Annotated in this window: 230 protein-coding genes, 1 tRNA gene, 1 pseudogene and 1 riboswitch (2 of these 233 cut by a window edge); of the genes and pseudogenes, 124 read left to right on the top strand and 108 right to left on the bottom strand. The window is 65.1% G+C overall.

Features of this window, described 5'->3' with window-relative positions; all coding sequences use genetic code 11:
- Positions 1-368: the end of a universal stress protein gene (locus CH273_RS17495; protein WP_179275497.1), read on the top strand. The gene continues 472 nt to the left of window position 1, outside the view; only the last 368 of its 840 coding nucleotides appear in the window; its start codon lies off the left edge, out of view; it ends in the stop codon at positions 366-368.
- Between the two features lie 70 nt (positions 369-438).
- Here CH273_RS17495 and CH273_RS17490 read toward each other — a convergent pair whose 3' ends face one another.
- Complete coding sequence (locus tag CH273_RS17490; protein ID WP_032396763.1) at positions 439-1,455, bottom strand: Acg family FMN-binding oxidoreductase; 1,017 nt, start codon at positions 1,453-1,455, stop codon at positions 439-441.
- A gap of 166 nt (positions 1,456-1,621) precedes the next feature.
- Between CH273_RS17490 and CH273_RS17485 the strand changes: the two genes are divergently transcribed.
- From CH273_RS17485 to ilvD, 4 genes are all read left to right on the top strand, one after another.
- Positions 1,622-2,254, top strand: a complete 633-nt coding sequence (locus CH273_RS17485) for a response regulator (RefSeq protein WP_032396764.1) — start codon at positions 1,622-1,624, stop codon at positions 2,252-2,254.
- Between the two features lie 98 nt (positions 2,255-2,352).
- Positions 2,353-4,017, top strand: a complete 1,665-nt coding sequence (locus CH273_RS17480; RefSeq protein WP_052050036.1) for a GAF domain-containing sensor histidine kinase — start codon at positions 2,353-2,355, stop codon at positions 4,015-4,017.
- Between the two features lie 184 nt (positions 4,018-4,201).
- The gene (locus CH273_RS17475) at positions 4,202-5,122 is read left to right on the top strand and encodes a universal stress protein (RefSeq protein ID WP_094638026.1); all 921 of its coding nucleotides are present in this window, start codon (positions 4,202-4,204) and stop codon (positions 5,120-5,122) included.
- 87 nt (positions 5,123-5,209) lie between these two features.
- Positions 5,210-6,958 (top strand): dihydroxy-acid dehydratase, encoded by a 1,749-nt coding sequence (ilvD, locus tag CH273_RS17470; protein WP_032396767.1) that lies wholly within the window; start codon positions 5,210-5,212, stop codon positions 6,956-6,958.
- A gap of 170 nt (positions 6,959-7,128) precedes the next feature.
- Here ilvD and CH273_RS17465 read toward each other — a convergent pair whose 3' ends face one another.
- The gene (locus tag CH273_RS17465; protein WP_032396768.1) at positions 7,129-9,261 is read right to left on the bottom strand and encodes an MFS transporter; all 2,133 of its coding nucleotides are present in this window, start codon (positions 9,259-9,261) and stop codon (positions 7,129-7,131) included.
- A 138-nt stretch (positions 9,262-9,399) separates the two neighbouring features.
- Between CH273_RS17465 and CH273_RS17460 the strand changes: the two genes are divergently transcribed.
- Complete coding sequence (locus CH273_RS17460; RefSeq protein WP_052049897.1) at positions 9,400-10,071, top strand: TetR/AcrR family transcriptional regulator; 672 nt, start codon at positions 9,400-9,402, stop codon at positions 10,069-10,071.
- A gap of 85 nt (positions 10,072-10,156) precedes the next feature.
- Here CH273_RS17460 and CH273_RS17455 read toward each other — a convergent pair whose 3' ends face one another.
- Together CH273_RS17455 and CH273_RS17450 are read right to left on the bottom strand one after the other, a co-directional pair.
- Positions 10,157-10,813 (bottom strand): chymotrypsin family serine protease, encoded by a 657-nt coding sequence (locus CH273_RS17455; protein ID WP_032396769.1) that lies wholly within the window; start codon positions 10,811-10,813, stop codon positions 10,157-10,159.
- Positions 10,814-10,879: 66 nt separating this feature from the next.
- Complete coding sequence (locus CH273_RS17450; protein ID WP_032396770.1) at positions 10,880-11,593, bottom strand: DUF6319 family protein; 714 nt, start codon at positions 11,591-11,593, stop codon at positions 10,880-10,882.
- Positions 11,594-11,993: 400 nt separating this feature from the next.
- On the opposite strand from CH273_RS17450, the gene CH273_RS17445 reads away from it, so the two are divergent.
- Genes CH273_RS17445 through CH273_RS17435 form a run of 3 tightly spaced genes read left to right on the top strand, consistent with a single transcriptional unit; the run spans position 11,994 to position 16,739 of the window.
- Complete coding sequence (locus tag CH273_RS17445) at positions 11,994-14,291, top strand: glycerol-3-phosphate 1-O-acyltransferase (protein ID WP_032396771.1); 2,298 nt, start codon at positions 11,994-11,996, stop codon at positions 14,289-14,291.
- Positions 14,288-15,715: an HAD-IB family hydrolase gene (locus tag CH273_RS17440; RefSeq protein WP_032396772.1), complete on the top strand. Its 1,428-nt coding sequence runs from the start codon at positions 14,288-14,290 to the stop codon at positions 15,713-15,715. Before CH273_RS17445 ends, CH273_RS17440 begins: the two co-directional genes overlap by 4 nt.
- Positions 15,708-16,739 (top strand): adenylate/guanylate cyclase domain-containing protein, encoded by a 1,032-nt coding sequence (locus CH273_RS17435; protein ID WP_032396773.1) that lies wholly within the window; start codon positions 15,708-15,710, stop codon positions 16,737-16,739. Before CH273_RS17440 ends, CH273_RS17435 begins: the two co-directional genes overlap by 8 nt.
- Here the strand turns inward: CH273_RS17435 and CH273_RS17430 are convergent.
- Genes CH273_RS17430 through CH273_RS17395 form a run of 8 tightly spaced genes read right to left on the bottom strand, consistent with a single transcriptional unit; the run spans position 16,721 to position 24,099 of the window.
- The gene (locus CH273_RS17430) at positions 16,721-17,782 is read right to left on the bottom strand and encodes an MSMEG_0565 family glycosyltransferase (protein ID WP_032396774.1); all 1,062 of its coding nucleotides are present in this window, start codon (positions 17,780-17,782) and stop codon (positions 16,721-16,723) included. The two genes, CH273_RS17435 and CH273_RS17430, sit on opposite strands and share 19 nt — an antisense overlap.
- Positions 17,779-18,630, bottom strand: a complete 852-nt coding sequence (locus CH273_RS17425; protein ID WP_032396775.1) for a carbon-nitrogen hydrolase family protein — start codon at positions 18,628-18,630, stop codon at positions 17,779-17,781. The genes CH273_RS17430 and CH273_RS17425 overlap by 4 nt, the downstream gene beginning before the upstream one ends.
- A gap of 6 nt (positions 18,631-18,636) precedes the next feature.
- A complete protein-coding gene (locus tag CH273_RS17420; RefSeq protein ID WP_032397280.1) occupies positions 18,637-19,911 on the bottom strand; it encodes an MSMEG_0569 family flavin-dependent oxidoreductase in 1,275 nt (424 codons plus the stop codon).
- Between the two features lie 8 nt (positions 19,912-19,919).
- Positions 19,920-20,210: an MSMEG_0570 family nitrogen starvation response protein gene (locus CH273_RS17415; RefSeq protein WP_032396776.1), complete on the bottom strand. Its 291-nt coding sequence runs from the start codon at positions 20,208-20,210 to the stop codon at positions 19,920-19,922.
- Positions 20,203-21,096, bottom strand: coding sequence for a carbon-nitrogen hydrolase family protein (locus tag CH273_RS17410; RefSeq protein WP_032396777.1), 894 nt, complete (start codon positions 21,094-21,096; stop codon positions 20,203-20,205). The genes CH273_RS17415 and CH273_RS17410 overlap by 8 nt, the downstream gene beginning before the upstream one ends.
- Positions 21,093-22,508 carry an MSMEG_0567/sll0787 family protein gene (locus CH273_RS17405; protein WP_032397281.1) on the bottom strand — a complete coding sequence of 472 codons (1,416 nt, stop codon included), beginning with the start codon at positions 22,506-22,508 and terminating at the stop codon, positions 21,093-21,095. Before CH273_RS17405 ends, CH273_RS17410 begins: the two co-directional genes overlap by 4 nt.
- 1 nt (position 22,509) lies before the next feature.
- Positions 22,510-23,565 carry an MSMEG_0568 family radical SAM protein gene (locus CH273_RS17400; RefSeq protein WP_032396778.1) on the bottom strand — a complete coding sequence of 352 codons (1,056 nt, stop codon included), beginning with the start codon at positions 23,563-23,565 and terminating at the stop codon, positions 22,510-22,512.
- A gap of 9 nt (positions 23,566-23,574) precedes the next feature.
- A complete protein-coding gene (locus CH273_RS17395) occupies positions 23,575-24,099 on the bottom strand; it encodes an MSMEG_0572/Sll0783 family nitrogen starvation response protein (protein WP_027495238.1) in 525 nt (174 codons plus the stop codon).
- Positions 24,100-24,370: 271 nt separating this feature from the next.
- On the opposite strand from CH273_RS17395, the gene CH273_RS17390 reads away from it, so the two are divergent.
- The 3 genes from CH273_RS17390 to CH273_RS17380 all read left to right on the top strand — a co-directional run bounded on the left by CH273_RS17390 (position 24,371) and on the right by CH273_RS17380 (position 26,711).
- Positions 24,371-24,751, top strand: a complete 381-nt coding sequence (locus CH273_RS17390; protein WP_032396779.1) for a hypothetical protein — start codon at positions 24,371-24,373, stop codon at positions 24,749-24,751.
- The gene (locus CH273_RS17385; RefSeq protein WP_032396780.1) at positions 24,744-25,148 is read left to right on the top strand and encodes a hypothetical protein; all 405 of its coding nucleotides are present in this window, start codon (positions 24,744-24,746) and stop codon (positions 25,146-25,148) included. The genes CH273_RS17390 and CH273_RS17385 overlap by 8 nt, the downstream gene beginning before the upstream one ends.
- A 231-nt stretch (positions 25,149-25,379) precedes the next feature.
- A complete protein-coding gene (locus CH273_RS17380) occupies positions 25,380-26,711 on the top strand; it encodes an HNH endonuclease signature motif containing protein (protein WP_052049899.1) in 1,332 nt (443 codons plus the stop codon).
- Positions 26,712-26,809: 98 nt separating this feature from the next.
- On the opposite strand, the gene CH273_RS17375 is transcribed toward CH273_RS17380, so the two are convergent.
- The gene (locus tag CH273_RS17375; protein WP_032396781.1) at positions 26,810-27,238 is read right to left on the bottom strand and encodes a type II toxin-antitoxin system Rv0910 family toxin; all 429 of its coding nucleotides are present in this window, start codon (positions 27,236-27,238) and stop codon (positions 26,810-26,812) included.
- A 60-nt stretch (positions 27,239-27,298) separates the two neighbouring features.
- On the opposite strand from CH273_RS17375, the gene CH273_RS17370 reads away from it, so the two are divergent.
- The 3 genes from CH273_RS17370 (at position 27,299) to CH273_RS17360 (ending at position 32,095) form a co-directional block, all read left to right on the top strand.
- On the top strand, positions 27,299-29,569 hold the full coding sequence (locus CH273_RS17370; RefSeq protein ID WP_032396782.1) for an ATP-dependent DNA ligase: 2,271 nt from the start codon (positions 27,299-27,301) through the stop codon (positions 29,567-29,569).
- A 228-nt stretch (positions 29,570-29,797) separates the two neighbouring features.
- Positions 29,798-31,012: a lipase family protein gene (locus CH273_RS17365; RefSeq protein ID WP_032396783.1), complete on the top strand. Its 1,215-nt coding sequence runs from the start codon at positions 29,798-29,800 to the stop codon at positions 31,010-31,012.
- A gap of 87 nt (positions 31,013-31,099) precedes the next feature.
- Positions 31,100-32,095 carry an iron-siderophore ABC transporter substrate-binding protein gene (locus CH273_RS17360; protein WP_032396784.1) on the top strand — a complete coding sequence of 332 codons (996 nt, stop codon included), beginning with the start codon at positions 31,100-31,102 and terminating at the stop codon, positions 32,093-32,095.
- Between the two features lie 36 nt (positions 32,096-32,131).
- Here CH273_RS17360 and CH273_RS17355 read toward each other — a convergent pair whose 3' ends face one another.
- The 4 genes from CH273_RS17355 to CH273_RS17340 all read right to left on the bottom strand — a co-directional run bounded on the left by CH273_RS17355 (position 32,132) and on the right by CH273_RS17340 (position 38,081).
- Complete coding sequence (locus CH273_RS17355; protein ID WP_032396785.1) at positions 32,132-33,997, bottom strand: ABC transporter ATP-binding protein; 1,866 nt, start codon at positions 33,995-33,997, stop codon at positions 32,132-32,134.
- A 109-nt stretch (positions 33,998-34,106) separates the two neighbouring features.
- Positions 34,107-36,422: an endopeptidase La gene (gene lon / locus CH273_RS17350; RefSeq protein ID WP_032396786.1), complete on the bottom strand. Its 2,316-nt coding sequence runs from the start codon at positions 36,420-36,422 to the stop codon at positions 34,107-34,109.
- Between the two features lie 109 nt (positions 36,423-36,531).
- The gene (locus tag CH273_RS17345; RefSeq protein ID WP_032396787.1) at positions 36,532-37,233 is read right to left on the bottom strand and encodes a type 1 glutamine amidotransferase domain-containing protein; all 702 of its coding nucleotides are present in this window, start codon (positions 37,231-37,233) and stop codon (positions 36,532-36,534) included.
- A gap of 65 nt (positions 37,234-37,298) precedes the next feature.
- A complete protein-coding gene (locus CH273_RS17340) occupies positions 37,299-38,081 on the bottom strand; it encodes a putative protein N(5)-glutamine methyltransferase (protein ID WP_032396788.1) in 783 nt (260 codons plus the stop codon).
- A 307-nt stretch (positions 38,082-38,388) separates the two neighbouring features.
- Here CH273_RS17340 and CH273_RS28220 point away from each other — a divergent pair, with 307 nt between their 5' ends.
- Together CH273_RS28220 and CH273_RS17330 are read left to right on the top strand one after the other, a co-directional pair.
- Positions 38,389-38,544, top strand: coding sequence for a hypothetical protein (locus CH273_RS28220; protein WP_230596938.1), 156 nt, complete (start codon positions 38,389-38,391; stop codon positions 38,542-38,544).
- A 55-nt stretch (positions 38,545-38,599) separates the two neighbouring features.
- Positions 38,600-39,406 (top strand): pentapeptide repeat-containing protein, encoded by an 807-nt coding sequence (locus CH273_RS17330; RefSeq protein ID WP_032396789.1) that lies wholly within the window; start codon positions 38,600-38,602, stop codon positions 39,404-39,406.
- Positions 39,407-39,409: 3 nt separating this feature from the next.
- Here CH273_RS17330 and CH273_RS17325 read toward each other — a convergent pair whose 3' ends face one another.
- Complete coding sequence (locus CH273_RS17325; RefSeq protein WP_032396790.1) at positions 39,410-39,619, bottom strand: helix-hairpin-helix domain-containing protein; 210 nt, start codon at positions 39,617-39,619, stop codon at positions 39,410-39,412.
- 35 nt (positions 39,620-39,654) lie between these two features.
- Here CH273_RS17325 and CH273_RS17320 point away from each other — a divergent pair, with 35 nt between their 5' ends.
- Positions 39,655-40,542, top strand: a complete 888-nt coding sequence (locus tag CH273_RS17320) for an oxidoreductase (protein ID WP_032396791.1) — start codon at positions 39,655-39,657, stop codon at positions 40,540-40,542.
- 10 nt (positions 40,543-40,552) lie between these two features.
- On the opposite strand, the gene CH273_RS17315 is transcribed toward CH273_RS17320, so the two are convergent.
- Positions 40,553-41,548 carry a glycerophosphodiester phosphodiesterase family protein gene (locus CH273_RS17315; RefSeq protein WP_230596979.1) on the bottom strand — a complete coding sequence of 332 codons (996 nt, stop codon included), beginning with the start codon at positions 41,546-41,548 and terminating at the stop codon, positions 40,553-40,555.
- A gap of 62 nt (positions 41,549-41,610) precedes the next feature.
- Positions 41,611-42,171 carry a TetR/AcrR family transcriptional regulator gene (locus CH273_RS17310; RefSeq protein ID WP_052049901.1) on the bottom strand — a complete coding sequence of 187 codons (561 nt, stop codon included), beginning with the start codon at positions 42,169-42,171 and terminating at the stop codon, positions 41,611-41,613.
- A 60-nt stretch (positions 42,172-42,231) separates the two neighbouring features.
- Between CH273_RS17310 and zapE the strand changes: the two genes are divergently transcribed.
- Positions 42,232-43,158 carry a cell division protein ZapE gene (gene zapE / locus CH273_RS17305; protein ID WP_032396793.1) on the top strand — a complete coding sequence of 309 codons (927 nt, stop codon included), beginning with the start codon at positions 42,232-42,234 and terminating at the stop codon, positions 43,156-43,158.
- On the opposite strand, the gene CH273_RS27765 is transcribed toward zapE, so the two are convergent.
- The gene (locus CH273_RS27765; protein ID WP_179275496.1) at positions 43,103-44,134 is read right to left on the bottom strand and encodes a GGDEF domain-containing protein; all 1,032 of its coding nucleotides are present in this window, start codon (positions 44,132-44,134) and stop codon (positions 43,103-43,105) included. The genes zapE and CH273_RS27765 overlap by 56 nt on opposite strands.
- A gap of 540 nt (positions 44,135-44,674) precedes the next feature.
- On the opposite strand from CH273_RS27765, the gene CH273_RS27420 reads away from it, so the two are divergent.
- Entirely contained in the window at positions 44,675-45,049 is a 375-nt protein-coding gene (locus CH273_RS27420) for a hypothetical protein (RefSeq protein ID WP_143546248.1), read from the top strand.
- A gap of 87 nt (positions 45,050-45,136) precedes the next feature.
- Positions 45,137-46,021 carry a pirin family protein gene (locus CH273_RS17295; RefSeq protein WP_032396795.1) on the top strand — a complete coding sequence of 295 codons (885 nt, stop codon included), beginning with the start codon at positions 45,137-45,139 and terminating at the stop codon, positions 46,019-46,021.
- A 9-nt stretch (positions 46,022-46,030) separates the two neighbouring features.
- On the opposite strand, the gene CH273_RS17290 is transcribed toward CH273_RS17295, so the two are convergent.
- From CH273_RS17290 to CH273_RS17275, 4 genes are all read right to left on the bottom strand, one after another.
- Positions 46,031-47,044, bottom strand: coding sequence for a hemolysin family protein (locus tag CH273_RS17290; protein ID WP_032396796.1), 1,014 nt, complete (start codon positions 47,042-47,044; stop codon positions 46,031-46,033).
- Positions 47,041-48,444 (bottom strand): hemolysin family protein, encoded by a 1,404-nt coding sequence (locus CH273_RS17285; RefSeq protein WP_032397285.1) that lies wholly within the window; start codon positions 48,442-48,444, stop codon positions 47,041-47,043. Before CH273_RS17285 ends, CH273_RS17290 begins: the two co-directional genes overlap by 4 nt.
- Before the next feature lie 192 nt (positions 48,445-48,636).
- On the bottom strand, positions 48,637-49,206 hold the full coding sequence (locus CH273_RS17280; RefSeq protein WP_032396797.1) for a ribonuclease H family protein: 570 nt from the start codon (positions 49,204-49,206) through the stop codon (positions 48,637-48,639).
- A 102-nt stretch (positions 49,207-49,308) separates the two neighbouring features.
- Complete coding sequence (locus tag CH273_RS17275) at positions 49,309-50,502, bottom strand: MFS transporter (RefSeq protein WP_032397286.1); 1,194 nt, start codon at positions 50,500-50,502, stop codon at positions 49,309-49,311.
- Positions 50,503-50,678: 176 nt separating this feature from the next.
- Between CH273_RS17275 and CH273_RS17270 the strand changes: the two genes are divergently transcribed.
- The 5 genes from CH273_RS17270 (at position 50,679) to CH273_RS17250 (ending at position 55,249) form a co-directional block, all read left to right on the top strand.
- Entirely contained in the window at positions 50,679-51,611 is a 933-nt protein-coding gene (locus tag CH273_RS17270) for a DNA-3-methyladenine glycosylase family protein (protein WP_052049905.1), read from the top strand.
- Between the two features lie 51 nt (positions 51,612-51,662).
- The gene (locus CH273_RS17265) at positions 51,663-52,607 is read left to right on the top strand and encodes an aldo/keto reductase (protein ID WP_032396798.1); all 945 of its coding nucleotides are present in this window, start codon (positions 51,663-51,665) and stop codon (positions 52,605-52,607) included.
- 61 nt (positions 52,608-52,668) lie between these two features.
- Entirely contained in the window at positions 52,669-53,928 is a 1,260-nt protein-coding gene (locus CH273_RS17260; protein ID WP_032396799.1) for a multidrug effflux MFS transporter, read from the top strand.
- Between the two features lie 36 nt (positions 53,929-53,964).
- Entirely contained in the window at positions 53,965-54,489 is a 525-nt protein-coding gene (locus tag CH273_RS17255) for a DUF309 domain-containing protein (protein WP_045197506.1), read from the top strand.
- Between the two features lie 55 nt (positions 54,490-54,544).
- Positions 54,545-55,249 (top strand): condensation domain-containing protein, encoded by a 705-nt coding sequence (locus tag CH273_RS17250; protein ID WP_052049907.1) that lies wholly within the window; start codon positions 54,545-54,547, stop codon positions 55,247-55,249.
- Here the strand turns inward: CH273_RS17250 and CH273_RS17245 are convergent.
- The gene (locus CH273_RS17245) at positions 55,227-55,991 is read right to left on the bottom strand and encodes a deoxyribonuclease IV (RefSeq protein ID WP_032397290.1); all 765 of its coding nucleotides are present in this window, start codon (positions 55,989-55,991) and stop codon (positions 55,227-55,229) included. The genes CH273_RS17250 and CH273_RS17245 overlap by 23 nt on opposite strands.
- A gap of 75 nt (positions 55,992-56,066) precedes the next feature.
- On the opposite strand from CH273_RS17245, the gene CH273_RS17240 reads away from it, so the two are divergent.
- The 5 genes from CH273_RS17240 (at position 56,067) to CH273_RS17220 (ending at position 63,768) form a co-directional block, all read left to right on the top strand.
- A complete protein-coding gene (locus CH273_RS17240; protein WP_032396800.1) occupies positions 56,067-56,801 on the top strand; it encodes an ABC transporter ATP-binding protein in 735 nt (244 codons plus the stop codon).
- Positions 56,802-56,854: 53 nt separating this feature from the next.
- Positions 56,855-59,377 (top strand): ABC transporter permease, encoded by a 2,523-nt coding sequence (locus tag CH273_RS17235; RefSeq protein WP_032396801.1) that lies wholly within the window; start codon positions 56,855-56,857, stop codon positions 59,375-59,377.
- A gap of 183 nt (positions 59,378-59,560) precedes the next feature.
- Complete coding sequence (locus tag CH273_RS17230; protein WP_032396802.1) at positions 59,561-62,119, top strand: alpha/beta fold hydrolase; 2,559 nt, start codon at positions 59,561-59,563, stop codon at positions 62,117-62,119.
- Positions 62,120-62,218: 99 nt separating this feature from the next.
- Entirely contained in the window at positions 62,219-63,133 is a 915-nt protein-coding gene (locus CH273_RS17225; protein WP_032396803.1) for an alpha/beta fold hydrolase, read from the top strand.
- On the top strand, positions 63,130-63,768 hold the full coding sequence (locus tag CH273_RS17220; protein WP_032396804.1) for an LON peptidase substrate-binding domain-containing protein: 639 nt from the start codon (positions 63,130-63,132) through the stop codon (positions 63,766-63,768). Before CH273_RS17225 ends, CH273_RS17220 begins: the two co-directional genes overlap by 4 nt.
- An 84-nt stretch (positions 63,769-63,852) precedes the next feature.
- On the opposite strand, the gene CH273_RS17215 is transcribed toward CH273_RS17220, so the two are convergent.
- Positions 63,853-63,926 (bottom strand) — tRNA-Met (locus tag CH273_RS17215).
- Positions 63,927-64,003: 77 nt separating this feature from the next.
- Between CH273_RS17215 and CH273_RS17210 the strand changes: the two genes are divergently transcribed.
- Positions 64,004-64,783, top strand: coding sequence for an enoyl-CoA hydratase/isomerase family protein (locus CH273_RS17210; RefSeq protein ID WP_032396805.1), 780 nt, complete (start codon positions 64,004-64,006; stop codon positions 64,781-64,783).
- On the opposite strand, the gene CH273_RS17205 is transcribed toward CH273_RS17210, so the two are convergent.
- Positions 64,766-65,383 carry a DUF998 domain-containing protein gene (locus tag CH273_RS17205; RefSeq protein WP_052049909.1) on the bottom strand — a complete coding sequence of 206 codons (618 nt, stop codon included), beginning with the start codon at positions 65,381-65,383 and terminating at the stop codon, positions 64,766-64,768. The genes CH273_RS17210 and CH273_RS17205 overlap by 18 nt on opposite strands.
- A 104-nt stretch (positions 65,384-65,487) precedes the next feature.
- Between CH273_RS17205 and CH273_RS17200 the strand changes: the two genes are divergently transcribed.
- Positions 65,488-66,051, top strand: coding sequence for a TetR/AcrR family transcriptional regulator (locus CH273_RS17200; RefSeq protein ID WP_176459200.1), 564 nt, complete (start codon positions 65,488-65,490; stop codon positions 66,049-66,051).
- Positions 66,048-67,403 (top strand): ABC1 kinase family protein, encoded by a 1,356-nt coding sequence (locus CH273_RS17195; RefSeq protein ID WP_032396806.1) that lies wholly within the window; start codon positions 66,048-66,050, stop codon positions 67,401-67,403. Before CH273_RS17200 ends, CH273_RS17195 begins: the two co-directional genes overlap by 4 nt.
- A gap of 20 nt (positions 67,404-67,423) precedes the next feature.
- Here the strand turns inward: CH273_RS17195 and CH273_RS17190 are convergent, their stop codons facing one another.
- Positions 67,424-68,401 (bottom strand): NADPH:quinone oxidoreductase family protein, encoded by a 978-nt coding sequence (locus tag CH273_RS17190; protein ID WP_032396807.1) that lies wholly within the window; start codon positions 68,399-68,401, stop codon positions 67,424-67,426.
- Positions 68,402-68,541: 140 nt separating this feature from the next.
- Here CH273_RS17190 and CH273_RS17185 point away from each other — a divergent pair, with 140 nt between their 5' ends.
- Both CH273_RS17185 and CH273_RS17180 read left to right on the top strand, forming a co-directional pair.
- Positions 68,542-69,228, top strand: a complete 687-nt coding sequence (locus tag CH273_RS17185) for a dienelactone hydrolase family protein (protein ID WP_032397293.1) — start codon at positions 68,542-68,544, stop codon at positions 69,226-69,228.
- On the top strand, positions 69,215-70,123 hold the full coding sequence (locus CH273_RS17180) for an amidohydrolase family protein (RefSeq protein WP_052049911.1): 909 nt from the start codon (positions 69,215-69,217) through the stop codon (positions 70,121-70,123). The genes CH273_RS17185 and CH273_RS17180 overlap by 14 nt, the downstream gene beginning before the upstream one ends.
- 9 nt (positions 70,124-70,132) lie before the next feature.
- Here the strand turns inward: CH273_RS17180 and CH273_RS17175 are convergent, their stop codons facing one another.
- The gene (locus tag CH273_RS17175; RefSeq protein ID WP_032396808.1) at positions 70,133-70,978 is read right to left on the bottom strand and encodes a patatin-like phospholipase family protein; all 846 of its coding nucleotides are present in this window, start codon (positions 70,976-70,978) and stop codon (positions 70,133-70,135) included.
- A 28-nt stretch (positions 70,979-71,006) separates the two neighbouring features.
- Positions 71,007-71,861 (bottom strand): alpha/beta hydrolase, encoded by an 855-nt coding sequence (locus tag CH273_RS17170; protein WP_032396809.1) that lies wholly within the window; start codon positions 71,859-71,861, stop codon positions 71,007-71,009.
- A gap of 169 nt (positions 71,862-72,030) precedes the next feature.
- Here CH273_RS17170 and CH273_RS17165 point away from each other — a divergent pair, with 169 nt between their 5' ends.
- Positions 72,031-73,215, top strand: coding sequence for an alkane 1-monooxygenase (locus CH273_RS17165; protein ID WP_032396810.1), 1,185 nt, complete (start codon positions 72,031-72,033; stop codon positions 73,213-73,215).
- Positions 73,216-73,219: 4 nt separating this feature from the next.
- Here CH273_RS17165 and CH273_RS17160 read toward each other — a convergent pair whose 3' ends face one another.
- Positions 73,220-74,422, bottom strand: coding sequence for an ATP-binding protein (locus tag CH273_RS17160; protein WP_032396811.1), 1,203 nt, complete (start codon positions 74,420-74,422; stop codon positions 73,220-73,222).
- A 228-nt stretch (positions 74,423-74,650) separates the two neighbouring features.
- Here CH273_RS17160 and CH273_RS17155 point away from each other — a divergent pair, with 228 nt between their 5' ends.
- Positions 74,651-75,127 (top strand): 2-isopropylmalate synthase, encoded by a 477-nt coding sequence (locus tag CH273_RS17155; RefSeq protein WP_032396812.1) that lies wholly within the window; start codon positions 74,651-74,653, stop codon positions 75,125-75,127.
- Between the two features lie 48 nt (positions 75,128-75,175).
- On the opposite strand, the gene CH273_RS17150 is transcribed toward CH273_RS17155, so the two are convergent.
- Positions 75,176-75,712 carry a hypothetical protein gene (locus CH273_RS17150; RefSeq protein WP_230596940.1) on the bottom strand — a complete coding sequence of 179 codons (537 nt, stop codon included), beginning with the start codon at positions 75,710-75,712 and terminating at the stop codon, positions 75,176-75,178.
- A gap of 114 nt (positions 75,713-75,826) precedes the next feature.
- Between CH273_RS17150 and CH273_RS17145 the strand changes: the two genes are divergently transcribed.
- The 3 genes from CH273_RS17145 to CH273_RS17135 are packed head-to-tail and all read left to right on the top strand — an operon-like array spanning position 75,827 to position 78,767.
- On the top strand, positions 75,827-76,726 hold the full coding sequence (locus CH273_RS17145; RefSeq protein ID WP_032396813.1) for a metal-dependent hydrolase: 900 nt from the start codon (positions 75,827-75,829) through the stop codon (positions 76,724-76,726).
- Positions 76,723-77,829 carry a PDR/VanB family oxidoreductase gene (locus CH273_RS17140; protein WP_032396814.1) on the top strand — a complete coding sequence of 369 codons (1,107 nt, stop codon included), beginning with the start codon at positions 76,723-76,725 and terminating at the stop codon, positions 77,827-77,829. The genes CH273_RS17145 and CH273_RS17140 overlap by 4 nt, the downstream gene beginning before the upstream one ends.
- Before the next feature lie 14 nt (positions 77,830-77,843).
- A complete protein-coding gene (locus CH273_RS17135) occupies positions 77,844-78,767 on the top strand; it encodes an alpha/beta fold hydrolase (RefSeq protein ID WP_032396815.1) in 924 nt (307 codons plus the stop codon).
- A gap of 42 nt (positions 78,768-78,809) precedes the next feature.
- On the opposite strand, the gene CH273_RS17130 is transcribed toward CH273_RS17135, so the two are convergent.
- Positions 78,810-79,745, bottom strand: coding sequence for a quinone oxidoreductase family protein (locus CH273_RS17130; RefSeq protein WP_032397296.1), 936 nt, complete (start codon positions 79,743-79,745; stop codon positions 78,810-78,812).
- Positions 79,746-79,833: 88 nt separating this feature from the next.
- Here CH273_RS17130 and CH273_RS17125 point away from each other — a divergent pair, with 88 nt between their 5' ends.
- On the top strand, positions 79,834-80,421 hold the full coding sequence (locus tag CH273_RS17125) for a TetR/AcrR family transcriptional regulator (RefSeq protein ID WP_032396816.1): 588 nt from the start codon (positions 79,834-79,836) through the stop codon (positions 80,419-80,421).
- Between the two features lie 6 nt (positions 80,422-80,427).
- On the opposite strand, the gene CH273_RS17120 is transcribed toward CH273_RS17125, so the two are convergent.
- Both CH273_RS17120 and CH273_RS17115 read right to left on the bottom strand, forming a co-directional pair.
- Positions 80,428-81,696, bottom strand: coding sequence for an LLM class flavin-dependent oxidoreductase (locus tag CH273_RS17120; protein ID WP_032396817.1), 1,269 nt, complete (start codon positions 81,694-81,696; stop codon positions 80,428-80,430).
- Position 81,697: 1 nt separating this feature from the next.
- Complete coding sequence (locus CH273_RS17115; protein WP_032396818.1) at positions 81,698-82,459, bottom strand: 3-oxoacyl-ACP reductase; 762 nt, start codon at positions 82,457-82,459, stop codon at positions 81,698-81,700.
- Positions 82,460-82,507: 48 nt separating this feature from the next.
- Positions 82,508-82,600, bottom strand: a riboswitch (TPP riboswitch).
- Positions 82,601-82,705: 105 nt separating this feature from the next.
- On the opposite strand from CH273_RS17115, the gene CH273_RS17110 reads away from it, so the two are divergent.
- Positions 82,706-83,020 (top strand): hypothetical protein, encoded by a 315-nt coding sequence (locus tag CH273_RS17110; protein ID WP_032396819.1) that lies wholly within the window; start codon positions 82,706-82,708, stop codon positions 83,018-83,020.
- On the opposite strand, the gene CH273_RS17105 is transcribed toward CH273_RS17110, so the two are convergent.
- Genes CH273_RS17105 through CH273_RS17095 form a run of 3 tightly spaced genes read right to left on the bottom strand, consistent with a single transcriptional unit; the run spans position 83,010 to position 86,206 of the window.
- A complete protein-coding gene (locus CH273_RS17105; RefSeq protein WP_032396820.1) occupies positions 83,010-84,305 on the bottom strand; it encodes an alpha-amylase family glycosyl hydrolase in 1,296 nt (431 codons plus the stop codon). The genes CH273_RS17110 and CH273_RS17105 overlap by 11 nt on opposite strands.
- Complete coding sequence (locus tag CH273_RS17100; RefSeq protein WP_032396821.1) at positions 84,305-85,483, bottom strand: alpha-hydroxy-acid oxidizing protein; 1,179 nt, start codon at positions 85,481-85,483, stop codon at positions 84,305-84,307. Before CH273_RS17100 ends, CH273_RS17105 begins: the two co-directional genes overlap by 1 nt.
- 9 nt (positions 85,484-85,492) lie before the next feature.
- Positions 85,493-86,206 (bottom strand): type 1 glutamine amidotransferase, encoded by a 714-nt coding sequence (locus CH273_RS17095; RefSeq protein ID WP_032396822.1) that lies wholly within the window; start codon positions 86,204-86,206, stop codon positions 85,493-85,495.
- Positions 86,207-86,254: 48 nt separating this feature from the next.
- Here CH273_RS17095 and CH273_RS17090 point away from each other — a divergent pair, with 48 nt between their 5' ends.
- The 3 genes from CH273_RS17090 to CH273_RS17080 all read left to right on the top strand — a co-directional run bounded on the left by CH273_RS17090 (position 86,255) and on the right by CH273_RS17080 (position 89,628).
- Positions 86,255-88,207 carry a helicase-related protein gene (locus tag CH273_RS17090; protein ID WP_032396823.1) on the top strand — a complete coding sequence of 651 codons (1,953 nt, stop codon included), beginning with the start codon at positions 86,255-86,257 and terminating at the stop codon, positions 88,205-88,207.
- Between the two features lie 93 nt (positions 88,208-88,300).
- A complete protein-coding gene (locus CH273_RS27760; RefSeq protein ID WP_094611554.1) occupies positions 88,301-88,456 on the top strand; it encodes a DUF6131 family protein in 156 nt (51 codons plus the stop codon).
- Positions 88,457-88,869: 413 nt separating this feature from the next.
- Positions 88,870-89,628, top strand: coding sequence for a GTP pyrophosphokinase (locus CH273_RS17080; protein ID WP_052050039.1), 759 nt, complete (start codon positions 88,870-88,872; stop codon positions 89,626-89,628).
- 63 nt (positions 89,629-89,691) lie between these two features.
- On the opposite strand, the gene CH273_RS17075 is transcribed toward CH273_RS17080, so the two are convergent.
- Entirely contained in the window at positions 89,692-91,275 is a 1,584-nt protein-coding gene (locus CH273_RS17075) for an MFS transporter (protein WP_032396824.1), read from the bottom strand.
- A 117-nt stretch (positions 91,276-91,392) separates the two neighbouring features.
- Here CH273_RS17075 and CH273_RS17070 point away from each other — a divergent pair, with 117 nt between their 5' ends.
- Positions 91,393-91,959: a TetR family transcriptional regulator gene (locus tag CH273_RS17070; RefSeq protein WP_032397298.1), complete on the top strand. Its 567-nt coding sequence runs from the start codon at positions 91,393-91,395 to the stop codon at positions 91,957-91,959.
- Between the two features lie 164 nt (positions 91,960-92,123).
- On the opposite strand, the gene CH273_RS17065 is transcribed toward CH273_RS17070, so the two are convergent.
- From CH273_RS17065 to CH273_RS17045, 5 genes are all read right to left on the bottom strand, one after another.
- Positions 92,124-93,095, bottom strand: coding sequence for an NAD-dependent epimerase/dehydratase family protein (locus CH273_RS17065; protein WP_032396825.1), 972 nt, complete (start codon positions 93,093-93,095; stop codon positions 92,124-92,126).
- A gap of 81 nt (positions 93,096-93,176) precedes the next feature.
- Positions 93,177-94,496 (bottom strand): MFS transporter, encoded by a 1,320-nt coding sequence (locus CH273_RS17060; protein WP_032396826.1) that lies wholly within the window; start codon positions 94,494-94,496, stop codon positions 93,177-93,179.
- Positions 94,493-95,041: a 3-isopropylmalate dehydratase small subunit gene (locus tag CH273_RS17055; protein ID WP_032396827.1), complete on the bottom strand. Its 549-nt coding sequence runs from the start codon at positions 95,039-95,041 to the stop codon at positions 94,493-94,495. Before CH273_RS17055 ends, CH273_RS17060 begins: the two co-directional genes overlap by 4 nt.
- Positions 95,038-96,303, bottom strand: a complete 1,266-nt coding sequence (locus tag CH273_RS17050; protein ID WP_371828380.1) for a 3-isopropylmalate dehydratase large subunit — start codon at positions 96,301-96,303, stop codon at positions 95,038-95,040. The genes CH273_RS17055 and CH273_RS17050 overlap by 4 nt, the downstream gene beginning before the upstream one ends.
- 5 nt (positions 96,304-96,308) lie before the next feature.
- Positions 96,309-97,184: an isocitrate lyase/PEP mutase family protein gene (locus CH273_RS17045; RefSeq protein WP_032396828.1), complete on the bottom strand. Its 876-nt coding sequence runs from the start codon at positions 97,182-97,184 to the stop codon at positions 96,309-96,311.
- Between the two features lie 134 nt (positions 97,185-97,318).
- Between CH273_RS17045 and CH273_RS17040 the strand changes: the two genes are divergently transcribed.
- A complete protein-coding gene (locus CH273_RS17040; RefSeq protein WP_032396829.1) occupies positions 97,319-98,125 on the top strand; it encodes an IclR family transcriptional regulator in 807 nt (268 codons plus the stop codon).
- A gap of 41 nt (positions 98,126-98,166) precedes the next feature.
- Here CH273_RS17040 and CH273_RS17035 read toward each other — a convergent pair whose 3' ends face one another.
- Positions 98,167-99,000 carry a DUF72 domain-containing protein gene (locus tag CH273_RS17035; protein WP_032396830.1) on the bottom strand — a complete coding sequence of 278 codons (834 nt, stop codon included), beginning with the start codon at positions 98,998-99,000 and terminating at the stop codon, positions 98,167-98,169.
- Between the two features lie 83 nt (positions 99,001-99,083).
- Here CH273_RS17035 and CH273_RS17030 point away from each other — a divergent pair, with 83 nt between their 5' ends.
- A complete protein-coding gene (locus CH273_RS17030; RefSeq protein ID WP_032396831.1) occupies positions 99,084-100,193 on the top strand; it encodes a S1C family serine protease in 1,110 nt (369 codons plus the stop codon).
- Between the two features lie 37 nt (positions 100,194-100,230).
- Here the strand turns inward: CH273_RS17030 and CH273_RS17025 are convergent, their stop codons facing one another.
- Positions 100,231-100,611 carry a VOC family protein gene (locus tag CH273_RS17025; RefSeq protein ID WP_032396832.1) on the bottom strand — a complete coding sequence of 127 codons (381 nt, stop codon included), beginning with the start codon at positions 100,609-100,611 and terminating at the stop codon, positions 100,231-100,233.
- Positions 100,612-100,670: 59 nt separating this feature from the next.
- Here CH273_RS17025 and CH273_RS17020 point away from each other — a divergent pair, with 59 nt between their 5' ends.
- The 4 genes from CH273_RS17020 (at position 100,671) to CH273_RS17005 (ending at position 103,766) form a co-directional block, all read left to right on the top strand.
- Positions 100,671-101,648, top strand: a complete 978-nt coding sequence (locus CH273_RS17020; protein ID WP_032397300.1) for an LLM class F420-dependent oxidoreductase — start codon at positions 100,671-100,673, stop codon at positions 101,646-101,648.
- Between the two features lie 66 nt (positions 101,649-101,714).
- Positions 101,715-102,323, top strand: coding sequence for an AIM24 family protein (locus CH273_RS17015; protein ID WP_032396833.1), 609 nt, complete (start codon positions 101,715-101,717; stop codon positions 102,321-102,323).
- Position 102,324: 1 nt separating this feature from the next.
- Positions 102,325-103,002: an AIM24 family protein gene (locus CH273_RS17010; RefSeq protein WP_032396834.1), complete on the top strand. Its 678-nt coding sequence runs from the start codon at positions 102,325-102,327 to the stop codon at positions 103,000-103,002.
- A gap of 11 nt (positions 103,003-103,013) precedes the next feature.
- Positions 103,014-103,766 (top strand): AIM24 family protein, encoded by a 753-nt coding sequence (locus CH273_RS17005; RefSeq protein ID WP_032396835.1) that lies wholly within the window; start codon positions 103,014-103,016, stop codon positions 103,764-103,766.
- Here CH273_RS17005 and CH273_RS17000 read toward each other — a convergent pair.
- Positions 103,746-104,495, bottom strand: a complete 750-nt coding sequence (locus CH273_RS17000) for an alpha/beta fold hydrolase (protein WP_082322589.1) — start codon at positions 104,493-104,495, stop codon at positions 103,746-103,748. The genes CH273_RS17005 and CH273_RS17000 overlap by 21 nt on opposite strands.
- 29 nt (positions 104,496-104,524) lie before the next feature.
- Here CH273_RS17000 and CH273_RS16995 point away from each other — a divergent pair, with 29 nt between their 5' ends.
- Positions 104,525-104,851: a hypothetical protein gene (locus tag CH273_RS16995; protein ID WP_032396836.1), complete on the top strand. Its 327-nt coding sequence runs from the start codon at positions 104,525-104,527 to the stop codon at positions 104,849-104,851.
- Positions 104,852-104,871: 20 nt separating this feature from the next.
- Here the strand turns inward: CH273_RS16995 and CH273_RS16990 are convergent, their stop codons facing one another.
- Together CH273_RS16990 and CH273_RS16985 are read right to left on the bottom strand one after the other, a co-directional pair.
- Complete coding sequence (locus CH273_RS16990; RefSeq protein ID WP_032396837.1) at positions 104,872-105,369, bottom strand: SRPBCC family protein; 498 nt, start codon at positions 105,367-105,369, stop codon at positions 104,872-104,874.
- Positions 105,366-106,202, bottom strand: coding sequence for an alpha/beta fold hydrolase (locus CH273_RS16985; protein ID WP_032396838.1), 837 nt, complete (start codon positions 106,200-106,202; stop codon positions 105,366-105,368). The genes CH273_RS16990 and CH273_RS16985 overlap by 4 nt, the downstream gene beginning before the upstream one ends.
- Before the next feature lie 204 nt (positions 106,203-106,406).
- Here CH273_RS16985 and CH273_RS16980 point away from each other — a divergent pair, with 204 nt between their 5' ends.
- Positions 106,407-106,910: a hypothetical protein gene (locus CH273_RS16980; protein ID WP_032396839.1), complete on the top strand. Its 504-nt coding sequence runs from the start codon at positions 106,407-106,409 to the stop codon at positions 106,908-106,910.
- 2 nt (positions 106,911-106,912) lie between these two features.
- Here the strand turns inward: CH273_RS16980 and CH273_RS16975 are convergent, their stop codons facing one another.
- Positions 106,913-108,061: a macrolide family glycosyltransferase gene (locus tag CH273_RS16975; RefSeq protein ID WP_032397302.1), complete on the bottom strand. Its 1,149-nt coding sequence runs from the start codon at positions 108,059-108,061 to the stop codon at positions 106,913-106,915.
- Between the two features lie 34 nt (positions 108,062-108,095).
- Positions 108,096-108,410 carry an ArsR/SmtB family transcription factor gene (locus CH273_RS16970; protein WP_032396840.1) on the bottom strand — a complete coding sequence of 105 codons (315 nt, stop codon included), beginning with the start codon at positions 108,408-108,410 and terminating at the stop codon, positions 108,096-108,098.
- A gap of 93 nt (positions 108,411-108,503) precedes the next feature.
- Here CH273_RS16970 and CH273_RS16965 point away from each other — a divergent pair, with 93 nt between their 5' ends.
- The 4 genes from CH273_RS16965 to CH273_RS16950 all read left to right on the top strand — a co-directional run bounded on the left by CH273_RS16965 (position 108,504) and on the right by CH273_RS16950 (position 114,574).
- A complete protein-coding gene (locus CH273_RS16965) occupies positions 108,504-109,787 on the top strand; it encodes an MFS transporter (protein ID WP_032396841.1) in 1,284 nt (427 codons plus the stop codon).
- On the top strand, positions 109,756-110,343 hold the full coding sequence (locus tag CH273_RS16960; RefSeq protein WP_032397303.1) for a GNAT family N-acetyltransferase: 588 nt from the start codon (positions 109,756-109,758) through the stop codon (positions 110,341-110,343). Before CH273_RS16965 ends, CH273_RS16960 begins: the two co-directional genes overlap by 32 nt.
- Positions 110,344-110,352: 9 nt before the next feature.
- On the top strand, positions 110,353-112,722 hold the full coding sequence (locus CH273_RS16955; protein WP_032396842.1) for a lysylphosphatidylglycerol synthase transmembrane domain-containing protein: 2,370 nt from the start codon (positions 110,353-110,355) through the stop codon (positions 112,720-112,722).
- A 148-nt stretch (positions 112,723-112,870) separates the two neighbouring features.
- Positions 112,871-114,574 (top strand): EAL domain-containing protein, encoded by a 1,704-nt coding sequence (locus CH273_RS16950; RefSeq protein WP_032396843.1) that lies wholly within the window; start codon positions 112,871-112,873, stop codon positions 114,572-114,574.
- 15 nt (positions 114,575-114,589) lie between these two features.
- Here CH273_RS16950 and CH273_RS16945 read toward each other — a convergent pair whose 3' ends face one another.
- Both CH273_RS16945 and CH273_RS16940 read right to left on the bottom strand, forming a co-directional pair.
- Positions 114,590-114,886 carry a putative quinol monooxygenase gene (locus tag CH273_RS16945; RefSeq protein WP_032396844.1) on the bottom strand — a complete coding sequence of 99 codons (297 nt, stop codon included), beginning with the start codon at positions 114,884-114,886 and terminating at the stop codon, positions 114,590-114,592.
- Between the two features lie 49 nt (positions 114,887-114,935).
- On the bottom strand, positions 114,936-116,441 hold the full coding sequence (locus CH273_RS16940; protein ID WP_032396845.1) for a PucR family transcriptional regulator: 1,506 nt from the start codon (positions 116,439-116,441) through the stop codon (positions 114,936-114,938).
- A gap of 147 nt (positions 116,442-116,588) precedes the next feature.
- Between CH273_RS16940 and CH273_RS16935 the strand changes: the two genes are divergently transcribed.
- The 7 genes from CH273_RS16935 (at position 116,589) to CH273_RS16905 (ending at position 126,860) form a co-directional block, all read left to right on the top strand.
- Positions 116,589-117,455 carry an FAD binding domain-containing protein gene (locus tag CH273_RS16935; RefSeq protein WP_032396846.1) on the top strand — a complete coding sequence of 289 codons (867 nt, stop codon included), beginning with the start codon at positions 116,589-116,591 and terminating at the stop codon, positions 117,453-117,455.
- A 2-nt stretch (positions 117,456-117,457) separates the two neighbouring features.
- Positions 117,458-117,931: a (2Fe-2S)-binding protein gene (locus CH273_RS16930; RefSeq protein WP_032396847.1), complete on the top strand. Its 474-nt coding sequence runs from the start codon at positions 117,458-117,460 to the stop codon at positions 117,929-117,931.
- A complete protein-coding gene (locus CH273_RS16925) occupies positions 117,928-119,280 on the top strand; it encodes an 8-oxoguanine deaminase (RefSeq protein ID WP_176459198.1) in 1,353 nt (450 codons plus the stop codon). Before CH273_RS16930 ends, CH273_RS16925 begins: the two co-directional genes overlap by 4 nt.
- The gene (locus CH273_RS16920; protein WP_230596942.1) at positions 119,277-121,601 is read left to right on the top strand and encodes a xanthine dehydrogenase family protein molybdopterin-binding subunit; all 2,325 of its coding nucleotides are present in this window, start codon (positions 119,277-119,279) and stop codon (positions 121,599-121,601) included. Before CH273_RS16925 ends, CH273_RS16920 begins: the two co-directional genes overlap by 4 nt.
- 122 nt (positions 121,602-121,723) lie before the next feature.
- Complete coding sequence (locus tag CH273_RS16915; protein WP_032396848.1) at positions 121,724-123,166, top strand: NCS2 family permease; 1,443 nt, start codon at positions 121,724-121,726, stop codon at positions 123,164-123,166.
- Position 123,167: 1 nt separating this feature from the next.
- Positions 123,168-124,244 (top strand): XdhC family protein, encoded by a 1,077-nt coding sequence (locus tag CH273_RS16910; RefSeq protein WP_032396849.1) that lies wholly within the window; start codon positions 123,168-123,170, stop codon positions 124,242-124,244.
- Positions 124,245-124,532: 288 nt separating this feature from the next.
- A complete protein-coding gene (locus tag CH273_RS16905; RefSeq protein WP_052049916.1) occupies positions 124,533-126,860 on the top strand; it encodes an HNH endonuclease in 2,328 nt (775 codons plus the stop codon).
- On the opposite strand, the gene allB is transcribed toward CH273_RS16905, so the two are convergent.
- The 7 genes from allB to CH273_RS16870 are packed head-to-tail and all read right to left on the bottom strand — an operon-like array spanning position 126,857 to position 134,292.
- Complete coding sequence (allB, locus tag CH273_RS16900) at positions 126,857-128,221, bottom strand: allantoinase AllB (RefSeq protein WP_052049918.1); 1,365 nt, start codon at positions 128,219-128,221, stop codon at positions 126,857-126,859. The genes CH273_RS16905 and allB overlap by 4 nt on opposite strands.
- Positions 128,163-129,206: an allantoicase gene (alc, locus tag CH273_RS16895; protein WP_032396851.1), complete on the bottom strand. Its 1,044-nt coding sequence runs from the start codon at positions 129,204-129,206 to the stop codon at positions 128,163-128,165. The genes allB and alc overlap by 59 nt, the downstream gene beginning before the upstream one ends.
- Complete coding sequence (locus CH273_RS16890; RefSeq protein WP_032396852.1) at positions 129,203-130,354, bottom strand: glycerate kinase; 1,152 nt, start codon at positions 130,352-130,354, stop codon at positions 129,203-129,205. The genes alc and CH273_RS16890 overlap by 4 nt, the downstream gene beginning before the upstream one ends.
- 2 nt (positions 130,355-130,356) lie before the next feature.
- A complete protein-coding gene (gene gcl / locus CH273_RS16885; RefSeq protein ID WP_032396853.1) occupies positions 130,357-132,156 on the bottom strand; it encodes a glyoxylate carboligase in 1,800 nt (599 codons plus the stop codon).
- 1 nt (position 132,157) lies between these two features.
- Positions 132,158-133,039: a 2-hydroxy-3-oxopropionate reductase gene (locus CH273_RS16880; protein ID WP_032396854.1), complete on the bottom strand. Its 882-nt coding sequence runs from the start codon at positions 133,037-133,039 to the stop codon at positions 132,158-132,160.
- An 8-nt stretch (positions 133,040-133,047) separates the two neighbouring features.
- Entirely contained in the window at positions 133,048-133,884 is an 837-nt protein-coding gene (locus tag CH273_RS16875; protein ID WP_045197584.1) for a hydroxypyruvate isomerase family protein, read from the bottom strand.
- A 12-nt stretch (positions 133,885-133,896) separates the two neighbouring features.
- Entirely contained in the window at positions 133,897-134,292 is a 396-nt protein-coding gene (locus CH273_RS16870) for an allophanate hydrolase-related protein (RefSeq protein ID WP_032396855.1), read from the bottom strand.
- A gap of 233 nt (positions 134,293-134,525) precedes the next feature.
- On the opposite strand from CH273_RS16870, the gene uraD reads away from it, so the two are divergent.
- Genes uraD through CH273_RS16845 form a run of 5 tightly spaced genes read left to right on the top strand, consistent with a single transcriptional unit; the run spans position 134,526 to position 138,513 of the window.
- Positions 134,526-135,065 (top strand): 2-oxo-4-hydroxy-4-carboxy-5-ureidoimidazoline decarboxylase, encoded by a 540-nt coding sequence (gene uraD / locus CH273_RS16865; protein WP_218829579.1) that lies wholly within the window; start codon positions 134,526-134,528, stop codon positions 135,063-135,065.
- Entirely contained in the window at positions 135,058-135,396 is a 339-nt protein-coding gene (uraH, locus tag CH273_RS16860) for a hydroxyisourate hydrolase (protein ID WP_032396856.1), read from the top strand. Before uraD ends, uraH begins: the two co-directional genes overlap by 8 nt.
- 5 nt (positions 135,397-135,401) lie before the next feature.
- Positions 135,402-136,292 (top strand): factor-independent urate hydroxylase, encoded by an 891-nt coding sequence (gene pucL / locus CH273_RS16855; RefSeq protein ID WP_032396857.1) that lies wholly within the window; start codon positions 135,402-135,404, stop codon positions 136,290-136,292.
- Positions 136,293-136,304: 12 nt separating this feature from the next.
- On the top strand, positions 136,305-137,705 hold the full coding sequence (locus CH273_RS16850; protein ID WP_082322591.1) for a nucleobase:cation symporter-2 family protein: 1,401 nt from the start codon (positions 136,305-136,307) through the stop codon (positions 137,703-137,705).
- 31 nt (positions 137,706-137,736) lie between these two features.
- Complete coding sequence (locus CH273_RS16845; RefSeq protein ID WP_045197588.1) at positions 137,737-138,513, top strand: IclR family transcriptional regulator; 777 nt, start codon at positions 137,737-137,739, stop codon at positions 138,511-138,513.
- Here the strand turns inward: CH273_RS16845 and CH273_RS16840 are convergent.
- The 4 genes from CH273_RS16840 to CH273_RS16825 are packed head-to-tail and all read right to left on the bottom strand — an operon-like array spanning position 138,510 to position 141,144.
- Positions 138,510-139,334 carry a spermidine synthase gene (locus tag CH273_RS16840; protein WP_032396859.1) on the bottom strand — a complete coding sequence of 275 codons (825 nt, stop codon included), beginning with the start codon at positions 139,332-139,334 and terminating at the stop codon, positions 138,510-138,512. The two genes, CH273_RS16845 and CH273_RS16840, sit on opposite strands and share 4 nt — an antisense overlap.
- On the bottom strand, positions 139,327-139,770 hold the full coding sequence (locus tag CH273_RS16835; RefSeq protein WP_032396860.1) for a cupin domain-containing protein: 444 nt from the start codon (positions 139,768-139,770) through the stop codon (positions 139,327-139,329). Before CH273_RS16835 ends, CH273_RS16840 begins: the two co-directional genes overlap by 8 nt.
- 10 nt (positions 139,771-139,780) lie before the next feature.
- Positions 139,781-140,446 carry an SDR family NAD(P)-dependent oxidoreductase gene (locus CH273_RS16830; protein WP_032396861.1) on the bottom strand — a complete coding sequence of 222 codons (666 nt, stop codon included), beginning with the start codon at positions 140,444-140,446 and terminating at the stop codon, positions 139,781-139,783.
- Positions 140,443-141,144: a TetR/AcrR family transcriptional regulator gene (locus tag CH273_RS16825; RefSeq protein WP_032396862.1), complete on the bottom strand. Its 702-nt coding sequence runs from the start codon at positions 141,142-141,144 to the stop codon at positions 140,443-140,445. The genes CH273_RS16830 and CH273_RS16825 overlap by 4 nt, the downstream gene beginning before the upstream one ends.
- 187 nt (positions 141,145-141,331) lie before the next feature.
- On the opposite strand from CH273_RS16825, the gene CH273_RS16820 reads away from it, so the two are divergent.
- The 5 genes from CH273_RS16820 to atzF are packed head-to-tail and all read left to right on the top strand — an operon-like array spanning position 141,332 to position 148,059.
- Positions 141,332-142,879, top strand: coding sequence for an amino acid permease (locus CH273_RS16820; RefSeq protein WP_032396863.1), 1,548 nt, complete (start codon positions 141,332-141,334; stop codon positions 142,877-142,879).
- A 6-nt stretch (positions 142,880-142,885) separates the two neighbouring features.
- Positions 142,886-143,674, top strand: coding sequence for an urea amidolyase associated protein UAAP1 (locus tag CH273_RS16815; protein WP_032396864.1), 789 nt, complete (start codon positions 142,886-142,888; stop codon positions 143,672-143,674).
- Entirely contained in the window at positions 143,656-144,300 is a 645-nt protein-coding gene (locus CH273_RS16810; protein WP_032396865.1) for an urea amidolyase associated protein UAAP2, read from the top strand. The genes CH273_RS16815 and CH273_RS16810 overlap by 19 nt, the downstream gene beginning before the upstream one ends.
- Complete coding sequence (locus tag CH273_RS16805; RefSeq protein WP_032396866.1) at positions 144,297-146,309, top strand: 5-oxoprolinase/urea amidolyase family protein; 2,013 nt, start codon at positions 144,297-144,299, stop codon at positions 146,307-146,309. The genes CH273_RS16810 and CH273_RS16805 overlap by 4 nt, the downstream gene beginning before the upstream one ends.
- Entirely contained in the window at positions 146,299-148,059 is a 1,761-nt protein-coding gene (atzF, locus tag CH273_RS16800) for an allophanate hydrolase (RefSeq protein ID WP_052049921.1), read from the top strand. Before CH273_RS16805 ends, atzF begins: the two co-directional genes overlap by 11 nt.
- Here the strand turns inward: atzF and CH273_RS16795 are convergent.
- The gene (locus CH273_RS16795; RefSeq protein WP_032396867.1) at positions 147,984-148,625 is read right to left on the bottom strand and encodes a LysE family translocator; all 642 of its coding nucleotides are present in this window, start codon (positions 148,623-148,625) and stop codon (positions 147,984-147,986) included. The two genes, atzF and CH273_RS16795, sit on opposite strands and share 76 nt — an antisense overlap.
- Before the next feature lie 60 nt (positions 148,626-148,685).
- A complete protein-coding gene (locus tag CH273_RS16790) occupies positions 148,686-149,597 on the bottom strand; it encodes an SGNH/GDSL hydrolase family protein (RefSeq protein ID WP_230596944.1) in 912 nt (303 codons plus the stop codon).
- A gap of 253 nt (positions 149,598-149,850) precedes the next feature.
- On the opposite strand from CH273_RS16790, the gene CH273_RS27755 reads away from it, so the two are divergent.
- Entirely contained in the window at positions 149,851-150,018 is a 168-nt protein-coding gene (locus tag CH273_RS27755) for a hypothetical protein (protein ID WP_176459194.1), read from the top strand.
- Here CH273_RS27755 and CH273_RS16785 read toward each other — a convergent pair.
- Positions 150,015-150,257: a hypothetical protein gene (locus CH273_RS16785; RefSeq protein ID WP_052049922.1), complete on the bottom strand. Its 243-nt coding sequence runs from the start codon at positions 150,255-150,257 to the stop codon at positions 150,015-150,017. The two genes, CH273_RS27755 and CH273_RS16785, sit on opposite strands and share 4 nt — an antisense overlap.
- 237 nt (positions 150,258-150,494) lie before the next feature.
- Here CH273_RS16785 and CH273_RS16780 point away from each other — a divergent pair, with 237 nt between their 5' ends.
- Positions 150,495-151,469 carry an NAD(P)/FAD-dependent oxidoreductase gene (locus CH273_RS16780; protein ID WP_032396868.1) on the top strand — a complete coding sequence of 325 codons (975 nt, stop codon included), beginning with the start codon at positions 150,495-150,497 and terminating at the stop codon, positions 151,467-151,469.
- 72 nt (positions 151,470-151,541) lie between these two features.
- On the opposite strand, the pseudogene CH273_RS16775 reads toward CH273_RS16780, so the two are convergent.
- Positions 151,542-151,985, bottom strand: a pseudogene (locus tag CH273_RS16775) (Clp protease N-terminal domain-containing protein); the annotation flags it as partial.
- 126 nt (positions 151,986-152,111) lie between these two features.
- Here CH273_RS16775 and CH273_RS16770 point away from each other — a divergent pair.
- Positions 152,112-154,343 carry a putative bifunctional diguanylate cyclase/phosphodiesterase gene (locus tag CH273_RS16770; RefSeq protein WP_032396869.1) on the top strand — a complete coding sequence of 744 codons (2,232 nt, stop codon included), beginning with the start codon at positions 152,112-152,114 and terminating at the stop codon, positions 154,341-154,343.
- A 21-nt stretch (positions 154,344-154,364) separates the two neighbouring features.
- Positions 154,365-156,296, top strand: a complete 1,932-nt coding sequence (ggt, locus tag CH273_RS16765) for a gamma-glutamyltransferase (RefSeq protein ID WP_032396870.1) — start codon at positions 154,365-154,367, stop codon at positions 156,294-156,296.
- Positions 156,297-156,315: 19 nt separating this feature from the next.
- Here the strand turns inward: ggt and CH273_RS16760 are convergent, their stop codons facing one another.
- From CH273_RS16760 to CH273_RS16725, 8 genes are read right to left on the bottom strand one after another with little or no spacing between them, the layout of a single operon-like run.
- Positions 156,316-156,993: a response regulator gene (locus CH273_RS16760; RefSeq protein WP_032396871.1), complete on the bottom strand. Its 678-nt coding sequence runs from the start codon at positions 156,991-156,993 to the stop codon at positions 156,316-156,318.
- Positions 156,990-159,443: a sensor histidine kinase gene (locus tag CH273_RS16755; protein ID WP_052049927.1), complete on the bottom strand. Its 2,454-nt coding sequence runs from the start codon at positions 159,441-159,443 to the stop codon at positions 156,990-156,992. The genes CH273_RS16760 and CH273_RS16755 overlap by 4 nt, the downstream gene beginning before the upstream one ends.
- Positions 159,427-160,083, bottom strand: a complete 657-nt coding sequence (locus tag CH273_RS16750) for a potassium-transporting ATPase subunit C (RefSeq protein ID WP_032396873.1) — start codon at positions 160,081-160,083, stop codon at positions 159,427-159,429. The genes CH273_RS16755 and CH273_RS16750 overlap by 17 nt, the downstream gene beginning before the upstream one ends.
- 2 nt (positions 160,084-160,085) lie before the next feature.
- Positions 160,086-162,098 carry a potassium-transporting ATPase subunit KdpB gene (gene kdpB, locus CH273_RS16745; protein WP_032396874.1) on the bottom strand — a complete coding sequence of 671 codons (2,013 nt, stop codon included), beginning with the start codon at positions 162,096-162,098 and terminating at the stop codon, positions 160,086-160,088.
- Entirely contained in the window at positions 162,095-163,747 is a 1,653-nt protein-coding gene (gene kdpA / locus CH273_RS16740) for a potassium-transporting ATPase subunit KdpA (protein WP_032396875.1), read from the bottom strand. Before kdpA ends, kdpB begins: the two co-directional genes overlap by 4 nt.
- Before the next feature lies 1 nt (position 163,748).
- Positions 163,749-163,862, bottom strand: a complete 114-nt coding sequence (locus CH273_RS16735; protein WP_230596946.1) for a potassium-transporting ATPase subunit F — start codon at positions 163,860-163,862, stop codon at positions 163,749-163,751.
- A 60-nt stretch (positions 163,863-163,922) separates the two neighbouring features.
- A complete protein-coding gene (locus CH273_RS16730) occupies positions 163,923-164,381 on the bottom strand; it encodes a hypothetical protein (RefSeq protein ID WP_032396876.1) in 459 nt (152 codons plus the stop codon).
- Positions 164,366-164,923 (bottom strand): RNA polymerase sigma factor, encoded by a 558-nt coding sequence (locus CH273_RS16725; RefSeq protein ID WP_032396877.1) that lies wholly within the window; start codon positions 164,921-164,923, stop codon positions 164,366-164,368. The genes CH273_RS16730 and CH273_RS16725 overlap by 16 nt, the downstream gene beginning before the upstream one ends.
- A 171-nt stretch (positions 164,924-165,094) precedes the next feature.
- Here CH273_RS16725 and CH273_RS16720 point away from each other — a divergent pair, with 171 nt between their 5' ends.
- Genes CH273_RS16720 through CH273_RS16690 form a run of 7 tightly spaced genes read left to right on the top strand, consistent with a single transcriptional unit; the run spans position 165,095 to position 167,829 of the window.
- Positions 165,095-165,583: an Asp23/Gls24 family envelope stress response protein gene (locus CH273_RS16720; protein ID WP_032396878.1), complete on the top strand. Its 489-nt coding sequence runs from the start codon at positions 165,095-165,097 to the stop codon at positions 165,581-165,583.
- An 11-nt stretch (positions 165,584-165,594) separates the two neighbouring features.
- Entirely contained in the window at positions 165,595-165,870 is a 276-nt protein-coding gene (locus tag CH273_RS16715; RefSeq protein WP_032397315.1) for an Asp23/Gls24 family envelope stress response protein, read from the top strand.
- A gap of 4 nt (positions 165,871-165,874) precedes the next feature.
- Positions 165,875-166,159 carry a hypothetical protein gene (locus CH273_RS16710; protein WP_032396879.1) on the top strand — a complete coding sequence of 95 codons (285 nt, stop codon included), beginning with the start codon at positions 165,875-165,877 and terminating at the stop codon, positions 166,157-166,159.
- Positions 166,160-166,174: 15 nt separating this feature from the next.
- Complete coding sequence (locus CH273_RS16705; RefSeq protein WP_032397316.1) at positions 166,175-166,354, top strand: hypothetical protein; 180 nt, start codon at positions 166,175-166,177, stop codon at positions 166,352-166,354.
- On the top strand, positions 166,347-166,715 hold the full coding sequence (locus tag CH273_RS16700; RefSeq protein WP_158462582.1) for an Asp23/Gls24 family envelope stress response protein: 369 nt from the start codon (positions 166,347-166,349) through the stop codon (positions 166,713-166,715). Before CH273_RS16705 ends, CH273_RS16700 begins: the two co-directional genes overlap by 8 nt.
- Positions 166,712-167,254, top strand: a complete 543-nt coding sequence (locus tag CH273_RS16695) for a DUF6286 domain-containing protein (RefSeq protein WP_032396881.1) — start codon at positions 166,712-166,714, stop codon at positions 167,252-167,254. Before CH273_RS16700 ends, CH273_RS16695 begins: the two co-directional genes overlap by 4 nt.
- Entirely contained in the window at positions 167,251-167,829 is a 579-nt protein-coding gene (locus CH273_RS16690; protein WP_052049929.1) for a hypothetical protein, read from the top strand. Before CH273_RS16695 ends, CH273_RS16690 begins: the two co-directional genes overlap by 4 nt.
- Here the strand turns inward: CH273_RS16690 and CH273_RS16685 are convergent.
- Genes CH273_RS16685 through CH273_RS16675 form a run of 3 tightly spaced genes read right to left on the bottom strand, consistent with a single transcriptional unit; the run spans position 167,822 to position 171,462 of the window.
- Positions 167,822-168,805, bottom strand: coding sequence for an endonuclease/exonuclease/phosphatase family protein (locus CH273_RS16685; protein WP_052049932.1), 984 nt, complete (start codon positions 168,803-168,805; stop codon positions 167,822-167,824). The two genes, CH273_RS16690 and CH273_RS16685, sit on opposite strands and share 8 nt — an antisense overlap.
- A gap of 14 nt (positions 168,806-168,819) precedes the next feature.
- Complete coding sequence (locus CH273_RS16680; protein WP_032396882.1) at positions 168,820-170,118, bottom strand: lipase family protein; 1,299 nt, start codon at positions 170,116-170,118, stop codon at positions 168,820-168,822.
- A 60-nt stretch (positions 170,119-170,178) separates the two neighbouring features.
- Entirely contained in the window at positions 170,179-171,462 is a 1,284-nt protein-coding gene (locus CH273_RS16675; protein ID WP_179275494.1) for an HNH endonuclease signature motif containing protein, read from the bottom strand.
- 171 nt (positions 171,463-171,633) lie between these two features.
- On the opposite strand from CH273_RS16675, the gene CH273_RS16670 reads away from it, so the two are divergent.
- The gene (locus tag CH273_RS16670; protein WP_032397319.1) at positions 171,634-172,869 is read left to right on the top strand and encodes a molybdopterin-dependent oxidoreductase; all 1,236 of its coding nucleotides are present in this window, start codon (positions 171,634-171,636) and stop codon (positions 172,867-172,869) included.
- 118 nt (positions 172,870-172,987) lie between these two features.
- The gene (lppU, locus tag CH273_RS16665) at positions 172,988-173,587 is read left to right on the top strand and encodes an LppU family putative lipoprotein (protein ID WP_032397320.1); all 600 of its coding nucleotides are present in this window, start codon (positions 172,988-172,990) and stop codon (positions 173,585-173,587) included.
- Here the strand turns inward: lppU and CH273_RS16660 are convergent.
- A complete protein-coding gene (locus CH273_RS16660; RefSeq protein ID WP_052049936.1) occupies positions 173,584-174,345 on the bottom strand; it encodes a class I SAM-dependent methyltransferase in 762 nt (253 codons plus the stop codon). The genes lppU and CH273_RS16660 overlap by 4 nt on opposite strands.
- Positions 174,346-174,441: 96 nt before the next feature.
- Between CH273_RS16660 and CH273_RS16655 the strand changes: the two genes are divergently transcribed.
- Positions 174,442-175,692, top strand: a complete 1,251-nt coding sequence (locus tag CH273_RS16655; RefSeq protein ID WP_032396884.1) for an Nramp family divalent metal transporter — start codon at positions 174,442-174,444, stop codon at positions 175,690-175,692.
- On the opposite strand, the gene CH273_RS16650 is transcribed toward CH273_RS16655, so the two are convergent.
- Complete coding sequence (locus tag CH273_RS16650) at positions 175,689-176,132, bottom strand: SRPBCC family protein (RefSeq protein WP_032396885.1); 444 nt, start codon at positions 176,130-176,132, stop codon at positions 175,689-175,691. The genes CH273_RS16655 and CH273_RS16650 overlap by 4 nt on opposite strands.
- A 53-nt stretch (positions 176,133-176,185) precedes the next feature.
- Positions 176,186-177,139, bottom strand: coding sequence for a D-2-hydroxyacid dehydrogenase (locus CH273_RS16645; protein WP_032396886.1), 954 nt, complete (start codon positions 177,137-177,139; stop codon positions 176,186-176,188).
- Between the two features lie 29 nt (positions 177,140-177,168).
- Between CH273_RS16645 and CH273_RS16640 the strand changes: the two genes are divergently transcribed.
- On the top strand, positions 177,169-177,675 hold the full coding sequence (locus tag CH273_RS16640) for a GNAT family N-acetyltransferase (RefSeq protein WP_032396887.1): 507 nt from the start codon (positions 177,169-177,171) through the stop codon (positions 177,673-177,675).
- Between the two features lie 10 nt (positions 177,676-177,685).
- A complete protein-coding gene (locus CH273_RS16635) occupies positions 177,686-178,246 on the top strand; it encodes a sugar O-acetyltransferase (RefSeq protein WP_032396888.1) in 561 nt (186 codons plus the stop codon).
- On the opposite strand, the gene CH273_RS16630 is transcribed toward CH273_RS16635, so the two are convergent.
- Both CH273_RS16630 and CH273_RS16625 read right to left on the bottom strand, forming a co-directional pair.
- On the bottom strand, positions 178,238-179,821 hold the full coding sequence (locus CH273_RS16630; protein ID WP_032396889.1) for a hypothetical protein: 1,584 nt from the start codon (positions 179,819-179,821) through the stop codon (positions 178,238-178,240). The two genes, CH273_RS16635 and CH273_RS16630, sit on opposite strands and share 9 nt — an antisense overlap.
- Complete coding sequence (locus CH273_RS16625) at positions 179,818-180,540, bottom strand: ABC transporter ATP-binding protein (RefSeq protein WP_052049937.1); 723 nt, start codon at positions 180,538-180,540, stop codon at positions 179,818-179,820. Before CH273_RS16625 ends, CH273_RS16630 begins: the two co-directional genes overlap by 4 nt.
- Before the next feature lie 113 nt (positions 180,541-180,653).
- On the opposite strand from CH273_RS16625, the gene CH273_RS16620 reads away from it, so the two are divergent.
- Together CH273_RS16620 and CH273_RS16615 are read left to right on the top strand one after the other, a co-directional pair.
- Positions 180,654-181,457, top strand: a complete 804-nt coding sequence (locus tag CH273_RS16620) for an SDR family oxidoreductase (RefSeq protein WP_032396891.1) — start codon at positions 180,654-180,656, stop codon at positions 181,455-181,457.
- A 58-nt stretch (positions 181,458-181,515) separates the two neighbouring features.
- Positions 181,516-183,081 carry a Na+/H+ antiporter gene (locus CH273_RS16615; protein WP_032396892.1) on the top strand — a complete coding sequence of 522 codons (1,566 nt, stop codon included), beginning with the start codon at positions 181,516-181,518 and terminating at the stop codon, positions 183,079-183,081.
- Here the strand turns inward: CH273_RS16615 and CH273_RS16610 are convergent.
- Together CH273_RS16610 and CH273_RS16605 are read right to left on the bottom strand one after the other, a co-directional pair.
- The gene (locus CH273_RS16610; RefSeq protein ID WP_032396893.1) at positions 183,078-183,860 is read right to left on the bottom strand and encodes a pirin family protein; all 783 of its coding nucleotides are present in this window, start codon (positions 183,858-183,860) and stop codon (positions 183,078-183,080) included. The genes CH273_RS16615 and CH273_RS16610 overlap by 4 nt on opposite strands.
- Positions 183,861-183,894: 34 nt before the next feature.
- A complete protein-coding gene (locus CH273_RS16605) occupies positions 183,895-184,401 on the bottom strand; it encodes a VOC family protein (protein WP_371828385.1) in 507 nt (168 codons plus the stop codon).
- A gap of 98 nt (positions 184,402-184,499) precedes the next feature.
- Here CH273_RS16605 and CH273_RS16600 point away from each other — a divergent pair, with 98 nt between their 5' ends.
- The 3 genes from CH273_RS16600 to CH273_RS16590 are packed head-to-tail and all read left to right on the top strand — an operon-like array spanning position 184,500 to position 186,491.
- A complete protein-coding gene (locus CH273_RS16600) occupies positions 184,500-184,952 on the top strand; it encodes a MarR family winged helix-turn-helix transcriptional regulator (RefSeq protein ID WP_032396895.1) in 453 nt (150 codons plus the stop codon).
- Positions 184,949-185,668 (top strand): pirin family protein, encoded by a 720-nt coding sequence (locus tag CH273_RS16595; protein ID WP_032396896.1) that lies wholly within the window; start codon positions 184,949-184,951, stop codon positions 185,666-185,668. Before CH273_RS16600 ends, CH273_RS16595 begins: the two co-directional genes overlap by 4 nt.
- 13 nt (positions 185,669-185,681) lie before the next feature.
- Positions 185,682-186,491 carry an alpha/beta fold hydrolase gene (locus CH273_RS16590; RefSeq protein ID WP_032397322.1) on the top strand — a complete coding sequence of 270 codons (810 nt, stop codon included), beginning with the start codon at positions 185,682-185,684 and terminating at the stop codon, positions 186,489-186,491.
- A gap of 2 nt (positions 186,492-186,493) precedes the next feature.
- On the opposite strand, the gene CH273_RS16585 is transcribed toward CH273_RS16590, so the two are convergent.
- Positions 186,494-186,925, bottom strand: coding sequence for a MarR family winged helix-turn-helix transcriptional regulator (locus tag CH273_RS16585; RefSeq protein WP_032396897.1), 432 nt, complete (start codon positions 186,923-186,925; stop codon positions 186,494-186,496).
- Between the two features lie 62 nt (positions 186,926-186,987).
- Between CH273_RS16585 and CH273_RS16580 the strand changes: the two genes are divergently transcribed.
- Genes CH273_RS16580 through CH273_RS16570 form a run of 3 tightly spaced genes read left to right on the top strand, consistent with a single transcriptional unit; the run spans position 186,988 to position 188,216 of the window.
- Positions 186,988-187,359: a VOC family protein gene (locus CH273_RS16580; RefSeq protein WP_032396898.1), complete on the top strand. Its 372-nt coding sequence runs from the start codon at positions 186,988-186,990 to the stop codon at positions 187,357-187,359.
- Positions 187,360-187,407: 48 nt separating this feature from the next.
- Positions 187,408-187,995, top strand: a complete 588-nt coding sequence (locus CH273_RS16575; RefSeq protein ID WP_032396899.1) for a winged helix-turn-helix domain-containing protein — start codon at positions 187,408-187,410, stop codon at positions 187,993-187,995.
- Between the two features lie 8 nt (positions 187,996-188,003).
- The gene (locus CH273_RS16570) at positions 188,004-188,216 is read left to right on the top strand and encodes a hypothetical protein (protein WP_032396900.1); all 213 of its coding nucleotides are present in this window, start codon (positions 188,004-188,006) and stop codon (positions 188,214-188,216) included.
- A 65-nt stretch (positions 188,217-188,281) separates the two neighbouring features.
- Here the strand turns inward: CH273_RS16570 and CH273_RS16565 are convergent, their stop codons facing one another.
- Together CH273_RS16565 and CH273_RS16560 are read right to left on the bottom strand one after the other, a co-directional pair.
- Positions 188,282-189,223, bottom strand: a complete 942-nt coding sequence (locus CH273_RS16565) for a DUF808 domain-containing protein (RefSeq protein ID WP_032396901.1) — start codon at positions 189,221-189,223, stop codon at positions 188,282-188,284.
- A 110-nt stretch (positions 189,224-189,333) separates the two neighbouring features.
- The gene (locus CH273_RS16560) at positions 189,334-190,497 is read right to left on the bottom strand and encodes an NADH:flavin oxidoreductase/NADH oxidase (RefSeq protein WP_032396902.1); all 1,164 of its coding nucleotides are present in this window, start codon (positions 190,495-190,497) and stop codon (positions 189,334-189,336) included.
- Positions 190,498-190,671: 174 nt separating this feature from the next.
- Between CH273_RS16560 and CH273_RS16555 the strand changes: the two genes are divergently transcribed.
- Together CH273_RS16555 and CH273_RS16550 are read left to right on the top strand one after the other, a co-directional pair.
- Positions 190,672-191,079: a hypothetical protein gene (locus CH273_RS16555; RefSeq protein WP_032396903.1), complete on the top strand. Its 408-nt coding sequence runs from the start codon at positions 190,672-190,674 to the stop codon at positions 191,077-191,079.
- Positions 191,076-191,273 carry a helix-turn-helix transcriptional regulator gene (locus tag CH273_RS16550; protein WP_032396904.1) on the top strand — a complete coding sequence of 66 codons (198 nt, stop codon included), beginning with the start codon at positions 191,076-191,078 and terminating at the stop codon, positions 191,271-191,273. Before CH273_RS16555 ends, CH273_RS16550 begins: the two co-directional genes overlap by 4 nt.
- 2 nt (positions 191,274-191,275) lie before the next feature.
- Here CH273_RS16550 and CH273_RS16545 read toward each other — a convergent pair whose 3' ends face one another.
- The 6 genes from CH273_RS16545 to CH273_RS16520 all read right to left on the bottom strand — a co-directional run bounded on the left by CH273_RS16545 (position 191,276) and on the right by CH273_RS16520 (position 197,163).
- Positions 191,276-192,250 (bottom strand): glycine betaine ABC transporter substrate-binding protein, encoded by a 975-nt coding sequence (locus CH273_RS16545; protein WP_032396905.1) that lies wholly within the window; start codon positions 192,248-192,250, stop codon positions 191,276-191,278.
- Entirely contained in the window at positions 192,247-192,984 is a 738-nt protein-coding gene (locus CH273_RS16540) for an ABC transporter permease (RefSeq protein ID WP_179273677.1), read from the bottom strand. Before CH273_RS16540 ends, CH273_RS16545 begins: the two co-directional genes overlap by 4 nt.
- Positions 192,981-194,189, bottom strand: a complete 1,209-nt coding sequence (locus tag CH273_RS16535; protein WP_032396906.1) for an ABC transporter ATP-binding protein — start codon at positions 194,187-194,189, stop codon at positions 192,981-192,983. The genes CH273_RS16540 and CH273_RS16535 overlap by 4 nt, the downstream gene beginning before the upstream one ends.
- Positions 194,186-194,830 (bottom strand): ABC transporter permease, encoded by a 645-nt coding sequence (locus CH273_RS16530; RefSeq protein ID WP_032396907.1) that lies wholly within the window; start codon positions 194,828-194,830, stop codon positions 194,186-194,188. Before CH273_RS16530 ends, CH273_RS16535 begins: the two co-directional genes overlap by 4 nt.
- A gap of 174 nt (positions 194,831-195,004) precedes the next feature.
- Positions 195,005-196,225 carry a pyridoxal phosphate-dependent aminotransferase gene (locus CH273_RS16525; protein ID WP_032396908.1) on the bottom strand — a complete coding sequence of 407 codons (1,221 nt, stop codon included), beginning with the start codon at positions 196,223-196,225 and terminating at the stop codon, positions 195,005-195,007.
- On the bottom strand, positions 196,222-197,163 hold the full coding sequence (locus CH273_RS16520) for a DMT family transporter (protein ID WP_082322593.1): 942 nt from the start codon (positions 197,161-197,163) through the stop codon (positions 196,222-196,224). The genes CH273_RS16525 and CH273_RS16520 overlap by 4 nt, the downstream gene beginning before the upstream one ends.
- On the opposite strand from CH273_RS16520, the gene CH273_RS16515 reads away from it, so the two are divergent.
- The 4 genes from CH273_RS16515 (at position 197,162) to CH273_RS16500 (ending at position 200,493) form a co-directional block, all read left to right on the top strand.
- Positions 197,162-198,556 carry an aminotransferase-like domain-containing protein gene (locus CH273_RS16515; protein ID WP_032396909.1) on the top strand — a complete coding sequence of 465 codons (1,395 nt, stop codon included), beginning with the start codon at positions 197,162-197,164 and terminating at the stop codon, positions 198,554-198,556. The genes CH273_RS16520 and CH273_RS16515 overlap by 2 nt on opposite strands.
- Before the next feature lie 148 nt (positions 198,557-198,704).
- Positions 198,705-199,283 carry a hypothetical protein gene (locus CH273_RS16510; protein ID WP_032396910.1) on the top strand — a complete coding sequence of 193 codons (579 nt, stop codon included), beginning with the start codon at positions 198,705-198,707 and terminating at the stop codon, positions 199,281-199,283.
- Between the two features lie 40 nt (positions 199,284-199,323).
- Positions 199,324-199,947: a luciferase domain-containing protein gene (locus CH273_RS16505; protein WP_052049942.1), complete on the top strand. Its 624-nt coding sequence runs from the start codon at positions 199,324-199,326 to the stop codon at positions 199,945-199,947.
- Positions 199,948-200,031: 84 nt separating this feature from the next.
- Positions 200,032-200,493, top strand: coding sequence for a DUF6194 family protein (locus tag CH273_RS16500; protein ID WP_032396911.1), 462 nt, complete (start codon positions 200,032-200,034; stop codon positions 200,491-200,493).
- On the opposite strand, the gene CH273_RS16495 is transcribed toward CH273_RS16500, so the two are convergent.
- Positions 200,494-201,393: a transketolase family protein gene (locus tag CH273_RS16495; protein WP_032396912.1), complete on the bottom strand. Its 900-nt coding sequence runs from the start codon at positions 201,391-201,393 to the stop codon at positions 200,494-200,496.
- Positions 201,393-202,073: a thiamine pyrophosphate-dependent enzyme gene (locus CH273_RS16490; protein WP_032396913.1), complete on the bottom strand. Its 681-nt coding sequence runs from the start codon at positions 202,071-202,073 to the stop codon at positions 201,393-201,395. Before CH273_RS16490 ends, CH273_RS16495 begins: the two co-directional genes overlap by 1 nt.
- 149 nt (positions 202,074-202,222) lie before the next feature.
- Between CH273_RS16490 and CH273_RS16485 the strand changes: the two genes are divergently transcribed.
- From CH273_RS16485 to CH273_RS16450, 8 genes are all read left to right on the top strand, one after another.
- Entirely contained in the window at positions 202,223-202,612 is a 390-nt protein-coding gene (locus CH273_RS16485) for a VOC family protein (RefSeq protein WP_032396914.1), read from the top strand.
- Positions 202,613-202,616: 4 nt separating this feature from the next.
- Positions 202,617-202,937: a hypothetical protein gene (locus CH273_RS16480; protein WP_143546247.1), complete on the top strand. Its 321-nt coding sequence runs from the start codon at positions 202,617-202,619 to the stop codon at positions 202,935-202,937.
- 1 nt (position 202,938) lies between these two features.
- Positions 202,939-203,448 (top strand): putative immunity protein, encoded by a 510-nt coding sequence (locus CH273_RS16475; RefSeq protein WP_218829578.1) that lies wholly within the window; start codon positions 202,939-202,941, stop codon positions 203,446-203,448.
- Positions 203,449-203,488: 40 nt separating this feature from the next.
- The gene (locus CH273_RS16470; RefSeq protein ID WP_143546246.1) at positions 203,489-203,824 is read left to right on the top strand and encodes a hypothetical protein; all 336 of its coding nucleotides are present in this window, start codon (positions 203,489-203,491) and stop codon (positions 203,822-203,824) included.
- 14 nt (positions 203,825-203,838) lie between these two features.
- The gene (locus CH273_RS16465; RefSeq protein ID WP_032396918.1) at positions 203,839-204,312 is read left to right on the top strand and encodes a GNAT family N-acetyltransferase; all 474 of its coding nucleotides are present in this window, start codon (positions 203,839-203,841) and stop codon (positions 204,310-204,312) included.
- A 23-nt stretch (positions 204,313-204,335) separates the two neighbouring features.
- A complete protein-coding gene (locus tag CH273_RS16460) occupies positions 204,336-205,091 on the top strand; it encodes a class I SAM-dependent methyltransferase (RefSeq protein ID WP_032396919.1) in 756 nt (251 codons plus the stop codon).
- Positions 205,092-205,181: 90 nt separating this feature from the next.
- Positions 205,182-205,466, top strand: coding sequence for a DUF1490 family protein (locus CH273_RS16455; protein WP_032396920.1), 285 nt, complete (start codon positions 205,182-205,184; stop codon positions 205,464-205,466).
- 19 nt (positions 205,467-205,485) lie between these two features.
- Positions 205,486-207,666 (top strand): heavy metal translocating P-type ATPase, encoded by a 2,181-nt coding sequence (locus CH273_RS16450; protein ID WP_052049944.1) that lies wholly within the window; start codon positions 205,486-205,488, stop codon positions 207,664-207,666.
- Here CH273_RS16450 and CH273_RS16445 read toward each other — a convergent pair whose 3' ends face one another.
- Positions 207,667-208,911: a KasA/KasB family beta-ketoacyl-ACP synthase gene (locus CH273_RS16445; protein WP_052050048.1), complete on the bottom strand. Its 1,245-nt coding sequence runs from the start codon at positions 208,909-208,911 to the stop codon at positions 207,667-207,669.
- A gap of 40 nt (positions 208,912-208,951) precedes the next feature.
- Here CH273_RS16445 and CH273_RS16440 point away from each other — a divergent pair, with 40 nt between their 5' ends.
- Positions 208,952-209,515, top strand: coding sequence for a TetR family transcriptional regulator (locus tag CH273_RS16440; RefSeq protein WP_032396921.1), 564 nt, complete (start codon positions 208,952-208,954; stop codon positions 209,513-209,515).
- Positions 209,516-209,604: 89 nt separating this feature from the next.
- On the opposite strand, the gene CH273_RS16435 is transcribed toward CH273_RS16440, so the two are convergent.
- From CH273_RS16435 to rpsF, 7 genes are all read right to left on the bottom strand, one after another.
- Positions 209,605-209,862 carry a DUF3297 family protein gene (locus CH273_RS16435; RefSeq protein ID WP_032396922.1) on the bottom strand — a complete coding sequence of 86 codons (258 nt, stop codon included), beginning with the start codon at positions 209,860-209,862 and terminating at the stop codon, positions 209,605-209,607.
- Positions 209,863-209,938: 76 nt separating this feature from the next.
- Entirely contained in the window at positions 209,939-211,333 is a 1,395-nt protein-coding gene (dnaB, locus tag CH273_RS16430; RefSeq protein ID WP_032396923.1) for a replicative DNA helicase, read from the bottom strand.
- A 522-nt stretch (positions 211,334-211,855) separates the two neighbouring features.
- Positions 211,856-214,135 carry a SulP family inorganic anion transporter gene (locus CH273_RS16425; RefSeq protein ID WP_032396924.1) on the bottom strand — a complete coding sequence of 760 codons (2,280 nt, stop codon included), beginning with the start codon at positions 214,133-214,135 and terminating at the stop codon, positions 211,856-211,858.
- Between the two features lie 233 nt (positions 214,136-214,368).
- Positions 214,369-214,824, bottom strand: coding sequence for a 50S ribosomal protein L9 (gene rplI, locus CH273_RS16420; RefSeq protein ID WP_032396925.1), 456 nt, complete (start codon positions 214,822-214,824; stop codon positions 214,369-214,371).
- A gap of 15 nt (positions 214,825-214,839) precedes the next feature.
- Positions 214,840-215,082: a 30S ribosomal protein S18 gene (gene rpsR / locus CH273_RS16415; RefSeq protein ID WP_032396926.1), complete on the bottom strand. Its 243-nt coding sequence runs from the start codon at positions 215,080-215,082 to the stop codon at positions 214,840-214,842.
- 42 nt (positions 215,083-215,124) lie between these two features.
- The gene (locus CH273_RS16410) at positions 215,125-215,676 is read right to left on the bottom strand and encodes a single-stranded DNA-binding protein (RefSeq protein ID WP_032378699.1); all 552 of its coding nucleotides are present in this window, start codon (positions 215,674-215,676) and stop codon (positions 215,125-215,127) included.
- 57 nt (positions 215,677-215,733) lie between these two features.
- Complete coding sequence (rpsF, locus tag CH273_RS16405; RefSeq protein ID WP_008711385.1) at positions 215,734-216,021, bottom strand: 30S ribosomal protein S6; 288 nt, start codon at positions 216,019-216,021, stop codon at positions 215,734-215,736.
- Between the two features lie 161 nt (positions 216,022-216,182).
- Here rpsF and CH273_RS16400 point away from each other — a divergent pair, with 161 nt between their 5' ends.
- The 4 genes from CH273_RS16400 to CH273_RS16385 all read left to right on the top strand — a co-directional run bounded on the left by CH273_RS16400 (position 216,183) and on the right by CH273_RS16385 (position 219,193).
- Complete coding sequence (locus tag CH273_RS16400) at positions 216,183-217,586, top strand: glycosyltransferase family 87 protein (protein WP_032396927.1); 1,404 nt, start codon at positions 216,183-216,185, stop codon at positions 217,584-217,586.
- Between the two features lie 21 nt (positions 217,587-217,607).
- The gene (locus tag CH273_RS16395) at positions 217,608-218,306 is read left to right on the top strand and encodes a response regulator transcription factor (RefSeq protein ID WP_032396928.1); all 699 of its coding nucleotides are present in this window, start codon (positions 217,608-217,610) and stop codon (positions 218,304-218,306) included.
- Between the two features lie 223 nt (positions 218,307-218,529).
- Positions 218,530-218,700: a hypothetical protein gene (locus tag CH273_RS27750; RefSeq protein WP_155290814.1), complete on the top strand. Its 171-nt coding sequence runs from the start codon at positions 218,530-218,532 to the stop codon at positions 218,698-218,700.
- Between the two features lie 127 nt (positions 218,701-218,827).
- Complete coding sequence (locus CH273_RS16385; RefSeq protein WP_032396930.1) at positions 218,828-219,193, top strand: helix-turn-helix transcriptional regulator; 366 nt, start codon at positions 218,828-218,830, stop codon at positions 219,191-219,193.
- Between the two features lie 23 nt (positions 219,194-219,216).
- On the opposite strand, the gene CH273_RS16380 is transcribed toward CH273_RS16385, so the two are convergent.
- Positions 219,217-220,314: a DUF475 domain-containing protein gene (locus tag CH273_RS16380; RefSeq protein ID WP_032396931.1), complete on the bottom strand. Its 1,098-nt coding sequence runs from the start codon at positions 220,312-220,314 to the stop codon at positions 219,217-219,219.
- A 91-nt stretch (positions 220,315-220,405) separates the two neighbouring features.
- Positions 220,406-220,981, bottom strand: a complete 576-nt coding sequence (locus CH273_RS16375) for a TerD family protein (RefSeq protein ID WP_032396932.1) — start codon at positions 220,979-220,981, stop codon at positions 220,406-220,408.
- A gap of 220 nt (positions 220,982-221,201) precedes the next feature.
- Here CH273_RS16375 and CH273_RS16370 point away from each other — a divergent pair, with 220 nt between their 5' ends.
- The 5 genes in view from CH273_RS16370 to CH273_RS16350 are tightly spaced (at most 40 nt apart) and all read left to right on the top strand, a layout consistent with a single transcriptional unit that may run on beyond the window.
- Positions 221,202-222,287 (top strand): hypothetical protein, encoded by a 1,086-nt coding sequence (locus tag CH273_RS16370; protein WP_032397328.1) that lies wholly within the window; start codon positions 221,202-221,204, stop codon positions 222,285-222,287.
- Positions 222,288-222,310: 23 nt separating this feature from the next.
- On the top strand, positions 222,311-223,459 hold the full coding sequence (locus tag CH273_RS16365) for an HpcH/HpaI aldolase/citrate lyase family protein (RefSeq protein WP_032397329.1): 1,149 nt from the start codon (positions 222,311-222,313) through the stop codon (positions 223,457-223,459).
- Complete coding sequence (locus CH273_RS16360) at positions 223,456-225,789, top strand: phosphoribosyltransferase (protein ID WP_082322594.1); 2,334 nt, start codon at positions 223,456-223,458, stop codon at positions 225,787-225,789. Before CH273_RS16365 ends, CH273_RS16360 begins: the two co-directional genes overlap by 4 nt.
- On the top strand, positions 225,786-226,589 hold the full coding sequence (locus tag CH273_RS16355; RefSeq protein WP_032396933.1) for an HAD family hydrolase: 804 nt from the start codon (positions 225,786-225,788) through the stop codon (positions 226,587-226,589). Before CH273_RS16360 ends, CH273_RS16355 begins: the two co-directional genes overlap by 4 nt.
- 40 nt (positions 226,590-226,629) lie before the next feature.
- Positions 226,630-227,157 carry the beginning of a PPE domain-containing protein gene (locus CH273_RS16350; protein WP_052049947.1) on the top strand. 855 nt of this gene lie beyond the right edge of the window, so 528 of the gene's 1,383 nt are visible here — the first part of the coding sequence; its start codon is at positions 226,630-226,632; its stop codon lies off the right edge, out of view.

The raw sequence follows: 227,157 nt of genomic DNA, 5'->3' as shown, positions 1-227,157 counted from the left end.
TCCGCTGCTCCTCACCGATCGTGGTCGGCGTGGACGAGTCCGAGTCATCCATTCATGCTCTCGCGCTTGCCTTCTGGTTCGCCGAGACGTGGGGCTCGCCGGTGCATGCACTCCACCTGTCCTCGCACAGCTCGCTCGACTGGCTGCGCGCGCGGACCGGTGAGGTTGCCGCCCGCCATCCGCACGTCGATCTGCACCTGCATTGCCTCGGCACATCGACCGCCGAGCAACTCCGTAGAGAGTCCGTCGACGCGCGACTGGTGGTGGTCGGCAGCCACGGCTGCGGCCTGGCCGTGGGAGCAGTGCGTGGCTCGACCGTTCAGCGCTTGGTCCGCTCCGCACGCGGACCACTCCTGGTTGTTCCGTAGGCAGATCCGACGCGCACGACGACGGCAGGCGGAGCGGTTCGGCGCCAGGACGTTCCAGCGGCGGGATGGTTCAGTGCGCTCGATCTCGACGCGCTCGTGTGGAATTGTCGGCGGCGATCGACAGCACCGACGTCACTGCTCGTCGCGGGGTCCGGCGGGGAGAGCCGGTCATGGGAACGCCGATCCGAATCAGAACTTGCGGTACTCCGCCCCGCGGCGCGAGGGATTCGACCACACGACGGCTGCCGGACTGTTCGGTCATGTGCGTCAACGGGCACGTCGCCAATCCGTCTGCTGTCGCCGCGAGGAGGATCGACGACAGAGCTTGTCCGCACTGCAACCAGTCGATGCGTCCGTCCGATGCAGTACTGAGCAGAACCACAGTGGACTCGTCGGTGACGTGCTCGCGTTCGACTGTTCTGTCGGCTTCTCGCGGTTCGGGAAACCGCCGGTTGATCGGCACTCTCGACGCTTGCGCGCGGCTGATCAGCGCTTCGGGCGGTATGCCGCCGGACTTCATCGAGTGGCCCGCCCACCACCTGATCTCCGCCTGATACGTCGCGTCGTACTTTCGCACTGCCGCACTGAGTTCGGATGCCTTCGCCAGCGTCGTCCTGGCCTGACTCGACAGGACGGTGATTGCCGTGTCGTAGCGCGCACACGCCTGAAGCACGTACCGAGTCAGGATTCGATCGTCGCCTACCGGGCCGAACGTCCGGCGATCCGAGTGGCGGCGATTGATCGCAGTCAACAGGTCGAATTCGTGGGACCGAGGATGCGCGTCGTGGACGAAATGCACGTGCGCGAGGTGATCCGACCTGCCCGCCGAGGGCAACAGGTCGATATCGGTGGACCAGCGAAAGGCAGCGGCGGCCCGACGAAGGTGGTCGAGCGCGGCACCACAGCTGATCACCATCTGACGCTCGGTGGGGTCGATGACGTCCAGCAGCCGGCTCGGATCGGTGAACAGATCGAGCCCGCGATCGGAATACACCCACCGCCACGGCTGACTGTTGTGGACCGACGGTGCCCGACAGGCCAGTTCGACCAACATCTCCATCACGGCCGAATCCGGCTGTTCGTTCATCTTCTCTCCTCGAACGTGCACCGCCAGGCGATGACTGCCCCTCACTGTCGGCCTCGCACGCGTTGGCCGACAGAGCCTTTCGTCACTCGTAACAGGGCACTAAGGCGATGAGGTCCAGGTGGCAGGCGGTACTAGGATGGCGAAACCAGCACACCGAGGAGATGCCGTGATCACAGTCTTTCTGGTGGACGACCACGAGATCGTCCGACGTGGACTGATCGACCTGATCGAGTCCGACCCCGACCTGTCCGTGATCGGGGAAGCCGGGACGGTCAGCAACGCACTGGCGCGCATACCCGCCCTGCGCCCGGACGTCGCAGTTCTGGACGTACAACTCCCCGACGGAAACGGGGTGGAACTGTGCCGCGACCTGATGACCGCCTTGCCCGACCTGAAGTGCTTGATGTTGACCTCGTTCACCGAGGACCAAGCGATGCTCGACGCGATCCTCGCCGGTGCCAAGGGATACATCGTCAAAGACATCAAGGGAATGGAGCTGACCGCCGCGATCAAGAGTGTCGGACAGGGCCGTTCGCTGCTGGACAATCGTGCCGCCGCAGTGCTGATGGAGAAACTGCGATCGGCCGATCGGCCCGCCGTCGGACCGGCTGCCACGTTGACCGACCAGGAGCGAGTTCTGCTCGGACTGCTGGGGGAGGGACTGACGAACCGGCAGATCGCCGAACGGATGTTCCTCGCCGAGAAGACCGTGAAGAACTACGTCTCGCGTCTGCTGGCGAAGCTGGGTATGGAGCGACGGACGCAGGCCGCCGTCTTCGCGACCACGCTCGAACGCTGACAGCCCGGCCGCAAGGCGCGCATACTGTTCGCGTGGTCGGTGAGCAGGTCGACACCGGAGGCTCGTACCCCGGCGAGTTGAGTGGACCCCTGTCCCAAATGCGTTTGCGCGAGCTGTTCAGGGAGGTACAGGAGCGGCTGGAGAAGATTCTCGACGCGCGAGAGTACCTCGATGGGCTCCTCCACTCGATGTTGGTGATCACCGAGGGCCTCGACCTGGAGGACACCCTGCAGACGATCGTCACCTCTGCAGCCCAGCTCGTCGACGCGAAGTACGGCGCGCTGGGAGTACGCGGACACAACCGCGAGCTCAGCGCGTTCATCGTCCATGGAATCGACGACACCACCGCTGCGCGGATCGGTCCCCTTCCCACCGGGCACGGTGTACTGGGGTTGCTGATCGACGAACCTCACGCCATCCGGCTCTCGCGACTGTCGGACCACCCGATGTCGGTGGGTTTTCCTCCCGGGCACCCCCCGATGAACACCTTTCTCGGTGTCCCCATTCGCGTGCGCGAGGAGGTGTTCGGAAACCTCTACCTGACCGAGAAGGCGAACGGCCGATCCTTCACCGAAGACGACGAGGCCGTCATTCAGGCGCTCGCGTCGGCTGCCGGCGTCGCGATCGAAAACGCGAGACTGTACAGCGAGTCTCGGACCCGCCAGCTGTGGATCGAGGCCACGCGCGACATCGCGACCGCTCTGCTCCGCGGCACCGACACCGATCAGGTGCTGCACACGGTCGCAGAGAAGGCATTGATCCTCACCTCGGGTGAGTTGTCTTTCATTGCCGTGCCCCGTAATCCGAACGACAACTCCGAGGACGTCACCGAACTCGTCATCGATATCGTCGCCGGTGAAGCGACTTCCGACGTCCTCGGAAATGTCCTGCCGGTCTTCGGATCGACATCGGGCACATCCTTCCGAAGCGGCACTCCCATTCGAGCGTCGAAACTCGAATACAACGCCACCACGGGCTCGGACGAGATCTACGGACCCGCTCTCATCTCTCCCCTCCGTGCATCGGGCCGTGTGACAGGCGTCCTGGTCGTATTGCGCCGACTCGGCCAGGAGCCGTTCGACGACGGTCAGCTGGAGCTGGTGTCCGCGTTCGCCGATCAGGCCGCCGTGACGGTTCGAATGGCCGATGCCGCCCGGAGGCTACGAGAGTTGGATGTGCTCGCCGAGCGAGATCGCATCGCCCGAGACTTGCACGATCGCGTCATACAGCGGATCTTCGCAGCCGGCTTGTCGCTCCAGAGCACGGCCCAACGCTCCGGTGAACCCGCGATCGCGGCACGCCTGTCCACCACGATCGACGACCTCCAGGACACGGTGCAGGACATCAGGACGGCGATCTTCGACCTGCAGACCGCAGGCTCACCTGTCGGTTTCCGACGCCGGGTCGAGGACGTCGTCCGGGAAATGACCGAGAGTTCGGGCCTGCGGACATCCCTGAACGTGACCGGCCCCGTGTCGGTGATCGAGCCTGCCCTGGCCGCTCATGTATTGGCTGTCGTTCGCGAGGCGATCAGCAATTGCGTGCGGCACGCACACGCGACCACCGTCGCGGTGTCCATCTCGGTCGGCGACGACATCGTCGTCACCGTGTCCGACGACGGGGTCGGTATTCCGCCCGACGTCGATGCCAGTGGGCTCGACAATCTGCGGTCACGTGCCCGCGAGTGCGGGGGCGAGATGACGATCGACTCGGGCGGTAGCACGGTCGGAACGACGTTGAGATGGTCGGTTCCGCTGCCCTGACGGTGTCGAGCACTCATGTGTCATCCGATCAGGATTTCGGTGACCAACGGCCCTCGTGCGAGCGGAGTTCGGTGACCTAGCGTCGAACGGACCCACTCCGAACCACCGGGTCGACACGACATTCCGCTTCGACTCCGGTGAACGAGTGTCGTGCACTTGTCGACCATCGGCCCCGGAGACCTCGATGCACACCCTCGTCGACCGCAGTCCCATCGTCGTCGGTACGGACGGCTCGACCACCGCACTCGGAGCCGTCCGGTGGGCGGCAGGCGAGGCAGCGGCGCGACAGGTCGCGTTGAGAATCGTGCACGTGGCACCGCCGCACGATCCGGACCCGATGTTCGGAGCACCGGACCCCGAGCGCGACTTCGGCGGAGACGTTCTCCTGGATGCGTCGGCTGCCGCACTCGAGACCGCACGCGATTGCGTCATCGCGCCGCAGTACAGACGGGGCGATGTCCGCTCCGTACTGCGTCGTGAGGCGTCGGACTCCGGACTGCTGGTACTGGGATCGGTCGGACGGGACAGATTGGGTTCTCTCCTGCTCGGATCGACGGCGACGGAACTCGCCGTCACCGCTCCCTGCTCGGTCGTGTTCGTGACATCGCATCCGGACGTGACTGCACCGACGGCGTCCGTCGTATCGCGCGTGCGTCCGGTGCTGGCCGTTCTCGGCGGCGCGGAGGACACGTGGGGCGAGTGGGACATGATCGTCGCGGCGGCAGTTCGGGAGGCCCGCCTGCGTCGCACCACCGTCCTCCTCGCTTCCTCGGCAGACCCCCACGGCGGACGTACTCGACCCGACCTGTCGGAACGAATCGCCCAGTGGCACGAAGAGGCACCCGATGTCCGAATCGACTCGGTCAGCAGGAGAAGAAACCTGCCCGAATTTGCCTTGTCGCTGTCGCACGCAGCTCGATTGGTGGTCGTCGGCCCACCCGAACACGACCGAGTTCACCCACTCGGCACCATGGGTAGGACCGTCCACACCCTGCTGCACAGCTCCGGTCGGCCGGTGATGATCGTTCGCAACAGTCCGATCGGAGAGCCGAGGTCCGCCGCCGACGCATCGCCTTCCTCACTGTCCGCAGGCCACACCGACTGACGATGCCGAGCGGATACGGGTTTAGGCTTGATCGCGACAGCAGCCCGGGACTCGAGGTTGCGAAACGACCAGCAGTTCAGGAGCGTCATGACGACCCCGCAGAATCCGTCGGAAGAGAAGAATTCGCCGAACGACCCCACTGCCGCCGAGGTCGACGTCAAGCCACGCAGTCGCGACGTCACCGACGGACTGGAGAAGACCGCTGCCCGCGGCATGCTCCGCGCCGTCGGAATGGGCGACGACGACTGGGGCAAGTCCCAGATCGGTGTCGCGTCCTCGTGGAACGAGATCACCCCGTGCAACCTCTCGCTCGAACGTCTGGCGAAGGCAGTCAAGAAGGGCGTCCACGCCGCCGGTGGGTACCCGCTGGAATTCGGCACCATTTCGGTGTCCGACGGAATCTCGATGGGACACGAGGGCATGCACTTCTCGTTGGTCTCACGTGAGGTGATCGCCGACAGCGTCGAAACCGTCATCAGCGCAGAACGTCTCGACGGTTCCGTCCTGCTCGCCGGTTGCGACAAGTCGCTGCCCGGAATGCTCATGGCCGCAGCACGTCTGGACCTGGCGAGCGTATTCCTCTACGCAGGCTCCACATTGCCCGGCTTCGCCACGCTGTCCGACGGCAGCGAGCATCAGGTGACGATCATCGACGCCTTCGAGGCCGTGGGCGCGTGTTCGCGCGGACTGATGTCACGAGCCGACGTCGACACCATCGAACGCGCCATCTGCCCCGGCGAAGGTGCCTGCGGCGGAATGTACACCGCGAACACGATGGCCAGCGCAGCCGAAGCGATGGGAATGTCGTTGCCCGGCAGTGCATCTCCCCCGGCTCCCGATCGTCGACGCGACGGATTCGCACACGCCAGCGGCGAGGCCGTCGTCGATCTTCTGCGACGCGGTATTCGCACCAGCGACATCCTCACCAAGGAAGCCTTCGAGAACGCCATCGCCGTCGTCATGGCATTCGGCGGCTCGACCAACGCGGTGCTGCACCTGCTCGCGATCGCCCACGAGGCGCAGGTGGATCTGACCCTCGCCGATTTCACCCGCGTCGGCGCGAAGGTGCCGCACCTGGCCGACGTCAAGCCCTTCGGCAAGCACGTCATGACCGACGTCGACGCGATCGGCGGAGTTCCCGTGGTCATGAAGGCTCTGCTCGACGCCGGCCTGATGCACGGCGACTGCATGACGGTCACCGGAAAGACCGTGGCGCAGAACCTCGCTCACATCGCACCCCCGGACCCCGACGGCAAAGTACTGCGCGCGCTCGACAAGCCGATCCACCCGACGGGCGGCATCACCATCCTCGAAGGATCGCTCGCCCCCGGCGGGGCCGTGGTCAAGTCCGCAGGCTTCGACTCCGACGTCTTCGTCGGCACCGCACGAGTTTTCGAGCGTGAACGCGCGGCCATGGACGCCCTCGAAGACGGCACCATCGCAGCGGGCGACGTCGTGGTCATCCGCTACGAGGGACCCAAGGGTGGGCCGGGAATGCGCGAGATGCTCGCGATCACCGGAGCCATCAAGGGCGCCGGACTCGGCAAGGACGTCCTGCTGCTCACCGACGGCCGATTCTCCGGCGGCACCACGGGCCTGTGCGTCGGACACGTGGCACCCGAGGCAGTCGACGGCGGTCCCATCGCCTTCGTACGCGACGGTGACCAGATCCGACTCGACGTGGGCAAGGGCACCCTCGACCTGCTCGTCGACACAGCCGAATTGGACACCCGCGCACAGGGCTGGGCACCACTGCCGCCCCGCTACACCCGAGGAGTACTGGCCAAATACTCCAAGCTGGTGGGTTCGGCATCGAACGGTGCGGTGCTGATCTAGCACTCACCCCCTGACCCCCCCGTTCGCGTCAATGGACCACTGCATACGTCTGAGGAGTGCAAGGGTCCATTGACGCAGCGATGCGCCGCGCGTGAATGGACCACTGCATACGTCTGAGGAGTGCAAGGGTCCATTGACGCGAATGGGGCGGGCGGGCGGACAGTGAAGAGCTACAGCGGCATTGCCCACATGGAGCTCGAGCGTTCCTTGAATGCGGTGCAGTTCGCTTGTTGTCTGCTGGCCCGTTGGTAGAAGGTCTGCAGCGGCGAGGTCGGTTCGACCGGCTCCGGTGCGGGTGCAACCGGAAGGTCGCTCAGTTCGAGCGCAGCGTCGAGAGCTTCCTCGGCCTCGACGCGTCGGGTGCGCGCCAGGTTGGACAGGGCGAGCTGGTGGATCGTCACGCGGTCACCGGACTTGCTGTCCACCGTGGCCTGCCGGGCGACGGAGGCGTCGAGTTCGTACACCTTCGAGGCCAGCTGATAGATGCTGGGACGCTCGAGCTCGGCGTCCACCAGAGCCGGCTCGGCCACGATGCGCGTAGCCGGCGGTGCGGTCTCCTCGGCGATTCGCAATGCGTGTCGTGCACCGGATTTCTGGGGCTCGGCCGACGGCCGCTCGAGGAGTTGTTCGAGCTCGGCGACCTCTCGATCTGCTGCCGGATCCTTGGCCGGCGGTGCGACGAAGGGAACGATCGGCTCGAACGCGATCTTCTCCGACGACGCCGTCGCAGTCTTGGCCGGGATGAGCAGCGCCACGATCACGGTGCCGACACCGAACATCACGGCGGCAACGACACTCGTGTGCACCACTGCGTCACCGAACGCCGCAACGGCATTGGCTTCGAGATTGTCGGCGAACCCGCTGAGGAATGCATTCTGGTCGCGGATGACGTCGGAGACGATCACCGCACCGGCCAGCGAATCCTGAGACGCAGCAAGCCCTTCCGCCGCCTGCCCGGTGTACTGTCCGTTCGGTTGCTTGCCGGGGAAGGTCTGCAGAAACCCTTCGATTCCCTGACGGTAGGACGCGGCGAGCACCGATCCGAGCACAGCGATCCCCAGCGATCCGCCGAGTTCGAGGGCGGTGTCGTTGAGGCCGCCGCCGACCCCGAGCTTGCTGTCCGGGAACTCGCCCATGATGGAGTCGGTGCAGGGCGAGACGGACAGGCCGATTGCGAGACCGAGCAGCGTCAGTACGGGAAGGAAGTCGGAGTACGTCGCCGTCGCGTCGATCCCGATGAGCGAGACGACCGACAGCGTTCCCACGACCATGCCTGCGGTGACGGTGATGCGGGGTCCCAGTTTCGGCGTGAGCCACATCGTGATTCCGGATCCGACGAAGACTGCCCCGGCCAACGGCAGGAGGTGAATGCCGGTGGACACCGGACCGAAACCGAGAGCGAACTGGAGGTATTGCGCGACGAAGTAGATGGCACCGAAGGTGACGAGGAAGAAGATCAGCACCGCCAGGGTGGCTCCGCTGAGGACGCGGGACGAGAACATTCGGACGTCGAGCAACGGATTGGGATGGCGCAGTTCCCATCCCACGAAGCCCAGGACCGACAGCAGCCCGACGAGCGCGAAGTACAACGGCCCGACCGTCCAGCCGAAGTGCATCCCCTCGATGATGGCGTACACGATGGTCGACACGGCCAGCACCGACAGCAGACCACCGATCCAGTCGATCGCACCCGGGTCGACGGCCCGTGACGGCGGGACCAGTACGACGGCTCCGACGATGGCGGCCAACGCGATCGGAACATTGATCAGGAACGTCGAATGCCAGGTGTAGCTCTCGAGAAGCCAGCCCGCCAACAGCGGCCCTGCCGCGATCGCGAGTCCCGAGGTGGCCGCCCACACGGTGACCGCGGTGGCGCGCTCCCGTTTCGGGAAGGTCGCCACCAGCAACGACAGTGTGGCGGGCATGACGATGGCAGCGGCCACACCCATGACGATGCGGGCCAGGATCACCCCGAGGGTGGCATCGGTGAGCGCCCCGGCCACCGAACCGGCGACGAAGATGATGAGACCGATGATCAGAGCGCCACGGCGGCTGTAGCGATCTCCGATCACGCCGCACAGCAACATCAACGACGCGTAGGGGACGGTGTAGCCGTCGATCACCCACTGCAGGTCGCTGCTCGTCAGGCTCAGGTCGAGTGTCATCGCCGGTGCGGCGACCAGCAGTGACGTGTTGGCCATGACCACGATCAGCAGGCTCAGGCACAGCACCACCAGCGCCGACCAGCGTCGCGGGTACGGCTTGTGCATGTCTTGGACAGGCGTCATCGCAAGCAGTGTCATCGTGTGTTCCCCCCCGTTGGCAAAGTGCGAGACACACCTTGCACAGTGCTGTGCAGCTTAGGAAGCATCGGCTAGGATCGGCAATCTTTTGTGGCGGCAGCCACACTGGCCGCCCGCGATCGTGCTAGATGTTGTCCTGTGCGCAAGACGACGGAGTCGAGTTCGATTGCACGGGACGCAGCAGCGCCGCCCGTGCAGCGCCGTGACGCCCGGTCCAACCGAGCGCGAATTCTGCACGTTGCGCAAGGGGTCCTGGCGGACAATCCCGATGCGACCATCAACGATGTCGCCGCTGCTGCAGGAGTAGTCCGGCGAACCGTCTACGCCCACTTCGCCTCTCGCGAAGCTCTGATCGACGGTATCGCCCTCGAGGCAGCGGACAGCATCTCGGCCGCACTCGGCCGGGTTCCCGCCGCGGACGAATCGGCCGTCACGGTGTTCGTCCGGCAGACACTCGCTCTGACACGCGTCGGCGATCAGTACCGACTCTTACTCGCTGTTGCGCGAACAGATCTGGGACACAACAGTATTCACGATCTCCTCGGACCGATGCGAGAATCGGCCGCCGCCGTCATCCGGCGCGGCCAACGCGAGGGTGTGTTCTCCTCGTATCTCGCCGCAGAAGTACTGATCCTCAACATCGAGGCGATCGCACTGTCGATCCTCGATGCCACCAACGCCGGTGCGATCGGCGACCCGGCGGGAGCGACGACGACGTCGAGCCTGGTACTGCTGGGAATCGCGCCGGACGACGCCGAACGCATCGTCGCCGACATTCGGTCGTCAGACTCGTCGGCCCGCGCCCGCTGAGAGCCTCACCTACCCCGCGAACGGCGAAGGCCCCGTTCGCGCAACACATCGCGCGAGCGGGGCCTTCGGTCGAAACCAGGTGGAGCTAGGGAGCCGGGACGAACCCTGCGCCGAGTCCGTTGCCCTGATCGACGTTGCGAAGGATCGCGTCGAAGTTGGTGCCGACCTCGGGTCCGAAGCACGCCACGCCGAGGTAGGCGTTGACCATGCCGACGAGGGTGTTGCCGACGACGACCGGGCTGCCCGAGTCACCTTCGACGACGCACAGCTGAGCCCAGGTCTCCTGCGACTGCAGAATGTCGCCGTACGCGAGTCCGCAGGTGTTGCCGGTGGTACGGCCTTCCTTGCAGACGATGTTCGGGAACGCCGTCGGCGGGCCGACCTGAGAGATGGTCACATTGCCGACGCGGTTGATCGGTGCGACCTTGTCCCGCTGGAATTCGATGAGGGCGTAGTCGTATTCCGGGTTCGAGAACGCGATGCGGCCGACCTCGCCGAGGGAGGTGTCGTATTCGGGAACGATGGAGGCACCCGCCTGGCCGCAGTGGCCGGCAGTGAAGCCGACCAGGTTTCCGTTGCGGTCGTTTCCGATCGTCGTCAGCGTGCACTCGGCCTGGCCTCCGACGATGATTCCCGAGCCGCCGCCGAGAGCAGCTGGAGCGGCCGCGGATGCGGTCCCCACGCCGACGCTGGCTACGATTGCAGCCGCCCCCACGACGACGAGCATGAATTTCTTGAACATGTACTCCCTCTCAGCGGTGTCGGCAGAACCCTAGCAACAACAGGTGTACGAACACGAGTGAGTCGTTCATACGTCCTGCTCGAGGGCGGCAAGCGTCGTGCGCGCCTCTTCGAGTTGCCGGCTCAGTTCTGCAACGCGCCGTGCGGCCTCTTCGCGCGCGTGGGAGATGACTGCCTCGACTGCGTCGCGTGCCGTGGGATCGCCCAACTCTCGAACAGCGCGGCTCACCGACTCCGGGCTCACCGGTTGCGCTTTGGTGGGCCGCTTCGCACCCTGGGTCACCGTGACCGACCAATCGTTGTCGGCCCCGGCATGAATGGTGACGCTGATTCCGCCCGGTGCCTTCTTGACTCGACGGGAAGAAGAACTCTGCGGTGACGCAGTCTTCGGTTGTTCCACCGCCTTGGGCTGTACCGGTTCTGCCTTGGGCGCTACCGCCGCGGGCGCGGGTTGCGGCTCGGCTTTTCTCACCGGCGGAGCCGCCGAGGTCTTCTTGGCAGGTACGCGCTTGGCCGGCGCAGGCGGAGTTGCCGCGTTGCGGGTGATGCGCAGTTCCTCGGCTTCGTAGGGCAATTCGTCGTTGACGCCCTTCGGGCTGATCGTGACCGTGTTGCCGTCGATCGACACGACCTTCGCCGAGGTGCCGTCGGGCAGCCCGAGGCTCGGGTTCGGTTCACGGAGATAGACGGTGGCACGACGCCCCTCGGCCAGCGCCGCCGCCAGTGTCGTCAGATTCTCGGGGGTCAACGAATCGTTCACGGCGCGCCCACGGGGTGGCATTCGACTACCGACCTTTCTCGAAAGTGTTTGCGAATACTGTCGCACAGATGCAGGTGAGATGCGGCCGGGCAGCGCAGAGCGCGTCGGATCGACGCATCGAGAGGCAATTTGTCTGTTAATCCAAGTAACTGTAACCACAAGTAACTGTTACTTGGATTAACACTTAGATTGAGGGTGACCGAGAAGGTCGATGACTCCGACCCTATACGACAGCCGTCGCGCGCGCCGCCCGAGCCCACTCCAGGTGTCGTCGACCCTCACCGAGTACCGGCCGGTAGCTGCCCGACTCTCGGGGAGATCGGCGTCCGGGAACCACCCTCGCCGAACCACCCTCGCGCGCGGTTTCTGCCGCGTAGCCTGGCGGCGTGCCTTCTTGCGGAGGTGCGGAACAGGAGTCTCGATGTACCACCTCGACGCGGACGAACAGTCGCTCAGCGACGGTCCGCACGTGTATTTGCTCGACGCCAAATCCACCCTCGAGGTGCAGGCTCTGAATCAGTGGATCGACGCCACCACACCGGACGGCGAGCCCCGTCCGCCCTCGGTTGTGCTCTCGGGTGAGGCGAGAACGTCACTGTCGGACAGTGTTCGCGGGTACGCCGACGATCCGCTGCTCATCCCGCTGCGGGTCACGTTGTCCGATCGCAAGAACGGCATTCTGCACCGCATCTTCGCGCCCCGTGGTCGGTCCAAGCCCACCCAGGTATGGCAGCGATGGGTGGCAGGCGACGACCCCGACCACTCCGCGGTGCTGGTCGGGGAACCCGCGACACTCAGTGATCTACGAGAGCGGTTCGAACGCGGTGGCGGCACGTCCCTGTCGTCGTTCATTCTGCGTCAGGCCAGTCTGGCATTGGACAAGGCCGAGCGCGGCGTCATCGGCTCCGAGTACAAGATCCCGCGCTTCGTCGTCGAGGACATGACGGAGCAGAAGAAGTTCCGCGACGGGATCACCGAGCTCGCGGAAGAGGTCGGCCAGGATCGCGAGGCCGTCGACAAGCGCGTCCAGGACATCCTGGGCGAGATGGTGGCAACCGAGACCCGTCGTGCAGTCGAGATGTGGGGAACCCTCGGGGCGTACTTCTCGCGGGCGTACAAGGTGGACGTGGACCGCGATCAACTGAAGAAGGTGCGCGAGCTCAACAAGAACTATCCGTTGGTGTTCCTTCCCAACCACCGTTCCTATCTCGACCCGCTCGTGCTGCGTCCGGCGCTGCTGGCCGAAGGTCTGCCGCTCAACCACGTCATGGGCGGCATCAACGTCGGCTTCTGGCCGCTGGGTCCGATCGCCAAACGCAGTGGCGTGGTGCTCATCCAGCGGAAGTTCTCGGACGCGATCTACAAGTGGACGCTGCGCCAGTACATGAGCTTCCTGCTGAGCAAGCGGTTCAACCTCGAGTGGTACATCGAAGGCGGCCGCAGCCGCACCGGAAAGCTCCGCCCGCCGCGGTTCGGGTTGTTGACCTATCTGGTCGACGCACTCGAGACCAGCGATGCCGAGGACGTCTACCTGGTTCCGACGTCGATCACCTACGACCGCCTCCACGAGGTCGGTGCGATGGCCGAGGAGTCGCACGGAGCGAAGAAGCAGGCCGAGGGCATTCGCATGGCCATCGGCTACATCCGGGCGCAGGGCACGTTGCGCGGCAACGTGTACCTGAACTTCGGCGAGCCGATGTCGGTGGCGTCGATCGTCGCCGACAATCCCGACAAGCGGGTGGCGGTGCAGAAGATAGCGCTCGGCGTCTCCCACGCGATCAACGACGCGACTCCGGTGACGCCGGCGGCGTTGGTCACCATGGCCCTGCTCGGCATCGAGGATCGCGCTCTCAACGTCAACGAGATGTGGGCGATCATCGCCCCGCTCGCGCGTTACATCAAACGCCGCAACCTGCCCACCGCGGGCGGCGTGGACATCGCCGACGTCGATGTCGTGCGCTCGGCCGTCATCGCACAGGTCAACGCCAACGTCGTCAAGCGTTTCGACGACGGCCCCGAGCCGCTGTTCTACCTGGCCCAGGACAAGCACCTGGTGGCAGCGTTCTTCCGCAACAACGCCATCCACTTCTTCGTCATGCGCGCCATCGGCGAGTTGGTGGTGCTCCCGACCAGCGGCGATTCGACGCCGTTGACCCAGGAATCTCTGTGGCAGTCGGCACTGCAGTTGCGCGATCTGCTCAAGTTCGAGTTCTTTTTCGGCGACAAGAAGGACTTCGGCGAACGGCTCGAATCCGAGGTCGATCTCATCGATCCGGACTGGCGTACCCACATCAGCGACCCCGATTACGCTGCGCGACAACTTCAGTCGCAGGATCTGCATCTGGCGCACCGCGTGTTGCAGCCGATCTTCGAGGCCTACCAGGTGGTTGCCGATCAGCTGATGTTGCTGCCCCAGAGCGGTGAGTTCGACAAGCCGAAGTTCATCACCGAATGCCTCGGCGCTGCTCAGGCCAGACGGCTTCGTCAGCAGCTCGATCACAGCGAGTCGATCTCCGGCGAATTGTTCGACACGGCACTGCAATTGGCGGAGAATCGCGACCTGGTCGATTCGAGCGCAGACGGTATCGCCCGCCGCCGCAGGGCATTTGCACTCGAGATCGACGAGTGGGCACGCAAGGTGCGCACGATCCGCGACATGGCGCACCGCATGCTGCGCGAGGTGGATCCGATCTCGGCCCCCGAGGAGAACAATTCATGACCGAATTCGACGATCGACTCATCGCGATCGCCGCCGCTCCACCCGGCCGAGACACCGTGGCATTCTTCGATCTCGACGGCACTCTGATCAACGGGTTCTCGGCCCGCGCAGTGTTTCTCGAACGACTCAAGACCCTGGACGTGACGGTCAAGGAACTGTGGGAGATATCGAGCGCCGTCGTCGAGATGCGGATGCGTAACTCCCCGGTCGACAACCTGATGGGCAAGGCAGTCCGCGGCCTCGAAGGCCGTCGGGAAGAAGACCTGATGGAGCAGGCGTACACGCTGTTCCGCAACGAGATCGCGCCGATGATCTACCCACAGGCCCGCGCGCTCGTCGAAGCTCATCGCCATGCCGGGCACCGACTGGTGATGGCCACCTCGGCCACGCCGTACCAGGCTCTGCCCGTGCAGCAGGACATGATGTTCGAGACTCTGCTCTGCACCACTCCCGTGGTCACCGACGGGATACTCACCGGCGAACTGGTCGGCGATTCGTTGTGGGGCCCACGCAAGGCACAGGCCGCGATCGACTACGCCGAGCGGGAGGGCATCGCACTGGCCGGCTGCTTCGCCTACTCCAACGGCGGCGAGGACGTGCCGCTGCTCGAGGCCGTCGGGCGACCCGTCGCACTCAATCCGGACCCGGAACTACAGCGGTACGCGGCAAAGAAGAAATGGCCGTCGCTGACGCTGGAGAGCCCCAAACGCGGCACCGACCTCACCTCGGCCGTACGCAGCACCGCCGCTCTCGGTTCGGTGCTGGCCAGCGCATCGATCGGACTGGGACTGGGACTGCTGACGCGCAGTCGCCGCAACGGAGCGAACATCACCAGCACCATCGCGCCGGACATCGCGTTGACCATCGCCGGCGTCAAGCTCGACGTGACCGGTACCGAGAACGCGTGGTCGGCACGCCCCGCGGTCTTCATGTTCAACCACCAGAGCACCGCCGACTCGATCATCGTCACCTCCATTCTCCGACGCGACATCACCGCGGTCGCCAAGCGAGAACTCGAACGCGACCCACGATTCGCATTGCTGGGCAGGATCTTCGACGTCGCCTACGTCGACCGCGGCGATCCCGCTCAGGCCCGCGAGGCGATGCGCCCGGCCATCGAGAAGCTGCACAGTGGCATCTCGGTCGCCATCGCGCCCGAGGGGACGCGGATGCCGACGTCGCGTCTCGGCCGATTCAAGAAGGGCGGATTTCACCTGGCGATGCAGGCCGGAGTGCCCATCGTTCCGATCGTCATCCACAATGCGGGCGACGTGATGTGGAAAAAGGATTTCACCGTCCATTCCGGTACCGTCAAGGTCACCGTCGGCGAGCCCATTCCCACCACGGACTGGGAACCCGAGAAGATCGACTCGTACGTCGACGATGTCCGATCCTATTTCGACAGAACGTTGGGATATGCCTGAGAACCAGATCAACTCGGTGGTGCAAGCGGAGATCGAACGCAATCTCCTGGGGGGCACGCCGAAGTACAACCGTTCCGACATCGTCAGCAAGTCGGGGCTGCCGCTCGAGCGGGTCATCGCACTGTGGATCGGCATGGGCTTTCCCATCCACACCGACACCGAGGCCGTCGTCTACACCGACGCAGACCTCGAGGCACTGAAGCTGATCACCGGACTCACCGAACAGAAGGTCATCAAGCCCGAGATGGAGGTCGCGATTGCGCGCACCCTCGGCCAGTCGATGTCCAGGCTCGCCGAATGGCAAGTGGGCGTGGTGAACTCTCACATCCTCGAGCGCATCACAAGTAACGACGAGGACAAGAACGACATCGACGCCATCCGGCGCAACGCCAGGGACATCGCGGCCGAGACTGTGCCCACCCTCGAAGCGCTCCAGGGTTACACCTGGCGTCGGCATCTGGCCGCAGCAGCGGGACGGTCCATCGCCGCTCCCGACGACGCCACCGACAGCCCCGTCATGGCCGTCGGCTTCGCGGACATGGTCGGCTACACCAGCCTGACGCGTCGACTCGACATCGGCGAACTGACGACACTGCTCGAGGAGTTCGAGTCGCTCGCCACCAATATCATTGCGCGCGGACGTGGTTCGGTGATCAAGAACGTCGGCGACGAAGTGATGTTCAGCGCACAGACGCCCGAGGACGCAGCGCACATCGCCCTCGACCTTCAGGACGCGTTCGCCGAGCAGGAAGACATGCCGGACCTGCGCGTCGGGTTGGCCTGGGGACCGGTTCTCGCCCGCTACGGCGACCTGTACGGCTCGGTGGTCAACATCGCTGCGCGCCTGACCAGTTCGGCCAATCCCGGAACGACTCTCGTCGACACAGTCATGACCGAAGAGCTGCGTCACGATTCCGAGTTCTACCTCAAATCGATTCGCTCACTACGGGTCAAGGGGTTCCACAAGCTCAAGCCCCACGGACTCAGGCGCAACAAGCGCAACGGTCAGCGCAGCGAGGAATAGAACTCGAGGTGTCGACGCGCGGCCTCGTCCCACGTCAGGCTGCGCGCCAGCGTCAGACCGGGTGACGGGTCCTGCGGGGTCGCGAGCGCAAATTCCAGTTCGGCCGCCATGGTCGCTGCCGTGGACGCGTAGGTAACACTGTCCCCGAACACTTCCCGCAGGACCGGCAGATCTCGCGCGACCACGGGAGTCGACGCCGCGAGAGCCTCCATGGCCGCCAGCCCGAAACCCTCCTTGGTGGAGAAGAACGGCAGCACAGCGGCCTGCGCCACGAGGTGCGGCAACTCGTCGTCGTCGACGGTACCGAGTATCACCGGCTCGATACCGAGTTCTGCTGCGCGCCGGTCGAACTCGGAACGGTAGTCGCGGTAGTCGAACAGCGTCTCGCCGCCGGCGAAGACCAGGCGCAGATCGTGCGCAGCAAGCCGGGCGAAGGCGTCGAGCAGATCGAGACTGCCCTTGCGTGGTTCTATACCCCCGACTGCGAGCACGTAGCGGCCGAGCTTCTCGCGCCAGTGCGATCGACCCGATTCCGCAGCCGCAGTGAACCTCTCGGCGTCGACGCCGTTGGGTATGACCGTAGGCTCGAATCCCCATCCGCGGCGAACATCGCTCGCCACTGCCGCCGACACACAGATACGCGCATACGGCGCAGTGATCGCGCGTTCGTGGCATGCGGCCAGCTCGGGCGTGGTGAACTCGTCCAGGTGATGGATGGTCCTGATGCAGCGGCCGACGGCATTGGCGGAAATGCAGTCCTGCGCGTGGACGATGTCGTACTCGTCCGGTGTGAACGCCTGCCGCAGAACATCTATCGACCGCAGAATTCGTTCTCCGACGTTCTCTTCGTCCCGGTGCTCGAACGGGACCATTCTGATGTCGACTGCGGGGTCGACGGCACGGAAGAACGTGCTGTCTCCACCGCGACCGAGAGACCACACCGAGACGTCCTGACCGGCGCGCGCCAGTGCCTCCGCCAACGCCAGCGTGTGCACCACTCCGCCGCGCGGCTTGGACGAGTACGTCAACAGGCTGATCTTCACTGGCCCGGCTTCTCCTGCAACAGATTCGGATAGGCATCCACCCGGCGTTCCGCCAGGTGATGCAGTCCCCGGCGGGCTCGGTCGACCTCGGCGTCGACATCGATCTCGTGCACCGCGAGCCCGCCCTTGGACCAGGTCCGCGCCAGTACGTCACCACCGGGACCGACGATCTTCGCCTGACCCAGAAAGCGGAGGGACCCCATCACCCCGGTCTGATTGGACGAGACCAGCACCACCTGGTTCTCGGCCGCTCGGGCTGCGTCGTACAGATCGAACAGTCGGGACTGTCGATCGTTCGGCAGCGAGGACGCCCGATCTGTGACGCTGGCGGGCCACGCCGACAGCGCCGCAATGATTCTCGCTCCGTCGAGCGCCAACGTCCGCGCCGACTCCGGGAACGTCTTGTCGTAGTCGATCAGCATCCCCATCCGCCCCACCGGGGTATCGAAGGCCTCGAAGTGGTCACCGGCCGCGTAGGCGAGCGACTCCCCGAGCGGCTGATGCACCTTGCGGTGACTACCCAGAATGCCGTCTCCCGTCAGACAGGCGGCAGCGTTGTACCGCAACCCTTTCGACAGCTCGGTGTACCCGATGCAGATCGTCATGTCTCCGGCCGCGGCGATGATGGCGGCCAATTCCGGACCGTCGGGATCGAGGGTGGGCGGCAGTTCCGCGGGATCCGGATTGCTCAGGCTGTTGATGTAGCCCCCGAGGGACGCGTCGGGCAGCACCAGGAGATCGATGCCTTCTCGAGCCGCACTGGAGATGATCGTGGTGATCTTCAGTACGGCCCGGTCGACATCTCTCCCGAAATGTGCTGCCAGCGCGCCGATCTTGATAGGAGCCAACGGGACTCAGACCATCTGGCTCTGCGGCTGCACTGAGCTTCGAGACTGTGCTGCACTGATCTCGAGACCGATCTGGTCGGCGAGGAACTGCGCGTCCCGGGCCACCGAGGCGAAGCGTCCCGAACCCCAGGTGTGCTGCCACGGCAGGCCGAGGAAGTACAGGCCCGGCACCGAAGTGACGCCCCGGTTGTGCGTCGGGTGCCCCTCACCGTCGAAGGTACCGACCTTCAGCCACCGGTAGTCGGTGCGAAAGCCGACCGACCAGACGACGGCCTTGATCTCGGTGGCGGCGAGGTCGAGTTCGGTGGTCTCGGTCTCCGGCCGCCACACCGGCACGTAGCGATCCTCGGTGGGGGCGCTGATTCCCTCGCGCTCGATGTAGGCGTCTATGTTGTCCTTGATGCTTTCGGCCACCCGATCCGCGGCATCGAGAGATGCCTCCAGGGTGGGTGCGAACTGCAGAACACCGTCCTCGACGCCGAGCAATCGGCCGTAGAGCTGCATCCCCTCGGCAGCGAATGCGCGCAGGTCGATGTCTCGACCACCGTCACGACCGGTGACGTAGTGGTTGGTGTTCTCGCGTTTGCCGACGCCACCGGGTTGATCTTCGATGGAGACATCGTAGACCCCCATGTCGTGCAACCAGGCGACACAGTCGCGGCCCCGATAGAAGCGTGCGACGCGGGGAGCGGTTCCGGCCACCAGGTGAACACGTCGGCCGTCGAGGTGCAGGTCCTCGGCGATCTGAGCACCGGACTGTCCGGTGCCGACCACCAGCACGTCGCCGTCCGGGAACTGATGGGATCCTCGGTAATCGGACGAGTGGATCTGGACGATGTCACGCGGTAGCTTCTCGGCGAACCGCGGGATGGTGGGGATGTGATAGCCACCGACGGCAACGACGATCTGGTCGGCATGCATGGGGCCGTCGGACGTCTGCAGGTCGAAGCCGCCATCCAGGCCCTGCAGAGCTCGGTCGACAGAAACATGTTCTCGTACAGGCGCATCGAAGCTCTCGGCGTAACGGCGCACGAAGGCGTACACCTCGTCGCGCTGCATGAACCCGTCGGGATCGTCACCGTCGTAGGAGTATCCAGGGAGTGCGCACTGCCAGTTCGGCGTGACGAGAGTGAAGTTGTCCCAGCGCGAGTCCTTCCACTCGTGCGCGATCGTGTCGCGCTCCAACACGAGGTGTTCGATGCCACGCTGCGTCAGATGCCAGCTGATCGACAGGCCGGCCTGTCCGCCGCCGACGACGATCACTCGGTGATGCTCGACGATGTCTCCGGTCACAGCAGTTCAGCTCCCGACATACTCAGTACGCGAACGGCACCGGCCTCGTACGAGGTACTGACACCGTGGATCTCTTCCATCTGCTGCGCGGCCGAGGTGCACCGCATGCCGAACTTGGCGAGAACTCGATCGCTGGCGATCGTCAACGCCTCCGACGTCCGCTGTACGAACTCCGCCACCGGGTACTCCTGCCCGGGTGTCAGATAGTCGTGCATCACCAGAGACGGTGAATAGCAGGACTGTTCGCGACCATCGGGCCATCGGACGAGGAACGACATCTCAGGCATGGATCGGCTCCTTCGTGATGGTCCGATACACGGACGGGCGGCGATCACGAAGGTTGTACATGCCGCCGCCACGTGCCGCGCCGATGAGTGCGGCGACGTCGACGGTGGCCGTGGCCAAGCCCCGTTCGACGCCCGTTCCGGCGAGGATCTCTCCGCCGGGTCCGACGATCTTCGCGCTGCAGACGAATCGAAGCGATCCGAAGGTGCCTGCCTGATTGGCTGCGACCCAGACGATCTGGTTCTCGAGAGCGCGGGCTCGGTCGTAGATGTCGAACCGCTGTTTCCACCGGTCCTCTTCCATGTTCTCGACGGTCGCGGTGCGGGCCGTCGGCCAGGCGGAGATGGACGCGACGATCTCGGCACCATCGAGCGCGAGTTCCCGTGCTGCCTCGGGGAATCCCTTGTCGTAGCAGATCTGCATGCCCATGCGGCCGATCGGAGTGTCGAAGGCGGAGTAGCTGTCTCCCGCGTCGTAGCAGAGGTTTTCACCCAGCGGCTGATGCACCTTGCGGTACGAACCCAGAATGCCGCTGCCGTCGACCGTCACGGCGGCGTTGTAGCGGGTATCGCCGTCCTTCTCGCAGAAGCCGAACGTGATGACGGTGTCGCCCGCCATGTCGATGACCCGCCTGATCTCGGGTCCGTCGAGTTCGAGGGCCGGGGGAAGTGCTTTCAGTCGACGCTGTCGCGATTCCTCGGTCTCGTCGCCGCCACCGAGGCTCGGCAGGTAGCCGCCGAGGCAGGCCTCGGGTAGGACGAGCAGTTGGCTGCCGCGGTTGCGTGATTCCTCGAGCAGGGCGGCGATGGTGGCGTAACCCTGTTCCATGTCGCGACCGAACTCGGCTGCGGCGACAGAAATGGTGACGGGCTTCGGGTGGGTGGTCATGCTTCTCCCAATCCGGTCACGGTGGACGTGACCGCGCGAGTGGTGATTCCGTCGGGCCATCGCAGCGCGACGCCCGGAATGTCGGTGAGCTCTCCGCAGACTGCGGACAGGGCAGGTCCAGACGGTGCAGTGGGTGCACCGGGACGGTCCGCGGTGATCATCGCGAACCCTGGAAAACACGTGATCCATTCACCCATCGACGCTGCGTCGGGCTTCGGTATCGAGGCGATGTCGAGTACGGCACCGGTTCCGCTCGCCTCGGCGAGCATTCCGGTGGTGCCGGCCAGGCCCGCCATCGAGACGTCCTTGGCGGCCTTGGGTGCGGTGCGGGCAACGAACGACGCCATTTCCGTCAATTCGTCGGAGTTCCGGCGTGAAGACGAATCCCATTGCTGCCCATGGTATCCGCGCCTCCACTCGCCCTCGACGTCTGCGGTGAGCGTCAACCGATCGCCGACGCTTCCGCCGCCGGCACGCACCGGTCGAGAGGTCCGCCCGAGTGCGGTGACCGACAGCGATGACGGCACCCCGGCCTGAGTGTGGCCGCCGAGCACCGGAACCTGCCATGCCGCAGAGGCATTGGCGAGACCCCGGATGATGCGGGTCAGCCGACTCTGGGTGGGGGCTCCGACGGAATCGAGCATTCCGACAGCGCGCGCACCCATCGCCGACAGGTCGTTCAGATTGACCAGCGCCGCGCACCAGCCGGCCCACTCCGGATCACGATCGACCATGGAAGGGATGATGGCATCGCACGCGGCGATCATGTCGCTACCTGGTACCGGAACGCCGTCGTCGCCGCGAAAACCTCTGGCTCCGAGCCCGAGTGGCTGCGCCTTCAGAGGTGCGAGCACCCCGGCCAGCATTGCCTTGGTCGACGAGACGAGTCGTTCGATGCGGTCGATCGGCCAGTACATCGCAACGTGCGGTGTGTTGGCCACCTCGACGTCGCCGCGGCGAATCCACCCGAGGCGGGTGAACAGTTGCTCGTTGCGCTTCTGCACCGTCGCGTCGAAGCGAAGTACGCCTCGACTCTCCGCATGGGCGCAGGCTGCCCGAACCAGGGCGGGCCCGACGCCGGACGTACGCGCCGCGGCGGAGACCACGAGGCGACTCCCGGACCACCACCCCAGATCCGTTGCGGTACAGGGTGCCAGCCGCACTCCGCCGAGCACCGTACCGTCCCGATCGGTGGCGACCAGAACGACTGCGCGGGGATCGTCGTCGACGTCGTCGTGATCGGTGCCGGCGAACAGGCCCTGCTCGGCAACGAAGGTCGCTCTCCTGAGGGCACGATAGGCGTCCAACTGCGCTGCGCTTTCGCACGGTTGGATGATGAACCTCGGCTCGACGACAGTGGTTGCAGTACCGGACAATCCGGCAAGATCGCCCGCTTCTACGACACCGAACATGTCAGCCTCCCGCGTTCTGCAGAACGCTGCACGCACCGCATGCCGCGCAGCCTGCCTTCTGATCGGATCCGAGCATCGCCGCGGCCTGGAGTTCCTTGGCGACGCGTCGGGTGATGTTTTCGAGGACGTCCCGGTCGGGGGCACTCGCTCGGTCCACGTCCACCGCCAACGTTCCGGCGAGCGGACGGAACGGAACGACGAAGGGGTAGACACCCATGTCGATGAGTTCCGCTGCCCCGGCCACCAATTCGTCCGGATCCTCGCCGAGCCCCACCAGAATGTACGTCGAGACCTGGTTGCGTCCGAAGACACGAACCGCTTCTCTCCACGCAGCGCGGTACTCGTCCATCGAGACCGACGCCTTGCCCGGCATCCACCGGCGTCGAACGTCGTCGTCGAGGGATTCGACGTGGATGCCGATGGATTCGGCACCGGCGTCGTACAGATCCTGAATAGTCGCAAGGTCGCCGGGAGGTTCGCACTGCACCTGGATCGGCAGCTGCGGAACCACAGCCTTGAGGGCTCGCACGCATCGAGCCAGGTGACGGGCACCGCGGTCCTTGGCGGCCGAGGTGCCCGTCGTCATGACCATCTGCGTGACGCCATCGAGCCGCACCGCAGCCTCGGCCACCTCAGCGAGCTGCGCCGGGGTCTTGACGGCGATCGTGTCGCCGGCGTCGAGCGAGGCTTCGATGGAACAGAAGCGGCAGCGTTGATCGGCGTCGTAGCGGATGCAGGTCTGCACCACGGTGGTCGCGAGAACGCTGGTGCCGTGCAGCTTCGCGATCTTCTCGTAGGCGATACCGTCGGCGGTTTCCAGGTCGTAGAACTTCGGACGGTCGACAGCCTGCACGTCGAGCCCGATGTCGTTGCCGTCGAACAGCACTCGACCCTCTTCGAGGACGTACGGACTGAGCGGATTGCGCGGGATGGCTGCGCCGAGGCCATCGATCGTGACATGCCCGTCGTCGCTCGGCCCGGCGCCTGCCGTTCTCGAGACCGGCGTGGATCCTCGGATACCGAGCAACGCCAGATCTACACGCGTACTGACCGACACGGTGCGCTCCTAGACCATGTAGGTCGAGTTGATGATGGCACCCTTGCGCGCGTAGTGGATCAGCGCGTCCTGCACGTCCAGGGGGTGGGCCGGGATGACGCCCTCGATGAGGTCCTCTTCGCGACCGCCGTGCAGGGCCAGTCCGAAGCGGCAGCAGAACACGGTGCCACCCTCGGCGATGAATGTCGCGAGCGAATCGTTGATGTTCTGCTCGCCCGGGAACCCGGAGTCACCGGTGGTGGGAAAGCCGCGAGTGGCAAGGCAATTGATGGCACCGGGACCGTAGAAGTACATGGCCGACTCGAAGCCCTTGCGCAGAGCGCGGGTCGCCTGGAGTACCGCGACGAACGACACCGAGGACTCGTGCGCGATGCCGTGCACCAGCGTGAAGTAGCTCTCGCCGTTCTCGGCCTTGTAATCGGGGAAGATCTTGGTGGAGCCGTAGATGTTGCTGCCCTTGGGAAGTGAAGGGTGCGGAATCTCTTCGAGGGACTTCTTGATGTTCTCGGCGATGGACTGGTCGAGATCTGACACTGGTGTCTCCTGAGGTTCGCGGAACTGGCTGAATGCAGTGGGCAACTACTCGAGATGCGGTGGACACCGATGGCCACCTGAGGAAGAGAGGTCATGTCCGGCGAGAGAGCGGATCCTCTGCGGCCGTGGAACAAGTACAAGCCCCATCCATTTCCGATTGGTCACACCCGGAACAACGCCGTGTTTCGAGGGCCTCACAGTGTTGACGTGGCGTTACGCGGATAGTGTGGAGCTGCATCACCCATCCACCACGAACTGGACGAGGAACTCGATGATCGGCGCCGTCACCGGCTTGTTGTATGCGTTGTCCCTGGTCGTCGGTGTCTGGGTGCTCGCGAAGCTCGTCACGAACCGACCGGTTCTGCTGAAGAACAAGTCCGATCGCGCACTGTTCTGGACCATCGCGGCCACCGAGGCCGTCGTCGCGCTGCAGGCCGTCATCGGGTTCGTCATGATGTTCACCTCGGACCGCGAGATACACCGGCTGACATTCGGGTCCTACCTCGTCGGGCTGCTGTTCCTTCTCCCCCTCGGCACGTGGTGGTCTCTGGGCGACCGCTCCCGCGGCGGCACTGCCGTACTCCTCGTTGCCGTCCTCACCCTCGCGGCCATGGTGCTGCGCCTGAGCCAGATTTGGGCCGGATATGCCTGACAACCTCCAGCAAGCGACGCGCACCGGATTCGGGCGCTTCCTCATCGCCGTCTACGCCGTGTTCGCCGTCGCCGCGACATCACGCTCGATCGTGCAACTCACCACGCGATTCGACGACGCACCGGTGGCGTACCTGCTCTCGGCGTTCGCTGCTGTGGTCTACATCGTCGCCACGGTAGGACTGGCCCGAGCAACAGAAGCGTCTCGACGAGTGGTGACGGTCTCCTGCATCATCGAACTCGTCGGAGTCATCGGCATCGGCACGCTCAGCTACATTCAGCCCCAGGACTTCCCGGAGCCGACGGTGTGGTCGCACTTCGGATCCGGATACGTCTTCATCCCGGTGGTGCTCCCCATCGCGGGACTGTGGTGGTTGCGAAAGACCCGACAGCTCTAGGGGTCCGTCACCGGACACACGGAAAGTCTCGACCGTCGTGAATACGTAGGCCGCTCCGGAGAACTTCCAACAGTGAAGCGCTGGGATCCGGGTTGCGGACTCGGAGTCCCTCGATGCTCGGCCTTATCACAGGGTACCGACAAGTCCGGATAAGCGAATAGTTAAGCAGGACAACAGTTTTCGATTCAATCATGGTTGTCAGTCGAACGCACGTTCGATACACTTCATGGCATGACCACAGCGATCTGGCAACTGAGCGAGGCAGAACTCCTCGCCGACGCCGCTGCGGTCTCCCACCAGATTCAGCTGCTCGAAGCCCGGCGGATCGCTCTCGTCGCCGACATCGACACCCGCGTCTCCCGCGAAAAACTCGGCTTCCCCGGACCTGCCGGCTGGCTGACCTCCACCACCCTGCTCTCACCGTCCAAGGCCACCAAGATCGTCGCCCTCGCCCGCGGACTGAAGAACTTCCCCGACATCGCCGACGCCGTGAACACCGGCGTCATGTCCGTCGACCATGCCGCGTTGATCCTCACCTTCGCCGAAACCCCACCGAAGAATCTGCCGCAAGAAGGCCAGGACATCGCGCGGAAAGCGATGATCACCGCTGCGACCGGGCCCGGTGCACGCACCGGCCGGATCCGCGAAGCCATCACCAAACTCCACGACACCTACGGCGGCAAGACACCACCCGCCGACGACACCGATCGCAACGAACTCTTCGCCTCCAGGACCCTCAACGGGCGGTTGGTGTTGAAAGGGGATTTCGATGCGATCACCGGAGAAAAGCTGCTCACCGCACTCTCACCGCTGACCGAACCACGACCCGCCGCCGACGGCACCGAGACACCCAAAACCGGAGACGACCGCAGCCCCGCCAAGCGACGAGCCGACGCCTTCGGGCACATCCTCGACCAGTACCTCGCCTCCAGTGATCGACCCATCGAAGGCGGTGAACGCCCGCACCTGAACCTGCACATCAGCCTGCGCGATCTCACCGACCTCCGCGACAGTGCCGACGCCGACGACATCGCCGACGACGAAACCACCCGCGCAGCAGCCGACTCCGACACAGATCCAGTTACCGCCGACCGCGGCGCGTACCGGGACCTGTTCGGCGACGGCACTTCGGTCGGGTGGCTGCCCTGGATGGGACCGCTCTCGCGCAACACTTCCCGGCAACTCGCCTGCGACTGCCTGCTCACCGCCATCGTCATGGACGAGACGGGTTCCCCGATCAACCTCGCCCGCACCGCACGCACCGTCACCGCCAAACAACGCAAAGCCCTCATCGCGAGAGACCACACCTGCGCCTTCCCCGGCTGCGGAAAACCCGCCGCCTGGACAGAAGCGCATCACATCCGGCACTGGGCCGACGGTGGCCCCACCGACATGAACAACCTCGTCCTCCTGTGCGGATTCCACCACCGACTCCTCCACCACAGTGACTGGGAAGTGTTCATCGGCGTCGACAACCACCCGTGGTTCGTGCCACCGGCCACCGTCGACCCGTACCGACAACCCAGACCATCCCACGCCCGAGCAGGCCCCCACATCGCCTGAGCCTGCCCACACGAACCGCAGAAACAATCCAGCCCCGCACCGAGAACACGGTACGGGGCTGGAAGAGATTGTCGTGCAGCTAGTTCAACGAAGATCCGTCAGCTCAACGCCGCCAGGTTCGCAACGGATTTCTTCACATCGGTATCGAGTGCTCGCGCCACCACCGATCCCACCGGACCGAACAGCACACCCCCGCCGAACTTCGCATCGAGCGTCAGCTCCGATCCACCCTCGGCCTCACGTACATGGACCGTCAGCGAGATTCGCACTCCACCCTTACCTCGGCCGGACATCTCGATCAGCTTGGGTTCGTCGTACTCCGTGAAGGTCCAGTTTATCGTGTTCTTGAAGCCCTTCACCTTCACCAGCGACTCCACTTCGGTGCCCTTGCCGACCTTCTTGGGCGGTGGGCTGCACCATCCACCGTGGATGGTCATCCACTCGTCGAACCGATCGAGTGCGGAAGCTTTGTCCCACGCACCCTGCGGATTCTCGGGCATCTGTACTGAGACACTGATCGTCGCCATAAGAAAAGAGCCTGTCACAACTCCCCCGCATCTTCAGACGGCGGCCGTTAACCTGAGACGATGGCCACCCTCGAGATCGATGGTCGCAAGGTCTCCGTCACCAACCTCGACAAAGTGCTGTTCCCCGAAACGGGGACCACCAAGGGCAACATCATCGAGTACTACGTTGCCATCGCGCCTGCGATGCTTCCTCACCTCGTAGGCCGAGCGGTGACCCGTAAGCGTTGGCCCAACGGCGTGGACCAGTCGTCGTTCTTCGAGAAGAACCTCGCCGCCTCCGCACCCGACTGGCTCGATCGGCGTTCGATGCAGCATTCCGACCGCGTCGTCACCTACCCATTGTTCTCCACTGCAGCCGATCTGGCCTGGCTCGGTCAACAAGCGGCCATCGAAGCGCACGTGCCACAGTGGCGGTTCGACGGCACCGAAGCCGGACCGGCCACCCGCATGGTCTTCGACCTCGATCCCGGCGACGACGTGGATCTCGCGCGATGCGCCGAAGTAGCCTGCGAGATAAGGGATCTGATCGGCGATATCGGGATGACCGCATATCCGGTCACCAGTGGCAGCAAGGGAATTCACCTGTACGTGCCGCTCGAGAAACCGCTGTCGACCTCCGGCGCGTCCACGGTCGCCAAACGTGTTGCCACGCTGCTCGAAGAGCGCTCGCCGGACCGGGTCACGGCCACGATGGCGAAGGCGAAGCGAACCGGGAGGGTGTTCGTGGACTGGAGCCAGAACAACGGCAAGAAGACCACGGTCGCCCCGTACTCTCTCCGTGGACGAGCGCTCCCTACGGTCGCGGCACCACGCACCTGGGACGAGCTGGAAGCATCGGGGCTGCAACAGCTTCGATTCGAAGAGGTCCTCGAGCGATTCCAGGACCTCGGCGATCTTCTCGCAGAGCTGGACCCCACCGTCGACTCGGCACCCGAAAATATTTCTGCCACAGATAAACTCGCCAAGTACCGCAGCATGCGTAGCGCCGACAAGACCCCCGAACCGATACCGACCGCCACCGAACCGCAGGGCAACAACGACACGTTCGTGATCCAGGAACACCATGCCCGACGGCTGCACTACGACTTCCGACTCGAGCACGACGGCGTCCTGGTCTCGTGGGCCGTCCCGAAGAACATCCCGGTGGACCCGAAGCAGAACCGGCTGGCGGTACACACCGAGGACCACCCACTCGAATACGCGTCGTTCTCCGGTCGGATACCCAAGGGCGAGTACGGCGGCGGCGACGTCTCGATCTGGGACAGCGGAACCTACGAACTCGAGAAATGGCGAGAGGACGAGGTCATCGTCGTTCTGCACGGAAAGAAGGCGACCGGGCGCTTCGCCCTGATCCGCACCAAGGGCAATCAGTGGCTCATGCATCTGATGAAGGACGTGCCCGACAAGCCCGAGCCGAAGAACATCTCGCCGATGCTCGCCACCGCGGGCGACATCCTCGATCTTCCGGACGACGAGTGGTCGTTCGAGGGCAAGTGGGACGGGTTCCGCATCATCGCAGAACTGACGCACGGTTCGATGACGCTGCGCACGCGAAGCGGTAACGACTACACCGAAAAGTTCGGCGCACTCCAATCTTTCGCGGATGACCTGGCCGAGCACGACGCCATCGTCGACGGAGAAGTCGTGGTATTCGACGACGACGGGGTCAGCAGCTTCGAGAAACTGCAGAACGCCACCCGTGACCAGATCCGATTCATCGCGTTCGATCTGCTTCACCTCGACGGCACGTCACTGCTGCGCAAGAAATACTCGGATCGACGACGGTTGCTCGAACTACTGACCACCGGACTCGACTCGGTGCTGGTGCCACCGCGGCTGACGGGGACCGCTGCGGACGCCATCGCCGAAAGCAGAGAACGAGGCTGGGAAGGCGTCGTCGCCAAACGAACCGACTCCGTCTATCAACCCGGCAAGCGCGCCCACACCTGGATCAAGCACAAGAACTGGCGGACTCAGGAGATCGTGATCGGCGGGTGGCGTCGGGGGCAGGGTCGTCGTTCCGGTGGGTTCGGCTCACTCCTGATGGGCATTCCCGACGGGGACGGATTGCGATACGTAGGGCGCGTCGGAACCGGGTTCGACGACCGTGCGCTCGATACGCTCGCTGCCCTCCTCGCGCCACTCGAGGCGTCGGACAGTCCCTTCTCCTCGGTGCTGCCCGCGGCCGATCGGAACGGAGCGGTGTGGGTCGAGCCGGTGCTCGTCGGCGAGGTGCGGTACTACGAGGCCACGGAATCCGGCCATCTGCGGCATCCGAGCTGGCGCGGTCTCCGCCCGGACAAGGAACCGAAGGCGGTGCACCGGGAATGACGAGAAATGCCTCGGGTGAAAAACTTGGACCCGGTCGGAAAAACGAGGATAGGTAACGTTCGGTTGCCATAAATTGAGCCGATGCGTACCGTTGCGCCCATCGTTTCCGGGGGGAGCGTAACAACTCGAGCATCATCAGCTATAACGGTTTGCGGGCCGGCTCTACGGGGGCTTGCCAGATCGCCGCAGCGCTCGTCGCTTCGGTTCAGGCACGGAGGGGTTTACCACATGCGGGTTCTCAAGTTGGCAGGCGCTGTCAGCATGACGGCGGTTGCAGTTCTGTGTTCGTCACTCGTCGGCGCAGGTCAAGCTGCTGCTGCGCCGCTGTACCCGACACCGATCGCCGACGGCTTCTACGCACCGCCAGCCGATCTCGATGCGCTCGCTCCGGGCGACGTGATCTCCAGCCGCCCGATGCCACCGCCGCCCGGATTCTTCGGCGTGGACGTGTGGCAGTTGAAATTCCGCTCCACCAATTCGGCCGGCGATCCCATCGCCGCAATCAATACCGTGTTGGTTCCACAAAACAAAGCACCGAACGGCCCTTTACTTTCTTACCAACACATCATCAATGCACTCGGTCTCGAATGTGCACCTTCACAAGCGCTCTGGACCAACGATCCCAATTTGATGATTCGTGAGGCGCCCGCTCTGAACGCAGTGCTGCAGCGCGGGTGGACGGTCGTCATCGCCGATCACCTCGGACCCAACAGCGCCTACGGTGCCGCCAAGCTCGGCGGGCAGATCGTGCTCGACAGCATTCGCGCCACTCAGCGCTTCGATCCCATCCAGGTTCAGCAGAGCCCCGTTGCGTTGGCCGGCTACTCCGGCGGCGGAATGGCCACGGCATGGGCAGCCGCGCTTCAGAACGACTACGCGCCCGAGCTGAACATCGTCGGCAGCGCGAACGGTGGCGCTCCGATGAACCTCGAGCGGATGGCCCGCGATCTCGGTTTCGCCCCGCACCCCATGTTCGGTCTGGCGTTCGCTGCCGCGCTCGGTATCGAACGCGAGTACCCCACCCGCATCCCGATCAGCTCTCAGCTCAACCCGCTCGGCAAGGAGATCGAGAACAAGATCCAGAACGGGTGCACCAACGACATCATCGCCGCGGGCGCGGGTAAGAGCGCCATGGAGGTCGCAGGCACGCTGGACCTGATCAACAGTCCGGAAGCGATCGCCGCCGTCAACGACAACAGTGTCGAGCTGTATCCCGGTGTACCGAAGGCACCGTACTTCGAGTGGCACAGCCCCACCGATGCGTTGATCCCGGTCAGCGCCATCGACAACACGATCGCCCGATACTGCCGCGCCGGAGTGCTCGTGACCGAGGTGAAGGTGCCCAGCAACGATCACCTGACCGCTGCCGTACTCGGCCTGCCACAGGCCCTCGAGTGGATCGACCAGCGATTCGCGGGAGTGCCGGCCACGACCAACTGCTGATCGCGCCGCCCGATCCCCTTGCACATGATCGACGCATCGGTGGGTCGGTTAGGCTAACCTCGCTAAATTCAGTAGCGAGGAGATCACATGAAGAAGACCGTCCAGCTCGTGGCCGCCGGTGCGTCCGTCCTGGCACTGGCAGCCGGCTGTTCGTCCGATGCCGACACCGACGTATCCGGTGGCCCCGGCAGCGCTGCCGGCTTCCCCGTCACCATCGAGCACCGTTTCGGTGAGACCGTCATCGACGCCGAACCCACCCGTGTCGTGACGATCGGCTTCAACGAGCAGGACTTCGCACTCGCGCTGGGCGTCAAGCCCGTCGCGACACGCGGCAACCTGAGCTACGACTACCGACAGCGCCCGTGGGCTCGAGCAGCCCTGGGCGGAACCGAGATTCCCGAAGTCGGCAGTACCGACCTCAACCTGGAGCAGATCGCGGCGCAAGCACCCGACCTGATCCTCGGCCCGTACTCCTTCATAGACCAGGGCCAGTACGACACCCTGTCCGGGATGGCCCCCACGATCGCCGACATCGGCGGCTACGACGACGTACCCGCCGCCACCTGGCAGCAGGAGTTCGCCGTGGTCGGCGAAGCCCTCGGCAAGTCGCAGGAAGCCCAGGATCGAACGGCCGAGCTGGAGCAGAAGTTCGCCGACACCGAAGCCGCGAACCCCCAATTCACCGGCAAGTCACTGTCTCTCGCGTTCGTCATGGACGACGGCAGCTACCTGCTTCTCGGCAAGGACGACATCCGCGCCCTGTTCTTCACCGACCTCGGATTCGAGATTCCCGACGCCTCCGAGACCATCAGTGCGGAGAACCTCGATCGACTCGACACCGACGTCCTCGTCATCGCCGGCCAGAGCCGCGAGCAGCTGCAGGCCAACCCTCTGCTCGCCGCCCTCGACGTCGTCCGGCAGGACCGGACCGCGTACATCGGCTCCTTCAGTACGGACCTACCCTCGGCCCTCGGATACTCGAGCCCACTGTCGCTGGACTACGCGATCGACGGATTCACCCCGATGCTCGCCGCCGCAACCGACGACGACCCAGCAACCGTGGTCCCGGACCCGGTTTCGTAGGGTCACTCCGCAGGCTCCGATCCCGGCTTCGCAGGCTCACTCCGCCTGTGCGAATTGCGTCCGATGCAGCTCCTCGTAGCGGCCACCTGCTGCGAGGAGCTCGTCGTGGGTGCCGCGCTCGGCGACTCTTCCGTCCTCGATCACCAGGATCACGTCCGCAGCTCGGATGGTCGACAGCCGGTGCGCGATGACAACCGACGTCTTGCCTTCCAGCGCCTCGGCCAACGCGGCCTGCACCGCGGCCTCCGACGTCGAGTCCAACGATGCCGTTGCCTCGTCGAGGATGACCACTCGCGGCTGTGCGATCAGCAACCGCGCGATCGTCAAGCGCTGACGCTCGCCACCGGAGAGTCGATACCCGCGCTCGCCGACGACGGTGTCCAGACCGTCGGGCAGGGAGCGCACGAGGTCCGCGAGCCGCGCCCTCGAGAGCGCATCCCACAGTTCGTCGTCGGTGGCGTCGGGACGCGGCAGCAACAGATTCGACCGAATGCTTTCGTGGAACAGGTGCCCGTCCTGGGTCACCATTCCCACTGTGCCGCGGACGGATTCGGCCGTCAGGTCCCGCACATCGACGCCGCCGAGCCGGACCGAGCCGCCGTCGACGTCGTAGAGCCGTGCGATCAACTGCGCGATCGTGGACTTGCCTGCACCGGATGTGCCGACCAGCGCGACCATCTGGCCGGGTTCGGCTCGGAACGACACACCGTGCAGAACCTCCTCTCCCCCGCGCGAATCCAAGGTGGCGACCTCCTCGAGCGAGGCGAGCGATACTTTGTCCGCGGACGGGTACGCGAACCTGACATCATCGAGTTCGACGGCCACCGGCCCGGGCGGTAGCGCTGTCGCGTCGGGCTTGTCGGCGATCAACGGAACGAGGTCGAGGACCTCGAATACTCGCTCGAAGCTCACCAATGCGCTCATGACCTCCACGCGGGCGCTGGCCAGCGCGGTCAGGGGTGAGTACAGCCGGGCCAACAGAAGTGACAGTGCCACAACCGAACCCGGGTCCAGAGTCCCGCGGAGGGCGTAGAAGCCGCCCAATCCGTACACCACGGCGAGCGCCAGTGCCGAGACCAGTGTCAGCGCGGTGACGAACACCGTCTGCACCATGGCACTGCGCACTCCGATATCGCGCACCCTGGCCGCCCGGACCGCGAACTCGACCGATTCCTGTTCGGGATGCCCGAACAACTTCACCAGGGTTGCTCCCGGTGCCGAGAAACGCTCGGTCATCTGCGTACTCATCGCCGAATTGTGCGCTGCCGCTTCTCGTTGCAGCCGCGCGAGGCGTCGACCCATCCGGCGCGCAGGAAGTACGAACACCGGCAGCAGGACCAGTGCGAGAAGGGTGATCTGCCAGGAGATTCCGATCATGACCACCAACGTCAGTACCAGGGTCACGAGATTGCTGACGACACCGGACAGGGTGGTACTGAATGCGCGCTGAGCTCCGATCACGTCGTTGTTGAGTCGACTCACCAACGCACCGGTGCGGGTTCGCGTGAAGAATGCGATCGGCATCCGCTGCACGTGGTCGAACACTGCCGTCCGCAGATCCAGGATCAGGCTCTCGCCGATGTTCGCCGAGAGCCATCGGTTGATCAGACCGACCACAGCGTCCACCAGAGCGATCCCTGCGATCGCCGATGCAAGCAGTACCACCACGCGTAGCTCTCGTCCGTCGACGATCGCATTGACCACCCGCCCCGCCAAGACCGGCGTGGCCACCGCTAGAACGGCAAGAGCCACGCTGAGCACCAGAAACCCGCCGAGTGCGCGGCGATGCGGTGCCGCGAACGTCAGGATCCTGCGGGCCGTCTCCTTCGAGAACGACGACTGGGTGTCGGGCCTGTTCATCGTGCGATACATCTGATTCCAGGCGGTCATCTCCATGCTCATCCCACCAACGTAGAACCTCGACATGACTCGAGGTCAAGCGCGGCACCCGAGACCGACGGGAGGGGCAGGCGGCCGAGCCACCTGCCCTCCCACGACGATCACCGCGGCGCTATGCCGCAGCAGTTGCCGTCGCCGGCTCCAGCGCGAGCGCGAGAATATCCGCGACGTCGGTCATCGGACGAACATCCAACGCCTCCAACACCTCTGCGGGTACGTCGTCCAGATCCGGCTCGTTGCGCGCCGGAATGAACACGGTCTTCAGTCCCGCACGCTGCGCAGCCAGCAACTTCTGCTTCACCCCGCCGATCGGCAGCACCCGACCGTTCAACGTGACCTCACCGGTCATGCCGACATCCGAGCGCACCGAACGCCCGGTGGCCATCGACACCAGGGCGGTCACCATCGTCACACCGGCCGAAGGACCGTCCTTCGGCACCGCGCCCGCCGGAACGTGCACGTGAATTCTCCGATCCAGAGATTCCTGCGTGACGCCGAATTGCGCTGCGTGCGAGCGCACGTAGGACAGAGCGATCTGTGCGGACTCCTTCATCACGTCACCGAGCTGGCCGGTGAGCTCGAGCCGGGAGTCGCCTTCGGTCGCCGCGGCCTCGATGAACAGCACATCTCCGCCGAGTCCGGTGACCGCGAGACCCGTTGCCACTCCTGGTACTTCGGTGCGCTCGTGCGCCTCGGGTGTGAACCGCGGGCGACCGAGGTACGGCACCAGGTCCGGCTCGTCGATCTTCAGGACACCGGCGGTTCCCACCAACTTCGTCGCCACCTTGCGAAGCGCCTTGGCCAGCAATCGCTCGAGTTGCCGCACACCCGGCTCACGGGTGTAGTCGGCCGCGATCTTGCGCAGCGCGGCGTCGGTGACCGTCACCTCCTCGGATGTGATTGCCGCCCTGTCCATCTGACGGGGAAGCAGGTAGTTCCGGGCGATGACGACCTTGTCGTCCTCGGTGTAGCCGTCGATGGTCACCAATTCCATACGGTCGAGCAACGGCCCGGGAATCTGGTCGATCACATTGGCGGTAGCGAGAAAGACCACGTCGGACAGGTCGAGGTCCAGATCGAGATAGTGATCACGGAACGTGTGATTCTGAGCCGGATCCAGCACCTCGAGCAACGCAGCACTGGGGTCGCCGCGATAGTCCGAGCCGACCTTGTCGATCTCGTCCAGCAGGACAACCGGATTCATCGATCCCGCCTCGCCGATGGCCCGCACGATCCGGCCCGGCAGCGCGCCGACGTACGTACGACGGTGCCCACGGATCTCGGCCTCGTCGCGGACGCCGCCGAGAGCGACACGCACGAACTTTCGACCGAGTGCACGTGCGACCGACTCACCGAGTGAGGTCTTGCCGACTCCGGGCGGACCTGCGAGCACCATGACGGCACCGGACCCACGCCCACCGACCGACTGCAGTCCACGCTCGGAGCGTCGGGCCCGCACGGCCAGGTACTCGACGATACGATCCTTCACGTCGTCGAGTCCGTGGTGGTCGGCATCGAGAACCGCACGCGCCGAATCGATGTCGTTGTTGTCGGTCGCGGTGTTGTTCCACGGCAGATCCAGCACGGTATCGAGCCAGGTGCGGATCCAGCCCGACTCGGGGCTCTGATCGCTGGCCCGCTCGAGTTTGCCGACTTCACGCAGCGCCTGTTCGCGCACCTTCTCGGGTAGATCCGCTGCCTCGACGCGGCCACGGTAGTCGTCGGCACCGTCGGGCTCGTCCTCGCCGAGTTCCTTGCGGATGGCCGCCAACTGCTGACGGAGCAGGAACTCCTTCTGAGTCTTCTCCATGCCCTCGCGGACGTCACCGGAGATCTTGTCGTTGACCTCTACTTCGGCGAGATGAGCCTTGGTCCACTCGATGAGTGAGGTCAGACGCGTTGCCACGTCCGGGGTTTCGAGAAGGTCCCGTTTCTGCACGTCGGTGAGGTACGACGCGTAGCCGGCCGTGTCGGCGATCGCGCCCGGGTCGGTGAGTTTGTTGACCGAGTCGATCACCTGCCACGCATCTCGGCGCTGCAGCATCGCAACGACGAGTTGCTTGTACTCGGCCGCCAGGGCTTTGAGGTCGTCACTCGGGGGCACATCTGCAACGGTCTCGGCCTCGACCCACAGGGCGGCACCGGGTCCGCTGACTCCGTGGCCGATGTGCGCGCGGCGCGTGGCCTTGATGACAGCGGCCGGGCGGCCGTCTGCGAGGCGTCCCATCTGCACGATCGTGGCGAGGACTCCGTATGCGGCGTAGCGGTCCTCGAGACGCGGCGCGACGAGCAGCGTGCCGTCGTTGCTCGCCTTTGCGGCGTCGACGGCGGCACGCGCTGCCTCGTCGAGTTCCACGGGCACCACCATGCCGGGCAGGACGATCGGATCGGTCAGGAACAGTACGGGGACACGAACGGTTTCGGTCACTTCTCCTCCAAAGGATTGAGCTATAGGGGCTCAACTTCGAAAGCAGTAGTGATGTTCCCGCCGATGTTCGTTGTTCTCCGTGGGCAGAACGCCGACCGTCCTGCACCGGTTACTTCAGCGCGCTGACCAGCTTCTCCGCGAGGGGACGCGTCGACGCCGGGTTCTGACCGGTGTACAGGTTCCGGTCGACGACGACCTTCGGTGCCCACGCGTCGGTGGAGTCGAACTTCGCGCCGTTCTCGCGCAACCGGGACTCGAGCAACCACGGGGCCTTGTCGGCGAGACCTGCTTGGGTCTCCTCTTCGTCGGTGAATCCGGTGAGCTCGTACCCGTCGAACGCCCAGGTTCCGTCGCTGCGAACGGCGGGGAGCAGGGCGGCAGGCGCGTGGCACACCGCGGAGACCACCTTGTTGGAGTCGAGGAAGTCGATCACCAGTGCCCCGAAGCTCTCGGAGACGGCGAGGTCCTCCATCGGCCCGTGACCACCGGGCACGAAGACGACGTCGAAGTCGGACGCCTTCTGCTCCTCCAGCTTTGCGGGCGAGGACAGGATCGACTCGATGGAGGCGAGGTAGCTCTTCTGATCCGCCACCTTCTCCTCGTCGCCGCCGTTGGCATCGACGGCCAAGCTGCCCTCGTCGACGACCGGAGCCTTACCGCCCGGCGTCGCGACCGTGATGTCCCAGCCTGCGTCGACGAACGTGCGATGGGACTCGACCAGCTCCTCGGCCCAGTACCCGGTGGGGTGCTTGCTTCCGTCGTTCAGGGTCCAGTGGTCGGCAGCGGTGACTGCGAACAGCAATGTTGTCATGGTCGAACAACCTCTCGTCGTCGGTATCTGGTCCTGCATGCCACGCGGGAGCCCGATCGAAACCCTCACCGACTCTGAGTCGAACCGATCACCACGACGGCATCGAGTGCCTCGGATTCGTCGATGCGACCGGTGAATCCGGCGTCGACTACAGCTCGTAGCGTCGAATGTGCCAGTGCTGCACTGGTTTCGATGAGGAGGTAGCCGCCGGGAGCCAGCCACTGCGGCGCACCGACCGCGACCCGACGATGAATCCCGGCACCGTCCGAACCACCGTCGAGCGCGATGTGCGGCTCGTGGATGCGCGCCTCTCGTGGCATCAGCCCGATGTCGGCCGTCGGAACGTAGGGCGCGTTGACGACGATCGCGTCGAATCTGCCGCGCATCTCCGGCGGCAGGGCGTCGTACAGGTCGCCGCGATGTACGTGACCGACCGGTGCCGTGCCCACGCCTGCGGCGACATTGCGAGATGCACACCGAACCGCCACCGCGTCGACATCGGCAGCATGCAACTCGGTGACACCGTCGACCGACAGGCCTATCGCCCCGGATCCACAGCACAGGTCCAGTAACACCGAAGGATGCAGCGCTGCAGCACATTCGACGAGAAATTCGGTTCGCCGGCGAGGTACGAACACGCCCGGTTCGACGGCGATGCGTCGACCACAGAACGCGACCCAGCCGACGACATGCTCGAGCGGTTCGCCGGCGACGCGGCGTGCGAGCATTGCGGTCAGCTCCGCCGGGGTCGACGCGGACTCGACGAGAATGTCGGCTTCCTCGTCGGCGAACACGCATCCGGCTCTGCGCAGCGAGGACACCACCTCGCCGTACTCGAGTTCCGACATCGACCGTGCCTTCCGGAGTGCTTTCCGCCCGCCTGCCCGCCCGCTGAAATACTGTAGTCCGGTATGTCGCACGACAGGACGAACTGGGAAGCCGCTGTCCGACGGATGTGCTTGGCCCTGCCCGAGACCTACGAGGAGCAGGCATGGGTCGGAACACGCTGGCGAGTTCGCGGGCGCACCTTCGCCCACGTTCTCGAGATCCTCGACGGCGCCCCGCCTGCATCCGCCGCAGCCGCCGGCACCGACGGTCCGGCTCACGTGCTGATCTTTCGCTCCAGCGGAATCGAACTCGACGCACTGTCCGCCCGTGCCGGGTTCTTCAAGCCCGGGATGGGGTCCGCAGATCATCGGAATGCTGCTCGACGAGTCCGTGGACCGGACCGAACTCGGCGAACTGATCACCGAGAGTTACTGCGATCGCGCCCCGAAGAAGCTCATCGCACTGCTGAATCGACCGGAGTGACTGCCGCGAACAAACTCGCTTGACGCTGCCTCGCGTCGGGGGACAGAGTGGCCGCATGCGCACGCCCGAGAACTTGCTCGCCGATTGCGGCAGTTGTTTCGGACTCTGTTGCGTCGCTCTGCCCTTCGCGAAGTCGTCGGACTTCGCTGTCGACAAGGCCGCCGGCGAGCCGTGCCGGAACCTCCTCGGGGACTCGCGGTGCGGCATTCATTCGACGTTGCGGGAGAGAGGCTTTCCCGGGTGCGCGGTGTACGACTGCTTCGGTGCGGGCCAGAAGGTATCGCAGTCCACGTTCGCCGGACGCGACTGGCGGCAGCAACCGTCGAACTCGTCGGAGATGTTCGCGGTGTTCCCGATCATGCGTGATCTGCACGAACTGCTGTGGTACCTCGCGGATGTGCGTGACCGGGATTCGACTGCGCCGCTGCACAATCGGATCGGCCACGAGTACGACGAACTGGACGCGCTGACCGAGTCGGCTCCCGAGGTTCTACTGTCGGTCGACGTCTCCGGGCTGCGTTCGCGAATCAACGAGTTGCTGATCGAGGCAAGCGAACTGATTCGAACCGAAGTGAAGGGCAAGAAGAAGAACTACCGCGGCCGCGACCTGATCGGCGCACAGCTTGCCGGCGCGGACCTGCGCGGAGCGAGCCTGCGCGGTACGTATCTCATCGGGGCCGACCTGCGCAGGGCGGACCTGCGTCTGGCCGACATGATCGGCGCGGATCTCCGGGGTGCCGACCTCCGCGGCACGGACATGCTCGGCAGCATCTATGCCACGCAGTTCCAGATCGGCGCGGCACGTGGTGACCGAGCAACACGGCTACCCGAATCCTTGGCCCGTCCCAGTCATTGGGCCTGAACTTCAGCCGAGCGAGCGACCGGTCTGCTCCAACGCCGCTTGGACGACCGTCAACGCCTTGGGACCGACACCGTGCAGTTTCTTCAGCTCGGCCGCGGGCACCCCGGCAAGATCGTCCAGGCACATGTATCCCGCCGCGCGGAATGCCCGAGACGCAGGATTTCCGGTGCCGTTCGGAAATTCCGGACGTTCGTCGGCTTCTGCTGTGCTCACGGGCAAAGTCTAAAACAGACCGGTAACCTGGCGGCGTGCCCGAAAACAAGCAGAGACGCGTTGTCATCACCGGTGCGAACACCGGTATCGGCTACTACACCGCCCTGGAGTTGGCCAAGCGCGGCGACCACGTAACGCTCGCGTGCCGCAACAAGGACAAGGCCGATGCCGCCGCGGCCAAAATTTCGGCGGAGGCACCCCGCGGAACCGTCGACACCGCCACCCTGAACCTCGCGGACCTGGCCTCGGTGCGTGAATACGCCGCGTCGGCACCGGAGTCGATCGATGTGCTGATCAACAATGCGGGCGTCATGATGCCGTCAATGCGGACCGAGACGGCGGACGGGTTCGAGCTCCAGCTCGGCACCAATCACCTGGGCCACTTCGCCTTGACCGGCCTGCTGTTCCCCAAGCTCGCTGCGGACGCCAAGATCACCACGATCGCATCCGTCGCACACCGGCAGGGACCCAAGCTCGATTTCGACAATCTTCAGCTCGAGCGTGGGTACAACCCTCAGCGTGGGTACGCCAATTCCAAGCTTGCGAACATCCTGTTCGCTCTGGAACTCCAGCGCCGGATCGACAAGGCCGGACTGAAGGTCACCAGCAATGCCGCGCACCCCGGAATCTCAGCCACCGAGCTGTACTCGAGCCCCGACGGGCTTGGTAGCAACAAGATCCTGTCCACCCTCGCTCCGATCGGACTGAAGATCTTCTCGCAATCCGCCAGTGCCGGAGCGCGTCCCACGCTCTACGCCGTCGACGTTGCGGGTGGCGGCACGTACAGCGGCCCCAAATCCCTGTTCGAGACGCGCGGCAAGCCGGGCCCGGCGAGCATGACCAAGACCGCACAGGACCCGGCTCTTGCAGCGAAGCTGTGGGACGCCAGCGAGAAATTGACGGGAGTCGGCTACCCGTTCTGACGGGGAACCGTCACCGGGCGGGTTCGGGCAGAGAAAGTCCGCGCTCGCTCATGACAGCACGCAACCGGTCGGGGTAATCGGTGATCAGGCCGTCGACGCCCAGATCCATCAGTGCACGCATGGTGTCGGGATCGTCGACGGTCCACGGGATCACCCGTATTCCGCGCTCGTGGGCCGAGTTCACCATGTCCTGGGTGACGTAGAGCTCGAAGTCGGGGTCGCCGACCTTGCCGTTCTGCGGAGTCCCCTGCACCGGTGAGTACGCCGAGGCCCCGAACGAATCGATCGCGGCAATCGCATCCCCTCCGAAATCGTCGATGTCGATTCCACCCAGCCAGGGCGACGCCCCGTCCTGGCCGACCTGCAAGAAGTCGCCGTTGGTCAGTGCCACCACGGGCACCTCGGGTTCGGCGTCGCGGACCAAGGTGAGGGCACCCCAGTCGAAACTCTGCACGGTGATCCTGTCCAGCATGCCCGCGTCGCGAACGGTTCCCAGAACCGTGTCGACGAACTGCTCGCGCGGGGCCGTCTCGGTCGGGCTGCCCGCCTCGACCTTGGTCTCGACGTTGAGTTTCACCCCCGATGCATCGGCCGACTTCACCAGGTTCAACACCTCGGTGAGGGTCGGCATTCGAGCGCCGGGAACGCGTCGTTGCTCCGGGTAGTCCGTGAGCGGTAGGGCTCCGCAGTCCAGTGTGCGAATCTGCGCGAGTGTCAGCGTGTTCACGAACTTCCCGACGTACGGAAACTCGGGGTCACCCGGTACGAGCGCACCGGTATCGACGCACTTGCTGTCCGAGACCTTGCGGTCGTGGGTGACGATCGCGATGCCGTCCTCGGTGATCTGAGTGTCCAGTTCGAGGGTGCTCACCCCGAGTTGCAGTGCGTTGGTGAACGATTCGATGGTGCTTTCGGTGACCAGGCCGAGGCCTCCGCGATGCGCCTGCAGATCGAACGACTCCTCCGGCAACGCTCGGTCCGTTGCCGAGCCCGTTCCGCACCCCATCGACACCGCGAGGGGAACGCACACCAGGGGCAAGTACCTACCGAATCGCATGCTCGACGAGGCTACGGAAGCTCGATGTCCACCGGGTTCCCCAGCGATGAACTCCCGGCGCCCGCAAGATAGATGGAGATCGGAAGTCGCAGCGCCGCAACATCCTTCGACGAGCGACGCCCGAAGACGACGTCTGCCACCAGACCCTCGCACAGCGAGACCAGGCCGTCTCCGTGTGCTGGTTCGGCGAACAATGCCTGCGCCCGTTCGAGCGAGAAGAACGATCGAGCCAGTACGTCCCGAACATCCTGCGCAACAGCAGGATCCAGCATCAGCGCGTAGCGGGCCCGAAGCTCGGTCGTGCGATGAGTGAGCGCATCGTTCAGGTACCGCGCAATCACCGTGGCAACATCACTCTCGGTGCCGGCGATACCCACGAACGTCGCGCGCGAAAGCTCGACGAGGCGGGCGGCGACCGCCGACGACAGATCGGACTTGGTGCGGAAGTAGTAGGACGTCGACCCCGCCGGGTAGTCGAGCGTTGAATCGATAGCCCGATGCGTCAGGGCGCGCAGGCCGTCGCGGGCGATGACCTCGAGCGCCGCATCTGCGATGGCGGTTCGGCGATCCATGATCGTGACCCTACACACCCACTCTACAAAAGTAGAGGATGGCGGCGTACGGTTCGATCCATGAGGCCGATCGCACCGCGACACACCTTCGACGCCGACTTCGTACTCGACGACGCCCAAGCGTCGGCCGCCGACACGCTCTCGACCCCCGGCACCGAGGGCGTCTACCTGTGGGGTCCGGTCGGCCGCGGCAAGACCTGGCTACTCGACACCTACTTCGCCGGCGCCGCGACCACCGCGAAGAAGCGTGTCCACTTCCATTCCTTCTTCAGGGACCTGCACGCTGCGTACTTTCGTCACCGCTTCTCCATCGACGCGGCCATCGACGACATCCTCTCGATGGACGACACTTCACTGCAGGCCGAACTGCTCTGCTTCGACGAATTCCACGTGCACGACATCGGCGACGCCCGACTCATCACGCGCATGCTCGATGCCCTCTTCGCTCGCAGGGTCGCCCTGGTCGTCACCTCCAACTACGCCCCCGACGATCTGCTGCCCAATCCGTTGTTCCACCCGACCTTCGTACCGACGATCGAGAAGCTGAAGAAGAATCTCGCGGTGATCTGCGTCGACGGTCCCGTCGATCACCGTGCCACCGGCACCAGCGACTCGCGATTCGCGTCGGGAACCTGGACTCTCGAACGCGTGCCGGATGGCCACTCGTTTGCCGACCTGTGCTGCGCCGCTCGGTCGACGGGCGACTATCTCAGAATGTTCGAGGAGGCGACGAGCCTGACCGTCACCGAGGTTCCGGCTCTCGCGAGTGTCGACGAATTCGCAGCTCAGCGGTTCGCGAATCTCGTGGACGTCGCCTACGACCGCGATGTGCGGGTCGATGTCCACGCCCTCGTGCCGTTGAGCGAATTCGCGATCGGATGTGTGGGGCTCGACACCGATCGACTGGTCAGCAGGCTCGGCGAATTGGGCTCTACATCGTCTCGAGCATCGTCCGATTTCCACCGTCCGCTTTCGCTCGGTACATGAGAGAGTCCGCCGCGCGCGTCGCGTCGTTGACCACATCGACCCCTGATGACCATGCCTCCGAATCAGGAGCGATCACGACAGCGCCGGCACTGACCGTGACCGGTATCGGATCCGAGCAGTCCGTCAGCGTGCCGCTGACTTCGAGCACCAGGTCACACAACTGCTCTGCCTCGCCGACGAGGACGGCCACGAACTCCTCGCCCCCGGTTCTCGCCACCACCCCCACCTTCCCGAGGTGGTCGCGAAGTCGGTCGGCAACGAGGACGATGACGGCATCGCCCTGGTCGTGTCCATAGCGGTCGTTGACGCTCTTGAACCGGTCGATATCGACCAGAACGAGAACGAAAGCCAACTGCTCGCGGTGGGCGACCATGCGCAGATCTTCGATGGCACTCTGCAGTCCGCGTCTGTTCTTCATTCGGGTCAGCGGATCGATCTCGGACTGCCGCGCATCCTCGCACACCAACGACCAGGCGATCTGAGCGAAGATCGGGACACCCGACGTCGCCCCTGCCGCCACCAGCACGGCGGCGATCGCATCCCACGGACCCCACAAGCCCTGCAGATATGCGGCCGACCCGATGTAGACGATCACCAGATTGGCGAACACCAGGTGCGCAACGAGCAGTCTCGGTCCGAGGAAGAAGGTGCACATCGACCCGGTCAGCGCGAAGAGGAACGTGCCGATCAGCGCCGACGTGGGGACATCGAGAAGAATCACCGACGCAAGACCGACGTCGCCGAAAACCAGGAAAGCCACCAGCTGCCACTTGCGGTCCGGTAGCGGCCCGACCAGCAACCACAGGATCGCGGCGAACTGCAGAACCAGGATGAAGATCACGTAGGCAACCGGACCCGATCCGGTCGGCCCGTTCGGTGAGGCCAACATCAACATCGACACGGCGGCGTACAGAGCCACACAGCTCGCGAACACGACTCGGATCAGTCGGTGCAGCGGACGAGTCGACTTGTGCACGAAAATCCAGTCGAAATCGTGCGGGGCAGCGAACCAGTGGCGAAGAACCTGAGCCGCACTGGGCTGAGGTCCGAGCGGCGGAGCGGTGATACTCGAGATCGACCTCGGCGGCGAGGGCGTGCTCGACCGTTTGCGGTGGCGACTACGCGCCTGCCCGTGCGCCCGCGTCGAACGTGGTTGTACCGACGCATTCGATCGCTCGCCGTGCCGCGATGCGGGCGATCGAAAGTCTTCGTACATGAGGCTCCCTCGAGAAACGACCTGCCCAGGTCCGAAAGCGTACCGATCACCGTTTCGACTCGCCCGAAATCTTCCGATCCGGTCTCGGGCGGCGGATCGGGGAAAGGAGCCGAGGGCATCCATCACGATGTGGACGTCTTCCCACACACAAAAAGGGAGACACCCACTACTGACGGCGGTCGGGGGCGACAGCAGTAGCGGGTGTCTCATTGAGCATTCGCAGCCCCTCTCGAGGTGGATGGGTGCCGGATGAGAAATATTTTCGAAGTTTTTCCACAACCCGAGGAATAGCCTGTGACCATGCCTTTCACCGCAGCGAATCACTACGACTTCACCGGCGACGACATCACCGGGACCGTCGATGCCCATCGATCCGCAGGAGTCTGGGCGGCGCAGCTCGTTCTGAGCGGACAGACGTTCGAGTCCACCGACGTCACCCGATCGGACCTGGGTTTCGAGATTCGCACCGTCGTCGACAATCTTTCGGACGGAAACCGGACCCACCTGCTTGTCGTATTGCCGCGCGTGACCATCGACTCCGACGACAACCAACCCGTCACCTTCACCTCCTACGCGGTGCTCTACACGGTCCACGGTGGATCGACCGAGGTGCACGGTGCGGCCGAGTCCTACGACGTGCGGCTGCTCAGCGGAACCGCGTCCCTCGTCGGTTAGTCCGGACCGGGAACAGCCCTCGTCGCATTCAGGTTGTTCCACGTAGTCGATTCGAGCGCCAAGACTTTCGTGCCATCAGGAGCAGACGTGATCGAAATTCTCACCCCACGCGAGGTTCCTCTCGGCGGCCCGCGCGCCCTGAAGGTTCGGCGCACGCTCCCGCAACGGCAGCGTTCACTGATCGGCGCGTGGTGCTTCGCGGACCACTACGGCCCCGAGACCTCGTCGATGGACGTGCCACCCCATCCGCACACCGGACTCCAGACCGTCAGCTGGTTGTTCTCCGGCGAGATCGAACACCGCGACAGCGTCGGATCACATGCCATGGTGCGGCCGGGCGAGCTGAATCTGATGACGGCCGGCTACGGCATCAGTCACTCCGAGACCTCCACTCCGGAGACCGAGATTCTGCACGGCATGCAGCTGTGGGTTGCCCTGCCGGCTCGATCGCGCTTCACCGCGCCGACTTTCGAGCACCACGTGCCACCGACCCACACGAGCCAGGGGCTGACCGCACGAGTGTTCCTCGGCTCGCTGCTCGGTGAGACCTCACCGGTGGCGACGTTCACCCCGCTCCTCGGAGCCGAGCTCGTGCTCGACGCCGGAGCCCGCGTCACCCTCGACGTCGACTCGACGTTCGAGCACGGCGTCATCGTCGATCAGGGCACCGTGACGATGGACGAGACCGTCCTTGCAGCAGCCGAATTGGGTTACCGCGAACCGGGCAGTTCGACGCTCGATCTCCACAACCCGACCCGAGAGCCGGTGCGACTGCTGCTGCTCGGTGGACCGCCGTTCGGCGAGCAGATCGTCATGTGGTGGAACTTCGTCGGGCGCAGCCACGAGGACGTCGTCGAGTACCGGGCCGCCTACGAGCGCGAGAGCGAGCAGTTCGGCACCGTCGAGGGGTATCCGGGATCTCGACTGCACGCGCCACCTCTGCCCAACAGCCGGATGCAACCTCGCGGCTGAATCACATTGCTATGCAGCAGGAGCCGTGGGTAGTACCCGCTTGATGACGTCGGTGAGCGTGACGATGCCGAGGAACCGTCCACCGGTCTCCACGACCGCCAGCTGAACGCTGCGGTTGCGCATCTGCCGTAGCAACTCGTACACCGGTGTCGATCCGTCGACCGTGTAGGCCTCCCGTGCGTAGTCGGCCGCCGGCTCCCCGACGTCGGCCAGCAACGTGTCTCTCACGTGGACGACGCCGGGCGTCGCGCCGGAGCTGTCGGTGAGCAGTACCCGAAGGTGACCGGAACGCAGCGCGGCCGCCTGCACATCGGAGACGGTGGCACCGTGCGGCACCGAGGTCGCCTCGGAGTCGGGCACCGTGATCGTCTCGACGGTCAGTGTCTCGAGTTCGATCACCCGGGTGATCTGGGTTTGCAGTTCCGGTTCCAGTACACCGACCTGCGACGAGTACTCGACGAGATTGCGGATGGTCTCGGCGTCGCGTCCGCCGACCGCGGCGCTCTCCACCGGCTCCACTCCCGACCGTTCGACGAGCTTGTTGGCGATCTTGTTGACCCACACCAGGAACAGCCGGAAGGGGCGGATGAACGCCCGAGACGCTAGCCCGATGATGGTGGCAGCGAGTTCGGGATGCGCGATGGCCCAGGACTTGGGGGCCATCTCACCGATCACCAGATGCAGGAACGTGACGAGCAACAGCGACAGCGCGAACGCGGCGGTTCCGGCCAACCAACCCGGCACACCCCACGAGGTGAACACCGGCCCCAGCCAGGAATCGACGGCGGGCTTGGTGACGGCACCGAGAGCGAAGGTGCAGGCAGTGATGCCCAGCTGCGCGCCCGCCAACATGATCGTCAACTCGTTCATTCCGCGCAGCGCCGCCCGCACCGATCGGCTCGTTCCGGCTTTCTCCTCCAGTCGGTGCCTTCGGGCGCCGAGCAGAGCGAACTCGATGACGACGAAGAACGCACTCAGCGCGATGAGCGCGACCGTCACGGCGACGACGACCCATGCGTTCATCGGTCCGTCTCCTCGTCCGACTCCTGCGAATCCTCACTGCCGTCCGGCGAATTCTCGTGGAGTCTGATTCTCAGCTCACTCGGCACGTGCCGATCGACCTCGAGCACCTCCACCTCCAACGACGGACGCGGCGGCACCTCTTCCATGAGGTCGGCCCCGAACACCGCGAGGTCGATCCGCACCGTGTCTCCGACCTCGGGCAGATTTCCGCCCTCTGCGATGAGCAGGCCGGCAAGTGTCTCGTAATCGCCTCGCGGCAACAGCATGTCGCGACCGATGGTGCGTTCGACCTCGTCGACGTGGACGTCGCCGTCCATGAGCCACACTCCGTCTTTCCGAACCTCCACGCCGACGATGTCCTCGTCGTGCTCGTCGGTGATCTCGCCGACCAGCTCCTCGGCGAGATCCTCGATGGTCAGCACACCGGCGAATCCGCCGTATTCATCGATCACGCATGCCAATTCGTTCTTCGTGCTCGACAACAGCTCCAAGGCATCCTCGAGCGGCATCAGCTCCGGCACGATCAGCGGTGCTCGCATGATCTCGGTGACCGAACGGCTGTCGTCGGGGGCAGCGGCCAACACCTCGGCCAGCTGCACCACACCGATCGGCTCGTCACGGTCGCCGATCACCGGGTAGCGCGTGTGCGCACGCACCATCCGCGCCCGCATCTCGCCGATGGCGGTGGCGGGGGTGACTGCGTCCACCCGACTACGCGGGATCATGGCGTGCTCGACGTCGCGTTCCGGAAAGTCCAGGATGCGGTCGAGCAGCAACGACAGATCCTCGGTGAGATCTCCGCTGGCCCGGGAATCGTCGATGATGCTCTCGAGATCCTTGGCGGTGGCACTGCTGTCCACGTCGTGGACCGGTTCGACGCGCAGCAGACGCAGCATCGCGTTGGAGGACTTGTCGAAGAAGGTGATCAGCCAGCCGAACGCGGCCAGGTAGATCAGCGTCGACCGGGCGAGGCGTCGGGACAGCGGATCGGGGTTCGCGATCGCGAGATTCTTCGGATAGAGCTCGCCGAAGATCATCTGCACGACGGTCGCGAGCACGAGAGCGCCCACCGTGCCGATCGAAATTCCCACCGCGATGGGAACTCCGGCGCTGCTCAGCAGCTCGCCCAGCGATTCGCCGATGAACGGCTCGGCCACGTAGCCGACCATCAGACCGGTGACCGTGATGCCCAGCTGCGCGCCCGACAGCATGAACGAGGTGCGCTTGGTGACCTTCAGTGCCCGCTCGGCCGACGCGTCGCCCTTCTCGGCTCCGGTACGGAGCGTCGCCCGGTCGACGGACATGTAGGCGAACTCCTGAGCCACGAAGTATCCGTTGGCCGCGATGATCGCGGCGGTGAGTACGAAGCCGAGGAGCAACGACAACAGCGCGGTGATCACCATGCGATCACTCGAAATCGGACGGCCGAAGCAGTGACCTCTGATGAAGCAGCGGCCACGGGCGGCCTAGGGGGATCTATGGAGTGCACAGTGCTCTCGACGCCTCCGGTATCGGACAATCCCGAAATGAGTGGAATGTCGCGATCCTACCGAGTACCGATGGACGATTCCGACGTCCAGGCGAACGAGCGATCAGAACAGAGTGGGAACCGCGTCGTCGGACGTCGACGTCTCGCGCGCAGCCGGGGCCTGGACCGGAGACGAGGGAACTGCATCCGCCGGGGCCGGTGTCGATTTGTCGGTCGCCTTCTTGGCCGGCGCTGTCGGACCGCCTGCGGCCACGGCGCGTGCCGCCTCCCCTGCCAAGGCGTCGGCTGCTTCGTTGAAGTGATTGCCGACGTGTCCGCGGACCCACCGGAACCGGACCGGACCTTCGCGTTCGGTGATGGCTCGCTCGATGCTCTGCACGAGCTCGAGGTTGCGTACCGGGGAACCGCCCGCAGTTTTCCAGCCCTTGCGCTTCCAGCCTGCGAGCCACTCGGACGCGCACTTGATGGCGTATTGCGAATCGGATTCGATCAACAGCGGCTCGGGGCCGGGGTGCGCCAGCACCGCCTCCAGCAGGGCCCTGAGCTCGGCGACCTGGTTGGTGCCCGAGGGCTCACCGCCGGAGTTGCTCGGCCCCGTGTGGTTGACCCACGCCCACCCGATTGCTCCGCCGGGGTTACGCAGACACGAGCCGTCCGTACTCACGATGATCACGGTCTCAGACCCTACGTCGGGGCACCGACAAAGCCCGGGTGACTCGCGCACGAACGCCGCGGGACTTGCCCGATGGGTCCGAGGCACGACCGACCCCGCGTATCAGGGCACGCGGGCGACCCTCGATTTCCTACCGTCCACGGTGAGCAACACGAACGCCAGTCCTGCCAACACGGCGATCACGGCCGAGAACAGTACCCCCGCCGCCACCAGTCCCCACTCGCTCGCCGCAGCTCCCGCGCCGATGACCGGGACCGAAATGGCGACGTAGAGCACCACGAAGAACGTCGACGTCACTTCTGCTCGACGGTGCGGCGGAAGTTCCGCGTCGACGGCCGACATGCCGTTGCTGAACGTCACACCCTGCCCCACTCCGCACAGCACCGCCGCAACGATCAGCACAGTCAGCGACGCCACCAGCAACGACACTGCCAGGCACACCAATCCGAGCATCAGGACCACGCAACCCCACCGCTGCGCCGACGTCGGGTCGGCCTTGCGCACGGTGATCTGCGCGGTCGCCGATGCGGCGAAGACTGCGAACACCACGGCACCCGTCACCGCGTGGTTGTCGATCTGCAGCACGCCGGCGATGAATCCCGGTGAGACCGCGGTGAACAGTCCGAGTACCGCGAACCCGGCGAATCCACCGATCGAGGCGCGCAGAAACGTGCCGCGGACATCCGCCGGTACGGACAAGCGCTGCATGTGCGGCCGGGCACCGCGTGCGACCCTGACGGTCTCGGGCGCGAGGAACACCGCCACCGCTGCCACGACGAGCAGGACGATATCGACGAAGAACGTCAGGCGCAGCGGTTGGGGAAGGTACTCGGCCAACAGTCCCGCAACCAACGGACCGAGGCCGAGTCCGCCGATGTTGGCCGCGGTGGCGATGGCCGGGGCTCGGTCGCGCCACTTGTCCGGTACCAGTTCGATCAAGGTCACCGTCGCGGTGCCCACGAAGATTCCTGCCGATATTCCGGACAGCAGGCGTCCGATCACCAGGGCCGTCAACGACTCGGCGAACACGAACACCACGGCGCTGACCAGTCCGAAAGCGATGGCGGCCAACAGCATCGGCCGACGCCCGAGCGAATCGGACCAGCGGCCGAAGGCCAGCAGAGCACCGAGTACACCGACCGCGTACGCCGCGAACACCAGGGTGACGACGAAGACGGAGAAGCCGAACTCGATCTCGTACAGCGCATAGAGCGGCGTCGGCATCGTCGTGCCCATCATCGCCACGACGAACGCGTAGGCAACTCCGACGAACGCGGCTGCGCGCGATCGAGTCACGAAGAACCTCCTGATGGTGTCGACGGAACCGGACGCGGCGAGGGAGTCCGTGCGGTGATCCCGCGTTCCGCGGGGCACTATGTATCTTGCCGTCGGTACTGAGATCGTGCCGATCGACGCCCCGCCGAGGACCCATTCGGGCCACACGGCCACGACCCTTCGGAGGTGAAGAACCGATGCCCGACGACGCCGGTTCCGACGGGGTGGTCCGACTCGTCACCTCCGAACAAAAGATCGACGTTCGAATGTCGGTGTCGCCGCTGCGTCGAGGCCGAGGTGATCCCACGTACGAGTCGACGCCGGACGGCGGGATCTGGCGCACGTCGCGAATGAGCTCCGGTCCGGTGACGTACCGCCTGACCCAGACCTCGCCGACGAGTGCCCAGGTTCGAGCGTGGGGCCCCGGTGCACCCGACCTGTTGGACGCGGCACCCGCGCTTCTCGGAGTGGACGACGATGCCTCCACGTTCGCACCCGAGCACCCGATTCTCCAGGAAGCCCACCGGCGGCTGCCGCACCTGCGACTGGGTAGAACGGGGCTGGTGCTCGAGGCCCTGATCCCGGCGATCATCGAGCAACGAGTACACGGACTTTCGGCCTTCGGGTCGTGGCGTTACCTGGTGAGCAAGTTCGGCGAGAAGGCACCGGGTCCGACGCCGAAGCCGATGTTCGTCTTCCCGACACCCGACGTGTGGCGCCGCATCCCGTCGTGGGAGTACCACCGCGCCAACGTCGACCCGGCCCGGTCCAAGACCATCGTCCGCGTTGCCTGCGCGGCCGGTCGTCTGGAGGAGGCGTCGGGAATGACACCCCAGGACGCTGCGCGCAGGCTGCGGGCCATCCCGGGCGTCGGCGTCTGGACGGCGGCCGAGACCGCGCAACGCGCCCTCGGGGATCCCGACGCATTGTCGGTGGGCGACTATCACCTGGCGTCGGTGGTGGGCTGGTCGCTGTTGGGTAGGCCGATCGACGACGCGGAGATGGTCGAGTATCTCCGGCCCCTGGCACCGCACAGGCATCGCGCGATCCGGCTGCTGTATCTGAGCGGCAAGGCCACCAAGCCCAAGTTCGGTCCTCGCACCGCGCTGGTGGATCACACGTGGCACTGAGCCTTCGCTGCTCGTACAGTCGAGTTGTTCGCCAACGTAAGGGGTTTGACTGTGGTTGCCATCGGTAGTTCCGATCTGGAGATCTTTCCGCTCGCACTGGGCGGGAACACGTTCGGCTGGACCAGCGACGAGGCCGAGTCGTTCGAGATCCTCGACGCGTTCACCGCAGGCGGAGGCAACTTCGTCGACACCGCGGATTCGTACTCGGCATTCGCCGACGGCAATTCCGGCGGTGAGTCCGAAACGATCATCGGCAAGTGGACCAGAGCCCGCGGAAACCGGGACGATGTCGTCATTGCCACCAAGGTCAGCCAACATCCCGACTTCCGCGGACTGGCCCCGGAGAACATCCGTGCCGCCGCAGACGCGTCGCTGGCTCGGCTGCAGACCGACCGAATCGACGTCTACTACGCGCACTACGACGACGAGAAGACTTCGCTGGTCGAGTCCCTCGCCGAGTTCGACGCATTGGTCCGGGCAGGCAAGGTGCGGTACGTGGCCATCTCGAACTACACCCCGGCGCGGGTGCGTGAATGGCTCGACCTCGCCCGAGACAACGGTTTCGCGGCACCGATCGCACTGCAGCCGCACTACAACCTGGTCGCCCGCCGTGACTACGAAGGCGAGCTGCAGAATCTGGCCGTCGAGAACGATCTCGGCGTGTTTCCTTACTTCTCCCTCGCCGCCGGATTCCTCACCGGTAAGTACCGCACCCGAGAGGACCTGGCCGGCAAGCAACGCGAACGTCTGACCACGGGGTACTTCTCGGACGCCGGTCTCGACGTGGTGCAAGGCCTACGTGAGATCGCCGAATCACGTTCGGCGGAGATTTCGAGCGTGGCCCTCGCGTGGCTGCTCGCGCGACCGGGCGTCACCGCCCCGATCGCCAGCGCGAGCAGAATCTCCCAGCTACCGGCTCTGCTCGACGCACCCGCATTGGCTCTGACCAGCCAGGAAGTGGAGAAGCTGACCGTACTGTCCGACGCCGTGGCATAGGACACGAAAGTTGTAGTCAGCAACCGGGAACAGAACGAGTACCCCGGTTGCTGAACGTCGGGTGGCCCAAGCACCGAACACGACAGCAGCCGAGACACCCGTAGCACCAGCGACGAACACCTCTCCCGAGCCGACGTCGAAGGAACGCCTGCGGGTGATCCTGGTTCTCGGCGCACTCATCGCGCTCGGTCCGCTGACCATCGACATGTATCTGCCGGCTCTTCCGGCCATCGCCGACGACCTGAACACCCCGTCGTCGGCGGTGCAGCTCACCCTCGCAGGCACGTTGATCGGCCTCGCCCTCGGTCAGCTCGTCATCGGGCCGCTCTCGGACATCGTCGGCCGACGACTACCGCTCATCGTCGGTACCGGAGTGCACATCCTGGCCTCCGTCGCCTGCATCGTGGCTCCCAACATCGCCGTTCTCGGTGGCCTACGCGTCGTGCAGGGTCTCGGTGCCGCCGCCGCTGCAGTGGTCGCGATGGCCATCGTGCGAGACCTGTTCAGCGGCCGCGCGGCCGCAACCGTGTTGTCCCGGCTGATGCTCGTCATGGGCGTCGCACCCGTGCTGGCACCCTCGCTCGGCGGTGCCGTGCTGCTGGTGGGATCGTGGCGTCTCGTGTTCGCCGCGCTGGCGATCATGGGCGTCGCCCTGATGACACTGGCGATCGTGTCGCTACGCGAGACGCTGCCGCCCGAGCGTCGTCGCGCGAGCGGAGTCATGCCGGTATTGCGCACCTACCGCTCTCTGCTGCGCGACGCACAGTTCGTGGTGCTCGTTCTCGTCGCGGCCCTCGCGATGTCCTCGTTGTTCGCGTACATCGCCGGTTCGTCGTTCGTTCTGCAGGAGGAATTCGGCCTCGACGAGCAGCAGTTCGCCATCGTCTTCGCCGCCGGTGCGATCTCGCTCATCGGTGCATCTCAGCTCAACGTCCTCCTGCTCGGACGCTTCGCTCCGGTGCAGATCGTGCTGGCCGCACTGTCGTTCGCCGTGCTCGCGGGCGGCGTCATGGCCGTGCTGGCGATCGCAGAGATCGGTGGGATGGCCGGCTTCGTGATTCCGCTGTGGTTCGTGCTCGGTGCCGTCGGATTCGTCATGCCCAACGCACCTGCGCTCGCGCTGTCCAGGCACGGTGAGGCCGCAGGCGGTGCCGCTGCCCTTCTCGGAGCAGCTCAGTTCGGGCTCGGTGCCATCGTCGCGCCGATCGTCGGTGCCCTCGGAAACGACGCCGTTGCCGTGTCCACCACGATGGTCGCGACCTCTGCCGCCGCACTGGCAGCACTGGGTGTCATCACCGCACGCACGTCGTCGCGACTGTGAGCTCGGAGCGGGCCACCACCCACTAAGGTTTGCGCCATGGCCGAACGTGAACGTGATGCGCACGGTAAGCCCCTGAACGCCAGGCCTCGGGACGGTCTCGGGCGGCCCCTCGCTCGCGGCGGCAACGGAACTCCACGCGTGCCCGACGACCTCCGGCTTCCGCCCGCCGCCGCACTCGTCGAAGCCCAGAGATTCCTCGACGCGAACATGCCGTTCCATGCGCACGAGGTACTGGAAGGCACGTGGAAGAGCTGCTCGCCCGACGAGCGTCCGTTGTGGCAGGGCCTGGCCCAACTCGCCGTCGGGTTGACCCATCTGATGCGTGGCAACCGCGTCGGTGCCGGTTCGCTGCTCCGGCAAGGACACGACCGGCTCATCGGTTTCGAGGCCGACCCTCCGCATCGTGTCGATGTCGCCGGTCTGCTGACCTGGTCCGAGGGCCTACTCGGCGAGCTCGAGACCGGAAGGTTACCGGCCTCTCCCGGCATTCCGGCGCTGCGCACCACCGACCGAACCGATCCCGACGGGGGCGTCCTGGCGTCCGATTCCGGCTCGAGTTAACCTGAGCAAGGTTAGGTAAGGCTAGGACAATCCGATCGGAAGTGGGGTCGCCGGCATGAGCGTGTTCGGACCGCTGAGACTCGTGCACCGCGAGACGATCAGCCCGGCCCAGCTCGGACGCACTCTCTGCACCGAGGTAGCCGAACAGGTCCCGTACTGGGTCGCCGTCCTGACCCCGGCGGAGCGACCGTTGCTCACCGAACAGTTCACGAAGTTCGAGCAGACGTCGATGACGTTCGCACTGCCCGACGGTCCGCATCGCCGCCGCGTTCTGCTGCTGGCCGCCCTGGGCTCGGCCGTATCCACGTGGCAGAGAAACAACCGTCGCGGCTCCTCGGCCGGCGCGTTGGTCGACCTCGATCTCGATCGCACCGGTGCCGTTCACCCGGTCCGACTCCCCGCGGTCCACACCGACGCCCTCACCGTGCCCTCCCACGCCGAACACCTTCTCGACGATGTCGCGAGGCGGCTCGCCTCGGTGCCGAACGCCGGCCGCGACTATGCGCTGACCCGCAACTATCCCGCGCTGGCCTGCCGCGCGGGAGCGCAGATCATCGTCCGTGACTCTGCCCTGGCCGAGCCCAGCCGCGACCACGCCATCGACATCGGAATCACGGTGACCGACACAGGCATTGCCCTGGCACGAATCACCTGGGCGCACGGCCTGCAGGGAGCCGACGAGCTGATCCGACTGTGGTCGGACGCCGTTCGCCAGTTGGCGACGACGACGCCCGCTGCTACAGGCTCTTCAGCAGCCTGACGTCGTCTTCGATCCCCTCGGGCGGAGTCTCGAGTATCACCGGCGCGTCGGCCGCCAGCGCGACGGCCGTCAGGATCTCGGCGTCGATCGTTCCGGTGCCCAGATTCGCGTGCCGGTCTCGCGCCGAGTCGAATTCGTCGCGTGAATTGTTCAGATGCACCAGATCGATTCGTCCGGTGATGGCCTTGATTCGGTCGACCACGTCGACCAGATCCTCGCCCCCGGCCCACGCATGGCAGGTGTCCAGACAGAATCCGGCACCGAATTCACCGATCGCGTCCCACAACCGGGCGATGTCGTCGAAGTGGCGTGCCATCGCGGAGTCTCCGCCCGCGGTGTTCTCGACGAAGATCGGCACGGCGAAGCCACCCTGCTCCGCCTGGCGCTCGAACAGCTTGCGCCAGTTGTCGATTCCCTTCGCGGTGTCCTCGCCCTCACGAACGTGGCCGCCGTGGACGACCAGACCGATGGCCCCGATCTCGGCCGCAGCAGCAGCCTGCTCGACGACGGCCTTGCGCGAGGGAATGCGGATCCGATTGTTCAAACTCGCCACGTTGAGCACGTAGGACGAGTGCACCACCACGTCGACGTCGCCGGTCAACAACGCCTCGCCCTGGGGGTGCGGGGAAAGTTTGTTCCACTTCTGCGGATCGGTGAGGAACATCTGGACGAGGTCGACGCCGAGCGCCTCGGCCGTACCGAGAGGGTCGCTGCTGTCGCGGGCGTGGGCTCCGATGCGCATGACGCCCATCATAGGGGTGGTGTTCAGGGTCTCCCCTGATAGCGACGGGCGCGGAACGCTGGAACACTGGCACGCATGAGCGACATTGCCGCACGTGCGGTCGACGTATCGAAGGTCTACGGATCCGGGGACACCCAGGTTCACGCACTGTCGGGGGTGAGCGTCGACTTCGCGCGTGGCGAATTCACCGCCATCATGGGACCGTCGGGTTCGGGCAAGTCGACGCTGATGCACTGCCTGGCCGGATTGGACAACGCATCCTCGGGCACGGTGACCATCGGCGACACCGAGTTGACGGCACTCTCCGACAAGGAGATGACCGGATTGCGCAGGGACCGAATCGGATTCGTGTTCCAGGCGTTCAATCTGGTGCCGACACTGACCGCGCTGGAGAACATCACGTTGCCGCTCGACATCGCGGGCCGCGCAGCGGACCAGGCCTGGCTCGACACCGTGGTCGACAAATTGGGCCTGCGCGACCGCCTCGATCACCGTCCCAGCGAACTCTCGGGCGGGCAGCAGCAGCGAGTGGCGTGCGCGCGTGCGCTGGCGGGCAGGCCCGACATCGTGTTCGGCGACGAGCCGACCGGTAACCTGGATTCTCGCTCGTCCGGCGAGGTGCTGTCGATTCTGCGCACTGCCGCAGACGAATTCGACCAGACCGTCGTCATCGTCACGCACGATCCACGCGCGGCCAGCTACGCCGACCGCGTCGTGTTCCTCGCCGACGGTGCGGTCATCGATCAGCTGAACTCGCCCACGGCCGACGCCGTACTCGAACGGATGAAGAAGCTGGAGACGGTCCGATAATGGCGCATTCCGTTTCCAACAAACCTCCTCGACAAAAGCCGTCGGGCAATCCCATGCGCAAGGTGTCGTTGAGAAACCTTGCAGCACACAAGGTTCGGTTGGCGTTGACCGTGCTGTCCGTCGTGCTCGGCACGGCGTTCGTCGCGGGTTCGTTCGTCTTCACCGACACCCTCCAGCGCACCTTCTCCTCGCTGTTCGCCGACACCGCACAGGGCGCGGACGTTCGAGTGAGCCCCGAGGACGCGCGCTCTTCCGGCGTGCCGAACGAGGACATCGCAGCGATCTCGGCGTTGCCGAACGTGCGCGCCGTGTCCCCGTACGTCGGCGGACAGTTGGTACTGCTGGGCTCGGACGGTGCCGCCGTCCAGTCCGGCGGCGCACCGACCATCGGTGAGTCGTACCTCCCGGACGACCAACGACTCGGCGATCCGACCACCTTCGTCGACGGTTCGGCTCCCACCGCTCCCGGTCAGATCGCCATCAACGCCGGTGGTGCCGAGCGCGCAGGCCTGAAAGTGGGTGACGCCACCCAGGTCCTCGTGCCGTCCAAGGGCATCACCGACGTCACCGTCAGCGGAATCTATTCCACGGCAACCGAATCCGGCGGCTACATCGGAATCCAGTTCGTGCAGAGCCAGGCCAACGAGCTGTTCACCGACGGCGCTCACGTGCAGTACATCGACGTCGCGGGCAACGATCTCGCCGCACAGGGATTGGGTCAGAGCGATCTTCGCGACGAGATCGCCGCGGCATTCCCCGATCTGAAGGTCCAGACCGCCGCGGACGTACAGGCCGAGACTCAGGCCGAGGTCGAGTCCGCGCTGTCGTTCATCAACTACTTCCTGCTCGCCTTCGGCGGGATCGCCCTGCTGGTCGGCACCTTCATCATCTACAACACGTTCTCGATGATCGTCGCGCAACGCGTCCGCGAACTGGCACTGCTGCGCGCCATCGGAGCCAGCCGCGGACAGGTCAGCCGGTCGGTCGTCCTCGAAGCCCTCGTCGTGGGCGTCATCGGCAGCGTCCTGGGCTTCGTCGGCGGAGTCGGGCTCGCCTACGGCCTACGAGCACTGCTGAACGCCTTCGACCTGGGCCTGCCGTCGGGACCGCTGGCACTGGAGCCGCGCACCGTTGTCGTCGCCTTCGCCGTCGGAATCCTCGTCACCGTGCTGAGCGCGTACGCACCGGCCCGACGAGCGGCCAAGATTCCGCCGGTCGCCGCGATGCGAGAGGAGTTCGCCTCTGCGGGCGACACCCTGCGCACCCGGACGTTCGTGGGCGTCGGCCTGGGAATCGCAGGCGCAGCCGCACTGATCATCGGCGCGCAGTCGACCGGCGGGGCTGCCGCTGCCACGGTCGGCGCGGGAGCCGTCGCGCTGATCGTCGCCACCGCACTGGCCGCACCGTCGCTGTCACGGCCGGTGGTCGGCGCGCTGGGTGCCGTCATCACCCGTCCGTTCGGCGCGATCGGACGCTTGGCCAGGACCAACTCGGTACGCAACCCGCGACGCACCGCGGCCACCGCCTTCGCCCTGATGCTCGGACTCATGCTCGTCACCGTCATCGGCGTGCTCGGATCCACCGCCAAGGCCAGTGTCGACTCACTCGTGGACACCGGCGTCGAGGCGGACTACATCCTGTCCGGTCCGCAGTCGATCGGTGTTCCGACCGGTGCCACGACTGCAGCACAGCAGGTGACCGGCGTGGACCGCACAGCGGTACTGCACCCGGTATTCGTCACCATCGCCGGCCAGGAGGAGTACGGCGCCGCCATCGACGGCTCACCCGAGGGACTGCTCGAGCTGTCGATGGTTCAGGGCACTGCAGACCTCGACAGCGAGGGATTCTCGGTGTCGGAGACCGAAGCGGCGACGCGCGGGTGGACGGTCGGAACCGAGGTCACCTTCGACACCGTGGACGGGGCGTCGGTCCCGGTGACCGTCACCGGCGTGTTCACCGACAATCCGCTCATCGGGAGTTGGATCGTCTCGGGCGACATCTACCAGGAGGTGACGCCGTCCATCACCCGGTCCGACATCCTGGTTCTGGTCAAGGCCACGCCCGGAACAGACCTGGACACGCTGCGGTCCGACCTCGAGGCCGCGACCAAGCCGTTCGTCGTCGTCCAGGTCCAGGACGTGGAGGAGTTCAAGGGTAGCCAGGGTCAACAGATCGACACCCTGCTCGCCGTTCTGTACGGATTGCTGGCACTGGCCGTCGTCATTGCCGTGCTCGGCATCGTCAACACGCTGGCCCTGTCGGTCGTGGAGCGGCGTCGGGAGATCGGCATGCTGCGCGCGATAGGCATGCAGCGGCCTCAGGTACGACGCATCATCTATCTCGAGTCGCTGCTCATCGCACTGTTCGGCGCGATCGTGGGCGTCGTCCTCGGCATCGCGTTCGGGTGGGGATTCGTGCAGACTCTCCGCGACGAGGGCCTGGGCACCATGACCGTGCCGTGGGGCCAGGTGGTGGCGATGCTGCTCGGATCCGCTGTCGTCGGTGTGTTGGCGGCGCTGTGGCCCGCCGTCCGAGCCGCACGCACGAAGCCGCTCGAGGCCATCGCGGACCTGTAGGGGCGTACCCGAAACCGACCGGGCATTCCGCAACGTCACCCGATTGTTGTGGAATGTCCGGTTTTCCGCTTGCGTAAAAAGGCTGTTCACGTCTACCTTTGGAGCGGTAAAACAGTCTCGAAGCCGGTTTAGAGGTATCAAACCGACTTCGCAATCACGGGTCGGGCTCGTGCAAGGAGAATCATGTCTATTCAGGACATCGATGCGCCGACCCGACTGTCGCTGGCCCCGCTGTGTCGGCCGGAACGTCGCGACACCCTGATGGCCCGCTACCGCGAGGTGACCCACGCTCTGCCGCACGCCATCGCACTCGACGTCGACGGCACCTCGCTCACCTTCGACGAGCTCCTGCATCGCGCCTACTCGTCGGCACGGAAGATCGCCACGCTCTTTCCCACCGATTCTCGGCCGCTCGCCGTGGAGACCGACGCGACGACGCATTCGATCGAGCTGATGCTCGCCGTCGTCGCAGCGGGCCATCCCCTGGTTCCACTGGACCCCATGCTTCCCGCCGAGCGTCGCGCCACGATCATCGACCAAGCGGGCGCGACAGCGTTGGACCCCGCCACCGTCGCCGCAGCCATCGACTCCTGTGTTCCACTGCCGACGCTGTCGGGCGACCACACTGCGGTGATCAACTACACCTCGGGATCCACCGGCACCGCCAAGGGTGTGATCCTCAGTCACCGCATGTGTCTGACCAAGGCATACGAGGTCGCCACCGCGTTGGCACTGAGCCCACACGACCGTGTCGGAAACTCCCTTCCGGTCAGCTTCGGTGCCGGCTTGAACACCCTGTTCGCGGGGTTGCTCAGCGGTGCCGCCGTGTACTGCCGCGACCCCAGGTCCGGTGTCCCCAGCAGCACCGTCGAGTGGGCAGCCTCGCATTCCCTGACCACGCTGCATTGCTCGTCGTCGCTGCTGCGCGCAGTCTCAGGAGCCGATCACGGACCCATCGGGCGCGGGGCCGTGTCCACGCTGCGGGTGGTCGTCACGTACGGGGAATCCCTGCACTCCGACGATGCCGACGGCTTTCGGCGGCGATTCGACAGCCGCGCCACGGTGGTCAACTGGTACGCGACCACCGAAGCCGGTGCCGTCGCGTACAGCGAATACCCGCCCGAACGAGCGCTGCCGTCGGGCTTTCTCCCTGCAGGCAGACCCATCACGGGCAAGCTCGTCGAAGTCGTGACCTCCGACGGTTCCACGTGTGCACCGGACGTGATCGGCGAAGTACGGGTGACGGCGAGCTGCCTGGCCGACGGCTACCTCGGCGGCGCCGGTCTGGACTCCCAACGATTCACCGCCCTCGGCGACGGTCTGTTCCGGTATCGCACCGGCGATCTGGGCCGACTCGACGACCACGGGACGCTGCACCTGGCCGGACGCATCGACGACGCGGTCAAGGTGCGCGGATACCTGGTGGAGCCGGCCGAGGTCGAGGCAGCACTGCGCGCCATGCCGGAGATCGGCGACGCAGCGGTGATCGGTCGGACCTCCGGCACGGACACCGACCTGGTCGCCTACGTGTGCTCGGCTCGTTCCGGTCGGCGACCGTCCGTGGGCGAGATTCGAGCTTCGCTGCGCCGGACGCTGCCGGAATGGATGGTCCCCACCCACATCGTCGCGCTCGACGCGATGCCGCGAAACGAGCGCGGCAAGCTCGACCGAAGTGCACTGCCCGAGCCCGCCGATCGACGCGTCGAGCGCACGGCGGTCGGCCCGACCGAGTACATCGTGGCCGAGGCCGCGCGCACCGCGATCGGGCTGGACACCATCGGCCGGGACGAGGATTTCCTGGCGCTGGGCGGCAACTCGCTGACCACAACGGCGATGCTGGCTCACCTTCGTGAGAGCCTGAAGATCGATCTGACGCCGGAGGACGTGTTCACGGCGACCACCGTTCGAGCATTGGCCGTAACAGTCGATGCTCGCCTGGAGGAAGCAGCGACTGCGCGTCGGCGCACAACCGGCGAACACGATGTCCTCGTGCCGCTGCGCACCGAGGGCAGCAAGGCACCGATCTTCCTGATCGGCGGTGCAGGCGTCGGTGCGATGGCCTTTCTCAACCTCGTCAAGCACATCGACGAGGACCACCCGGTGTATGCGCTGCAGGCGCACGGCCGAGGCAAGCGCGGACGCCCGGACCGAACGATTCGGCGAACCGCGAAGCGCTACGTCGACGCTGTTCGTACGGTCCAACCCGAGGGCCCGTTCCATCTGGTCGGTCACTCGCTCGGCGGCTGGATCGCCATCGCGATGGCGGAGGAGATCCGAGACTCCGGCCTCGGCTCCCCGCACCTGCTGCTTCTCGACACGCGGCTGTTCCGGCATCTGCTGGACAGGTTGCCCGGTGGTACCGAGGTTCCGGCTGCGCCGCCTGCTCGTACGCGAGAAGAAGCAGGCTTCCACCTCGGTCGCATCGGCACCGCCGCCCTCTGGGTGCGGATGCAGTTCGCCGGGCTGCTGCGGTATCCGACGACAATGGAATGGTTGGTCTTCGCAAGCATCGGGTACGTGGCGTTGAACAAGCACGTGCCGACACCGTGGTCGGGTTCGATGACCGTGGTTCGCACAGCGGAGAACGTGAAGGATCTCAGGTCGTGGCAGGCGGTCGGCCGTGGTGAGCTGAGCTTCGTCGACATCCCCGGAGATCACGTCGACATGTTGCGCGAACCGATGGCCGAACACTTGGCCGAGATGATCGCGAACACCTTCGACGAGGCGGGGCTCGCGCGCTGACCGAGGGTCTGTCGCAGTGTCGGCTCAGCTTGTACGTTTGTGCCAGCGGCTCGCCGAGCCACGCGACGACCCGGGAATCACACGACGAGGAGGTCGACCATGAGTTCATCGTACGAATTGCAGTCGGTAGAACTACACAAGGACGTCCTGCGATACGTGGACATGGGCGACGGCCCTCCCGTGATTCTGGTGCACGGCCTGCTCGGATCGCATCAGTCCTGGGGCACGCAGCTCGGGCGTCTGTCGCAGAAGTATCGGGTCGTCGCGCCCGACCTGTTCGGCCACGGTGAATCCGACAAGCCCACCGGCGACTACTCGCTGAGTTCGCACTCGGCCACCATTCGCGACCTCATGGATCACCTGAACATCGACTCGGCCCCGATGGTCGGTCACTCGCTCGGCGGCGGCATCGTCATGCAGCTGACGTACCTCTTCCCCGAGCGGGTCGATCGCCTGGCGCTGGTCAGCAGCGGCGGCCTCGGCCCAGAAGTGAGTCTGCTTCTCAAGGCCGCGACGCTGCCCGGCAGTGAGCTGGTACTGCCACTGCTCGCATCGGACTGGTTCCGCAAGAACACCGAGGGCGCGCTTGCGCAGCTGGGCAGATGGGGTCTGCCGGTCAAGCCGGGTCCCAGCATGGCCGAGACCTGGCGGTCGTTCCGGTCCGTGGCCGACCGCTCCACCCGCGGCGCATTTCTGGCATCGACGCGTGCCGTGGTGGGCCCGCGTGGTCAGACCGTCAGCGCCAAGCAACATTTCGAGAAGTTCGAGTCGATTCCGTCGCTGCTCGTCTGGGGCGGCAAGGACCGGATGATTCCAGCCAAGCACGCCGACAACATTCGACGCGAGGTCCCGAACAGTCGCGTCGAGATCTTTCCCGACGCCGGCCACTTTCCCCAGCTCGACGAGCCGGACTTCTTCTTCCGACTGCTCGACGAATTCCTGGACTCCAACCGGACCGAGAAGAGCGCAGCCGAGGCGATCGCCCCGGCGGCTGTTCCGTTGCAGCACCCGTGAGCGTGACCCCGATGTTCCCGCTCGGCAGCGTGCTGCTCCCCGGCGAACGTCTGCCACTGCACATCTTCGAGCCGCGCTACCAGGCTCTGGTGCACGACTGCCTGAAGCAAGAAGATCCGAGCTTCGGTGTGGTGCTCATCGCGCGTGGGCACGAGGCCGGCGGCGGCGACGTACGGCACGACGTGGCGACGACCGCACACATCATCGGGCACGAGTCCATCGGCAACGGCCGATATCTGCTCGAGTGCGTCGGCGGTGAACGGATCAGGATCGACGCCTGGCTGCCGGACGATCCGTACCCACTGGCCGACGTCCGAGCGTGGCCGGACGAGGACACCGACGCGGTGATCGCCGACACCGAATTCGACGCCACCTGGGCGCGGGTCGAAGATCTCTACGAGCTGATCGGTCGACTCGAATCGGCGGAAAGCGTTGTCACACCCGGTGTTCCGGACTTCCTGGGCCTGCCCATCTCGGCCGCCGAGAAGATCTGGTCGCTGGCAGCACTGATTCCGATGGGGCAATCCGATCGACTGGACATCCTGTCTGCGCCGGACGCCCGAGCACGCATGACCGCTCTCGACGACGCCATCGAGAATGTGACCGCTGTCGTGCAGTTCAGACTGCAGCCCTGATCGACGAACCCCGCGGCACCACAGACGAGGGCACCACAGACGAGTCAGGCCCGACATCATTGATGTCGGGCCTGACTCGCGTAGTAGCGGGGACAGGATTTGAACCTGCGACCTCTGGGTTATGAGCCCAGCGAGCTACCGAGCTGCTCCACCCCGCGTCGGGTGTTCACCACGCTACATGCCATCTCGGCAGTCTCCCAATCGCCTGGTCAGCCGCACGCTCTACGGTTCAGGTATGCCCACCGAGCCTTCTCCTGTCCTGACCTTTCCGCACGCGGCGGTCGCCCAGATCACCTTGCGCAACCCGCCGGTGAACGCGCTGACCCGACCGGCGACGCGTCGACTGCGCGCCGTCCTTCGAGAGTTGGCCGACGATGCCGCGGTTCGGGCGGTCGTTCTCACCGGCGACCGGGTGTTCAGCGCCGGTTCGGACATCACCGAGATGCCCGAGATGCAGAACGACGGTGACGTGCTGGCCCGCAAGAGCAATCTCGAGAACGCCACCCTGGAATTGCTCGACGAGCTGCCGCTGCCCACCGTCGCGGCAATCGGCGGATTCGCGTTGGGCGGCGGTCTCGAGCTGGCGCTGTGCTGCGACCTCGTCGTCGCCGACGCGGGAGCTCGACTCGGACTCCCGGAGATCGACCTCGGTGTGATCCCCAGCAGCGGCGGCTCCATGCGTGCGCTGCGTCGGGTGGGTCAGGCCCGCGCCGCCGAGCTGGTGTTGCTCGGCGAGCCCGTATCGGCCGAGACTGCTCTGGAGTGGGGCCTGATCAATCGCGTCGCTCCGCGTGGACAGTCCTTGTCGATGGCCCTGGACTTGGCGCAGGCGCTGGCGCGAAAATCCCGCTCTGCTGTTCGGGCGAACAAGCAGGCCCTCGCGCTCACGTTCGGAGAGTCCCCCGGCCTACCGGCGCGATGGGCGTTGCCGGTGTTCGAGGAGGCGTTCGAGTCGGCGGACGGCAGGGAGGGTGTGCGCGCCTTCCTCGCCAAGGAGTCACCCGACTTCGGATAGGCGGCGCTTGGCCAGAATCGTTGCGCCGGTGACGATCTCCCATCCGATGATGGTGTAGACCGAAATGCGCTCGAATGTTCCGCCGCCGAGGATTCCGGTGTCGGCGAGAAACAGGGCCAGCCCCACCAGGCCTGCAACTCCTGCGGTTGCACTGCTCACGGTGTACCAACGCGGCGCGCCGACGCGGCCGCCGTATCGGCCCGCCGCCAGCAGTACCAGGTTGCCGCCGACGATCGCCATGCCCGCACCCACCGCATGGGGCGTCGAGGCCCCGTCGACGGAGGCGTGAGCGAGCCCGACGACGATGCTGCCGACACCGTGCACAACGGAGGTGCCGGCCACTATCCACCGCGCGCGGCCCTCGAAGAGAACCGACAGTCCCAGCCCCGCCAGGACGAACAACGTGCCGTCGACGACGAAGCCGGTGTTCATCACCGCGTGCAGCGGCGAGATGTCCGGGATACCGAGGTCACTGATGTTGTTGCGGGAGTAGCTGTACGGCCGATCGGTCCACCCCAGCGCGGCGACGGCCTCGGCGGCCAGATAGGTCACCCCGCCGACGAGGAACGCACCAGCGGCCAGGACGGTCGTTCTCTTCACAGCTGTACGACCCATCTCGGCTCGACCCCGATGGGTCATTTCGCAGGCTCCACTCCCGGAGCCCCGATACACCTGGCGTGTACCGATTGGTACAGTACCGGCTCATGAGCGATCGCCACAACGTGGTGCCGATACTCGCAGGGGTGTTCCGCGACCACGGATTCGACGGATCGTCCCTCGCGGTCATCAGCAAACGGACCGGCCTGGGGAAAGGCAGCCTCTACCACTACTTTCCGCGGGGAAAGCAGGAGATGGCCGAGGCCGTCCTCGACGACGTCGAACTGTGGTTCCACCACAACGTGTTCGAGCCGTTGCGACACGGCACCGATGCCGCGTCGACCACCCACGAGATGTTCGAGCAGACCGCCCGATACTTCCGGTCCAATCGACTGGTGTGCCTGTTCGGAGCGTTCACACTCGGTCTCGACCGTGCCGTGTTCTCGGGCCGCGTCGCAACGCATTTCACCCACTGGATCGATGCACTCACTCCGGTACTGAGCCGTCTGGGACACGGCGACTCGGCCGCCGAACTGGCCGAGGAGATCGTGGCCGGGATTCAGGGCGCGTTGGTGCTCTCGCGCGCCTCCGACGACGCCACCCGGTTCGATCGACTGCTGGCGCGCCTGGAAGCCTCGGCGGCGCGGGTTCCTGCAGGGGTGAACGCATGACGCCCGAGCCCCTGACACCGAAGCCGGCACCCGAGCTGAGGAAGTTCGGGGTACGAGAACTGTTGCGGCTCATCGTCATCGGCTCGGTGTTGGCGTACTTCCAATTCGTCGCGATCGGCCGATGGGTGCGCGCGCCGCGGCGCGGATGGCCGCTGCACGCCTCGGAGGCCGTCGTCGACGCCTTCTTCGTTCTCGGTCCCACCTTCGTCAAGGTCGGGCAGTTGATGGGGTCCTCACCGGGGCTGTTTCCCAAGGTCCTCGCCGACACCTGTCTGCGCTGCCTCGACGAGGTGCCACCGTTCCCCGGAGCACAGGCGCGCGCCGTGATCGAGGCCGATCTGGGCCGCGGAATCGACGAGCTGTTCTCCTCGTTCGACGACGTGCCGCTCTCGTCCGCCTCGGTCGCTCAGGTGCATCTGTGTGTGCGCCGCGACAACGGCCGTGAAGTGGTCATGAAGGTGCAACGGCGAGGCATCTACCACCGAATGAAGATCGACCTGCGTATCGCGTACCTCATCGCCCGCGGACTCGAGAAGTTCATTCCGTTCTTCGCCACGGCCAACGCGTCGGCCATCATCGTCGACCTGCACGCTGCCACGTTCGCCGAACTCGACAGCGCCGTGGAAGCCAAGCGTCAGGACAGCTTTCGCGCGGCAATCGGCGCTTTCGGCGACAACGAGCACGTCACCGCTCCCGAGGTTTTCCTCGACTACTGCGGTGGCCGTGTCATCTGCATGGAGCGCATGCACGGTTCCCCACTCGACCGCTACGAGCCGGGGGATCAGTCCGAGCTCATCGTACGTCGCGCAGCAAAGGTCTGGATGGAAGCCCTTGTGCTGCACGGCCTGTTCCACGGCGACGTGCATGCGGGCAACGTCTGGGTTCTCGACGACGGCAGGGTGGCGTTCCTCGACTTCGGAGTCATGGGCGAGGTGGACGAGCAGTGGCGCGCGCTACTGCTCGACCTGTTCCACGCCACCGTGATCGACGGCGACTTCACCCGACTCGCCGGCACCGTCAAACGCCTGGGAATCGTTGCCCCACAGATGGGTTCGGATGCCGAAGTCGGCGCGATCCTACAATCGGTCTTCGCTCCGATGCTCTCGGCAACCCTCGCGCACTTCAGCCTGGCGGACTTCATTCGAGCGCTCGTTGGCATGGGCAAGCAGTACAAGACGTCGAGCCCGGAGGAGTTGATCCTGGTGGCCAAGCAGCTCGGCTACTTCGAGCGGTACGCAATCGAACTCGCGCCGGACTGGGCTCTGGGAACCGATCCGTTCGTGTTCAAGAACGTCTTCCCTGCCGAGATCGCAGCCCTGGCCGAGGCAAGAGGCGTCGAGCTGCCGGAGTGAACCGGCAGCCCGACCGCAACTCAGCGCGTGAAGTCGAGCACCACTTTGCCTGCGGCAGTGCGGTTCTCCAGTGACGCGATAGCGGCGGCAGCGTCGGCGGCCGGGAACACCGACGGCTCGGGTGCGCTGAGCGATCCATCGGCGAGCAGCGGTTCGATCTCGGCCCACTGCGTGGCGAGGTAGCCCGGGCGCGTCATCCACCATGCACCCCAGCCGACGCCGACGACGTCGACGTTGTTGAGCAGCAATCGGTTTACCTTGACCGTGGGGATCTCGCCACCGGTGAAGCCCAGCACCAGGATTCGGCCCGACGGCGCGAGCGAGCGAATGCTGTCGGTGAACCGGTCACCGCCGACCGGGTCGACGACGACGTCGACGCCACGGCCGCCGGTCAGTTCCTTGACCGCGTCCTTCCACCCGTCGACGAGCACCACGTCGGTGGCTCCGGCGGAACGGGCGATGTCGGCCTTGGCCTGCGAGCTCACGACGGCGATGACGCGAGATGCCCCGAGTACCGGAGCCATTCGCAGTGCGGAGGTTCCGATGCCCCCTGCTGCGCCGTGCACCAGGACCGTCTCGCCCGCAGCCAGACGGCCGCGTTCACGAAGCGCGAAGTGCACCGTCAGGTCGTTGAACAACAATCCTGCCCCCGCAGACAGGGACACCGACTCGGGTAGCGCGAAGACCGTGTCGGGTGAGACCACGGCGACCTCCGCCATACCGTCGCTCAGTCCCGTCAGCGCCGCGACGCGATCCCCGGCCGAGAAGCCGGACTCCGGCGGTGCCGACCGAACGATGCCGGCGATCTCGCTGCCGGGGACGAACGGCAACTCGGGCTTGTACTGGTAGAGGCCGCGGGTGAGCAACGCGTCGGGAAAGGCGACGCCGGCGGCATGAACCTCGATGACCACCGATCCGTCGCGCGCGGCAGGCTCGTCGACGTCCACCACGGTCACCGAATCGGGTCCGTCGAGGCTGGAGATCTGTACCGCACGCATGAGTTGTCCTCTCGGTCGGGATCGTTCCCTGCACGCCACCGTACAAAACAGCGAGTCCGACCGACGCTACCGGCATGTACTACGTGCTGGCCGAATGGGTCGTTCCGCAGGCTCCACTCCTGCTGTGCTCCAATCGAGGGATGAACACCACTCCCCTCACCGTCGTTCGGCCCGATGGTGATGCCCGCGGCGGCGTCATCGTCATCCAGGAGGCCTTCGGGGTCACCGACCACATCGTCGACGTCTGCAATCGCGTCGCGGCCGCAGGGTGGGTCGCGGTCGCCCCGCACCTGTTCCACCGGCAGGACGGCGTCACCGTGCTCGACTACTCGGACATGGATTCGGCCATGGCGGCCATCGGAGAACTCGAGGCGGACGAGGTGGACGCCGACGTGGACGCAGCGGCGACCGCACTGGCCGAACTCGGCTTCGAGCCCTCGTCCATCGCGATCGTCGGCTTCTGCATGGGTGGCAGTGTGGCGTTCCAGACCGCTGTTCGACGCCCCCTCGGTGCGGCCGCGACATTCTACGGCGGCGGAATCACGCAGGGCCGCTTCGGCTATCCCGCGATGACCTCGGTGGGCGACGCACTCCAGACGCCGTGGCACGGGTTCTTCGGGGATCTGGACGAGGGCATCCCGTTCCAGGATGTGGAGACGCTGCGTGAGATCACCGCGACGGCACCGGTGGCCACCGAGATCACTCGCTACGCCCACGGCAAGCACGGATTCCACTGCGACGACCGCCCTGCCGTGTTCGACGCCGACGCCGCCGCCGATGCCTGGGGCAAGACTCTCGCGTGGTTCGACGCCCATGTCGCACGCTGAGCCGCCACGCTCCGACGCCGAGCTTCTCGACGAGACCGAACGGATCGTCGCCTTCTGGACCGAGCTGTCCCTGCCCGGTCTGTTCGACGTCCACACGCACTTCATGCCGAAGAACGTGATGGACAAGGTGTGGAGCTATTTCGACAGTGCCGGTCCACTGACCGGCAGCGTCTGGCCCATCTCCTACCGGTTCGCCGAAGAACAACGGCTGGAGGTCATTCGGGGGTTCGGAGTACGGCGGTTCACGTCGATGATCTACCCTCACAAGCCGTCGATGGCGGCCTGGCTCAACTCGTGGGGTGCCGACTTCGCGGCCCGGACCCCCGACTGCCTGCAGACCGCCACCTTCTATCCCGAGGACGGGGCCACCGAGTACGTCGAGCAGGCGTTGACGAACGGTGCTCGAATCTTCAAGTCGCACATCCAGGTCGGCAACTACTCACCGAACGACCCCTTGCTCGACGGCGTCTGGGGTGCCATCTCGGACGCGCAGGTACCCGTGGTGATCCACTGCGGTTCGGGCCCGGCACCGGGCACCCATACCGGACCGGAGCCCATTGCCGGACTGCTGCAGCGGTTCCCGACGCTTCCGCTGATCATCGCGCACATGGGCATGCCGGAGTACAGCGACTTCCTCGATCTGGCCGATCGCTACCGGAACGTGCGGCTGGACACCACGATGGCGTTCACCGACTTCTCCGAGGCGGGCGCACCGTTCCCCGAACACGAGCGGCCACGGCTGCTCGAACTGCAGGATCGCATTCTGTTCGGCAGCGACTTCCCCAACATCCCGTACCCGTATCTGCATGCGCTGCAGGCCGTGAGCCGACTCGATCTCGGTGACGACTGGGTGCGTTCGGTCTGTTGGGGAAACGGCGCTGCACTGTTCGGCTAGAGAGGTCCTCTAGACCCAGAACTCGGCGATGCGTTCTGCGATGGCATTGCCCTGTGCGCGTCCGGCCACGGCTGCAGCCGATCGAACTGCGATGTCGGTGGCATCGGGGCCGATGGCGGCCGACGAATCGGCGTCGGGGGCAACGACCTCCACCTTCGAGCCACCCTTGATCAGCCGCTCTCGTTCGACGTCGAAGGGGTCGTGCTCCAGATCGAGGGCACCGACCCTGAACACCAGCACCTTCTCGAAACCGACTGCCAGATCGGCGTTCTCGCTCGCCCGGATACCGCCGTCGACATAGCGGTGATCGCCTATGGTCACCGGCGGCCACATTCCCGGGATAGCGCAGCTCGCGGCCACGGCGTCGATCAGCTGGACGCCCGAGCCACGATCGAGTACCCGATGCCGACCGGTCACGGCATCGACGGTGACGATCCGTAGATCGCGATTGGGCCACGTGTGCGACGGCAGCCGGCGTTCGATGATCGCCCTGCGCTCACGCTCGGAGATCGTCGAGGCCGCCAGAGCTTCGGTGCCGATACGCCGACGCGTGTCGATGGCACTGCCGTCCGAGTTCTGGGCCGCCCGAGCCAGCATGGCGACCAGCTCGTCGATCGTCGCCTCGGCATGCGGTTCGTGGTCCTGCTTGGCCTCGTCCGCCTGACGCTCGAACAGCTCGGCCAACGTGGCTCCGCTCGAGATCTGGGCTGCGACCGAGGACCCCGCCGAGGTCCCCAGCAGCATCTCGGCGTCGCTGACGTCTGCTCCCGATTCGGCCAATCCCAGTAGGACACCCGTCTGCCACGCAATACCTGCGACTCCGCCGCCGCCCAATACGAGTGCTCGCCTGGTCATGGTCGTACCCCCTTCTTCGAAAGATCCGTCAGGAACTTACAGCGCCGGTGTGTACACGGGGACGTAGCCAAGCGATGAGGTCGTCGAGTACGCGCTCCTTCTCCGGTTCGTTGAACACTTCGTGGAACAGTCCGTCGTACTTCTTCAGGGTGAGGTCGTCGGATCCGGCGCGCTCGGCGATCAGTTCACTGCCCGAGACATCGGCCAATCGGTCTGCAGTTCCGTGCTGCAGCAGCACGGGAATCCTCAGCGCAGGCAGTCGCGTCGGGAAGGTCTCACCGACGCCCAGCATGGCTGCGGCCAGGCCGGCCGAAACCGCGCCGTGGTAGCCCAGCGGATCGGCGACGTAGGCATCGACCACGTCGCGATCGCGCGAGACGAGAGCGGGGTCGAGCTTCAGCACGGGAACTGCCGGTAGTAAACGTCCGAGGACCTTACCCACGGCGACCAGGGCTTTCGGCTGACCGACGCTGGGGGCCACCGCGGGCCCGGACAGCATCAGGCCGTCGAGGTCGTCTTGGTGGTCGAGGGCGTACGACAGTGCGATGGCACCACCCATGCTGTGGCCGAGCAGGAAGGTGCGCTGATTCGGATGCTCGGCGGCGGCGATGCCGAACAGTGTGTGCAGGTCGTCGGTGAAGTCGGACCACTTCTCCAGAGACACCCGTTTGCCGCCGGATCGTCCGTGGCCGCGGTGGTCGGGTGCATAGACGACGAGCCCGAGGGAGCCGAGTCGTTCGATGACGTACCGGTACCGGCCGGCGTGCTCGGCCAGGCCGTGAGCCAGCACCACGATCCCGGTCGACGTGGTCTCCGGTGTCCAGACGTCGTAGACGATTCGGGTTCCGTGAACGCCGACGAACGACGACTCGACATGCTTCATTCGGTCACCGTACAAGGGCGGCGGGGCCTTCGACGGCTCATCGGCGAACCCACAGATTTTTGCTTGGGTAACTATCATCGTGGAACGGGCGATGTAGTTGTGACACGCCACTACCGATCAGTCCTCGCACCCCGGGGGCACGGCACCGACCAGGAGTGAAGAATCAAGAATGCGTGACGAGTCCGCCACGAGCACGTCGCCGCGGTGGCGCGACCCCAAACGCTACCTGTGGCCGCTGGGGTTGATCATTCCCCTGAGCCCGTTCCTGGCCTGGGGGCTGGTATCTCTCCTCGGCCCCGGGGCGTTCTGGACCCTCGGCCTGATGATCATGGGTGTCGCCCTACCGCTGGTGGACAGGTTCGCCGGGGTGGATCGCAGCAATCCCCCGGACGAGGCGATCGCCGCGCTGGAGAACGATCCGTACTACCGCTGGTGCGTCTACCTGTTCCTGCCGCTGCAGTACGCGGGGCTCGTCGCGGCCTGTTATCTGTGGGCGCACGGGCCGTTGGGAGTTCCCGAGCGAATCGGCCTCGCGATCACCGTCGGAATCGTCGGTGGAGTGGGCATCAACGCCGCGCACGAACTGGGTCACAAGCGGGCGCGCCTCGAACGTTGGCTCTCGAAGGTGACGTTGGCGCAGACCCTGTACGGCCACTTCTACGTCGAACACAACCACGGACACCATCTGCGTGTAGCGACCCCGGAGGACCCGGCATCGGCGAAGTTCGGCGAATCGTTCTGGAAGTTTCTGCCGCGCACCATCGTCCACGGCCTGCGCTCGGCCTGGACGCTGGAATCCCGACGCCTCGCCCGGCAGGGCCTGTCACGGTGGTCGTACCGAAACAATCTTTTCAACGCCGGGGCGATGAGCGTCGCCCTGTTCGCCGTACTGATCGCCGTCTTCGGCACCGTGATCGTTCCGTACCTGCTGATTCAGGCCGCGATCGCCATCGTGCTGTACGAGGCAGCGAACTACCTCGAGCACTACGGATTGCTGCGACAGAAACGGCCGAGCGGCCGCTACGGAAAGCCGACCCACCGGGACAGCTGGAACAGTGACCACCTGTGGAGCAACCTGTTCCTTTACCACCTGCAGCGACACAGCGACCATCATGCGAATCCGGTGCGCCGATACCAGTCGTTGCGCACCGTCGACGAATCCCCGCAGCTACCGGCCGGCTACGCGGTGATGATCTTCTGCGCGCTGGTTCCGCCGCTGTGGCGCACGGTGATGGATCAGCGTCTGGTCGACTTCTACGACGGTGACGCAGACCTCGTCAACGTCGATCGGTCCGACGCGAGGGCAGTGCGGAAGCTCGAGCAGCTGTGTGTCGAGCGAGCCGAGGCGCACTGACAGCTCACACCGCTGCAGGTTCGTCGGTCTGCGCGCGCAGGTAGCGGCCGAAGTGCGGCACCGTGAAGGCGATGGTTCCTCGTTCGGCCGAGTAGATCAGGCCCTTCTTGATCAGTCCGTCCCGCGCAGGCGACAGTGACGCCGGCTTGCGCCCCAGCTCGGTCGCCACGGCCGAGGTCGGTACCGAGCCGTCATCCACCGACAGTTCGGCCATCGCACGCATGTATTCGCGCTCGGCCGGCGTTGCCCGTTCGTAGCGAGAACCGAAGAATCCGACGGCCAGTTCCTCCTCCGCCGTCGGGGCGGCGACGCGCACGTCCTCGACGGTGATCGGGGTGTCGGCCGCGAGGTCCCACGTCGCCTTGCCGTACGCCTGGACGAAGTACGGGTAGCCGTCGGCGGCCGCGTACAGCGCATCCAGAGCGTCCGGAGTGAATTCGACGTCCTCCCGGTCGGCCGGGGCGATCAGGGCCAGATCGGCCGCCGCTCGTTCGAGTCGGCCGATCCGGTGGTAACTGAACAGGCGCTCGGAGTAGCTCTTGGACGCCGAGAGCACCGCGGGCAAGTGCGGCAGCCCGGCCCCGACGATGATCAGCGGCGCGGTGTCCTGGCTGAGCTCGTGGCAGGCCGCACACAGCGCGGAGATATCGGCGGGTCCCAGATCCTGCATCTCGTCGATGAAGATGGCGATGCCCACGCCCACGTCGCCGGCCAGCGCGGAGGCGTCGAGCAGCAGTTCCACGAGGTCGATCTCGATGTCGCCGGAGTCGGCGCGGCCGGTCTTGGCCGGGACGTCGATGCCGGGTTGCCAGCGTTCCCGCATGCCCTTGTCCGCGGTGGCGCGCAGTGCGAAGGCCTTGAGCACGCCGAGGAACTCGTCGACGCGTTCGGGATCGCGGTGCGAGGCCGCAATCCCACGAACCGCCATGTGCAGCGCCGACGACAGCGGTCGACGCAATTCCTGGTCGGGGCGAGCCTCGATCTTGCCGGTGCCCCATCCGCGGGCGATCGCGGCGGAGCGGAGTTGATTGAGCAACACCGTCTTCCCGACGCCTCGCAGCCCGGTGAGTACGACGCTGCGTTCGGGTCGGCCGCGGGTGATGCGTTCGAGCACGACGTCGAAGGCGTCGAGCTGCTTCTTTCGGCCTGCGAGCTCGGGTGGGCGCTGGCCGGCGCCGGGAGCGTATGGGTTACGCACGGGGTCCATGGGGCCAAAGTTACAACGAATCGTGCAATATATGCGGACATCTAGCTCGTGTCCTAGAGATCTGTATTCGCTCGATACTTGCGCGCCAGTCCAGGTCGCGGCTAAGTTCGTCGCTGTGAAGCGCATACTCGTAGTACGCCGCCGTAGCGGGGTCTGATTCGGACCGACCCCTCGCTGCGGGTCGTCGTGCTATCTCGGTCCTCCCTTCACATCCGGAAGACCACTCCCATGAATGCACTTGCTTCTTCTTTCGCCACAGATCCTTTCCACGGCCGTTTCGGCTGCGCTCTGCCGCGCACGATGCGGGACCAGATCGCCGAGTCCACCTGGCACTCCATGACGTGGACGGCCTTCACCGACCGCTTCTCGCCCACCACCGGGCCTCTTCGGCTCGGATCGTGGACCGGGACGAAATCCACCGGTTGCAAGATCGAGTTCGACGCCACCTTCGGCATCGGCGACACGATCATCGCCTGTGCTGCAACGACATACGGGCCGATCGAGGCGTTGACATCGATGCTCCACGACGCCGGATTCCGGATCGAGATCCTCTCGTTCCACCAGCAGATCATCGGCGACGAGACGGCAACCTTCATCCTCGCCGAGCACGACGGTCGTCGCGAATGGTCGATGGGCATGGCTGCCGACGCCGACCTGTCGTCGATCAGGGCCGTCCTCGCCGGGGCGAACATCCTGCATCGGTAGCGCTTTCTTCCCCTGTCTAGCGCTCGTGCAAGACAGGGGAAGATCTCGCTAGGGCATCTCGATCGTCTCGGCTCGGTGGACTTCGGCCAGTGCACGGCGCAGATAGGTCTCGGCGCGACCGCGACGCACCGCGAGTAGGTCCGCGACCACCAACAATGCGTGCGCAGGCCTGGGCTTCGTACGTGATTGCTGTTCGACGTCGGCGACGCCCAAGGCTCCGGTGAGCACCTCGACGAATCCCGCGATGTCCAGGTTCGGCAGCCAGTCCGCGCCTCGCACGGTCCGGCCCAGTACCTCCTGGACGTTCTCGCCGGTCAATCCATCGCTATGTACCTCTTCGAGCAACGTGCGTACCATTTCGGCATGCACGTGCCCGGCCTGCGCCGAGTCCGAGCGGCCCAGTAGTTCGACGGCGTCGTCGAACGCGATCGGATCCCGCGCCGCAACGGCGGCGAGGGCATCGTTCGTGGCATCGGCGATTCTTCGGACCTCGACGGGCCATTCGGCAGGCCAGGCGATGGGGACGCGACTCGGGGGAGTCGACGCCGGGGCAGGGGGAATCGACACGGGGGAGGAGTCGGTCATCACAGCAGTCTCTCACTCGACTCCGACACGGTTCCTTTTACCTGTAACTGGTGTTTATACTAAAGCGCGCACTGTGGCATCGGCCACACATGCGGATGTGGAGGAAGTGGCTCGATGAACGAACGGAACACCGTCGCCTCGGATCCCGGCGAAGTGATGCTGCAGGCCAGGAACGTGAAGTTCGACTGGACCGATCTGCCGATGCACTGGGTGCCGGGTGACCCGTACACCACGCACGTCCTCAACGTGCTGCACCTGTTGCTGCCTGCTGGTGAGCACTGGTTCGTCGACACGTTCAAAGAGGCCCTGCCGTACATCGACGACGAGAAGCTGCGCGACGACGTCATCGGCTTCATCGGCCAGGAGGCCGTGCACGCCGAGGCCCACACCGGCGTACTCGTTCACCTCGAGGCCAAGGGGCTCGACCCCAAGCCGTTCACCGATCAGATGGAATGGACCTTCGGCAAGGTACTCGGAGCCGATTCGGTGACGAGCCTGCGGGCGAAGAACAACCTGGTCGAGCGCTTGGCCCTGATCGCAGCCATCGAACACGTGACGGCGTTCCTCGGCGACTGGGTGCTCAACGCGGACGGTCTCGACCGCGCGGGCATCCACCCCACCATGCTCGATCTGCTGCGCTGGCACGGTGCCGAAGAAGTCGAGCACCGCTCGGTCGCCTACGACACGCTCCGATACTTCGACAAGCGCGAGGTCCGTCGCCTCCGAACCTTCGTGCTGGTCGTGCCGTTGATGGCGTACATCTGGATGCGCGGGATCATCTTCCTGATGAAGAACGACCCGGAGCTGCAGTCCGCCCCGAGATCCGTGCGCAAGCCTCGGTCGGCTCTGTGGCGGAAGTCGGTCAGACGCGGCACCCTGCCCGCGTTGACGCACGTCGGTCGCAGTATGTCGCGCTACCTCAGGAAGTCGTACCACCCCAGCCAGGAGGGCTCGACCGCGCAGGCCGTTCGATACCTCGCGTCCTCGCCGGCTGCGCAGGCTGCGGCGAGGTGAAGCTCACCTCGCGTCGCGTCCCGCGGCTGCTTCCCAAGGATGCGCCGCCCGATCTGCGCGGACGGGCACATCCCGATCGGTCGATGCAGCTTCTCGGCACGTTTCTCAACGGATACATGCGTGCGGCTGCCGGTGCGGAGTACGACGAGGCCGTCGCCGGCCACAATCCCGATTCCGCGTTGACGTTGGTCGTCACCGAACGCGAGATCGTCGCCGAGGACAACGATGTCGCGGCCATCACGCTCGCCTCGCCGACGGGGGATCAGCTGCCGATCTGGCATCCAGGCTGCCATCTCGATCTGCACCTGCCCTCCGGCCGCCGCCGCCAGTATTCGTTGTGCGGCAACCCGGCCGATCGCAGCTCCTACCGCATCGCGGTGCGTCGAATCCCCACCGGCGCAGGTGGATCCATCGAGATGCACGGGCTCGAGCCGGGCACCGAGGTGACCGTCCGCGGTCCCCGCAACGGATTCCCGTTCGTCGGTGAGGGCAGCGCCCTGTTCGTCGCAGGTGGCATCGGCATCACTCCCATCATCGCGATGGTCCGCGCCGCACGGATTCTCGGAATGGACTGGCAGTTCGTGTACTGCGGTCGATCTCGCGACACGATGCCGTTCCTCGACGAGATCGAGAGCTGGGAGTCGGACCGCGTGTTCGTTCGCACCGACGACGTCTACGGTTACCCCACCGAGGGCGAACTACTCCAGCGTGCACCCGCAGGAGGTGCCGTCTACTGCTGCGGCCCGACCCCCATGCTCGACGCCGTGCGCCGCGACTTTCGCCAGTGCCCGGCCACGGCACTGCATTTCGAGCGTTTCGGCCCGCCGCCCATTCTCGACGGCACTCCGTTCGAGGTGCAGCTGATCAGCACCGGTGCCGTGCTCGACGTCGCGGCCGACGCGTCGGTGCTGACCGCGGTCAAGGAACAGAAACCGAACATCGCATACTCGTGCCAGCAGGGCTTCTGCGGTACCTGCAAGGTTCGGGTGCTCTCGGGTGAGCCCGAACATCTCGAATCTCGGCTCACTCCCGAAGAACAACGTGATCACATGCTCATCTGCGTCTCCCGGGCACGCAGCGGGCGTCTCGTACTCGATCTATAGAACGGAAAACACTGTTGAGCAGCAACGCAGTTCGGACGACGGTCGTCAACGAGGGGATCCGCCTGGCGGTGTTCGAGAGCGGCAACCCCGAGGGTGATCCCATCGTCCTCGTCCACGGGTGGCCCGATACCCACGAGCTGTGGAGCCACATCGTCCCCCAGCTGGAGGACCGCTTCCGGGTGATCAGCTACGACTCCCGCGGAGCAGGCGAGAGCACGGTTCCCACCGAGCAGTCCGCCTACAAGCTGGCGCGCCTGGCCTCGGATTTCTACGCGGTCGCCGACGCCGTCAGCCCCGACGCCCCGGTACACGTGCTCGCCCACGACTGGGGTGCCGTGGAGGTATGGGAAGCCGCCGCCCAGCCGCGTGCGAAGGACCGAATCCGCTCGTACACATCCATTTCCGGCCCGAACCTCGATCACCTCGGCAAGTGGTCGCAATCGCGATTGCGCACACCCACCCTCACCGGAATCAAGCAGGTGCTCGCCCAGGTACGCGCGTCGTGGTACACCGTCACCTTCCATATCCCCCTCCTCGCCAAGCTGCGGATCAAACGGCAGTTCGCCAAGGGATGGCCCGCGTTTCTCGAAGAGTTCTCGGGCGTCGATCCCTCCCTCGTCACCCAGAACCCAACGCTGTGGTCCGACGCCACCAACGGCACCAATCTGTACCGCGCGAACATCCTTCCCATTCTGGGCAATCCACGCGACCGACACATCGACATCCCCGTCCACCTCATCGTCAACACCGAGGACGTCGCCGTGCGGCCGTACCACTACGACGACACCGGCAAGTGGGTGAAAGACCTGACCCGCAACGACATTCCCGCCGGTCACTGGTCGCCGATCTCCCATGCCGACGACATCGCGAGGTTGACGCGAGAATTCATCGACTCGCTGGACGCGCGGCCGGGAATGGAGCCCACAGGAACGATGTGACCGAAGGCCGGGAGTGCAGCCTGCAGGAACGACCCGATTGGATCAGGGGACCAGTACCAGCTTGTGACGGGTACGTGGGGCCCGCTCCCACGCGCCGGCCACCTCGGCCAGCGGTACGTTCTCGTATTCGACGGAGATCCGATGTGTGACGGCCCAGTCGGTCAGGGTTCGGTAGGCCTGCGCCGTGGCCTCCGGACCGTAGTGCAGCGGCATGAACCCGACGACGGTCGCCCCGAGCGATCGAAGGAGCTGCGCCGGAAGGGTGACCTCCGCACCGGCTCGGTCGCCGACCTGAACCAGACGAACGAGCAGATTTCCTGCGCGCAGTGCGGCCAGAGCGACTGTGCCCCAGGTGTAGTCGACCACGACGTCCGCCCCGGAGGATGCGTGCCGAATGGCGGACGACAGTTCGTCGACGCTCTTGTCGCCGACGGCGACCGTCGCTGTGGCACCGAGCTCGCGGGTGGCGTCGAGCGCGCCCTCGTCGCGTCCGACGACCGTGATCGATCCGGCCCCGAGCAGCGTCGCGGCCTGCACTGCCAATCGTCCGACGACCCCGGTGCCACCGAGGATCACCACGTTCTCCCCGTCCTTCATCCGGCCACCGTGGGTGAGCGGCATCAGGGCTGCCAGTCCGGCGTTGCCGAGCGTTGCGGCGGTCGAGAAGTCGAGCCCGTCGGGTAGTTCCACGAGCGACGCCGCCGGCACCAACGCCTGCTGGGCCATCGAACCGTAGGGCGGGACCGGTGGGCAGAAGTACACACGGCGACCGTCCTGCGTGGTGCCCGCGCCCTCGATACCGCTCACGGTCGGCAGTGACCGCGGGCTGAGGTAGTGGGTGCCCGCGGCGATGATGATGTCGACGGCATTGAGTGTCGCCGCCGCCACGTCGACCACCTCCATACCCTGCGCCGGTTCCGGGTTGGCGTGGTCGGCGTACGTGGGCACACCGAATTCGGTCAGAACTGCGGCTTTCATCCGTCCCCCTTGAAACGAATCGGCATTCACTGAATCGCCATTCAGTGTGTATCGTGACGGCAGAGGTGTCAACAGGGAGGGTGTGACGATGGCGGCCACGAGCCGGGCGCAGCAGGCCGAACAGACGCGCATCGAGCTGGAGAACGCTGCCCGCGTCGTGTTCGCCCGGTCCGGTTACCTCAACACCAAGATCGTCGACATCACCCGGCAAGCCGGCCGCGCAGCGGGGTCGTTCTACAACCATTACTCCGGCAAGGACGAACTACTGCTGGCGTTGGCCGAGCAAATCGGTGTGGATGCCGACATCATCGTCGCCACTCAGGATCCGACGGCCCGCGACCGCCCCACGATGCGACCACACGTGGAAGTCTTCTGGCAGTTGATGACTCGACACCGCGTGGTGATCGATGCCCTCCGCGATGCCGCACTCGTCAATGCGGACTTCGCCGAGCGAGTGCACCGATTCACGCAGGTCCAGTTCGAGCCGTGGGTGAACCGCCTCGCGAATTTCGAGAAGGCGGGCGTCGAGCTACCGGCCTCCCCGGCCACCACCGCGATGCTGATCGGCGGTGCGGCGGAGAACTTCGCCCGGCTGTGGCAGGGCTCGCCCGAGCAAGGACTCGACGCTCTGGTGGCGTTCGTCGATCGGGGAGTCTTCGGTCCGGCCGCTCGGTGAATCCACTCAGTGAGCCAGGTGCCCACGCAGCGTCGACGCGGTGTACTCCGATCGAAAGAGACTGCGCTGCTGCAATATAGGGACCACCTGATCGACGAAGTCGACGAGCGAGTCCGGGTAGCGAGGGCACATCAGGTTGAACCCGTCGGCACCACGGCCGATCCATGACTGCATCTCGTCGGCGATCGACTCCGGTGTACCGATCATCGTGGCGTGTCCACCACCCGCCGCGAGGGTGCCGAGCAACTCTCGGACCGTGGGGGCATCCTTCTCGATGATCCGCAGAATCGTCTCGTAGCGCCCCTGCGGTCCGGTGAACTCCGCTGCCGGTGGCAGAGTCGGAACCGGAGCATCGAGTTCCCAAGCAGCGCAGTCCTGCCCGGTGAATGTCGACAGCATCGCCAACGACTGCTCGGTGGGGAGCAGCAGATCCAGTTCGGCCTTCTTGCGGCGGGCTTCGTCCATGGTCGACCCGATGTACGTCACCAGTCCCGGCATGATCCCCACCGTCGCGCTGTCGCGACCCGCACGGTCGATCCGCGTCTTCACGTCCTCGTAATAGCGTTGCGCTGCCACGAGATCGTAGGCGACGGCGTAGATCGCCTCGGCATACTTGGCCGCCAGTTCGCGGCCCGGCCCCGACGCTCCGGCCTGAAACAGGACCGGACGACCCTGCGGAGACCGCGGTACCGTCAACGGACCGTCGACCCGAAAATGCTTGCCGTCGTGATCGATCGAGTGCACCTTGGCCGGATCGGCGTAGTTGCCGCTCCGATCGAGCGTCAACGCGTCGGCATCCCACGAATCCCACAGCGCCAGAGCCGTATCGACGAATTCCTCGGCGCGCGCGTAGCGCTCCTCACGAGCCGGAATGACGTCCATTCCGTGATTGCGCGCCTCGGCGTCGAACATGGAGGTGACCACGTTCCAACCGGCCCGGCCGCCGCTGATGTGATCGAGCGACGCCAGCATGCGTGCAGCATGGAACGGGGTGTAGAACGTCGACGACACCGTGGTGACGAGCCCGATGCGCGTGGTGGCCCTGGCCATGGCCGACAGCGCGGTGATCGGCTCGAGGAACCAGGTGCCGGCCCCGGCGGGATCGCGAACCGAATGTCCGTCGGCGAAGAACACGGCGTCGAACTTTCCCCGTTCGGCGAGCTGCGCGAGTTCCTCGTAGTACGAGATGTCGCCCAGGTCCTCCACCCGCGAATCGGGGTGCCGCCACGCCGCACTGTGGTGCCCGCAACCGTAGAGAAAAGCGTTGAGGTGCATGTCAGTCCTTGACCAGGCCGCCGTCGACGACGAGGTTCTGACCGGTGACCGACCGCGCCCACGGCGAGGCGAAGAACAGCAGTGCATCGGCGAATTCCTCGGGGGTGGTGACGCGTTGCAGCGGAGTCGACGCAGCAATGAAGTCGAACACCTCGGCCGGAGTGGCCGCGCTGGCGTCGGTGGTGCGCAGCAGTCCACCCGAGACCATGTTGACGGTGATGTTGTCCGCGCCCAGATCGGCGGCAAGAGTGCGGGTCAGGGAGAGCAGAGCCGCCTTGGACGCCGTGTAGTCGTGGTACGGCACCACCGGATTCTGGAACAAGTTGGTGCCCACGTTGACGATTCGGCCGAACCCGGCCTCGCGCATACCCGGCAGTGCAGCCTGGGTGGTGAGCAACGCCGCGCGGACGCTGCCACGCAACTGGGCGTCGAAGCGCTCCCAGGTGATGGTGTCGGCCTTGGGGCGGGCATCGCCGTCGAAGGAGAAATCGGCCAGTGCGTTGTTGACGACGGTGGTGATCGGGGTGCCGAAGTGCTCACGTGCAGTGCCGAACATCGCGGCGACGGCCGACTCGTCGGTGACGTCACCCTGCACTGCGATCGCGTTCTCGCCGAGCCGGTCTGCCAGCGCCTCGGCAGCATCTTTGCTGTTGCGGTAATCGATCACCACACGTGCACCCTCACCGGCGAACGCCGCGGCGATCGCTGCGCCCAGTCCGCGTCCACCGCCGGTGATCAACACTGTCTGCTCGTCGAATTTCATGCGCCTCGCCTCTCGTTCGAGGTCGGGACCGTCACGAGGGGACAGGAATACCGAACGTCACGACATTCCCTTCGCTGGTCCTAACCAGATCAGGTTCGACGGGTGTGTTCTCAGCCCCTGGGGGCACCCCGTGTCGCGCTCGACTGTACCCACCGGTCTCGGCAGGACGCTGCATTGCCGTCGATACGGCTCTCTAGCTCAGTTGATAGATACCCGAATACGACGATGACAAGTTACTGTGCCGCCATGGCCGAACGCGTCTACCTGGAGTATCGCCTCGACGAGAACGTCATCTTCGTTCTCGACCACCGCACCGTCGAGGTGTTCGACGCCGCCGTGAGGATCGCATCGGGCGGGCGCTGTCGGTGGCATGTGGATCAGCTCGGCGTGGACGCGAAGCCGACCCGGGACGGCACCAAGATCGTCCTCGGTCTGCGAACATCCGACGGCAGCATCGGCTACTCGGGCGACCGAATGAAGTTCACTGTCACCGACGAACAGCTGCCGCATCTGCTGGCGTTCTTCGACCGCGCGAAAGCGGCCAGGGCCCTCAACCGATGACCGCCCAGCCGTGCGGCGGAACGTTCACCCGCCCGTCGTTCAGGCCCGCTTCCCCGGCCAGCACCTCCCTGCCCTCGACCGCGTAGTCGATCGCGTCGTCGCCGAGATTCAGTGCCACGGTGATCGACTCGCCGTCCGCAGAAGCTCGGTAAACGAGTGCGGTGTTGGTGAGCTCGAGAGTTTCGGTGCGGGCGGAGTACAACCACGGGTTTCGGCGTCGTAACCCGATCAGCTCCTGGTGAATTCGGAACACAGGCCAGCCGTACGGGGCCAGATCGTCCGGGGATTCGGGGTACTCCGGACGCACGTCGTCGTCGCCGCCTACGCGGTCTTCCTTGATGCCGCGGAACGCTTGCTCGTCGCCGTAGTAGATCATCGGCATACCGCCCACCGTGAACAGAACCACCAACGCGTGCAGCAGATGTCGCTCGTCCTCGATGACGCTGGCGACGCGATTGACGTCGTGGTTTCCGACGAATGTGGCGGGTACGAAGGCGTCGAGCCACCCGTTGTGCCGCTCCAATGCGTGCGAGAGCTCGAAGAAGTTCTTCTCGCTCAGTCCGCTCCAGATGGCCTTCCACAGTTCGTACTGGGTCACCGAATCCAGCGTGGAGGCCGAGACGATTCGGTCGTAGTCGCCGTGGATGACCTCGCCCAGAAAGTATGCATCCGAATACTTTTCGCGCACCTTCGGCAGCACCGCGGCCCAGAACCGGGGCGGCACCGCATAGGCCGCGTCGAGTCGCCAGGCGTCGACGCCGCGTTCGAGCCAGTGCGAGAGCACGTCCACGACGTACTGCTGCACGTGTGGGCTCTCGTGGTTCAGCGCAACCAGTTCGTCGTGCCCCTCGAAGTTGCGATGCGTCGGCTCGTCGCCGGACCAATCCAGATGGAACCACCCTGCGGCCTCGGAGTCCGGTCCCTCGGCCAGGGCCTGACGGAACTTCGGAAAGCTTTGTGCCACATGGTTGAAGACGCCGTCGAACATGATCTTCAGGCCGCGTGAGTGCGCTGCGGCGATCAGTGAGTCGATGTCCTCGTCGGTGCCGAGCCTGCCGTCGACGTGGTGGTAGTCGACCGTGTCGTAGCCGTGCTTCTCGGATTCGAAGATCGGACCGAGGGCGATGCCCGACGCGCCGAGCTCGAGTGCGTAGTCGAGCCACTTCTCGATTCTGTTCAGCCGGTGCAGCTCCGCTTGGGATTCACCGTCCCAGCCGTGGACCGGTGCGCCGGTGAATCCGAGTGGGTACAGATGCCACCAGATGGCGTGCTTCGTCCACTCCATCAGGACTCCATGATCGAGTCGCGGCCGAGCTCGCCCGCACCGGTGTGGCCGGACAGGCTGGTCACCAGGTCGAATTCAGCTAGCAGGCAACGCAATACGTGCGCCACGCCCTCCTGTCCACCGAGTGCGAGTCCGTAGAGGAACGGTCGGCCGAGCAGTACCGCATCGGCCCCGAGCGCGAGGGCCTTGGCCATGTCGGCTCCGGTGCGTACGCCCGAGTCGAACAACACTGTCAGTTGCTCGCCCACGGCGTCGACGATCGAGGGCAATGCGTCCAGTGAGGCTCTTGCCCCGTCGATCTGACGACCACCGTGATTGGAGACGACGATGCCGTCGACGCCGTGCGCTGCGGCTTCTCGCGCGTCGCCGACGGTGCAGATTCCCTTGAGCACGATCGGACCGTCCCAATGCTCCCGCAGGAACGCGAGGTTCTTCCACGACAGCCCGGGGTTGGGGAACATCTGCGCCCAATGCATCGCGGCGGCAACGGGGTTCTCCTCGACGGGCTGGGCCAGTCCGGCCCGGAACGCCGGATCGCTGAGGTAGTTCTCGATGCCGAGGTTGGCCAGGAAGGGAAGATACCCGCGGTCGAGATCGGCGGGCCGCCAACCCAACAGGGTCGTGTCGAGGGTCAGCACCAGGGCGGTGAAGCCGGAATCCTTTGCGCGCTGCAGGAAGCTCAGCAGCACCGATTCGTCCGTCGGCCAGTACAGCTGGTACCAGCGGGGAGCGTCGCCACCCGCCTCGGCGACCTGCTCGAACGAATGCGATGCCTGCGTCGAATGTATGTACGGCACACCGAGTTCCGCAGCCGCGCGAACCGTCGCGAGCTCGCCGTCGGGGTGGGCGAGGGTCTGGATCCCCACCGGTGCGATCAGCAACGGAGCGGGCATGTCGGTGCCGAGCACGGTGCACGCGTGATCACGCGAGGCCGAACTGCGGAGCATCCGCGGCGTGATCGCCCATTTGTCGAATGCCGCGCGGTTCGCCCGCGCCGTCGACCCGCTGCCCGCGCTGGCGACGATGTAGCCGAGAGCCTCGGGCGAGAGCTTCTCGGCAGCCTGATCCTCCAGCCGCGCCAGGTTGGTGGTGATCGACGGTGTCTGCTGCGCGAACATCCCGGCGGCGTAGATGCCGAGTTGGTGATCGCTGAAGTTGCTGGGCCTGGCCTCGGTCATCGTTCGACCCTACCGGGGCACCGCCGAGGCTCGGGCGAGAAACGAGTCCAGCAGAGCCGAGCACCGCAACCGAGCTGCAGGCTCGGCGTCGGCGATGGCTCGGCGAATCTCGTGCACGTCCACCTCGTGTTCGACGCCGTCACGGTCCCATGCGGCCGCCCACGCGTCGTACGTGTCGAGGTCGATTTCGGGGTGGAACTGCAGTCCGAGGTGCGGTCCGTGTACGAACGCCTGTTGTGCGGCCCCGTTGCGGGCGATCACCGTCGCCTCCGGGGGAGCGACGAAGGTGTCTCCGTGAAACTCCATCCACGGGCCGGCGGCGACGAGCTCGGGATCGGACGACTCGACGTCGACGAAACCGTACTCGGGATGCTCGGACTTGCGCACGCTGCCGCCGAGCACCCGAGCGAGCAACTGACCTCCGAAGCAGACACCCAGGATCGGGACCTGCGCGTCGATGGCCTGCCGTACGTATGCGATTTCCGGTGCGAGCCAGGTCAGCGTGTCGTCGTACGCAGCGTCGGGCGAGCCCATGACCACCAGCAACTGCGCCTCGGACAGTGACGGCGGCGCGGTGTCGGGACTGTGATCGAAGGAGTGCACGTCCAACTGGAAACCCCTGCTGCGCAATTCGGCGTCGAGGGTGCCGATGTCGCGTCGCGCGAGAGCCGGGTCGCGGTCGTGGACGAGTACTACGGCGCGCGGGTCGTTCGTGTATGTCACAGGGCTCCTTTACGGTGTTCGTGCACACCGTACGACAGACTGGATCCGATGCCACCTCGTAGACGCACAGCCCGATCCACCACTGCCCGCACCGTCAAGGCCGGGCAGAGCAGCGCTGCGCGAAAGTTCGCGGCCGCGAAGAACGGTGAGCCGGCACCGAAGAAGGCCGCTGCTCCGAAAAAAGCCGTACCACGCAAGCGGGCCGCTCCGCGCAAGACCTCGCCGCGCAAGACTGCTGCCCCCGATCTGCGGGTACCCGATCCCGGTGAGCGCGTCTGGGTGCTGGACGTGCCGTTCGAGGATCGGTCGGCGGCAGGCGCTGCCGGAGCGCGCTGGTATCCGGGCCCTCGGGTGTTCGCGTACTACGGCACCGAGTTGCCGGAGTATCTGCAGCCGTACGAGTCGATGCCGTACAGCCTGCAGCGGTGGCTCGAGGACGACGCGAACGAGAATTGGCGTGACGAAGCTGTGCGGGAGCGGGCGATGCAGCCTCGCGACACCCAACTCGAGTCCGTCGGGCGCCATCTCGCCGCCCTCGAGGCCGGTTTCCCGTACTTCGCGCAGATGGATTCGACGGGTCTGGGCAAGACGCTCGCGGTGTGCGAGACCGTCCGGCAGATGTCGGCGGCCGAGATCGGCACGGTGCTGGTGGTCGCACCCAAGGGCGCGCTGCCGGGGTGGCGTCGCACCATCGCAGACAGCGAGGCAGACATAGAGCCGTCCGAGCGCAAGCGTTGGCTGCTGATCACCTACCAATCGACGAAGAAGCTCCTGTCGGTTCCGCCGGAGACCGATCTGGGCAAACGCAAACGGACACAGAACAAACGGACCATCTCGCTCGGTGAATTGCGGTTCGACATGGACGTGGTGATCGCCGACGAGTCGCATGCGCTGATGAACATCGAATCCCAACAGTCGCAGATTCTCTGGCGGTATCAGGAGGCGGCCCGTTCGGTGGTGTGGATGTCTGCCACGCCCGGCTATCAGCCGCTGCACTTCGCGTACATGGCTCGGGCGGTGGAGCGCAGTCGCGGCGTCGAGATCCTGGGCGACGAGGAGTACCTCGGGTACGCGGTGACGATGAAGTGGGCCGAGTTCCTCATCGAATCCGGGTTCGCCGTGAAGGCGGGCAAGGCGACGACGGGGTTGACGACGTGGCGCTGGGAGCCCGAGGACGCGGCCCGCCGCGCACGTGACATCGCGGCCGTACACGGCTGGCTGTCCGGAGGCACTGTGCCGTGGTCGATTTCGCGTCCCTCGCCACCGACGCCCCGCGAACCGCTCGGACAGGAACTCACTGCCGCCCAGAAGCGGCTGTACAACTCGGCATGGGTGGACTATCGCAAGGAAGTCGGGCTGCCGATCTGGAAGGCCGTCGGCGGAAAGCGCGTGCTGCAGAAGAACCCGAGTACTCGCGCGGCGACGCTGCGGTTTCGCCAGAAGTGCTCGTACTTGCGCATTCCCGCGTCCGCGGACCAGGTACGGACGTGGGTCAAGGCAGGCAATCAGGTTTTCGTCTCGATGTTCTACCGCGAGTCGGTCGCCGCGCTCGCGCAGACTCTGCGGGACGAGGGTCTCGATGTCGCCGTGGTCGACGGCTCCATGAGCAGCCCCGAGCAGGAGGCATCGATCAGACGTTTCCAGACCGGGGCGGCGTCGGTCATCGTGTCGACCACCACCAGTGCAATCAATCTGCACACCAACGAGTTACTGCTGCCCGAGGGGACGGTCTCGACCCTGGCCCCGCGCGTGACGCTGATTCACGACCCGAGGTGGACACCGATCGACATTCGCCAGATCGAGGGGCGTGCGAACCGAATCGACAAGGACCACAACCACACGACCTCGACCTGTTACTACGGTTACGCCGAGGGCACGGTCGAAGAAGAGATGGTTCTCACCGGCATCGAGCGCATAGCAGACCTGGGATCGATCGTGGGGCAGGCGGATCTGATCGACCCGGAGGCCTTCCTCGCGGCGAAAGTCGACGCCGGAAAATAACGGCAATCGTGATCGATCCTCCACCTGACGCGGGTACGTTCGGTCCCATCGGCATTCGTCGGTAGCGGGCTCACAGATGCACCAGGAGTAGTCATGATCGTTCTCGGAATCATCCTCGCACTCATCGGTTATTTCGCCGGCATATCAATTCTGACGACTATCGGCATCATCCTCGTGGTCGTCGGCGCGGTTCTGACGCTGCTCGGTTCGATGGGGCGCGCAGTCGGTGGCCGCAAGACGTGGTTTTGACCCACACGTTAGAACACACGTTCGATTTCTGTTAGTCTGAGCGTGCCCCCGGAGTTGGCGATGCGGCCAGCGGAGCCACTTCGGGCGGTCCAGAGCGGACTGTACGGATTCTCGAAGGCGGTCGCACGCAATGGCAGTCGAACCCGAGCCTGCGGCCGGCTCGCTCTATCGCGTCGGGGATCGATGGGCCGAGAGAGCACCGAAGCGTTGTGGCAACGGTCATCGGCTCGTCGCAGGGTCGGTTCTCGTCGGTTCGCGGGCATGTTCGTGTGAACTCGGACATCACCGGACGCATCAGTGCCAGTCCTGTGGCGTCGTGAGATTCACCCCCGAACTGGGCCCGTCGTGCAGTGATGCAAGCTTCGATTCGCGCGCCGCGCGCGCCCGACCTGCCGTCGTGGACAATCGTGTTCATGAACGAGGTCATGAAGAACAGTGAAACCGCGGTCGACCTGGGTCGACTCAGGCACGATTTCACGCGATTCATGATGAGCTACAAGTTCGGGATCGACGAGCTGATCACCAAGATCAACATCCTCAAGCAGGAATTCACCCACATACACCGCTACAGCCCCATCGAACACGTCTCGTCGAGGTTGAAGACGCCCGAGAGCATCATCGACAAGGCGCAACGGAAGAAGTGCTCGCTCAATCTCGACGCGATCCGCGAGAACATCTTCGACGTTGCGGGTGTGCGCATCACCTGCAGCTTCATCTCCGACACCTACCGCATTGCCGACATGCTCAGTAGCCAGAGCGATGTGCGCGTCGTCGAGACCAAGGACTACATCGCGAATCCGAAACCCAACGGCTACAAGAGTTTGCACCTGATCGTCGAGATTCCGGTGTTCATGTCCGACCGCGTCCAACCGGTGCTCGTCGAGCTGCAGATCCGAACCATCGCGATGGATTTCTGGGCAAGCTTGGAACACAAGATCTTCTACAAGTACCGCGGAGAAATTCCGCCCACTCTGCTGGCCGAACTGACCGAGGCCGCCGAGAGCGCGAACAAGCTCGACGAGAAGATGGAAAGACTGCACGACGAGGTGACGGAGCTCAACGGCGATGCCGAGAACTCCATCACCCTCGGTTCGATGCCACCGTTGGCATTGCCGCCGGAGTTGTTGCACATGCTGCTCACCGCGCAGGCCGACGCGATCGACCCGGAGTAGAGACCCGCACTACGACAAACCCCGCTGCTCGACGGGTGAGCAGCGGGGTTCGTCCTGCGTGACCTATCCGATGTGCACCGGGGTGTCGCCGACGGGCAGGTCGTCCTTCTTCGCGCGGACGAGCACCAACACGACCGGGCACACCAGCGCGACGAGGATCGCGGCGGTCCCGAAGGCCCAGGCGTAACCCGAGACCTCGGCTGCGAAGGCGTGGTCGATGGTGGCCAGCACGAAGTTTCGGATCGGCTCCGGCAACGCGGCCAGTACTTCGTCGCTGGGAATCTCCTGGCTCGCGAGAGCCTCGGCAGGAACTCCGGCAGGCGGAGTCGGTGCCGGGTTCTCGGCCAGGTACGTCGACTTGGACGAGGTGTACACCGTGGTGAACACCGCCGCGCCGAGTGCGCCGCCGACCTGCAGAGTGGCGTTGATCAGCGCGGATGCGGCACCTGCGTCGTGATCGGGCACTCCGATGAGCGCGACGTTCTGCATCGGCACCATCAGCAGACCGAGACCGAGGCCGAGCAGCACGACGCCCGGGAGGACGTGCGTCCAGTACGAGGTGTCGACACCGATCTGCGTGAGCAGCAGCAGGCCGATCGCGGAGACGACGGGACCGACGGTCATCAGCGGCTTGGGCCCGATCTTCGGCACCAGCGCGGAGGCGATCGCAGCGGTGATCAGGATTCCACCGGTCATCGGCAGCGACGCCACGCCGGCGATCACCGGGCTCATCTCGAGCACGATCTGGAAGTAGAACGTGAGGTACAACGTGCCGCCGAGCAGTGCGGCACCGATGACGGCGGATCCGATGTACGCGGCACCGCGGTCTCGATCGAGCAGCACGCTGAGCGGAAGCAACGGGTTGTCCGACTTCGACTCCACCACGACGAAGGCCGCGAGAAGAGCGAGGCCGAGGGCGATGAAGGAGATGGTCGGTACCGTCGCCCAGCCGTCTTCGGCTTCGGTGAAGCCGTAGACCAGCGATGCCAGCCCGAGTGCGACGAGGATCGCGCCCGGCAGGTCGTAGCGAGTGTCTCCGTGCGCCTTGCTTTCCTTGACCAACGGCACCGCGGCAGCGATGGCAACCACGGCGACCGGGATGTTGACGAGCAGGCACCAGCGCCAGTTCGCGTATTCGGTGAGCACTCCGCCGAGCAGCAGGCCGACGGCTGCGCCGCCACCGGCGATCGCGCCGAACACGCCGAATGCCTTGGCTCGTTCCTTGGTGTCGGTGAACGTGACCGTCAGGATGGCCAGTGCTGCCGGTGCGAGCAGTGCGGCGAAGACGCCCTGGCCGGCGCGCGCGATGAACAGCTGCCAGCCCTCCTGGGCGAGTCCGCCGATTGCGGAGGCAACTGCGAAGCCTGCCATGCCGACGATGAACGAGCGCTTGCGTCCCCAGTAGTCGGCGATGCGTCCGCCGAGCAGCAGAAGTGCGCCGAACGACAACGCGTAGGCGGTGATGACCCAGGCGCGGCTGCTGTCGCTGATACCCAGGTCCAGCTGGGCCTGCGGCAGCGCGATGTTGACGATGGTGCCGTCCAGCACGATCGTGAGCTGCGTGATGGCGACGATGCAGAGCACCAGCCATCGGCGCTCGTAGTTCGGGTTGAGATCCGGCGATTCTCGCTCGGAGAGCTGCGACATGTTTCTACCCCACTCGTACTCGTCGATTCTCGGGCACGAAAATGTCCCGATCGAAAAGGTAGGCGATGCCGTCCGAGGTGTCAAACGAACTAGTTGGTAGGCGGTATCGTGGCCGTCATGAAGCCTGACGCCAGCGCAACCCGCGCCCGCATCGTCGCCGCCGCTCGCGCAGAATTCTCCGAGCACGGACTGGCCGGAGCACGAGTGGATCGCATCGCCGTCTCCGCCAAGGCCAGCAAGGAACGCCTGTACGCCTATTTCGGCGACAAGCAAGCACTGTTCCGAGCCGTGATGGAGGACGGATTCACCCGATTTCTCGAATCGGTTCCGTTCACCGCCGACGATCTGGGGCGATACGCCGCCCGCGAGTACCTGCACTTCGCCGCGCACCCCGAGGAACACCGATTGCTGCTGTGGACGCAACTTCAGGGCGGCAAGGGCGCGGCAGGCGTGGAGAAGGTCCGATCGGTGTTCGCCGAGCGACGAACGGCTGTGGCCGCGGTACAGAAGAAGGGGACGATCTCGGACGCGTTCACCGTCGACGATCTGTTCACCATGATCTTCGGCATAACCTCGTCGTGGATGACCGCGCCGGGTAACGACTGCGGAGCCGTCGACGACACCGAACACCAGCGTCGGGCGTCGATCATCGAGGGCGCAGTACGACGACTCTGCGCTCCGTAGCGTTGTCTAACGCTCTCTAGCTTTGGGTCGAGAGTGGCGAATAGTGGGCTAGTGGGGCCGGCTTTCCCGCAAACGCGCGCGCATTCGTCATAGGCGCGCGATTTCGACACCGATCCTGTGGCAATTCCGAACGCGTCCGACGATTTCGCGCGCGTCTGCCGAGTTCACCGCCCCGCCAGAATTGCCGCCTCACGCTCGGCCGAGAGTCCGACGGGCGGCCGATCGTCCCTCATCGGCGTCCGCCCGTTCAGCGACTGCAACCACATCCACGTGTCGGCGATGGTCTCCTGAATCGGACGAGTCCGGAGCCCTGCAGCGAATGCCTTCGATACGTCGGATGCGTGCAGCGAATCATGGTCGGCCCCCGGCGGAATCCAGATCGGGAGCTCCGTCCACGGCTGCACGCCTGCAGCGCTGAGTACGTCCGGCTCCACCCAGCACAGCCGAGCATCGGAGCGGGTGGCTTGGATGCAGGCCTGCAGAACGTCGTCGATCGTGGCATGACCTGGCCGGCTCACCACGTCGTACGCGCCGCCGAGACCCCGGGCGGCTGCATCCAGACTCCAGGCAACGAGATCGCGGGCATCGACATATTGCAGTGCCAGGTCGGCGGGTCCGGGCGCGAGCACATCCCCTGCTCGCTCGATTCGGTTCAGCCACCAGGGAAGTCGGCCGATATTTTCGTAGGGTCCCAGGATCAGCCCGGCGCGGACCAGCAGCGCTCGAGCGCCGAACGCTGCAGCAGCGGCCTGCTCACCGCCGAGTTTGCATCGCGCATAGTCCTCGCCGGGCCCGTGGACCGTCGGCCAGGTCTCGTTCGCTCCTGCCTCGGGCGCGTCGTACACGGATCGGCTCGAGACGTAGATGTAGCTATCGACTCGACCGACGAGCATCGTTGCCGACTGCTCGACGGCGCTCGGCTCCCATGACCAGGTGTCGAACACCATGTCCCAGTTACCTTCTCGAATCGCATTCAGCCCACCGGTCGCGCGTCTGTCTCCACGGAGTTGGTTGACCCGGGGATCCGACGGGGTCGTGCCGCGATTGAGTACCGTGACGTCCCACTGCAGATCGAGAGCATGTTCGACGGCAGTTCGCCCCACGAACTCACTGCCGCCGAGGACCAATAGCTTCATGTACCCAGTGTGCCGGTCATCCGGTCCGCGCTGCCGTCGACCAGCCTGATGGGATCGCTGCTGACAGCAGAGTAGCTCCAGCTACACGGGGAGCGTGCTGTGGCCGGTCTCCTTGATGGTCAGCACCGTCGCAACACCGATGGCGCACACGCCCATCACCCAGTACGCCGGTGACATGGCGTTGCCGGTCGATTCGACCAACTGTGCAGCAACGTACGGCGCAGTTCCGCCTGCGGCGATCGTTCCGATGTTGAAGCCCAACGACACTCCGGTGTAGCGAACCGATCGCGGGAACAGTTCGGTGAACAGCGGGAACGCCGGAACCTGTACGACGCCATTGAGCACCATGTAGACGAAGTAGACGACGCCGACGATCAGAATGCTCGACGTGGCACCGAGAATCATGAAGACCGGTAGCGCGATGATCACGTAGGCCACATAGCCGAACAGCAGTACCGGTTTGCGGCCGAACCTGTCGGTCAGCATCCCACTCAACGGAAAAGTGGCGCAGGCCAACGCAATTGCCACCGCCGACGTCCAGTACACCGAGTCCTTCGAGAACCCGAGGTCGTTGATCAGGTACACGCTGAAGTAGGTCAGTCCGATGTATCCGGATCCGTTCATCGCGATCGCGATGCCGACGACGCGGAGCACCGACCACGGTTGCTTCCTCACCACGTCACTCAACGGGCTCTTGGCTACCTCGTTCTTGGCTGCCATTTCCTCGAACTCCGGGCTGTCCTCCAGCTTCAGCCGGACACGGAGACACACGAACGCCAGGGGCAGAGCAAGCAGGAACGGGATGCGCCATCCCCAGGACGACATTTGTTCGTCGGTCGTGATCAGAGCGACGACCCCGACGACGGCGGCAGCGACGGCGAAGCCGAGTGTCGATCCCACCGGCGTGAACGAACCGAAGAATCCACGACGGTTCGGCGGTGCCGATTCGGCGATGTAGGTTGCGGCACCGCCGATCTCACCGCCCGCCGAGAATCCCTGGGCGAGCCGGACGATGACCAGCAGAACCGGGGCCAGCACGCCGACGCTCGAGTGCGTCGGCAGCAGGCCGAGAATGCCGCAGGCGACGCCCATGCACACCACGGTGATGACGAGGGCGTGCCGACGACCCTTACGGTCTCCGAGTCTTCCGAAGAAGATTCCGCCGAGCGGACGGGCGACGTAGGCGACGCCGAAGACCGCCAAGGTCGCCAGTATCGATACGCCGGGGCTGGTGGATGGAAAGAACAGCGGTGCGATGACGACGGCGAGGAAGCCGTAGACCGCGAAGTCGTAATACTCGATGAGCGTGCCGACACCTCCGGCCAGCGCAGCTCGGCGCGCGGTCGTGGTGTCCGCCTTGGGCGGTGCGACTCCTGCGCGGGAGTGTTCGGTGTTCGTCATCGCGCTGATCCTTCTGTGAGTGGTTGCTTGCTTCGGTGTTCGGAGAGAAGCAGTTCGTACGACCCTCCTGCTTCGATGACGGCGACCGTGCGGGCATTGGGTGGATGACCGGTGATCGTGGTGCCGTCCGGCTTCGACACCTCGGCCCGACGCCAGTCGAGTCCGACTTTGTCACCGACGGCCACCGCGTCCGATATTCCGGGGACGGTGATCAGGGGCATACCGTTGAAGGTTTCGCCGCGCCAGAATCCGGGCGAGAACGATTCCGCCACAACGGCACTGATGCCCAGGTTGCGCAACGCCACCATCGGCGGATAGTGCGGATGTCCGTAGCCGAAGTTCCGCCCACCGACGATGATGTCTCCGGGGCGAACTCGATCGACGAAATCCGGGTCGTACGCCGCCATGCAGACCGATCTGAGGTGATCGGGGTCGTAGGACTTGATGTTCGCGACGCCCACCACCAGATCGATGTCGAAGTCGTCGCCGAATATCCACGCGACTGCGCCGTCGATGACGTCGGGCGGGGGCGGGTATGCGCTCATGACCCCACCTGCGCGATCGTCCCGGCGAGGGCGCTGGCCGCAACTGTGAAGGGTGAACCCATGTAGATGTTGGCGTCGGAGCTACCCATTCGCCCGGAGATGTTCAGCACCCCGGTGGAAATGCAGTTCTCGCCGGCCGCGAGGGGCTTCTGGTATCCGAAGCAGAAGTCGCAGCTCGACACCGCGATATGCGCGCCCGCCGAACGCAGGATGTCCAGCAGCCCTTCGCTTTCGGCTTGATCGTGCACCTTCTGCGAGGTCGGCACCACGTTCAACTCGACCCCGGGTGCGACCGTCCGCCCGTCGAGCACCAGAGCCGCCGCGCGCAAGTCTTCGATGCGGCCGCTGGCACAGGACCCGATGAACGCCTTTGTGATCGGTATTCCGGCCAGATCGGCGGCGGTATGCGTGTTGGCGGCACGGGCCGAGCCGGGCTGCACCACCTGCGGAACGATGGCGGACAGGTCGATGGTGTGGCGGGCCGCGTAGGTGGCGCCATCGTCGGGGAGCACGGGGCTGAACGCGTGCCGGGCGACGTCGTGGGCGTAGGCGAGCGACAGCTCGTCGGGTTCGAAGATCGCCGAGACCGCTCCGGTGAACATCGCCATCCCGCACAGTCCCTGGCGGTGGTCGATCTTCATCGACCGCGCTCCGGGACCACCGAACTCCATGACCTGGTGGGCGCACCCGTCCGCACCGACCAGGTCGATGATCGTGTGGACGAGATCGCGACTGTCGACGCCGGGGCCGAACTCACCCACGAGGTCGAACCGGGTGGTGGCCGGGATGTCGACGTACAGCTGTCCTGTCACCCAGGCCTCGATCAGATCGCGCCGGATGCCCCAACCGAGTGCACCGAAGGCACCGATTCCGCTGATGTGCCCGTCGAAGTGGACGAGGAAATCTCCTGGCGTCGCGAGTCCGAGTTCGGCGGTGAGTTGATGACCGATGCCGCGACCCTCGTGCAGTTCGATGCCGTAGAACTCGCACCAATCTCGCGTGATCTGGTGCACCGCTTGTTCTTTGGCGTTCTTCTTGGTGAGCATGTGGTCGATGAAGACGACGTATCGCGCCGGGTCGTCGAGTTCGGTGATGCCGAAGTCCTCGCGCATCTGCCGGAACATCACGTCGGTGTAGCCCGGGAAGTCGTAGGCGATCATCCGTGCGGGTCGCACGGCATGATTCTCTCCGGCGTGCACCACATCGGCATCACAGGTTCGGCCGAGGATCTTCTCGACCATCGTCAGTGCGTCGGAACTCATACCGATCACACCTTCGAGTCGGCGGGAAGGTACTTGCGTTGCGCTGCTTCGACTTCCGGAAAACCGATGAGATCGACGAACTCGTGGTGCTGCAGCGCGTCGGCGCTCACCTCCGCCGGGGCTTCTCCGCCTGCGAGTCGGCGCAGAGCCTCACGAGCAGCTCCGGTGGCAGCCATCAGCACCTGGGTCGGCAGTAGAGCGAGTCGAACGCCGATCTGCTGCAACACCTCCGGGGTGAACTCGCGCTCGGTCCACGTCGACGCGGTCAATGTCGCCATCAGTGGGACACCGACGGCGTCGTGACAGCGAGCCCACTCGTCGGCGGTCTCGAAGGTCTTCGTGACCGGCATGATCATGTCGGCACCGGCGTCGACGTATGCAGTCGCGCGTCGGATCGCGTCGTCGCCACGCGCATCGGTGCGGGCAATCATCAGGACGTGGTCCGGCAGCGAATCCCGCACTGCCCTGACCTTTCCCGACGCTTCCTCGATGCTGATGAGGTCCACGGGCTCGCCCACGCAGATGGGGCACTTCTTGGGCGAGAGCTGATCTTCCATGAAGACGCCCTGCACACCTGCGACGGCGAATCTACCTGCGGTCCGCGCCGCGTTGACGGCGTTTCCGTAGCCGGTATCGATATCCGCGACCAACGGTAGTGACGACGCCTCGCCGATGGTGCGCACCGCCTGGAGGTTCTCGGTCATCGTGTACAGCTCGGCGTCGGGGAGTCCGAGGGCTGCCGACACAGCGAAGCCGGAGGCGCACAGGGCCGAGAACCCGGCCTGTTCGGCGAGCTTCGCCGTCAGTCCATCCCATACGCCCGGGGCGTACACCAGGCCCTGCTCGGTCAGATCTCTGAGTGTCGCGGTCATGAGCACCATCCATTTCGTAATGCGGAACGTATTCCGAATTTAGAGTGGCTCGGATCACAAGTCAATACCGGTCGGTGGACTCACCGGTGCCGATCGGTTCGTAGGATGGCGTCGACGCTTCACCCGACCGGAAGGAACAACACGTGGAAGTTCCCACCGAGTCCGATACCCACGCCGGCCGCGACATCGTCGGTGCCGTCGTCAAAGCCTGCACACTGCTCGATCACTTCGATACGACGCACCCGGTGTGGACGCTCAACGACCTGACGACGGCAAGTCGAATGAACAAGACGACCGTGCACAGACTGATGACCACGCTGATCCATGCCGGTTGGGTGGATCGAACGGCCGAAGGCTCGTATCGAATCGCCATGCCCGTGTTCGAGATCGGGTCGTCGGCACTGACCCAACTCGACATCCGCGGTGCCGCGCAACCATACCTGTCGGAGATTGCCGAAAAGTTCGGCGACACTGCATATCTCATGGTCCCAGCGGACGAGGGAGCCGTCTGCATCGATCGCCACGAAGGAAGCAATCCCCTGGTGGTTGCGGGCATTTCGATCGGTTCGGTACTGCCGTATCACGCCACTGCAGGCCCGATGGCCATGCTGGCGTTCTCCACCCGGATACGCGACCGGTGGCTCGCCGATGACCTACCTGCGTTCACGGATCGAACACCGACCGCGCCGGAAGAGTTGCTCACCCGTCTCGAACTGATCCGGTCTCAGGGGTACGCACTGAGCAACTCGGATTACCTCACCGGTGTCGCGGCCGTCGGAGCACCGATCCTCGGACGAGACGGTGCGGTCGTTGCATCGATCAGCGTGGGCGGCCGAGCGGAGACCTTCGAGGGCGATGCCCTGCGAGAAAAGGTGGCGACGGTTCTGGCCTCCGCACAGAGCTTGTCCCGTGTGGCAGAAGCGCTACCTGCGCCAGGACGAGAACATTGAGTTATTCGTAAATCTACCCGATCAGCTAGAGAGCCGAATACTCATCTACCGATTCGCTCGATCAGTCTCATGGCATCGAAGGGTGCGTGTCCCTTGATGTCGTTGTCGAAATACACGTGGACGTCTCGGCCCGTGGCCGTCCAGTCCGAGATCTTTGCCGCCCATCGGTCGAGAGCGTCATCGGTGTAGCCGCTGGCGTACAGCTCCTGGTCGCCGTGCAGGCGGGCGTACATGAAATCGGCCGTCGGAGTGTCGACGTACGGATACTTACCGGCAGTATCGGCGACGACGAACGCAATATCGTTCTCTCGCAACAACTCCACGGCTTCATCGGTGGCGAAACTCTGATGCCGAGCTTCCACGCAGTGCCGAAGCGGCCGAGACGACGGCGGAGGCAGCAACACTCGATCCTCGGCGAGTTTGTCGTCGCGAGAATGTGCCAGAGTGACTGCAGCAGAAACTGTTCGGGGCAACACGGCGAAGAAATCCGCCATCTTCTGCGCGTCGAATTCGAGGTTCGGTGGCAACTGCCACAGGAACGGTCCGAGCTTGTCGCCCAGCGTCAACACGCCGGTGGCGAAGAAGTTCGCGAGCGCTGCCTCGACCCCGACGAGCCGTTTGATGTGGGTGACGTAGCGACCGCCTTTGATCGAGAACACGAAGTCGTCCGGGGTCTCGTCGTGCCATTTGGTGAAGCTCGACGGCTTCTGCATCGCATAGAAGGTGCCGTTGATCTCGATCGACGTCAGTTTCTCCGACGCGTACCCGAGCTCCTTGCGATGGGCCAAGCCCGCCGGATAGAAATCACCTCGCCACGGCGCGTACGTCCACCCGGAGATACCGATCAGAACTCGAGGTCGATGCGACGCGGGCATGAGCAGACTGTAGACGGGCAGTTCCCAGACGTTCGGCGCAACCAGCTGGCACCACCATCACCGTCGGACCATAATCGGTTCCTATGCGGTCGGGTGGACGAGCGGTGGTGCTGACGCTGGTCGCTGCCGGCGTGTGGCTCTTCGCGACGCCGCAACTCGATCCAGGAACCGCAGACTTCGTGGCCACGCCGGAGCCCATCGCGCCGGCTGCTCCCGTCGTCGAACCGCCGCCGCTGACGCTCGACGAGCTCTCGGCTCGCGTCGATCCCACCGTTGTCACACTGTCGGCATCGGCCGGCTTCACCGGGGTCGCGGGCACCGGCTTCGTCGTCGCGCCGGATGGAATCGTGGTCACCAACTTCCACGTCGTCGAGAACGCCACCGAGATCAGCGCAGTGCACATGGGCAACGGACTGATCTACGACGCCACCGTGCTGGGTTACGACAAGTCCCGTGACGTGGCGGTCGTGCAGTTGATCACCGCGGCCGACCTGCCGGTGGTCGAGCTTGCCCCGGACCCACTTCCCGAGGTGGGTGATGCGGTGACAGCCGTCGGGAATGCCTCGGGTGCAGGGGTATTGGTGCCTGCGCCGGGAGCGGTGACCGCCCTCGATCAGCAGGTGCGTACGCGCAGTTCGGTGGACGGGTCACGAAATACGTTGGAGCGGATGATTCGCGTCGATGCCGATGTGCGAGCGGGGGATTCGGGTGGGCCTCTGTTCGACGCCTGGGGCCGTGTGGTGGGCGTGAACACCGCCGGGTTGTCCGACGAGGCCCGCAACGGCACCGAATTCTCGCCCCCACAGGCACCCGAGGCGTATGCCGTCCCCATCGCCGAGGCGGTCTCGGTACTCGATCAGGTACTCGCCGGGCAATCGGGCGGCACGGTCCACGTAGGCCCCACACCGTATTTCGGTGTCTCGGTACGCGATGTGTCGGTCTTCGAGAACAGGCCGGCGATCGGAGCGGCCGTCGTCTCGGTGACCTCGGATTCCCCGGCCGAGTCCCTGGGGTTGTCCGCCGCGGACGTGATCGTGACGTTCGACGGCACGCAGATCGAATCCTCGTCGGACCTGTCGCAGGCACTCATCGGACGACGCCCGGGCGATTCCGCCGTCGTCGAATGGGTCGACGATGCGGGTGTGACCAGCTCCGGCACAGTCACTCTCGCCGCCGGATTGCCGACGGCGTGAGGTCGTTCCGCAGGCTCCACTCCCGACAGCCCTGAGTTCAGCCCTGCAGCACCGACAACACATTGCCCGCCGGGTCGGTGAACCATGCGATGAGCGGGCCGCCGTGTCGAAAGATTCCTTTCTCGTCGGTGCCCATGTCCGGATACTGCTCGAACACAATCCCTTTGGCGATCAGTGTGTCGACCGCACTGTCGATGTCGGCAACCGGGAAGTTCAGAATCGTGTACTGAGCGGGCACGTGCCCGGGACGTGGATAGATCAGCACGATCGCCCCGGCGGCGAGGTGCAGCTCGAGCATGCCCATCTCGTTCTCGGTGACCGTCAGTCCGAGGGTCTCGCCGTAGAACGCGCGCGCCGCCTGTAGGTCGTCCACCGAGAACCCGGAGAACGGCTGCCTGGTCAATTCCAAGATCGTCATCGTCGAATTATCGCGCTCTCACGCGTGCCAGGGGCCGATATCCGAGTAGCGTGGATCTCGTGACTATTCGCCTCGGTTACCAGATGCCCAACTTCAGCTACGACGGTTCGGTTGCAGAGCTCTTTCCCCAGGTCATCGCGCAGGCGCGCGAGGCCGAAGCGGCCGGGTTCGACACCGCATTCGTGATGGATCACTTCTACCAACTTCCCGGAATCGGCAAGCCCGACGAGCCGATGCTCGAGGCCTACTCCGCGCTGTCCGCCCTCGCGACGGCCACCGACACCATCCAGCTCTCCGCGCTGGTCACCGGAAACACCTATCGCAATCCCGCGATCCTGGCCAAGACCGTCACCACACTGGATGTCGTCAGTGGCGGTCGCGCGATCCTCGGTATCGGTGCCGGCTGGTACGAGCTCGAGCACCAGAGCTTCGGACTCGAGTTCGGCACCTTCACCGACCGTTTCGAGCGACTCGACGAGGCGCTGCAGATCATCGAGCCGATGCTTCGCGGCCAGCGCCCCACGTTCGACGGCCTCTGGTACCAGGTGGAGGACGCGATCAACGAGCCTCGCATCCGCGACGATCTGCCGATCATGCTCGGTGGCGGCGGCGAGAAGAAGACGTTCGGACTGGCCGCACAATTCGCCGACCATCTCAACATCATCTGCGACGCAAACGAATTGCCCCGCAAGATCGCTGCCGTCCAAGCGCGCTGCGAGGAGGTCGACCGCGACCCGAAGGACCTCGAAACGAGCTTCCTCGCGTTCGTCATCGTCGACGAGGACGGCGACAAGGCCAAGGAGCTGCAGCGCGAGTTCGTGCTGAAGCAGGGCCTCGACCTGACGAACCTGTCGGAGGAGGACGCGGCGAAGGCCACCGATCGCCACTTCTGCGGAACCCCCGACGACGTAGCCGAGCAGGTGCAGAAGCGCGTGCTCGATCACGGCATCGACGGCATCATCATCAACCTGATCACCAATGGACACCAGCCGGGAGCCGTCGAACTGGCAGGTAAGGCCCTGAAGCCGCTCGTCTAGATTTTTCTCCAGCGGTAGCCGCGGGGGCGCGTGCAGTGGCATAGTTCCCCCGTGGCTCAGCTGAGGATGAACGGGCACCGTGTCTTGGTCGCCGACCTGACCGGCGATTCCCTGCGCGCGATGTCGGGTTCCATGGTGGCGTACGAGGGCGACGTCACCTTCAAGAACGCAGGCATGGGCGGCGGCGGCGGATTTCGCGCCGCACTCAAACAGAAGGTGACCGGCGAGTCGCTGTCGCTGATGGACGTGTCGGGCAAGGGCACCGTCTACTTCGCCGTCGACGCTCAGGACATCACTCTCGTCGAGGTCCAGGGCGACAACCTCCACGTCGAATCCTCCCAGTTGCTCGCTCTCACAGGGCAACTGCGCACCGACGTCAAGTTCTCCGGCCTTCGCGGCGCATCGTCGGGGCAAGGTTTGTTCACCACCGTCGTCAGCGGATCGGGCACCGTGGCATTGCTGTCGAAGGGTGGGCCGATCATCGCCCTCGCCGTCGACCCCCAGTATCCCTTGGTCGTCGATCCCGACGCGTTCGTTGCCCACCGCGGCCAACTGAATCAGAGCTTCGTCACCGACGTCACGTGGCGCTCCGCCATCGGCGGCGGCAGCGGCGAGGCGTTCTCCCTCCGTTTCGACGGCCAGGGCGTCGTCTACATCCAACCCGAGGAGCGCTGACGTGCCGCTCGAACTCGTCAACAGCAAAGTCGTGAAATCCGTTCTGGCACCCAATCAGAGCGTGCTCGCGCGTCGTGGATCGATGCTCTACTACACCGGCGACGTACGGTTCGTTCCGCACTCGATGGGCGGTTCGGCCGGAGCCATGCCGGGCATGGGCGGCATGGCGGGGATGGCCGGCCGGATGATGGCAGGCGAGCACGTGGCGATGATGGCCGCCGAGGGTCAGGGTGAGGTCTTCTACGGCCACGCCGGGCTGTACATCGAGGTGATCCATCTCGACGGGTCCTCGATGCTCACCGTCGAAGCCGATCGACTTCTGGTGCACGACGGCTACCTGCAGAGTTCCATCGTGGCCCTGACCTCACAGGGCGGTGTTCGCGGAGCGGTGCGCGGCGCGATGACCGGGCAGGGTTTGTTCACGACCCAACTGACCGGTCAGGGCAGCGTCGCGGTTCTCTCGCACGGCGGCGCGACTCCGCTGCAGGTCGGACCGAATCACCCTCAGGTCGTGGTGGATCCGCAGGCGTACGTCTGCCACATCGGCAACATCAACGTCGACATCTCGGCGAACGTCGGGTGGCGAGACGCCGTCGGCAAGGGCAGCGGTGAGGCGATTCAGCTGAAGATGACCGGTATGGGCACCGTGTGGGTGCAGGCGTCCGAGCAGAAGTTCTGAGGAGCAATCTCATGGGTCTCGACATCCACACCCCGTACACGCTGCCGGTCAACGACAACGTCCCCGGCAACGACTACGCGTTCTGCGTCGAACTGGCGGGCCAGCCGTGGTTCACCGCGAAGGGCGCGATGATCGCCTACTACGGCAACGTTCGCTTCGAGCCGCTCGGGCAGACCTCCATGCCCGCCATCGTCGCCGCACGGTTCTCGTCTCCGCTGTACTCGAACGACTGGGTACTGGCGCAGGGCCAGGGCAAGCTCATCCTCGGCGACCGAGGATTCAACATCAACAGCTACGACCTCGACGACGGCAACCTCACCATCCGGGCGTCGAATCTCCTTGCGTTCGAGCCGACTCTGGATCTCAAGCAGTCCATCGTCCCGGGATTTCTCACTCTGCTCGGAACCGGCAAGTTCCTGGCCTCGTCCAACGGCACCGTCATGTTCGCCGAGCCGCCGCTGCGCATCGACCCGGAAGCGCTTGTGGGATGGGCTGATTGCCCGTCACCCTCGCATCACTTCGACGCCGACTGGATGCAGAACTTCCTCGGCGCGGCGCGTGGATTTCTCGGTGCCAACAGCGGCGAGGAGCGCCAGTTCGACTTCACCGGTGCCGGCACGGTGCTGATCCAATCGAGCGAGAAGGTTCTCGACGATTCGCATCTGTTGCGGTACGTCGAGTCGCAGACGGTCTCGCTCGGCCAGAACTCCCTGAGATCTCTGCACAACTCGATCGGAGCACGACTACAGCAGGGCGGCGCGTAGTACCTCGACCACACCGGCAGGGTTGTCGGCCATCATGACGTGCCCGGAATCGGCGACTCGTACGACCTCGACTCCAGCGCTGATCAGTTCGGCCTCCCGACTCGGCGGGCCCGTGCGATCTCCGTACCCGAATACCCTCGGGACAGTTGCCGACTCGAGCATGGACCGAATCGTCGGCTCCGGTCCCACACACAGCCCGACCGCAGTGCGGTGAAGGGCGACCGGATCGGCAACGCGCAGGGTGGACGCCCACTCCGGATCGGCGTCGGCGATCAGCTCGGCCACACCGGTGTCGACGAACTCGCTCTCCGACTGCCGGGCGATCTCCACGCTCGCGGTGCCGTCCCACGGCAGCAGATTGGGTTCGAGCACGATCAGTCGGCCCACCAGATCCGGCCTCCGGTACGCGAGCACCGTGGCGATCGATCCACCCAGGCTGTGGCCGACGAGGTCGACCGAGGTCAGATTCCGCTGATCGAGCAGGCCGGCAACGGCAGCAGCATGGTCGGCGAGCGAGTAACCGATGTCGTGCGGACGGTCGCTGAATCCGAACCCGAGCAGATCCGGCAGTACCCGTTCCCTGCCCTCGAAGGCAGTGTCCGCGGCGATCGCCCCGAACGCCGGGACGCCCGCCGAGCCGAGCCCGTGCAGGAACACCATGGCCGGATCGGTGCTGCCCGGCAAGGTGAACGTTCGGACGCTCGGCGGCTGTTCGGGAAAAACGCGCATACTGGAGTATCACCTGAGGAGGTACAGCCATGGCCAACCAAGGACCCTTCGGATTCGGATCCGACGACTTCGACAAGTTCGCCCGTGAGGCAACCGAGGGCCTGCGTGAGGTGGTCGGCTCGCTGTTCGCCTCCGGCACCGGGGCACCCAAAGCTCCGCCGGAGCCCGAAACCACAGGTCAGAAGGGTGACGGAGTCTGGGCGATCTACAGCGTCGACGACGCCGGCTCACCGCAGATCGATCAGCTGTACGCCACCGAACTCGATGCCCTCCGTGCACACAAGGACAACACCGACCCGCGTCGACGCGTCCGATTCCTGCCGTACGGCGTGAGCGTCAGCGTTCTCGAGGACTGAATCGGGTGCATCGGGCCGCGCTAGGCGCGGCTGGCTGCACCGGATTCACGCAGGCTCGACTCCAGCGAAGCCAACGACGCTTCGAGGAACTCGGCTGGTACCGCCGGAAGTCCACCGACATGGGCTCGGACGGCCTCCGGGGTGTCGGTCCAGTCGTAGGTGAGAGTCACCGTCGTTCCTTCGGCCGCCGCCGCCAGGTCGTAGCGCCACCACCACCCGCCATGGTCGACGGACCCATCCTCCCGCCGCGCTCCCGGCAACCACGCGATGGTTCGATCCTGCACGTACGCGATCACCAGGTTGTGCACCACGTAGTGGCCACCCGCAATCTCGTGAAACATGTTGACCGCGAAGATTTGTCCCATTGCCGTGATGCGATCGGCATCCACCGCCGACCGCACCCAGTCGCCCGGTTCGGTGTCCTGATGTCGGTTGGGGTCGGTCAGCACGGCGAAGATCTCGGCGGGGCTCGCGGCCATCGTTCGGCTCACGACATGACACTCCCGGACGGCGTTCATGCGAGCACCTCGCGTAACGCCCTCGCGAATTCGGCGGGATTCTCACCCGTGAAGGCGGAGTGGTCGCCAGGAAGCACCGCCGCTTCGGTGCCGAGGAGTGCCGCGACGGCGTGGGCGGCGCGAGCAGCGATCTCCTCGTTCGATTCCGCACCGACCGCGATGACGACGCGGGTGTTCGCGGCCTTCACGGCGTCGACGTCGGGCAGGAAACTCACGACCCCGCCGCGCATGTTCGCCATGAGCGGGTCGGTACGGTGGCCGTCGTCCTGGGTGGGCAACCCGAACTCCGACGGATCGGGCGCAGGGCGCTCGAGGTACTGAGAATCCAGTTCTCCTCGGTGCATCACCAGTGCGATGAACTGAGCCATCGCCGGTCCGATGCCGGAGGCATCGTAGGTGGCGACGATCCTCTCACACACCGCGTGCAGTGCATCGTGGTCCGGAAGTGCTCCTCCCGCAGGCGGTTCGTGCGCTATCAACGTGCGCAGATCTCTCGGGTAGCGCGCGACCAGGGCAAGTGCGTTGACCGCCCCTCCGCTGGAGGCGAACATATCGACCGGCCCCACTCCCAGGTTCTGCAGAAGGACGTGGAGATCGTCGGCGTGCTGCGCCGGTGTCACCGCCGACGTGGGATCGTCCCGCGTGCTTCGACCGGTGTTGCGCGGGTCGTACGTCACCACCGTTCGATCCTGGAACTGCGCGGCGAGAGTGGCGAAGCCCCCGGCATCCATCGGCGACCCGATCAACACCAGTGGAACCGAACCGGCAGACAGGTCTCCATGAACGTCGTAGGTGACGGTTGCTCCGGGAACATCGATTGTGAATGTGTTCATGCGAAGACAGACCACTCCCGGGCCCGAATCTCATCGGTACCGATCGCCGACGCAAACCGCGATCCGGCAATGCGAGTCGCTCTCGAACGGAGGATTCGCACGTTTCCCGATTGCGTCTGCGGCTCTGCGCCCGAAAAGTGCCAAACGGTCTATTTTGAGGCAGACTCTGATACGAACGATGCCACTCGACGACGAGGATCCTTCATGCGAACGACATTGCGCACCTTGACCATTGCTACGGCCTGCGCAACCCTGGCCCTTGCTGCCCCTACGTCGGCCCTTGCCGCCGAACCCGGAGACATCACGTTCTCGTTCGCTGTCGACGGAACCAGCGTGACCAACACGATCACCAACACATCGGGCACGGTGATCGGTTGCGGAACATCCTTGGCTCCCGCCCCGAACGGCATACTGCCTCCGGTCGGCGAGGTGATCGGAAACGGTCAGTCGCTGTACACCAACGGGGACACTCAGCCGGGCACGACGGTTCAGACGATCGCCGATGTTCCGGCGGGCTCGTATGTCGCCCTCGCATCCTGCACGTCCACCGAGGGCGAGACCACCACCGCATGGATCTCCGACTACCCCGGGCTCGACGAATTCTTGACTCCGCTCCCGTGGACCTCGTACAAGGTGCAACAGGAATCCACCGTGGTCACCGTCGAGACCGCCTCGTCGTTCCCCGGCAGCGGCAGCGCGTTCGACTGAGGTCAGCCGAGAAAGGCCTCTATCGCATCCGCAGCCTGGTCCACGCCTCCGTGTGATCGCACCTCCGCACTGATCTCGGCTGCGCGCGAGGTCAATTCGCGCGCGCCCGCGACAGCGCCTGCGAGGCTCGCGGCAGTCACCTTCTCGAATTCGAGGTGCACGCCGACGCCGAGTTCGGCGAGCATCGCCGCGTTGCCGAATTGATCGACCGCCTGCGGGACCGCCACGGTCGGTACGCCGAACCACAGGGCCTCGGTGCACCCACCCATCCCGGCGTGGGTGACGAACACCGTGGCCGAATCGAGCACCGCGAGCTGCGGAAGATGTTCGTGCAGTTCCACATTGGCAGGAATCTCGCCGAGCGCGGCCGGATCGACGCGTCGGCCGATGGAGATCACCACGTGCCAGTCGGTGTCGGCGAAGGTCTCGATACACAGTCGGTAGAAGTCGGGTCGCTCGTTGTAGCCCGTACCGAAGGAGATGTACAGGATCGGTCCTTCGGGCGCGGTCCAGCTGCGGTCGTGCAGGCGTACCGGATCGAGGCACGGTCCGACGAACTGCACCGAGTCGGCCACCCGATCCGCGTTGGGTTGCATCACTCGTGGAATCAGTGACAGGCAGTGCGTCGGATAGGTGATCCAGTCCCAGGGATCGGCGTCGATGTCGTTGTCTCGCAACCACGATGCGTAGGTGTCGCGATACGCAACGCCCGTTGCCGACTCCCGAACAGAGGTCATCGCATCACCGAGATCCGCGACGTATCCGTCCCACGCCACGTAGGTCGGCGAGAGTTGTACGGCCGTTACGCCGTAACGCACGCCGAGTACGGGTGCCGTCATTCCGCCGATGTCGTAGAGGAACAGATCCGGCTGATCGTCGTCGTAGAACGCGGTGAGCACGGGATACGACGCAATGGCCTCGTCGAGGAAGACCTGCATCGCCGCCGCCGGATCGTCCGGCCACGAGCCCTCTCCGTCGGGAAGTATCGAGGAGAACGGCACCACCTCGACGCCCGCGGGTTCGACCACATGCCGCAGAGAGTCACCGACGGCATAGGTGACGCGATGCCCTCGCCGGACCAGCTCGGCAATCACGGCCAGCGATGGGTAGATGTGACTGGGGGCAGTCGTGCCGATCATGGCGATGTGCATGATTGCCACCGTAGAGCCCACTCGGGGCAGCGAGCTAGTGGATTTCGTTGGCGATCAGATCCAGCAGGCCGGGGAATCTATCGTTGAGCTCCTGGCGTCGCAGCGTCACCTTGCGACTGTTGCCGCGGTCGACCTGGAACACCAGACCCGCTTCGCGCAGCACGCGAAAGTGATGCGTCAGAGTCGATTTCGTGACGCCGAGCTCGAACGACATGCAGGTGCGCTCGGCACCGTCGTCGTCGCCGACGAGTTCGGTGACCACCTTGCGGCGCAGTGGATCCGCCAGTGCAGACATCACTGCACCGAGTTGCATCTCGTCGGGTTCGGGGTGCCCGTTCTCGTCCGCCATCGACGCCGCCTTTCGCTAGGTACGACTTGCGTCGTACCTTTAAACCTGCTCTAGTACGAAAGTCATCGTACCTACGTCAGCGCAGGGGGATCCATGAGAGCGGTTCTGCCGGTCGTACTCGCGGCACAGTTCGTCGTACCGATGTCCATCTCGGGCACCGCCATCGCGATCCCGGTGATCGCTGCCGATCTCGGCTCCGACCCGACGCAGCTCCAGTGGGTCGTCAACGGCTTCAACGTCGCGTTCGCGCTGTTCACCGTCGTCTGGGGTGCGGTATCGGATCGCATCGGACACCGCACGTCGTTTCGCATCGGCGTCGTGCTGACCGCCGTCGCCAGCCTGGTCAGCGCTCTGGCGTCCTCGCTGCTTCTGCTCGACGCCGCGAGGGTCCTCGCCGGCACGGGTGCCGCGGCGGTCCTGGTGGGCTCGACGTCGATTCTCTCGCTCCATTTCCAGGGGACCGAACGAGCGACCGCGTTCGCCCTGTTCGGCACCGTGAACGGACTGGGGCTGGCCCTCGGGCCGACCATTTCCGGACTGCTGATCGCCGTGCTCGATTGGCGAGGAGTGTTCGCAGCTCAGGCCCTCGTTCTGCTCGTCGCGGCCGTCGGGACGCTGGCTCTTCCTGCCGTGCGAAGCACATCCACACCATCGAAACTGCCGGATTTCGGCCTGCTGCGAAACCGCCGCTTCCTCGCCCTGTGCCTGGTCCCGGTCGCCGGAGCCATCGGATTCGTCACCCTGCTCACCTATTTGCCCACCGCGCTCGGTGCCGTCGCGTCCCTGACTCCCGGACGAGCCGGACTGTTCATGCTGGCGATGACGATTCCGGTGCTGATCGCCCCGCTGGCGGTCGCCAGGTCCATCGTCGTCTTCGAGGCCGTCACCCCCGACCGTGTGATCCTGACGAGCCTCGGCTTCCTGGTTCTCGGGAATCTCGGCATGCTGGCCCTGCAACCCGGCCTGTCGCTGGCCGCCGTCGTGGTCCCGATGATCGTGTTGGGGCTCGGTTTCGGCCTCCCGATCGGTCTGGTCGACGGCGAAGCGCTCGCGGCAGTTCCGCCGCACAGCAGCGGCACCGCAGCAGGAGTACTCAATCTCTTCCGCATCGGTGGCGAGGCCGTGATGGTCGCCGGCTACGCCTGGCTGCTGGCGATCTTCGTCCGGGACCGGGTGCCCGACGAAGCCGACGCCGAGGCAGCGGCGGCCGGCCGGCAAGGGTTCGCCGACGCCTACGCCCATGCCTTCACCGAAGTGATCGCCCTCGTCGTGGTGGCCGTTGCCGTCACAGCAGCACTGATCATCGCGCTTTCCCGGACGGGCAGATCCGACGTATCGTCGGCGAATGTCCTTTCTGCAGCCGGTGACCCTCACTGACGATCTCGTGACCCTCGAGCCGCTGAGCCACGATCACCTCGAAGGTCTGTGCGACGCCGCGCGCGACGGCGAGCTGTGGAACCTCTGGTACACCAGCGTCCCGAAGCCCGAGGAGATGGCGGCCGAGATCGACCGTCGACTCGGGCTGCTCGACGCGGGCACGATGCTTCCGTTCACACTGCGCCGCAACGACACCGGGCAGATCATCGGAGCGACGACATTCTGCAACGCCGACGCCACCAACCGTCGCGTCGAAATCGGATACACCTGGAATGCCCGCTCCGCGCACGGAACCGGCACCAATCCCGCGAGCAAACTGCTGCTGTTGACGCATGCGTTCGAGGAACTGGGATGCATCGCCGTCGAATTTCGTACCCACTGGATGAACCTGCAATCGCGGACGGCGATCGCGAAACTGGGTGCCAAGCAGGACGGGATTCTGCGCAATCATCAACGCATGTCCGACGGTTCGTTGCGTGACACCGTCGTGTTCTCGATCATCGAATCCGAATGGCCTACCGTCCGCAACGAACTCCGCAGGCGTACCGCACGGTAGGTTGACCCCATGCGTGTGGATGGGCGGGACATTCCCGTAGCGGGAAGCCTGCTTCAGCCGCTGGTGCGAAGAACCAGCGACATCATTCGGGTCGTGTCGGCCTCGGCTCTGCTGGGCGTGGTGATCGCCGGTTCGCTGATCACCAGAAATCAGTGGGATGCGCTCGAGCAATCGGTGTCGAACATCGTCGGTGTGCTCAGCCCCGACCAATCCAATGCGGTCTACATCGTCTACGGAGTCGCCATTCTCGCGCTTCCGTTCGGCGTCCTGATCGGACTGATCGCGGGCCGCAAATGGAAACTGCTCGCCGGGTACGCGGCCGCGGCACTGCTGGCCGCGCTGGCGCTGTCGATCACCGGAACCGGGATCTCCACTCCCACCTGGGACCTCGACGTTCCCGAGCGGCTCGACACGTTCCTCGCGCAGTTCCTCGACGATTCGCGCTGGATCGCGATGTTGGCTGCGGCGCTGACGGTCTCCGGCCCCGGTCTCCCCGCGAAGTGGCGTCGGGCATGGTGGACGCTGTTGCTCGCGTTCGTACCGATCCACCTGGTCGTCTCCACCGTGGTTCCGGCTCGCTCGATGCTCGGACTCGCGGTCGGCTGGCTCGTCGGAGCCGTCATCGTGTTGCTCGTCGGCACACCGGCGCTGGAGGTTCCGCTCGACGCGGCGGTTCGTCTGTTCCACAGCCGCGGTGTCACCGTTCGCAGCTTCACCGTCGTCCGTCCGGCCGGCCCCGGCCCGTTGGTGTTGAACGCGCACACTCCCGACGCCGATGTGGTGGTCGAGTTGTACGGGCAGAATCAGCGCAGCGGCGGTGCCCTGCGCCAGTCCTGGCGGTGGATCACGCTGCGCGGCAGCGAGACTGCGCCCTTGCACGCGTCGATGCGTCGGGCAGTCGAGCATCGCGCCCTGATGGGTCTGGCCATCAAGGGGTTGGGAGCGGCAGGCAGTCACCCGTTGGCGGTGGCAGCGCTCGACAGAGGATGGACCCTGTACGCGCACAGTCTGCCCATCGGTGATCCGGTCGAGGCCGAGCACGACGACGCCACCCTGGGCGCTCTGTGGTCGGCCCTGAACACCCTGCACGAGAATCAGATCTCCCACGGCGACCTGCACCGTGGCGAGCTGAGGATCCACGACGGTAAGGCCCTCTTCTGCGGTTTCGGCCACGCCGAACTGGGTGCGTCGGATTCCCAGATGCAGTCCGACGTCGCGCAGTTGTTGCTCACCACGGCAGACCTGTTCGGCTCTCGGCGCGCCGTCGCCACCGCCGTCGACGTACTCGGCTTCGACACCGTGATCGCGGCCTCGGGTCGATTGACCAAGTCCGCCATCCCGCCTCGTATTCGCCAATCGGTGCTCGACGCCGACAAGACGATGAAGGCGGTTCGGCTCGAGGTCCTCGAACAGACCGGCACCGCCAAGATCGAGGCCGAACAGGTCACCCGATTCAGCCGCAACCAGATCATCTCGCTCGTGTTGTTGATCGGATTGGTCTACGTCGCATATCCGTTCATCAGTGCGGTTCCCGCGTTCGTCACCGAACTCGGTTCGGCCAACTGGTGGTGGGCTCTGCTCGGTCTGTCGGTGTCGGCACTGACGTACGTCGGTGCCGGAGCCGCGTTGTGGGCGTGCGCACTGGGCAAGGTCAGCTTCTGGAATCTGACGGTGATGCAGGTCGCCAACACGTTCGCGGCAACCACGACTCCCGCGGGTGTCGGCGGACTGGCCCTGAGTGTTCGGTTCCTGCAGAAGGGCGGGCTGGGTACGGTCCGCGCGACGGCTGCCGTGGCGTTGCAGCAGTCCGTCCAGGTGATCACGCACGTGAGCCTGCTGATCTTCTTCAGCGTCGTCGCAGGCACGTCGTCCGGGCTCTCGAACATGGTGCCGGGCAACACCGTGCTGTATCTCCTCGCGGGTGCGGCCTTCGGTGTCGTCGGTACGTTCATGTTCGTACCCAAGCTGCGCCGCTGGCTGAAAGTGGCCGTCCGACCGCAGATCAAAGAGGTCCTCGGTGAACTGGGCGAACTCGCCCGCGACCCCAAACGCTTCTCGATCATCATCCTCGGCTGCGCGGCGACGACGTTGGGTGCCGCGCTCGCCTTGTGGGCGAGCATCGAGGCCTTCGGCGGCGGCACCACGTTCGTCACGGTCACGGTCGTCACCATGATCGGCGGGACTCTGGCTTCCGCGGCGCCGACGCCGGGCGGTGTGGGTGCCGTGGAGGCAGCGCTCATCGGCGGTCTCGCGGCCTTCGGCGTTCCCGCCTCCATCGCCGTCCCGTCGGTCCTGCTCTATCGCGTCCTGACCTGCTGGTTGCCGGTGTTTCTCGGGTGGCCGACCTTGCGGTGGCTCACCAAGCGAGACATGGTCTGATTGGTCCGATTCGGGGTGCGTGAACACCGCGAGTGCTAGCGTTCATGCAGGTGGGGGGCCTTATTCGACGGAGGGCGTTGCGATTTCCGATCTGGGAGAGTTCATCCCCACCGCCGAGGAGCGTTGGGTTCGTCTTTTCATCAGCGGAATGACGCTGACGTTCGGACTGGCCGGGGTGCTGATGATCCCGGCGGGGCAGTTCTCCGGTTCGGCCTCGATCGCGGTTCTCCTCGCGTCGGCCACCACGGTGCCCGTGGCCATCGCCTGGTACCTCCGTCCCTGGACATCCCCACGCCTGGCCATGGCCTACATCCTGTACGCCGATGTCGGCATCGTCTCGGTTCTGTTCGCCTTTCGGACCCACTTCGACGCGATGCCGGGTTGCGCGATGTTCGCGATCGTCGCCGCCTTCATCGTCGTCGGAAGTTCCTACCGGATGATGATGCTGCACCTCGCCGTCGCGACCGTCACTCTGCTGACGCTCGGTGTCCTGGCCGTCGTCGATGGTGCCGATCCATGGTCGGCTGCGTCCCGCATCGTCACCATCGGTTCCCTGTACGCCGCCCCCTTCATGATCAAGGCCTACATCGGGCAGCTCCGACTCAAGGCCGCACGGGCGCTGCGCGACCCGTTGACCGGCCTGTGGAATCGCCGCGGTCTGCTGGACACCGTGGACACCCTCGGCGTCTCGCCTTCCGAGGCAGGCGACGCCGTGGGGGTGACGGTCCTCGACATCGACCGTTTCAAGCAGATCAACGACAGATTCGGGCACCCCTCGGGCGACGCCGTCCTGATCGAGGTCGCCCGACGCCTGTCCGAGGCCGTGGGCGATCGGTCGGCGGTCGCACGACTGGGCGGCGACGAGTTCGTGGTTGTCCGAGCCGGAACTCGCGAGGAGATCATCCAGTCGGACAACAGGATTCGAGCCGCCCTGGAGGAGACGTTCGACGGACCTCGGTTCACCACCAGCCTCGGATCCGCGGTCGAAGCACTCGATTCGGAGACCAGCATTCACGTCCTTGTCAGACGATTGATCGCACTGGCCGACATAGAGATGTACCGATTCAAGTCGCGAACCTCCGGGAACGCGGTGTCGTCCGATCGTCTTCCCGAAACGAACTCGCACGAGCAGACGCGGATCCGGATCGACGAACTCATCGCATCCGGCGGCCCCGATATCTTCTTTCAGCCCATCTGCGAGACCGTCACCGGATCCGTAGTCGGCTTCGAGGCGCTCTCGCGCTTTCCCTTCGGTGCCGGATCTCCGCTGTCGTGGTACCGCGACGCCACCGAGGCCGGCATCGGCCCCCGCCTCGAACGAGCCGCACTCGACAGGGCGCTCGACGCGATGCACGAGCTGCCGCCGGGATCGTTCGTCTCGCTCAACGCATCGGCCGACACCATCCGGACGACGAACCTGCTCGATCGACTACGTCCGCACCTGGCGTCGCGGACGTTCTATCTCGAGATCACCGAGCACGAGCGTGTCGACGACTACCTCGCGGTCACCCGAGCCATCGACACCCTCCGCGCTGCGGGAGTGCAGATTTCCATCGACGACGTCGGTGCCGGATTCGCCGGTCTACGTCACGTGATCGAACTGCGCCCGGACATCCTCAAAGTGGACTACGCGCTGGTCCACGGAATCGACCGTGATCCCCTGCGGCGAGCGGCCGCGGCCGCGATCATCGACTTGGCCCGGAAGATCGACGCCGCCGTCATCCTGGAAGGCGTCGAGACCGAAGGGGAACTGCAGGTGGCGAACGAACTCGGGGCCGAGATGGTCCAGGGCTTCCTCACCGGCCGACCGGAACCGGCGTCCGCGCACTCCCACCGACGAGTGGCGACGTGACCGAACTTTCCGGGATCAGATCGACGAATCGACGGTGAACTTGGTCAACGACGGCGCTGCGGCGAGCAGCGGCGGCAATTCGACGATCTTGCCCGGACCCGCGCGGAACTCGCGGTACTTCGCATCGGCCTCGACCGACTCCCACGTCTCGTAGGCAATCACGTGCGCCTCGTTCTCCTCGTCGACCCACACCTCGACTCCGAGGCAGCCCTCGAATGCGCGAGTATCGGCGAGTACCGTCCGCAACAACGAACGGGCCTCGGCGACGGACTCGGGCTTGAACGTCAGATCCAACAATGCAATGAGAGCCATGGTCCCAGTCTATGGGTCGTTCCGCAGGCTCCACTCCCGCCCACACCGGTCATCTGAGCCGAAGTGCCAAGTAGAACTCGATTCTGTCCTCCAGCCGCGACAGATCACGACCGGTGAGTTCCTCGATGCGCTGGATGCGATATCGGACGGAATTGACGTGCATGTGCAGCTGTTCGGCACAACGCGTCCAGGCACCGTTGGTGTCGAGGTACACCGACAGTGTCTCGACGAGATCGCTGTTGTGTAAGTCGTCGTAGTCCACCAGGGGAGTCAGCAGCCGCGAAGTGAACATGCGTCGCACGTCGCCCGGAACGTTGGCGAGAAGTATTGTCAGCGTTGCCAATTCGTCATGCCCGACGACGCTGCAGTCCGAGCCACGGCGCTCGGCGAGCCGGCGGGCGTAGCGCGCTTCCTCTATCGCACTTCGGATGTCGGCGGGCGCGGTCGGTGCGCTGACACCGATCGAGGTGCCGCTACCGATCAGTCCCGGCGCCAGCGTGTGGACGGCTCGCCGAACGGAATCGGTTCGGTCGCTTCGCGCCTCCACCAACGCGATGGCCTCGCCGTCGACGATCCCGACCGTGATCTCCAACGGCGCCAGCACTTCTCGCAGCAACGGACGTAGCTCACCGAGCCGCAACGGATCGCCGGATGTGGCCACAGCCACTGCAGCGTAGCGTGTTTCGGTGTCGAGTCCGATGACGTCCATCTGGGCGAGGACGTCGGCGGGCGTCGCGCCCCCGACGATCGCGCGCACGAACTCCTGGGCCAGAATTCCCGACCCCGAGAGACGGTCGTCGACGCGACCGCGCTCCACGGCCACGATCGACGCCAGCTGCCCGGCCAGAGACAGCCTCGGTGCATCCCATGTCTGCCAATCGCTTTCGAATACCACGAACCAATCCACGACCCGCGGTGCGGACTCTCCATCGACGGCGAACACCGACACTCTCTGCTCTCGGCAGTACCGCGGCAGCCGCACCGATGTCATGAATTCCTGCGCCACGGCCTCGGTGTCCGGCGGGTTGTCGGATCCGGCGAGTACCCGTCCCGACGCAGTGACCACCCAGCAGTTCATGCCCAGATCGGAACTGACCATCTCCAGCAGTGGACCCAGTCCGCCGCCCGGGCCTGCGCTCGCCACGAGGCGTCGATGCCGGTCGAGCACGAGACTCAGGTCCGATGCTCTCGCCGTCGACAGTTGTCGGACGACGCTCTCGGTGACCGTGGCGAAAGCGATGTCGGCCGGAACACGAAAGAGCGGTAGCCCGTGTTCGAGGCATGCGTGCACCAGATCGTCGGGTACCACGCCGTCGTCGGATGCCGCGAGCGCTGCGATGCCGGCCTTGGACACCGCCCGCACGAACGTCATCGAGTCCTCGGGGCCCGTCCGCCACATCAGACCGGTCAGCACCAGCTCGCCGCCGCTGAGATAGCGGCTCGGATCGAGCATGTCGGTGGTCACGACCCATCTGATCGTCGGATCGAAGTGCTCGGGGGTGACGATCGGCTGCAGTTCCAGATCGGGAAGATCAGCCAGATCACGCAGCCGCACGGTGAATCGACCTCCTCTTCGTAGGATCCTCCAAAACCTACACTGTGATCGGCGTCATACTTCGTCGTTCCTGTCTCTCGTTCGTATCGCGCCCGGCAGCTGTACTGGGTGAACTTGATATGCAGACAGCGAGCGGAGAGCAAAGATATGCAATTCCTGCGACCACAGACCTGGAGCGACGCGTTGGCCGCGAAGGCCGACGACGTCGACGTGGTGCCCATCCAGGGCGGCACCGACGTCATGGTCGAGATGAACTTCGATCTCCATCGTCCGGGGGGATTGCTGGACCTGAACCCGATCACCGAGCTCACCGAGTGGGAACAGCTTCCCGACGGCACCCTGCGGGTGGGAGCCGGTGTTCCGTATGTACGGATCATCGCCGAGCTGGGAGACAGGCTTCCCGGCATTGCCCAGGCGTCCCGCACCGTCGGCTCGCCGCAGATCCGCAATCGCGGCACCGTCGGCGGCAACCTGGGAGGCGCGTCCCCCGCAGGTGATCTGCACGCACCCCTGCTTGCGGCGGGCGCAACCGTCGAGGTCGAATCGGCCGAGCGCGGCGTGCGCATGATTCCCGCGACCGAGTTCTACCTCGGCGTCAAACGTAATTCATGCCTGCCCGACGAACTCATTCGCGCCTTCCACGTGGCACCGGCAGCAGGGCCGCAGTACTTCTCGAAGATCGGCACCCGCAACGCCATGGTCATCGCCGTCTGCTCGTTCTCGATCGCACTGTTTCCACAGGAGGGTCGCGTCGGAACCGGTCTCGGCTCCGCTGCGCCGACGCCGCGCCGGGCTTACGATGCCGAGAACTACCTCGCGGCCGAACTCCAGTGGGACGGTGCCCTCGATCCTCGGGTGTCGGAGGAGTTCGGCCGATTGGTCAGTGCGGCAGCAAGTCCCATCGACGACGTACGTGGCACTGCCGATTACCGCAAGCACGCCCTGTCCGTGATGGCCCGGCGAACACTGGGTTGGGCATGGCGGGACCTCACAGCCGCACGGAAGGTGGCCTGAACATGCGAGTGAACTGCACCATCAACGGTAAAGACATGGAAGCCGACGACGTCTGGGAGGGCGAAAGTCTGCTGTACCTGCTCCGCGAACGCATGGGACTGCCCGGATCCAAGAACGCGTGTGAACAAGGCGAATGCGGCTCGTGCACCGTCTATCTCGACGGCATTCCGGCCTGCGCCTGCCTGGTGGCGGCCGGTCAGGTCGAGGGCCGCGAGATCCGTACCGTCGAGGGCCTCGCCGAGGGCGACAAGCTCGACCCGATGCAAGAGGCGTTCGTCGAGTGCGGAGCCGTTCAGTGCGGATTCTGCACCCCGGGACTGGTGGTCCAGGCTCACGACCTGATCGAGCGCGTTCCCAACCCGTCGGACGTCGAAATTCGCGAATCTCTCGCTGGAAACCTCTGCCGCTGTACCGGATACGAGAAGATCCTGGATGCAGTTCGGCTCGCTGCTACACGAAAGGCCGAAGCCGAATGACCACGGTGATCTCGGGTGCGTACATCGCACCCATCGTCGGGGACGAAATCCCCTCCGGATATCTCGTGGTCGAGGGCACCACGATCAGCGCCATCGGCTCGGGCCCCGCACCGGTGATCGCCGGGGCCGAGACGATCGACGCGACGGGTTGCCTCGTCACCCCCGGCCTGGTCAACACCCACCACCACCTGTACCAGTGGGCTTCCCAGGGCCTGGCCAAGGACAACACGCTCTTCGAATGGCTTGTCGCCCTGTACAAGCCGTGGTCGAAGATGGACGCCGAGGTGGTCGGGGGAGCCGCAGCCGCCGGTCTCGGTTGGCTCGCCAAGTCGGGCTGCACCACCAGCACCGATCACCACTACATCTTCCCCAAGGGCCGAGGCGATCTGTTCGCCGCCGAGATCGATGCCGCACGACGCATCGGCGTCCGATTCCAGCCGTGCCGCGGCTCGATGGACCGAGGCGTGTCCGACGGCGGGTTGCCGCCGGACGAGGTGGTCGAATCGCTCGACGACATCCTCGCCGCGACGGCCGAGGCCATCGACACCTACCACGACGCGTCCTTCGGTTCGATGCTCCGCATCGCGGTCGCACCGTGCTCGCCGTTCTCCATCAGCAAAGAACTGCTCGTGGAGTCCGCGGGGCTTGCCCGCGCCAAAGGTGTTCGCCTGCATACGCATCTGGCCGAGACCCTCGACGAGGAAGAGCACTGCCTCGCTCAGATGAACTGCACCCCGGTCGAGTACATGGAGCAGGTCGGCTGGCTGGGTGACGACGTGTGGTTCGCCCACGCGGTACACCTGCACGATTCCGATATCGCGAAGATGGCGGCCACCGGTACCGGTACCGCTCATTGCCCGAGCTCGAACGCACGACTCGGCGCGGGCATCGCTCGTATTTCCGACCTGCTCGCCGCAGGCGCGCCCGTCGGTCTCGGCGTCGATGGTTCGGCCTCGGCCGAAATGGTGCCGTTGGCCGGCGAAGTCCGTCAGGCGATGTACATGCAACGAGCCAAGTACGGACCGACCGCACTGACGGCGCGTCAGGCACTCGAGATCGGAACACTGGGCGGAGCAACGGTGCTGGGACGGCAGAGCGAGATCGGTTCGCTCGAGGTCGGCAAGCTCGCCGACATCGCGATCTGGCGCACGGACGGCTTCTACTCGGCCGTGGACGACCCCGTCGTCGCGTTCGCCTACGGGCAGACACCACCGCTCGCGCGGTTGATGGTGGGCGGTCGAACGATCGTCGAGAACGATGTCCTGACCAGCGCACCGCAGGACGAAATAGGCCGCGCCGGAGCCGATGCGCACCGTCGCCTGATGAAACTCGCGGAGGACGTGCTGTGAGCGCCCCGACCACCACACCCCGGCAAGCTCCCGCCGACATCCCCGCACCGGGACGCGGTCGCGTCGGCGACAGCCCACTGCGACCCGACGGCACCCTGAAGGTCAAGGGCGAGTTCGCATATTCGTCGGACTTGTTCATCGACGGCATGCTCTGGGGCGCAACGCTTCGTAGCCCTCATCCCCGGGCGAAGATCGTCTCGGTCGACATCTCCCAGGCGCTGGCGACTCCCGGCGTCGAGGCCGTGCTCACCCACGAAGACGTGCCGGGACGCAAATGCTTCGGACTCGACCACACGTGGGACCAGCCGGTGCTGGCCTTCGACGAGGTGCGGCACGAAGGCGAACCGATCGCACTCATCGCCGCCGATCATCCCGAAACTGCCCGGCGTGCAATGGAAAAGATCGTCGTGGTCTACGACGTGCTCGAACCCCTGACCGATGCCCGACGCGCAGCCCTCGACCCGAACTACCCGAAGGTGCAGGAACGCGGCGGAGTGGCCCGCCATCAGCCGGTTCGCGTCGGCAACGTCGCAGCCGCTCGGGCGACCGCGGACGTGATCGTCAGCAGCGACTTCGCCGTCGGCATTCAAGATCAGGCGTTCCTGGGACCCGAATCGGGACTGGCTGTTCCGGCCGAGGACGGCGGCGTCGACCTGTACGTGGCGACCCAGTGGATGCACAACGACCTCGCGCAGATCGGGCCCTGCCTCGGACTGCCCGAGGAGAAGATCCGGATGACGCTCGCCGGCGTCGGTGGGGCATTCGGTGGCCGCGAGGACCTGTCGATGCAGATCCACGCGGCGATGCTCGCCATGCACACCGGCAAGCCCGTCAAGATCGTCTACAACCGCTACGAATCGTTCTTCGGACACGTGCACCGCCACCCCGCGCAGATGCACTACGAGTACGGTGCGACTCGCGACGGCAAGCTCGTGTTCGCCGATGTCGAGATCATCCTCGACGGCGGCGCGTACACCTCCGCCACCCTCAACGTGGTCGGCAACGCCGCCTCTCTGGGCGTCGGACCGTACGTCATCCCCAACATCGAGATCGACGCGTACGGGGTGTACACCAACAACCCGCCGTGCGGCGCTATGCGTGGATTCGGCGCAGTACAAGCATGTTTCGCGTACGAGTCGATGATGGACAAGCTCGGCGAGGCCTGCGGCATCGGTCCGGTGGCGATCCGGCAGATCAACGCCGTCAGCCAGGGATCGATCCTGGCGACCGGCCAGGTCATCGAAGCGCCTGCCCCGCTCGCCGAGATGCTCGCCCGAGCCGAGGCGATGGAACTGCCTGCTCCCGTGGATGCGTCGGACATCCGTAATCTGCCGGGTGGGGCATCGCAGACCACCCACGGCGAAGGCGTCGTACGCGGGATCGGTTACGGCGTCGGCATCAAGAACATCTGCTTCTCCGAGAACTACGACGACTACTCCACCGCGCGCGTTCGACTGGAGGTGATCGGAGGCGAGGCAACAGCATTGGTGCACACCGCTGCCGCCGAGGTCGGGCAGGGACTGGTGACGTTGGAGGCGCAGATCGCACGCACCGAGCTCGGCGTCACCAAGGTCGTCATTCACCCCGCCGACACCAAGGTCGGCAATGCCGGATCTTCCTCGGCGTCACGGCAGTCGTACATGACCGGCGGGGCGGTCAAGACCGCCTGCGAGGCCGTGCGCGAGGCGGTATTCGTCCTGGCCGGCCTGTACCTGGGTCGCGCGGTGGCAGACCTGAGCCTCGACGGCGGCAAGATCGTCTCGGCCACCGACGGTGTGCTGGCGACGATCGAGGATGTGCTCGGCGACCGAGTCATCGAGCAGACCCGCGAATTCCACCATCGCCCCACCAGCGGAATGGATCCGGTCACCGGACAGGGCGCGAGCCACACCCAGCTCGCACTGTGTGTCCATCGCGCCGTGGTGGACGTCGACGTCGAACTCGGCCTGGTCAAGGTCGTCGAGATGGCGGCCGTGCAGGACGTCGGCAAGATACTCAACCGGCTCTCGCTCGAGGGCCAGATCCACGGCGGCACAGCGCAGGGCCTCGGTCTGGCGGTGATGGAGGAAATAGTCGTCGTGGACGGTCTGGTGAAGAACCCGTCGTTCACCGACTACCTGATTCCGACCATTCTGGACATGCCGCCCATGAAGCTGGACATCCTCGAGAACCCGGATCCCCTGGCACCGTACGGTCTTCGCGGTGCGGGTGAGCCACCCACCCTCTCGTCGACGCCCGCAGTGGTCGCAGCCATCCGCAATGCCACCGGGCTCGCGTTGACCCGCGTGCCCGTTCGACCCGAACACATCATCAACAGCTGATCCGAGTTCCATCACCATTCGACGAAACCTTATCCGGCACAACCGCACCGACGCCAACTCCCCCGGCTCGTCGGCCCGGCCCCACGCTCGACGAGGTTGATCACGCCCTGGGAGGGCCGATCATGACCGACGTACGCACATCCAGCACTCGCCAGAGTGGACGAGGTCGATCCCAGATCGACAAGTTCTTCGACATCACCGGCCGCGGTTCGACGCTCTCACGCGAAGTTCGCGGTGGCGTCACCACATTCGTGGCCATGGCCTACCTGATCGTCCTCATTCCGCTGATCATCGGTGATGCCCGCGATGTCACCGGTGCCACGCTCGATCCGGCTCACCTGTCGACCATGGTGGCATTGTCGGCCGGTCTGACGACAATCCTGATGGGGGTCGTCGGAAACGCGCCCCTCGCCATGGCGGCCGGCCTCGGGGTGACGCCCATCGTGGTGTTCCAGGCAGCCCCGTACATGACCTGGCCGCAGGCGATGGGACTGGTGGTTCTCGAGGGCGTCGTCATCGTGGTCTTCGCTCTCACCGGCGTGCGGCAACTCATCATGGATGCCATACCTCTGGTCCTCAAACAGGCAATCGGTGTCGGAATCGGCGCGTTCATCGCGCTCATCGGACTGGTCGACGCCGGGTTCGTCGGGCACCACGAGTCAGCAGCCACCGCGGTCACCCTCGGCACGTTCGGCAAGCTCGCCGGCTGGCCCGTGTTCGTCTTCTGTGTCGGCCTGATCCTGATGATCATGCTGTTCGTACGCAAGGTGCCGGGTGCGATGCTCATCGGAATCTTCGTGGCCACCAATCTGGCGATCGTCCTGAACTCGGTGTTCGACATCGCGCCGGAGGCCTGGGGACCGGTTGTTCCGAAGGTGCCCGATTCCATCGTCGCCACACCACAATTCGACCTGCTGTTCAACGTCGACCTGTTCGGCGGGTTCGCTCGGGCCGGAATCGTCACCGCGTCGGTCGTTCTGTTCACTCTCGTTCTCTCGGGCTTCTTCGACGCGATGGGTACCATCCTCGGAGTCGGTGAAGAGGCCGGACTGGTCGACAAGCAGGGCAGGATGCCCGGCCTGAGCCGCATCCTCACCGTCGACGGCATCGGTGCCATCGTCGGTGGTGCGATCAACGGATCTGCGAACACGGCCGTCGTGGAGTCCGCGGCGGGGGTCACCGAGGGTGCGCGAACGGGTCTCGCCAGCGTCGTCACCGGCGGATTGTTGACGAGCCTGATCTTCTTCACTCCGCTGGCCGGCGTGGTTCCGGTCGGTGCCGCGGCCCCGGCCCTGGTTCTGGTCGGTGCGCTGATGATGACGCACGTACGCAAGATCGACTGGGAGAACACCGAAATCGCGATCCCGGCCTTCCTGACCATCGTGCTGATGCCCTTCACGTACTCGATCACCGTCGGAGTCGCGGCGGGTGTCATCGCGTACACCCTCGTCCGCCTCGCCAAAGGCAAAGCGCGTCAGACGCATTGGCTGCTGTATCTGATGTCGGGCATCTTCCTGATCTACTTCGCCCTGCACCCGATCGAAGAAGTGTTGGGAATCTCGTAACGTGAAAGAGATCGTCGATCGTCTGACCGCCTGGGACCACGCGGGTGTTCCCTACGCGGTGGCGACAGTCATCGCGGTGTCCGGAAGTGCTCCACGACTTCCTGGTGCCGCGATGGCGGTCTGCGCCGACGGTGAGGCCGTCGGCAGTGTCTCGGGCGGGTGCGTCGAAGGAGCCGTGTACGAATTGTGCCAGCAGGTTCTCGAGACCGGCGAGTCCAAGCGAGAGTCGTTCGGCTACAGCGATATCGACGCCTTTGCGGTCGGCCTGACATGCGGGGGTGTGATCGAGGTCTTCGTCCGCCTCGGGCCGCCGCGGTCCGTACTCGCGGCCATCGCATCGGATACTGCAGTGGCCACGGTGACGGTGCTCTCCGAGTCCGGGGAGTCGCTCGCGGTGTCCTCTACGGCAACGATCGGCAGCACCGGGTTCTCCGACGTCGACTCGGTGGTCGTCGGTGAGGCGCTGGCGATGTTGGACTCCGGCGGTACCGGTATCCGGTCGGTGCGGTGTCGGCCGGATCTCGACGTGTTCGTGCAGTCCTACGCAACCGCCCCGCGCCTGCTGATCTTCGGAGCCATCGACTACGCCGGCGCACTCGCTCGCGTGGGCAAGTTCCTCGGCTACCACGTCACGGTCTGCGATGCGCGGCCGGTATTTGCCACTGCTGCACGGTTTCCCGATGCCGACGAGGTGGTGACCGAATGGCCGCACAGCTATCTGGCGCGGACGGCAGTCGATGCCCGGACAGTGATCTGCGTGCTCACCCATGACGCCAAATTCGATGTGCCGCTGCTCGAAGTGGCTTTGCGACTGCCCGTCGCATTCGTGGGGGCTATGGGATCGCGCCGGACTCACGACGATCGCGCAGCCCGGTTGCGCGACGTCGGGTTGACCGAGCAGGAGCTCGCACGCTTGAAGTCGCCGATCGGCCTGGACCTGGGAGCCCGAACGCCCGAGGAGACTGCGCTGGCCATCGCGGCGGAATTCGTCGCCGTGCGACGCGGGGGTAGTGCGCTGCCACTGACTCGTACGGCCGGTCCGATTCACCACGACGGGGCGAATGCGAAATACGCGTAAGCCTTCGATGTAGACAACGTCCCGTCGTCAACCTTCGACTTCTGCCCGGCACGCCCGGCCGGATCGCCACATCTGTACCCCTGCGTTTCAACTCCCCGTGCAAGACGTGGGTAGTGGATCCACCTGGACCGCCGATAGGGGTCATCCCCCCCGGCACTATCCCTCCCACCCGAGATTGCCTGCACGAGTCGCCTGAATCGACACTTTCGGTTCTTGTCGGTGGGTCGAGATAGTCTTCTTTCAGTTCGAACGCACGTTCTGAATTGTTGCTCACCGGGGGGTGAAAAAATGGGTGCGATACCGACGGTGTCACTGGAGGCGTTGACTGCTGCCGCGCGTGAAGAGAACCGGCACGCAGCCCGCAAGATCACCGCCTGCTATCGCGTGCACTGCGACTGGATCACCCGCGACACCAAACACAAGCACTACAGCCGATACGGACGCACCGAAATGGCTGTCGCGTTGGGCTGCTCTGCGACCGTCGCCGAATCGTATGTGTCCGTCGGCGTTGCCCTGCACACCCGACTCCCACTGCTACGAGCAGCGTTCGAGACAGGGGAGATCGACCTCCCCCGAGTGCGGACCGCATGCCGGATCCTCGACAACCTCTCCGACGACATCGTCACCCGCGTCGAAGCCGAGGTCGTCGAGGCGGCGCGGAGGTCGTCCCCGGGCCCGCTCGAGCAGGCGATCTGGGACATCCTGCTGCGCGTCGCACCCGAGGAAGCAGCAGCACTGCGAGAGTTCGCGAAGAAGTTCCGCACCGTCACCTACACCCCCGCCGGGGAACTCACCCGCATTCGGGCGGAATTGACCGCACCCGAAGCCGCCGCCGCGTGGCAACTCCTCGAGGAGATGGCCGACACCCTCTGCCCCAAAGACCCACGCGGGAAGAAAGAACGCCTGTGTGATGCGTTCATGGCCCGCATGCACGGCGAACCCCGACTGGCATGCCTGTGCCACCGCCCCGACTGCCCGAAGAACGACACCGCGTTGCCGGATAGGCGGGTGCCGTTGACGATGATCACCGTCGACATCGCCACCCTCATCGGCCTGCTCTCGAACCCTGCATATCTGGCCGGACACGGTTCCATCGACCCCGACCTCGCCCGAGAACTCGCCCGCAACAGTCAGTGGCAGGTCCTGCTGACCGAAGCGATCACCCTCGCCGAATCCCTCGGCCTCGCCGTCCAGAACCCGGAGACAGGGGATTGGGAACGAACACCGACAGAGCAAGAGCAGGAGTCGGCCCCAGGGTCGGCAGCGACATTGGACACGGACACCGACACATCAGCGCCAGCGGGCGCAGTTCCGGGCGCGGCGGCAGGGGCGGTACCGGATTCGGATGCGGATGCCTCTGCGGGCACCGACACGACTGCCGAGACACCCACGGACGCGAACGCAGGTGCAGGTGCACAGAATGCATCGACGGCTGATTCGAGTGCGGAGACAGCTTCGGCGTCGGAACCAACCGGGCCCAGTTCTCCTGCACCCGAACACAGCTCGCCGGCAGGAGATAGGGTCGATCAGGTCGAAAATCCGGTGCCTATCACCGAGCCCACGACCGACCCGGCAGCAGCTACCACCCCAGGCTCAGGCCCAGCCCACAAGCACGCAGCAACAACCGCTTCGGCGGCTATAACCAAGCCGCCACCGGAGCCGTGTAAGGCGACCGGCCCAGAGCCAGTGGCGTCACCAGCACCCGCACCGACTTCGTCGACACCTGTCCAACAGAGGCCGACCGCTGACCCGGCGCCAGATACGAGCGAAAACCAATCTCCCACTGCACCATCCGATACCACCAGGAACCACGAAACCGGCAGTGACGAGGAAACTATCAGTGGATCCGAGCCCACACCGACCGGTAGTCCGGCACCGAGTACTCGCCCAGGTGCGGGTACCGATACCGAGGATCGACCTCCGCGCCGCCTGCAATCGTTGACCTCAGCCGCAGCCCTGTTCTGCACCCACACCCCTGTCGGCAGGGGCACACGGCACAACTCTGCCCTCGACCTGCCCTCTGCGATCCGGCGCAACAACCGAACGATCCCCACTGCAAGCCACACTCCCTCCGGCATCTACCTCGGCACCGCCTCCCTCGCCGCCGCACTCGAAGCCGCCATCGCCGCCGACCCCACCCTCGGAAAGTCGGTACCCCGCGACCCCCTCACAGACCGGGCCCTGATCTACCGACCCGACACTCTCACCACCGCAGCGGTCCGACTCCGCGACAAACACTGCCGCTTCCCCGGCTGCCACCGCCCCGCCGCCCGCTGCCAACTCGACCACATCAACCCGTTCGACCACACCAACCCTCTCGGCGGCGGCTGGACCACCGTCAACAATCTGCAATGCCTCTGCGAATACCACCACACCGTCAAAACCGCCGGCTACTGGACAGCCACCATGCTCCCCGGCGGAGCCATCCTGTGGACCTCGACCTCGAAGACCACCCGAATCACCCTGCCCGCCAACGGCACAGCCGTCCCCATCCTCGGCAACGACCTCAGCCCACACATCCCCACCAAACCGAAACGATCCGGCATCATCGCCTACCCCAACCCACCCGACAACCAACAGCCCGAGACAGACGACACGGCAGCACCGCCGTTCTAGGCGCGCGCCAACAAACGCCCGGTCGATGATTCCGATCCCGCGATCCAGGACCGCCGCACCACACCCGACAGCCCGAGTCGGTCGTACGCCGTCACCGGATTACGGTGGTACAGCTGCGCGACGTCGACGGTGAACCGTTCGTCGGGTGCGAACACCACAAGATCTGCAGCGCAACCGATATCGATGCGTCCGCGATCGGCCATACCGACCTGATCGGCAGTATTCGTGGCCATCCACCGCACGATGTCGGTCAGTGCGAACCCACGGGCACGCGCCTCCGTCCACACCGCAGCGAGCGAGATCTGCAACGACGCGATCCCGCCCCACGCATCACCGAAGTCTCCGGTGTCGAACCTCTTCAGATCCGGCGTACAGGGGGAGTGGTCGGTGACGATGGTATCGATTGTGCCGGCGGACAAACCCTGCCACAACAACTCTCGATTGCCGGCCTCGCGGATCGGCGGGCAACACTTGAACTGGGTGGCGCCCGCCGGCACTGCTTCCGCATCGAAACACAGGTAATGCGGGCAGGTCTCGACGGTCACCCGCACCCCGTCACGCTTCGCCGCCGCAATCATCGGCAACGCATCGGCACTCGACAGATGCAGAATATGCACCCGGCACCCCGTCCTCCGCGACAACTCGATCACCTGCTCGATGGCCCGGTTCTCGGCGGCACGCGGACGCGATTCCAAGAATCCCGAGTACTCACGACCCGTCGCCGACGGTGCCTCGGCGATCACCTCGGCGTTCTCGGCGTGCACGATCATCAACCCGTCGAACGACGCGATCTCGATCAGAGCCTTCTCGAGCTCCGGAATCGTCAGCGGCGGAAATTCGTCCACGCCCGAAGCGAGGAGAAAGCACTTGAAGCCGAACACCCCCGCCTCGTGCAGCGGCCGCAGCTGCTCGACATTTCCCGGAATGGCACCACCCCAGAAGCCGACGTTGACGACCGACTGATCCGCCGCCACCCGCCGCTTGATCTCCAACGCCGCGACGTCCACTGTCGGCGGAATGCTGTTGAGTGGCATATCGACGATGGTCGTGATGCCTCCCGCGGCCGCGGCTCGGGTCGCGCTGGCGAACCCTTCCCATTCGGTGCGCCCCGGCTCGTTGACGTGCACATGGGTGTCCACCAAACCCGGCAGCAGCACCTCATCCGGCCCCAGCTCGACCGCCACCTCCGCGGACACGCGCGCATCCACGGAGTCGATGGCCACGATTCGGCCGTCACGAACGGAGATCGAGGCCGCAACCTCCCGTCCGCCGATCACCGCCCGCGACGCGCGAACAACCAGATCAGACTGCACTGGAGACACTCTGGAGCTCCGAGGACTTCCAGGCGATGTCGGCGGCATCGAGAGCTTCGGCGTCGAGCTCACCGAACAACCGCAATCGGGACAGTCCGCCGTCGGGGTACACGTCCAGTCGCAGGTGCGTGTACGCGTCGGCCTCGTTCAACAGGAAGCGATGGCGGGTGTCCGGCTGGACGGCGGTGCGGGGCAGAATCTCGCTCCATGCCGTCGGGTCCGTGATGTGTCGGCGACGAGAATCGATGGCGCTGAGCCGAATCCACCCCGGTGCGTTCCCGACGTAGTAGCTGGTGTCGACCTCCACGTGGCGTGGGGCGCCGGGCGATGCGAGAGCGAACACTGCGAAATCGTTGCCGCCGTTGCGTCGTCGAGAGTTCTCCCAGCCTTCGCCCATGTTGCGAGCACGCCCGGGCAGGATGATGTTGGCCGGCGAGGAGTAGAAGGCGTCGGAGCAATCGGTGAGCCGAGCGCCGTTCTCCGCGGCCAGCAGGTCGACGGTGCCTGCGAGGAACCGCGGATCCTGCACCACCTGGCCGTGCACACGGAACCGGGCAACGCCGCCGTCGGGGTAGATCGACAGACGCACATGCGTCCACCGGTGCCGATCGGCCACCTCGTACCTGTTCGCGGTGTCTCCGGTTGCGGGAGACCTGTCGACGATGCTGTGCCACTCCGCATTCTGCACATCCTCGATGGACGGATAGCCCTCGATCGACGCAGCCTCGACGGACACGAACGGCGGGTAGTTGCCGGTGAAGTGAGCGGTGTCGACCACGACGCCGTGCACGATGCCCGGAGAGCCCAGTCGCACGATCGCCCAGTCGTGACCGCCCTCGTCACGGCGACGGCGAGTCTCCCACCCGTCGTACACCTTTCCCTTGTGGCCGAAGTCCGCTGGATCGAACAGCGGAGCATCGGGCTTGATCAGGTTCTCGCGCTGGGCGAACAATTCGTCGTTCGCTGCGGAGACGCTGCCGCCGAGCGCCCGAGAAGCCAGATCGGTCAGAGTGGTGAAATCGGTTCCGGTCATGAAGTTCCTTCCAAAATGTGTGTGGTGGCCAAGGTTCGGCCCACCTCGTGCAACAGCCTGGCCGCGTCACGCATCGAGATCCGAGGGTCCGGCTCCAGCTCGGTCAGTGCATAGGAGGCGGTGATTCCGTAGGGACGCAATCGATCCACACCGACGGTGCTCCGTCCGGCGACGGTGATCACCGGGACACCGGCTGCACGTGCGGTGTTCGCGACACCGATCGGTGCCTTGCCGTGCAGGCTCTGCTCGTCCAGCGAGCCCTCACCGGTGACGACCAGATCGGCCGACGCCAGAGCGCTACCGAAGTCGATCAATTCGAGCACCGTCTCGATCCCCGGCTTGGCCGCAGCACCGAGTACGGCCATGGCACCGAAGGCGGTTCCGCCGGCCGCCCCTGCGCCCGCCAGCCCGCTGAGGTCACGGCCGATTGCGTTGCGCACCAGATGTGCCCATTGCCGCATGCCGTGTTCCAGATACAGCAACTCCTGCGGTCCGGCACCCTTCTGCGGGCCGTAGACCGCCGCGGCTCCGATGACACCGAGCAACGGATTGTCGACGTCACACGCCAGCTCGAACACCGCGTTCCGAGCCGACGGCAGCAATCCACTCAGATCGAGGTGGACTGCACCGCGCAGCGGACCACCACCGCGCGCCACCTCGCCTCCGCCGGCATCGAGGATGCGCGCACCGAGCGCGACGAGCATGCCCACGCCGCCGTCGGTGGAGGCACTGCCCCCGAGCCCGACGACGATACGCCGCGCACCCGAACCGGACCCGGCACCTGACTCGAGTGCGTGCGCGATTACGGTACCGAGACCGAATGTGCTCGCTCCCAACGCGTCCGGCTCACCGCCGGGCAGGAGCTCGAGCCCGACCGCCGACGCCAGCTCGACAACAGCGGTGTCACCGCGACGGGCATACGACGTCTCCACCGGCTCACCCGTCGGCCCCGCGCACGTGACGGCCACTCGATCCCACCCCGCGGTGACGGCAGCGTCGACGGTGCCGTCACCCCCATCGGCGACGGGCAGGCACACCGTCTCGAGGGACGAGTCGACCGACAGCATCCCCGACGCCAACGCCCGCGCGACCTCGGCCGCCGACAGCGAGCCCTTGAACTTGTCCGGAGCGAGCAGAATGCGCGTCATCTCTAGTCCAGCAGAAGCAACGCGGTCGGCGCGTCGGACGAGGTGGTTGCCAGCTCCTCGAACTCGCCGACGTTGTCGATCTCGGTGCCCATCGAGATGTTGGTGACCCGCTCGAGGATGATCTCCACGACGACGGGAACCTTGTGCTCGTTGGCCAGAGTCCTGGCCCGCACCAGCGTCTCGCCGATGAGGTCGGGATCGGTGACGCGAAGCGCTTTGCAGCCCAATCCTTCTGCCACCCGAACATGGTCGACGCCGTAGCCCTTGGGGATACCGGGCTGCGTGTCCTGTGATTCCTGAGTATTGATGTTGTCGAATCCCAGCTGCACGCAGAAGTCCATGTCGAACGCGCGCTGCGCCTGCCGGATCAGCCCGAGGTACGAGTTGTTCACCACCACGTGCACGTACGGCAGGTTGAACTGCGCGCCGACAGCGAGTTCTTCGATCATGAACTGGAAGTCGTAATCTCCCGACAGTGCAACGACATTCGCCGTGGGGTCGGCTGCCACCGCACCCAGTGCCGCGGGAATGGTCCAGCCGAGCGGGCCGGCCTGCCCGCAGTTGATCCAGTTGCGCGGGGAGTAGACGTGCAGGAACTGACCGCCCGCGATCTGTGAGAGCCCGATGGTGCTGACGTAGCGGGTGTCTCGGTCGAAGACCTTGTTCATCTCCTCGTACACGCGCTGCGGCTTGATCGGCACGTTGTCGAAGTGGGTGCGGCGATGCATCGTGCGCTTGCGGGTCGCACAGTCCTCGACCCAGCCCGAGAGATCACGCACCGTGCCTGCCGCCCGACGTTCTTCGGCAACGGCCACGAACTGCTCGAGGGCGGCCTTGGCGTCGGAGATGATGCCGTAGTCCGGTGCGAAGACGCGTCCGATCTGGGTCGGCTCGATGTCGACGTGGACGAACTTGCGGCCCTTGCGGTACGTGTCCAGTCCGCCGGTATGCCGATTGGCCCAGCGGTTTCCGATGCCGAGCACGAAGTCCGAGGCCAGCAGGGTCGCGTTGCCGTACCGGTGCGCGGTCTGCAGCCCGACCATGCCTGCGGCGAGACGGTGATCGTCCGGGATCGTGCCCCAGCCCATCAGGGTCGGGATGACCGGGACGTCGAGGATCTCGGCGAGCTGGACGAGCAGGTCCGAGGCATCGGCGTTGATGATGCCGCCGCCGGCCACGATCAACGGGCGCTCGGCCGCGAGGAGCATGTCGATGGCCTTCTCGGCCTGTGCGCGCGAGGCGACGGGCTTGTGCACGGGCAGCGATTGGTAGGTGTCGGGATCGAAGTCGATCTCGGCCAGCTGCACGTCGATGGGCAGGTCGATCAACACCGGTCCCGGACGGCCGGATCGCATCAGGTGAAATGCCTGAGCGAACGCACCGGGAACCTGCGCCGGTTCGAGCACGGTCATCGCCATCTTGGTCACCGGTGCGGCGATCGCCGCGATGTCGACGGCCTGGAAGTCCTCCTTGTGCAGCCGCGCAACCGGGGCCTGGCCGGTGATGGCGAGGATCGGAATCGAGTCGGCCATGGCCGAATACAACCCGGTGATCATGTCGGTACCGGCCGGGCCGGAGGTTCCGATGCAGATGCCGATATTGCCCGGTGCCGCTCTGGTGAACCCCTCCGCCATGTGCGAGGCACCCTCGACGTGACGGGCCAGCAGGTGGCGGATCCCACCGTGATCGCGCATCGCCGCGTAGAAGGGATTGATGGCCGCACCGGGGAGACCGAATGCGGTTGTGGCACCTTCGAGTTCGAGTATCTTCACTGCGGCATCGGCCGCGCGCATCCTGGGCATATCAGTTTCCCTTACCGGAGAGCCGAGCGACGCCGCGGTACAGCGCCGAATGATCCAGTCCACCATCACCATTGGCGCGGGCCGAGGCCATCAGCTGCGCCAGCACCGCGCCCATCGGGATCACGACCCCCGCTTCACGCGCAGCCGAGGTGACGATGCCGAGATCCTTGTGGTGCAGGTCGATGCGGAACCCGGGCTCGAACGAGCGGTCCAGCATCTTCTGTGCCTTCTGGTTCAGCACTGCCGAGCCGGCGAGGCCGCCGCCGAGAACCTCGACCGACGCTGCCAGGTCGACGCCGTACGCCTCGAGGAACGCGATCGCCTCGGCGAGCACCTGAATGTTGCCTGCCACGATCAGCTGGTTGGCCGCCTTGACGGTCTGACCGGACCCACTCGGACCCACGTGCACGACGGTCTTGCCGACGACGTCGAGAATCGGCTTGGCCGTGGCGAAGTCGTCCGCGCTGCCACCGACCATGATCGACAGGGTCGCGTTCTCGGCACCGGCCTGGCCTCCGGAGACCGGGGCATCGAGGATCCGGAAGCCGCGCGAGATCGCGTCGGCGGCCAAGGTGGCGGTGACGTCGGGACGGATACTGGAGAAGTCGATGATCAGAGCGTCGCGTCGAGCATTGTCGAACACACCACCCTCACCGACCAGGACGTCCTGCACATCGGGGGAGTCGGGAACCATGATCGCGATGACATCCGCGTCGTGGACGGCCTTGGCGATGGAGTCGGCGGCCGTGCCGCCCGCTTCGACCAGGGGCCCGGTGCGATCGGGAGTCAGGTTGTAGCCGACCACCTGGTGGCCCGCCTTGGCGAGATGAACGGACATGGGGCTGCCCATGATCCCGAGGCCGATGAATGCGATGGTGCTCATATCAATCCCTACTTGGTAGTGGTGCCGGTGGAAAGAGCCAGCTCCAGCCAGTCGAACGTGTCCTGGCGGGTGGCTTTGTATTCGAGTCCGACGTAGCCGTCGTAACCACGTTCGGCGAGGCCGGCGAGCTGTCCGCCGAGGTCGAGCGATCCGGTGCCCGGTTCTCCGCGGCCGGGGGAGTCGGCGATCTGCACGTGCCCGATCAGGTCGTGGTGGGCCTCGAGCGCTGCGGGCACGTCGTCTCCGTTGACGGCGAGGTGGTACAGGTCGGCAAGCAGGCGCAGATTGTGGACGTCCTGTTCACGGGCAACTCGACGGATGGTGGCGACGGCTCCGGCAGCGGACTTCAGCGGGTAGGCGGGTGCGCCGCTGACGGGTTCGACCAGTACGACCGCACCGATTTTCGCTGCGGCCTTCCCGGCTGCGGCCAGGTTCTCGATCGCGACCTCGTCCTGGTCGAGCGGGTCGACTCCGTCGATGCGGTTTCCGTAGAGGGCGTTGAACGCCTTGGTGCCGAGTTGTTCACCGATTCCGACGGTGGCGTCGATGTTGTCGCGAAAGGCCTGCACCTGCGCTGGATCGGACAGAATCCCGCGGTCGCCTGCCGGCATGTCGCCGGCGGCGAAGTTGAGACCGGTCAGCTGTACCCCGGCATCGCGGATCGAGGACACGAACGCAGAGACATCGGCGTCCGACGGCACCGGGCCCCCGAACGGCCACCAGAATTCGACGGCGTCGAAGCCGGCATCTCGGGCGCGCTGCGGTCGATCGAGCAGAGGCACGTCGGTGAAGAGAATGGAACAGTTGACGGTGTAGTGAAGCCTGGAATCAGCGAAGGTGTTCATGCACAGTGCCTTTCAGTTCTGAGGTTGCGGCAGGCCGCGGTACCTGCGCCAGCTGCCGGTGTAGGTGATGTCGGTCAGCTCGTCCGGTTGTGCATCGAGCACCCCGGGGCGGAGGCCGACGCCGAGGACCGAGCGCCCGTCCTCGAGCGCGACCACGGTGAGTTCGAGCTCCGGCGGTTCGTCCGGCAGGAACGCCGTGCGGATGTCGTCGAGCGGAATGTCGTAGAGCTCGCCCTCGATGGCCGCACCTGCGGTGTGGTCGAGCAGCAGCGCCGGGAATTCGTCTCGTACCGAGAAGAAGCGGTAGTTCGGTGTGGTGCGCACTGTCCCGACGAACGGGTGGGACGAGACGTTGTGGTGCAGGCTGCCGCCCCGCATCGCACCACCGTTGCAGAAAAGCTCCGTCATGAAGTCGTTCCTCTCGGGCTCGATCGGATCGGACTCAAAGTCCGTAATGCGGAATATGGATTCCGTTTTGTGATTCGAGTGTGGCGTGCACCACGTGGATCTGTCAAGACCCGCTCACCCGGACTGCCCGACCGAAGCGCCGAATGCCGCAGTGCGGCAACACCGAAAGACTCGACGCAGACAGTCCGAGATCAACCCTTGACAGTGGATGTGATCGGTGTCACGCTCGTTTGGTGGAATCAACATTTCGTATAGCGGAATCAGAGACCGACGCTGCAGTCGTCGAGCTGAACGCGGCCTCCGACGCCGATGCGGCACGCAGGCTGTCACTGTGCCTGGACGTACCCCGCTGGGTCGAGGGGGTTCTGAGCGCCCGCCCGTTCACCGACACCCAGGCCCTGCGTCACGCCATCCGTCGCGCTGCCCGACCATTGACGGCCGAGGAGGTGACGCGAGCTCTCGCCGTGCATCCGCGTATCGGGGAAAGACCCGACGGCCACGACGCAAGTTCGGAGTACGCGAGCGCCGAGCAATCCGGCGTCGACATCTCCGACGCGAGCATCGAACAACGGCTACGAGCGGGAAACGTGGCCTACGAGAACCGATTCGGACAGGTGTTTCTGATCAGGGCCGCAGGCCGGGATGCCCACGCGGTTCTCGACGCTCTGCACGGCAGGCTCGGCAACGACTCCGAGACCGAGGCCGCCGTCGTCGAACACGAGCTTCGCGAGATAGCCGAGATTCGCGCGACAGGAGGCCTCGGCGATGTCTGAGCCGCGGAGCCATGTGACCGCTCATGTGCTCGATGCGGCGAGAGGCGGTCCGGCGCAGGGTCTCTCGATCGTACTGTCCGATGTCCACGGCACCCCCGTCGCCGACGCGGTCACCGACGAGCAAGGACGGGTCGCCGCGCTCGGTCCCAGCGAACTCGAACCGGGCGTCTACCGCCTGACTTTCGCAACCGGCGCGTACTTCGCCGCCCAGCACACCGAGTGCTTCCACCCCGAGGTTCTCGTCACTTTCGAGATCACCGCATCCGACCAGCACTACCACATCCCACTTCTGTTGAGCCCGTTCGCTTTCACCACCTATCGAGGGAGCTAGAACCCATGACCATCGTGCTCGGAGCAAACCAGTACGGCAAAGCCGAATGCAGACTCGTCCGCATCGACCGCGAGACGCCTCGCCACCGCATCACCGACGTCAGCGTCACCTCGCAGCTACGCGGAGATCTCGAGGCCGTCCACACCGAGGGCGACAACGCCCACGTCGTCGCGACCGACACCCAGAAGAACACCGTGTATGCCTTCGCCCGCGACGGCATCGGGGCGATCGAGAACTTCGCTCTGCGCCTCGGCGCGCACTTCACCGACAGCTTCGACTGGATCACCGGCGGCCGCTGGGAGATCGAGCAGTACTCCTGGTCGCGAATCGCCGACGGTGAAGACGGATACGACCACTCGTTCGTCAAGGCCGGCGACGAGAAGCGGAACACGATCGTGACGGTCGATGGCGACAACATCTCCATCGTCTCCGGAATCAGCGATCTCGTGGTCCTCAACTCGACGGCGTCGGAGTTCTGGGGGTACCCGAAGGACCGCTACACGACGCTGAAGGAAACCACCGACCGCATTCTGGCCACCTCGGTCAGCGCCCGCTGGCGGTATCTCACCACCGAGCTCGATTTCGACAAGACCTTCGACGACGTCCGCTCGATCATGCTCGACGCCTTCGCCTCCACTCACTCTCTTGCGTTGCAGCAGAGCCTGTTCCAGATGGGCAAGCAGGTTCTCGAGGCACACCCGGAGATCGGGGAGATCAAGTTCTCGATGCCCAACATCCATCACTTCCTCGTCGACCTCGAGCCGTTCGGACTCGACAACCCCGGTGAGGTCTTCTACGTCGCGGATCGACCCTACGGTCTGATCGAGGCCACGGTGCAGCGCGACGATGCCCCGGACGCAGGCCGCGCCTGGGATACCGTGCCCGGATTCTGCTAGGAGCGAGCCGACATGAAGCTGACGAAACGCACTGCGGCCAAGACCCATGCACCGCACGACCCCGCCCGTCCCGAGGACGAGCGATTGTCGATCGGTAGGTCGTATCTCTACGGATTGCAGCACATCCTGACGATGTACGGCGGCGTCATAGCACCACCTCTGATCGTCGGCGGCGCAGCGGGGTTGACCGGCACCGAGATCGCACTGTTGGTCTCGGCCGCGTTGTTCGTCAGCGGAGCGGCCACCCTGCTGCAGACCTTGGGAGTGCCGTACTTCGGCGCAAAACTCCCTCTGGTGCAGGGTATTTCGTTCGCCTCGGTGTCGACGATGGTGGCCATCGCAAGTGGGCCGGACGGATTGAACTCGGTGTTCGGAGCCATCATCGCCGCCGGTGCCATCGGCATCCTCATCACCCCGTTCTTCAGCAAGATCGTTCGCTTCTTCCCACCGGTGGTGACCGGCACGATCATCACCGTCATCGGTATCTCGCTACTGCCCGTTGCTGTTCGGTGGGCGATGGGCGGTGATCAGCAGGCCACCGACTGGGGCTCGATGCCCAACATCGGTCTCGCGGCGTTCAGCCTCGTGGTGGTTCTGCTCGTCAGCCGACTGGTGCAGGGCACACTGTCCCGGCTGTCGATCCTCATCGGCATCATCGTCGGCACGGTGTTCGCGGTCCTGGTCGGCAAGGCCGACTTCTCCGGTGTCGGTGACGGTGCCATCTTCAGCCTCCCCGAGCCGTTCGCGTTCGGAGCACCGACCTTCCAGATCGCGGCGATCCTGTCGATGGTGGTCGTCATCCTCGTCATCATGACCGAGACCACCGCGGACATCCTGGCCGTCGGCGAGATCGTCGGCACCGACGTCGATGCCCGACGCGTCGGCGACGGGTTGCGTGCGGACATGGTGGCCACCACCATCGCTCCCGTCTTCGGCACATTCCCCGCCAGTGCGTTCGCCCAGAATGTCGGTCTGGTGGCGGTCACCGGAATCAAGAGTCGCTACGTCGTCGCCGCCGGCGGCTCGGTGCTGCTGTTCCTCGGACTCTTTCCCATCCTCGGTCTGGTCGTCGCATCGGTTCCGTTGCCGGTACTCGGCGGCGCGGGCATCGTGCTGTTCGGCTCGGTGGCCGCCAGCGGCATCAGGACGCTGTCCAAGGTGGAGTTCGACGGCAATCTCAACCTCGTCATCGTGGCCGTCGCCATCGGCTTCGGCGTCATCCCCATCGCGGTGCCGGGCTTCTACGCAGCCTTCCCCGACTGGGTCCACGTGGTACTCGACTCGGGCATCAGTGCCGCGAGCATCGTCGCGGTCCTGCTGAACATCGCCTTCAACGTCGTCACGATCGGCCAGAAGGCCTCACCCTCGGTGGTGACCGCGGCTCCACCGGTGGCGACGCGGCATCACCAGTAGTGTTCTACCGAGATCGGTGGAAGCTACGAGCATGCGAGGTGGGACTGTGGCGGCAGGTGGCGGGGTGCAGTCCGTGGAGCGCGCATTCGAGCTGCTCGACATCATGGCCGCCTCGGGCGGATCCATCGGGATCAGCGAACTCGCCGAGGGAACCGATCTGCCGATGCCGACCGTGCATCGACTGATCGGGACCCTCGTCTCGCTCGGCTACGTCAGGCGGCTGCCGTCCCGTCGATACGCATTGGGCACCAAGCTCATTCGGCTCGGTGACAGCGCCTCCAAACTGATCGGCGGATGGGCCAAGCCGTACCTGGCCGAGCTGGTCCGGATCACGCACGAGACGTCGAACATGGCGTTCCTCGAAGACGATATGGCGGTCTACGTCGCGCAGGTGCCGTCCGAACACGCCATGAGAATGTTCAACGAGGTGGGACAGCGGGTGCTGCCGCACTCCACCGGCGTCGGCAAAGCTCTCCTCGCGCAGTTGGACGACGACGCCGTCCGCGCGATCGTCGGCCGCCTCGGTATGGCACCCCGCACCGTCAACACCATCACCACGTTGGACGCGTTACTCGAAGATCTTGCGGTGATCCGCCAACGCGGCTACGCGATCGACGACGGCGAGCAGGAAGTGGGCGTGCGCTGCTTCGCCGTACCGGTGATCGGTGCACCCACGCTGACGGCGATGTCCATCGCCGGACCCACCGCGCGAGTGACGCTCGAATCGGCCGAACAGTTCGTACCCCTGCTGATCTCGGCCGCCGAGCGACTGGCGAAAGATCTCGCGGGCAACAACCCCGCACCCTAATCTTTCAGAATTCTCGCATCGCGAGCGAAGGACTCGACCTGCTCGGTCAGCCACACATGAGCCGGAACCGCGCCGCCGAGCAGTTCACGAGCCAACGAGGGGGAATCCCCGATCGGCACATCGCTGCCCGCGATGATGATGTTGCCGTAGCGCCTGCCCTTGAGCATCGCCGGATCGGCGACGATCGCCAGATGCGGAAAGACACTGCGAAGAGTCGACGCCTCCTGCTTCGCGAGCGAAAGATCGCGTCGATCACCGCAATTGACGACGTACATGCCGCCGGGCGCCAGGACGCGTCGAACATGGGCGGTGAACTCGGCGGTCAGCAGCGGGGCCGGAGTGACCGCCCCGGCGAACACATCTCGCACGATCAGGTCGCGACTGTCCTCGCTCAACGTCTCGGTGACCGCCCTCGCCTCACCGACGCGGATACGGAGCAGCGGTGCTCGCGGGAGGTCGAACCATTCGCGTACCAGCTCCGAGAGCTTGCCGTCGAGTTCCACGACCACCTGACGCGCACCGGGGAATTCGGCGGTGAAGGAACGCGCCAGTGTGCACGCCCCACCCCCGAGGTGCAGCGCTCGTAGCGGGAAGGTCGAATCCCACTGCGCGCGAACCAGTCCGGAGATCCAGCGCATGTACTCGAATTCGAGCACGGTGGGGTCGTTCATGTCGATGTGCGAGCTGGGGACGTCGTTGACGTTGACGACCCAGCCATCGTCGGAGAAGGCGTCGCGGACCAGTTCACAGGTGCCCGAATCGATCTCGAACACTCCGGGTTGCAGCGAGCCGACCGGTGCCGACGCGCGCTTCCTACCCATTCGCAGGCCCCTCGAGCCGAAAGTCCTCGAAATCGAATCCCGGAGTGACGGTGCAGCTGACCAAGCTCGGCTCGTCGCCCACCGGACGCGCCCGCTGCCACACCGAGGGCGGCACGATCTGCTGCGGCGCGTCCGGTGCGACCAGCAGCGAAGTCACGGTTCCCGGCTCGTCCCCTGCGCCGCCGAGGTCGAGCTGCACCGGACTACCGCGGTGATACAGCCACATCTCGGTCCCGCGGACGGTGTGCCACGCCGACTGCTGGCCGGGCATGAGCAGGAACAGGATCGCCGTGCCTGCCGCGCGCGGGCCGGGATAGCCGTCGGGCAGGAACTCCTGCGGGATGGTGACCTCGCTGCGCCAGGTCTCGCGGAACCAACCACCCTCGGGATGGGGTGCGAGGTCCAGGCCGAGAGCCCAGTGAGGCAGCGACGTCATGGACGCAACCCTAATCCGTAGCGATCTGAACCCGGAACTTGTCGCGCCCGGTGTGCAGGCTCCACAGCTGCTCGGCGAGAGCCTCGGGGCTCTTCCTCGGGTCGCTGCCGTCGATGGCACCACCGATGATCAACTGCGACACCTGGATTCCCTCTTCGGCCAGCTCCTCGTTGAGCAGCTGCGCGTAGGCTGCCTGGCCGGCGAACGCGATGGACGTGCCGGTGACGGTGCGACCCGGCTTGACTGCGGAGCCGCCGTTGACGAACAGGATCGTGCCCTTGTTCTCGCCGAGAAACCGCATGCCCGGGAGCACCTGGTGGACGGCGGCGATCGGTCCGTAGATCGAGAACTCGACCGGGCCGACCATGTCGGCCGGGGTGGTCTCGAGCACCGGCCGCATGAAGTCCTTCTGCGGAAGGGGGCTGTACTGCAGCACCTCGATGGGCCCGAGCGTTTCGGTGACCTGCTCGAGCGCTGCGGCGATCGAGGCCGGGTCACGCACGTCGGCGACGAAGCCCTTCGCGGAGATACCGTCGGCGGCGAGCTGATCGGCCAGAGCGTCGACACGGGCCTGGTTTCGGGAGATGAGGCCGACCGAGAAACCCTGCGCGCCGAACTTGCGCGCCACCGCTGCTCCGAGACCTGCACCTGCTCCGACAATTGCTATGGAAGTCATGACCTGTGCAAGGCGAGTCCATCCTCGACTATTCCGACGACCGACTCGAGCAGGGCCCCTGCGCTCTCGTGCAGCGCCGTGACATCGCCGGTCCAGCCGAGCACACGCAGTGCGGCCGCGGCGATACCGGCGGCATCGGCTGTCGGGTCGCTCCGGCCGTTCTCACGATCGGCCCGCGCGTTCACCACGGTCTCCACCAGTCGAAACGGCAGGTCCTCCGTCCCCGGACGGCGCTCGGCGTCGAGTTGATCGAGCGTGTCCGACGCGATCGCCGCATACAGGCCCATGAGCGTGTAGCGATGGTCGCGGAAAGTCTCGAAGCGTTCGCTGCGCAGCTCGGGCAGCAGATAGAGCGCGCCGAGATTCCAGGTGGACGCACCGAGTTGGCCGGAGTCGAAGTAGGCGAGTGCGTACATCTGGGTCGCGGGCTGGGCCTGTGAGTCTCGGATGCGCTGCGCGACGGCCAGCGGTGCGTCGACCGTTCCGCTGAGCAGTGCGTCGAGGATGTCGTCCTTGGTCGCGAAGTGGTGGTAGAGCGAGGCCTGACGCAATCCGACGGCCTCGGCGATGACGCGAGTCGAGGTGTTGGTGAAGCCGCGAGTGGTGAACAGTTCGGCCGCGGCGTCGAGTATCTCCTCGCGAGCGGTGTCGCCGGGCCGCTTCTTCGTACTCAGCCTTGGCCTGCCTGCTCCGGTCATGACTGCATCTTGTCAGGTCGATATGACGGTGAGATTTCTGTCATCTGATCGAAATAGACGAAACGAGCTTGTTGCACGACGGACACGATCCGGGAACGACCGTGCCGAAAACTATCAACTGACAGAAAACCCGCCTCGGCGATGCAGCGGGGTCACTCATCCACCCACCTCGCCCGTAGGAGATCACATGAGCTCGACCACACTGCCCGCGTCGGGTCAGGGGTCCGAATCACCCGCCACCTCGGATCATTCGGACCTGGCCGCCCTGGGCTACGACCAGCAGCTCCATCGCAGCCTCGGCAAGTACGCGTCCTTCGCGGCCGGCTTCTCGTTCGTCTCGATTCTGACCACCATCTTCCAGCTCTTCGGACTCGGCTTCAGCTTCGGCGGCCCCGCCTTCTTCCTCACCTGGCCGCTGGTGTTCCTCGGCCAGTTCATGGTGGCCCTGAACTTCGCCGAACTCGCTGCCCGCTATCCCATCTCGGGCGCGATCTACCACTGGTCGCGGCGCATGGGTGGTGAGCTGGTCGGGTGGTTCGCGGGTTGGTTCATGATCATCGCGCAGATCGTCACCGCCTCGGCCGCCGCCATCGCCCTGCAGGTGGTACTTCCCAGCATCTGGGGCGGATTCCAGCTGATCGGCGAGGACACCGCACTCACCTCACCGAGCGGTGCCGCCAATGCCGTTGTGCTGGGATCGATTCTGCTGGTGCTCACCACCACCATCAACTGCATCGGCGTGAACTGGATGTCGCGGATCAACAGCATCGGCGTCACCTGTGAGATCGTCGGAGTCATCGCCCTGGTCCTGGTGTTCTTCACCCACGCCGAACGCGGACCACAGGTGGTGTTCGATACCGGAAGTGCCGGAGCCGATCCCGGCTACATCGGCGCCTGGATCGTCTCGGGCCTGATGGCCGCCTATGTCATGGTCGGCTTCGGCTCGGCAGGCGAACTGGCCGAGGAGACCCGCAATCCCCGACGCGTTGCGCCCCGCACCATCCGCCTTGCACTGTCCGCCTCGGCCCTGGGCGGTGGCCTGATGATCGTCGGCGCCCTGATGGCCGCACCGAGCCTGACCGACGGTCAGCTTGCGACACAGGGGCTTCCGTACGTCATCGACTCGATCCTCACCTCACCGTGGGGCAAGGTCCTGCTGATCGACGTCGCCATCGCCGTGTTCATCTGCACCCTCGCCATCCAGACCGCGGCATCACGGCTGATGTTCTCCATGGCCCGAGACGGACGACTGCCCGCATCGGCAGCGCTGGCGAAGGTCAACTCGCGCACCGGAACCCCCATCGCACCGTCGGTTCTGATCGGCGTGGCCTGCGTGGCGATCCTGGCCGTCAACGTCGGCAACTCCGCGATCTTCACCACGCTGTCCAGCGTCTGCATCGTGTTGATCTACCTCGCCTACATGATGGTGACCGTCCCGTTGCTGATCCAGCGGCTCAAGGGATGGCCGCACGGCGGAGTGCAGAAGGACAGCGACGGCGAGAAGCTCTTCACCCTCGGCCGCCTCGGCCTGCCCGTCAACATCGCAGCGGTCCTGTACGGCGGACTGATGGTGATCAACCTGTCGTGGCCCCGCGCCGAGATCTTCGACCCCACCGGCGAATTACCCATCCTGCGATGGGCCGCACCACTGACCGTCCTCGCCGTGATCGTCGTGGGCATCGCCTGCCTGCCCCGCGGCAAGGCCCACCCCAAGCCCGTCACGATCGGAGCCTGAATCACCATGAGCACGGCAACCGCAACCACCCACTCGGCCAAGGAACACGCACGCTCCCAGGCCACCGTCGCGCCTGCACCCACTGCGCCGGAGGGCATCTCGGAAGTCACCTGGGCCGAATCGGTCCCCGGCGGCAGCTACACCACCAAGGTGCTCGCACGCGGAACCCGGCTGCGCCTCGTCGACGTGAACGGTGACGCCTGCGCCAATCTGCTGCTGTACCGCGCCGACGCACCATGGGAACGGCTCAACACCGCCGACACCGTCAAGGTGCCGTGGCAGGCGTATCTGAGCTCGGGTCATCCCCTGCTCTCGGACCAGGGCCGTGTTCTGGCCACCGTCGTCGGCGACACCTCCGGCCGCCACGACGCACTGTGCGGCACCACCTCGACCGCTACCAACGTCGCCAAATATGGAGACAGCGGACCACATTCGTCGGCTCCGGCCGGTCGAGAACTGTTCACCCTCGCCGCGGCCAAGCACGGACTCGAACCGCGGGACGTCGCGCCGTCCCTGTCGTTCTTCCACGGCGTCACCGTCGCCGCCGACGGCGCTCTGGTCAGCACCGGATCCGCAGGAGCGGGCAAGTCGGTGGATCTGCTGATCCACCTGCCGGTGATCGTGTTGCTCGCCAACACCGCTCACCCACTCGACCCGAGGTCCGAATTCCCCACCACCGCCCTCGACGTGTTGGCCTGGCGGGCACCCGAGGAACTGCTCACGCTCGACAACACCGAACCCGAATACCTACGCGCAGTGCAGAACACCGAGGACGCATGGAAGGCAGCACAGTGACCACCAGTGCAGTGATCGTGAAAGACGAGATCGCCCCCGCATTCGGTCCGTGGTCCGCCGTGGTCGAAGCCGGTGACATCCTGACGATCGTCGACCTGTACGGCAATCAAGCCGTCGACACTCTGCTGTACGGCGCGCACGATCGTTCCATCCGATACTCCGCCGCCGCGACGGTCTCCGCGCAACAGAACCTGTTCCTCACCACCGGTTCCGTTCTGCGCAGCGATGACTCGACGCCGCTGATGACGATCGTGGACGACGAGGTCGGCAACCACGACACCGTCGGCGGGGCGTGTTCCAAGGAATCGAACACCCTGCGCTACGGCCACCACACTCAGCACCAGCACGCCTGCGTCGAGAACTTCCTGATCGAGGGATCCAAGTGGGGTCTCGGCAAGCGAGATCTGGCACCCAACATCAACTTCTTCATGAACGTGCCCGTCGACGCCGACGGGACCCTCGGCATCGTCGACGGTCTCTCGGCTCCCGGGAAGAAACTCTCACTGCGTGCCGAGATCGATACCCTCGTGCTCGTCTCCAATTGCCCACAGATCAACAACCCCTGCAACGGATTCGACCCCACTGCGGTCCGAATGATCGTGACGCGAGAGTCGGCGGGGGCATGAACGCGACCAAGATGACAGTCCACCGGCCGGGAATGCTCACCACGGTGCAGGACTGGCCGGGCCGCGTCGGCTACTGGAAGGTGGGCGTACCGCCGTCGGGACCGATGGACGACCTGTCGTTTCGGCTCGGCAACGTCGCCCTGGGCAACCCCGAGGGCACTCCTGGACTCGAATCCACCATGGCAGGGCCGGCATTGACGTTCGATGCCGACACCTACGTCTGCGTCACCGGTGCCGCGGTACCGGTGCGCATCGACGGCAGCGCGGCCCCGCAGTGGAAGCCGGTCCTGGTACCCGCCGGGGCCACCCTCGATGTCGGCACCACCACCGGTGCGGGTCTGCGGGTCTACGTGCTCGTCCAGGGCGGCTTCGATGTCGACGACTACCTGGGCAGTGCAGCGACGTTCACACTCGGCAAGTTCGGCGGACATCGCGGCGGCGTGCTCGGCGAGGGCGACGTCATCGCACTGGCCGGCCGCTCCGACAACTCCGACGTTCTCGGTCCGATTCCCATGGAACACCTGCCGGTGCTGACGTCGAGCTGGGACATCGCCGTCACCGAGGGCCCACACGGCGCACCGGAGTTCTTCACCCGCGAGGACATCGACACCCTCTACGCCACCCGCTACGAGGTGCACTTCAACTCCGATCGCACCGGAGTCCGACTGATCGGACCGAGGCCACAGTGGGCTCGGCCCGACGGCGGCGAGGCCGGACTGCACCCGTCGAACATCCACGACAACGCCTACAGCGTCGGGGCGTTGGACTTCACCGGCGATACCCCGATCCTGCTCGGACCCGACGGTCCGAGCCTGGGCGGCTTCGTCTGCCCCGTCACCGTGGTGGCCGCCGAACGCTGGAAGCTCGGTCAACTGAGGCCGGGCGACACCATCCGATTCGTGCCCGTGAAGGCCGCGTCCACGGCGCCGCTGGGTTCACTCGGTCTCGCTCGCCGCGCGTCTCTGCCCGCGGTGTTCTCCGCAGGCGGCGACGGCGACGACGGAGTGATCGCTCGACGCGACGCCGATACGTGCGTCACCTACCGTCGCTCGGGCGACGACAACGTGCTCGTCGAGTACGGCGACATGAAACTCGATCTGGCCCTGCGCGCCCGGGTGCACGCCCTCCATCAGCGCGTCGAGGCCCTCGCGCCCCGTGGCCTGGTGGACCTGACTCCCGGGATCCGCTCGTTGCAGGTGAAGGTGAATCCCGATGTACTGTCCATCGATTCGTTGATGGGTCTGCTGTCCGAGGTCGAGGACGAACTACCCGCGGCCTCGGAGCTCGTGGTCCCCAGCCGCCAGGTTCGGCTGCCGCTCTCGTGGGACGACCCCTCGACCCGCGAGGCCATCCAGCGCTACATGCACGGTGTGCGCGCCGACGCCCCGTGGTGCCCCTGGAACATCGAGTTCATCCGGCGGATGAACGGACTCGATTCGGTGGCAGAGGTGTTCGACACCGTCTTCGCCGCCGACTACATGGTCCTCGGTCTCGGTGACGTGTACCTGGGCGCACCGGTGGCGACACCGTTGGATCCGCGGCACCGACTGGTGACGACCAAGTACAACCCGGCGCGCACGTGGACGCCGGAGAACGCCGTCGGCATCGGTGGGGCGTACCTGTGCATCTACGGGATGGAGGGTCCCGGTGGATACCAGTTCGTGGGTCGAACCACGCAGGTGTGGAACCACAGCGCCGCCTACAGCGGCGGACCGTTCGAGGAAGGCACCCCGTGGCTGCTCCGGTTCTTCGACCGAATCTCCTGGTACCCGGTCGAACCCGAGGAACTGATGGACCTGCGCGCAGATCTGGCGGCCGGCCGCGGCGGCGGAGTGCAGATCACCGAGGGTGAGTTCTCCCTCGCCGAGCACGAGAACTTCCTGGACACCAACGCGGACTCCATCGCCGAGTTCCGCGCGACGCAGGCCGTCGCCTTCGGTGCCGAACGCGACGCATGGTCGGCAGCAGGCGAATTCGATACGACGAAGGGCAGGACCGATGCAGCCTGAGGTACGAGAACGAGTTCTGCAGGCATACAAGAGAATTGCCGAGGTCGATCGGCCGGAGGTGTGGATCACCTTGCGTGACGAGGACGACGTGCTGGCCGAGGCCGTCGCCCTCGAGGAGGCGGTCGCGGCCGGTGCGGATCTACCGCTCGCCGGAGTACTCGTCGCAGTCAAGGACAACATCGACGTCGCCGGCCTGCCCACCACCGCAGCATGCCCCGAATTCGCCTACACACCCGGCATTTCCGCCGTCGCCGTCGAGCGACTGACGAGCCAGGGCGCACTGGTGCTCGGCAAGACCAACCTGGACCAGTTCGCCACCGGACTGGTCGGCACCCGCAGCCCCTACGGCGCGGTCCGCTGCGACTGGGATCCGACACTGATCTCGGGAGGCTCGAGCTCCGGTTCCGCCGTCGCGGTGGCACTGGGCATCGCGGACATCGGAATCGGCACCGACACAGCCGGATCGGGTCGAGTGCCCGCAGCCTTCCACGGCCTGGTGGGCATCAAGAGCTCACTGGGTATCGTGCCGAACACCGGCGTCGTGCCCGCATGCGCCGACTACGACTGCGTCACAGTTCTCGCGCGCGATCTGGACAGTGCCACTGCGGCGATGAAAGTCATGACCGGGCCCACCGCCACCGATCCACGCAGCCGGGCCTGGCCTTCCGACGTACGGCTCGCCGCGTCCTCGCAGCCCCGCGTCGCCGTCCCACGAGGTGAGGATCTGACGTCGCTGAGTCCGGCGTACCGTCGGGCATTCGAGGCGACGGTGGCCGGCCTGGCCGAGAAGGGTATTGCCCACGCCGAGGTCGACATCTCGACGCTGCTGGACGCGGCAACACTGCTGTACGACGGAGCGATTGTTGCCCAGCGGTATTCGGCCGTCGGAGAGTTCCTCGACACCGCGCCTGCCTGTGCCGATCCCACGGTGTCCGCGATCGTTCGCTCGGCGGCAACGCCGTCCGCACACCGGTACGTCGACGATCTCGCCGCTCTCGCCGGAGCCGAGACCGCGGCCCGCGCACTCCTGAACGGGTTCGACGGCCTGCTGTTGCCCACCACCACCGAGCATCCGAGCATCGCTGCGGTGCAATCGGATCCGGTCGGCATCAACCGACGCCTCGGTACGTTCACCAACTTCTGCAATCTGCTCGACATGGCCGCGGTGGCCGTTCCCGGAGCCTCGACGCACGACGGCAACCCGTTCGGCGTCATGGTCGTGGTGCCGGCATTCGAGGATCAGATCGCGATCGACCTCGCTGCACAGCTGAGCGGCGTCGCGTCACCCTCGCTGATCGACGACGGTATCGAGGTGTTGGCCGTCGGAGCGCACCTGCGCGGCTTTCCCGTGCACCACCAGCTGACCGATCGCGGTGCACGCTTCATCGGCGAGGTGACGACCACGGCGGACTACCGACTCGTGGATCTGCACACCACCCCGCCCAAGCCCGGTCTCGTGCGGCGTGCGGGCCACGGCGCTCCCATCTCGGGAGAGTTGTATCGCATGTCGGCCGCCGCCCTCGGAACGTTCCTCGCGGGATTGCCCGCGCCGATGGGTCTGGGTCCGGTCGAGTTGTCCGACGGTCGCTGGGTCACCGGATTCTGCTGCGCGCACGACGCAGCCGAGAACGGCACCGACATCACCGAATTCGGCGGCTGGCGCGCATACAGGGCTCAAGCCGGGACCGGTCTGCCTCCGTCGGTCGCCACGCGCACGGCGAGCAGTCCGAGCACCGTGCCCATGACGTAGCGCTGCACCCTCAGCCACGTGGGGCGAACGGCCAGGAACTGAGCGATCGATCCGGCCAGCACCACGATCGCCAGATTGACCGCGACTGCCACGGCGATCTGTACGCCACCGAGCGTGAATCCCTGCAGCAGAAGGTGTCCGGCCGCGGGATCGACGAACTGCGGGATGACCGAGATGTACATGATCGCGATCTTCGGGTTCAGCAGGTTGGTCACCAACCCCATCGTGAACAGCCGACGGGTCGAATCCTGTTGCAGCTCGGTCGGTTCGAAGGCCGACACCGAACCGCGCAGCGCCTGCACAGCCAACCAGGCGAGGTAGGCGGCACCGGCGAGCTTGACCGCGGTGTACAACGCAGGCACGGCCGAGAAGACCGCTGCCAAGCCGAGATTGGTGGCGGTGAGATAGACCAGGAAACCGAGCGCGACGCCTGCCAACGACACCAGTCCCGCCCGCTTCCCTTGCGAGATGCTCCGCGAGACGAGGTAGATCATGTTGGGCCCCGGGGTCAGAACCAACGCGAGAGCCACGGCGAACACTCCGACAACAGCAGAAATCGAGACCATGCGGACAACTCTTCACGCCGACGTACCGACCGAGAAGAGCCAGTTACGGTGTCGTGGTCTCTATCCGGCACGCACGAGGGTGGCCACCCCGTCGGCGATCGCTCCCATCCCGGCTGCCGTCGGGTGCAACGGTGCCGCAGGATTCTGCGGGACGACCCCCTCGAAGTACCGCTGATCGGGGGCCACGCATACATCGTGGCCGACACTCAGCGCCTCGGTGTCGACGAACTCGGCACCGTGCTCTTCGGCCTGGGTCCGCAGGGCCTCGTTCATCGCGGTGATGCTGCCCTGGATGTAATCGGCGTCCTCGGGGAGCATCGGTTGGGTGGGGAAGCAGCCGCCGTCCGGCAGGTAGGTGCCGTAGCCGACCACGAGAATCCGCGCATCGGGCGCACGCTCGGCCACCGCGTCGAGCATCGCACCCCAGCTCGGTGCGCTGTCCGCGATCGCCGCGGCCACGATGTCGACGCCGCCTGCGGTGAGGCGGTCCCTGCAGACGTTGGTGGCCGAGGTGTCCGCGAACGTCAGGCACTGCACGGCCGTCGAGACCAGCCCGATGTCGTTACCGCCGATCGTGACGGTCACCAGATCGGTGTCCGGGCTCAGTGCATCGAGTTGCACCGGTACCTCGCCGCTCGAGGTTCCCTGCGGAGTGGAGACGATGTTCTCGGTGACGGCACCCGAGCAGGTGACGTCGACGAAGGAGCCCACGGCCAATTCCTCGGCGAGCACGTGCGGATAGTTGGCGTCGGACTGCTGACAACCCGGTGCGCCGACCTGGTCGGGGATCCGTGGGCCGGACGCGGCCGAATCACCCAACGCGACGTAGTTCACCGGCACCGCCGCATCGGACGACCCAGCGGATGCTTCCGACGATCCAGCGGGCGCTTGCGATACCGGTGAATTGGAGGAGCAGCCCGCCAGTACGCAGGCCGACACAGCAAGACCGACGAGAATTCCCTGGCTCCTCACAGCTTCGACGCTACAGCTGCCGGTAATCTCGACCGGGTTGTCCGGGACATACAGTCCATCGCATCGAACAGAGGAATTACATGATCACCGCGTTCATCAACCAGATCCTCAGCGGCTTCGGCTCCATTTCCGCTGGTAGCAGTGGCTTCGAGCTGGCACCGGGAACGCTGCCCTTCGGGCTGTAGAGACCAGCGGAACGCTCGCCCGCGCGGGGCCGACGATTGTTTCGGTGCCGCGCGGGTACCCACACATCATGACTACCCAGAACGACGACCAGAAGAACGCCGACACTGCCCCCGAGGCAAAACCGGATGTGACGTCCGATCCGGCCGCAGCGGCCGAGGACAACGATTGGTCGAGCGAAGGCGGAGCCGTCGAAACCGGTCCCGCGACCGATGACGAGCGAACCGCAGGCAACTAGCCGATCAGACGGCGGGGAGCGGCCCGCAGCGTGCGAACGTCGCCGTCGGCAACGATGTGTTCCACCGTCTCGCCTCGGGTGCGCATCGACTCGTCGACGGCGAAGTTCACGCGAGCATCGCCGAGCCAATCGACGCCGACGACGATTCCCACGGTTCCCTTCGGAATTCCGCTGCGCCACCGCACGTGGCCCAGATTGCGGACCGTGATCACGGTCTCTCCGATCTCGAAGTGCCCCATACGCCCCCCCGGCTCGATTCTTGCCGACCAGTAGACCTCGAGCGAACCCCCTGTTCAAGCGGTGCATCCGCGCTTATATCGACCTCTCACAGCCTCGACGCCAGTCGGCACGATCACAATCCGGTGATGTACCGAGTTCGGGCGATTTTTCACGCCGTGCGGTATTTTTCGCTTTCACCATTTGCTGCTACGGCAATATTTCTTGCCAACCGACAGCCTCGGTCGGACACTGTCCACATGACTACAGACACCGATCGACACACTCCGGTCGACGCGATCATCATCGGCGGCGGAGTCGCCGGACTCAGCGCCGCCGTGGCTCTCGGCCGTTCCCGACGCTCCGTTGCCATCGTCGACGCGGGCGATCCCCGCAACGCTCCGGCAGCGCATTCCCACAACTACCTCACCCGCGACGGGGAGTCGCCTCTCGAGCTGGTTCGACTCGGCCGAGACGAGGCGCGGCACTACGGCGCACGCATTGTCGAGGGCATCGCGACGTCCGCGAATCGCACCGACACCGGGTTCGAGGTGAGTCTCGCCGACGGTTCCGTCGTCCGCGGCCGCCGCCTCCTGGTCACCACCGGTCTCACCGATGTCCTGCCCGACATACCCGGCCTGGCCGATCGCTGGGGGCGCGACGTGTTGCACTGCCCGTACTGCCATGGCTGGGAGGTACGCGATCGCAGGATCGGCATCATCGGCAGCGCCATGGTCGGGCACCAGGCCCAGATGTGGCGTCAGCTCACCGAGCGCGTCACCGTGTTCGCGCACACGGCAACGGAATTGGCGCAGGCAGATCTCGAGCGACTTGCCGCCCGTGGCATCGAGGTGGTCGACGAGGAGATCGCTCGGGTCGATGTCGACAACGACGCCATCGTCGGAGTGACACTCGCGAGCGGCACGCAGATCCGGCTGGACGCGCTGGTCGTGGGCCCCAACTTCACCTCCCGCGCAGACATCCTGGTGTCGCTCGGGATCGGCACGACCGAGATGGTCATGAACGACCACGTCCTCGGCGCGTATGTCGAGGCCGATCCCGTCGGTGCCACATCGGTGCCCGGGGTGTGGGTTGCAGGCAACGTGGCCGCGCCGATGGACACCGTGGTGGCGGCGTCCGCGGCCGGAGTCAAGGCAGGTGCCGCGATCAACGGTGACCTGATCGAGGAAGAGGTCCGCATGGCCGTCGAACGAGCGAAGGCCATCGCTTCCTAGCTACCGAGGGCCGCCGCCAGGCCCTCCTCGATCGCCGGCTTGCGAACTCCGAGCTCGGCGAGGGTGGCGTCCTGATCCCGCGTCGAACGGGATGAGGGCGGGCAGCGGATCCGCCGGTTCCGGTAGCGTGGCAGCCACTGCCGTGCGGATCCGTTCGGGCGTGAGGCCCTGAGCGCCCAGCAGTTTCACGGCCACTGCCTCGGGTTCACCGAGCAGGCCGAGAATCAGGTGCCCGGTCGTGATTCGGTCGTTCGCGGCTGCCCGCGCCTCGTTCTGCGCGCCGACGACCACGTTGCGAGCCCTCGGGGTGAAGCGCGAGAAACCCTGATTGGCATCGAGATCGGCGGGATCGTCGCCCCCCTTGGCGACGAAGCGCTTCTGCACCGCCTGCTTGCTGACCCCCATGGACGCACCGATGGCAGTCCAGGACGCCCCGGAGCGACGCGCTCGGTCGACGAAATGTCCGATCAGGTGATCGGCGACCTCGCCGAGGGCCGGTGAAAGCACAACATCTGTTGAAGTTCTTCGCCCGCCAGGTCCGACTTCGTACCCGAACACGCTGCGCAAAGACGTATATTCACCGATGAAGGTGCCGCGAACAGCCATGCGAACGCCACGCGCGAGAAGGAAGTAGGTCCTTCGATGAACACGAAGGTCGCTGCGCCCTTCGCCATGCACACCAAACGGATCGCCGGACTGGTGACAGTGGTCGTCGTCGCGAGCACCGTCTTCGTTCTCGGCGACGCCGGAGTGCGGGCCGGTGTCCTCGCGACCGTCGCCGTCGGTTCGGTACTGGCCATCAGCGCCGCGATCCGTCGATACCGTCCCGACGACTCGCGCTGTTGGTGGGCACTGTTCGGCGCCTCGGTGCTGTTCATGTTCGGGGTCTCGCTGCGCAGCGATCCCACCGCACTGAGTCATTCGTTCCCGCTGCTGCCGGATCTGTTCACACTGACCGGGTACGCACTCGTCGGGTACGCACTCTCGCGGTGGATCCGAGATCGTCAGTCGATCGACGACATCACTCCGCTCGTCGACGCCGGCCTGATCTTTCTCGGCACCCTGTTCCTGTCGTGGTTGCTGTTCATCTCCCCGGGCCTCGAATCTCCTCGTTCATCGGCATCGACGGTGGTCAACGGTTTGTATCCGGCGATCGACGCAGCGCTGATCACCTTGACCACCTACCTGCTGTTCTCGTCCAAGCCCCGTACCGTTGCGCTGCAGTGGGCCCTGATCGCACTCGTCGCGACACTGGTCGGCGACGTCTCGTACGCCTTCGCGGCCACCACCGACGACGCTCCGTCCTCGGGATTGCTCGACGGCATCTACCTCTTCGCGTATCTCTCCCTGGCGATGGCCGCCCTCGATCCGTCGATGCGCACCGTCTCGCAGCGGCAGACTCCTGCACCGGCGCACAGCAGCCGCCGCGTCGTGTTCGTGGTGACGCTGCTGGTCGTCTGCGCCACGGTGCCGCTGCTGGGCTCGGCAGTGTCCACCGGGGATCTGATCGTCCGGTCCCTGTTGCTCGCATCGATCCTGGTGGGCGCATTCCTACGCGGCGAGCGTGCGCTGACCCGAGTGCAGGTCGGCGAGGAGCACGCGAAATACCTGGCCGCTCACGACCTGTTGACCGGCCTACCGAACCGCACGATGCTCGACGAGGAGTTCACCCGGCTCGAGCGCACCCAGACTCCGGGACGCACGTGCGTCCTGTTCGTCGACCTCGACAACTTCAAGATGGTCAACGACTCGTACGGCCACCGCGTCGGCGACGAACTCATCGTCGCCGCAGCGGGACGCATCCGCGCCGCAGTCGGTGCCACCGACACCGTGGTCAGGTACGCCGGTGACGAGTTCGTCGTGCTGACCCGCCGCGATCGCGGTGGAGCGGAAGCGTTGGCCCGACGCATCATCGATCGGACGAACGAGCCGTTCCCCCTGAGCGCCGCGACGGCATACGTCACGGCCTCGGTTGGAATCGCAGACGCGGACCGATTGCACGACGCCATCCGCGAGGCCGACACCGCGATGTATCACGCCAAATCGCTCGGTGCGGCGCGGTACGCGTTCTTCGACGAGTCGCTGCGTGCGCGAGCGACGTCCGCGATCGAGACCGCCACAGCATTGCGCGGCGCGATCAGACGCGGCGAGCTCGAGGTGTACTACCAGCCGATCATCGAGACCACCTCGCGCACCACCGTCGTCTACGAGGCACTCGTGCGCTGGAACTGGCAGGGGCGAGTGCGCACCCCCAACGAGTTCATCCCGATCGCCGAATCGACCAATCTCATCAAGGAGATCGGCGAATGGGTGCTGCGCACCTCGATATCCGATCTGGTGACACTGCGTTCCAACGGGCAGAAAGTCACCATGTCGGTGAACGTCTCCCCGCTGCAGCTTCGAGACGATTCGTTGCCGGTCATCGTCGCCCGACTGCTCGACACGTACGGCCTCCACGGAGCAGATCTGGCACTCGAGATCACCGAGAGCGTCCTGATCGACGACATGGGCACGGCGAAGAGCGTTCTCGACCGACTCGCCGCGATGGGTGTGCTCATCGTTCTCGACGACTTCGGTATCGGCTACTCCTCGCTGAGCAGGCTGCGCGCGATGCCGATCGCGCTGCTGAAGATCGACAAGTCCTTCGTTCACGAGATCGGCAGTTCGGAATCGGACACTCAGCTGATTCGCGCCATCGTCGCCATGGCGTCGGCGCTGCCGGTGGCCACGGTGGCCGAGGGCGTCGAGACCGAGGAGCAGGCTGCGATCATCGAGGCTCTCGAATGCCGCTTCGCGCAGGGCTTTCTGTTCGGTAGACCTGCACCCGTCGCACACTGGCTTCTCGAATCCGCCGAGACCCGTCCCGGCAGGTGATCCGGATGTTAGCGTCGGGCGGTGTCTGCAATAGGAGTGCACCGCTCGACTGTCCTTGCCTGTGCCCTGCTGCTGGTGCCGCTCGCCGCGTGCAGTAGCGGCGAGAGCACCGATCCCGACTCCGCGGCCGAGAACAGCTGTGTCCTCGGTGCCAGTGGAGGTACGCCTGTGAACTCGACGCCGAGCGCGAGTTCGGGCGACATCTCCACCAATCCCGAAGTGGCGACCGGGTATCGATCGAACATGAGCCCGGTGGAGACGCCTTCGTACTCCGTCTCGACGGCCAACCCGGTCTCCACCGAGGCCGCGTGTGCGGTTCTGCGCGACGGCGGCACCGCGGCCGACGCCCTGATCGTTGCGCAGACCGTGCTCGGCCTCGTCGAGCCGCAGTCCTCCGGCATCGGCGGCGGAGCCTTCCTGATGTACTACGACGCGGCCACCGGTGAAGTACAGAGCTACGACGGCCGCGAGACCGCTCCGATGAGTGCCACCGGGGACTATCTGCGGTACATCGACGACGTCAATCGCACTCTGCCGCAACCCGATGCCCGTTCCAGCGGGCGGTCGATCGGCGTTCCTGGAGTGCTGCGCATGCTCGAGCAGGCCCACGACGATCACGGGACCAAGCAGTGGGGCGACCTGTTCCAGCCCGCAATCGGTCTCGCCGACAACGGAATCGAGATCAGCCCGCGCATGGCGTCCTCCATTGCCGACTCGGCACCGAAGCTCGCCCTCGATCCCGCGTCCAAGGAGTACTTCCTGCAGCCGGACGGCACCGGCAAGCCGGCCGGGACGGTTCTGAACAACCCGGCGATGTCGAAGACGCTCTCCGCCATCGCAACCGGCGGTGCCGACGCCTTCTACACCGGTGACATCGCGCAGGCCATCGTCGATGCGACCGCCGACACCACCGCAGGCCGTACCCCCGGACAGATCACGCTGGAGGATCTCGCCGCGTACGAGCCCAAGACCCGCACGGCCGTGTGTACCGAGTACCGCGATCACGACATCTGCGGGATGCCCGGCCCGTCTTCGGGCGGTATCGCGGTGGCGTCGACGATGGGCATTCTGTCGAACTTCGATCTGGCGCAGTACGCGCCGACGGGGATGGACGCCAACGGCGGAACCCCGACGGCCGAGGGCGTGCACCTGATCGCCGAGGCCGAGCGCCTCGCCTACGCCGATCGTGACAAGTACGTCGCCGATCCTGACTTCGTTCCCCTGCCCGGTGGGTCGCCCGATGCACTGCTCGATCCCGAATACCTCAGCGAGCGAGCAGGACTGATCGACGAGGGCAGGTCCATGGGCACAGCGCAGCCCGGCGACTTCGGCCCGGTGCAGTTCGCCTCGTCCACCGATCCCGAGTACGGCACCAGCCACATCTCCGTCGTCGACAGCCAGGGCAACGCGGCCTCGATGACGACGACCGTCGAGTCGGCCTTCGGCTCGTTCCACATGGTCGACGGCTTCCTGCTGAACAATCAGCTCACCGACTTCGCGGCATCACCGGTGGCCGAGGACGGCACGCCGGTGGCCAACCGCGTCGAGCCGGGGAAGCGTCCGCGCAGCTCGATGGCTCCGACGCTGGTCTTCGACCGGGGCGACGACGGTGCGCGCGGCGATCTTGTACTCGTCGCCGGCTCTCCCGGTGGTTCGGTGATCATCCAGTTCGTCGTCAAAACATTGGTGGGACTGCTCGATTGGGGCATGGATCCGCAGCAGGCGGTGTCGATGGTCGACTTCGGTGCGGCCAACACACCGTCGACCAATTACGGCGGCGAACACCCGAACGTCTCGGGCGAGAACGATCCCGTGGTCGCGGCGCTCCGCGAGATGGGCCACCAGGTGTCGGTCGCAGACCAGTCCAGTGGACTGAGCGCGCTACAACGAACCGACGGTGGCTGGATCGGTGGAGCCGACCCCCGCCGCGAGGGTGAGGTACTCGGCGGATAGCCGCGACCTCGGGTAGCGCTCAGGGCACGAATCGGTAACCCATACCGGTTTCGGTGATGAGGTGCACCGGGGAGGCCGGGTCACGTTCGAGTTTCTGTCGCAGTTGGCCGAGATAGATTCGTAGATAGTGCGTTTCGCGCTCGTGGCCGGGTCCCCATACGGTGCGCAGAATGTCCTTCTGCGACACCAGCTTGCCCTCGTTGCGTACCAGCAGTTCGAGTACACCCCACTCGGTGCGGGTCAGGTGCACGTTCGCACCATCTCGCACAACGGTTTTCGTAGCGAGATCGACGGTGAAGTCCGCGGTGACGACGACGGGGTCGGCGACGGAGTGCGGTCCGCGGCGCAGTGCTGCGCGCAATCGGGCCAGCAGCTCGTCCATGCCGAAGGGCTTGGTGACGAAGTCGTCGGCGCCGGCGTCGAGCGCTTCGACGGTATCGGCGGAATCGGTGCGCGCCGAGAGCACCAGGATCGGTACGTCGCTCCAGCCGCGCAGCCCGGCGATCACGTCGATTCCGTCGATGTCGGGCAGTCCGAGGTCGAGAATCACGATGTCCGGGTGGAAGTTCGCGGCCACCCGCAGCGCCTCACCGCCGCTCGCCGCGCTGACCACCTCGAACCCACGCACGTTGAGATTGATCCGCAACGCCCGCACGATCTGCGGCTCGTCGTCGACGACGAGCACCCGCACCTTCACCTGCCCGCCGCCTTCAACTCGACCGTCATCGTCAGCCCGCCGCCGATGGTGTTCGATGCCGTGACGGTACCGCCCATCGCACGCACGAATCCCCGCACCACCGACAATCCGAGCCCGACGCCCACCGAGTTGTCCCGATCACCGAGACGTTGGAACGCGTCGAACATCGTGTCCTCGGCACCCTCGGCGATGCCGGGTCCGTGGTCGGCGACGGAGATACTGGCCCACTCACCGTGTGCGGCGGCACTGACGGTGATGTCGCCGACGGGGGCGTAGCGGGCACTGTTGTTCACCAGATTCGCGAGCACCCGTTCGAGCAGGCCCGGGTCGGCCAGTACCTCCACATCGCCCACCTCGACGCGCACTCGGTCGTCCGCTCCGACCAGTGCGCCACCGAGCACGTCGTCGACGAACACCGGACGCAGGCTCGGCTGCACGACGCCTGCCTGCAGCCGCGAGGAATCGAGCAGATTGCTCACCAGAGCGGTCAACTGATCGGCCGATTCGTCGATGGTCGCGAGCAATTCGTCGGTGTCCTCGGGCGAGAACTGAACGTCGGTGCTGCGCAGAGACGAGGATGCCGCCTTGACCGCCGACAGTGGTGTCCGCAGATCGTGGCTGACGGCCGAGAGCAATGCTCGACGCAACGCGTCGGCCTCGGCGAGAGCGTTGGCTCGGCTGGCCTCCTCGGCGAGACGGCCCTGCCGAACCATGCCGGCGGCCTGGTTGGCCACTGCCGCGAGTACCCGCCGATCGTGCGCGTGTGTGCGTTCGCCGACGAGCAACAACGTGAAGTCGCCCGCGTCGACCTCGGTGTCGGCCCCGGCACGATCGACGGGAGCCTGCGCACCTGCGCTACCGACGATGGACCCGGACTGGTTGTCCCACAGAGCCACTCCGCTCTGGCGATACGTTTCGCGGGCGCGTTCGAGCAGGGCGGTCAGGTCGGCTCCGCGCAGCACCGATCCGGCGAACAGCGTCAACAGTTCGGCTTCCTGGGTCGCCCGCCGTGCCTGACGCGTGCGTCGGGCTGCCGCGTCGACGAGCGCAGCGACGGCGACGGCGACGAGGAGCAGCACGACGGTGACAACGAAGTTGTCGGGCTCGGCGATGGTGAGGCTGTATCGGGGGGTGGTGAAGAAGTAGTTGAGCAGAAAGCCCGCGATCAGCGCCGACAATGCCGCCGGCGCAACCCCTCCCAGCAGTGCGACGCACAGCACCACCATGAAGAACAGAGCGCTCTCACCGCTCGAGTCGAAGTCCGGACCGACCGTGCTGAGCACTGCCGCGGCCAGGCAGGGCACCAGAACAGCGGCGACCCACGCCAGAATGCGGCGCCGTCCCGAGTCGACCTGCACCCCCCATCGCCGGGCCTGCTCGGCGTGAGTGACCATGTGCACGTCGATCTTTCCCGAGTTCTGCACCACTGCCGCGCCGATGCCCTCGTCCAGGATTCGGGCGGCACGTGACCGTCTCGAGGTGCCGATCACCAGCTGGGTTGCGTTGACGCCGCGTGCGAAGTCGAGCAGGGTCGACGGCACGTCGTCGCCGACGACGCTGTGGACGCTGGCCCCGAGGCCGGCGGCGAGCTTGCGCACCGAACCCATCTGCGGTGCCGACACACCCATCAGCCCGTCACCGCGGACGATGTGCAGCACCATCAGCTCCGCACTGGACTTCGAGGCGATCCGACTCGCCCGGCGGAGCAGCGTTTCCGATTCCGGTCCTCCGGTCACTGCCACCACCACGCGCTCGCGTGCCTCCCACGTGTCGGTGATGCGATTGTCCTTGCGGTACTTCACCAGTGCCGCGTCGACCTGATCGGCGATCCACAGCAGTGCGAGCTCTCGCAGGGCGGTGAGGTTGCCACCGCGGAAGTAGTTGCTCAGTGCGGCGTCGACCTTCTCGGCAGCGTAGACGTTGCCGTGTCGCAACCTGCTGCGTAGCGCCTCGGGGGTGATGTCGACCAACTCGACCTCGTCGGCGGCTCGAACGACGCTGTCGGGCACCGTCTCCCGTTGCGGCACTCCGGTGATCTGCTGCACCACGTCGTTGAGCGATTCGAGGTGCTGCACGTTGAGGGTGGAGATGACGTCGATGCCCGCGTCGAGCAGTACCTCGACGTCCTGCCACCGCTTGCCGTGCACACTCCCCGGCGTGTTGGTATGCGCCAGTTCGTCGACGAGCACCACCTGCGGCTGTCGGGCCAGGACGGCGTCGAGGTCCAGTTCCTGCGCCGAGGACCCGCGATAGTGGACGGTCGCCATCGGCAGCACTTCGATGCCGTCGAGTGCGTCTATCGTCCGCGCCCGGCCGTGGGTCTCGACCACCGCGGCCACGACGTCGCAACCACGGCTCCGCAGTCGGTGCGCCTCGCCGAGCATGGCGTAGGTCTTGCCGACGCCGGGTGCCGCGCCGAGGTAGATCCGCAGCTCACCCCTGTCCGCCACAGCCTGTCTCCTCACCCGGCCGGTATGTGTCCCGTAGTGCCAGGTTCAACTCCGGAACGTTCACCGCTTCGGCACCGAGTACACCGTACTGCGGTCCGTGGGTGTACTCGGCGACCAGAGCCTCGACATCGGTCACCGACGCTCCGTTGACCTGCGCCACGCGCGCGACCTGGATGGCCGCATACGCGGGACTGATGTCGGGATCGATACCCGAGCCGGAACCGGTGACGGCGTCGGGCGGTACCGCCGACGGGTCGACGTTCTCGCGGTCGGCGATGGCGGCGCGGCGTTGCTCGACGAACGACGCCAGGACCTCGCTGGACGGTCCCTGGTTGGTCGGCAGCGCAGCCGCGGGATCCCCGGGGGCGAACGGGTCGTCGTCCGACACCGACCCGGTGACGCGGGTGTGGAAGTACGGATCCGGCTCTCCCGGAGCGACCTGCGGATCGACGCCGATCAGCGAGCTTCCGACGACGCAGCCCTCGGCGTCGCGCAGCGGCGAACCCTCGGCGGAGTCGGTGCCGATGCGGCTGATGCCCCAGACCACGGCCGGGTAGCCGATGCCGAGAATGACGGTCAATGCCAGCAGCACTGCGAAGCCTGCCACGACCTGGCGGAGAAATCCCTGTACGAAGCGCATGGTCAGCCTATCCCTGGAATGTGTCGAACGAGTAGATCGATGAGCCAGATCCCGACGAAGGGGCTGATGACGCCGCCGACGCCGTACACCAACAGATTTCGGCGCAGCAGTGCTGCCGCCGAGGCCGGGGTGTACCGAACACCTTTGAGCGCCAACGGAATCAGTGCAACGATCACCAGCGCATTGAAGATCACCGCCGACAGGATCGCCGATTCCGGCGTCGCCAGATGCATGATGTTCAGTCCACCCAGCTGCGGATAGACGGTGGAGAACATCGCCGGCAGAATCGCGAAGTACTTCGCCAGATCGTTGGCGAGTGAGAACGTCGTCAGCGCGCCACGGGTGATGAGGAGCTGCTTGCCGATCTCGACGATCTCGATCAGTTTGGTCGGGTCGGAATCGAGGTCGACCATGTTGCCGGCTTCCTTGGCCGCAGAGGTGCCGGTGTTCATCGCGACACCAACGTCGGCCTGCGCCAGAGCCGGGGCGTCGTTGGTACCGTCGCCGGTCATCGCGACCAGCCTGCCGCCCTCCTGCTCCTGCCGGATGAGCGTGAGCTTGTCCTCGGGGGTCGCCTCGGCCAGGTAGTCGTCGACGCCTGCCTCGGCGGCAATGGCCTTGGCGGTGAGTGGATTGTCGCCGGTGACCATCACCGTCCGAATTCCCATGGCGCGCAGTTGAGCGAACCGCTCGGCGATGCCCGGCTTGACCACATCGGAGAGTTCGACGACGCCGAGAGCGCGGGCAGCAGAACCGGTTTCGCGGACGGCAACCACCAGCGGGGTACCGCCGTTCTGGGCGATGTCGTGCACGGTGGCGTCGAGGTCCGCTGTGCCGCCGCCCTCACGAATCCAGCCGTAGACCGAATCTGCTGCACCCTTGCGGATCTCCATGCCCGGTAGATCCAGACCGCTCATCCGGGTCTGCGCGGTGAAGGCCACGAACTCGCCGCGCTCGGATTCGCTTTCTGTCGTTACGGATTCGAAGTCACGCTCGACCAGTTCGACGATGCTGCGCCCCTCGGGGGTACCGTCGGCCAACGACGACAACCGGGCGGCGCGCGCCAGCTCGACGGCATCGATGCCCGTAGCCGGGTGCAGTCCGGTCGCGCGCCGATTACCGAAGGTGATGGTTCCGGTCTTGTCCATCAGCAACGTGTCGATGTCACCTGCCGCTTCCACGGCACGGCCGGACATCGCCAGTACGTTGCGTTGCACCAACCGGTCCATTCCCGCGATGCCGATGGCCGAGAGCAGTGCCCCGATGGTCGTCGGAATCAGGCAGACCAACAGCGCGATCAGCTGGATGGGATCCTGCTGCTGCCCTGCGTAATCGGACATCGGACCGATGGCCACCACCGCGAAGAGGAACACGATCGTCAGCGAGGCGAGCAGGATGTTCAGAGCGATCTCGTTCGGCGTCTTCTGCCGAGCCGCGCCCTCGACGAGCGCGATCATCCGATCCACGAACGTCTCACCCTGGGCTGCAGTGATTTTCACGACGATCTCGTCGGAGAGCACAATGGTGCCGCCGGTGACTGCGGATCGATCGCCGCCGGACTCGCGGACCACGGGTGCCGACTCGCCGGTGATCGCGGATTCGTCGACGGTGGCGATGCCCTCGATGACGTCACCGTCACCGGGGATGACCTCGCCTGCCGAGACGATCACCTCGTCGCCGACATTCAGTTCCGCGCCGGCCACCTCGGTGACGACGAATTCGGCACCGGAGGGAGTGCGTCGTCGAGCAACGGTGTCTTGCTTCACTTTACGTAAGCTTGCTGCCTGAGCCTTGCCGCGCCCTTCGGCGACGGACTCGGCGAGGTTGGCGAAGAGCACGGTGAACCACAACCACCCGGTGACGAACCACGCGAACACCGACGGTTCGGCGATCGAGAGGACGGTGGTGACGATGGAGCCGAGGAACACGACGAACATGACCGGGTTGCGGGCCAAGTGTCGTGGATCGAGTTTGCGGAACGCTCCGGGTACGGCCGTTCTCAGTGACAGGTTCATTGCATGGCCTCTGCTATGGGTCCGAGAGCAAGTGCGGGGAAGAAGGTGAGGGCGGCGACGAGGATCGCGGTACCGATCAGCAAGCTGCCGAACAGCGGACCGTCGGTGGGGAGGGTTCCTGCGTTCGGTGCGCTGCGTTTGGTCGTCGCCAGTGAGCCGGCCAGCGCCAGTACGAAGACGATCGGCAGGAAGCGGCCGAGCAGCATGGCGATGCCGAGGGAGATCTGGAACCAGTCGCTGGTGACCGTCAGTCCACCGAAGGCGCTGCCGTTGTTGTTGGACGCCGACGCATACGCGTAGAGCACCTCGGTGAACCCGTGGATGCCGGGATTGCCCTGATAACTCGTGGTGGATTCGAGAATCACGGTGATGGACGTGCCGACGAGCACGAGGATCGGCATCACCAGTACCGACAACGCTGCCATCGTGATGGCGCGTCGGCCCAGTTTCTTGCCGAGGAATTCCGGGGTCCGACCGACGAGGAGACCACCGACGAAGACGGCGATGACCGCGAGCACGAGCAACCCGTACAGACCGGTGCCGACACCGCCGGGCGCGATCTCGCCGAACAGCATGTTCAGCAGCACGGCACCGCCACCGAGCGCGGACATGCTGTCGTGCGCGGAATTGACTGCGCCGGTGGATGTTCCGGTGGTGGAGACGGCGAACAAGGCCGAGGCCGGAATGCCGAAGCGTACTTCCTTGCCTTCCATCATCGCGCCTGCAGCCGTTGCTGCGACTCCCCGAGTACCGGACTCGGCATAGAGGGTGACCGCCAGCAGGACTCCCCACAGTGTTGCCATCACCGCAAGCAACGTCAGACCCTGCTTGCGGTTGCCGATCATGGTGCCGAAGGTGCGGGTGAGTGCAACCGGGATCAACAGCAGAGAGATGATCTGCACGATGTTGGTCAGCGGGGTCGGGTTCTCGAAGGGATGCGCGGAGTTGGCCGCGAGAATGCCGCCGCCATTGGTGCCGATTTCCTTGATCGCCTCCTGGGAGGCAACGGGCGCAAGCGCATTGGTGACCGTCTGTCCGTCCAGGCCGGTCGAGGTGAAGCCGGTGGAGAAGGACATGATGGTGCCCTGCGTCAGTAGGATGACGGCCACCAGCAGCGAGAGCGGCAGCAGAATGCGCAGCGTTCCGCGGGTGAGATCGACCCAGAAGTTGCCGAGTTCACCGCCTGTGGACACACGCACGAAGCCGCGGATGACGGCGATCGCGACGGCGAGACCGACTGCGGCGGAGACGAAGTTCTGCACCGCAAGGCCCAGCGGCTGCGTCAGGTTCGACAGCGTGGTCTCGGGGACGTACGACTGCCAGTTGGTGTTGGTGACGAACGACGCCGCGGTGTTGAAGGCCATCGCCGGGCTGACCCCCGACAGGCCCCCGTTCAGCGGCAACACGCCTTGGATCCGCTGGAGTACGAACAGGAACACGACGCCGGCGAACGAAAACCCGAGCAGGCTGGTGGAGTAGCCGACCCACGTCTGTTCCGAGGACGAATTCACCCGGGCCACCCGATAGAGCAGGCGCTCGACACGCGTGTCGTGGGACGAGTCGAACACCCGGGCCATGTAGTCGCCGAGCGGCACGTACGCCACGGCCAGGACGACGATCACAGCGCAGATTTGGAAGAACCCAACCACGTCAGAACCTCTCCGGATCGAGGAGAGCGACGAACAGGTACACCGCGACGAACGCGGCCACCGTGAGACAGAGCAATTCGGTCATTGCTCGATCCTGGATCCCGCTACCGGCCACAGCCGGTTTCCTTACGCTTTCTTACGACCGCAACCAGCGGCTATGACGCAATATTTACGCCTACCGCTCCTCGATGTCGTCGACGCGTATCTCCACCACATCGCGATCGAGAGTGACGCCGAGAAGATCCGAGACGACATCGATCGCGATGGTCGCCAGCTCGTCTCCCGCAGCCTGCAGGTCGTCGCCGTACACCCCGATCACCGCGACGAACAGACCGATGCAGGCGTGGTCGTCGAGATGGAGGTCGATCTCGATCGGCTGCGCACCGTGAACGTCCGCCAGAGCACGACGGAGCGTGGTCTTGACGATGTGGTCGCTGACCTGCAGCGAGTCCTTCGGATCGGCGCCGGAGCCGGCAGGAAAGGCGCTGTCGACGGGCCACGTACGCCTGGTCGTATTACGGACCTTCGAGATGATGGATGCGCTGATATCCACCCAATTCGGTTCCTGAGGTGCGTCCCGAAGTTCGGTGGCAGCACGCGCGAGAACCGAATCCGGCTCTACTGGGTTCGCCATGTTGCCAACCTTTCGCTCAATGTTGCTCGTGCTCTGGTCAACTGACCACGTACCGCTCCTGCGGACAACGTCATGATCGCGCCGATCTCCGGGTGAGTCAGGCCCTCGACCTCGCGGAGCAGCCAGCAGGCTCGCTGGCGGTAGGGCAGTTCGGCCAGTGCGACTCCGAGTTCGGCCATGAAGCTGTCGGCCTCGACATCCGCCTCGGGATCACTGCCCGCCCCGGTGCTCTTTCGCTCGAATACCCAATCTTCTGCGGGAGGAACGCTGCGACGTCGTCGATGATCGATCACTTTGTGCGACACCAACGAGAACAACCATGTTCGCAGAGCCGAGTCGCCTCGAAAGTTGTCCAGCCCCTTCCACGCTGCGACGAACGCGTCCTGCACCACCTCCTCGGCCGCACCCTGATCGGACAGCATGTTTCGCGCGTACCGAAACATCTCCGGACCGTAGCGCCGGACGATCTCCTCGAACGCATCCGTCTCGCCGAGCGCGGCTGCGCCGACGAGTACGCGGTCCGATGCATCAACCCACTCCATCGGGCCCCCAGTTCACGTAGCGGTCATCGATCACGCATGTCTTCGATACCGGTTTACCAGCGGACGTAATCTATGACGTAGATCACTTTATTCGGACGTGCGTTTCGACCACCGAGCTACGACCAACTCCTGTCACACACTCTGCACGACATCCAACGAAGAGAGGCATTCATGAGCTCCACGACGGACACCAAGGCAACCGTATCCGCAGCAGGCGAGGGAAAGACCGACATCACCACCAAGTCGGACTCCGTGCTCGTCAGCTCGCAGGGCCGCACCACCATTGCCGACACCGTCGTCTCCAAGATCGCCGGTATCGCCACCCGTGAGGTCCAGGGCGTCCACGCCGTCGGCGGCGGAGCGAGCCGCGCGATCGGTGCCCTGCGCGAGCGCATCCCCGGTGCCCGCGTCAACCAGTCGCAGGGCGTCTCGGTGGAGGTCGGCGAGCGTCAGGCCGCAGTCGACATCGACATCGTCGCCGACTACGGCGTCTCCATCGCAGACCTCGCAGCGGGCATTCGTCGCAACGTCATCAACGCCGTCGAGCGTATGACCGGTCTCGAGGTCACCGAGGTCAACATCGTCGTTCACGACATCTACCTCGACGACGGCTCGGACGACGAGGAGACCACCGAGGCTCCCTCCACCCGAGTGCAGTGACCGATCCGCACATGACGGAGCGTGACAGGTCCGAGGACATCGCCGACGCCGTACTGGCGGTCGACGGTGTCGTCGGGCTGCACGGCGGCATGTTCGGCGAGGCAGCTACCTACCTTCCCGGACGACGCATCGCCGGCATCCGGATCGGCGACGAAGGCACCGAGGTTCACGTCACTCTCGAGTTCGGGGTTGCGGTACGCGAAACCGCCGACGCCGTGCGCAGCACAGTGGCAGCGATGGTCGACGGGCCCGTGCACGTCACCGTCGAGGACATTGTGCGAGTCTGACCAGGTGAACGAGCATGCAGCGCACGACCGAGCCGCCGCCTACAAGGCGGCTCGGCGCGCTGTGGCGCGCGAACACCACCCGGATCTCGGTGGAGATCCGGCTCGCTACATGGCCGAACTCGCCGAGGTCGACAGACGCTTCGCCGTACTTCCCTCGACTCCGACCAATGCGGCGAGCGCGCCGACGGCATTCCGCGCCTCGCCGATTCCGTCCCCGCTACGCACTCTGCCCAAGCGGATCGCTCGGATCCGCAAACGCGTCACCAGGCGCAACTACTTCGAACTCTGAGTGGAGATCAACACCATGACCACTGCAACCATCGGTTTGTTCGTGGGACTTCTGCTGGCCATCGCCGCAGCGGCCGGCGGTTTCACCGGCTTCCTCATCGCCATCGTGCTCGGCGGCCTCGGATTCTTCGTCGGCCGCTACGTCGACGGCGAACTGGACCTGAACTCGATCATGCGTGGTCGCGGTCGTGACTGAAACAGCTGCTGTAGACCCCGGTGAGCGCGGCTCTCTGGAGATCAAGCACAAGGCCGTCGAGCGACTCGCCGTCCTCGCTGCCCGCAGCACCGACGCGGTCGCCGGACCCCAGCCCGGACTGCGGGTCCTGGGTGGGCGTGACCTACCCAAGGCCGACGTGACGATCAGCGGCTCCCGCGTTCGCGCTCAGGTCGCGGTAGCGGTCACCTGGCCCTCGCCGCTGGCGAAGGTAGCCGCTGACGTTCGCGCCGCAGTCGCACGAGACCTGTCCGAACTGGGCATCTACACCGTCGACCGAGTCGATGTCACCGTCCAATGCGTACCCGCCGAGACCACCCGTGAAGAAGGGAGAGTGCAATGAGCGAGAAGGCAAGCAAGAAGCCGGTAGCCAATCCCACCGCAGCCGTACCCGCAATCCTGTTCGCGCTCGTCCTCATCGGTGCCGGCGTGGTCCTCGGCCGCGAGGCGCTGCTGAACCTGGGTGCCATCGACGGCCCCCAGTGGGTCGGCCCCGCCGCCACGAGCCTGGACGGACTCACCGCGCAGCCGTGGATGCTGCCGGGAGGAATCGCGGCAGTCGTGGTCGGGTTCGTTCTCGTCATCGCTGCACTGCGTCCTCGGCGACGCACCCACCGAGCCCTCTCCGAGCAGGACGTCTGGCTCCGCAAGGGCGACGTCGCAACTGTTGCCCGCACCGCCGCACTCGACAGCGTCGGCGTCGATTCCGCAACCGCCAAGGCCGGCAACAAGAAGGTCACCGTCGCGGTGGCCACCGTCGCCGGCACGGACACCGCGGAGCTGAAGTCCTCGGTCGTCACCTCCGTGGACGACGCCCTCCGCCCACTCGCGTCGGCTCCCAAGGTCCGCACCCGAGTGCGAACGACAGGACAAGCATCGTGAAACGCGCAACCGCTTCGGTCGACCGAACCAGCACCGCCGTCGTCGGCCTCGCCCTGATCGCCCTCGGCGGCGGAGCAATTGCCTGGGAGCAAGGAAGGTTTCCCGGTCGCGAACGTCTCGACGCGGCCTTCGTCGACACTGCCGTCGACGCAGGCTGGTGGCCCTGGGCTCTCGCAGCAGCCGCCATCGTCCTCGTGCTGCTCGGTCTGTGGTGGCTCCTCGCGCACCTGCCGCGACGTTCGGTCGGCACCGTCGCCTTCGCGTCGTCAGCGGATGCAGATGTCGACGGCCGACTCAGCGTCGACCTGGGAACCGCTGCCCGGAGCGCCGCGAAATCCTTGGCCGCTCACGAGGGCGTCGTATCGGCGACCGGCCGTTCGGTGTCCGATCGCGGTCAGAGAGTCGTCGAGATCACCGCGACGCTCGACCCCGCGGTGACGTCCCTCGACAAGGTGGCAGGCGCAGCGGCGCAGACGCGCAACGACATCGTGACGTCCCTCGACGGAACACCGGCGGCCGTCCGAATCCTGCTGCAGTGCGGCAAGTCTCGGAAGCATGTCGTTCGCGTCAGCTGACGCCTGCGGAGAGCTCGATCTCCCCGATCAACCCATGGTGGTCCGATCCGGGGAGATCGATTCGTTCCAGAGAACGAGCACGACCGGTGTTGGTGAGAATGTGGTCGATCCCGACGACGGCGGGTGTTCCCTTGTCGGTGGGGTACGTGGGAATCAGCCCCTTCCCCAATTGCGCTGCAGCGTCGGAATATCCGGCATCGAGTAGGTTGCGGAACTTCTTGTGCGAATACGTCGTGTTGAAGTCGCCGCTGACGATCACCGGCCCAGTGACCGACGCCGCCGCCAGATCGTCTCGGAGCGTGTCCAATTCGGCGGTCCAGATGTCGGCCGGGGTGACGTAGGCGGGCCCGGGATGCACCGCCAGCAGCGTGACCGGCTCGGAACCGGGGACCTCGACCTCGGTGGCCAGATTCACCGGACCGTATCCGTCGAGTTCACGGTTGCCCGAGATCGGGTAACGGCTGTAGATTCCGGCTCCGCCGCCGCCTGTCACGTACGGCTGGAGGTAGCTGTAAGGGAAGAGCTCCTCCATGCCGGCGTCGCGGAGGCCGACCACCGACGCATCGGTCAGTTCCTGGATCGTGACGACGTCGACGGAGTGATCGCGGGCCTGACCGACCACGACAGTCGGATCGGCCAGCCCGATCATCAGGTTCGCCTGCATCACACGCAGCCGCACGCCCTCGCTGCCCGTCGCGTCCTCGGGTGCCGCGTCCGCCACGTAGAGCGGTGCATAGGCGAATGCGCCTGCAGCAAGCACCAGCGCAGAAACTCCCGCCAGGACCCAGCGCCGACCGATCAGCGCCACCAGGGCAACGACCACGACAGCGATGAACATCAATGGAACGAACGACGCCAGCGCGATCAGGACGTTGACCCGGGTGTCGGTGTAGTAGACGCCCAGTGCGACGAGCCCGGTCACGATGCCCAGAATGGCGATCGTTCCGGTGAGAATTCGTATCCAGGTTCGTTGCATCGAACCGAGGGTAGCTACGCCCGGATGCCGATGGCCAACGCTGTGATGGTCGTCCAGGTCAGCGACAACAATCCACGCACCGCCGAGAACGAGAACGCCGTGGACCACACCGTACGCGTCGACGGTTCCTCGACCGGAAGTCCGGCGAATCGATCGGCCAGCCAATCCAGCGTCAGTGGCGCACTGAGCGGGTGCAGCGACAGGTGTTCGCTCAGCCGATCCCGTAGATAGGTCACGTGCGCACCGGCCTCGAGGTACCGATCCACCTGCCCGTCCACGTCGTCGACGGCGATGATCTGATCGTGCACCGACTGGACGACCAGCAACGGAGCCGTCGGAGCCGTTCGTCCCGGCTGGATATCCAGGAACACCTGCACGATCTCGGGCAGCGCCAACAGATCGGCCAGCGGAACGTCGATGTAGTGGTCCAGGTCGTGTCGAGCCAGTTTGCTCACCGCACGCACGGTCGTCATCGACTCGACGGAATCGAGAATGCGCATTCCGTCCTCGTTGACGTGCTCGCGAATCACCCGATCGAGCTCGGGGTAGGTGCGCCGTAGGCCCGCCACCACCAGCGTCGGCAACGCTGCGTGCAGCGTCGCATTGAGCCGGGTGAACGCCGACCCCGGATCTCCGACGGGCGAGCCGAGAGCGGCACCGACCACCTCGATCTCAGGCGCGTACTCCGGCGCCATCTCCGCCGCCCAGGACGTCGCGAGTCCGCCGCCCGAGTAGCCCCACAGCGCAACCGGCGTACTCGAATGCAGGTCGAGCGGCTCGAACGACAACGCCGCGCGAACGGCGTCGAGCGTGCAGAACCCGGGTTCCTGCGGCGAACCCCAATGTCCGTCGGGACCCTCGTGATCCGGGATCGAGATGGTCCACCCACGGCGCAAGGCATGAAGTACAAGCAGGAACTCGAACTGCGGAACTGCACCTAACGCCCGGGAACCACGCCGAAGCGCGTACGACGGGAAACACGAGGACGCGACGCCGTCGATCGCACACTGATACGACAGCAGAACCGGTTCGGCGTTGCGCGGACGCAACACCGTCGTGACGCTGGCCTGGGGAAAACCGCCGAGATCAGCGGTGCGATAGAGCAGCTGCCACGCGTCGATTCGCTGGCGTACGCGACCGAACATCGCGACCTCGACCGGCCGCACCTTCAGAATCGTCCCGGGTGGAGCTGCCTCGTATCCCTCGGGCGCTGCATAGAAGGGATCGTCCTCGGGCCTGGTCGCGTCACTGCAGCTCGGTGCTCGTTCCACCGGCCAGGGCTGTTCGTCCCCCAATGATCTGTCGACGCTCATGTCCCACCGCTTCTTGTCCGAGTCTCGTCGTCACACTAACTTGCCCTCGACGACGCCGTTTCATGCAGCCCGCTGCCAATTGGTGATCAGGACATCGGTCGCGTAGCTGAGATCGAGGCCTTCGCCACCCCAGTCCGGAACGATGGCGTCGGATGCGATACCGCCGTACTGTCGCCTGATTTCGTCGGCGTCTCCCGACATCGCGGGAGCGTGGATGATCTCGGTTCCCGAGGGATGGCGAAACGAGAAGCGTTGATCGCCGAGGGCTTCGATGAAGAAATATCCGTCGTGCAACGCTCGGTGGTGTTCGCCGCACAGCAGGACCAGGTTGTCGAGTGACGTCGCACCTCCCCGTGAGCGATAGGTGACGTGGTGAGCATGCAGAAATCGGGTGCGGCCGCACCCGGGTACCGTGCAGCATCGATCCCGAATGATCAACTGACGCAATTGGGTTCGGCTCGGGACTTTCGCCGTCGAACTCCACCGCACAGTTCTACCCAGCCGGCCGTGGCCGACGGTCCGCATGACCGCGGAACACAGCACCTGAGCGAGGGTCTCGTCGTCGAGGCCTGGCCCGTCGTCGAAATGAGCGTGGTCGGACCCTGCTTCGTCGACCCCACCGATGTGCACCAGCACCTCGGCAGCAGGAGAGACGACCGGTGAATCCATCGCAGCGCAGACCATCTCGGCCATGGCAATCATCGCCGGCACCGGGTTGGGCGGTGCCGGGGCCGCCCGGTCACCCTCGGATTCGCCGTCGGTCCTGGTGCGCTCGTAGTCCGCCCTGGTCAATGCAGCGAGAAACCGCTTGCCGTCCTCGGGCCGAAAGCGGGCCGTCAGCACGAGCGAGCCGTCGTCCTCGTCCCAGCGCCACCGCCCGGCGCACGGGTCGAGGTCGACGCCGTTTCCCTTGGTCGGACGCATCGCCTTCTTCAGACCACGGCAGAGGCGTTCGATGTGCGCAGCCGGGGCGTCGAGCGCCTTCTGCAGCAACGACGCCTCGTTCTCGGCCGTCGCAACGCGAGTCATCGCGCGCACCTTCGAGTACGAGATGGTGCCGCTCCGATACGCCGAGGTGATCAGCGGCAGCTCTCGCATGGCCTTGGCCACGCGCACCTGCTCACGAGCGGTGTGCAGATCGACCCCCGCACGCCACGACAACCAGTGCGCACAGGACCGCACTTCCCAACCCGCCCATCCGCGTCGCGCATCGAACTCGCCCACCAGAATCAGATACTGCGCCGACGCCGCCGCGATCCGACCTGCCAGAGCGCAGATTTCGGTCTCGATTTCCTTCGTCTCGATCCGCCCCGCCTCGGATCCCGCGTCGGCCATGTCGATCATGAACGCCCCCATTCATCGAATACATGTTCGAGAAATGTACGACGAGGCACCGACAGAAACCCTCCCACGATGCCCGACGCGTCCCCGCGGGGACGTTGTCACGAGGCGATGCGCCGGGCACGGGAGTCGGCCGCGACACATCCGGCACCCTCTGGGCAGCGAATGCCCTACATGGCCGAAGCACGCAAGTCTCTCGCGCGCTTTCCCAGTCCGCTGCGCGGCACGTGGTTGACGTCGCTGTTCGGCGCAGTTCTGCTCGTCGCGCTGCCCATAGTCATCGTGACGGGATTGCTCTCGTACAGCGCCTACGGTCCACAGTTCGGCCAGGCCAGGCCGGGTGCCGTCGGGTGGCTGCGCTTGCCGTTCTTCGACTGGCCGACGAATCCGGCATGGCTCTACCAGCTCACGCAGGGTCTGCACGTCGGACTCGGCCTGATCATCGTGCCGCTCGTCATCGCCAAACTGTGGTCGGTGATGCCCAAGCTCTTCGAACTACCACCGGTGCGATCGCCGGCACATGCGCTCGAACGACTGTCGCTGCTGGCACTGGTCGGGGGCCTGCTGTTCGAGATCGTGACGGGTGTTCTCAACATTCAGTACGACTACGTGTTCGGTTTCGACTTCTACGCCGCTCACTACTTCGGTGCCTGGGTGTTCATCTCCGGATTCCTCGTACACCTCGCGCTCAAGGTCCCGCTGATGTGGAGGACCCTGAGGTCGGAGTCGTTGATGGACGTACTGCGCGCCAGGAACGAAGCTCCGGACGAGCAGAAGAACGACGACCGACCGGCGACCATGGGTCGACGCGGTGCCATCGGATTGGTCGCTGCCGGAATGGGTTTCGTTGCCGTGTTGACAGTAGGACAGACGGTCGGCGGAGTACTGCGCAAGGCCGCGATCCTGCTGCCCCGCGGACGCTCGTACGGCGACGGCCCCAACGACTTTCAGATCAACCGAACGGCCGAAGCAGCCGGGATCACCGAGGCGCAGACCGGGCCCGACTGGCAACTGACGATCAGCAGCGCGGCCGAGGACGCCGTCCCGATCGTGCTGTCCCGCGGCAGGCTGCTGTCGATGCCGCAGCGCACTGCCGAACTGCCGATCGCGTGCGTCGAAGGATGGTCCACCACGCAGACGTGGACCGGTGTCCCATTGGCCGAACTCGCTGCGCTGGCGGGCGTACCCGCACCGCGATCGGCAGAGGTGAGCTCGCTGGAGCAGAACGGAGCCTTCACTCGTGCGGTGTTGCAGGGAAATCAAGCGGCGCACCCGAATTCGTTGCTGGCCTTGAAAGTCAACGGTGTCGATCTCTCGCTCGATCACGGATTCCCCGCGCGAGTGATCGTTCCTGCCCTTCCGGGTGTCCACAACACCAAGTGGGTTGCTCGCATCGTGTTCCGTTCGTGACTTCCAGCTGTGGCTGTTCAAACCTCCGTCGATGGTAAAGAATCGGTGATCGGCGGCCCGTGGGGCCGCCGACGAGGGTCACTCCCTCGCCTGGATGAGTTCCGAAGGTCATGACATCATGCTTGCTTTGTCCAGAAGCCTCCTCGTCGCAAGTGCAGCTCTCACGCTGCTGTTCGCCGCAGGCTGTTCATCGTCCGAAGCCGGCAACGCCGTCGCTGCCGACACCACAGCCGCCTCGACGTCCGCCGCTACCAGCACCACCGACGGCGTCTCGGGCCAAGAGGGCATCGACGCCGGCGGCTCCACCGACATCGATGTCGAGATCGGTCAGTGCGTCCAACTCGGCGGGACGATGACGGCCGCCACCATCGACAACGCCGAATGCGGCAGCATGGAATCGAACTACAAGGTGATCGCCAAGGCCGAGCAGAACGAGCAGTGCCCCACAGACGTCAATCAGACCTACTACGAGACGCTCGACGGTGTGGAACAGGGCGCACTGTGCCTCGACGTCGACTGGGTGGTCGGCGGCTGCATGAGCGTGCCCACCGTGGGTATGGACGAGCCCTCACGGGTCGACTGCAGCGACCCCGACGCCACCGACGTCGAACAGGTCACCGAAATCAAGACCGGTACCGCCGATCCCAACGAATGCCCCGAGGGCGGATTCGCCTACGACGCCAGGCAATTCGTCGTCTGCACCACGACGATCTCCTAGTCGAGCTGCGCCGTCACCATCTGCGTGACGTAGCGGTAGTCCACGTAGCCGTGGCGGGCGATGGCCGCGTGCACTGCGCCCAGGACCTCGCCGCGGCACCGGTCGTCCAGAGCGAGATGGCTCGAATACGTGGCGGCCATGGCGCAGAACTCGTCTGCGGAGTAGCGCTGGACCCACTCGTACGTCGAGGTCGTCCACGGACCGAAGCCGGCAGCGCGCGGCACGTTGGACTCCGGTTGCGTACCGAGAGAACGCACCAACAGGTGCGCCACTTCGGGCTCGGTTGCGTCGTAGGCCGCCCTGACCGCTTCCCATGCCGGGCCATCGAGGTCGCCCGGCATGTTCCACCACAACCGAAGGGAACCGCCGGGGACCAATGCGCGGGCCGCCACTGCAGCTCCTTGCTCGTGGTTCACCCAATGCCAGGATTGGGCGGCAACGACCACATCGAACGCCGCCGCCGGGGCTGCACAATCCTCGAACCGCGACACCTGCACTTCGACGTCGAGGTTCTCGGTACGCCGCCGAACCAGCTCTGCCATAGCCGAATCCGGTTCCACCGCAACAACGGACGCGCCGAGTTCAGCCAACGCAACAGTGGCTTTACCGGTACCTGCCCCCGCCTCGAGCACTCGCATCCCGTCGCCCGCCGCGATGTCCGCGTACAGCTCGGCCGGGTAGCCGGGACGGGCCCGGTCGTAGTTCTCGGCAACCTTGCCGAAGCTCAATGCACGCGATGACTGCTGTCCGTCGGTCACCGCATCGACGGTACCGAGGGTCGACTTGCCAGGAACCGTGCGTTTCGTAAAGAGTGAGACAGGTCACTGAGCAGACCCCGCACGCGAGGAGAGTCGATGACCGAGACCACTGCACCTCCGAAGTGGAAGGTGGTCGGCCCCGGACTGGTGGTCGCCGCAACCGGCATCGGGGCTGCCGACCTCGTCGCGACTCTGGTGGCGGGCTCGCGCTACGGCTACGCCCTGCTCTGGGTCATCATCGTCGGTGTCGTCATGAAAGTCGTTCTGGTGGAAGGTGCCGGCCGCTACACGTTGGCGTCGGGCAACACGATCTTCCAGGGCTGGCGTTCGCTGGGAAAGTGGACGACGGCGTATTTCGCTCCCTACATCGTGATCTGGGGATTCGTCTACGGAGCGGCAGCGATGTCGTCGAGCGCGTTGCCGATCGTCGCACTGTTCCCCGCTTTGGATCTCAAGGTCGTCGCCATCGCGTCCGGACTCCTCGGTTTCGCGCTCATCTGGCTGGGTAGCTACGGATTCTTCGAGAAGATCATCACCGTCTTCGTCGGCATCATGTTCGTGACCGTGATCGGTGCTGCGGTAGTGGCGGTTCCGAACGTCCCCGCGATCGTCAAGGGCATCGTCCCCACCATTCCCGACGGCTCCATCGTGTACGTCCTCGGCCTTGCCGGTGGCGTCGGTGGCACCATCACGCTCGCCGCGTACGGCTACTGGCTGCGCGAGAAAGGCTGGATCACACCGAAATTCATGCGCGTCATGCGTATCGACAATTCGATGGCCTACGTCATCTCCGGCATCTTCGTCCTCGCGATGCTCATCGTCGGTGCCGAACTGCTGTACTCGTCGCAGATCGCGATCTCCACCGGCGATCAGGGCTTGATCCAACTCTCCGACGTGCTCGCGGACCGCTACGGGACGGTGTTCGGCTACGTGTTCCTCATCGGATTCTGGTCGGCGTCGTTCTCGTCGCTGATCGGGGTGTGGAACGGCGTGAGCCTGATGTTCGCGGACTTCGTCGGCAATCTGAAGGGGCTCGAACAGGGTCACCCGGAAACACGAGTGGGAGGCAAGTACTTCCGGTGGTATGTCGCGTGGCTGACGTTCCCGCCCATGGCGTTGCTGTGGCTCGACCAACCGATCGGGCTCGTGCTCGCCTACGGCGTACTCGGCGCTGTGTTCATGCCGTTCTTGGCGGTGACACTGTTGGTACTGCTCAACAGTGATCGCGTGCCGAAGCAGTGGCGCAACGGCTGGTTCACCAACCTGACGCTGGGTGTGTGCGCATTCCTGTTCGCGTGGCTCGCCGTCGACCAGGTCTTGGATGCTCTCGACAAGTACGTGTACTAGTCGGCCGCTTCCAGGCGTGAGCGCAGTGTCGACTCCGTGTGCTTGATCGCCTGACCCACAACGGGTTCCACAACAGCGCCGAGCACCTTGCCCGCGATTCCGCCGGGCAGGCTGTAGCGGAACACAACGTCCAGACGGGTTCCGCCGTCTGCCGTATCCGAGAACGACCACGTGGACGAGTTGGACAGGCCTTCGACCGACTCGAGCGTGAGCCTCTCGTTGTGGACCCATTCGGTGACGTGCACAACGGAGGTGAGGGCCTTAGGACCGATCTGCATCGTCGCGTCGTACGTGGCACCGAGCCCTGAAGTGACCTCGCTCGTCGGCTCGAAACGGGTGATGCCGAACATCCATTGCGGGACGTTCCTGAAGTCGTCCATGTAGGCGAACGCCGCCTCGCGACTGGTCGACGCAACGGCCGAACGATTGATTTCACGCACTCGTGCACCTTAGTACACGCTACGGCGTGTTACGCATACTTTGGTCGTACGTTTCAGCGGCGTACGTACCCCACCTGCTTGTCCACCACGTTCACCAGAGCCGAACCACGGACATATCGGTGGAGGTTGTCCTCGAATAACGCCCACAGGCGCTTGGCGAAGTCGTCGGCATCGCCCGCCAGATGCGCGGTCAGGATGACGTTGTCCATGTGCCACAGCGGACTCGTGTCCGGTAGCGGCTCGACCTCGAACACGTCGAGCACCGCCCACCCGATGCCTCCGTCAGCGAGGGCATCGCACAGGGCTCGTTCGTCGACGACCGGTCCGCGGGCGATATTGACCAGGCCTGCATCGGAACGCATGGCCGAGAGAACCTCCGTGTCGACCAGTGCGCGGGTGGCGTCGGTCAGCGGTGTCGCCAGCACGATCACGTCGTACTCACCCGCATACGACGGCAATCGTCGAACATCGCGGATTCGTCCGAACTCCGAGTCACCGGACCGCTCCGACGTTGCCGACGCATCGACGCGCATACCGAGTGCGCCGAGGACCCGGCCGATCTCGCGGCCGATCGAACCGGGACCGACGACGAGAGCGGCGCGACCGTGAATACCACTGGTAACTCTGTGTTCCCAGACCCGCTCGCGCTGACGAGCAAGCGCCACAGGCAGCTTCTTGACCGACGCCAGAATGCCGGCTGCGACGTACTCCGCAATCGCCCTGTCGAGGATTCCGCCGGAGTTCGTCAGAACCCATCGGCCCTCGCGCAGAACCGGATCGAGCAGTCGATCGACGCCGGCACTCGATGCGTGGATCCAGCGAAGATTCTCGGCATTCGGCCACACGGTTCGCAGATCGGCGGTCTCGAACGTTCGGAACAGCAACACCTCTGCCCACGACACCACACCGGCGAGCTCGTCCATCGTGCAGCTTCGGAAGTCGACTTCGTCGATCGCGGGCAAGGACCTTCTGTCCGAACCACTCTCGACCACAAGCACGTTGATCACGACAACTACTCTTTCCGTACCATGGCACCGTGCTCACCGTAGAAGCCGCAACTGCCGCCGACGCAGCAACGATACTCGGCCTGCGGCACGCAGCCGAGGACTGGCTATCGGACCGAAAAATCGATCAGTGGACACCGCGCGAGGTACCCCTGTCCACTGTCGCTGCGCAGATCGAGGCAGGAGAGTTCTACGTCGCCCGGCGCGAGCCTAGTGGCCCGATAGTCGGTGCGCTGAGACTGATCTGGGCCGATCCCACCATCTGGCCCGAAGAGGATGGGCTCGCCGGGTACGTGCACGGATTGGTGATCGACAGAAGCGAAGCGGGCACCGGGCTCGGCGCGTTGCTGCTGGAGTGGGCGGCGGAGCAAAGCCACCGGGAAGGACGCGCGTTGCTGCGTCTGGACTGCGCCGAGACCAACGGTGCGTTGTGCAATTACTACCTGAATCAGGGTTTCCGCCATGTCGGCCGCCGCGAGTTCGCCGACGGCAGTTCGTGGTTCAGCGTGGCCCTGTTCGAGAAGTCGACCGATCGGTAGTGTCTCGTCTATGGGCGAGAACCGGGATCGGATGCTGCGCGGAGAGCTGTACCGAGACAGTGATCCCGACCTGGTGGCGTCTCGGGTGGCGTGTGGGAAGCTGCTCGACCGATTCAACGCAACCGAGGCAGATCAGAACGAAGAACGACGCGAGATTCTCGGCGAGCTGCTCGGATCCATCGGAGCGGATTCGTGGATCATGCCGAGGTTCCAATGTGATTACGGCACATACATTTCCATCGGATCCAACAGTTTCCTCAACTACGACGCCATCCTGTTGGACTGCGCACCCATCACCATCGGTGACGACGTGTCGATCGGTCCTCGCGCGCAGCTACTGACGGCTCTCCATCCCATGGAGGATCACGAGGCGCGCCGAACACGTTGGGAGAGTGCTCTTCCCATCAACATAGGGAACAACGTCTGGCTGGGCGGCGGGGTCATTGTGTGCCCGGGAGTCACGATCGGCGACAACTCGGTGATCGGTGCCGGCAGCGTCGTCACCCGGGATGTGCCGTCGCACACCTTCGCTGCCGGCAACCCCTGTAAGGCAATCCGCGCCCTACCGTGAGATGACCTCGTGCAGGATCTTGTCGGAACCACCGACGAGCGTGTTCACGGCCACCCGCGCACCCCACCACATCCCCAGCCATCCGACCGCCGCGGCAACGGGAACGGACAGATACGCGAAGGCACCGGGGAGAAGCAATGCCAGCAGCAGAGCGGGCACTACCGACAGCCCGAGTACAACTATTGCCAGCATGAGTAGGGCGAACGACCCTCCGTTGAACGACCCTCGGGTGTTCAACGAAAAGGCCTTGGTCGGTTCAGGAACCGGATAGGCGGCACGGACCGAGACCACGACGATGAGTCCTGCACTGACGCCGAGCATCGACAACGTCACCGAGATGGGGACTGCCAACCGGTCGAGTCCGAGGTCACCGAATACGCGGACGACCGCAGTGGACACGATCGCAAAGGGTGCGGCCACGATCAGCCAGGCAATCTGCCGACCACGGACGTCGTCGCGCAGAGCCTGCGGGATCATCACCAGGTGCCACATCGAACCGCCGTCGAGACCGTACAGATTCGATCCCGCGCCCATTGCCATGAAGATCACGATCCACGCACCCCAGGCTGCGCTGAACGGAATCGAATCGGTCACCAACGGACCGATACCTCCGAGCACCGCGAAGATGAGGACCGACAACAGCTGGCTCCGGCGACGCATATCGCCGCGCCACAGGCCCAGCTCACGCGTCACCACCGCGCCGACACGGGTGGCGCGCCAACCGCGATCGCCGTTGTGGCCGTTCGCTGCCATCTGCTTGCGCGACGCGCCGTACGAGGCGGAGACCCGTCCCTCGAAGAGCCGCAGCACAAGTCGCTGCCACGACCACATCAAGACGACATCGAGCAGCAGCAGTCCCGCCACTGCGGCGATCGCCATTATCCAGTTGCCGTCGAGCGCAGCGTCCACTCCGGTGATTCCCCAACTGAACGGTATCGAATGTGCCAGTGTCAGAGGCCATGTCACGTCACCCGACAGCACCCTGGGGAGGTTCTGGGTGATGGGAAACTGCAGGAAGTACAGACTGCCGAACACCGCACCGAACGCCAGCAGAGCGAACTCTCGACTGCGCCGACTCTTCAATAGCTGAGACATCGCCACGGTGACCACTCTGGACAGCGTCACGAGGAGCACGACGGTCGCAGGCCAGGCCACCATGGCAAGCGGAAGACTTGCGAGAGAACGCGATACGGCGTAGATCGGGATCGCCGCGGTCGCGATGACCGTCAACGGCACCACCATGCCGACACCCGACGTGGTCAACAACGCCCGCGCCAGGCGTGCGGGCTCCACCGAGAGCATCTGGAAGTGGCGGGGCTGGATGTTGTCGTCGGAGATCCCCGAGAGCACCGGGAACAGTACCCAGCTCAGACCCATCAGCGTCAGCCCGAGGCTTGCGGTGCCGCCGACCAAGACCTGCGAGGCTCCATTGCGCGCGGACAACACACATGCCACAACGGCGACGACCAGCCCCAGCACCCCGAACACGGTTTTCACCACTGCTTGACCGCCCTTGAACTGCCTGCGGTAGAGCGTGATTCGCATCTGCAGAACGGTGCGACCGAGGGCCGTCACGAGCGCATCCAGGACAGGCCGTCGGGGTTCTGCTCGCGAGTGCCGACCAGGCGAACGAAGGCGTCGTCCAGGCTTCCGCCGGCGCGGACCTCGTCGACCGTTCCCGCGGCCACGACGCGGCCGCCGGTGATGACGCCGACATGAGTGCAGAGTTGCTCGACGAGCGCCATCACGTGACTCGACAGGATCACCGAGCCTCCGGAGCGGACGAACTGGACCAGAATGGTGCGAATCGTGGTCGAGGAGATGGGGTCGACCGCCTCGAAGGGCTCGTCCAACACGAGCAGCCGGGGTCCGTGCAGCAGCGCCGAGGCCAGTCCGATCTTCTTGGTCATGCCCGCGGAGTAGTCGGCGATGACGGTTCCCCCGGCGTCGGCCAGATCCAACGCGTCCAACAGCTCGTCTCGACGCTGCGCGATCACGTCCTCGGGCATCGCGCGAAGTCGCCCGAAATACGTCAGGAGTTCGTGGCCGGTGAACTGGGACGGCAGAGCGAGGCCGTCGGGCAGCACTCCGAGTAGCTCTTTGGCGGCGATGGGATCGGCCCAGACATCGCGTCCGAACACCAGACTTCGGCCGTACTGCGGTCTGAGCAGACCGACCGCCATGGACAGACAGGTCGTCTTCCCTGCGCCGTTCGGGCCGACGAGCCCGAACATCGAACCGGGTGGAACCATCAGAGACAAGTCGTCGACGGCAACCTTGGGTCCGAACGCCATACACAGGTGCTCGATCAGCAGGGAAGCAGAATTCGTTTGCACAGATAAAAGACTAACCGGTATGGATCGGATCGTCACGTGGTACGGATTGACCGCGTCGGTACCATCTGGGCATGAATCGCACGGCAGTGGTGACCGGAGCATCGTCGGGTATCGGACGCGCGGTTGCGCAGGCGCTCGTCGCCCGGGGATATCGAGTGATCGGCACCTCCCGCAATCCGGCCTCGATGACCGACGCGCAGCGAGCCACCGGTGTCGAGTATCGCGCTCTCGATCTCACCGATGCCGACTCGATCCGCACCTTCGTCGCCGATCTCGGGGACGTCGACGTCCTGGTCAACAACGCCGGTGAGAGTCAGTCCGGGCCCTTCGAGGAGCTACCGACCGATGCCATCGAGCGACTCTTCCAGTTGAACGTCTTCGGCGCAGTGACGCTGTCGCAAGGTGTCATTCCCGGGATGCGCGATCGTGGTTACGGCCGCATCGTGATGGTCGGATCGATGCTGGCCAGCTTCCCGCTTGCCTATCGCTCGTCCTACGCCTCCACGAAAGCCGCCATCAAGGGCTTCTCCGATGCGGCGCGTCTGGAACTCTCGCCCTTCGGTGTGTGGATGACCACCGTCGAGCCGGGCTCGATCAACACCGGAATCAGTGAGCGCCGAACCAAGTACATCGCACCGGGTTCGGTCCATCGAGACGACTTCCACACCGCCATCTCGTCGCTGGACCGCAAGGAAGGAACCGGCATCTCCGCCGAGGACGTCGCCGAGGTAGTAGTGAAGGCCATCGAGGCCGACAAGCCGAAACCGTTGTACGCCAGAGGAAGCAATGCACCGGTCGTGTTTCTCGCGCGGCGGCTGCTGCCTGCGACCTTCATGGAGAAGACGATCGCGAAGATGTTCGGACTGAAGAGGTAGTTTGAACCGCTGACCTGCGGGAATACAGCTGGGTGAACTATTTCCCTCTCGACCTACCGTGGTAGAGACACTCGGTCTCGTCCTGGCAGCCACAGGCCTGATCGTCGCCGCACAGGTGATCTCGAAGAAGACGACACTCCCCGCGGCAGCGTTGTTGACGCTCGCCGGCCTGGCCGTCTCGGCGTCTGCGTTGCCCGACATCGTTCTCGACCCCGAGCTCGTTCTGACCCTGGTGATTCCGCCGCTGCTCTACAGCGCCGCTCTGAACTCCTCCCTGATCGCCATCCGCCGCAACGTGTGGACCATCTTGAGTTTGTCGGTCGCCCTCGTCGTGGCGACGGCTGCCCTCGTCGGCGTCGGTCTGTGGTTGCTCGTTCCGGGGATCACGCTGGCCGCTGGTATGGCGCTCGGTGCCGCCGTGGCACCACCGGACCCGGTCGCGGCGCTGGCGGTGGGTCGACGCGCAGGCATCCCACCGAAACTGGTGACCCTGATAGAGGGCGAGGGACTGCTGAACGACGCGACCGCACTGACGATGCTGACCGTGGCGATCGCCGCGATCTCGAGTCAGGACATGACAGCCGCTCATGCCGGGGGATTGTTCGTGCTCGCCGCAGCAGGCGGCATCGTCGTCGGACTGATCGTCGCACTGGCGATTCGGCTGGTACAGCGGTTCGTTCACGATTCGCTGCTGCTCAACATCGTTTCGCTGGCTACACCGTTCCTCGCGTACCTCGCGGCCGAGGAAGTGCATGCGTCCGGGGTGTTGGCCGTCGTCGTCGCAGCATTGGTGATCGGTCACCACACCCGTCACTCCATCTCCGGAGCCAGTCGCCTGCAGACCAGTGCCGTGTGGAGGCTGATCGATCTGCTTCTCGAGGGCTTCGTGTTCTTGTTGATCGGCGAGCAATTGCCCACCGTTGTCGGCGGCCTGTCGGCCTACTCGGGGACGACGATCGCCCTCGCAGTCACGGTGACGCTCGCCGGCGTCCTGTTGCTGCGGCCGCTGTGGCTCCTGACCACCGGGCTGTCCGCCCGCGAGGCGGTGGTGATGAGTTGGGCAGGCACTCGCGGAGTCATCACCGTCGCTGCCGTCTTCACGTTGCCGCTGACCATCGACTCGGGCGAGCCGTTCGAGAGCCGAGATCTGCTGCTGTTCTGTGCATTTCTCGTCGTGCTGGTGACGGTGATCGGTCAGGGATTGACTTTCGCTCCGCTGGTGCGCAGGTTGAACGTCGTGGCCGATCCCGCCGCAGAGGCACGTCTACGCAACGAAGCACGGGAGGGTTCGACGAAAGCTGCTCTGTCACAGTTGGACCGGATTGCGGACGAGGAGAACCTGGACGACGAGGGTCGCGAGATACTGCGCCGCGAGTTGGAGCACCGTATCGACCGCTACCATCGCCGTCTGGATCACCTCGACGAGTCCGAGATCGGCGATGCGGTCATCTCACCCGAGCAAATTGCCGCGATGACCACACGTCGCCGCATACTCGACGTCGAGCGGGAGGAGCTGCTGTGCTGGCGAGACGCCGGCCGGCTGCCGGACAACAGCATGCGGAGTCTCGAGCACGAACTCGATCACGAAGAGCATTCCTTCCGCCCGCATCGAGAGACCGACTAGCCGGCGATCGCCGCGTGCATCTCCCACACGATCACTTCGGCTCCGGTCGCGGTGCTCAGCTTCTGACCGCCGCCTCCGCTGACGCGCACGGCATCACCCTCGGCCAATGGTCCGACGCCCTCGAGCATCGCTTCGCCCCGGGCGACGAAGATGTGCACGAACGGGGCGTCGGGTATCTCGACGGGAGCCTGCCCGGACTGCAAGCGCGCCACGTGCATGGCGGCGTACTTGTTCTTGATGCGAATGGCTGCGTGGTCGGCGTGGTGTGCCATTCCTGATGCCACGGGAACCAAACCGCCACTGAGCAATTCGCCGTCGATCTCGAGCTGCTCGTAGCCGGGGGTGATGCCCTGTTCGTCGGGCACCACCCACATCTGCACGAAGCGAACGGGATCGCCGTGCTTGCCGGAGTACGAGCCGGCGGTCTCCCCGAGTCGCCACGAATCGTTCTTCTCCGAGTGCAGAATTCCCGTGCCTGCGCTCATTCGTTGGGCGAGACCGGGGTAGATGACGCCGGAGTGACCCATCGAGTCCTGGTGCACCAGCGAACCCTGCAGCACCCAGGTGACGATCTCCATGTCGCGGTGCGGGTGGGTGTCGAAACCCTGGCCGGGAACGACGATGTCGTCGTTGTTCACCATCAACACGCCGTGGTGGGTGTTGCCGCGATCGAAGTGGTTGCCGAAGGAGAAGGAGTGCTTGGAATCGAGCCAACCGATCTTGGTCTTGAATCGGTCGTCGGCTCGCCGGACGTCGAGTGTGGTTGCTGCAGAGGTCATGTCATTGCCTCGAATCTGGAAAGTAGGTGTGTTCTCAGAGAACGTGCGAGCCGTACATCTCGCCGAGTGGATCGGCGATCAGTTCCAGGCGGGCACCGTCGGGGTCGCGGAAGTACAGCGAGACCTCGCTGTGCTCGATCAGTTCCACTCCGGCGTCGATGAGCTTGGTACGCAGGTGCTCCCACCTGGTGGGTTCGACACTGATCGCCACGTGATGAAGGCCGCCGAGCACCTCGGCGTACGGTCCGACGTCGAGTCCGGGAAAGTCGAAGAATGCCAACAGGTTGCTGTTCCCGATATCGAAGAAGAAGTGCGAAGAGCCCGGGTAGTCACGGTTCTCGATGAGCTCGGTGAGCGGGAACTCGAGCAGATCCTGATAGAAGCGGACCGTTGCTTCGACGTCACTGCTGACCAACGCGGTGTGGTGGAGGCCGCGAGCCGACGACGCCGGCCGTTCGCCTGCGGGCTTGAGGTGCTGAGTACGGATACGGTCCCGCTGCTCTTCGTGTTCCTGCGCGCGTCGTGTCTCTTCGGCAGTCATGTCGTCGGTCATCGCTGCACCCTCCGGGTCAAGTAGTTGCTTCGTCAACTACCAAGAACAGTACACCCAGTAGTTGCGTTGTCAACTACTATGGACTCATGGATTCCCCACGGTGGCTCAGCCAGGACGAACAGCTGGCCTGGCGCGCATACCTCGACGCCACTCGGCTGCTGCTTCGCAATCTCGACAATCAGCTCACGCGCGACTCCGGGATCTCGTTCACCGACTTCGAGCTGCTCGTGGTCCTTTCCGAAGCACCCGATCGCCGACGCCGCATGAGCGAACTCGCCGACGCCGTCACCACCACTCGCAGCGGCGTAACCAGGGCAATCAGCCGACTCGTCGACTGCGGTTGGGTCCGGCGCGTCAAGTGCGACGACGACAAGCGGGGCATGTCCGCCGAACTCACCGAAGCCGGACTGAACACCCTCGCCGCAGCCAGTCCAGGGCACGTCGAGGCGGTGCGGAAGAACATGTTCGACCTCGTGGAGCCGAACGATCTCGCGGCCCTGACCCGGACTTTCTCGGCCATGCGGAACCACGCGTCGTGATCAGCCACATTCCCGGGGAGCAGCGCCATCACTGGTGGAACGAGTGGCTCGATTCCAAACAGTCCTTCCCCGCGACCGGCAACTACGACCTGGCGGCCAACGCGCACGGGTTGCTGATGGTGCACAACGAGGACACCGTCTTTCCCGGCGAGGGATTCGACTCGCACGAGCACCGGGACATGGAGATCCTCACCTGGGTGCTCGAGGGCACCCTCGAACACACGGACTCCGAGGGCAACAGCGGGCTGATCCGCCCCGGACTGATTCAACGCATGAGCGCAGGCACCGGCATCCGCCACACCGAACGCAACGCATCGAGTCTGACCAGCCGCGACAAGCTACGCGTCGTGCAGATGTGGATTCCACCGGATACCGACGGACGGGTGCCGTCGTACGACGAACTGGACGTGCGGGACGAGTTGGCATCCGGCGAGCTCGTCTGCGTCGCATCGGGAATGCCGGGCAGGACAGGAGTACGCATCGGCAATCGCTTTGTGTCGCTTCATGTTGCGCGGCTCGCGCCGGGACAGTCGATCACCGTTCCCGACGCACCGTTCGGTCACGTCTTCGTCGCCGACGGTTCAGTGGTGTTCGAGGACATCGGCGATCTCGACCAGGGTGACGCGGTGCGGCTCACCGGTACCGGCGGACACCGTGTGACAGCATCGACGTCGAGCGAGATCATGATCTGGGAAATGCACGCCGAGTTCGCCTGAGGGAGTGTCGTTCATGCCGACCGTCATCACCGACGATGCCGTCACCCTGAACTATCTCGAGGAGGGCAGGGGCCAGGCCGTGGTGCTCATCGCCGGCTTCTGCGCGCCCGCGACCACCTGGATGCTGCAGCAGAAGACATTGGTGGCGAACGGATACCGCGTTCTGGCGCTCGATCGACGAGGGCACGGTGCCTCGGAGGCACCGACACACGGCGCGACCATGGAGCGGCACGGACGCGATGTGGCGAACTTCCTGTCGGCGGTGGGTCTCGACGAAGCCGTTCTGATCGGCGGCTCGATGGGTGCGAGCACCATCTGGTCGTACGTGTCGCAGTTCGGCACCGAACGCGTTCGCGCCATCGTGTCGGTGGATCAGACACCGAGAATGGTCAACAGCGCGGGCTGGGCCAACGGGTTCTACGGACTCACCGAGGACAATCGAACGACGTTCTTCGACAACGGAATACCCGATACCGGTCACGGGCGGCCCCAGTGGAAATCCGTACCGTCGCTGCTGAGGCTTGTGCTCGCATTACGTGCGATGCCGAAATTGGCGTCCCCCGACACCCCACCGATGAGGGCTCTGCTCGCAGATCATGCTGCGCAGGATTGGCGCGCAACCATTGCCGGTATCGACAAGCCGTACCTGATGGTCGCCGCGCGTGACAGTCAGTTCTGGCCTGCTGCACATGCTTTCGAGTCGGTGGACCTGAACCCGCTCGGTCGATCTGTCGTCTTGGAGAGCTGCGGCCACGCCGCGAACATGGACCGGCCCAGTGAGTTCAACGCGGCGATGCTGGAGTTCCTCGACTCGATCGCGTGACGTCAAGACCGGTGCCCGCCCAACGCCTCAGCACACGCAACGAGATTGCGATGCAGCACTTTTCGCTCGCCCATCGACAGTGACGCAATCATGGCCTGCTCCACGGCGGCGACCGCGGCCGACGCTTGCCGCAAGCGCTCTCGGCCCGTAGCGGTCACGTACAGGCGTTGGTCACGACCGGTGCCCTCGATCTCCACCAAGCCGTCGCGCGTCAGCCCGGCCAACAGCTGATGGGTTGCCTGCCTGCTGACGAACACCGCGCGAGCGAGTTCGGCGTTGGACAGGCCCGGTGTGTGCGCGAGGTGTTCGAGGCTCGAGTACTGCGAGACCGTGATGTCGAGTTCGCTCAGAGCATCGTCCATCGCCGAACGCAGGGCGGACGTGGCTCGCTTGAGGGCCAGACCGATTGAAGAATCGACGTCCACTTGACTCATGTCAATATCTTGACATACATTTCCCTCGTCAAGAACTTGACGACCACCCGAAAGGACCCATCATGACCGTCGCAGCCGTTTCCGGACCGAGCTTCCTCTCACTCCAAGTACGCGACCTCGCCGTCAGCGCGGATTTCTACGAATCGCGTCTGGGTCTCGTCCGCGCACCCCAGGCCCCACCCGGCGCGGTCGTCTTCACCACGTCACCGATTCCGTTCGCAGTCCGAAACCCAGCTTCCGGAACAGATCTCGACAGTGGTCAGCCGGGACTCGGAGTTGCGCTGTGGCTCGTGTGCAACGACGCCGAGGCGCTGCACGAGTCACTGGTCGCGGCCGACGTGCCCATCCTGACCGCACCCTTCGACGGACCCTTCGGTAAGACCTTCGTCCTGCAAGACCCGGACGGGTATGCCGTCACCGTGCACAGCAGCTGATTCCGAAAGAACTATTGCGAAATATTTCTTTCGGGTTATGGTTGTCACATGACCCCACCGCCGCCCGACAGGACGCCCCGGAAGCTGACGGACATGTCCGAGCTGAAGGCGCTGACGCATCCCATTCGGCTCCGCCTGCTCTACGCACTCCGCGCCAACAAGTCGATGACGGCGACCCAGCTCGGCGATCTGGTGGACGAGTCACCCGCCTCGGTGAGCTATCACCTGCGCAAACTCGCCGAGCACGGGTTCGTCAAGGAGGTCGAGAACGGATCCGACAAACGTCAGCGCTGGTGGTCGGAGGCCAACGAGGGAGGGTTCAGCTGGTCCGAGAACGACTTCTCGGACTCACCCGAATCGCTGTCGGTCGCCAAGGCATCCATGAATTCCTGGCTGGCTCACCAGTGGTCGCGTCTACACGACTTCGGGCGAACTTCGGAGTCCTGGGGGCCGGAATGGGTGGCGGCGGCGTTCAGCTCCGACGACGTCCTGCGACTCACCGCCGACGAGACGAAGACCATGGGGACGGAAATGCGCGCCGTCATCGACAAGTGGCGTCGACACGGCGAGCAATCACCATCGGCGGAGCGCGAACACGTCATGGTGCTGATGCACGGATTCCCCACCACACCATAGGAGTTGGCATGTATCCGTTCGATCCGCACACATACCTCTTCATCGCCGATCAGGATCGCGATCGGAATCTGCTTCTGGCCGAGCGCCGCAGACTCGCTGCTGCGCAGAAGCGCCTCCGCCGAGACGAACTCCGCGTTCAGAGGGCATGGGACGAGTTGACGGCATCCCTCGCCGATGTATCCGCGTCCGAGCGACGGGTACTCGAACTGGCTCGACGCTGATCAGAGCAAGATTGTGTGCAGCCACACCTGGGCACAGGGGTCTGCCTCGAACGCCGGTACAGCCACTACTTCGCAGCAGCTCGCTTGGCGAGCGCCTTCGAGATTCCCAGCTGCACAACCACGATGATGCAACCGACGATGGCACCGATGATCGCCGATGCGAGTGTGTTGACGATCCACGCCAGCACTCCGCCGATGCCGGCGACTCCTCGCACCGCTTCTTCACCGTGGTGGACGAGTTCGTAGATGGGATGGAAGCCGAGCTCGTCGATACCCACGAGCAGGATGTGCCCGCCGACCCACAGCATCGCTGCGGTGCCGACGACCGAGAGCACCGACATGACCTTGGGCATGCCCTTGACCAGGCCTCGGCCGAACTTCTCTACGAACCCTGTGGAGCCGTCGGCCAATTTCAGTCCGATGTCGTCCATCTTCACGATCAGTGCGACGACGCCGTAGACGACGATCGTGATGACCACGGCGACGACGGCAAGGATGATCAGCCGACTCCAGAAGCCTTCTGCAGCAATGGTGTCCAGCGCGATGACCATGATCTCGGCCGACAGAATGAGATCGGTACGCACCGCTCCGGAGACGACGGCGTCCTCGTCACGCGGCTCGTCCTCGGCGGCCGCGTGATCATCGCCGTGGCCGAAGAGTGCGCCCCATATCTTGTGCGCCGCCTCGTAGCTGAGGTAGCAGCCGCCGAGCATCAGTATGGGCGTGAGCAACCACGGCACGAACTGGCTGAGCAGCAAGGCGATCGGCAGAATGATCAGCAACTTGTTGCGCAGCGAGCCCACGGCAATGCGCTTGATGATGGGCAGTTCACGTTCGGCCGCGAGACCGCGAACGTACTGAGGCGTCACGGCGGCGTCGTCGATCACGACCCCGGCCGCCTTGGCCGTCGCTTTGCCGGTAGCTGCTCCGACGTCGTCGATGGACGCTGCAGCCAGGCGAGCCAGCGCTGCCACGTCGTCGAGCAGGGCTACGAGTCCGCCGGCCATCACAAACCTCCGCGTCGATACGAGAACACCACATGGCTCCTCATGATGCGAGCCCTTGGAACCCTACCGCCCGCGGATGGTCCGTGATCGCCGTCCGGCCTTTCCCTCTGCTACGCGATCTTCCTCTCCTGCTCGTCGTCGAGAACTTTCGCGGGCGGCAGTCCGATGCTCGGGTCGTGTCCCCGGAAGTTCTTCAGCCACCAGCTCCAGTCCTCGGGGACCAGCGAGAACGGATCCCCGTGGCCGAGCTCTCGCGCGGCCCAGACCGGCCAGTGCGGATTGGCCAGTGCCGGACGCCCGAGCAGCACGACATCGATCTTGCCTTCGCGGATGACGGCGTCGGCGTTCTCCGGTACGCCCAGATTCCAGCTGCAGGTCACCGGGATATCCAGCTCACGCTTGACGCGGGCGGCGCGCTCGACCATGAAGCCCATGTCCCCGAACGGAGGGTCGACCATGTCGTCGGTGTTGAAACCGAGGCTGACATCGGCCATGTCCAGGCCATGCTCCTTCATCCATCCGATGGCGATCATGGATTCGTCGAACTGCACACCGTCCGGGTGGTGATCGTCCGAGCCCAATCGCATGGTGAGGGGGTACTTCTCGGGCCACACCTCACGCACCGCGTCGAGCGCCTCCAGGTGGAACCGCGCCCGGTTCTCCAGGCTGCCGCCGTACTGATCGGTGCGCTGGTTGGCCAACGGGGAGAAGAAGCTCGCACCGAGATAACCGTGGGCATAGTGCATTTCGAGCCATTCGTACCCGGCTTCGGCGGCCCGAACAGCTGCATCGGCGTAGCTCTGGTGGATGGCCTTGATCTCGGGCACGGTGAGTTCGTGGACGGGGAACGAGTGGTCACCGCCGTAGGGAATCGCCGATGGCGCCACACATTCCCAGCCGTCGGGATGGTCGGCCGGAAGCTGATGTCCGCCCTGCCACGGTGGGACTTCGCTGCCCTTGCGTCCGGTGTGCCCCAGCTGAATGGCCGGGACCGATCCCATCTCCTTGATCATCGACGTCACGCGTGCGTGTCCCTCGATCTGGTCGTCGTCGTAGATCCCCGCACAGCCAGGAGTCGTACGACCGTCCGGCGTGATCGCAACCTGTTCCGGGAACACCATCCCGAAACCTCCTGCCGCACGCGCACCGAGATACATCAGGTGAAAGTCGTTCATCTTGCCGTCGACGGCGCGGTACATCGTCATCGGCGACATGGCGATTCGATTTCGAAGCGTCACACTCTTGAGGGTGAACGGGCTGAAGAGATCCGGCATGACAGTGGTCCTTTCCTGAGTGATACCACCTCACCACCTGGCACGTTTCGATCGACTACACCGATGCTGCACGTCGGTGACAGTCTTCTCACCGTCCCGATCATCCGAGTGTGAGGGCCCGATGTATGGTTTCCTATACGTATAGCGAGCTATACCTACGATCGGAGCACTCACATGACACTCAGATGGCTGTCGGTCGGCGCAGTCGGCCTGGCCGCCGCCTCGGCAACGGCGTTGCTGGCCTGGCTGGTCTCACCGGTCGCACCGGGGATCGCAGCGGTGGTGTTCGGGTTCACCGCTCTTCCGTTCGGTGCCATGCTGGGCTGGGTGCTCTTCGTTGCCCCGACGACAACCGAGCCGGCGTATGCATCGGGCGAAAGCATCGAATCTCATTGGACGTCGGCCGCATCGAGTGGGATGGCCACCGACCTGGTGTGCACTCTGGGCCTGACGCTGACCGTTGTCTCGATCGCACGAGCCGAACCACCGGCCACCCTCTTGCTGATCGGTCTGCTTCTCGCCGCGTTCGCATCGTTTACCGCGCGGTACACCTACGCGCGACATCGCGCACTGTCCGAGTGAAGAACAGTGTTCGACGGCGTCGCACCGAGCAGGGTTGGTCTCAGCACGAACTGGCCGAGCGCATCGACGTCACCCGACTGACGATCATCTCGATCGAGAAGGAGCGATTCGACCCGAGCCTGCCTGTCGCCTTTCGCCTCGCCGCGGCGTTCGATTGCTCGATCGAGGAACTGTTCGAGCCGGATCAGAGCTGAGGTCAGTTCACGAGCCCCTCGCTCTGCAGCCACTCGTAGGCGACATCCGAGGGATCCTCACCCTCGATGTCCACGCGTCCGTTCAGTTCCTGCATCAGGTCGTCCGTCAACCGCTCGGACACCACCGCCAGCAGATCGGCGATCTCGGGGTGCTGCTCGAGCACCGCGTTGCGAACTACCGCGGTACCGCTGTAGGGCAGGAAGAATGCACGATCATCCTGCAGCACCGTCAGATTCAGATTCTTGATCCGGCCGTCGGTGGTGTAAACCATGCCGAAATTGCAGGGCGAACTGTTTGCGGTCGACGTGTAGACAACACCGGCGTCCATGCGGGTGACGTTGCTGGACGGTACTCCGCCCGGCGCGTTCAGTCCGATCCCGTACGTGTCGAGCATCGGACCGAAACCGTCGGAACGAGAGAAGAATTCATCGTCCACGCAGAACGTTCGGTCGGCTTCCGGGAGCTTCGCGACTTCGGACAGAGTGGTGACGCCGAGCCGCTGAGCGGTGGCGGCAGATGCCGCGAAGGCGTACGTGTCGTTGAAGTTGGCCGGCGGTAGCCAATCGAGGTCGTACTCACTCTTCTCGATGTCGCGAACGCGCTCCCACAGCTCCTGCGGATCGCTGATCGTCTCGGTCTGGCTGTGATAATTGACCCAGCCGGTGCCGGTGTACTCCCAGAGAATATCGGCGTCACCGTTGAGCTGTGCCTGCCTCGACGACGCCGACCCCGGTGCGCCGGTCAGGTCGGTGACCTTCGCACCGGCAGCGGCAAGGTATGTGGCGGTGATCTTTCCCAGAAGTACACCCTCGGTGAAGCTCTTGCTCGTCACCACAAGAGATGCACCGTCGAGCGGCCTCGCGCCGTCGGGAAGGGTGGTGGCCTCGAACGTTCCCGACGAGCTGACCAGGCCGCAGCTCGCCACCGACCCGGCAAGCACCACAGCTGCAGCGGCGACGAGCAGACGGCGAATCATGCCACTCCCTTTGGGGTCGCGAACAATTCGACCACACGGCCGAGCCAGTCGATGATCAATGCGAGCAGTGCGACGAGAACAGCACCGGAGATGAGCAGCTTCGGCAGGAAGAGCGTCGTGCCCGTCGTGATGAGCGTCCCGAGGCTCGACGCCCCGATGAATGTACTCAGCGTGGCGGTTCCAACGAGGATGACCAGCGCCGTGCGCACACCGTTGAGGATCACCGGCACGGCCAAGGGAAGTTCCACCTGCACCAGGGTGCGGACCCCGGAGAACCCGATGCCGCGGGCCGCTTCGATCGTCCGCTGATCGACCTGTTGAATTCCGACGATCGTGTTCTGCAGAATCGGCAGAATCGCGTAGACGACCAAACCCACCACCGCGGTGCGGAACCCGGTTCCGAGCCACATCGTCAGCAGCACGATCAGACCCACGGCCGGCGCGGCCTGACCGATGTTGGCGAAGTTGACGGCCACGGGCCGCAAGTTCTTCGCTCGGTCGCGAGTGAGCAGGATTCCCAACGGTATTGCGATGACGACGACGATCACCGTGGCCGTCAAGGTCAGAACGATGTGATCGACGATCGTCGTCTTCAGGTTGTCCCAGCCGAGCGATGCCTGTTCGGTGGTGGTCAGTGTCGTCGATCGATACCACAGGATGTAGCCGAGTCCGAGGACCGCGATGACGATCGGCTCGAACCACACGTCCAACGGCGCACTGCGCAGTCGATTCATGTTGCTGCGCCTTCGGTATGTGCCGAGTACGACACGTGTCCGTCGCCGGATCGAGCCTCCGAGAGCTGACCGCGGATCACGGCCATGACGGTGGCAATCGTCAACGCGCCGGTCACAGCACCTCGGCCGTCGGTGACGAGGACTCCACCCTGACTGGCCGCCAACATCGAATCCAGTGCGTCGTTGAGAGTCGACGACGGTGCGACGCTGGGCAACCGCGCGTCGACATAGTCGGTGATTCGATCCTTGGTGGCCACCTCGTCCAGAGACGGCCAGGCACGGGGCCGGCCGTGCTCGTCGATGACGACGATCCAGGTGGCCCCCTGCGCTCGGGCGCGCGCGATGACCTCCTGCGAGCTGTCGCCGACCTTGGCCGTGACCACCGAATCGTGTTCGACGTCTTTGACCCTGGACAGCGTCAGATGCGCCAGCGTTGCCCCGGAGCCGATGAACTCCTCGACGAACGGGCTGGCCGGCTTCGCCAGAATCTCTTCCGGAGTCGCGTACTGCTCGATGTGACCACCCTCGGACAGAATCAGCACCTTGTCACCCAACTTCGTCGCCTCCTCGAAGTCGTGAGTGACGATGACGATGGTCTTCGCGAGTTCGTGCTGAATGGCGATCAGACTGTCCTGCAGTCGTACTCGCGTGATGGGATCCACGGCACCGAAGGGCTCGTCCATCAACAAAACGGGCGGGTCTGCGGCGAGCGCGCGAGCTACGCCCACTCGTTGTTGCTGGCCGCCCGACATGTCCTTGGGCAAACGGTCACGGAAATCGGCGACGTCGAGCCCGACAAGATCGAGCAGATAGTCCGTTCTCTGTTCGATCTTCTTCGCGTCCCAACCCAGTACACGGGGAATGGCTCCGACGTTCTTGGCGACAGTCCAATGCGGGAAGAGTCCGCCGGACTGAATGACGTACCCGATGGACTGCCGAAGCTTGTCCGGATCCTCGCCCGTCACGTCACGGTCCCCGATGAAGATTCGGCCCTCGGTCGGTTCGATCAGGCGATTGATCATCTTGAGCGTCGTCGTCTTGCCGCAACCGGACGGGCCGACGAACGCCACGATGTGGCCGGCCTCGATCTCGAGGTCGATCTTCTGCACCGCCGGCTTGTTCTGACCTTTGTACTGCTTGACCACGCCGTCGAGGCGAATGGAGGCACCGGTGACCGTCGGTCCGCCGGTCGTGTTGTCCGTCATGACAATCCCTTCGAGATGGTGAGGCGCCCGAGAAGGACGAGCAGGGCATCGAACACCAATGCGATGGCGACGATGAGAACTGTTCCGGTCACTGCCATCTCGACGGAGTTGGTTCCACCCAATCTCGACAGCCCGTTAAGGATCAGCGAGCCCAGCCCGGGACCGAGCACGTACGCAACGATTGCGGCGACACCGACAACCATCTGCGTCGACACGCGTATGCCGGTGAGGATGACCGGCCACGCCATCGGTAGCGAGACCGACACCAGAATCCTGCTGCGGGACAGTCCGATTCCCTTGGCCGATTCGATCACGGTGTCGGGGACCCCACGCAGTCCGACGATGGCGTTTCCGATGACGGGCATCGCTGCGAAGAACGCGAGCATGATGAACGACGGAACCACACCCAATCCGAAAGGCACGATGAGCAGCGCCAGTAGGGCCAGAGAAGGGATCGTCAGAGCCACTCGGCTGGTCGTGAGCGTCAAGGCCGAGAAGAGCGGTAGCCGATGCACCGCAATGGCCACTGCCACCGCGACGACGGTGCCCACCAAGACCGTCTGAAATGCCAGTGATGCATGTTGGTACGTCAGGAAGGCAAGGGTTTCACCTCGCCCCTGCAGATAACCCCATAGATCCACGAATTCCCTCTCGCCCGGCAGATCGGACGCCGAGCGTAACCCGCATTTCCCCGGCCTTCCGGGGAAAAACGTCAGCGCCGCAGGCGGTGCAGGAGAGCAATATGTGGATCTATATGCACGAATACTTCGTCGTCGAATGTCCGGCCGAACTTAAAATCATCTCGAGCAGAAGGCTCACTGCGAGTAGGAGCTCATGAAATTGCCCAGGCGGTCGAGTGCCGTCGCGAGATCGTCGACGTTGGGCAACGTGACGAGTCGGAAGTGATCGGGCACATCCCAATTGAAGGCACGGCCGTGACTGACCAGAATTTTCTCGGACTCGAGCAGGTCGAGCACGAACTTCTCGTCGTCGACGATCCCGAACCGTTCGGTGTCGAGTTTGGGGAACATGTACAGCGCCCCCGCTGCCTGGACGCAGCTGATTCCGTCGATCGAGTTGAGCATGCGATGCGCCAGGTCACGCTGCGCGGTCAACCTGCCCGCCGGGAGCAGCAGATCCTCGATCGACTGCCTGCCGCCGAGCGCGGTCTGTATCGCATGTTGCGCCGGCACATTCGCGCACATGCGCATGTTGGACAGCAGTGTGATGCCCTCGATGAAGCTCGCCGCGCGTCGGCGCGGGCCGGTGATCGCCAGCCATCCCGCCCTGAATCCGCACACCCGGTACGCCTTCGACAGACCCGAATAGGTAAGGCACAGAACATCTTTCCCGGTCAGGGTGGCGAGGTTGGTCATCACCGCCCCGTCGTACACGATCTTCTCGTAGATCTCGTCGGCGAGCAGAACCAGATCGTGCTCCCGCGCCAGGTCGACGAATCGCTGCAGTACCTCTCGTGAGTACACCGCTCCGGTGGGATTGTTCGGGTTGATCACCACGATCGCGCGGGTGCGGGGCGTGATCTTGGCTTCGAGGTCATCGAAGTCAGGGGCCCAATCCTGGTTTTCGTCGGACAGATAATGGACGGGTACGCCACCGGCCAGGGCCACCGAGCCGGTCCACAGCGGGTAGTCGGGCGACGGGATCAGGATTTCGTCTTCCGGGTTGCACAGCGCCTGCATCGTCATGGTGATCAGTTCCGAGACCCCGTTTCCGAGGTAGATGTCGCCGACGTCGAGATCGGTCAGGCCTTTGGTCTGGTAGTACTGGACCACTGCCGTGCGGGCGGAGAACAGGCCCCGGGAATCCGAATAGCCCTGTGCGGTGGGAAGGTTGCGGATCATCGCCATCATGATCTCGTCCGGTGCCTCGAAACCGAACGGGGCCGGATTGCCGACGTTGAGTCGCAGGATGGCGTGCCCTTGCTCCTCGAGTTCCTCGGTCTTGTCCAGAATGCGTCCACGGATGTCGTAGCGCACGTTCTCGAGCTTGCGCGCCTGGTCGATCGATCTCGTCATTTCGAAAACTCCTCCTGCCGAACGGTCGGCGACATCCGGGTCCGGACCGCCACTGTTGCACACACGATGACCGCCGCTCCACCCACGAGCACCGGCCACGTCAAGCCCTCGCGCAGGATGACCGCGGCCCAGCAGATGGTCAGCACAGGTTGGATCAACTGGACCTGGCTGACGCTGGACATCGGGCCGATCGCCAGTCCCCGATACCAGGCGAAGAACCCGAGGTACATGCTCACCACCGCCAGGTAGCCGAAGGCGGCCCACTCGGTTGCCCCCGCTGTCGACGGTTGCTGCCACCACGCGAGCGCAGCCAACGCTCCGGTGACCGGCACGGACACCACCAGCGCCCACGACACCGTCTGCCACGCACCGAGTTCTCGCGACAGCAGCCCGCCTTCGGCATATCCCACCGCTGCGGCGACGACCGCTCCGAGCAGCAACAGATCCGACCACTGCAATCCGGTCAGCTGTCCGCCTTGCACGGCAGCGAAGCCGACCGCGACGGCGGCCCCCACGCCTGCGACCACCCAGAACATCGGCCGCACCGGTTGCCGTTCGCGGACAACTGCAATAGCGGCGGTGGCCGCAGGCAGCAACGCGATGACCACGGCACTGTGTCCCGCCGATGCGGTGGTGAGGGCGTACGACGTCAGTACCGGGAAGCCGACGACGACACCGCCCGCGATCACTGCGAGCCGAATCCATTGCCGTCCCTGCGGGAGCCGTTGTCCTGTAGCGGCGAGCGCTATCGCGGCCAGCGCGGCTGCGACCACAGCACGTCCGCAGCCCACGAAGAGCGGGGACAGGCCTCCGGTGACCGCGACGCGGGTCAGCGGGACCGTGAACGAGAACGCCGTAACGCCCGCCAGGCCCCAGAGCAGTCCGGCGCGCGATAGCAGGCCCGTCCCAGAACGAGTAGCGCTACTATGCTGTGTCATGTCCGACGATAGCAGTTCCCGGATCGTCTCCGCACTGAGAACCTGGATTGCGACTGCGCCTCCCGAAGCCAGGCTGCCGTCCACCCGCGCCCTGGTCGCCGAGCATTCAGCCAGCCCGGTCACGGTGCAGAAGGCCCTGCGCACGCTCATCGCGCAAGGCGTCATCGAGAGCCGGCCTGGCGTCGGCACATTCGTCAGGACGGTGCGCACGGCCCGCCCCAACGACTACGGGTGGCAGACGGCGGCGCTGGGAGCGCCGGACAATCGACTACAACTTCCGGCGGCTCTGCAGTCGACGTCGAGCGATGTGATCGCGTTGCATTCGGGCTACCCGGCCCGGGAGTTGTTGCCGGAAAGGCTTGTTCACGCCGCCTTCACACGTGCGTCACGGACCGACTCGGTGATCGCCCGACCCCCCACCGCGGGTCTGCCGGAACTGCGGGCGTGGTTCGCGGCCGAGTTGGGGGCGTCGACACCGTTGGGCGTCACGCCACCGTCGGCCAGTGACGTCGTCATCATTCCCGGCAGCCAGACCGGACTCAGCACAGCGTTTCGAGCACTCGTCGGTGCCGGGCGTCCGCTGCTCATGGAGTCCCCGACGTACTGGGGTGCGATCCTTGCTGCCACGCAGGCCGGCGTCCGTGTGGTACCGATACCCAGCGGCGTCGACGGGCCCGACCCCGACGCGCTCGCACGAGCGTTCGCGCACACCGGCGCTCGGGCGTTCTACGCGCAACCCACCTTCGCCAGTCCCACCGGGGCCCAGTGGTCGCCCACGTTGTCCGAGCGGGTCCTCGACACTGTTCGACGCCACGGCGCATTCCTGATCGAGGACGACTCGGCCCACGATTTCGGTATCACCTCCGAGCCGAATCCGCTGGCCGCACGGGACGACGGCGGGCATGTCGTCTACCTTCGCTCACTCACCAAGACGGTCTCGCCCTCGGTTCGCCTGGCCGGCCTGATCGCCCGTGGGCCCGCCCACGAGCGCATCCTCGCCGACACCGGCGCCGAATCGATGTACGTCAGCGGGATTCTGCAAGCCGTCGCCTTGGACGTCGTCACGCAACCCGCCTGGCGAACTCACCTGCGGAGGTTGCGCACTCAGTTGGCATCGCGTCGAGACTTGTTGGCGAACAGCCTCATCGAGTTCGCACCGCGTGGGCACCTCGACGCGGTGCCCCGAGGTGGGCTCAATCTCTGGATGCGCCTGCGCGACGACTCCGACCTGGAACGCATTGTGCAGGAATGCAAGGCAGCGGGTGTCATCGTCGGCGCGGGCGACGACTACTTTCCCGCCGAACCCACCGGCAAGTACCTACGGCTCAACTATGCAGGCCCCAACCCCGGTGAGTTCGCCGACGCGGCGCGCACGATCGGATCGATCATCTGAGACCGTTCAGTCGATCGAATGACAGCAACCTTTGGGGCACAGCATCTTCGGCCCTGCACGATCATCCGAACAAGGGATACTCGACGCGCGATCACTGTGTCACCATCGCTGAGACGGACAGCCCGTCAATACTTTCGGTGGAGGAAATGTGTCGCGCAAGAGTGGAATTCGCAGGAACCTGGTTCGTCGTTCGGTGGCAGTCGCCCTGGCAACCGGGGCATGTGCCCTGGCCGTCCCAGCGGCAGCGGTCGCCCAACCCGAACTCGGACCCATAGTCGACAGTGGCAGCGCGATCGTCGACAGCGGGAGCGCAATCCTCGACGGTGGCAACATCATCGACAACGGTGCCCGCATCCTCGGCAGCGGAAGTGCCATCGCCGGAGGCATTCTCGGCATCGACACCGGTTCGGCCAACGGAGGCATCGCTACGCAGCAGTGCAATGCCTCCACGATGTCGGGTGAGGAGGGCGTGACGGAGACCCTGCACGAGCTGGGCCGAACCGGACCGACCTCGTTCGTGCTCAGCTACGACACCGTCGATGTTCCCGATCAGATCGAGGTCTTCTACCAGGGCGCACTGATCCACAACACCGGCTATGTCGGCGGCAGCACCGGAGTCGGCTCGGTGGTGGTGTCGGTTCCGCCCGGCACCGCGTCCGCTGTGCTGGTCCGCGTCACCGGACCGGTCGGCACAGTCTGGACCTACACCGTGAGCTGCCCGGCCTGACGGGCTGTTCCCGCCCGGCCCCACCAGCTATGTTGATCCCGTGCAGAAGGTCAGGAACGACTACGCCGCGTGGATCGACCTGGGGCCGGGTGGCCTTCCCGCCAACGTCGGTGGCTGGCTGATCACCACTGCCCTCAAACCACTCGCCCGACGCGACACGACGACCGTCGACGGTGCCGGGAGCCCAGGACTGCACTGGCACCTCGATCACCGACCCGGACCTCGTCCGACGATCGCGCCCTACCCGATACCGCACCGGCAACTCACCCACCGTGGCAGCACTGAGCTCATCGAGCGGCTCACGGCAACAGTGGCCGCCGAAGCCCGATCCGGCGGGCCGTTTCACCTCGAGCGCAGTCGATTCGAGCGCAGAGGCGACGCGCTGTACGTCACGGACATCGGTGCCGCTGCGCCCTGGATCTCACGAACGAAGGGTGAAGTTCTGCACGTGCACGACAGTGAGGGCTCGCTGCACGTGGTGATGCAGCCGGACGATGCGCAGACCGTGATCTCCGCGGGTTGGGGTGAACTGCACCCCTTGGCCGGACGCCCGGTTCTCGGACTACCCGAGACCTACGTCTTCGTCTACGCACCCAGAGACGCCGACGACGCAGACCGAATCGAGCAGATCATCTCGCGCGCGACGGCGACTGCAACGACCTGAGCCGAGGACGATGCGGATCTGTTGCTCGACCGGCCGCGTACGAAATCGGGTGAACGATGCTGCCGACCGTGTGACGATCGGGACATGACACTCGACGACATCGTGAATCTGGTCCGCAACTTCGAAGGCACCGTGACGCAGCGGCCTCGAGAGGGAGACGGAACTCCCGAACTCGCCTGGGGCGATGCGTTCTTCTACTACTCGCCCGACGGGTCCATCCCCACGAACACTCAGCCGTTCGCCACGATCGTGACCAAGAACTACCCGGGCGACGAGCTGTCCCGACTGGACCGACCCGACGCGTTCCGCGTCAACATCGTTGCAGGAAAACAAGAATTCCACAGGATGCTGGGAGTGCCGCCCCGCGAAGCGGCCCACGCACCCCGGGCCGACACAGACGATGTCCTCGCTGCCCACCCTCAGTACGGCACCGCAGGCTGGCTGTCGGTGGTCAACCCGTCTTCGCAGACCGAAACGCGTGTCCGGGAACTACTCGACGCCGCGTATCACGGTGCCAAGAGCAGATACGAACGCCGCCAAGCCTGATCAGCCGAAGAAATCGTCCATCGATCGGGACAGCCCCTCGATATCCAGGCTGTTGGCCCGATCATGTTGGGCCACCGTGCCGTATTTGCGTCGTTCTCCTCCTTCGACCCCGACTCCCGACACCCGATGACGCGCATCGGCGAGGGCTCTGTTCACCTGCAGCACTGACGTTCCCGCGAGATATGGCTCGACGATCATGACGTCCGGCGCGGTCAACGTCGCCCGCAGCGTTCGGCTGTCGAACGGCCTGATCGTCGACGCATGCAGCACCGTCAGGTCGCGACCCGAGGCTGCGGCGAGAACCCGGTCCGTCATCGGCCCGACGGAGATCACTGTTCCCGAATTACCCTGTTGCACAATGGTGAACATTCCATCGGGCCGGCCGTATGGACGTTCGTTGCACACCCCGTCGAGCCTGATGTAGACGCGATCATCGGTTGCCGCCGCGCTCTGCAGCATCCACTCGACCTCGTCGACATGCCCGGGAACATGGACCGTCCACCCGTCCAGGGTGTCGAGGAGTGCGACATCTCGCTGACCGAAGTGTGTCTCGCCGCCCTGCGGCCACCCATAGGATCCACCCGAGCTCACCAGGATTGCGCCGACGCTCTGATGGCCCAGATCGAGTTTCACCTGCTCGAAGGGCCGCTCGATCAGGAACGGCGGGAAGGTGTGCACGATCGGACGCATTCCGGCCAGGGCCAGACCACCGGCGACACCGATCATGGCCTGCTCTCGAATGCCGACGTTGATCACCCGCGATCGAATACCGGCGGTGAGGTGCGGTTCGAGATATCCAACTCCGATCTCTGCCAGCACCAACGCTGTTCGCTCGTTCTGCGCCAACAGATCGGGCAGCAGGCCGTAGAAGTACTCGCGTTGGTCCAGCGTTGCTTTCATCAGCTCTCCTTCTTTTCGACGTGAGCGACCACCACGTGCGGCCCCTGTGGATGATGGAGGCGAAACGCGCGCCTGAGAGCGGTGTGATCTCGGCCGTCGACGTCGGAAGTGGACCACCCCTCGACCGCGAACCGCGACGCGATACCGCCGGGCCATCCCAGGCCGGCAGAGTCGTTGTCGATCACCACCGCGGTCAGATTGCCCAGATTCGATCGCGCAGCGAATTGAACGGCTTCCATATTGCTGCCCTCGTCGAGCTCGGCGTCGCCGATCAGTACGAAAACTCGGGCGATACTGTTCTGAATCCGCAGCGCAACAGCAGTTCCGGCGGCCAGTGCCAAGCCATGACCGAGCGATCCCGATCCGATATCGACCCCGCGTGCCAGCGTGCGATCCGGGTGATTTCCCAGCGGAGAGTCGTAGCTGCCGAACGACGCGAGCTCGTGCGGCGTCAAGAATCCCCGTGCCGCAAGCACGGCGTAGTACGCCATCGGCCCGTGACCCTTGGACAGGTAGAACCGATCACGGTCCGGATCGTCAGGATCGGCTGGGTCCAGGCTCAGAATGTCGGAGTACAACACCCACAACACATCGAGTGTCGAAGTGGCGCTGGTGCTGTGCTTTTCGTCGCCCGTCATCAGAGTCATGAGCCGAGGCAACTCGTCGAATGTCATCTGCATGACCCCACCCTGCAACCTCGAGCGCACTCGAGGTCAAGCCCTGCGGGGGAGGTGATGTGAGTGTCCGACATTCCCGGGCGGGACGGCGATTTCCGCTTCTCGAGCCAAATTGTGGACACTGACGGCACCACCGACCGTAGTCTCCAGATATGCCGCGAAACCCCCTCGCTATAGCGGGGACGTCCATCGACTGCGCCGATCCGGCGGAACTAGCGCGCTTCTATCTCGCGCTTCTCGGCGGCGAGTTGTTGTGGGAGAACTCCGAGAGCGTTGGGATCCGCACACAATCCGGCCTGAACATCGTTGCGCAGAAAGTCACGAACTACATTCCGCCCCAATGGCCGTCGACATCCATCGTGCACTTCGATCTGGACGCTGGAGCCGACCTGACCGATTCCGTGGCCTACGCAGTCGAATGCGGGGCCAAGGAGGCAGCAGAGCAGCCGGACCCCCGATGGCGAGTTCTGCTCGACCCCGCCGGGCACCCCTTCTGCATCACCACGGAGGTGTACGACGGGCGACCGGAGGCAATAGCCTGAGATGGTGCGCAATCTCGTCATCGTTCTGCTCCTGTTCGGATTCATCGTCGGATCGGTGCCGTTGGGCTGGTACCTGATGGGCGAAATGACCACCAACGCGAATGGCGTCGTGTATTCCGGTGGCTATCAAGCCCTGAACGGTGTCACGATGGACGACGAATTCGTCGATGACATGAACGATTCGTTCGACCGAAGAACTCGAGGCCTGTCCATGCTGTGGCTGTACGTAGTGCCTGTGTTTACCGCAGCTCTCGGTGCACTGTCCGGATTCGTTCTCGGCAAGTTCGGATTCGTGCTCACGCGCAGGCGAACTCGAGAGGCATGAGGTGGCTGGGCCTGCCGAAGTGGAGCTGAGCACCGACGACATTCGACACGTGACGGCCTTCGCGGCTACCTGCGCCCGACGGGCATTACCGATCTACGACATGGCCCACCCCGACGATGCGCGTCCACACTCGGCGATCGAGGGTGCCGAGGCATTCGCCGAGACCGGCCACCGGACGGCGGAGTTACGCAGGCTCGCCTGGGACGCGCACAAAGCGGCCCGCGAGGTGACGGAATCTTCGGCGACCGACGCCGCACTAGCTGCCATGCACGCCGCCGGTGCTGCCTTTCTCCATCCGCTGTACAGCCCCCATCAGGTCAAACACATTCTCGGTTCTGCCGTGCATCTAGTGCTCGCCGACCCCGAAGCTGCTGCGGAGCACATCGAATGGATCGACGCGCAGTCCGATGCGACTGTGCGAGCGGTTTTGCGTCGGTTTCCGCCACCGATCGCCGGGCGCACGAGGTTCGGCGTGCTCATGGCCCGACTCGATACCGAATTGCGCCGTTGAGCCGTTGCCTCGATTGGAGTGCGGTGACAGCATGGGAAAGATGAAGGCACATGAACGCCCATGGAAGCGTTATGCAATTGCCGCGTTGCTGGCCTTCCTCGTATTCTCGACAATCAGCGACATCGTGTCCGATCCTTCTGCCTGGAACTGGTCGAAGCTGGCTGTGCTGGCTGTGGCCGCTCTGTTCATCTGGTACGGAGAGAGCCGAACCTGGACGTCTCCGGACAAGATCGGACCCGAAGCCGTACCCGCCGGGGATGTCGAGGCGGTGGTCGCAGAATCCGGCAGAACTGTCCACGCCATCAAAGCGTTACGAGAGATGCATCCCGGTCTCGGTCTGCGTGACGCCAAGAATCTCGTTCGACCGGATCACTGACCGAGGAGAAGGCGATGTCGTCAGTCAGCGGTACACGTGCTGTCCAGGATCCCGCCGGACTGACCGAGGCCGCAATTCTGTTGATCGACTTCAATCGCGAGTACGACTACCCGGTGCCCGAGTCGGATTGGCTTGCAGCTCATCTCGATACCCTGGTGAAATCCGGCGATACCAGCGTGCTGACATTCGGGTCTCCCGCCATCGGTGTGGCGATTCTGCGATTTCGGGCCGGCACTCTGAGCGCAGATATCGAGGCCTATCTCGCCGAGTTCTACGTCCGGCCTGGCCTACGCGGGAAGGGCTACGGGACAACCTTTCTCGACGACGTCATCGAGCACGCACGCGGGAGGGGTGCCACCTACATGGACCTCAACACTTCCGAGGACGACGAGGCGGCGCGACACGTGTACGAGAAACGTGGCTTCGACTGCCACGAAGGCCGTGGCGAGGGACCCAAAGCTCTGTACTACGAACTCGAGCTGAACTGACGCAGGAGATGTAGCCTGGCCATATGGTTAGCCGAGATAACAGCTCTACGTCGTTCGGGACCGTCGCCGACGTGTACGAATCTGCTCGCCCCGACTATCCGTCGGCCGCGGTCGAATGGCTGCTGAAACCCGTACTCGAGTCGAGCGGGCGGCCTCTCGTCGCCGACGTCGGTGCCGGGACCGGCAAGCTCACCCGCATCATCGCCGCCGCCGGGTGCGATGCCGTCGCGGTCGATCCTGATCCCGCCATGCTCGACGCCCTGCGCGACGCAGTGCCAGGAGTTCCGGCCCACGTCGGCACCGCCGAGTCCCTGCCGCTGGAGAACGAGAGTGTCGATGCCGTCCTGCTCGGACAGGCCTGGCACTGGGTCGAACCGGTGGCCGCGTCACGCGAGATCGGCCGGGTTCTGCGCCCAGGTGGCACCCTGGGACTCATCTGGAACATTCGCGACGAGTCGCACTCGTGGGTTCGGCGACTGAACTCGGTGGTCTCGCGCGGTGGAGCGCTGACCATGTTCGACGACGGTCCACCGCCGATCGCAGAACCGTTCCGCCGGCTCGACGAGGAGCGGTGGGCGTGGTCGCGCACGGTGAGCCGGTCCCAGTTGACCGATCTGGTTCGGTCGCGCAGCTTCTACATCACCGCGACCCCCGACGAGCGCAACCGCATCGATCGGGATCTCACTGCACTGTTCGACGAATTGGGTCTCGAGGGATCGAGGACGATCGAACTGCCCTATGTCACAAGGGCTTTCCGCACTACGAAGCCGAGCCGGTGAGACGCCCCAACCCCGGGAGTCGCCACATCCGAGCAAAACGAATATGATTCCCAATAAGTGGGTGCAGGTTCGACTTCGAGGAGCTACAACATGGCGTTTCCGATCATCGTCGCGAAAGCAGTATCGACGGTCGTAACAGGCGCAGTCGGCGTCGCCGCGTACAACGGTGCCAAGAAGCTGTACGACAAGGCTCCCGTCCGCAAGGTCGCGGTATCGGCAACCGAGCTCGGTCTCCGCGCCGCGCGAAAGGCCGAAATCCACGCCGAGTCAGCACGTCTGGCCGTGTCCGATGTTGTTGCAGAAGCGCGCGACCGGCTCGGGGAAGAAGTGCCGCCACCCTCGGCCACCGAAGTCGGCCACGGTCACTCGCACTGATCACGGCAGTCGGCCGAACATGACGATGCTCGTCGAAGATTCCCTCGATGCAGCTCCCGACCTCGCGGATGGCATCGAGATCCTGTCCGATGCCGCCGGCCGCATGCGGCTTCGCGTCGACTGGCTGCGATCGAGTCCGGGTCGCGCGGTCGCCGTCGAAGATCACGTCGACAAGATTCGCGGCGTTCGAGCTGTCCACGCGTACCCCCGCACCGCATCGGTCGTCATCTGGTACTCCCGCTCGCGCATCGACCGGGCCGAGCTGTTCGATGCGGTGAACGCAGGTCGCACCACCGACTGGGGACTTGTGCCCGTCCGAAGCCCACGCTCTGCGGACGTCACCAGCGGTGATGTCCTGCGCATGACCATCGGCGGCGCGGCCCTGGTCCTGCTCGGCTTCCGTCGCTACGCCTTCCGACGGCCGCCCCTCCTCGGACCCACCAGCCGCGTCGTGGCGACCGGAGCCACCATCTTCACCGGCTATCCATTCCTGAAGGGAGCGCTGCGCTCGCTGACCGGAAACCGGTCCGCCGGGACCGACGCACTCGTCAGCGCCGCCACCGTGGCCAGTCTGGTGCTCCGTGAGAACGTTGTTGCCCTGACCGTGCTGTGGCTGCTCAACATCGGTGAATATCTGCAGGAGCTGACGCTCAAGCGCACTCGTCGCGCGATCTCCGATCTCCTGACCGGCACGCAGGACACCGCGTGGATTCGCCTTCCGGACGGTTCCGAGATCTCCGTCGACGTCGACCGGCTGGAGATCGGCGACGAAGTCGTCGTGCACGATCACGTCGGCGTGCCCGTTGACGGGACCGTCGTAGACGGCGACGCGGTGGTCGACCAATCCGCCATCACCGGTGAGACATTGCCGGTGTCGATAGCTGCAGGCGACAGGATCCATGCCGGGTCCGTCGTTGTCCGTGGCCGCATCGTCGTCCGCGCGTCTGCGGTAGGCCGCGATACGACGATCGGCCGCATCATCTCGCGCGTCGAGGAGGCACAGGAAGACCGCGCCCCGATTCAGACTGTGGGAGAGAACTTCTCACGCCGCTTCGTACCCGCGTCGTTCATCCTGTCGGGCCTCACGCTCCTGGTCACCCGCGATGTCCGACGGGCGATGACCATGCTGCTCGTCGCGTGCCCGTGTGCGGTGGGTCTGTCGACTCCGACGGCCATCAGCGCCGCCATCGGAAACGGTGCTCGCCGGGGGATTCTCATCAAGGGCGGATCGCATCTGGAACAAGCAGGCAGGGTCGATGCCTTCGTGTTCGACAAGACCGGGACCCTCACCGTCGGACGCCCGGTCGTCACCAATGTCGTGTCATTCCAGGACGACTGGGAGCCGGAGCAGGTGCTGGCGTATGCCGCCAGTTCCGAGATCCACTCTCGGCATCCGTTGGCGGAGGCTGTGATTCGCAGCACCGAGGAACGCCATATCGTGATTCCTCCGCACGAGGAATGCGAAGTACTCGTCGGCCTCGGCATGCGTACCGTCGCAGACGGTCGGACTCTGCTGCTGGGCAGCCCGTCCTTGCTGCGCAGCGAGAACGTCACCGTCTCCGACCATGCGGCCGAATGGGTTTCGCGCTTGCAGCGTGAGGCCGAGACTCCGCTACTGCTGGCGGTGGACGGCATACTGGTCGGGTTGATCAGCCTGCGTGACGAGGTCCGATCCAATGCTCTGGACGTACTGAACGCGCTCCGCGCCGACGGTGTGGAACGGATCGTCATGCTCACCGGAGATCACCCGGAGACCGCCGCGGCCGTCGCCGCCGAACTGGGCATCGCCGAGTGGCGAGCCGAGGTGATGCCCGACGACAAACTCGACGCCGTCCGCAAGCTCCAAGAAGAGGGATACGTCGTCGCGATGGTCGGAGACGGCACCAACGACGCTCCCGCGCTCGCCGTCGCGGATATCGGAATCGCAATGGGATTGGCGGGCACCGATGTTGCCGTCGAAACGGCCGACGTAGCTCTGGCCAGCGACGACCTGACACGGTTGCTCGACGTTCGCGATCTCGGTCGGCACTCGGTATCGGTGATCCGGCAGAACTACGGAATGTCGATCGCCGTGAACGCTCTGGGCCTCCTGGTCAGCGCCGGTGGAGCACTCTCTCCGGTGCTCGCCGCGATTCTGCACAACGCGTCCTCGGTCGCGGTGGTCGGCAACAGCTCCCGACTGATCCGATACCGAATCTGATCAGTAACGCCCCAGTGCGAGGGCGACGTTGTGTCCGCCGAACCCGATCGACGTACTCAATGCATAGTCGATCTTCTGGCTCCGCCTCGAACGAACGACATCGAGATCGATTACAGGGTCCTGATTGTCGAGGTTCAGAGTGGGCGGCACCACCGAATCTCGGATCGAGAGCATTGTCAGGATCGCCTCCAGTGCGCCGACAGCACCGATGGAATGACCGAGTGCGGACTTCGGTGCGTAGACGCACGCGTGACCCACAGTGGCGGCAATAGCCTTGGCCTCCGACAGATCACCTACTGGAGTCGCAGTTGCATGTGCATTGACGTGACCGATGTCCTGAGCACTCAAACCCGCTGTGTCGATGGCCTTTTCCATTGCCTTGCGAATTCCCCGACCCTCCGGATCCGGTGCCACGATATGAAACCCGTCCGAGGTGATGCCGGCACCGAGAAGGCGGCCGTGAATATGCGCACCGCGAGCTACTGCATGCCGCTCCGACTCCACGATCAGCAACGCCCCGGCTTCACCGAACACGAAACCGTCACGGTCACGATCGAAAGGCCTCGAAGCGCGCGTCGGCTCGTCGTTGCGGGTGCTCATCGCGCGCATCATCGAGAAGCCGGCTATCGGCACCGCATCGATATGTCCTTCGACGCCTCCAGTGATCACGACGTCTGCCTCACCCGTCGCGATCAGTCTCCATGCGTGAGCCAACGCCTCCGAACCCGACGAGCATGCCGACACCGGAGTGAACACCCCCGCCCGCGCGCCGACCTCGAGTCCGATGTGCGCGGCAGGTCCGTTGGGCATCACCATCGGTACCGACATCGGCGACACCTTTCGGTAGCCACCTGCCCTCATGGCGTCGACTGCACCGATCAGAGCGTCGCCGCCGCCCAATCCGGTGCCCACTGCCACGGCAAGTCGATCCGGGTCCATATCAGCGAGCCCGGAATCACTCCACAGACGCCGTCCGAGCACTACCGCCAACTGCCCGACGAAGGACAGTCTCCGCTGCTCCACGCGGGTCAGATGATCGGAGAGCGCCATCTGCAAAACGCCTCCGATGCGAACCGGCAGATCGTATTCCGACACGAAGTCGTTCTCGAGGCGGCCGATGCCGCTCTGGCCGTCGAGCAGACGCTTCCAGGTTTCATCGGCGTCGTCGGCCAGTGCCGTCGAGGCTACGTACCCGGTCACGACCGCATTGCGTGGATGCGTTTGTGTAGCGATCGGTTCACTCATACCCACCATCAGTACATGTAGCGACCGGTACAGTCAACTCATGGCCCGTCCCCTCGATCACGACAAGCGTGCCGAACTGCTCGGCCGCGTCGTCGACTACATCGGCACTCACGGTCTCGACGATCTGACCCTTCGCCCCCTGGCCGCCGAACTCGGCACCAGCTCGCGAATGTTGATCTACTACTTCGATTCTCGTGAGAACTTGATCGTGCAGGCACTGACCAGCCAGCGGCCGGCATTCGCGGAAATGTTCGGCGACGTCGACACTGCCGACCAACTCGAGAGGCGACTGCTCGAATTGTGGAAGTCGATGTCCGAGGGTGACGACGCGGTCAGCTCACGAATCCTTATGCAGGTCATCGGCATTGCGTCCATCAAGTCCGGCGTTCTCGCGGACTTCGCACGCGAGAGCGTTCGGGCACTGACCGACGCTTTGGCCAGCGCGATGGCACGCTGCGGGATGGACTCGACCGCGGCCTCGGTTCAGGCGACAATCGTCGGGGCCGGATTCCGAGGGCTGCTGCTCGACCGCTTCACCACGGAGGATTCCGCGCGCACCGACGCGGCCGCCGCGATGCTCTTTCGCGCTGCAGCGCGTGTTTGAAGGACCGCCTAGTTACATTGGTGCCGGACTATGACGAGATCTGTATGGCCGCGACTGGTCGCAGCCCCGGACCTGAACGTCGAAGTCCGCTATTTCGCGTCGCGGAAGTACGGTTCGACCGTGCCCTTGAGCTTGACGAGCATGGGATTTCCGTAGCGATCCTTCGCGGTGGGGACTTCGACTCGCACCCAACCCTCGGTCACGTTGTATTCGCGAACACTGGTCTTCTCGACGCCGTTGAAGCGAATACCGACGTCCCGGCGAAGAACCTCTTCGTTGTAGAAGGGGCTCCGCGGATCGATCGCAAGGTGATTCGGTGGAACGTCTGTGTGCTGGTCCTCTGACATGAATTACTTTCGTCGAATGCTGAGATAAGGGCTTGGTTGATTCCTGAAGAGAATACGCGACCCAGCGCTGTCGGCCCTAGCCCCGCGCCATGTCCACGAATCTGGACAAGTGAAGTTGGTGTGCCACAGTGATTGTCGCGGTCGGGCCGTTACGGTGCTTACCGAGAATCAGGTCGGCCTCACCGCCACGAGGGTCGTCGCGCTCGATTGCGTCGGGGCGGTGCAGCAGAATCACCATGTCGGCGTCCTGCTCCAGTGAGCCGGACTCACGGAGGTCCGAGACCATCGGCTTCTTGTCGGTTCGCTGCTCCGGGCCACGGTTGAGCTGGCAGACCGCGACCACCGGGCATTCGAGTTCCTTGGCCAACAGCTTGAGCTGACGGGAGAAGTCCGAGACCTCCTGCTGACGGGATTCGACCTTCTTGCCGGACGACATCAGCTGAAGGTAGTCCACCACAATGAGTTTCAGTCCGTTGCGCTGCTTGAGGCGACGTGCCTTGGCACGGATCTCCATCATCGTCAGGTTCGGGGAGTCGTCGACGAAGAGCGGTGCTTCGCTGATCTCGCTCATGCGCCGGGCCAGCTTGGTCCAGTCGTCGTCGGTCATCTTTCCCGAACGCATGTCGCCGAGCTTGATCTTCGCCTCGGCGGACAACAGTCGCATGACGATCTCGGTACGACTCATTTCCAGGGAGAAAATGACACTGGGCATGCCGTGCTTGATCGAGCACGAACGCATGAAATCCATACTTAGGGTCGACTTACCCACGCCGGGCCTCGCCGCCACGATGATCATCTGACCCGGGTGCAGGCCGTTGGTGATTTCGTCGAGTTCGGCGAATCCTGTTGGTACACCGAGGGATATGCCGCCGCGGCTGGCGATGGAGTCGATTTCGTCCATCGTGGGCTGCAGCAGCTCCTCGAGGGGGAGGAAGTCCTCGGAGGTGCGGCGTTCGGTGACCTCGTACACCTCGGCCTGCGCGCGGTCGACCACCTCGGCCACGTCCTGGCCGTCGGCTCCGGCGTAGCCGAACTGCACGATGCGGGTACCGGCCTGCACGAGCCGGCGCAGAATCGACTTCTCCGCGACGATCTCGGCGTAGTACCCGGCATTGGCTGCCGTCGGCGTCGTCTGCGTCAGGGTGATCAGGTACGGGGGGCCGCCGATGCGTTTGAGCTCACCGCGACGGTCCAGCTCGGCCGATACGGTGACCGGGTCGGCAGGCTCACCGCGGCTGTAGAGGTCGAGGATCGCGTCGTACACGTTCTGGTGGGCCGGGCGATAGAAGTCGCCGGGACGAAGCACTTCGAGCACGTCGGCAATGGCGTCCTTGCTCAGCAGCATGCCGCCGAGTACGGACTGTTCGGCCGCCATGTCCTGTGGGGGCTGGCGACCGAAATCTTCGCCGGGTCCCTCGCTGGAGGAGGGGCCGGAGTAGTCGGACTGTCCTCGATCGTCCACAACTGCCACGCGAACCGGCCGTCCTCTCCCCATTGTCGTCGGCACCGTCGAGTATCACCCGGCGGTGCTGTGTAGCAAGTTCTACCCCCGGGCACCGACAGGTCCTGCTCGGCACCGGATACGCACTCTCCGGAGGCCGCTGCACGGCATCGAGAGAGACGCTGCACGGACGTTAAGCGCTATCGGCAGGAGTCACAACATGGCCTGTGGATGGAACTGTGGATGAAATGTGGATGGTGTTGAACAACGGTGTTGACCATCTGTGGACAACCTGGGTATAACTTTCCGGTTTTCAGGTTCTTCGCCAGGTCAAGGGGTGTACATAAAGTTTTCTTCCTGTGCATCGATTCGGGAGCGGCGTGTCGGCCGAATTGACAACTCGGGCGTGTTGAGTAAATACCGGGTGAACCCAGGGGTGAATTGGCTCACACCGACTGGGATCACTCACAGAAACAGACCACTCTCCCGTTTAGACGCGAGAGGCCCGATCCCATTCTTGGAATCGGGCCCCTCGACACTCACGCCGAGACGTCAGGAGTCACTCTTCTGCGGGCAGTCCGCCGGGTCGAGGACCGTGATCTCCTGGGTACCTATCTGCAGAACTCGTGCCGACGGAATGTCGAAGAAGAGGCCGGTGATTCGTAGGCGCCCCTCGGCGTTGGCACGACCGACGACTCGATGCCGCGTGAGCGTCTGCAGCTGCACTGCGACGTTCACCATCGCCAGTTGGTCCGCCTCTCCGAAACCGAGCTCCGCCGCCTGACGACCGACCACGTGCCCGCTGCGATACGCGTCGAGGCTTGCCATCCCGTAACCCAACCACTCGGCGACGGAGGCGTCCGCGGCGTTCTCAGGGCCGCTGAGTACCGCTTTCATGGCACCGCAGCCCGAGTGCCCACAGACCACGACCGACGAGGTCCCGAGTTGATCGACACCGAACGCCAGCGCCGCCTCCACCGAGCAGTCCTGCCCCTGAGCGGGAACGAGGTTGCCCATGTTGCGGACGGTGAACAGGTCACCCGGGCCGCTGCTGGTGATCGTGTTCGGCATGACTCGCGAATCCACACAGCACAGAAACAGTGTGTCCGGATCCTGGCTGTCGGTCAGTCCCTCGAGGTGCGGACGGATGTTGGGAGCATGCGTGCGGTGGTACTCCGCAACGCCGCTCAACACCGGCCGCAGCGCCGCGGGCGAGTCCTCCTGCGCGACATCGCTCTTGAGCTGCCAGGCACGCCACGGTGCCAACGAACTGCGTACCGTCGCCGATCCACGCTTGGGTGGCCCTTCGGCAGCCGCCGCCATGGACGCCGTACCCACTTCCTCGACTTTCACTGTGCCGCCGCCGAGTTCGTGCTGACGCATCCACTCGTTCAAGGCGTCGTGCACGGCATGGTCGAGGAAGTCGACGCCGAGGTGGACCGTGACGGCCGTGCCTGCCGGGACAGTGGACAGCACATGCGTCAACCGGGGGAGCGCGAGGAAGCTCAACGACCCCTCGGTGGTGACACGCCAGGTGCCGTCGACGGTTTCCTCGGCCCTGACCTTCGCCCACACCACCCGACGCAGCACGAGGATGATCGACAGTGCCAAACCGATCAACACACCCTCGAGCAGGTTGAGCGCCACCACTCCGACGACAGTGACCGCATAGACCGCGATGTCTCCGGTCTTGTTCGCAATCTTGATGTCCGCCAGCTTGATCAGCTGCACACCGATCATCACCAGCAACCCGGCCAGAGCTGCGAAGGGAACCAGTTCGACGATCGAGATGAACAGTACGGAGAAGATCAGAATCCACACGCCGTGCAGAATCGCCGATGCCCGAGACTTGGCACCGACCTTGACGTTGGTGGCACTGCGCACGATCACCCCGGTGATCGGCAGACCGCCGATGGCGCCTGAGGCCATGTTGCCGGCACCCTGAGCCATCAATTCACGGTCGAAGTTGGTGCGCTCACCGCTGTGCATCTTGTCGACGGCCACCGCGGAGAGCAGACTCTCGACACTGGCGATCAACGCGATGGTGATGACGCCGGTGACGAACGCACTCCACTGCCCGTCGGGCATGACCGGCAGGCTCAAGGACTCGATCAGGTTGCCGGGCAATTCGATTCGTTCGACATCGAGTGAGAAGAAGATCGAGACCGCGGTGGCGGTGACCACTGCGACCAGGGCGGCCGGCACCTTGGTGACCTTGGCCAGCACGCCGGACAACTCGCTCAACCGTGGCCAGGCGAACATCAGCACGACCACAATTCCGCCGACGACGATCGACGGCCACTGGCCGTTCGCGACGGATGTAGGGATGGCGAGGACGTTCTGGACCGCAGAACTTTCGGATTCCCCGCCGAGAAGCACGTGAATCTGTTGCAGCGCAATGGTTATACCGATTCCGGCGAGCATCGCATGCACCACGACGGGCGAGATGGCCAACGCACTGCGCGCAATCCGGCTCATTCCCAGCAGGATCTGCACAGCACCGGCCAGGACGGTGATGGCGCACGTTACGCCCCACCCGAATTGGTTGACCAACTCGGCAACCACGACGGTCAGGCCTGCCGCGGGGCCACTGACCTGCAGCGGTGATCCGCCGAGTATGCCGGCAAGAATGCCGCCGACCACAGCGGCAATGAGACCGGCCATGATCGGCGCGCCCGATGCGACGGCGATACCGATCGAAAGTGGCACTGCAACAAGGAAAACGACCAACGAGGCCGGTACGTCGTATTTCAGGATCGACCCGACGCGAGACTGCGGCTCGAGTCGGGTCTCGGGACTGGGGTCGGAATCGGGTTCCACGGTCGTGGTCACGGCAGCGTTCCTCCGGGCGTCTAGGCGTCAGGTCGGGTGAATCCAGTTGGTGATGATGTTCGATGTCGCCCCGCCTAAAGAGTACGCAAAGCTTTGCTCACGAACGTCCGAAGAGAGATGCTTCACAAATCGGAACCCATTGCGACAGTTGATCTTTGTGAGAAGACACGAAAAAGCCCCACGAACCGAGGTTCGTGGGGCTTTGTTCGACCGAAACGGGCCGAAAGCTGAAATCAGCTTCCGACGACATCCAGCTTGAACTTGGCGGTCACGTCGGGGTGCAGGTTCACGACGATGTCGTGCTTGCCCGTGCTCTTGACGTGAGCCTTCGGCAGATCGATGCTGCGCTTGTCGACAACCGGGCCACCGGCAGCCTTCAGAGCAGAAGCGACGTCCGACGCGGTGACCGAACCGAACAGCTTGCCCGAGTCGCCCGCGGTCTTCACGGAGAGCGTGACGGCCTCGAGGCCTTCGATGGCCTGCTTGAGCTCGTTGGCGTGCTCGAGGCCGCGGACGGCACGAGCTTCCTGAGCGCGGCGGATGCCGTCGACCTGCTTCTGAGCTCCACGGGTGGCCTGGATGGCCAATCCGCGGGGCAGCAGGAAGTTACGGCCGTAGCCGTCCTTGACCTCTACGGTGTCGCCAGGCGCACCGAGGTTGTCCACATCAGCGGTGAGGATCAGTTTCATACCAATCGCCCCTTTCTATCGAGCCGTCGCGGCGTAAGGCAGCAGTGCTACCTCACGCGAGTTCTTCACGGCAACGGCCACGTCACGCTGATGCTGGACGCAGTTGCCGGTGACACGGCGAGCACGGATCTTTCCGCGATCGCTGACGTACTTACGCAGCAACGTCGTGTCCTTGTAATCGATCGACGTGTTCTTTTCCTTGCAGAAGGAACACGCTTTCTTCTTGAGCACCTTGTCGCGCAATGGCGGTTTGGGCATGGGTCTTTCTCCGTTACATCTGGTTGTTCTCGATCGAAGGATCTAGAACGGTGGCTCTTCGTCTCCGCCACGTCCGCCGAAGGAGCCCGACGCCGCCGGGGCACTGCCCCAGGGATCGTCTCCGCCGGAACCGGAGTTGGACGAGGAGTTCGAGCGGCCGCCGCTCGATCCGCCGGAGGAACCGGAGCCGGAGCCGGAGTTGAAGCCGCCTCCGCCGCCACCTCCACCGCGGTTGGCCTTGTTGACCTTTGCGGTGGCGTAGCGGAGTGAAGGTCCGATCTCGTCTACCTCTAGCTCGACGACTGTCCGCTTCTCACCCTCACGCGTCTCGTACGAGCGCTGCCGCAGCCGTCCGCTCACGATCACTCGTGAGCCTCGGGTCAAGCTCTCGGCAACGTTCTCCGCTGCCTCGCGCCAGATGTTGCAGCGCATGAAGAGCGCGTCGCCGTCTTTCCACTCGTTCGTCTGACGATCGAATGTGCGCGGGGTGGATGCAACCGTGAAGTTGGCAACCGCCGCGCCGGCGGGGGTGAATCGAAGTTCTGGATCAGCCGTCAAGTTTCCGATGACGGTGATGACGGTCTCGCCTGCCATGGTTCCTCTTTCAGTAGTAAGCGTTGTAGATGCCAGCCTAGAGGCGGGCAACGACAATTACTTGCCCTGTCGCAGGACCTTCGTGCGCAGAACGGACTCGTTGAGTCCGAGCTGACGATCGAGCTCGCTGACGGTGGCAGGCTCGGCGTTGAGGTTCACAACGGCGTAGATGCCCTCGGCATGCTTGAGGATTTCGTAGGCCAGACGACGCTTGCCCCACACATCGACCTTGTCGACGGTGCCGCCATCCTTGCGAACGACGTTGAGGAACGTGTCGAGCGACGGAGCGACAGTGCGCTCGTCCAGATTGGGGTCGAGAATGACCATCAATTCGTAATGACGCATAAGACCTCATCACCTCCTGTGGACTAGTGAAAACGGCCACGGACTGTCCGTGGCAGGAGGGTCGTTGCGTCAGCAACCCCTCGAAGATACACGACAGGGCCCTGACCTGCTAATTCGCGTCGGGCGCACGGTCCGGCCCTCACGCGTCATACTCTTGCACCATGCGATCCGGGGTCCGCGCCAATCCGATGACGGTCGTCGTGGTCGTCGCGATGGCTGCGCTGGGATTGATTCTGGGATATCTGAACAAGGCCCGATGCGCGGTCGCGCCGTTCGACGCCTCCGGACGCAGCACGGTGTTCGACGCCATCAAGGATTCCTCGGTCTGCTACTCCGACATCCAATTCCTGTGGCTCGGCCGAGACATCGACAATCACATCTTTCCCTACATTCACGGAGCCATCACCAGCGACGGGATCCTCACCGGCGGGACGGTGGAGTATCCCGTCCTCAGTGGGTTGCTGATGTGGCTCGGAGCAATCCCGGCCCACACCGATGCACAGTTCCTGCTGACCTCGGCGTTGATTCTGGCACCGTTCGGTCTGCTCACCGCCTGGATGCTCGGGCGGATGGCCGGCTGGTCCGCGTTGCTGTGTTCGATCGGCCCACCTGTGGTGATGTACGCCTTCCACAACTGGGAACTTCCGGTCGTGGCCGCTGCCGTCGGCGCGATCTTCGTCATGACCCTGCCGATGCCGCTGCGGCGCAGAGCGATTCTCGCGTCGGTGCTGTTGGCCGTCGGCTTCTGCCTCAAGCTCTACCCGGGAGCTTTCGTATTGCCCCTGATCGCGTATGTGGTCACCGGCGGCATCGACGGGCGCGAGTCCGCCGACACCATCCGGGGTCGCTGGGACGTCCGTGGCGGTCTGATGGTCGCCGGTGCCGCGATCGGCACGGTCGTCGCAATCAACCTGCCGTTCGCAGTGCTCGGTTACGAGGGGTGGCGTGCATCCTTCACCTTCCAGTCGCTGCGGCAGGCAGACCTGACGACCAACTCCATCTGGTACTGGGGACTGCGCCACTTCTACATCAGCGACCAGATGACTCCCGATGCCTACGCGGAGGCCGACGCGTCCTTCCAGGATGTGGTCGATGTCGCGTCGCCGCTGCTGGTGTTCGCCGCGTTCGCACTTGCGCTGTGGCTCGGCTGGCGTCGGGCAAAGATTGTCGGGACGTACCCGTGGGTCGCGGTGAGCGGGTCGATGCTGTGCGGATTCATGCTGCTGCACAAGGTGCACTCGCCGCAGTACACGCTGTGGCTGCTGCCGTTCCTGGTGTTGCTTCGGGTCCCGTGGGCGCTCGTCGCCGCGTATCTGGTCGTGGACCTGTCGATGGGAATCGGCGTGTTCAAGTACTTCGCCGCGCTGGCCTCCGGGGTGGACGCCGAGGACGAGGAGTTCTTCGTTCTGGTGGGGGTATGGGGACGGGCGCTGCTGCTGGTGGTGCTGTTCGTGCTGTTCATCCGTACGCGCATGCGGATTCCAGTGCGCGGCGAAACAGACCAGGAGTCGGTATCATCGCGCCGACCAGCAGCGACATCGCTGACGGGATCACCGGGGCAGTAGGGCGCAGAGCGGGGCGGGGACATGACACAGGTGTCGCGATCACAGGAGAGCACCGAAAATCGGACTACCGAAGTACGACGCGTCGGCCTCGTCGAGGACCACGAATCGGTAGCGCTCGGACTCAAGGCCATGCTCGCCGACGAACCCGACCTGGAACTGGTATCCACCGCCGCCACCGTCGCAGAGTTGCTCGCCCAGCAGCCGACACTCGATCTGGTGGTACTCGATCTTCGGCTCGGTGACGGGTCCTCACCCCGCTCCAACGTGGAGCAACTGCACGCCGCCGGTGCGCGCGTCCTCGTCTACACCGGCGCCGAGAACACCTTTCTGGTTCGCTCGGCAGCTCGTGCGGGCGTACTGGGCGTAGTTCGCAAGTCGGCACCGGCCGCAGCGATCGTCTCCGCGATCCGGCGCGCCGCGAGCGGGGGACAGGTCGTCACGACGGACTGGGCTGCCGCAATCGACGGTGATCCGCAGCTTCCCGACGTGGGACTCAGTCCACGCCAACGCGAAGTACTCGCCCTCTACGCGTCGGGCGAGAAGGCCGGACGCGTCGCCCGCCTGGCCGGACTGTCCGAGCAGACCGTCAACGACTACCTGGTGCGGATCCGTAACAAATACGCCGAGGCGGGGCGTCCGGCACCGACGAAGACCGATCTGTACAAGCGTGCGGTCGAGGACGGCTGGCTCCCCATGCCCGAGCTACCTCCACAGGATTGATGCAGGCCCCACTCGAGAAGATCGCGAGCGGGTCCGGTCTCGATACCGCCGAGCGGCAGGCCTGCGAACTTCTCGCGGCAACTCGCGGGATCGACTGCGGGCACCGGGACTGACGACGGACGAGGTCGCCGCGCAAGCGCGGGCTGCCAGGGCACGGAGTGTGCAGGTGATTCCGCTCGACGACGGCGGGCTCACTATGGCTCATCCCACAATTTCGGACCGAGTGAGCACCGCGGTTTTCGACGCGCTCAGCGGTGCGACAGGCGGGGTGGTGACCGCTCGGATACTGCCGCCTGGACGCGCGAAGGTCGTATCCATCCTGGTCAGCGACTCGAGCGCCGATGTGCGGATCGAACTCGATGCAGTCGGAGAGAAGTCTGTCGTAGCCCCGTGACACTCTGACATGACGGTTGACGGTTCAATGCCCCAAATAATAAGGGCAGAAAACCTGCGAATTACCTGTGAGAATCGACCGCATTGGTTTAGTCGGTCTCAACTCACTTCGGCGTCCGGGAGATTACATGTCTGCACTGCTCGAACCCTTGCCCTCCGCGAACGACTCCGGAGTCCCGACGACGCGCCGTTCACGCGGTCCGATCAGCCTCGTTCCACCCCCGATGCAGATACATCCCGTTCCCGCCGCCACGAGCCCCTTCCCGCCGCGACCGGATCTGACCGGCCGCGAGATCGAGGTGCTGCTCTGCTGGATTCGACACGACTCGAAGACCGAAGTGGCGAAGGCACTGTTTCTCTCGCTCGGCACCGTCAACACCCACCTCACCCGGATTCGGGCCAAGTACACCTCCGTCGGGCGACCGGCACCGACCAAGGCGGCCCTCGTCGCGCGCGCCCTGCAGGACGGGCTCGTCGATATCTCGGAGCTGTGAACCAGGGTCGGTGATGCCGTCGGTCAGACGCTGACGGCAGTCTCCACGCCCTCGTTCTCGAGGCGTTTGTTGCGTCGAATACTGCTCAGCAGGGCGGCCCCGATGAACAGGATTCCCACGAAGCCGGTGATCAGCTCGTTGATGTGTACACCGATCGAGACCAGCAGGATGATGGACAACGCACCGATCGCCCAGTGCGCACCGTGCTCGAGGTACACGTAATCGGACAACGTTCCCTTGCGAACCAGGAACACCGTGATCGAGCGGACGAACATCGCACCGATGAAGCCCAGGCCGAGCGCGATGATGATCGGGTCTGCGGTGATGGCAAACGCACCGATGACACCGTCGAACGAGAACGATGCGTCGAGCACCTCGAGGTACAGGAACAGGAAGAACCCGGCCTTACCCGTCGCCTTCGCCAGTTCGCTCGGCCCGCCCGAGGACTCTTCGCCCTCTTCTTCGACGTGGAAGAGTTCACCGAGTCCGTTCACTGCGATGTAGGTGATCATGCCCAGCACGCCGGAGACCATGACGGTGGAGATCTTGTCGTCCTCGGCGAGGAATTCGGCGCTCAGGACCAGCAGCAGGCCTGCGACGACCACGGAGAGCTGATCGAGGCGACCGATGCGGGCGAGCGGCTTTTCGAGCCAGCTCAACCAGGTGATCTCGCGATCCTCGAAGATGAATCCGAGGAAGAGCATCAGCAGGAACATGCCACCGAATGCAGCGATCTGCGGATGCGCGTCGGTGAGGAGCGTCTCGTAGCTGGGTGAACCGTCCGGGAAAGTTGCGGCACCGTCGGCGGGCGGGTTGAGGGCCAGGTCGATCGCGGCGACCGGACCGAGGCCCGACGCAGCCCAGACGATGACCAGCGGGAACAGCAGCCGCATGCCGAACACGGCGATGATGATGCCGATGGTGAGGAAGATCTTCTGCCAGAACTCGCTCATGCGTCGCAACACGGTGGCGTTGATGACGGCATTGTCGAAGGACAGCGACACCTCGAGTACACCGAGGATGAGGACGAGGATCATCGCCTCGATCCCGCCGTACAGAAAAGCCACGATGACGGACACGATGGTGACCGCGATCGACCATCCGAAGATCTTGACAACCACAGTCGTGGCCCTTCTCGAGACAAAGACGGAAAAACCCCCGCCCATCATGGATGACGAGGCGGGGGTACTCCCAATCTTGAGGAGGCCTTTACTACACGTTTACTCCGAAATCGCGAGCGATTCCTGCGAGTCCCGAGGCGTAGCCCTGACCGACCGCGCGGAACTTCCACTCCGCGCCGTTGCGGTACAGCTCACCGAAGACCATGGCGGTCTCGGTGGAGGCGTCCTCGCTGAGGTCGTAGCGTGCGAGCTCGGAGTTGTCGGCCTGGTTGATGACGCGGATGAACGCGTTGCGCACCTGACCGAACGACTGCGAGCGTGCGTCCGCATCGTAGATGGACACGGGGAAGACGATGGTCTCGATCTCCGGCGGTACTGCGGCGAGATCGACCTTGATCTGCTCGTCGTCTCCGTCGCCCTCACCCGTGGTGTTGTCCCCGGTGTGCTCGATGGAGCCGTCGGGAGACTTCAGGTTGTTGAAGAACACGAAGTGCCCGTCGCTCAAGGCCTTCTTCGTCGAGTTCAGAGCGATGGCGCTGGCGTCGAGATCGAAGTCGGTGCCGGTCGTCGTGCGGATGTCCCATCCGAGACCGACCACGACCGCGGTCAGGTTCGGAGCTGCCTTGGTGAGCGAGACATTGCCACCCTTGCTGAGGCTGACGCCCATTGAGAGGTCCTTTCGCAATTGGTTTCCCGTTACGGGGTCAACCGTAGTGGGAATGTCCGGTTCTTGGACGTACTCAGCCAACGACTGCGACATCGCCAGGGTTCCCGTCAGTACTATCGAGCAGGTGACAAGTCGCTGGCCTGGGGTGTTCCGCCGGGGTGCCGAATCGGACGCCGCCGCGCGTCGATCCCAGGACAACGCTGTCGCCGCGTTCCTCGACATGGACAAGCGTCAGTCCATCGCGTCGGCCGGCGTCGAGGCCTCCACCGCACTGCGCCCTCAGGATCGACTCGCAGGCCGATGGTCCGACACCGAGAAGCAATGTTTCGACGCCGGAGCCGCCTACCTCGCCGCCGTCGAGCAGTTCGACGGAATCACCACCCCTGCCGCCAGATCGGCGTTCGACCGAGCGACCGCGCTTCTGCACGATGCCAGCACTGCCGTCGATCGGTTCTACGACGCCCATCGAGGCACGCTCGAGCAGGCATCTGCTCAGTTCGCCGCGACCCCGCGCCTGGTCCAGGACGCGTTGGCCGAGGCAGACGCAGCCCGCTCCACCGTCGACGAGCAGTTCGCCGCCTACCCCTCACTTCGCCAGGCGTGGCGCGAACTCGATTCTGCGACAACACAATTGCAGGCCGATCAGCGCGACCCTCTGCGTGCCCGAGAGCACGCCGCCCAAGTCCGCGACCGTGCGGCCGCGCTACGTGCTGCCGTGGACTCGGCCCCGGGACGCCTTCAGGAGGCCCGAACCGCGCTGGCCTCCGTGCGCACCCGAATCGAGGCGGTGCGAACCAGATCCGAGGGTATTGCGCCTGCCTTCTCGAGCTTGCTTCGTGAATTCAACGCCAAGAGCTCGGCAGATCTGTCCCGAAACGAACGATCCAGTGCGCGCCACATCGAGCAGGCCGACGAGGACCTGCGCGCGGCGCGTTCGGCGCTCGATTCGGGCAATCCCGAGCAGTCACTGGATCTGGTCACCCAGGCGCGCCAACACCTGAGCGATGCCGAACAACTGGTCGACGCGGTCACCGACCGAGTTCGACTGCTGCGCGCGGTCAGGGCCGATCCGAAAGAGACCGAGAACAAGGTGCGGTTCAAACTTCGTGACGCTCAACAACTCGCGATCAATCGTGGCCTGGTTGCCGAATGGGGCTCGGTGTTGGATGCTCAGCTCGCCCGGATCGACAGGGCGAGCACAGCGCTGACGGGTACCCACCCGGACTACTGGTCATATCTGCAGGATCTGGATACCATTTCGGACTTCATCGCAGGCGTGATCGACCGCATGCGAACCTCGCACTGACTACATTCACACGAAGGACAGTGGTGCAACACTTTCGCCATCTCGACGCAGACACTCGCCGACGAGTGTTCTTCATGCAACCGGAAGACATCGAGACGAGCGACGGAAACGACCTCGTGGCAACGGCTCTCGGCGCAACGCTGTACATCCCGGCGACGCGTCCGGACCTGACGGCAACGGTGAACAAACGCACCGACGAGGGTGTGCGGTCCATCGTCATCGATCTCGAAGACGCTGTCGCAGATCATGATCTGGAAGAAGCGTTGGCCAACACCGTGCGAACTCTGAACGAACTCTCGGGTTCGGGATCGCTGGTGTTCGTTCGGGCTCGTACCGCCGCCCACATCCGCAGCATCTGCGACGGCCTCGACCACGGTGCCGCAGGGCTGGCCGGATTCGTCGTACCGAAGTTCACAGCAGCACGCGGAGCCGAGTTCCTCGACGAGATCGTCGCTGCGTCGAAGACACACGGCACCCGTCTGTTCGCCATGCCGGTCCTCGAATCACCGGAGGTGGTGCACCGGGAGACCCGCGACGCGGAACTGGTTGCCATTCGCGAACTGCTCGGTGAGTACCGCGACGTCGTATTGGCGGTGCGAATCGGTGCCACCGACATGTGCGGCACGTTCGGCATCCGCCGCGACCGGGATCTGACGATCTACGACGTCCGCGTCGTCGCCGACGTCATCAGCGCGATCGTCAATCACCTGGGCCGCTACGACGGTTCGGGATTCGTCATCACCGGACCGGTGTGGGAGTACTTCGCAGACCACGAACGCATGTTCCGTCCCCTGCTGCGTCAGACGCCGTTCGTCGATCAACAGGCCGTACGCTTCCGCCAGCAACTGGTCAGCAGCGACCTCGACGCCCTGCTGCGCGAGGTGGCACTCGACCGCGCGAACGGCATTCAGGGCAAGACCGTCATCCACCCCTCGCACGTACCTGCCGTGCACGCACTGTCCGCGGTGACGCACGAGGAATACCACGATGCACTCGACATTCTCTCCTCCGACCAGGGCGGCGTCCAGGCGTCCGGCTACCGCAACAAGATGAACGAACTCGGCCCGCACCGCAACTGGGCGAAGCAGACGGTGGTGCGGGCCAGGGCGTTCGGCGTCACCAACGAGGGAATCACGTTCGTGGATCTACTGACCGCACTGGCACAGCGATGAACACGAACCCGGCCGACGGAATCGCGCTCACCGACACCGGTTCGTCGTCGTCCTGGTCGGCCACGCAGTTGGTGCGGCCAGGTCTGCGTCGCAATCCCCGCCGCGCCCATCTGTTGGTCTCGACCGTGCTCGGCAAACACATCCCTGTGGATCCGGACGTCGTGATCGCCGCAGGCACCGAACTGGCCGCCCTGGTGCACACCGCGGTGGACGGTTCCGATGTCGACGTTCTCGGATTCGCCGAGACCGCAACGGGATTGGGCCACACTGTCGCAACGGCTCTGGGCGCGCACTGCTACCTGCACTCGACGCGCCGCGGTGTTCCCGGCATGACGGTGCACGGCGAGTTCGAGGAGGGTCACTCGCACGCCACCGACCACCTGCTGATGCCCACTTCGGCCGACCTTCTCGCCGGCGACCTGCCGTTGATACTCGTCGACGACGAGATCTCGACCGGAGCCACCGCATTGGATGCGTTGCGACAGATTCACTCCACGGCCGGGCGCGCGCACTACGTCATCGCATCCCTGGTGGACATGCGCACCGCCGAGCATCTCGCTGCAGCTGCCGCGGTGGCAACAGAACTCGGCGTTCGGATCGACAACGTGAGCCTGGCACAGGGATCCGTCGAGCTGGAGCCGGGACTGACGCAGACAGTGCTGGACCTGCCGGATCCGGTATTCAATCCCACTGCTGCACAGCCTGGTTCGGTTCATCGAGTCGACGCCCACTGGCCGGCCACCCTGCCCGACGGCGGACGCCACGGATTCCTCCGATCCGATTCGGCAGGTTTCGACTCCGCGATCGACGCCCTCGCAGCCACCGTGGATGCGTCGCTCTCCGAATCGACACCGGTGGTCGTCATCGGCCACGAGGAGCTCATGTATCTGCCCCTCCGGCTCGCGGCGGCCCTGCAGAAACTGGGGCACCGTGCGCTGTTCCAGACCACGACCCGGTCACCGGCGTACGTGCTGGACGTGCCCGACTACCCCCTGCGCCGTGGCTTCGAATTCGCTGCACCCGAGGACGAATCGGGACTGCGCTACCTCTACAACGCGTCCGCCCCGCACGAGACCACACTGGTGCTCGTGGCCGACGCCCCCGCCGACACCGACGCCCTTGCCGCCGCGGCGGAGACACTGGCAGCCTCGGGCACCGACGTACTCCTGGTGGTCGTGACGGGAGCCGACCCGGTGGCGCTCGAGGTTTCCCGGCGCGCACGCCCGCTCCGCGGACCCGAATTCGGCTCCTACGCGGCGGACGAAGTCACGTGGCTGCTCAAAGACCTCTCGTCGGTCTCCCTCGAAGCAGGAATCGAGGAGCGGGAGCAGCGCATTCAAGCCGGCGAGGCCCATTACGCCGAATCGCTTCCGGTCGAGTACCAGCCGGATCTGGCCTACCGCGAACTGTTCGAGAAAGTGCTACAGGAAAGCGCGTCACGGCTGGCGGTCGCGGTCGGAACCGTCACCGAGGTCGTGCTGGCCGAGCGCGGACACGACATCGCACTCGCGTCATTGGCTCGGGCGGGTACACCCGTCGGAATTCTGATGCGCCGCTGGGCATTCGCGGCCCACGGCATCGAGCTTCCCCACTACGCCGTCTCGATCGTGCGTGATCGAGGCATCGACGCCGTGGCACTGCGCTACCTCGCCGAACACCACGACTCACGCTCGGTGGTGTTCGTCGACGGCTGGACCGGCAAGGGTGCGATCGCCCGCGAACTCACCGCCGCCCTCCGCGACTTTCCCGGTGCCGAGTTCGACGACGACCTCGCCGTGCTCGCCGATCCTGGCAACTGCGCGCGCACGTACGGCACCCGCGACGACTTCCTCATCGCGTCCGCCTGTCTCAATTCGACGGTCTCGGGCCTGGTTTCACGAACCGTGCTCAACGACAGCCTGATTCGTCCCGGGGACTTCCACGGCGCGAAGTACTACGCCGATCTCGCCCCCGACGACGTCTCGCGTCACCTGCTCGACACCGTCGCTGCGCGGTTCGACGATGTCCGCGGTGAGGTCGATGCCTCGGTGGCTGCGGTGTTGGGCTCCGACCGAACCCCCACCTGGACCGGATGGGCATCGGTGGAGAAGGTGCGTGAAGAATACGGAATCTCGCACGTCAACTTCGTCAAACCGGGCGTCGGCGAGACCACCCGGGTGTTGCTGCGTCGTGTCCCGTGGCGGGTACTGGTGCGGGACGCCGATGCGCCCGAGCACGAACACATTCGGATGCTCGCCGCAGCCAGGGGCGTGCCGGTGGACGTGATACCCGACCTCGCCTATTCGTGCATGGGGCTGATCAAGAACGTCTCGAACGGGGACCCGTCGTGAGCGCTGTCGTCGCGGTGGATCTCGACCGTACGATGATCTTCTCCGAGGGAGCACTCGGGGTTCCCCTGGACGATTCGTTCGAGTGCGTCGAGATGTACGAGGGAAAACCACTGTCCTACATGAGCTCTCGCGCGGTGTCGTTGCTTCGGGAGTTGAGCGAGACCACGGTCGTGGTGCCGACCACCACGCGAACCATCGAGCAGTTTCGGCGGATCGCGTTGCCCGGGGCACCGTGGCGATATGCCATCACCAGCAACGGGGGCAACATCCTCGTCGACGGTGTGCCGGATGTGCAGTGGCGCAGCAGGTTCGAGCTGGATCTGGTGGGCATCGGCGCAGAGTTGAGATCACGGGTCTCCGAGGACTGGGTCCTCAAGTACCGCGAGGCGGACGGGCTGTTCTGCTACCTGGTGGTGAACACGTCCGCCGTGCCCGAGGGCTTCGTCGCGCAGTGGTCGCAGTGGTGCGCCGCTCGGGACTGGAACGTCTCGCAGCAGGGTCGAAAGATCTACACGATGCCCAACGCGGTGTGCAAGAGCTCTGCGGTGGCCGAAGTACGGTCTCGGCTGATCCAGGACGGCACGCTGGAGGCCGACGCTCGACTGTTCGCCGCCGGTGACGGCGCACTCGATGCGGAGATGCTCATGGCCGCCGACTCGGCCGTTCGACCACGGCACGGCGAACTCGAGCTGCTCGGATTCACCCGGCCGGGCTTGACCGTCACCGACTCCTCCGGCGTCCGGGCCAGCGAGGAAATTCTCGAGTGGCTGCGGAACCGAAGTGCCGTGCGCCGCGTCTAACTGTTCGTCGGGGAGACAGGCAGTGGGGCAAGGGGTGGGCATGACGGATCCGTACGAGGAACTCGCAGCGACGATCGACAACATCGTCACCAGTGCGTTCGTGACGCCGGTCGGCCCCGAATTTCTCGGCTCCGTTCTGCAAGCGGCATTCGAGAAGGCGAACGTGGCCCTCGACTACCGCGGCGAGTTCGAGCCGACCGAGGTGGTCATCACCGAGGCGTTCGAGGTGATGCCGCACGAGGAGATCGTGGCCATGGTCGGATCGCTGGGAACCGACACCATCGGGAACTCGTCCAAGAACTGGAACGACTTGTCCGCTGCCGCTACCACCGGATCCGACGCCTTCCGGTCCGGCATCGAGGCGGCCATGACGTCGGGCTGGTCGGGACCGACAGCCGACGCCGTCCGTGGCGGCGTGGCCGACTACGTGTCGTCTGCGACCGCGCTGTCCACCTCGATGAGCCTGATCAGCAACAAATTACTCGAGGCGCACTCCGGATTCACGCAGACGCAATCGAGGATGCCGCCGGTGGTTGCGGCGCCCGTGAGCAGCATGATCGATTCCCTT

Origin of the sequence: Rhodococcus sp. 05-339-2 (assembly GCF_002258965.1) — a bacterium.
GTDB lineage: Bacteria > Actinomycetota > Actinomycetes > Mycobacteriales > Mycobacteriaceae > Rhodococcoides.
Note: the sequence above shows the minus strand (reverse complement) of the source record. Positions and strands in the feature narration are given on the sequence as shown.

Coding starts and splice junctions, on each gene's coding strand:
- CH273_RS17490 (WP_032396763.1), bottom strand. CDS start 1,455: ATGAACGAACAGCCGGATTCGGCCGTGATGGAGATGTTGGTCGAACTG.
- CH273_RS17480 (WP_052050036.1), top strand. CDS start 2,353: ATGCGTTTGCGCGAGCTGTTCAGGGAGGTACAGGAGCGGCTGGAGAAG.
- CH273_RS17475 (WP_094638026.1), top strand. CDS start 4,202: ATGCACACCCTCGTCGACCGCAGTCCCATCGTCGTCGGTACGGACGGC.
- ilvD (WP_032396767.1), top strand. CDS start 5,210: ATGACGACCCCGCAGAATCCGTCGGAAGAGAAGAATTCGCCGAACGAC.
- CH273_RS17465 (WP_032396768.1), bottom strand. CDS start 9,261: ATGACACTGCTTGCGATGACGCCTGTCCAAGACATGCACAAGCCGTAC.
- CH273_RS17455 (WP_032396769.1), bottom strand. CDS start 10,813: ATGTTCAAGAAATTCATGCTCGTCGTCGTGGGGGCGGCTGCAATCGTA.
- CH273_RS17450 (WP_032396770.1), bottom strand. CDS start 11,593: ATGCCACCCCGTGGGCGCGCCGTGAACGATTCGTTGACCCCCGAGAAT.
- CH273_RS17445 (WP_032396771.1), top strand. CDS start 11,994: ATGTACCACCTCGACGCGGACGAACAGTCGCTCAGCGACGGTCCGCAC.
- CH273_RS17440 (WP_032396772.1), top strand. CDS start 14,288: ATGACCGAATTCGACGATCGACTCATCGCGATCGCCGCCGCTCCACCC.
- CH273_RS17435 (WP_032396773.1), top strand. CDS start 15,708: ATGCCTGAGAACCAGATCAACTCGGTGGTGCAAGCGGAGATCGAACGC.
- CH273_RS17415 (WP_032396776.1), bottom strand. CDS start 20,210: ATGCCTGAGATGTCGTTCCTCGTCCGATGGCCCGATGGTCGCGAACAG.
- CH273_RS17410 (WP_032396777.1), bottom strand. CDS start 21,096: ATGACCACCCACCCGAAGCCCGTCACCATTTCTGTCGCCGCAGCCGAG.
- CH273_RS17405 (WP_032397281.1), bottom strand. CDS start 22,508: ATGTTCGGTGTCGTAGAAGCGGGCGATCTTGCCGGATTGTCCGGTACT.
- CH273_RS17390 (WP_032396779.1), top strand. CDS start 24,371: ATGATCGGCGCCGTCACCGGCTTGTTGTATGCGTTGTCCCTGGTCGTC.
- CH273_RS17385 (WP_032396780.1), top strand. CDS start 24,744: ATGCCTGACAACCTCCAGCAAGCGACGCGCACCGGATTCGGGCGCTTC.
- CH273_RS17380 (WP_052049899.1), top strand. CDS start 25,380: ATGACCACAGCGATCTGGCAACTGAGCGAGGCAGAACTCCTCGCCGAC.
- CH273_RS17375 (WP_032396781.1), bottom strand. CDS start 27,238: ATGGCGACGATCAGTGTCTCAGTACAGATGCCCGAGAATCCGCAGGGT.
- CH273_RS17370 (WP_032396782.1), top strand. CDS start 27,299: ATGGCCACCCTCGAGATCGATGGTCGCAAGGTCTCCGTCACCAACCTC.
- CH273_RS17365 (WP_032396783.1), top strand. CDS start 29,798: ATGCGGGTTCTCAAGTTGGCAGGCGCTGTCAGCATGACGGCGGTTGCA.
- CH273_RS17360 (WP_032396784.1), top strand. CDS start 31,100: ATGAAGAAGACCGTCCAGCTCGTGGCCGCCGGTGCGTCCGTCCTGGCA.
- CH273_RS17355 (WP_032396785.1), bottom strand. CDS start 33,997: ATGAGCATGGAGATGACCGCCTGGAATCAGATGTATCGCACGATGAAC.
- CH273_RS17345 (WP_032396787.1), bottom strand. CDS start 37,233: ATGACAACATTGCTGTTCGCAGTCACCGCTGCCGACCACTGGACCCTG.
- CH273_RS17340 (WP_032396788.1), bottom strand. CDS start 38,081: ATGTCGGAACTCGAGTACGGCGAGGTGGTGTCCTCGCTGCGCAGAGCC.
- CH273_RS17330 (WP_032396789.1), top strand. CDS start 38,600: ATGCGCACGCCCGAGAACTTGCTCGCCGATTGCGGCAGTTGTTTCGGA.
- CH273_RS17315 (WP_230596979.1), bottom strand. CDS start 41,548: ATGGGGTGCGGAACGGGCTCGGCAACGGACCGAGCGTTGCCGGAGGAG.
- CH273_RS17310 (WP_052049901.1), bottom strand. CDS start 42,171: ATGGATCGCCGAACCGCCATCGCAGATGCGGCGCTCGAGGTCATCGCC.
- zapE (WP_032396793.1), top strand. CDS start 42,232: ATGAGGCCGATCGCACCGCGACACACCTTCGACGCCGACTTCGTACTC.
- CH273_RS27420 (WP_143546248.1), top strand. CDS start 44,675: ATGCCTTTCACCGCAGCGAATCACTACGACTTCACCGGCGACGACATC.
- CH273_RS17290 (WP_032396796.1), bottom strand. CDS start 47,044: ATGAACGCATGGGTCGTCGTCGCCGTGACGGTCGCGCTCATCGCGCTG.
- CH273_RS17270 (WP_052049905.1), top strand. CDS start 50,679: ATGCCCGACGACGCCGGTTCCGACGGGGTGGTCCGACTCGTCACCTCC.
- CH273_RS17255 (WP_045197506.1), top strand. CDS start 53,965: ATGGCCGAACGTGAACGTGATGCGCACGGTAAGCCCCTGAACGCCAGG.
- CH273_RS17250 (WP_052049907.1), top strand. CDS start 54,545: ATGAGCGTGTTCGGACCGCTGAGACTCGTGCACCGCGAGACGATCAGC.
- CH273_RS17245 (WP_032397290.1), bottom strand. CDS start 55,991: ATGCGCATCGGAGCCCACGCCCGCGACAGCAGCGACCCTCTCGGTACG.
- CH273_RS17240 (WP_032396800.1), top strand. CDS start 56,067: ATGAGCGACATTGCCGCACGTGCGGTCGACGTATCGAAGGTCTACGGA.
- CH273_RS17235 (WP_032396801.1), top strand. CDS start 56,855: ATGCGCAAGGTGTCGTTGAGAAACCTTGCAGCACACAAGGTTCGGTTG.
- CH273_RS17230 (WP_032396802.1), top strand. CDS start 59,561: ATGTCTATTCAGGACATCGATGCGCCGACCCGACTGTCGCTGGCCCCG.
- CH273_RS17225 (WP_032396803.1), top strand. CDS start 62,219: ATGAGTTCATCGTACGAATTGCAGTCGGTAGAACTACACAAGGACGTC.
- CH273_RS17210 (WP_032396805.1), top strand. CDS start 64,004: ATGCCCACCGAGCCTTCTCCTGTCCTGACCTTTCCGCACGCGGCGGTC.
- CH273_RS17200 (WP_176459200.1), top strand. CDS start 65,488: ATGAGCGATCGCCACAACGTGGTGCCGATACTCGCAGGGGTGTTCCGC.
- CH273_RS17195 (WP_032396806.1), top strand. CDS start 66,048: ATGACGCCCGAGCCCCTGACACCGAAGCCGGCACCCGAGCTGAGGAAG.
- CH273_RS17190 (WP_032396807.1), bottom strand. CDS start 68,401: ATGCGTGCGGTACAGATCTCCAGCCTCGACGGACCCGATTCGGTGACC.
- CH273_RS17185 (WP_032397293.1), top strand. CDS start 68,542: ATGAACACCACTCCCCTCACCGTCGTTCGGCCCGATGGTGATGCCCGC.
- CH273_RS17180 (WP_052049911.1), top strand. CDS start 69,215: ATGTCGCACGCTGAGCCGCCACGCTCCGACGCCGAGCTTCTCGACGAG.
- CH273_RS17175 (WP_032396808.1), bottom strand. CDS start 70,978: ATGACCAGGCGAGCACTCGTATTGGGCGGCGGCGGAGTCGCAGGTATT.
- CH273_RS17170 (WP_032396809.1), bottom strand. CDS start 71,861: ATGAAGCATGTCGAGTCGTCGTTCGTCGGCGTTCACGGAACCCGAATC.
- CH273_RS17165 (WP_032396810.1), top strand. CDS start 72,031: ATGCGTGACGAGTCCGCCACGAGCACGTCGCCGCGGTGGCGCGACCCC.
- CH273_RS17160 (WP_032396811.1), bottom strand. CDS start 74,422: ATGGACCCCGTGCGTAACCCATACGCTCCCGGCGCCGGCCAGCGCCCA.
- CH273_RS17155 (WP_032396812.1), top strand. CDS start 74,651: ATGAATGCACTTGCTTCTTCTTTCGCCACAGATCCTTTCCACGGCCGT.
- CH273_RS17150 (WP_230596940.1), bottom strand. CDS start 75,712: ATGACCGACTCCTCCCCCGTGTCGATTCCCCCTGCCCCGGCGTCGACT.
- CH273_RS17145 (WP_032396813.1), top strand. CDS start 75,827: ATGAACGAACGGAACACCGTCGCCTCGGATCCCGGCGAAGTGATGCTG.
- CH273_RS17130 (WP_032397296.1), bottom strand. CDS start 79,745: ATGAAAGCCGCAGTTCTGACCGAATTCGGTGTGCCCACGTACGCCGAC.
- CH273_RS17125 (WP_032396816.1), top strand. CDS start 79,834: ATGGCGGCCACGAGCCGGGCGCAGCAGGCCGAACAGACGCGCATCGAG.
- CH273_RS17120 (WP_032396817.1), bottom strand. CDS start 81,696: ATGCACCTCAACGCTTTTCTCTACGGTTGCGGGCACCACAGTGCGGCG.
- CH273_RS17115 (WP_032396818.1), bottom strand. CDS start 82,459: ATGAAATTCGACGAGCAGACAGTGTTGATCACCGGCGGTGGACGCGGA.
- CH273_RS17110 (WP_032396819.1), top strand. CDS start 82,706: ATGGCCGAACGCGTCTACCTGGAGTATCGCCTCGACGAGAACGTCATC.
- CH273_RS17105 (WP_032396820.1), bottom strand. CDS start 84,305: ATGGAGTGGACGAAGCACGCCATCTGGTGGCATCTGTACCCACTCGGA.
- CH273_RS17100 (WP_032396821.1), bottom strand. CDS start 85,483: ATGACCGAGGCCAGGCCCAGCAACTTCAGCGATCACCAACTCGGCATC.
- CH273_RS17090 (WP_032396823.1), top strand. CDS start 86,255: ATGCCACCTCGTAGACGCACAGCCCGATCCACCACTGCCCGCACCGTC.
- CH273_RS27760 (WP_094611554.1), top strand. CDS start 88,301: ATGATCGTTCTCGGAATCATCCTCGCACTCATCGGTTATTTCGCCGGC.
- CH273_RS17080 (WP_052050039.1), top strand. CDS start 88,870: ATGAACGAGGTCATGAAGAACAGTGAAACCGCGGTCGACCTGGGTCGA.
- CH273_RS17075 (WP_032396824.1), bottom strand. CDS start 91,275: ATGTCGCAGCTCTCCGAGCGAGAATCGCCGGATCTCAACCCGAACTAC.
- CH273_RS17070 (WP_032397298.1), top strand. CDS start 91,393: ATGAAGCCTGACGCCAGCGCAACCCGCGCCCGCATCGTCGCCGCCGCT.
- CH273_RS17065 (WP_032396825.1), bottom strand. CDS start 93,095: ATGAAGCTATTGGTCCTCGGCGGCAGTGAGTTCGTGGGGCGAACTGCC.
- CH273_RS17060 (WP_032396826.1), bottom strand. CDS start 94,496: ATGACGAACACCGAACACTCCCGCGCAGGAGTCGCACCGCCCAAGGCG.
- CH273_RS17055 (WP_032396827.1), bottom strand. CDS start 95,041: ATGAGCGCATACCCGCCCCCGCCCGACGTCATCGACGGCGCAGTCGCG.
- CH273_RS17050 (WP_371828380.1), bottom strand. CDS start 96,303: ATGAGTTCCGACGCACTGACGATGGTCGAGAAGATCCTCGGCCGAACC.
- CH273_RS17045 (WP_032396828.1), bottom strand. CDS start 97,184: ATGGTGCTCATGACCGCGACACTCAGAGATCTGACCGAGCAGGGCCTG.
- CH273_RS17035 (WP_032396830.1), bottom strand. CDS start 99,000: ATGCCCGCGTCGCATCGACCTCGAGTTCTGATCGGTATCTCCGGGTGG.
- CH273_RS17030 (WP_032396831.1), top strand. CDS start 99,084: ATGCGGTCGGGTGGACGAGCGGTGGTGCTGACGCTGGTCGCTGCCGGC.
- CH273_RS17025 (WP_032396832.1), bottom strand. CDS start 100,611: ATGACGATCTTGGAATTGACCAGGCAGCCGTTCTCCGGGTTCTCGGTG.
- CH273_RS17015 (WP_032396833.1), top strand. CDS start 101,715: ATGAACGGGCACCGTGTCTTGGTCGCCGACCTGACCGGCGATTCCCTG.
- CH273_RS17005 (WP_032396835.1), top strand. CDS start 103,014: ATGGGTCTCGACATCCACACCCCGTACACGCTGCCGGTCAACGACAAC.
- CH273_RS17000 (WP_082322589.1), bottom strand. CDS start 104,495: ATGCGCGTTTTTCCCGAACAGCCGCCGAGCGTCCGAACGTTCACCTTG.
- CH273_RS16995 (WP_032396836.1), top strand. CDS start 104,525: ATGGCCAACCAAGGACCCTTCGGATTCGGATCCGACGACTTCGACAAG.
- CH273_RS16990 (WP_032396837.1), bottom strand. CDS start 105,369: ATGAACGCCGTCCGGGAGTGTCATGTCGTGAGCCGAACGATGGCCGCG.
- CH273_RS16985 (WP_032396838.1), bottom strand. CDS start 106,202: ATGAACACATTCACAATCGATGTTCCCGGAGCAACCGTCACCTACGAC.
- CH273_RS16980 (WP_032396839.1), top strand. CDS start 106,407: ATGCGAACGACATTGCGCACCTTGACCATTGCTACGGCCTGCGCAACC.
- CH273_RS16975 (WP_032397302.1), bottom strand. CDS start 108,061: ATGCACATCGCCATGATCGGCACGACTGCCCCCAGTCACATCTACCCA.
- CH273_RS16970 (WP_032396840.1), bottom strand. CDS start 108,410: ATGGCGGACGAGAACGGGCACCCCGAACCCGACGAGATGCAACTCGGT.
- CH273_RS16965 (WP_032396841.1), top strand. CDS start 108,504: ATGAGAGCGGTTCTGCCGGTCGTACTCGCGGCACAGTTCGTCGTACCG.
- CH273_RS16960 (WP_032397303.1), top strand. CDS start 109,756: ATGTCCTTTCTGCAGCCGGTGACCCTCACTGACGATCTCGTGACCCTC.
- CH273_RS16955 (WP_032396842.1), top strand. CDS start 110,353: ATGCGTGTGGATGGGCGGGACATTCCCGTAGCGGGAAGCCTGCTTCAG.
- CH273_RS16950 (WP_032396843.1), top strand. CDS start 112,871: ATGACGCTGACGTTCGGACTGGCCGGGGTGCTGATGATCCCGGCGGGG.
- CH273_RS16945 (WP_032396844.1), bottom strand. CDS start 114,886: ATGGCTCTCATTGCATTGTTGGATCTGACGTTCAAGCCCGAGTCCGTC.
- CH273_RS16935 (WP_032396846.1), top strand. CDS start 116,589: ATGCAATTCCTGCGACCACAGACCTGGAGCGACGCGTTGGCCGCGAAG.
- CH273_RS16930 (WP_032396847.1), top strand. CDS start 117,458: ATGCGAGTGAACTGCACCATCAACGGTAAAGACATGGAAGCCGACGAC.
- CH273_RS16925 (WP_176459198.1), top strand. CDS start 117,928: ATGACCACGGTGATCTCGGGTGCGTACATCGCACCCATCGTCGGGGAC.
- CH273_RS16915 (WP_032396848.1), top strand. CDS start 121,724: ATGACCGACGTACGCACATCCAGCACTCGCCAGAGTGGACGAGGTCGA.
- CH273_RS16905 (WP_052049916.1), top strand. CDS start 124,533: ATGGGTGCGATACCGACGGTGTCACTGGAGGCGTTGACTGCTGCCGCG.
- allB (WP_052049918.1), bottom strand. CDS start 128,221: ATGCCGCCGACATCGCCTGGAAGTCCTCGGAGCTCCAGAGTGTCTCCA.
- alc (WP_032396851.1), bottom strand. CDS start 129,206: ATGACCGGAACCGATTTCACCACTCTGACCGATCTGGCTTCTCGGGCG.
- CH273_RS16890 (WP_032396852.1), bottom strand. CDS start 130,354: ATGACGCGCATTCTGCTCGCTCCGGACAAGTTCAAGGGCTCGCTGTCG.
- gcl (WP_032396853.1), bottom strand. CDS start 132,156: ATGCCCAGGATGCGCGCGGCCGATGCCGCAGTGAAGATACTCGAACTC.
- CH273_RS16880 (WP_032396854.1), bottom strand. CDS start 133,039: ATGAGCACCATCGCATTCATCGGCCTCGGGATCATGGGCAGCCCCATG.
- CH273_RS16875 (WP_045197584.1), bottom strand. CDS start 133,884: ATGAACACCTTCGCTGATTCCAGGCTTCACTACACCGTCAACTGTTCC.
- CH273_RS16870 (WP_032396855.1), bottom strand. CDS start 134,292: ATGACGGAGCTTTTCTGCAACGGTGGTGCGATGCGGGGCGGCAGCCTG.
- uraH (WP_032396856.1), top strand. CDS start 135,058: ATGTCTGAGCCGCGGAGCCATGTGACCGCTCATGTGCTCGATGCGGCG.
- pucL (WP_032396857.1), top strand. CDS start 135,402: ATGACCATCGTGCTCGGAGCAAACCAGTACGGCAAAGCCGAATGCAGA.
- CH273_RS16850 (WP_082322591.1), top strand. CDS start 136,305: ATGAAGCTGACGAAACGCACTGCGGCCAAGACCCATGCACCGCACGAC.
- CH273_RS16845 (WP_045197588.1), top strand. CDS start 137,737: ATGCGAGGTGGGACTGTGGCGGCAGGTGGCGGGGTGCAGTCCGTGGAG.
- CH273_RS16840 (WP_032396859.1), bottom strand. CDS start 139,334: ATGGGTAGGAAGCGCGCGTCGGCACCGGTCGGCTCGCTGCAACCCGGA.
- CH273_RS16835 (WP_032396860.1), bottom strand. CDS start 139,770: ATGACGTCGCTGCCTCACTGGGCTCTCGGCCTGGACCTCGCACCCCAT.
- CH273_RS16830 (WP_032396861.1), bottom strand. CDS start 140,446: ATGACTTCCATAGCAATTGTCGGAGCAGGTGCAGGTCTCGGAGCAGCG.
- CH273_RS16825 (WP_032396862.1), bottom strand. CDS start 141,144: ATGACCGGAGCAGGCAGGCCAAGGCTGAGTACGAAGAAGCGGCCCGGC.
- CH273_RS16820 (WP_032396863.1), top strand. CDS start 141,332: ATGAGCTCGACCACACTGCCCGCGTCGGGTCAGGGGTCCGAATCACCC.
- CH273_RS16815 (WP_032396864.1), top strand. CDS start 142,886: ATGAGCACGGCAACCGCAACCACCCACTCGGCCAAGGAACACGCACGC.
- CH273_RS16810 (WP_032396865.1), top strand. CDS start 143,656: ATGGAAGGCAGCACAGTGACCACCAGTGCAGTGATCGTGAAAGACGAG.
- CH273_RS16805 (WP_032396866.1), top strand. CDS start 144,297: ATGAACGCGACCAAGATGACAGTCCACCGGCCGGGAATGCTCACCACG.
- atzF (WP_052049921.1), top strand. CDS start 146,299: ATGCAGCCTGAGGTACGAGAACGAGTTCTGCAGGCATACAAGAGAATT.
- CH273_RS16795 (WP_032396867.1), bottom strand. CDS start 148,625: ATGGTCTCGATTTCTGCTGTTGTCGGAGTGTTCGCCGTGGCTCTCGCG.
- CH273_RS27755 (WP_176459194.1), top strand. CDS start 149,851: ATGACTACCCAGAACGACGACCAGAAGAACGCCGACACTGCCCCCGAG.
- CH273_RS16785 (WP_052049922.1), bottom strand. CDS start 150,257: ATGGGGCACTTCGAGATCGGAGAGACCGTGATCACGGTCCGCAATCTG.
- CH273_RS16780 (WP_032396868.1), top strand. CDS start 150,495: ATGACTACAGACACCGATCGACACACTCCGGTCGACGCGATCATCATC.
- CH273_RS16770 (WP_032396869.1), top strand. CDS start 152,112: ATGAACACGAAGGTCGCTGCGCCCTTCGCCATGCACACCAAACGGATC.
- CH273_RS16750 (WP_032396873.1), bottom strand. CDS start 160,083: ATGCGCTTCGTACAGGGATTTCTCCGCCAGGTCGTGGCAGGCTTCGCA.
- kdpB (WP_032396874.1), bottom strand. CDS start 162,098: ATGAACCTGTCACTGAGAACGGCCGTACCCGGAGCGTTCCGCAAACTC.
- CH273_RS16730 (WP_032396876.1), bottom strand. CDS start 164,381: ATGGCGAACCCAGTAGAGCCGGATTCGGTTCTCGCGCGTGCTGCCACC.
- CH273_RS16725 (WP_032396877.1), bottom strand. CDS start 164,923: ATGGAGTGGGTTGATGCATCGGACCGCGTACTCGTCGGCGCAGCCGCG.
- CH273_RS16720 (WP_032396878.1), top strand. CDS start 165,095: ATGAGCTCCACGACGGACACCAAGGCAACCGTATCCGCAGCAGGCGAG.
- CH273_RS16715 (WP_032397315.1), top strand. CDS start 165,595: ATGACGGAGCGTGACAGGTCCGAGGACATCGCCGACGCCGTACTGGCG.
- CH273_RS16705 (WP_032397316.1), top strand. CDS start 166,175: ATGACCACTGCAACCATCGGTTTGTTCGTGGGACTTCTGCTGGCCATC.
- CH273_RS16695 (WP_032396881.1), top strand. CDS start 166,712: ATGAGCGAGAAGGCAAGCAAGAAGCCGGTAGCCAATCCCACCGCAGCC.
- CH273_RS16685 (WP_052049932.1), bottom strand. CDS start 168,805: ATGCAACGAACCTGGATACGAATTCTCACCGGAACGATCGCCATTCTG.
- CH273_RS16680 (WP_032396882.1), bottom strand. CDS start 170,118: ATGAGCGTCGACAGATCATTGGGGGACGAACAGCCCTGGCCGGTGGAA.
- CH273_RS16675 (WP_179275494.1), bottom strand. CDS start 171,462: ATGATCGACATGGCCGACGCGGGATCCGAGGCGGGGCGGATCGAGACG.
- CH273_RS16670 (WP_032397319.1), top strand. CDS start 171,634: ATGGCCGAAGCACGCAAGTCTCTCGCGCGCTTTCCCAGTCCGCTGCGC.
- lppU (WP_032397320.1), top strand. CDS start 172,988: ATGCTTGCTTTGTCCAGAAGCCTCCTCGTCGCAAGTGCAGCTCTCACG.
- CH273_RS16655 (WP_032396884.1), top strand. CDS start 174,442: ATGACCGAGACCACTGCACCTCCGAAGTGGAAGGTGGTCGGCCCCGGA.
- CH273_RS16635 (WP_032396888.1), top strand. CDS start 177,686: ATGGGCGAGAACCGGGATCGGATGCTGCGCGGAGAGCTGTACCGAGAC.
- CH273_RS16625 (WP_052049937.1), bottom strand. CDS start 180,540: ATGGCGTTCGGACCCAAGGTTGCCGTCGACGACTTGTCTCTGATGGTT.
- CH273_RS16620 (WP_032396891.1), top strand. CDS start 180,654: ATGAATCGCACGGCAGTGGTGACCGGAGCATCGTCGGGTATCGGACGC.
- CH273_RS16610 (WP_032396893.1), bottom strand. CDS start 183,860: ATGACCTCTGCAGCAACCACACTCGACGTCCGGCGAGCCGACGACCGA.
- CH273_RS16605 (WP_371828385.1), bottom strand. CDS start 184,401: ATGACTGCCGAAGAGACACGACGCGCGCAGGAACACGAAGAGCAGCGG.
- CH273_RS16600 (WP_032396895.1), top strand. CDS start 184,500: ATGGATTCCCCACGGTGGCTCAGCCAGGACGAACAGCTGGCCTGGCGC.
- CH273_RS16590 (WP_032397322.1), top strand. CDS start 185,682: ATGCCGACCGTCATCACCGACGATGCCGTCACCCTGAACTATCTCGAG.
- CH273_RS16585 (WP_032396897.1), bottom strand. CDS start 186,925: ATGAGTCAAGTGGACGTCGATTCTTCAATCGGTCTGGCCCTCAAGCGA.
- CH273_RS16580 (WP_032396898.1), top strand. CDS start 186,988: ATGACCGTCGCAGCCGTTTCCGGACCGAGCTTCCTCTCACTCCAAGTA.
- CH273_RS16575 (WP_032396899.1), top strand. CDS start 187,408: ATGACCCCACCGCCGCCCGACAGGACGCCCCGGAAGCTGACGGACATG.
- CH273_RS16570 (WP_032396900.1), top strand. CDS start 188,004: ATGTATCCGTTCGATCCGCACACATACCTCTTCATCGCCGATCAGGAT.
- CH273_RS16565 (WP_032396901.1), bottom strand. CDS start 189,223: ATGGCCGGCGGACTCGTAGCCCTGCTCGACGACGTGGCAGCGCTGGCT.
- CH273_RS16560 (WP_032396902.1), bottom strand. CDS start 190,497: ATGCCGGATCTCTTCAGCCCGTTCACCCTCAAGAGTGTGACGCTTCGA.
- CH273_RS16555 (WP_032396903.1), top strand. CDS start 190,672: ATGACACTCAGATGGCTGTCGGTCGGCGCAGTCGGCCTGGCCGCCGCC.
- CH273_RS16545 (WP_032396905.1), bottom strand. CDS start 192,250: ATGATTCGCCGTCTGCTCGTCGCCGCTGCAGCTGTGGTGCTTGCCGGG.
- CH273_RS16540 (WP_179273677.1), bottom strand. CDS start 192,984: ATGAATCGACTGCGCAGTGCGCCGTTGGACGTGTGGTTCGAGCCGATC.
- CH273_RS16535 (WP_032396906.1), bottom strand. CDS start 194,189: ATGACGGACAACACGACCGGCGGACCGACGGTCACCGGTGCCTCCATT.
- CH273_RS16525 (WP_032396908.1), bottom strand. CDS start 196,225: ATGACGAGATCGATCGACCAGGCGCGCAAGCTCGAGAACGTGCGCTAC.
- CH273_RS16515 (WP_032396909.1), top strand. CDS start 197,162: ATGTCCGACGATAGCAGTTCCCGGATCGTCTCCGCACTGAGAACCTGG.
- CH273_RS16520 (WP_082322593.1), bottom strand. CDS start 197,163: ATGACACAGCATAGTAGCGCTACTCGTTCTGGGACGGGCCTGCTATCG.
- CH273_RS16500 (WP_032396911.1), top strand. CDS start 200,032: ATGACACTCGACGACATCGTGAATCTGGTCCGCAACTTCGAAGGCACC.
- CH273_RS16495 (WP_032396912.1), bottom strand. CDS start 201,393: ATGAAAGCAACGCTGGACCAACGCGAGTACTTCTACGGCCTGCTGCCC.
- CH273_RS16490 (WP_032396913.1), bottom strand. CDS start 202,073: ATGCAGATGACATTCGACGAGTTGCCTCGGCTCATGACTCTGATGACG.
- CH273_RS16485 (WP_032396914.1), top strand. CDS start 202,223: ATGCCGCGAAACCCCCTCGCTATAGCGGGGACGTCCATCGACTGCGCC.
- CH273_RS16470 (WP_143546246.1), top strand. CDS start 203,489: ATGAAGGCACATGAACGCCCATGGAAGCGTTATGCAATTGCCGCGTTG.
- CH273_RS16465 (WP_032396918.1), top strand. CDS start 203,839: ATGTCGTCAGTCAGCGGTACACGTGCTGTCCAGGATCCCGCCGGACTG.
- CH273_RS16460 (WP_032396919.1), top strand. CDS start 204,336: ATGGTTAGCCGAGATAACAGCTCTACGTCGTTCGGGACCGTCGCCGAC.
- CH273_RS16455 (WP_032396920.1), top strand. CDS start 205,182: ATGGCGTTTCCGATCATCGTCGCGAAAGCAGTATCGACGGTCGTAACA.
- CH273_RS16450 (WP_052049944.1), top strand. CDS start 205,486: ATGACGATGCTCGTCGAAGATTCCCTCGATGCAGCTCCCGACCTCGCG.
- CH273_RS16445 (WP_052050048.1), bottom strand. CDS start 208,911: ATGAGTGAACCGATCGCTACACAAACGCATCCACGCAATGCGGTCGTG.
- CH273_RS16440 (WP_032396921.1), top strand. CDS start 208,952: ATGGCCCGTCCCCTCGATCACGACAAGCGTGCCGAACTGCTCGGCCGC.
- CH273_RS16435 (WP_032396922.1), bottom strand. CDS start 209,862: ATGTCAGAGGACCAGCACACAGACGTTCCACCGAATCACCTTGCGATC.
- rplI (WP_032396925.1), bottom strand. CDS start 214,824: ATGAAACTGATCCTCACCGCTGATGTGGACAACCTCGGTGCGCCTGGC.
- rpsR (WP_032396926.1), bottom strand. CDS start 215,082: ATGCCCAAACCGCCATTGCGCGACAAGGTGCTCAAGAAGAAAGCGTGT.
- CH273_RS16410 (WP_032378699.1), bottom strand. CDS start 215,676: ATGGCAGGCGAGACCGTCATCACCGTCATCGGAAACTTGACGGCTGAT.
- rpsF (WP_008711385.1), bottom strand. CDS start 216,021: ATGCGTCATTACGAATTGATGGTCATTCTCGACCCCAATCTGGACGAG.
- CH273_RS16400 (WP_032396927.1), top strand. CDS start 216,183: ATGCGATCCGGGGTCCGCGCCAATCCGATGACGGTCGTCGTGGTCGTC.
- CH273_RS16395 (WP_032396928.1), top strand. CDS start 217,608: ATGACACAGGTGTCGCGATCACAGGAGAGCACCGAAAATCGGACTACC.
- CH273_RS16385 (WP_032396930.1), top strand. CDS start 218,828: ATGTCTGCACTGCTCGAACCCTTGCCCTCCGCGAACGACTCCGGAGTC.
- CH273_RS16375 (WP_032396932.1), bottom strand. CDS start 220,981: ATGGGCGTCAGCCTCAGCAAGGGTGGCAATGTCTCGCTCACCAAGGCA.
- CH273_RS16370 (WP_032397328.1), top strand. CDS start 221,202: ATGGACAAGCGTCAGTCCATCGCGTCGGCCGGCGTCGAGGCCTCCACC.
- CH273_RS16360 (WP_082322594.1), top strand. CDS start 223,456: ATGAACACGAACCCGGCCGACGGAATCGCGCTCACCGACACCGGTTCG.